Consider the following 230,077-nt stretch of genomic DNA (forward strand, 5'->3'; position numbering starts at 1 on the left):
GCGGCACGGACGACGCCGACCCTTTCGTTTCCCCCCGCCCTTCGAAACCTTTTTTGGGTTTCACGGTGCACCCCCTCCCCCAGAAAGATCCGCCGGGCGGGGCATCAGCCCCGCCCGGCGCCTTCGTCGTGCCCGCGACTCCCCGGAACTGCCCCGCGGGCTCCGGGTGTTCACCGCCCGGCCGCTCAGCCCTCCGACGACTCGCCCTCGCCCGGCTCGTCCGGGTCCTCGCGCGGCGGCTTCGGCGGCCGGGTGCGGCCGCTACTGGTGTCGCGCAGATACGACGTGGACTCGCCGCCGTCCGTGGCGTGCCCGCCCGCCACCGGGCCACCGGGTCCGGGGCCGCCGTCGCGGCGGCGCAGATACCGCTCGAACTCGCGGGCGATCGCCTCGCCGGACGCCTCGGGCAGGTCCGCGGTGTCCCGCGCCTCCTCCAGCGTCTGGACGTACTCGGCCACTTCGCTGTCCTCGGCCGCCAGCTGGTCCACCCCGAGCTGCCACGCGCGGGCGTCCTCGGCCAGCTCGCCCAGCGGGATGCGCAGGTCGATGAGGTCTTCGAGCCGGTTGAGGAGGGCGAGGGTGGCCTTGGGGTTGGGCGGCTGCGACACGTAGTGGGGCACCGCGGCCCAGAGGCTGACCGCCGGGACGCCCGCGTGGGTGCAGGCCTCCTGGAGGATGCCGACGATGCCGGTCGGGCCCTCGTACCGGGTCTCCTCCAGGTCCATCGTGCGGGCCAGGTCGGGGTCGGAGGTGACCCCGCTGACCGGCACCGGACGGGTGTGCGGGGTGTCCCCGAGCAGCGCGCCCAGGATCACCACCATCTCCACGCCCAGCTCGTGCGCGAAGCCGAGGATCTCGTTACAGAACGAGCGCCAGCGCATGGACGGTTCGATCCCGCGCACCAGCACCAGGTCGCGCGGCTTGTCGCCGCCGACCCGGACGACCGAGAGCCGTGTGGTGGGCCAGGTGATCCGGCGGACCCCGCCCTCTAGGAACACCGTGGGCCGGTTGACCTGGAAGTCGTAGTAGTCCTCGGCGTCGAGGGCGGCGAAGACCTCGCCCTTCCACTCGCGCTCCAGGTGAGCGACGGCTGAGGAGGCGGAGTCGCCCGCGTCGTTCCAGCCCTCGAACGCGGCGATCATGACCGGGTCGACCAGCTCGGGAACTCCCTCCAGCTCGATCACCCAGTGCCTCCCTCCGAAGTTCTCTTGCGTACGCCCCAACCTTACGGCTTCAGCACTACCCCGCCGCAGCCCCCGTGCACGGCTCGCTCCCCGCCGGAGTGATCCGCGCATGAAGGCGCGAAAGCCGGGGCACAGGACGATCTCCGCCGCGATTCATCCGAGCTGTGAAGCGGAAATCTCCGTCCCACCCCTGGACCTCGGGGTCCGGGCGGCGCTATACATCCCCATACATCGGATGACCGAGCGGGGCCGGATGGTCGAGCAGGAGTTCGTCGCAAGCGTTCTTCCGTCGGGACTCAGCCACAGGGAGCATGCATGAGACCGAGTGTCACCGGGTTCGACGTCCACGACATCCGCTTCCCCACCTCGGAGCGGCTCGACGGCTCCGACGCGATGAACCCCGACCCGGACTACTCGGCCGCCTATGTGGTGCTGCGCACCGACGGCCCCGCCCGTACCGAGGGCCACGGCTCGGAACTGGTCTCCCTCGTCGACTTCCGCTACCTCACCGACGTCCTGACCCGCCGGGAGGCCCTGGACCTGCTGCGCGCCGCCGAACCGGGCCGCGCCGAACGGGCCCGGCTGCTGCGCGCCGAGGGCTATCCCGCGTACACCACCTCGCCCGGCTGGCTCGGCTACGACGACGCCAAGCTGGTCCGGCTGGCCAAGGAGGCGGTCGCGGACGGCTTCGCGCAGATCAAGCTGAAGGTCGGCGCCGACCTCGACGACGACGTACGGCGCCTGCGGCTGGCCCGCGCGGCCGTCGGGCCCGGCATCCGCATCGCCGTCGACGCCAACCAGCGCTGGGACGTGCCGGACGCGCTGCGCTGGATGGCCGCGCTCGCCCCGTACGCCCCGTACTGGATCGAGGAGCCGACCACGGCGGGATCAGCCTGAAGGGCGGGCGCGGCACGCTCTTCGGGGCGCTCACGGGGGTCCTGACGCTGCAACTCGTCGTCAACGTGATGACGCTCGGCGGGGTTCCGGCGCTGTGGAACCAGTTCCTGAACGGGGCGATCATCATCGTGGCGCTGGTGATCTCACGGTTCGCCAGCGGCGAGAAGCAGGACTGAGAGCCCGGCTCAGAGCGTCGACCTGAGCCACTGCTCCACGCTCGCGATGTGCACCGTCGCCCACGACCTCGCGGCCTCCGCGTCCCGGTCGCGCAGGGCCGCGAGGATGGCCCGGTGCTCGTGGAGGGTACGGGCCACCGCGTCCTCCTGGGTCAGCCCGCGCCACACCCGGGCCCGGGTGGTGGGGCCCGAGAGGCCGTCCAGGAGGGAGCAGAGCACCGCGTTCCCCGCGCCGCGCACGATCCGCCGGTGGAACTCCAGGTCGCAGGCGACCAGCTCCTCCACCGACGGCTGCGGGCCGAGCGCGTCCAACTGGGCCGCCAGCGCGTCCAGTTCCGCGTCCTCGATCCGGGCCGCCGCCATCGCGGTGGCCGCCGGCTCCAGGATCCGCCGCACCGCCAGGAACTCCAGCACGGTGTCGTCCCGGTGGAAGTCCACGACGAAGCTCATCGCCTCCAGCAGCAACTGCGGATCGAGGCTGGTCACATACGTACCGTCGCCCTGACGCACGTCGAGGATGCGGATCAGGGAGAGCGCGCGGACGGCCTCGCGCAGGGAGTTCCTCGACAGGCCCAGCTCGGCGGCGAGTTCGGTCTCCTTGGGCAGCCGGTCGCCCGGGCGCAGCGCACCGGAGACGATCATTTCCTTGATCTTCTCGATGGCCTCGTCGGTGACTGCCATACGGCGACCTCCATACATCCGATGAATCGGCCCCCATTATGCGTTCCCGATCCCCGCCGGCACACGGGCGAGCAGACGGAAGGGGCGGCTCCCTCGTGGGAACCGCCCCTTCCGTCCGGCTCAGCGGATGCGACCGTACGTCAGTCCTTCTTGCCGAGCAGGTCGTCGACCTTGCCGCGGATCTCGTCCGTGGCCAGGCCCCGGATCGTCAGCGTGGTGCGGCGGCGCAGCACGTCGTCGGCCGTCTCGGCCCACTCGTGGTCACGCGCGTAGACGACCTGCGCCCAGATCTCCGGCGCGTCCGGGTGGATCCGCTCGGCCAGCGCCGCGTCCTCGTTGGCCAGGCGCGCGATGTCGAAGGAGAGCGAGCCGTAGTGCGTGGCGAGGTGCTTGGCGGTGTCGGCCGCCATGCGCGGGCCGGGCGCCGGGCCGTCCACCATCAGGCGGTGGGCGACGGCGCGCGGGTTGGCTATACCGGGCAGCGGCAGCTTGCCGGGCAGTTCGGAGATGGGCTCGAAGTCATCACCGAGCGGGCGGCCGGGCAGCTGCTCCAGCTTCTTCATCACCGTACGGCCGATGTGGCGGAACGTCGTCCACTTGCCGCCGGCGACCGACAGCATGCCGCCGCGGCCCTCGGTGACGACCGTCTCGCGCTTGGCCTTGGAGGTGTCGCCGGGACCGCCCGGCAGGACCCGCAGACCGGCGAAGGAGTACGTGATCAGATCGCGCGAGAGCTGCTGGTCGCGGATGGAGAACGCGGCCTCGTCCAGGATCTGGGCGGTGTCCTTCTCGGTGACCGCCACGTCCGCCGGGTCGCCCTCGAACTCCTCGTCCGTGGTGCCGAGCAGGAGCATGTCCTCCCACGGCAGCGCGAAGGTGATGCGGTACTTGTCGATCGGGGTCGCCAGCGCGGCCTTCCAGGGGGAGGTGCGCTTGAGGACCAGGTGCGCGCCCTTGGACAGGCGGATGGAGGGGGCCGCGTCCGGGTTCTCCATCCTGCGCAGGTGGTCGACCCAGGGGCCGGTCGCGTTGAGCACCAGCCGGGCGTCGATGCCGAACTCGTCGCCCGAGAGGCGGTCGCGCAGCTCGGCGCCGGTGACCCGGCCCCGGGTGAAGCGCAGGCCGGTGACCTCGGCGTGGTTGAGCACCGCGGCGCCCGCGTCCACCGCGGCGCGGACCGTCATCAGGGCCATGCGCGCGTCGTTCATCTGGTCGTCGCCGTACACGGCCACGGCCTTCAGGTTGTCCGTGCGCAGCTCCGGCACGTCCTGCGCGGCCTTGGAGGGCGAGAGCAGGTGGCCGACGCCGTCACCGAACGCTGAGAGCGCCGAGTAGGCGAAGACACCGGCGCCGAGCTTGGCCGCGCCGTGCGGGCCGCCCTTGTAGACGGGCAGGTAGAAGGTGAGCGGGTTGGCGAGGTGCGGTGCCACCTGACGCGACACCGCACGCCGCTCGAAGTGGTTCTCGGCCACCAGCTTCACGGCGCCGGTCTGCAAGTAGCGCAGACCGCCGTGCAGGAGCTTGGAGGAGGCCGAGGAGGTGGCGCCGGCGAAGTCGCCGGCGTCCACCAGGGCCACCCGCAGCCCGGACTGCGCGGCGTGCCAGGCGGTGGAGATGCCCAGGATGCCGCCGCCGATCACCAGGAGGTCGTATGTCGCCTTGGAAAGCTGCTCCCGAGTTTCGGCGCGGCTCTGGGTGGAGCCGGAGGCCGGGTGCGTCCCCAGGGCAGGGACGCTCTGCGTGGTGGTCATGGTCGATCTACTCCTCGTCCTCGATCCAGCCCATGGTCCGCTCGACGGCCTTGAGCCAGTTCTTGTACTCGCTGTCACGCTGGTCGGCGTCCATGCGAGGGGTCCATTCCGCCGCGCGGCGCCAGTTGGCGCGCAGCGCGTCGGTGTCCGGCCAGAAGCCGACGGCGAGGCCGGCGGCGTAGGCGGCGCCGAGGCAGGTGGTCTCGGCGACCATCGGACGCACCACGGGCGCGTCCAGGAAGTCCGAGAGGGTCTGCATCAGCAGGTTGTTGGAGGTCATGCCGCCGTCGACCTTGAGCGCGGTCAGCTCGACGCCGGAGTCCTTGGTCATGGCGTCGCTGATCTCGCGGGTCTGCCAGGCGGTGGCCTCAAGGACGGCGCGCGCGATGTGCGCCTTGGTGACGTACCGGGTGAGACCGGCGATCACACCGCGGGCGTCGGGGCGCCAGTACGGGGCGAACAGGCCGGAGAAGGCCGGCACGAAGTAGGCGCCGCCGTTGTCCTCGACGGAGGAGGCCAGGGTCTCGATCTCCGCGGCCGTCTTGATCATGCCCATCTGGTCGCGCATCCACTGCACCAGCGAACCGGTGACGGCGATGGAGCCCTCCAGGGCGTAGACCGGCTTCTGCTCGCCGATCTGGTAGCCGACGGTGGTCAGCAGGCCGTTGTAGGAGTTGACGGGCTTGTCACCGGTGTTCATCAGCATGAAGGTGCCGGTGCCGTAGGTGGACTTGGCCTCGCCCTCGGAGAAGCAGGTCTGGCCGAACAGGGCCGCCTGCTGGTCGCCGAGCGCGGAGGCGACCGGGACGCCGTCCAGGACGCCGCCCTTGGCGTGGCCGTACACCTCGGCGGAGGAGCGGATCTCGGGCAGCACGGCCGCCGGGATGTCCATGGACGCGAGGATCTTCTCGTCCCACGCCATCTCGTGGAGGTTCATGAGCAGCGTGCGCGAGGCGTTGGTGACGTCCGTGACGTGCACACCGCCGTCGGTGCCGCCGGTCAGGTTCCAGATGACCCAGGAGTCCATGGTGCCGAAGAGGATGTCGCCGCGCTCGGCGCGCTCGCGCAGGCCCTCGACGTTGTCGAGCAGCCAGCGCACCTTGGGGCCGGCGAAGTACGAGGCGAGCGGCAGGCCGGTCTGGCGGCGGAAGCGGTCCTGGCCCACGTTGCGGCCGAGCTCGCGACAGAGCGCGTCGGTGCGGGTGTCCTGCCACACGAGCGCGTTGTGCACGGGCTCGCCGGTGTTCTTGTCCCACAGCAGCGTGGTCTCGCGCTGGTTGGTGATGCCGATCGCCTTGACGTCGGCGGCGGTGATGCCCGCCTTGTCGATGGCGCCCGCCACGACTTCCTGGACGTTGGTCCAGATCTCGGCGGCGTCGTGCTCGACCCAGCCCGGCTTCGGGAAGATCTGCTCGTGCTCCTTCTGGTCGACCGAGACGATCCGGCCGTCCTTGTCGAAGACGATGCAGCGGGAGGAGGTGGTGCCCTGGTCGATGGCCGCGATGAACGGGCCGTGGCCGTGCGAGGCGGTGGTGTGGGTGTCGCTCACGGAGTTCTCCTGGAGGTCTGAAGGTCTCTACGGCTTCTCAACGCTGTACGGCTCAGGCGAACGCGAGGTTGTACAGGCCGCCCGCGAGGGCGGCACCGGCCAGCGGGCCGACGACGGGCACCCAGGCGTAGCCCCAGTCCGAACCGCCCTTGTTGGGCAGCGGCAGCAGCGCGTGCACGATGCGCGGGCCCAGGTCGCGGAACGGGTTGATGGCGTAGCCGGTGGGGCCGCCGAGCGAGAGGCCGAGGCCGACGACGACCAGCGAGGTGATCAGTACGCCGATGACGCCGAGGCCCTTGCCGTCGCCGTTCAGGCCCTGGGTCAGGATGGCCAGGACCAGCACGGCGGTGCCGATGATCTCGGTGGTGAGGTTCTGTATCGCGTTGCGGATCTCGGGGCCGGTGGAGAAGATGCCGAGCACCGGGCCGGCGTGCGAGACGCCGGCGTCGTGCGGCCCCTCGATCGCCTGGTCGGCAGGGTCGCCGACGATCTCCGGGTCGGTCAGGTGCGCCTGGAACTGGCCGTAGTAGGCGAGCCAGACCAGGGTGGCGCCGATCATGGCGCCGAGCAGCTGTCCCGCGAGGTAGGTGGGCACGTCGCTCCACTCGGTGCCGCCCTCGATCGCGAGGCCGAGCGTCACCGCCGGGTTGAGGTGCGCACCCGAGAGCGGGGCGGAGATGTAGGCGCCGGTGAGCACCGCGAAGCCCCACCCGAAGGTGATGGCCAGCCAGCCCGCGTTGCGTGCCTTGGAGCTCTTCAGCGTGACGGCGGCGCAGACGCCACCGCCGAGCAGGATGAGAACGGCGGTACCGATGATCTCGCCGGTGAAGATGTCGGAGCTGGACACCCGCGACTCCTTTGTCCTTCGTCCAGGGGAAGGCGGATCCCGGGTCCCTCCGGAGATCCGCGCCCTCACGTCGAGGGCTTGACGGCCCTTGGCGTTGTCACACTCTAACTCGTATTGCCGTTAGGTGTTCGACAATGCCGACCGATGAACGGCAGTTTTGCCCCGGGGTGAAGTCGTCGTCAAGGGTTCTGTGGCCGGTATCCCGATCGTTACCAGTAGGTATCTTTCAGCCACATTGATCGAAAACTTCCGGCCAGGCTCGGAAACGATCAGAGCGGGGCCGGAAGCGGCTGGTCAGACGCTCAGAAGCGGCCGGCGCCCAGATCGCGCGAGACCGAGCGGGCGCAGTCGCGCACCGCCGCCACCAGGTCGGAACGGATCTCGCCGTCCGCGCACACACGCTCCACGGCCCCGGTCACCCCCACCGCGCCCACCGGCATCCGGCGCCGGTCGAAGATGGGCGCGGCCACCGAGGCCACCCCGTCCCAGGTCTCCTCCGTGTCGCCGGCCCAGCCGCGCGCGCGGATCAGGTCGAGCAGCTCCTCGAAGCGGTCCGGCTCGGTCACCGTGCGGGGCGTGAACGCCGTCCGCTCGCACTCCACGGCCTCGGTGTGCGCCACGGGGTCGAACGCGGAGAGCACCTTGCCGAGCGCGGTGGAGTGCAGCGGCTGCATCGCCCCGACCTCCAGGACCTGACGGCTGTCGTCGGGCCGGAAGACGTGGTGCATGATCAGCACGCCCTGCTGGTGCAGGACGCCCACGTAGACGCTCTCGCCGCTGGAGCGCGCCAGGTCGTCCGTCCACACCAGGGCCCGTGCCCGCAGCTCGTGGACGTCCAGATAGCTGTTGCCCAGGCGCAGCAGCTCGGCGCCGAGCTGGTAGCGGCCCGAGGCCGGGTCCTGCTCGACGAACCCCTCCGCCTGGAGCGTGCGCAGGATGCCGTGCGCGGTGCCCTTGGCCAGGCCGAGCGCGGAGGCCACCTCGGACAGGCCGAGCCGCCGCTCGCCGCCCGCGAGCAGCCGCAGCATGGCGGCCGCCCGTTCGAGCGACTGGATGTTCCGCGCCATCGCGCTTCCTCCCACCTTCGGAACATGGAGTTCGACAATGCTGAACAGTATCGGCCGTTGCCGACCCCGTGTCACCGTGATGGACGCTCCCCGCCGCCATCCGGCCGGTTCGGACACGCGCCGCACCCCGGCCATCCGGCCGTCACCCGGCCGGCCCCCTGTGCCGTCCGCCCCGTGGGACACCTGTGCCCATGGGGGGGTTGCCCGGTTACCCTGACCGGGTGCGGCCTCCCCTTGGACGCCGCAAAGCCGACAGCCGTCGCACTCCAGGGAGCACATCCATGGCCTCGTTGCCGACCCCTTCCGCCGACAGCCGGACCCGCGCCGACGCGCTCCGCGAAGCGCTCGCCACCCGCGTGGTGGTGGCCGACGGAGCCATGGGCACCATGCTCCAGGCCCAGGACCCGACCCTGGAGGACTTCCAGGACCTCGAGGGCTGCAACGAGATCCTCAACATCACCCGGCCCGACATCGTGCGCTCGGTGCACGAGGAGTACTTCGCCGTCGGCGTCGACTGCGTGGAGACCAACACCTTCGGCGCCAACTTCTCCGCCCTCGGCGAGTACGACATCCCCGAGCGCGTGTACGAGCTGTCCGAGGCCGGCGCCCGGATCGCCCGCGAGGCGGCCGACGCGTTCACCGCCTCCACCGGGCAGCAGCGCTGGGTGCTCGGCTCCATGGGCCCCGGCACCAAGCTCCCCACCCTCGGCCACGCCCCGTACACCACCCTGCGCGACGCCTACCAGCGCAACGCCGAGGGCATGCTCGCGGGCGGCGCCGACGCGCTCCTGGTGGAGACCACCCAGGACCTGCTCCAGACCAAGGCCGCCGTCCTCGGCGCCCAGCGCGCCCTGGACACCGCCGGCTACCGCGTCCCGATCATCTGCTCGGTCACCGTCGAGACGACCGGCACCATGCTGCTCGGCTCCGAGATCGGCGCGGCGCTCACCGCCCTGGAGCCGCTCGGCATCGACATGATCGGCCTGAACTGCGCCACCGGCCCCGCTGAGATGAGCGAGCACCTGCGCTATCTCGCCCGCCACTCCCGGGTGCCGCTGTCCTGCATGCCCAACGCCGGACTGCCCGTCCTCGGCAAGGACGGCGCCCACTACCCGCTCTCCGCGCCGGAGCTCGCCGACGCCCAGGAGACCTTCGTCCGGGAGTACGGCCTCTCCCTGGTCGGCGGCTGCTGCGGCACCACGCCCGAGCATCTGCGCCAGGTCGTCGAGCGGGTCCGGGGCGTGGCCCCGACCGAGCGCAGTCCGCGTCCCGAGCCGGGTGCCGCCTCGCTCTACCAGAGCGTGCCGTTCCGCCAGGACACCTCGTACCTGGCCATCGGCGAGCGCACCAACGCCAACGGTTCCAAGAAGTTCCGCGAGGCCATGCTGGAGGGCCGCTGGGACGACTGCGTGGAGATGGCCCGCGACCAGATCCGCGAGGGCGCCCACATGCTCGACCTCTGCGTCGACTACGTGGGCCGCGACGGCGTCGCCGACATGGAGGAGCTGGCCGGCCGCTTTGCCACCGCCTCCACCCTGCCGATCGTCCTCGACTCCACCGAGGTGAACGTCCTGCGGGCCGGTCTGGAGAAGCTCGGCGGCCGCGCGGTCATCAACTCCGTCAACTACGAGGACGGCGACGGCCCCGACTCGCGGTTCGCCAAGGTCACCGAGCTGGCCGTGGAGCACGGCGCGGCGCTGATCGCCCTCACCATCGACGAGGAGGGCCAGGCCCGTACCGTCGAGCACAAGGTCGCCATCGCCGAGCGGCTCATCAACGACCTCACCGGCACCTGGGGCGTCCATGAGTCGGACATCCTCATCGACTGCCTCACCTTCACCATCTGCACCGGCCAGGAGGAGTCCCGCAAGGACGGCATCGCCACCATCGAGGCCATCCGCGAACTCAAGCGCCGCCACCCGGACGTCCAGACCACGCTCGGCCTGTCCAACATCTCCTTCGGCCTCAACCCGGCCGCCCGGGTCGTCCTGAACTCGGTGTTCCTGGACGAGTGCGTCAAGGCGGGCCTGGACTCCGCGATCGTGCACGCCTCCAAGATCCTGCCGATCGCGCGCCTGGAGGAGGAGCAGGTCAAGGTCGCCCTCGACCTCATCCACGACCGGCGTTCCGAGGGCTACGACCCGCTCCAGCGGCTCATGGAGCTCTTCGAGGGCGTCAGCACCAAGTCGATGAAGGCGGGCAAGGCCGAGGAGCTGCTCGCCCTGCCGCTGGAGGAGCGCCTCAAGCGCCGGATCATCGACGGCGAGAAGAACGGCCTGGAGGCCGACCTCGACGAGGCGCTGCTGACCCGCCCGGCGCTCGACATCGTCAACGACACCCTCCTGGAGGGCATGAAGGTCGTCGGCGAGCTCTTCGGCTCCGGCCAGATGCAGCTGCCGTTCGTCCTGCAGTCCGCCGAGGTGATGAAGAGCGCCGTGGCCCATCTGGAGCCGCACATGGAGAAGTCGGACGCGGAGGGCAAGGGCACCATCGTGCTGGCCACCGTGCGCGGCGACGTCCACGACATCGGCAAGAACCTCGTCGACATCATCCTGTCCAACAACGGCTACAACGTCGTCAACCTCGGCATCAAGCAGCCCGTCTCCGCGATCCTGGAGGCCGCCGAGGAGCACCGGGCCGACGTCATCGGCATGTCCGGTCTCCTGGTGAAGTCCACCGTGATCATGAAGGAGAACCTGGAGGAGCTCAACCAGCGCAAGATGGCGGCCGACTACCCGGTGATCCTGGGCGGTGCCGCCCTCACGCGCGCGTACGTCGAGCAGGACCTGCACGAGATCTACGAGGGCGAGGTCCGCTACGCCCGCGACGCCTTCGAGGGCCTGCGCCTGATGGACGCGCTGATCGCGGTGAAGCGCGGCGTACCGGGCGCGGCCCTGCCCGAGCTCAAGCAGCGCCGGGTGGCCAGGCGGGCGACCGCGCTGCCCGAGCCGGAGGAGCCCGAGGGCTCGGTCCGCTCGGACGTCGCCGTCGACAACCCCGTCCCCGAGCCGCCGTTCTGGGGCACCCGGGTGATCAAGGGCATCGGCCTCAAGGAGTACGCCTCCTGGCTGGACGAGGGGGCGCTCTTCAAGGGCCAGTGGGGCCTCAAGCAGAACCGGGCCGGCGACGGGCCGAGCTACGAGGAGCTGGTGGAGAGCGAGGGACGGCCGCGGCTGCGCGGCTGGCTGGAGCAGCTGCACACCAGGAACCTGCTGGAGGCGGCCGTCGTCCACGGCTACTTCCCGTGCGTCTCCAAGGGCGACGACCTGATCATCCTCAACGAGGACGGCTCGGAGCGCACGCGCTTCACCTTCCCGCGCCAGCGCCGGGGCCGCCGGCTGTGCCTGGCGGACTTCTTCCGGCCGGAGGACTCCGGCGAGACCGACGTGGTCGGGTTCCAGGTGGTCACGGTCGGCTCGAAGATCGGCGAGGCCACGGCCGAGCTGTTCGCGGCCAACTCCTACCGCGACTACCTCGAACTGCACGGCCTGTCCGTGCAGTTGGCCGAGGCCCTGGCCGAGTACTGGCACGCGCGCGTGCGCGCCGAGCTGGGCTTCGCCGGCGAGGACCCCTCCGACGTGGAGGACATGTTCGCCCTGAAGTACCGCGGCGCGCGCTTCTCGCTCGGCTACGGGGCCTGTCCCGACCTGGAGGACCGCGCCAAGATCGCCGAGCTCCTGGAGCCCGAGCGGATCGGCGTCCACCTCTCCGAGGAGTTCCAGCTCCACCCCGAGCAGTCCACGGACGCCATCGTCATCCACCACCCGGAGGCGAAGTACTTCAACGCGCGGTAGGCGCTCCGCGCGCCTCCAGCGGGCCCCGAGGGGGACGTGACCCTCACCACGGGCGTCCGGCGCCGACCGGACGTACACTGGTCGGTCCAGCGCAGGCCGGTTCCCACCCCGGGAACCGGCCTTCTCGTCCCTCCAGGAGGTGTGCCCGGATGACCACCACGGTTCCCGCGCCCGTAACCGGTTCGGCTCAAGGCTCCGCGCTCGAAGCCGTCTTCCTCGACATGGACGGCACCCTGGTCGACACCGAGGGGTTCTGGTGGGACGTCGAGGTGGAGGTCTTCGCCGCGCTCGGCCACACGCTCAAGCCGACCTGGCGCGAGGTCGTCGTGGGCGGCCCGATGACCCGCAGCGCCGGGTTCCTCATCGAGGCCACCGGCGCCGACATCACCGTCCCCGAACTCACCGTGCTGCTCAACGACCGCTTCGAGGCGCGCATCGGCGGGGGCGTCCCGCTGATGCCCGGGGCGGCCCGGCTGCTGGGCGAGCTGGCCGAGCACGCGGTGCCGACCGCGCTGGTCTCGGCCTCGCACCGGCGGATCATCGACCGGGTCCTGCACTCGCTGGGCGCGCGCCACTTCGCGCTCACCGTCGCCGGGGACGAGGTGGGCCGTACCAAGCCGCATCCCGAGCCGTACCTCTTCGCCGCCGCCGGGCTCGGCGCGGACCCCACCAGATGCGCGGTCGTCGAGGACACCGCGACCGGTGTGGCCGCCGCCGAGGCGGCCGGCTGCCGGGTCGTGGCGGTGCCCTCCGTGGCGCCCATCGAGGCCGCCGAGGGCCGGGTCGTCGTGGAATCCCTCGAACAGGTCGACCTGCATTTTCTGCGTACGCTGATCACCCGGATGAACTGATCCGTACACACAGCGTGCCGCCTGAATGCGACGCAAACTGATCGCATCCGACCGTGCATTTTCCGTTACCCCGCAAGGGGTCGGCAGTGACATCTCCGCGCCGGAATTCACGAGGCGGCACGGTGATCTCAAGCCTTGTCAAGCTTTGTCAAGGGGGTGACGTTCGTCACCTGATCCGCCGTCAGTGACCCACGTCAAGGGCGTCTCCAGGCCTTCCGGAGGTGCCCTTGTGTCCTGTTTGGTGATCTCCTGTACGAAAGATTCCACCGCCGCGATATCCGGTGGCCGCTATTTCCGGCCACTGCGTGGCGTGTGAATGGAGCAGGCCCGGTACGGGCTTTACCGGCCCGCCCACTAATCTCGTCGCGAGAACTTCGCCGCACCCTCAACTGCCCCGGCACCCACCAAGCCGCCGGGCGCGCAGGTCCGATCGTACGTACCGGCCCGATCGCCTCCCCGCCCCGACCGGGCGGCCGCGGCGGAGTCTTCCGTACACCGCTGTACCCCAGTGCCGGACACATAGGGAGAACGTCCAGGATGAACCGCAAGACTTTGGTGCTGCCGGCCGTAGTGGGCCTGCTCGCCCCCGTACTCGCCGCATGTGGCGGCGCGGGAAGTGGGGGCGACGGCGGCAAGGCCATCGTCGTGGGCACCACGGACCAGTTCGTGGTCACCAAGGACGCGCCCGCTCCCTTCGACCCGGCCTACGCCTATGACACCGGTGCCTGGAACGTGCTGCGCCAGACCGTGCAGATGCTGGTCCACGTGCCGCGCGGCGGCGGTGAGCCCGTCCCGGACGCGGCCTCCAGCTGCTCGTTCACCGACAAGGAGAACGAGAGCTACCGCTGCAAGCTGCGCAGCGGCCTGAAGTTCGCCGACGGCTCCAAGCTGACCGCCGCCGACGTCCACTACTCCATCCAGCGCGTCCTGACCATCAAGGACGGCAACGGCCCCGTCGCGCTGCTCGACAACATCGACACGATGGAGACCAAGGGCGACGACGAGATCGTCTTCCATCTGAAGACCCCGGACGCCACCTTCCCGTACAAGCTCGCGACGCCCGCCGCCGCGATCGTGCAGAAGGACAAGTACCTGCCGAAGAAGCTGCGCGGCGGCTTCGAGGTCGACGGCTCCGGCCCGTACACCCTCAAGGCCGAGTACAAGGGCGACCAGGTCGTCAAGGCCGTCTTCACCAAGAACCCCAACTACAAGGGCGACTTGAAGGTCAACCACGACAAGGTCGAGCTCCGCTCGTTCCCCGACGCCGGCTCCATGGGCGCCGACCTCGAGTCCGGCAAGATCGACCTGATGACCCGCTCCATGTCGCCGGAGCAGATCCAGAAGTACTCGGTCACCCCGCCCAAGGATGTCAACCTGGTCGAGATGCCCGGCCTGGAGATCCGCTACCTGGGCTTCAACACCAACGACCCGTCGGTGAAGAACAAGGCCGTCCGCCAGGCGATGGCCGCCGTCGTCGACCGCGGCGCGCTGGCCTCCAAGGTGTACGGGGCGACCGCCGAGCCGCTCTACTCGCTCATCCCGACCTCCATCGCCGGGCACACCAACTCGTTCTTCAACAAGTACGGCGAGCCGAGCAAGCAGAAGGCCGCGGGCATCCTGAAGGCCGCGAACGTCTCCACCCCGGTGAAGCTGACGCTGAACTACACGGGCGACCACTACGGCCCGGGCACCGCCAAGGAGTTCTCGATCCTGCGGGACCAGCTGAACGCCACCGGTCTGTTCGCCACCACGCTCAAGGCGACCGACTGGCCCAAGTACCGCCCGGCGCAGAAGGCCGGCGAGTACGCCGTCTACGGTCTCGGCTGGTTCCCCGACTTCCCGGACCCGGACAACTACGTCGCGCCCTTCCTCGGCCGCGACAACTTCCTCAACTCGCCGTACTCCAACGTCGAGGTCCGCAACACCCTGATCCCCGAGTCCCGGGTCGCGGCCGACCGCAACCAGGCCGCCAAGCCGTTCGAGAAGATCCAGGACATCGTCGCCAACGACGTCCCGGTGCTGCCGCTGTGGCAGGGCAAGCAGTACGTCGCCGCCCGCAGCGACATCACCGGCACCGAGTGGGCGCTCAACTCCTCGGCCGACCTCCAGCTGTGGGAGCTGGGCCGCGGTGTGAAGTAAGGCAGGACCCGGCCGCGACTCTCCCGTGCCGGCAAGCAATTTCGGTGAGGCCGCGGCTCCCGGGGGGCGACCCCCGGGGCCCGCGGCCGAGCAACGACTGTGAGGCACTCGCACGTGAAGATACGGAACCGATGGCTGACGGCCCCGCTCGCCGCGGGGCTGGCGACCGGTCTCCTCAGCGGCTGCGGCTCGGAGGACGGCTCCTCCTCCGGAAACGGGGAGTCGGTGGTCATGGGGATGTCGGACGACATCCAGGCCACCGACCCGGCCTCCGGCTACGACCCGGGCTCCTGGCTGCTGTTCAACAACGTCTTCCAGTCGCTGCTCAGCTTCCCCAAGGGAAGCTCCGCCCCGCAGCCCGAGGCGGCCGAGCAGTGCGCGTTCGACAAGGGCGGCTCCCAGGTCTTCCGCTGCACCCTGCGCTCGGGGCTGAAGTTCACCAACGGCCACGCGCTGACCTCCGCGGACGTGAAGTTCTCGTTCGAGCGGGTGCTGCGCATCAACGACCCCAACGGGCCCGCCCCGCTGCTCTCCACCCTGGGAAAGATCGACACCCCGGACGAGCAGACCGTCGTCTTCCACCTCAAGGTGCCGGACGCCACCTTCCCCAGCAGGATCGCCTCCGGCGCCGGCTCGATCGTCGACCACCAGGCGTACCCGGCGAACAAGCTGCGCACCGACGGCAAGGCGGTCGGCTCGGGCGTCTACAAGCTGGACGCCTTCGGTGAGAAGCAGGCGAGCTTCTCGGTGAACTCCGCCTACAAGGGCGGTGCCAAGGTCAAGAACTCCGGCATGACCATCAAGCTCTTCCACGGCCGCCAGAAGGACCTGGCGGACGCGCTGAAGCAGGGCGACATCGACCTCGCCTACCGCGGTCTCACCGCCAAGGACATCGCCGACCTCCAGGCCTCCAGCGTGGCCGACAAGAAGGGCGTCAAGGTCGTCGAGGGCACCGGCGCCGAGGTCCAGCACCTGGTCTTCAACATGGACGACCCGGTCGCCGGCAAGCTCGCCGTGCGCAAGGCCGTCGCCTACCTCGTCGACCGCGAGGCGCTGGTGCGCGATGTCTACAAGTCGACCGCGACACCGCTCTACTCGATCGTCCCGAGCGGCATCACCGCCCACAGCACCGCCCTGTTCGACATGTACGGCGGCAGCCCGCAGCCCGCGAAGGCCAAGCAGGTGCTGCACAAGGCCGGGATCAACGGCAAGGTCAAGCTCACCCTGTGGTCGACGCCCATCCGCTACGGACCGGGCACCGACGACGAACTGCGGGCCATCGCCAAGCAGCTCAACGCCAGCGGCCTGTTCGAGGCCGACGTGAAGTCGGTCGAGTTCAAGCAGTACGAGAAGGACATCGCGGCGGGCAGGTACGGCGTGTACGTGAAGGGCTGGATCCCGGACTACCCGGACCCGGACAACTTCACCTCGCCGTTCTTCGGCAAGGACAGCGTGCTCGCCAACCACTACGTCAGCAAGCCCGTCACGGACGAGATCATCCCGTCCACCGCCGCCACCGAGGACCGCTCGGCCACCGAGGCCGACTTCTCCCGCCTCCAGGACATCGTCGCGGCCGACCTGCCGATCCTGCCGCTGTGGCAGGGCAAGCAGTACGCGGTGGCCCGCGAGGGCGTGGCGGGCCTGGAGTGGACGCTGGACCCGTCGACGGTCTTCCGGTTCTGGGAGATCAGCAAGAACTAGGCGCCGCCGACGCGCCGAACGCTCCGAACGCTCCGAGCACGCCGAAGGGGTGCGGGAATCGATTCCCGCACCCCTTCGCCCGTGCCGCCGCCGCGTGCCGCCCTACTGGGCGCCGGGCCGGACCAGACCGCTCTCGTACGCGTACACCGCCGCCTGGACGCGGTCGCGCAGGCCCAGCTTCGTCAGCACATGGCCCACGTGCGTCTTCACGGTCGTCTCGCTGACGAACAGGTCCGCCGCGATCTCCGCGTTGGACAGACCGCGCGCCACCAGCTTCAGGACCTCGACCTCGCGGTCGGTCAGCGTGTGCAGCGTGTCCGGGACCGGCTCCTCGCCCGAGGGGAGGTGGTCCGCGTACTTGTCCAGCAGCCGGCGGGTGATGGAGGGGGCGAGCATCGCCTCGCCCGCCGCGACCACCCGGATCGCCTGCACCAGCTCGTTGGCCGGGGCGTCCTTCAGCAGGAAGCCGCTGGCCCCCGCCTTCAGCGCCTCCACCACGTACTCGTCGAGGTCGAAGGTGGTCAGCACCAGCACCTTCGCGGGGCCGTCCTTGCCCGGGCCGCTGATCTGCCGGGTCGCCTCCACGCCGTCCATCCGCGGCATCCGGATGTCCATCAGCACCACATCGGGCTGGAGCGCCCGCACCTGGTCGAGGGCCTGGAGACCGTCGCCGGCCTCGCCCACCACCGCGATGTCCTGCTCGGCCTCCAGGATCATCCGGAAACCGGTGCGCAGCAGCGGCTGGTCGTCGACCAGTAGGACGCGGATCGCCACGGGAACTCCTCATCAGGATTGCTGGACCGGGTCCATTCTGCCCTGCCCGCCCCGCGCCACCTCGGCTGGGAGCCGAGCCACTCGCAGGCGCTCGGCCCACGGCCCGGCCCACCGTCCGGACCGGCCTGCCTCAGACTGCGCGATCCGCGGCCGGAATCACAGGAAGCGGATAGGCCGGGGGAGTCCCCCCGAATTCCGGACAGACCGCCTGGTGGTCGCACCAGCCGCACAGCTTGGTGGGCCGGGGCCGCCAGTCGCCCGTCTCGGTGGCCTGGCGGATCGCCTCCCACAGGGCGTGCAGCTTCCGCTCCACCTGGTGCAGGTCCGCCTCCACCGGGTCGTACGTCAGCACGTCGCCGCTGCCCAGGTAGACCAGCTGGAGCCGGCGCGGCAGCACGTTCTTCAAGCGCCACACCACCAGCGCGTAGAACTTCATCTGGAAGAGCGCGCCCTCCGCGTACTGCGGGCGGGGGGCCTTGCCCGTCTTGTAGTCGACGATCCGCACCTCGCCGGTGGGCGCCACGTCGACCCGGTCGATCACCCCGCGCAGCCGCAGCCCCGACTCCAGCTCCGTCTCGACGAAGAACTCCCGCTCCACCGGCTCCAGACGGGTGGGGTCCTCCAGCGAGAACCACCGCTCCACCAGCCGCTCGGCCTCCGACAGCCACTGCGTCAGCCGGGCGCCGTCCGCGTCCTCGGCGAAGAGGTCCGTCAGCTCGGGCTTCGCCTCCAGGAGCCGGTCCCACTGGCCCGGGATCATCGCCTTCGCCCGCGGAACGGTCCGCTCCGCCGCCGGGTCGTCGAAGAGGCGCTCCAGCACCGCGTGCACCAGCGTGCCGCGCGTCGCCGCCTCGCTCGGCTTCTCGGGGAGTTTGTCGATCACCCGGAACCGGTACAGCAAGGGGCACTGCATGAAGTCGTTCGCCCGCGACGGCGACAACGACACGGGCCGCCGGTCCGGCGCGGCCTCCTGGGTGCTCGTATCCATGACACAGACCCTACGGCCCGCCACTGACAGCGAGCGGAATACCATCGACGACGAGCCCCCTCACACTGCATGATCGTGACAGAAGCACCGACGAAGGGACACCGTGGACGAGAGCGGCGACAGCAAGAGGCCGCAGTCCGGCGCGGGCGACGAAGGCCCCGGCGGCGCGCCCGGCAGCGGCAAGTCGCCCCGTGGACCGGAGCCGGGCGGCGGACTTCTCATGGGACGCCCCTTCGGCGTGCCGGTCTACGTCGCCCCCAGCTGGTTCCTGGTCGCCGCCCTGATCACCTGGGTCTTCGGCGGCCAGCTCGACCGGGTGCTGCCCGAGCTCGGGGCCGCCCGCTACCTCGTCTCGCTCTTCTTCGCCGTCGCCTTCTACGCCTCGGTGCTGGTCCACGAGCTCGCCCACACCGTCGCCGCGCTCCGCTTCCGGCTGCCGGTGCGGCGCATCCAGCTCCAGTTCTTCGGCGGTGTCTCGGAGATCGAGAAGGAGACCGAGACCCCGGGCCGCGAGTTCGTGCTCGCCTTCGTCGGCCCGCTGCTCTCGCTGGTCCTGTCGGGGCTCTTCTACGTGGGGATGCAGGCCGTCGAGCCGGGCACCGTCCCCGGTGTGCTGCTCGCCGGGCTCATGATCTCCAACCTGATCGTGGCGGGCTTCAACCTGCTGCCCGGGCTGCCGCTGGACGGCGGCCGGATGCTCCGCGCCGTCGTGTGGAAGATCACGGGCAGGCCGATGAGCGGCACGGTCGCCGCCGCCTGGGTCGGCCGGGCGCTGGCCGTCACCGTCCTCATCGGCCTGCCGCTGCTCACCCAGACCGGCGCCCTCGGCAACGCGCCCGAAGAGGTCGACGGCATGGACACCGTCACCGACGCGCTGCTCGCCGCGATCCTCGCCGCGATCATCTGGACCGGCGCGGGCAACAGCCTGCGCATGGCCCGGCTGCGCGAGCACCTGCCGGAGCTGCGCGCCCGCAACCTCACCCGCCGGGCCGTCCCCGTGGAGTCCGCCACCCCGCTCTCGGAGGCGCTGCGCCGGGCCAACGAGGCCGGGGCGCGCGCGCTGGTCGTCGTCGACGGCCACGGCGACCCCACCGGCCTGGTCCGCGAGGCCGCCATCGTGGGCGTACCGGAACACCGCCGCCCCTGGGTCGCGGTCAGCGGCCTCGCCCAGGACCTCACCGACGGGATGCGCGTCCCGGCCGAGCTGGCGGGCGAGCCGCTCCTGGACCGGCTGCGCGCCACCCCGGCCACCGAGTACCTGGTGGTCGAGGAGAGCGGGGAGATCTACGGAGTGCTCTCGGCCGCCGACGTCGAGAAGGCCTTCGTCGCGGCGATGGCGCGGCCCACTCCCTAGCCGGCGCCGTCCCGCCCGCCCCGGGGTCCGCGCAGGCCGTGGCGCCCGCGGGTCAACAGGGCCGGTACCCTGTTCGTATGTCCGAACCGACCGGTGCCGCCCGCCGTCGCGGGCCCTTCAAGGTCGGGGACCAGGTCCAGCTCACCGACCCCAAGGGACGCCACTACACGTTCACGCTCGAAGCCGGGAAGAACTTCCACACCCACAAGGGTTCCTTCCCGCACGACGAGCTGATCGGCGCTCCCGAGGGCAGTGTTGTCCGTACCACCGGGAACGTCGCGTACCTCGCGCTGCGCCCGCTGCTCCCCGACTACGTCCTGTCCATGCCCCGCGGCGCCGCCGTGGTCTACCCCAAGGACGCGGGGCAGATCCTGGCCTTCGCCGACATCTTCGCCGGCGCGCGCGTCGTCGAGGCGGGCGTGGGCTCCGGCTCGCTCAGCGCCTTCCTGCTGCGCGCCATCGGCGACCACGGCATGCTCCACTCCTACGAGCGCCGCGCGGACTTCGCCGAGATCGCCCAGCAGAACGTGGAGCGCTACTTCGGGGAGCCGCACCCCGCGTGGCAGCTCACCGTGGGTGACCTCCAGGACAACCTGTCGGACACCGACGTCGACCGCGTCATCCTCGACATGCTGGCCCCCTGGGAGTGCCTGGACGCCGTCTCCAAGGCGCTGGTGCCCGGCGGCATCCTCTGCTGCTACGTGGCCACCACCACCCAGCTCTCGCGCACCGTCGAGGCGATCCGCGAGATCGGCTGCTTCGCCGAGCCGCAGCCGTGGGAGTCGATGATCCGCAACTGGCACGTGGAGGGCCTCGCCGTCCGCCCCGACCACCGGATGATCGGCCACACCGGCTTCCTCGTCACCGCCCGCCGCCTCGCGGACGGCGTCGAGCCCCCGCTGCGCCGCCGCCGCCCCGCCAAGGGCGCGTACGGAGACGACTACGAGGGCCCCAACAAGGACTGACGCACCCGTCGGCCCAACGCACCGGCGCCGCCGCCGAGTTCCCGGACCCGTCCGGGAACTCGGCGGCGGCGCTTTTCCGTTGGAGGTACGGGCAGGTGAGCGCCGCGCCGGTACCGGACGGCCCGCACCGCCCCGACCCCGCTGTTCCGCCCGGGTGTGACGTGTGGCACGATGCTGGCCACTCCCACCACCCGCGCCGCCCCTCACAGGAGACCTCCCGCGTGCAGAACGCCGCCGTCCCCGAGCTCGCGCACACCCACGCCCGCCCGGTGCACTGGCTGGCCACGGCCGCCGCGATGGCCGGTGTCGTGGCCCTGGCCGGCTGGCTCCAGCCCGGCACCGCCAAGGCGTCCCCAGGGGCCCCGGGCGCCCGCGTGGCGGCGGCCCCGGCCCCCGACGCGGCGGCCGTCGCCTACCCGCTCCGGTGCGGCTCGGTGGGCGTCCAGGTGGCCGCCCGCGCCACCGGCGACCTCGACGGCGACGGCCGCCCCGAGACCGTGGCGGCCGTCCACTGCCGGGCGGGCTCGGGCACCCCGCCGAGCGGGGTCTACGTCCTGACGCGGCCCGCCGTGCCGGGCGGCCCGCCCCGGCTGGTGGCGACGCTCGCCGACCCCCGCGAGAAGCTGACCGTCCTCGACCTCGCGGTCCGCGAGGGCGCGGTCACCGCGACCCTGCTCGGCTACTCCTCACCCGACGTGCCGCGCTGCTGCCCCGACGAGAAGCAAGCGACCAAGTGGCGCTGGCAGGGCGGGAAGTTCGTCCGCAGCACCCGGTCCGAGGCGCCGAGCATCTGATCCGTCACCGAGCGTAGGTGACTCGTCACGTACCGTCTCAGTCGGCGTCCGGTCCGTAGACCTCGACGCTGTCCGAAACCCGGCGTACGTGGATGCAGTCGCCCGGGCAGTCCTTCGCCGAGTCGACGACGTCCTGGAGCAGCGGCAGCGGGACCGGCGTCACGGCGCCCGGAGCCTGCAACAGCTCGTCCTCGGCGCTCTTCACGTAGGCCAGGCCGTCGATGTCCAGCTCGAAGACCTCGGGCGCGTACTGGACACAGATCCCGTCGCCGGTGCAGAGCTCCTGGTCGATCCAGACCTCGAGAGCGTCGTTCATGTCGCCTGCCGTTCCTGCGCGGTGCTGTGGTCGTGCGGTGTGCCCCACCTCACAGGCCGGCCCGGGCAATCGGTACCAGTCCTGACGGGTGTTGACCGACTCGACGATACAACCGCCCGCTTTCCGATGTTGATGGGTGGGTATTCCCCTGGCGTGAGGGAGAGCGCAAGGGTGAAGATCGGACACACCCCGCAGTCTTTGTGATCTAGGGGTTTCAATCACCACCCGCCCAGGTAGGGTCAGGAAGCGTCCAGCTCCCCTTGGAGGAGGTGAGGACCGTGGCAGCCCACGACGACGACATCAACCGCGGCATCCGGCCCGGGCGGGGGTCTGAGGACCCAGCCGGCCAGGTTGCCTTTCTAGAGCAGGAAATCGCCGTCCTGCGACGCAAGCTCGCCGACTCTCCGCGTCATACGAGGATTCTCGAAGAGCGGATCGTCGAGTTGCAGACCAACCTGGCGGGCGTGTCCGCGCAGAACGAGCGGCTCGCCAACACACTCCGCGAGGCCCGGGACCAGATCGTGGCCCTCAAGGAGGAGGTCGACCGGCTCGCACAGCCGCCGGCCGGCTTCGGTGTCTTCCTGCAGTCCAACGAGGACGGCACGGCGGACATCTTCACCGGGGGCCGCAAGCTCCGGGTGAACGTCAGCCCCAGCGTCGAGCTCGACGAGCTCCGGCGCGGCCAGGAAGTCATGCTCAACGAAGCGCTCAACGTGGTCGAGGCCATGGAGTTCGAGCGCGCCGGGGACATCGTCACCCTCAAGGAGATCCTGGAGGACGGCGAGCGAGCCCTGGTGGTCGGGCACACCGACGAGGAAAGGGTGGTGAGGCTCGCCGAGCCGCTCCTGGACATCACCATCCGCCCCGGCGACGCCCTCCTGCTCGAACCCCGCTCCGGCTACGTGTACGAGGTGGTCCCCAAGAGCGAGGTCGAGGAACTCGTCCTCGAAGAGGTCCCGGACGTCGACTACGACAAGATCGGCGGACTCGGCGGCCAGATCGAGATGATCCGCGACGCGGTCGAGCTCCCCTACCTCTACCCGGACCTGTTCAAGGAGCACGAACTGCGGCCGCCCAAGGGCATCCTGCTCTACGGGCCGCCCGGCTGCGGCAAGACGCTCATCGCCAAGGCCGTCGCCAACTCGCTCGCCAAGAAGGTCGCCGAGGTGACCGGCCAGCCCGCGGGGAAGAGCTACTTCCTCAACATCAAGGGCCCCGAGCTCCTCAACAAGTACGTCGGTGAGACCGAGCGGCACATCCGCCTGGTCTTCCAGCGCGCCCGGGAGAAGGCCAGCGAGGGCACCCCCGTCATCGTCTTCTTCGACGAGATGGAGTCCCTCTTCCGCACCCGCGGATCCGGTGTCAGCTCGGACGTGGAGAACACCATCGTCCCGCAGCTGCTCGCCGAGATCGACGGTGTGGAGGGCCTGGAGAACGTCATCGTCATCGGCGCCTCCAACCGCGAGGACATGATCGACCCGGCCATCCTGCGCCCCGGGCGCCTGGACGTGAAGATCAAGATCGAGCGGCCCGACGCCGAGGCGGCCAAGGACATCTTCGCCAAGTACCTCACGGCCTCCCTCCCGCTGCACGCGGACGACCTGGCCGAGCACAGCGGCTCCAAGGACGTGGCGGCCCACGCGATGATCCAGTCCGTCGTCGAGCAGATGTACGCGGAATCCGAGGAGAACCGCTTCCTGGAAGTCACGTACGCCAACGGCGACAAGGAAGTCCTCTACTTCAAGGACTTCAACTCCGGCGCCATGATCCAGAACATCGTGGACCGGGCCAAGAAGATGGCCATCAAGGCCTTCCTCGACCACAACCAGAAGGGCATCCGCGTCTCCCACCTCCTCCAGGCCTGCGTGGACGAGTTCAAGGAGAACGAGGACCTGCCCAACACCACCAACCCCGACGACTGGGCCCGTATCTCCGGAAAGAAGGGCGAGCGGATCGTGTTCATCCGTACCCTCGTCACCGGAAAGCAGGGCGCGGACACCGGACGCTCCATCGACACCGTGGCCAACACCGGTCAGTACCTGTAGTGCACAGGGGCGGCTGCGGGTGCCCGGCCGGGGCGTCCGCAGCCGCCCGCTTTTCCGGCCGGATTCCGGCCAAGGACCGACCAAGAGCAATGACGGAATTGATCTCCCCACCAGCGCAAAGGCGTTCTAGGCTCTTCCGTACCGCCGAGTCGCGCAGTGCGGGGACGGGCACCGCACACGCACCGGGGAAACAGCGGTACTTGAGCGCCGTTCCCACCGGGGAGCGCCGCCGGGCAAGGAGGGCCGCATGACCGTACGGCGAGTAATGGGCATCGAGACGGAGTACGGCATCTCCGTCCCCGGCCACCCCAATGCCAATGCCATGCTCACCTCGTCCCAGATCGTCAACGCCTACGCGGCGGCGATGCACCGGGCGCGCCGCGCGCGGTGGGACTTCGAGGAGGAGAACCCGCTGCGGGACGCCCGCGGCTTCGACCTCGCCCGCGAGGCCGCCGACTCCAGCCAGCTCACCGACGAGGACATCGGCCTCGCCAACGTCATCCTCACCAACGGGGCCCGGCTGTACGTCGACCACGCCCACCCCGAGTACAGCTCGCCCGAGGTCACCAACCCCTGGGACGCGGTGCTCTGGGACAAGGCGGGCGAGCGCATCATGGCCGAGGCGGCCGAGCGCGCGGCGCAGCTCCCCGGCGCGCAGCCGATCCACCTCTACAAGAACAACACCGACAACAAGGGCGCGTCCTACGGCACGCACGAGAACTACCTGATGAAGCGGGAGACCCCGTTCTCGGACATCGTGCGCCACCTGACGCCGTTCTTCGTCTCCCGCCAGGTCATCACCGGGGCGGGCCGCGTCGGCATCGGCCAGGACGGGCACGAGCACGGCTTCCAGATCAGCCAGCGCGCGGACTACTTCGAGGTCGAGGTGGGTCTGGAGACGACCCTCAAGCGCCCGATCATCAACACCCGCGACGAGCCGCACGCGGACGCCGAGAAGTACCGCCGGCTGCACGTCATCATCGGCGACGCCAACCTCTCCGAGATCTCCACCTACCTCAAGCTGGGGATGACGGCCCTCGTCCTCTCCATGATCGAGGACGGTTTCATCAACGTCGACCTCGCCGTCGACCAGCCGGTCCGCGCCCTGCACCAGGTCTCCCACGACCCGGACCTGCGTCATCTGGTCACCCTGCGCAGCGGCCGGACCATGACCGCCGTACAACTCCAGATGGAGTACTTCGAGCTGGCGCGCAAATACGTGGAGGAGCGGTTCGGCGCCGACGCGGACGACCAGACCAAGGACGTCCTCGGGCGCTGGGAGGACGTGCTCAACCGGCTGGAGAACGATCCGATGAGCCTCTCCGGCGAGCTGGACTGGGTCGCCAAGCGGGAGCTGATGGAGGGCTACCGGCGGCGCGACAACCTGGACTGGGACGCCGCCCGGCTCCACCTCGTCGACCTCCAGTACGCCGACGTACGGGCGGAGAAGGGCCTCTACAACCGGCTGGCGGCCCGCGGGAAGATGAAGCGGCTCCTGGACGAGTCCGAGGTCTCCCGGGCCCGGACGAAACCGCCGGAGGACACCAGGGCCTACTTCCGCGGGCGCTGCCTGGAGCAGTACGCGGACGACGTCGCCGCCGCCTCCTGGGACTCGGTCATCTTCGATCTGCCCGGCCGTGACTCGCTCCAGCGCGTGCCAACCCTGGAACCGCTTCGCGGAACGCGTAATCACGTGAAGGAGCTGCTCGACCGCTGCCGTACGGCCGAGGATCTGGTCCGGGTGCTCTCGGGCGGCTGACCTGGGGCTGAAAAGGCGGCGGCAGGGGAAACACAGAGGTAGACCCCGCACGTTCCACCAAGTGCGGGGCCGATGTCAGACCCTGCTTGTAGGGTCTGATCAAGGACATCGAACCGAGCGGGGTGAGGTAGATGGCGACCAAGGACACCGGCGGCGGACAGCAGAAGGCCACGCGTTCCACCGAGGAGGTCGAGGAGCAGACCCAGGACGCGCAGGCTTCGGAGGACCTCAAGGAGCGCCACGAGAAGCTCTCGGACGACGTCGACTCGGTGCTGGACGAGATCGACGACGTGCTGGAGGAGAACGCCGAGGACTTCGTCCGCTCGTTCGTTCAGAAGGGTGGACAGTAGTCCACACATGTGAACGGTGAGGGGTGCGGGTAAGGGGACGACGGTCCCCGGCGCGGGGCGGCGCGGTGTGCGCCCAGGGCGCCCTTCCGCCCCCGCCGTTCATGTGGATCACCGCCACGAGCCGGGTAAGGTCCGTGGCGTACGGTGCTTCAACTGCGATTCGGCCATCGGCAAGTTGGGAGACGATCCCGACACAGTTCGTCGGGCTGCCGCCTACCTGGAGGGAACCTCGTGGAAGCCAACACCCGTGGCACAGGGCGTCTACCAGCTGCCTTCCTGACGCCGGGCTCGTCCTCGTTCATGGACTTCCTGGCCGAGCACTCGCCGGAGATGCTGCCCGGCAAGCGCGTCCTGCCGCCCGTGCAGGGGCACGTGGAGGCCCCGCACGGCACCACCATCGTCGCCGCCACCTTCCCCGGCGGCGTGGTGCTCGCCGGTGACCGGCGGGCCACGATGGGCAACATGATCGCCCAGCGCGACATCGAGAAGGTCTTCCCCGCCGACGAGTACTCGGCGGTGGGCATCGCCGGCACCGCGGGTCTGGCCGTGGAGATGGTGAAGCTCTTCCAGCTGGAGCTGGAGCACTTCGAGAAGGTCGAGGGCACCACCCTCTCCCTGGAGGGCAAGGCCAACCGCCTGTCCACGATGATCCGCGGCAACCTCGGCATGGCCATGCAGGGCCTCGCCGTGGTCCCGCTCTTCGCGGGGTACGACGTGGACCGCGAGAAGGGCCGCATCTTCTCGTACGACGTGACCGGCGGCCGCTCCGAGGAGCACGGCTACGCGGCCACCGGCTCCGGTTCGATCTTCGCCCGGGGCTCGATGAAGAAGCTGTACCGCGAGGACCTCACCGAGGAGCAGGCGACGACCCTGGTCGTCCAGGCGCTCTACGACGCGGCGGACGACGACTCGGCGACCGGCGGACCCGACGTCGCCCGCCGGATCTATCCGATCGTCACCGTCATCAGCGACGAGGGCTTCCGGAGACTGACCGAGGCGGAGTCCTCCGAGATCGCCCGCTCGATCCTGGAGAAGCGCCTTCAGCAGCCCGACGGCCCGCGCGCCGCGCTGCTCTGAGGCCGCAGAGATGACCCCGCCACTGACAGAAAGGGACGGATAGCCGGTGTCGACGCCGTTCTATGTCTCACCCCAGCAGGCCATGGCCGACCGCGCCGAGTACGCCCGCAAGGGCATCGCGCGCGGCCGCAGCCTGGTCGTGCTGCAGTACGCCGACGGCATCGTCTTCGTCGGCGAGAACCCGTCCCGTGCCCTGCACAAGTTCAGCGAGATCTACGACCGGATCGGCTTCGCCGCCGCCGGCAAGTACAACGAGTACGAGAACCTCCGCATCGGCGGTGTGCGCTACGCGGACCTGCGGGGCTACACCTACGACCGGGATGACGTGACGGCCCGCGGCCTGGCGAACGTGTACGCGCAGACGCTGGGCACCATCTTCTCCAGCGCCGGTGAGAAGCCATACGAGGTGGAGCTGGTGGTCGCCGAGGTCGGGGCGACGCCGGAGGAGGACCAGATCTACCGGCTGCCGCACGACGGCTCGATCGTGGACGAGCACGGCTCGGTCGCGGTCGGCGGCAACGCGGAGCAGATCAGCGGCTTCCTTGACCAGCGCCACCAGGACGGCATGTCGCTGGCCGAGGCGCTGAAGCTGGCTGTGCAGGCCCTGTCCAACCAGACCAACGGCGCCGACCGGGAGATCCCCGCGGAGCGGCTGGAGGTCGCGGTGCTGGACCGGACGCGGCCGCAGCAGCGCAAGTTCAAGCGGATCGTCGGCCGTCAGCTCTCACGTCTCCTCCAGACCGAGGAGGCCAGCGCCGAGCCGACCGAGGTGCCGTCGGACGACGACGAGGAGTAGGGGCGCGCACGAACCCCGGGGGCCCGTGCCCCGCCGTTCTCGACGGCGGGGCACGGGCCTTCCCGTGTCAGGGCGCGGGCGGGGCCGTGGAGCCGCGGACGACCAGGGAGACCGGCAGATCGCCCGCCTCCGGCTCCCGGTCCTCCAGCACGGCGAGCAGCGCGGCCATGCCCCGCTCGCCCACCCGCTCGGCGGGCAGCCGGACGGTGGTGAGCTCCGGTTCGAGGGCGGTGGCCAGGGCGAGATCGTCGAATCCGGCCACCGAGAGGTCCTCCGGGATCCGCAGCCCCAGCCGTCGGGCAGCCTTGCAGGCTCCCGCGGCCAGGATGTCGTCGTCGCAGACGAGCGCGGTCGGGCGCGGGCCGGGCCGGGTCAGGGCGTGTTCGGCGGCGGCGCGGCCGGCCTCGACGGTGAGCGCGGAGGGGACGGTCAGGAACTCGGCGCCGGGCACCGCGCGCAGCGCGTCCTCCAGGGCCCGGGCGCGGACCCGGAACGTCCAGGAGTCCACGACCGAGGCGAGGTGGACGAACCGGCGGTGGCCGAGCGCGAGCAAATGGTCCGTCACCTGCCGTATGCCGTCGGCGATGTCGAGGTTGACGCGGGCGGCGGGCCCGGACGCGGCGGGGTCGCTGTCCAGCATGACCAGCGGCAGATCGGTGCCGCGGATGGACGCGAGGGCGTCGGCGGCCATGGAGGAGGCGATGATCCCGTCGAGGGCCGCGCTGGCGGAGGCGAAGGGGTCGCGGGCGGGGCCGACGCCCTCGGGGGAGGGGTAGAGGACCACCCCGAACCCGTGCTCGGCGGCGACCCGGGCGGCGCCGGTGTAGACGCGGGCGAAGAACTCGTTGGTGAGGGCCGGGACGACCAGCAGGGCCGTGCGGGTGCGCCCCAGGCGCAGGCTGCGGGCGGCGAGGTTGGGCCGGTAGCCGAGGTCGCGGGCGGCGTCGCGCACCACGGCGGCCGTCCGCTCCGAGACCCGGCCGCGCCACTTGTCGCCGAGGACCAGGGAGACGGTGGCCTGGGAGACCCCGGCCGCGCGGGCGACGTCCCGGCTGGTCGGCTGGGTCTTCACGGGTCCTCCGGCGGGGTGGGCGGTCGCTGGGCGCCCCCGGTCCGGGGTGGACCCGGGGGTTGTCGACATGGTACGTATGACGGCGTACGTTATACGTAACACCCAACCGATCGAGGGGCGAGCATGGCGGCGGGATACCTGGAGATCCTCCGGACGCGGCACGCCGCGCGGCTGCTGGCGGGCACCCTCACGGGACGGCTGCCGAACGCCACGGCGGCCATCGCCGTGGTGCTGTTCGTCCGCGCCGAGGGCGGCAGCTACTCCCTGGCGGGCGCCCTCACCGCGGTGTACGGGGTGGCGACCGCGGCCGGGCAGCCCCTGCTCGGCCGCGCCGTGGACCTGTACGGGCAGCCCCGGGTGATGCTGCCCGCGTCGGTGGCCAGCGCGCTCGGCATGTGCGTGCTCGCCCTGGCCGGCATCGACCCGGTCGCGCTCGCCTACGCGGCGATGCTGGTGGCGGGCTTCTGCACACCGCCCCTGGAGGGCGGGCTGCGGGCGCTGTGGCCCAGCGTCCTGACCCGCCAGGACCAGGTGCACACCGCGTACGCGATGGACGCGATAGCCCAGGAGGTGATGTTCACCGTCGGCCCGCTCCTGGTCACCCTCGGGATCGCGCTGTGGTCGCCCGCCGTCGCGCTCGTCGCCATCAACGCGCTCGGCGTGCTCGGCGCGCTCTCGGTGGTCCTCTCGCGCCCCTCGCGCGCGTGGCGCTCGGCCCCGCGCGAGGCGCACTGGCTGGGCGCGCTGCGCTCGACGGGCCTGCTGGCGCTCCTGGGGGCCTTCTTCTTCGTCGGTCTCGCCCTGGGCGCCATCATCGTGGCGGCCTCGGCGTACGCCGACGACCACGGCCGGGACGCGATCTACGGCTGGCTGATGGCGGCCAACGGCCTCGGGGCGCTGCTCGGCGGTCTGGTGTACGGGGCGCGCCAGTGGTCCGGAACTCCCGAGAAACGGCTGATCTCGCTCGTCGCGCTGCTCGCCGTGGGCTATCTGCCGCTGATGCTCGTGCCCGGGGTGGTGCCCATGGCGCTGCTCGCCGTCGTCTCCGGGCTCTTCCTCGCGCCGTGCATCGCCTGCGCGTTCATCGTCGTCGACCGGCACGCCCCGCGCGGCACCGTGACCGAGGCCTTCTCCTGGCTGGTGACCGCCTTCGGCGTCGGCACCGCGCTCGGCACGGCCGTCGCGGGCCCCGCCGTCGAACTCGGCGGCAGCGCGGCGAGCTTCGCCGTGGCGGGCGGCGGCGGAGCGGCGGCGCTGGTGGTGCTCCTGGCCACCCGGGGGGTCCTCGCAGCCGGCGGGCGTACGGAAAGCGTCGCGGGAGTTGACCAAAATGATCCAACCCGTGCCGTCGAACCCGGTTTCAGCTGAGGGCAACGGGCGTAATGTTCAGTCATGGACCGCCGCATTTTCGGGCTGGAGAACGAGTACGGCGTCACGTGCACGTTCAGGGGACAGCGCCGACTGTCACCTGACGAAGTGGCGCGCTACCTCTTCCGCCGTGTTGTGTCATGGGGCCGCAGCAGCAACGTCTTCCTGCGGAACGGCGCCCGTCTCTACCTCGACGTGGGTTCGCATCCGGAATACGCGACTCCCGAATGCGACAACGTGACCGAGCTGGTCACCCACGACAAGGCGGGCGAGCGCATTCTCGAAGGCCTGCTCGTCGACGCCGAACGCCGCCTGCACGAGGAGGGAATCGCCGGCGACGTCTATCTCTTCAAGAACAACACCGATTCCGCGGGAAACTCCTACGGGTGCCACGAGAACTATCTCGTCGCCCGGCACGGCGAGTTCTCCCGGCTGGCGGACATCCTCATCCCGTTCCTGGTCACCCGCCAGCTCCTGTGCGGCGCGGGCAAGGTCCTCCAGACCCCGCGCGGCGCGGTCTACTGCGTCAGCCAGCGCGCCGAGCACATCTGGGAGGGCGTCAGCTCCGCCACCACCCGCTCGCGCCCGATCATCAACACCCGGGACGAGCCGCACGCCGACGCCGAGCGCTACCGGCGGCTGCACGTGATCGTCGGCGACTCCAACATGTCCGAGACGACCATGCTGCTCAAGGTCGGCGCCACCGACCTGGTGCTGCGCATGATCGAGGCGGGCACGGTGATGCGCGACCTGACGCTGGAGAACCCGATCCGGGCGATCCGCGAGGTCTCGCACGACATCACCGGCCAGCGCAAGGTGCGCCTGGCCAGCGGCCGCGAGGCCTCGGCGCTCGAAGTGCAGCGGGAGTACTACGAGAAGGCCGTGGACTTCGTGGAGCGCCGGGGCATCCGCACCGGCACCGTCGACCAGGTCCTGGAGCTGTGGGGCCGCACCCTGGACGCGATCGAGGCCGAGGACCTCGACCGGATCGGTACCGAGATCGACTGGGTGATGAAGTACCAGCTGATCGAGCGGTACCGGGCGAAGCACAACATGACCATGTCGCACCCCCGGGTCGCCCAGATAGACCTGGCGTACCACGACATCCACCGCCAGCGGGGGCTGTACTACCTCCTGGAGCGCAAGGGCCAGGCGGCGCGGATCTGCAACGACCTGAAGATCTTCGAGGGCAAGTCGGTGCCCCCGCAGACCACCCGGGCACGGCTGCGCGGCGACTTCATCCGCCGGGCGCAGGAGCAGCGCAGGGACTTCACCGTCGACTGGGTGCACCTGAAGCTCAACGACCAGGCGCAGCGCACCGTGCTGTGCAAGGACCCGTTCCGCTCCGTGGACGACCGGGTGGAGAAGCTGATCGCCGGAATGTGAGCGGCCGGCGGTACCGGCCGCCGGAACACGGGCCCCGTACGTTCCTCGTACGGGGCCCGTGGTACGCCTTAGAGTGGCGGCAAACTACCGTGCCGTCTGAGATCTGAGGAACACGTGCGCCGACTTGCCGGCCTGCTCGCCGTCCCGCTGCTGCTGGTTGCCACAGCCGCCTGCGGAAGCGACGACAAGGGCTCCGACTCCCCCTCCGACACCGCCTCGATGAAGAACGGCCTGCCCGCCATCACCGCGGGCGCCAAGTTCGGGGAGAAGCCGACCCTCGCCAAGGGCGAGGGCAACCCGCCCAAGGCCCTCAAGGTCAACGTCATCAGCGAGGGCAAGGGGGCGGCGCTCAAGAAGAACGACGCCGTGTCCGTGAACTACCTCGGCCAGGCCTGGGACTCGGACAAGCCGTTCGACAACAGCTTCGACCGCAAGCAGCCGTTCACGCTCACCCTCGGCGCCGGCCAGGTCATCAAGGGCTGGGACCAGGGCTTGGAGGGCCAGAAGGTCGGCAGCCGCGTCGAGCTGGGCATCCCGCCGGAGCTCGGGTACGGCGCGCAGGGCCAGGGCGACAGCATCAAGCCCAACGCCACGCTGGTCTTCGTCGTGGACATCGTCAAGGCGACCACCATCCCCGCCTCCGCCAAGGGCAAGGAGGTCGCGCAGGACGACAAGGACCTGCCGAAGGTGGGCACCAACACCGACGGCAAGGCGCCCTCGCTGACGATCCCCAAGACCGACGCGCCCAAGAAGCTGGTCTCCGACTACGTGCTGGAGGGCGACGGCGACGTGGTGAAGGACACCGACAGCGTGGTCCTGGCGTACGAGGGCTTCCTGTGGAAGGACAGCAAGAAGTTCGACAGCACCTACGACCAGGGCAAGACGCAGACCTTCGCGCTCCCGAACCTGACCCTCAAGGGCCTCAAGGCCGGTCTGATCGGCAAGAAGGTCGGCAGCCGCATCCTCGTCGTCATCCCGCCGGACCAGGGTCTGGGCGACAAGGAGCAGTCCGGGATCCCGGCCAACTCGACCATGGTCTTCTCGATCGACATCCTGGCCAAGATGTGACGGCGGGGATGTAAGACTGTCCCGGTTGCCCTGCACGTATTCAAGAGGAGCAGTTCAGTGAGCATCGAGAAGCCCGAGATCGACTTCCCCGAGGGCGAGCCGCCGGCGGACCTGGAGATCAAGGAGATCTGGGAGGGCGACGGCGCCGTCGCCAAGGCGGGCGACTACGTGAAGGTCCACTACGTGGGCGTCGCCTTCTCCACCGGTGAGGAGTTCGACTCCTCCTGGAACCGCGGCACCCCGCTGGAGTTCCAGCTCGGTGTCGGCCAGGTCATCCAGGGCTGGGACAAGGGCGTGCAGGGCATGAAGGTCGGCGGCCGCCGTCAGCTGACCATCCCCGCGCACCTCGCCTACGGCGACCGCGGTGCCGGTGGCCGGATCGCGCCGGGTGAGACGCTTATCTTCGTCTGCGACCTGGTCGCTGTCTGATCACACCCGATCACACCGAGGGCCCGTGCCGTCCGGCACGGGCCCTCGGCTTTTGCCCCGACACCCCGGGGCGGTACGGTCAACGGTCGGAGCAGCGGATTTCGAGGAGAGGCGAAGGGCGTCGATGGCGATTGCCAAGGCCGAGCGGCTGATGAACCTGGCGCTGTGCCTGCTGGGGACGCGCCGTCCGCTCAGCAAGCGCGAACTGCGCGGTTCCATCGAGGCGTATGTCGAGGCCGCTGGGCCGGAAGGAAGCGCGGCGGGCTCGGACGACGCCTTCAACCGGATGTTCGAGCGCGACAAGGACGACCTGCGCGAACTCGGCCTGGTCATCGAGACGGTGGAGAACCTCGACGGGGAGACCGGCTATCTGGCCCGCCGCGACTCCAACCGGCTGCCGCCCGTCCAGCTGGACGCCGAGGAGGCCGCGGCGCTCGGGCTCGCCGCCCGCGTCTGGCAGCAGGCCCGGCTCGCAGGCGCGGCCAGCGGCGCACTCCAGAAGCTGCGCGCCGCCGGAATGCCGGAAGCCGACAACCCGTACGAGCACAGCGCGATCGAGCCACGCATCCCGGTCCACGAGGCCGCTTTCGAGCCATTGATGCTGGCCTGCCGCGACCGCCGCCCGGTCGTCTTCGAGTACCGCAAGGCCACCGCCGCCCGCCCCGGCACCCGTCATGTCGAGCCGTGGACGCTGGAGTGCTGGCGCGGCCACTGGTACCTGGCGGGCTGGGACCGCGACCGCGGCGCCGAGCGGGTCTTCCGGCTCTCGCGGATCACCGGCAAGGTCCGCTCGCGGGCCGGCTCCTTCACCGCGCCGGTGCCCGACGTGGTGACCGTGCGCGAGACCGTGGAGAGCTGGGCGGGGGAGACCGCCACCCGCTCCGCGCGGATCAGGCTGCGCGCCGGCGCGGGCTACCCGCTGCGCTCGCGGGCCACCGCGACGCGGGAACTCGGCGACGGATGGGACGAGTTGGAGATTCCGTACGGGCACGGGCTGGACGCCTGGCTCGTGGAGTTCGGCCCCGACGTGGTCGTGCTGGAGCCCGCGGATCTGCGGGCCGACGTGGTGGACCGGCTGCGCGCCGTGGCCAAGGGCTGAGGGGAACCGGACGACCATGGCTGCCAACGCCATCGACCAGACGCGGCGGATGCTCTCCCTCGTCACCTATCTGCGCGAGCGGCCCGGCGCGCACGTCGCCGACGTCGCCCGCGCCTTCGGCATCAGCGAGGACGAGCTGATCTCGGACCTCGACGTGCTGCCCATGTGCGGGACCAGCTTCCGCGGCGGCGACCTGCTCGACATCGACACCGACGGCGACCGTATCTGGTGGCGCAATCCGAACGCCCTGGGCGCCGAGGCGGCCGAGCCGCTGCGGATCGCCGCCGACGAGGCGACCGCGCTCCTGGTCGCGGCCCGCGCGGTGGCGACGCTGCCGGGGCTGCGCGAGGGCGACCGCCAGGCGCTGCTGCGCGCCACCGCCAAGCTGGAGGCGGCGGCCGGGGAGGCGGCGGGCGCGAGCTCCCGGCTCTCGGTGACCTTCGAGTCCGAGGGCGGGGTCTTCGCCGACGTCGACCGGGCGATCTCCGAGCGGCGCCGGCTGTGGGTGCGCTACTACTCGCCCGCGCGCGACGAGCTCACCGAGCGCGAGGTCGACCCGATCCGGCTCTTCGCCGTGGGCCACACCTATATGGAGGCGTGGTGCCGTCTCTCCGAGGCGCGCCGCACCTTCCGCCTGGACCGGGTGGCCGAGATCCGCCTCCTCGACGAGCCCGCGGCGCCGCCCGAGCTGGAGCTGCGGGACCTCTCGGAGGGGCTGGTGCAGCCCGCCGCCGAGGACCCGGAGGTGGTCGTCGAGGTGGGCCCCGGCGGGCGCTGGGTCGCCGAGTACTACCCGCACGACAGCGCCGAGGAGCTGCCCGACGGCGGTCTGCGGATCACCCTGCGCACCCCGGAGCCTGCCTCGCTGCGGCGTCTGGCGCTGCGGCTCGGCGGTGACGGCAGGATCGTCGCCCCCGGCGACCTGGCGGAAAGCGCCCGCACCGCGGCCCTGGCGGCGCTGGCGGCGTACGAAGAGCAGAGCGCGCCCGACGGACAGAGCTGAGGAGACGAGCGGAACATGTCGGTGATGCCCGGTATTTCCCGTCAGATGGCCGCGGTCCAGTCGGTGCTCTTCAAGGCCGCCTGCCCCGACTGCCGCGCCCGCATCGAGCTGGCCGCGGGGGCGCTGCGCCTGGCCATCGGCGCCAGCCGCCGTACCACCTTCTACTCCTTCACCTGCCCCGAGTGCGGTTCCGCCGTGCGCAAGCCGGCCGGTGAGCGCATCGTCGAACTCCTCACCGGCGGAGGGGTCCGCACCCTCCGCCTCCACTCCAGCGTCTAGGGTCCGCTCATGTTCTGGCCGATGACCGCCGTCGCCGTCGGGTTCCTCTCCATCGCCGTCCTCGGCGTCCTCGCGATCAAGGTGTTCGTCGAGGCGCAGCGCCTCGGCCGGCAAGTGGCCGACACCACAAGGAAGATCAACAGCGCTGCCGAGGAGCTGGAACGCGCCGCAGTTGAACTCTCCGGGGCCCCGGAGACCCCGCGGTGACCGGTGGGGACTCCTGTGTGTCCGTCCCTTTGGGTACGCTTCAGAGCGCGGACCACGCAGCGAGGCAGTGGGCCGTGTCCGGGAGGACGTACGGGGATTGCCCGGCGTTCACCCCTGCGCGTTACGATCGCTGCACGCACACGGTCGGACACCAGTCCGACCGGGACCGCAGCCCCACCCACGTCGCCTCGGTGAGAAGGTAAAAGCTTATGTTCGGAAGGCTCGGAGCCCCCGAGATCATTCTCATCCTCGTCGTCATCGTCCTGCTGTTCGGCGCGAAGAAGCTTCCGGACATGGCGCGCTCGCTCGGCAAGTCCGCGCGCATCCTCAAGAGCGAGGCGAAGGCCATGAAGTCCGACGGCCAGCAGACCGCCCCCGCCGACCCGCCGCACCCGGGCGAGCAGCCGCCGGCCCAGCGCACCATCCAGTCGGCCCCCGGCGACGTCAGCAGCTCGCGTCCCGTGACCGAGCCGACCGACTCCACCCGCTGACACCTGGGCCGAAGCAGGCGCTGATCACCAAGGTGCCCTGCCGCACGAGATGAGGACGTGGGTTGCTGAAGTCTGCCCGCAAACAGCAGAAGGACCCGGAGGGGCGGATGCCCCTCTCGGACCATCTCCGTGAGCTGCGCAACCGGCTCGCCAAGGCGGTTCTCGCGATCCTGGTCTGCGCCGTGGTGGCGGCGTTCTACTACAAGGACATCGTCGACCTGATCATCAAGCCGGTCAGGGAGTCGGTCGGCTGCCCGGACTCGTTGCAGACGCTGGCCAAGAAGGACAGCGACGATCCCTGCGGCAACGTCACGATGTCCGGCCTGATGTCGCCGTTCACGCTGATGATCAAGACGTCCCTGGTGGCGGGCGTCGTCGGGGCCAGCCCGGTCTGGCTCTACCAGCTCTGGGCGTTCGTCGCCCCGGGCCTGCACAAGAACGAGAAGAAGTACTCGCTGGGCTTCGTCGCGGCGGGCTTCCCCCTCTTCCTCGCCGGCGGCTGGTTCTCGTACCACGTCCTGCCCGCGGCGGCGAAGGTGCTCCTGGACTTCACTCCCGAGGGCACGCTGAACCTGCTCCCGCTGAACGAGCTGATCGACCTCACCCTGCGGATGATCGTCGTCTTCGGCCTCTCCTTCGAGCTGCCCCTCCTGCTGATCATGCTGAACTTCGGCGGGGTGCTCACCGGACGCCGGATGCTCGGCTGGTGGCGCGGCATGATCATGGGGGTCACGGTCTTCGCGGCCTTCGCGACGCCGACCGTCGACCCCGTGTCGATGCTCTCGCTGGCGGCCCCGATCGTGCTGCTGTACTTCATCGCCGTCGGCATCTCGTTCCTCAACGACAAGCGCCGCCGCGAGCGCGCCGCGGCAGGACCCGCCGACGACGAGGCCTCCGACCTCGACCTCACCCCCTCGGACATCGGCGGCATCGAGCCGGTCGCGTCCCCGTCCCTGCCCGAGCAGGCGGACGCCCACCGCTCCGGCAGCCGGGTCAACGGGTACGACGACGTCACCTGACGCCCGCCGCGAAGCGGCCGGGGCGCGCACGGCGCGCACCCGGCCGCTTCCGCGTTCCGGGCCCCCGCGCGCCCCCTGCCGGGCCCCGGTCCCATAAAGATCGCGACCTCTGTCAGAGGCGGCGGGTAGGCTCGAAGACAAGATGACAGAGGACCTCTCACCAGCCGAAGCGTACGCAGCTGCCCGGCTCCGCGCCGCCGAGCAGGCGACCGCGCTCGCCCCCTTCCGCGACCTGTACGAGTTCGATCTGGACCCCTTCCAGATCGAGGCGTGCCGGGCCCTGGAGAGCGGCAAGGGCGTGCTCGTGGCCGCCCCGACCGGCTCCGGCAAGACGATCGTCGGCGAGTTCGCCGTGCACCTGGCCCTCCAGCAGGGCCGCAAGTGCTTCTACACCACGCCCATCAAGGCGCTCTCCAACCAGAAGTACGCCGACCTGGTCAGGCGCTACGGCGCGGACAAGGTCGGCCTGCTCACCGGCGACAACAGCGTCAACTCCGAGGCGCCGGTGGTCGTGATGACCACCGAGGTGCTCCGCAACATGCTCTACGCGGGCTCCCAGTCGCTGCGGGGCCTGGGCTATGTGGTCATGGACGAGGTGCACTACCTCTCCGACCGCTTCCGGGGCGCCGTCTGGGAAGAGGTGATCATCCACCTGCCCGAGTCGGTGACCCTGGTGTCGCTGTCGGCGACCGTGTCCAACGCGGAGGAGTTCGGCGACTGGCTGGACACCGTGCGCGGCGACACCGAGGTGATCGTCTCCGAGGAGCGCCCGGTCCCGCTCTGGCAGCACGTGCTGGCCGGCCGCCGGATGTACGACCTCTTCGAGGAGTCCACCGACCACGGCGGCCGCGGCGGTGCCCGCCGCGAGGTCAACCCGGACCTGCTGCGCATGGCCCGGATGGAGAACCAGAAGACGTACAACCCGCGCGAGCGCAGGCGCGGCAAGATGGTCCGCGAGGCCGACCGCGAGCGCGAGCGGCGCCAGCGCTCCCGGATCTGGACGCCGGGCCGCCCCGAGGTGATCGAACGGCTCGACGCCGAGGGCCTGTTGCCCGCCATCACCTTCATCTTCAGCCGCGCCGCCTGCGAGGCCGCGGTCCAGCAGTGCATGTACGCGGGCCTGCGCCTCAACGACGAGGACGCGCGCCGGCGGGTGCGCGAGATCGTCGAGGAGCGCACCGCCTCCATCCCCGGTGAGGACCTCAACGTCCTGGGGTACTACGAGTGGCTGGAGGGCCTGGAGCGGGGCATCGCGGCCCACCACGCGGGGATGCTGCCGACCTTCAAGGAGGTCGTGGAGGAGCTGTTCGTCCGCGGTCTGGTGAAGGCCGTCTTCGCCACCGAGACGCTCGCCCTGGGCATCAACATGCCCGCCAGGACGGTGATCCTGGAGAAGCTGGTGAAGTGGAACGGCGAGCAGCACGCCGACATCACCCCCGGTGAGTACACCCAGCTGACCGGCCGCGCCGGGCGCCGCGGCATCGACGTCGAGGGCCACGCGGTGGTGCTCTGGCAGCGCGGCATGGACCCGGGCGCGCTCGCGGGCCTGGCCGGCACCCGGACGTATCCGCTGCGCTCCAGCTTCCGGCCGTCGTACAACATGGCGGTGAACCTGGTCGAGCAGTTCGGCCGGCACCGCTCGCGCGAGCTCCTGGAGACCTCCTTCGCGCAGTTCCAGGCGGACAAGTCCGTCGTCGGCATCTCCCGCCAGGTGCAGCGCAACGAGGAGGGCCTGGAGGGCTACAAGGAGGGCATGAGCTGCCACCTCGGGAACTTCGAGGAGTACGCGCGGCTGCGCCGCGACCTCAAGGACCGCGAGACGGAGCTCGCCAAGCAGGGCGCGAACCAGCGCCGGGCCGCGGCCGCCGCCTCCCTGGAGCGGCTCAAGCCCGGTGACGTGATCCACGTACCGACGGGCAAGTTCGCCGGGCTCGCGCTCGTGCTCGACCCGGGCATCCCCGCCGGGCGCTCCAACGGCCACCGCGGCTTCGACCAGCACGACGGGCCCCGCCCGCTGGTGCTGACCGCCGAGCGGCAGGTCAAACGGCTCGCCGCGATCGACTTCCCGGTGCCGGTGGAGGCGATCGAGCGGATGAGGGTCCCCAAGTCCTTCAACGCGCGCTCGCCCCAGTCCCGCCGCGACCTCGCCTCCGCGCTGCGCACCAAGGCCGGCCACATCGTGCCCGAGCGCCACCGCAGGGGCCGCTCCGAGGCGGCCGACGACCGCGAGATCACGCGGCTGCGCGCCGAGCTGCGCGCCCACCCCTGCCACGGCTGCGACGAGCGCGAGGACCACGCGCGCTGGGCCGAGCGGTACCACCGCCTCCAGCGCGACACCCGGCAGCTGGAGAAGCGGATCGAGGGGCGGACCAACACCATCGCCCGCACCTTCGACCGGATCGTGTCGCTCCTGACCGAGCTGGACTATCTGCGCGCCGACGAGGTCACCGAGCACGGCCGCCGTCTGGCCCGGCTCTACGGCGAGCTGGACCTGCTGGCCAGCGAGTGTCTGCGCGCGGGCGTCTGGGAGGGCCTGAGCCCGGCCGAGCTCGCCGCGTGCGTCTCGGCGCTGGTCTTCGAGGCCCGCCAGGCCGACGACGCGGTGGCGCCGAAGCTGCCCTCGGGCGCGGCCAAGGCGGCGCTCGGCGAGATGGTCCGCATCTGGGGCCGTCTCGACGCGCTGGAGGAGGACCACAAGATCAACCAGGCGGAGGGGGTGGGCCAGCGCGAACCGGACCTCGGCTTCGCCTGGGCGGCCTTCCAGTGGGCCTCCGGCCAGGGCCTGGACGAGGTGCTGCGCGAGGCGGAGATGCCGGCGGGTGACTTCGTGCGCTGGTGCAAGCAGGTGATCGACGTGCTCGGCCAGATCGCGGCGGCCTCTCCCGGCACCTCGACGGGCAGCACGGTCCCCAAGAACGCCCGCAAGGCGGTGGACGCGCTGCTGAGGGGCGTGGTGGCGTACAGCTCAGTGGGGTGAGCCCTCCGGGCGGGGTCTGTGTCTGGGGGTGAGCCCTCCGGGCCGGGCGTGCCTGCGGGTTGGTGGGGCGAGCCCTCCGGGCCGGGGTTGTGTCTGCGGGTTGGTGGGCTCCGCCCCTCCGGGCCGGGTCTGTGCCTGCGGCTTGATGGGGTGGGCCCTCGGGGTGGGTTTGTGTCTGCGGGTTGGTGGGGGCTGGTCGCGCAGTTCCCCGCGCCCCTAGGTGCCCAGGGGCGCGGGGAACTGCGCGAGCAACCCAGCACGGTCCGCAGAGAAATCCGGGCCGGAGGTGCGGCCCGCCCCCCTACGCACGGGGCCCGGGGTGCGCCCGCCGACCACCGACCCCCCTACGCACGAAGGCCGGGGCGCAGCCCGACCACCGCCCCGAGCCCACCGGGGCCCGGGCGGAGCCCAGGGGAGGGCCCAGGGGGAGGGGGTCGAGGGGGAGGGGCTTCGCCCCTTCCCCCTCGTCAGGCGGACTCCTGCTCTCGTTCCACCTGCTCGTTCCACTCCCGCTTGACCGCGCGCCAAGCCTCGTCGCTCTGGCCCAGGCGCCAGTACCCGGAGATCGAGAGGCGCTCGCGGGGGATTCCGCGCTCCAGGCGCAGATGGCGGCGCAGCTCCTTGACGAAGCCCGCCTCGCCGTGGACGAACGCGTGGACCTCGCCCTCGGGGAAGGCCAGCTCCCGTACCGCCGAGATCAGCGGCTCGCCCACCGGGGCGCCGCCGCGGTGCAGCCACGTCACCTCGACCCCTTCGGGCGCGAGGATCTTCTGCTCGTCCGCCGGGCCGGGGACCTCCACGAAGGCGTGGACGAGCGCGCCCTCGGGCATCGTCTCCAGGGCCGCGGCGATCGCCGGGAGGGCGCTCTCGTCGCCCGCCAGGAGGTGCCAGCCGGCGGCCGGGTCCGGGGCGTACCCGCCGCCGGGGCCGGAGAAGCGGAGGATGTCGCCGACCTGGGCACGGGCGGCCCAGGGTCCGGCCAGGCCCTCGTCACCGTGGACCACGAAGTCGATGCTCAGCTCGTCCCGCTCGGCGTCCCAGGCGCGGACCGTGTACGTCCGGTTGCTCGGCCACTGGTCGCGCGGCAGCTCGGCGCGCACCCGCTCCAGGTCGAACGGCTCGGGGTAGGTCACCCCGGACGCCGGGAAGAGCAGCTTCACATAGTGGTCGGTGTACCCGTCGAGGGAGAAGCCGCTCGCCGCCGCGCCCCCCAGGACCAGCCGGACCATGTGCTCGGTGATCCACTCGATGCGGACCACACGCGTCTCGTGGGCCCGGGGACCCTTGCGGGCCGGTCGTTCTGCCACAGCGTTCTCCCCTGGTGTGTGCCGGCCCGCCCGGCCGGCACGCTGAACCGTCTGGTCTTCTTAGGTTTGCCTAAGTTAGCACCCCGGTCCGCTGGGCTCACCCCCCTCGGCGACCCCCTCGGCGGCTCCCTCGCGCTCAGCGCCCCAGCGTCGTGAGCAGCCGCGTCAGCGAGCCCCCCAGCCCCCAGGCGCGCGCCAGCTCGTCCACCGTCTCCGGGTGCCGCGCCTCGCCGGGCAGCGCCGCGTCGAACGCGGGCAGCGGCACGTCGAGCGCCACCCGGACCACCTTCGGCGCCACGTCCAGATAGGCGGCGGCCTCGACGATGCCCCGGCGCTTGGCGGGGGTGAGGCGGGAGGTGCGGTCCACGGCCGCCGCGCGCACCCCCGCCAGGTCGCCGTACTCCGTGATCAGCTGGGCGGCCGTCTTCTCGCCGATGCCCTTGACGCCCGGCAGGCCGTCGCTGGCGTCGCCGCGCAGGGCCGCGAAGTCCGCGTACTGATCGGCCCGGACGCCGTACTTCGTACGGATCAGGTCCTCGTCCACCACGTCGCAGTCGCCCACGCCCTTGCGCGGGTAGAGGACCCGCACCCCGCGCTTGTCGTCGACCAGCTGGAACAGGTCGCGGTCGCCGGTGACGATGTCCACCGGTCCGGGAGCCGCGGCGGCCAGGGTGCCGATCACGTCGTCCGCCTCGAACCCGGCGACGCCGACCCGGGCGATGCCCAGCGCGTCGAGCACCGCCTCGATCACCGGGACCTGCGGGGCCAGCGTGTCCGGGACCTCCTCCTCGTCCGGGACGCCGTCGGGCGCCTCCACCGCCACCCGGTGCGCCTTGTACGACGGGATCAGCTCCACCCGCCACTGGGGGCGCCAGTCCGCGTCCATGCAGGCCACCAGGTCGTCCGGATGGTGGTCCTGGACCAGGCGGGTGATGAAGTCGAGCAGGCCGCGCACGGCGTTGACCGGGGTGCCGTCCGGGGCCCGGACCGTGTCGGGGACCCCGAAATAGGCGCGGAAGTACAGGGAAGCGGTGTCGAGGAGCATCAGGCGTCGCGTCACACCCCGATGATGCCGCACCGCACTGACAGTCTCCGGGCAGCCCAGTGAGGTGGGTCACCTTTCCGTTTGCTCCGGTTAAGGGTGGGAAGGTGCGGCGCCGGAGCGGACCCTCGTATCGGTTACCACGAATACGGCACCGCATGCACAGGGCGACGGACCGATTCCGCGCCGCTCCACGGCCCGCCGGCGGGGGAGGCGGGCCGTTCTCCGTCCTATCCGTGAGGTAGATGTGTCCACGCTGCAAGCCGAGCAGCTCTACAAGGTGTTCGGGCGACGACCCGACGACGCGGTGCGCAGGCTCCAGGCCGGAGCCGACCGTGACGAACTGCGGGCCGACGGGACGACCGCGGCGGTCATCGACGCGTCGTTCACGGTCGAGCCCGGCCAGATCTTCGTCGTCATGGGGCTCTCCGGGTCCGGGAAGTCCACGCTGCTGCGGATGCTCAACGGGCTCCTGGAGCCCACCTCGGGCCGGGTGCTCTACGACGGGCAGGACCTGACCGGTCTCAGCCCGCGCGAGCTCCGCGCCGTCCGCTCCACCAAGATCAGCATGGTGTTCCAGCACTTCGCGCTCTTCCCGCACCGCAGTGTCCTGGAGAACGCCGCGTACGGCCTGGAGGTCCAGGGCGTGCCGCGCGCCGAGCGCGAGAAGCGCGCCGCCGAGGCCCTGGAGCTCACCGGCCTCGCGGGCTGGGGCGACTCCTGGCCCGACGAGCTCTCCGGCGGCATGCAGCAGCGCGTGGGCCTGGCCCGCGCGCTCGCCACCGACGCCGACCTGCTCCTCATGGACGAGTCCTTCAGCGCGCTCGACCCGCTGATCCGGCGCGACATGCAGGACCAGCTCCTCGTCCTCCAGAAGCGCCTGAAGAAGACCATCGTGTTCATCACCCACGACCTCAACGAGGCCATGCGGCTCGGCGACTCCATCGCCGTCATGCGCGACGGGCGGATCGTCCAGCTCGGCAGCGCAGAGGACATCCTCCTCACCCCCGCCAACGACTACGTCGCCTCCTTCATCCAGGACGTCGACCGCTCGCGGGTGCTCACCGCCCTGTCCGTGATGACCGAGCCGCACCGCCCCGACGCCGGGGACTGCGACTGCGAGACCGTCACCGCCGACACCAGCGTCGCGGACCTGTGCGCCGTCGCCGCGCGCGTACCGCACCCCGTGGCCGTCAAGGACGGCGACGGCTCGCTCCTCGGCGTCGTACCGCAGGAGCGGCTGATCGCCTTCCTCGGGGACGACCAGCGCGGGCCGGTCGCCTGCTCGGCCCAGGAGGTGGCCCATGCCTAGGCTTCCCCTCGGCGAGTGGGTGGACAGCGCCGTCACCTTCCTCCAGAGCCACCTCTCCTGGCTGTTCGACGCCATCACCAAGGTCGTCAACGGCATGTACGACGGCATCGACGCCGTCCTGTCCGCCCCGCACCCGCTGCTCTTCGCGGGCATCCTCGCCGTCGTCGCGTGGTGGCTGCGCGGTCTGGTCGCCGGTGTGCTCGCCTTCGGCGGCTTCGCGCTGGTCGACTCGATCGAGCTGTGGGACGAGGCCATGTCGACGCTGTCGCTGGTCCTCGTGGCGACCGTCGTCACGCTGGTCCTCGCGGTGCCGCTCGGCATCTGGTCGTCCCGGTCCAAGGCCGTGAGCGCGATCAGCCGCCCCGTCCTGGACTTCATGCAGACCATGCCCGCCATGGTCTATCTGATCCCGGGCATCATCTTCTTCGGCGTCGGCGTGGTTCCCGGCATCATCGCCACCATCGTCTTCTCGCTGCCCCCGGGCGTGCGGATGACGGAGCTCGGCATCCGCCAGGTCGACCCCGAACTCGTCGAGGCGGCCGAGGCGTTCGGCACCACCCCGCGCAACACCCTGCTCCGGGTCCAGCTCCCGCTGGCGCTGCCCACCATCATGGCGGGCGTCAACCAGGTCATCATGCTGGGCCTTTCCATGGTCGTCATCGCGGGCATGGTCGGCGGCGGCGGCCTCGGCGGCGCGGTCTACCGCGCCATCGGCAACGTCGACATCGGCCTCGGCTTCGAGGCGGGCATCTCCATCGTGATCCTCGCCATGTACCTCGACCGGATGACCGGCGCGCTGGGCCGCCAGGTCTCGCCGGTGGGCCGCCGGGCGCTGGCCCGCGCCAAGTCCTCCGGCGCCAAGGTGTGGAACCACCGCCCGCGGCCCGCCGTCGCGGCCGTCGGCGTGGTCGTCCTCGCGCTGGTGGCCGGCGGCATGGGCATGTTCGGCTCCTCGACCACCGCCACCGCCTCGGGCGCCGAGAACGTCGGCAAGGGCAAGAAGGTCTCCCTGGGCTACATCCCCTGGGACGAGGGCATCGCCTCCACCTTCCTCTGGAAGGAGCTGCTTGAGCGGCGCGGCTACAAGGTCGACACCAAGCAGTACGAGGCGGGCGCGCTCTACACCGGTATGGCCGGCGGCCAGATCGACTTCGAGACCGACTCCTGGCTCCCGGTCACCCACGCCACGTACTGGCAGAAGTACCACGACAAGCTGGAGGACCTGGGCGCCTGGTACGGCCCGACCTCGCTGGAGCTGAGCGTGCCCTCCTATATGAAGGGCATCGACTCGCTGGAGGACCTCAAGGGCAAGTCCGGGCAGTTCAAGGGCAGGATCATCGGCATCGAGCCGAGCGCCGGGATGATGGGCCTGCTCAAGGACAAGGTCCTCAAGCAGTACGGCCTGGACGGCGAGTACAAGGTCGTCGACGGCTCGACGCCCTCCATGCTGGCCGAGCTCAAGCGCGCGTACGCCAAGAAGGAGCCGATCGCGGTGACACTCTGGTCGCCGCACTGGGCGTACAGCACCTACGACCTGAAGAAGCTCAAGGACCCCCAGGGCAGCTGGGGCAAGGGCGACGGGGTGCACACCCTGGCCCGCAAGGGCTTCGCGGGCGACAACCCGAAGGTCGGCGCCTGGCTGAAGGGCTTCAAGATGACCGAGAAGCAGCTCACCGGTCTCGAGGCGAAGATCCAGTCGACCGGCAAGGGCAAGGAGCAGGAGGCGGTCCGCGCCTGGCTGGACGACAACCCCGGCCTCGCGGACAGGTGGACCCCGGTCGGCTCGTAGCCGGCGCCGCACGGACCGGCGGACGGGCGAGGGGTTTCGGCCGTCCGCGCACACAGTGGGGCCCCGCCGGACACCGGCGGGGCCCCACTGCGCGCGGGCGGGCCCGGCACGCCGTACCCGCACTCTTCTTCCGTGTGATGGTGCCCCGGGGCGCCGAAGCTGCGTAGGGTGCAGACAGTGCGGCGGCCGGAGTGGACGTGGACCAGGTGACGGGGAGGGAGCCGGAGAGATGGACGACAAGGAAACTCTTCGGGTGGGAGTCGCGGTGCGGCGGCTGCGGCGCGAGCTCGGGATGACGCTCGCCGCGGTCGCGCAGCGCAGCGGCCTCTCGGTGCCCTTCCTGAGCCAGATCGAGAACGAGCGCGCCCGCCCCAGCGCCCGCTCGCTGGCGCGCGTGGCCGACGCCCTGGGCACCACCGTGCCCGAGCTGTACGACGCCGCCGACACCGCGCGTACGGTCGAGGTCGCCCGCGCCGACGACGGGGACGGCAACGGGGTCCGCCAGCTCCTGCGCGGCCACCACCAGCTGCACGCGATGGAGTTCACCGGCGAGCACGACACCGCGCGCGAGTTCCAGCACCGCAACGACGAGCTGATGTACGTGGCCGACGGCGCCGTCGAGGTCGAGGCGGAGGGGCGGGCCTACCGGCTGGAGCGCGGCGACACCCTGTGCCTGTCCGGCGGGGTCCGCCACCGCTGGCGCGCGGCCGTGCCCGGCACCCGCATCCTGCTCGTGGCCGTCGCCGACCACATCGAGGCGATCGAGGAGACCCGGCACTGATGGTGCCGCCCGCCGGTCCGCGGGTGGTCTCGCTGGTGCCCTCGCTCACCGAGGCGGTCGAGGCCACCGCCCCGGGCCTGGTGGTCGGCGCCACCGACTGGTGCAGCCACCCGCCCGGCCTCGCGGCCGCCCGGATCGGCGGCACCAAGAACCCCGACACGGACGCGATCGCGGCGCTCCGCCCCGACCTGGTGATCGCCAACGAGGAGGAGAACCGGGGGCCCGACCTGGACGCCCTGCGCGGGGCGGGCCTGGAGGTCCTGGTCACCGAGGTCCGCGACCTGGACCAGGCGTTCGCGGAGCTGCACCGGGTCCTGGTGGACGCCTGCGGGCTGCCCCGGCCGCGCTGGCTCGACGAGGCGCGCGAGGCCTGGGAGCGGGTGGTCCTCCCGCCCGAGCCGGTGACCGCCGTGGTGCCGGTGTGGCGGCGTCCCTGGATGGTGCTGGGCCGCGACACCTTCGCCGGTGACCTGCTGGCGCGGCTCGGGGTGCGCAACGCGTACGGGGAGCACGCCGAACGGTATCCGCGCGTCCCCGTGGAGGAGCTGCGGGCCGTCGGGGCGGACCTGGTGGTGCTCCCCGACGAGCCCTACCGCTTCACCGCCGACGACGGCCCGGAGGCGTTCCCCGCCCTCCCGGCCGCCCTGGTCGACGGCCGCCTGCTCACCTGGTACGGCCCCTCCCTCGGGGCGGCGCCGGCCGCGCTCAGCGGGGCGCTGCGAGCAGCCGGCCGTTGAGCAGGCCGCGGACCGTGTGGGCGCCCGCCGCCAGCCACGCGGCGACCAGCAGCGCGTACAGGCCGCAGGCGAGCCAGGTGAACGCGGTCAGGCCAGTGCGGTGGGCGAGCCCTTGGGCGCCGGTGACGCAGGTGCCGACGGGGAAGGTGAACGCCCACCACGTCATCGCGAAGGTCATCCCCGAGCGGGCCGCGCGTACCACCATGGCCGTCGCCAGGGCGAGCCACATCAGGGCGAAGCCCGTCACGGGCACCCCGTAGACGACGGCGAAGGCGTTCAGGGCGCCCGCGTAGGGCGCGCCGACCGCGCCGGGGGCCACGTCGGCGAGCTTGCTGACGGCCGTGGTCGACTGGCCGAGGGGCCCGAGCACCAGGAACAGCGCCGGGGTCAGGACCAGGGGCGGCGGGCCCTCGTGGAGAAGCCGGGCGAAGACCACCGGCAGCAGGACCAGAACGGCCAGCAGGCTCATCCCGAACAGCGCGTACGAGCCGTACAGCAGCGCCTCGCGGGGCTGGCCGGCCGGGAGGTGGGGGACGAGCAGGGCGCCCAGGGTCGCGGAGACCATGGGGGCCACCACCGGCAGCAGCCAGACGGGGGAGGCGGTGCCGGGGGCGATCCGGTGGCGCACCACCATCAGGTACGGGACGCCCACGGCGACGGCGAGGCCGGTGGCGGTGCCGATCGCGTACAGCGCCCAGGCCAGCGCGACCGCGGCGCCCTCGCCGATCAGGTCCTTGCCGACGGTCAGGGCGCCGATGCCGACGGCCAGGAACGCCATCGACGTACAGCCGTGGAAGGGGGCGACGGCCGGGTCCAGGAGATGGGCGCGGGCCTGGTCGCGGTGGTGGCGCCAGTGGGCGGCGCGGGCCGCGACGAGGACGGCGAGCAGGGCCAGGGACAGGGCCCACACCAAGGGGAGCCCGGGCACCCGGAACGGCAGCCCGGCGCCCGCGCCCGCGACGATCGCGGTGCCCATGACCACGGCGTACCAGTTCGGGCCGAGGTGGCGCAGGGGCGCGTGGCGCGGGGTGAGCGCCGGGGGGCGGGGCTGGGCGAGGGTGACCATGTGTCCACCTTCGCGGGGGTGCGCGGGGGCCACCAGACCCGGCCCCCCTATGGGGACATAAGCTGGGGTTATGAGTATGAGCAGCGCGGAGGACGCCGGTCCGCTCTCCCGCCGGGTGCCCGACCTGGGCGCGATGGAGCTGCTGATCGCGGTCGCCCGGCACGGCAGCCTCGGGCGTGCCGCCCGCGATCTGGGGATCACCCAGCCCGCCGCGAGCAGCCGCATCCGCTCGATGGAGCGCCATCTCGGCGTCGCCCTCGTCGACCGTTCGCCGCGCGGCTCCCGGCTGACCGCCGAGGGCGCGCTGGTGACGGACTGGGCCCGGCGGGTGGTGGAGGCGGCCGAGGCGTTCGACGCGGGCGCCCAGGCGCTGCGCGGGCGGCGCGACTCGCGGCTGCGGGTCGCCGCCAGCATGACCATCGCCGAGTACCTGCTGCCGGGCTGGCTGATCGCGCTGCGCGGCGGCCGCCCCGGCACGGCCGTCTCGCTGCTCGCCGGGAACTCGGCGTTCGTCGCCGAACGGCTGCTGGCCGACGAGGCGGACCTCGGGTTCGTGGAGGGCCTGGCCGTGCCGGCCGGGCTCGACGGGGCCGTGATCGGCCACGACCGCCTGGTGGTGGTCACCGCCCCCGCCCACCCCTGGGCCCGGCGCCGGGCCCCCCTGGGCGCGGCCGAACTGGCCGCGACCCCGCTCATCCTGCGCGAGGAGGGCTCGGGCACCCGGCAGGTCCTGGACGCGGCCCTCGCGGACCTGGGCGGGGTGGCCCGGCCGCTCCTCGAACTCGCCTCCACCACGGCCGTGAAGGCGGCGGTGGTGAGCGGCGCGGGACCCTCGGTCCTGAGCGAACTCGCCCTGGGGGAGGAGCTGGCGGCCCGCCGTCTGGTCCGGATCCCCCTGGAGGGGCTGCGGCTCCGCCGCGACCTGCGGGCGGTCTGGCGCACCGCCCACCGCCCCACGGGCCCGGCCCGCGACCTGCTGTCACTGACGCGGTCGGGGCCCGGCCCGGTTCAGTAAACCCGGCTCAGGAGGCGTGGTTCAGCAGGCCCGGCTCAGGAGGCCCGGTTCAGCAGGCCCGGCTCAGTAGACCCGGTTCAGTAGGCCATCGCGGTCGTGCGCGTCCGCGCCGCCGTCACCAGTGCCTCCATCACCTTGGTGTCCTCGCCCAGCTCCGGGTGCCACTGGACGCCGAGGACCCAGGCCGCGCCCGGCAGTTCGACCGCCTCGACGGTCCCGTCCTCGGCGTACGCCGACACCACCAGCGGGTCCGCGAGCCGGTCCACGGCCTGGTGGTGGTACGTCGGCACGGACGCCTCGTCCGGCTCGACGGCCGCGTAACGCGTGCCCGGCACCGGGCGCACGGTGTGGCGCCCGACGACTCCGGGGCCGCCGGTGTGCCCGTCCAGGTGCTGCACGAGGGTGCCGCCGAGCGCCACGTTGAGGAGCTGCATGCCCCGGCAGATGCCGAGCAGCGGTGTCCCGGACGCCAGGGCGGCCTCGATCAGGGCGCTCTCCCAGGCGTCCCGCTCCGGTGCGGGCGGCCCGGTCCTGGCCTCGCGGGCGGCCCCGTACCGGAGCGGCTCCACGTCCGGGCCGCCCGCCACGACCACCCCGTCGAGCCGGGCCACCACCTCGGCGGCCGACTCCGGGTCGTCCGGCGGCAGCATCGCCGTGAGCCCGCCGGCGGCCCTGACCAGGCGCGGATAGGCGGCGGGCAGCAGGGCGGCCGGCCAGTGCCACACCCCCCAGCGCACCGACTCCTCCAGATACGTGCTGACCCCGATCAGTGGCCGTCCCACCGCGTCCTCCCTTTCCTGCCGCCGTTCGGCACTCATCCCCGCTCCAGCTCGGCCTCCGCCGCCGCCAGGGCCGCGAACTCCTCCTCGGGGGCCCGTGCCACCAGGTGCCTGCGGCTGTAGAGGCCGAAGTACCCGATGGCGACCGCGTACACCCCGAGCGCGATCAGCGCCGCCACCACGTCCACCAGGAACGTGGCCACCAGCGCCGCGCACGCCAGGACCAGCGCGACCGAGGAGGTCAGGGCTCCTCCCGGCGTACGGTACGGCCGCTCCAGGTCCGGTTCGCGGCGGCGCAGCACGATGTGGGACAGCGACATCAGCGCGTACGAGACGGTGGCCCCGAAGACCGCGGCGTTCAGCATCCTCGCCCCGTCCCCGGTCGCCGCCGCCAGCGAGAAGGCGATCGCGCCGGGCACCAGCAGGCCGAGGTAGGGCGCCCTGCGGCGGCTGGTCAGGGAGAGGAAGCGGGGCAGATAGCCGGCCCGGGACAGGGCGAACAGCTGGCGCGAGCCCGCGTAGATGAGGGAGAAGAACGACGCCACCAGGCCCGCCAGACCCGCGTAGTTGACGATCCGGCTCAGCGCCGTGGCCTTCCCGTCCGGCTGGAGCGCCTCCACCAGCGGGTTGCCCGCGTCCTGGAGGGCGGCCGAGCCGCGCGCGCCCGCCGAGGCGACGAAGGTGAGCAGGGCCAGGACCACCAGGACGGCCATGGACCAGCGGATCGCCTTCGGCAGCGTACGGGCCGGGTCGCGGGTCTCCTCGGCGGCCAGCGGTACGCCCTCCACACCGAGGAAGAACCACATGCCGAACGGGAACGCCGCCCAGATGCCCATCACGCCCATCGGCAGCCAGGAGTTCGCGCCCACCGCGTCGTGGTGGACGGGGATGTCGTCGAGGCGGGAGGCGTCGAAGTCGAGGAGGGCGCCGACCGCGAAGACGAGCAGGGCCGCCACCGCCACGCCCGTCACCACGAAGCTGAACCGCAGCGCCTCGCCCACGCCCCACAGATGGATGCCGATGAAGACGACGAAGCAGGCGAGGTAGACGGGCCAGCCGGAGGTGAGTCCGAACAGCCCCAGGGACTCGACGTAGTCGCCGATGAAGAGGGAGATGGCGGCCGGTGCCAGGACGTATTCGATGAGGATGGCCGTGCCGGTCAGGAAGCCGCCCCAGGGGCCGAGCGCACGGCGCGCGAAGCCGTAGCCGCCGCCCGCCGTGGGCAGCACGGAGGAGAGTTCGGCGAGCGAGAAGACCATGCAGACGTACATCAGGCCCATCAGGGCCATGGCGATCGCGAGGCCGCCGAAGCCGCCCTCCGCGAGGCCGAAGTTCCAGCCGGAGTAGTCGCCGGAGACGACGTAGGCGACGCCGAGACCGGTCAGCAGCAGCCAGCCGGCGCTGCCGCGGCGCAGGGTGCGGCGCTCCAGGTAGTCGTCCGCCGGTGCGGCGGCGGGGGGCTTGGCGGATTCCGTGGACTCCATGGTCATGACGCGGCTCCCGACGGTCAATGGACTGGGGGCATACCTTTGCGGGGAACCCGGCCGGAAAGCAAGCCCCGTGCGTTACGTCGGAGTAAACGGGTGCGCGTCTGAGTGGCCTTGTGGACGGGCGCCGCGGTCCCGGACGCCCTACAGGGGCGCGGGTGGTGACACCATGCGGCTCCGCCGCGTGGGCGCGAGCGACCCACCGCGGCCCGCGGGCGGAGGCATCACGTGAGGAACCCCCGCAACAGCGCCGCGGTGCCCCCGCAGTGCTCCCGCATCATCTCGCGCGCCCCGTCCGCGTCCCCGTCGAGCACCGCCTCGACCAGCGCGGTGTGCTGGCGCTGGGAGTGCTCCAGGTTCCGTACGAGCAGCGGGATGCAGTCCAGCAGGTCGTTCACGGTCGCGCGGACCGCCGCGTACTGCGCCGTCAGGCTCGGGGAGCCGCAGAGCTCGGCGAGGGTCAGGTGCAGCAGCGTGTCCTGGCGCCGGTAGTCGGTGAGCGGCGCGTCGTGCGTGCGGGCCAGCGCCTCGCGCAGCCGCTCCGCCTGCGCGTCGGTGAGGCCGTGTGCCGCGCACAGTCCGGCCGCGCCCACCTCCAGGACCTCGCGGAAGCGCAGCGCGTCCTCCACGTCGACCCCGGCCACCCGGCGCCGCAGCTCGTCCTCGCCGGGCGTCGCGGCCCTGGGCAGCACGAACGTTCCGCCGTAGCGGCCGCGCCGGGCCTCCACCAGGCCCTGGTCGGTCAGCACCTTCAGGACCTCGCGCAGGGTCACCCGGCTGATGCCGAGCCGCTCGGCCAGCTCCCGCTCCGACGGCAGCCGCTCCCCGCCGGGCACCAGGCCGAGGCGGACGACCTGGAGGATCTGCTCCAGCGCCTCCTCGAAGCCGTTGCCGGCCCGTACCGGCCGCAGCACCGCGTCGAGCCGGTCCCCGGAATCCGGTCGCGACATCTGGCCGCACCCCCTTCCCAAGCAATGGTTCTCGGCAATACCTTATGGCTCCCGGCTGACCGAAGGAGGCTTTTCCCGTGGCAGACCGCACACCCCCGCTCGGCATCGAGGCGCTGCGCGCCCTCGTCGAGAGCGGCGAGATCGACACTGTGGTCCTGGCCTTCCCCGATATGCAAGGGCGGCTCCAGGGCAAGCGGTTCGCCGCACGGTTCTTCCTCGACGAGGTGGCCGCCCACGGCACCGAGGGCTGCAACTACCTCCTCGCCGTGGACACCGAGATGAACACCGTCGACGGCTACGCGATGTCGTCCTGGGAGCGGGGATACGGCGACTTCGCCATGCACCCCGACCTCGCGACCCTGCGCCGGGTGCCCTGGAACGAGGGCACCGCGCTGCTGATCGCGGACCTCGCCTGGAACGACGGCTCACCCGTCGTCGCCGCCCCGCGCCAGATCCTGCGCCGCCAGCTCGACCGGCTGGCCGCGCTGGGCCTGAGCGCCCAGGTCGGCACCGAGCTGGAGTTCATCGTCTTCCGCGACAGCTACGAGCAGGCGTGGGACGCCGACTACCGCCACCTCACCCCGGCCAACCAGTACAACATCGACTACTCGGTGCTCGGCACCGGCCGGATCGAGCCGCTGCTGCGCCGCATCCGCAACGAGATGGCGGCGGCGGGCCTGACCGTGGAGTCCGCCAAGGGCGAGTGCAACCCCGGCCAGCACGAGATCGTCTTCCGCTACGACGAGGCCCTGGTCACCTGCGACCAGCACGCGGTCTACAAGACCGGCGCCAAGGAGATCGCCTCCCAGGAGGGCGTCTCGCTCACCTTCATGGCGAAGTACAACGAGCGCGAGGGCAACTCCTGCCACATCCACCTCTCGCTCACCGACGAGGACGGCCGCAACGTCATGCGGGGCGACGGGCCCGAGGGCATGTCCGAGCTGATGCGCCACTTCCTGGCGGGCCAGCTCGCCGCCCTGCGCGACTTCTCCCTGCTGTACGCGCCGAACATCAACTCCTACAAGCGCTTCCAGCCCGGCTCCTTCGCGCCCACCGCCGTCGCCTGGGGCCACGACAACCGCACCTGCGCGCTGCGGGTGGTCGGCCACGGCCCCTCCCTGCGGTTCGAGAACCGGCTGCCCGGCGGCGACGTCAACCCCCACCTCGCGGTCGCCGGACTGGTCGCGGCGGGCCTGTACGGCGTCGAGCACGAGCTGGAACTGCCCGACGCCTGCACCGGCAACGCCTACACCGGCGACTACGAGCACGTCCCGACCACCCTGCGCGAGGCCGCCGAGCTGTGGGAGAACAGCCCCATCGCCAAGGCCGCCTTCGGGGACGAGGTGGTCGCGCACTACCGCAACATGGCGCGCGTCGAGCTGGACGCCTTCGACGCCGCGGTGACCGACTGGGAGCTCCGCCGCTCCTTCGAACGCCTGTGAGGCCCGCAGTGTCCGACGCGTACGACCCGAACGCCCCGGCCGGCCCGACGGACCCGGCCGGCCCGTACGAGCACCAGGTGCTCAACCCGGCGACCGAGGAGGTCGTCGCGACCGTCCCCGCCGCCACCGCGAGGGACGTGGACGCGGCGGTCGCCCGGGCCGCGCGGGCGCAGGAGAAGTGGGCGGCGCTCGCCCCCGCCGACCGCGCCCGGCTGCTGCGCCGCTTCGCCGCCGCCGTCGACGGGCACCTGGAGGAACTCGCCCAGCTGGAGGTCCGCGAGGCCGGGCACACCGTCGGCAACGCCCGCTGGGAGGCGGGCAACGTCCGCGACCTGCTCGACTACGCGGCCGGGGGAGTAGAGCGCCTGACCGGGCGTCAGATCCCGGTCGCGGGCGGCATCGACCTCACCCTGCTCGAACCGCTGGGAGTCGTCGGCGTCATCGCGCCCTGGAACTTCCCGATGCCGATCGCCGCCTGGGGCACCGCCCCCGCGCTCGCGGCCGGCAACGCGGTCATCCTCAAACCCGCCGAGACCACCCCCCTCACCGCCCTGCGGCTGGCCGAGCTCGCCCTCGTGGCGGGGCTGCCCGAACACCTCTTCCAGGTGCTGCCGGGCGCGGGCGCCGTCACCGGGAACGCGCTCGTCGAGCACCCCGGCGTGGCCAAGATCGTGTTCACCGGCTCCACCCGCGTCGGCAAGCAGATCATGGCCACGTGCGCCCAGCGGGTGAAGCGGGTCACGCTCGAACTCGGCGGCAAGAGCGCCAACATCGTCTTCGCCGACGCCGACATCGAGGCCGCCGCGCTCGCCGCCCCCATGTCCTTCCTCGACAACAGCGGCCAGGACTGCTGCGCCCGCACCCGCGTCCTCGTCCAGCGCCCGGTCTACGACCGCTTCCTGGAACTGCTCGCCCCCGGCGTCGAGTCCGTCGTGGTCGGCGACCCGGCCGACGAGAAGACCCAGATGGGCCCGCTGATCTCGCGGACCCAGCTGGAGCGGGTCCGCGCCTACGTCCCCGACGACCTGCCGGGCATCCGGGGCACCGCCCCCGAGGGCCCCGGCTTCTGGTTCGCGCCCACCGTCCTCACCGGCGTGGCGCCGGACGCCCCCGTGGCGGTCGAGGAAGTCTTCGGGCCGGTCGCCGTCGTCCTGCCCTTCGACGACGAGGCCGACGCCGTGACGCTGGCCAACGCGACCGAGTACGGCCTGTCCGGCTCGATCTGGACCCGGGACGTGGGGCGCGCGCTGCGGGTGTCCGGCGCCGTCGCGGCCGGCAACCTCTCCGTCAACTCGCACTCCAGCGTGCGCTACTGGACCCCCTTCGGCGGCTACAAGCAGTCCGGACTCGGCCGCGAGCTCGGCCCGGACGCGCTGGCCGCCTTCACCGAGACCAAGAACGTCTTCATCAGCACGGAGGCCTGAGCACATGACCGACGACACCTTCTGCCGCCGCCTGGTCGGCCGCACCGCCGTCATCACCGGAGCCGGCAGCGGCATCGGTCTCGCGGCCGCGCGCCGGCTCGCCTCCGAGGGCGCCCACGTGGTCTGCGGCGACATCGACGAGGCGGCCGCCGAGAAGGCCGCCGACGAGGTCGGCGGCCTCGCCGTCCGCGTCGACGTCACCGACGCCGAGCAGGTGGACGCGCTCTTCAAGGCCGCGTACGACACCTACGGCAGCGTCGACATCGCCTTCAACAACGCCGGCATCTCGCCCCCCGACGACGACTCCATCCTGGAGACCGGCCTGGAGGCCTGGAAGCGCGTCCAGGAGGTCAACCTCACCTCGGTGTACCTGTGCTGCAAGGCGGCCATCCCGTACATGCGCGAGCAGCGCCGGGGCTCGATCATCAACACCGCGTCCTTCGTGGCCCGGATGGGAGCCGCGACCTCGCAGATCTCCTACACCGCCTCCAAGGGCGGCGTCCTGGCGATGTCCCGCGAGCTGGGCGTGCAGTTCGCCCGCGAGGGTATCCGCGTCAACGCGCTCTGCCCGGGACCGGTCAACACCCCGCTCCTGCGGGAGCTGTTCGCCAAGGACCCCGAGCGGGCCGCCCGCCGCCTGGTCCACATCCCGCTCGGCCGGTTCGCGGAGGCCGAGGAGATCGCGGCGGCGGTGGCGTTCCTGGCGAGCGACGACTCCTCGTTCGTCAACGCGACCGACTTCCTGGTCGACGGGGGCATCTCGGGCGCGTACGTGACGCCGCTGTAGGCGGACGCGTGCGGCGGGGAGCGGCCGGCGGGAGGCGGTGTACGGCGGCCGGAGCGCGGTCTTAGGGTGGCCCGATGAGCATGACGACGCCGCCCGGCTGGTATCCGGACCCGGGCACCCCGCTGCTGGAGCGCTGGTGGGACGGCACCGCCTGGACCGGGCACACCCGGGCGGCCGGCCGGCCGGCGGAGCCGCCCCCGGCGCCGACCGTCCCCCTGGGGGCCGTGGCACCCCCGGACCGGCCGCGCGGCCGGGGCCCGGTGGCCGTCGTCGCCGTGGCGGCCGCGGTGCTCGTCACGGCGCTGGTGGCCGGGGTGATCGTCCTGAACGGTGGCGACGACGGGGAACCGGCGGCGGCGGCCACGCCGACCCGCGGTGCCACCACGACGGCTCCCACCCGGGCGCCGGGCACCGCGCCGCCGCCCTCGCCCAGCGACGACCCGAACGTCCTGGTCGACCAGCTCAACGGCATCACCCTGCCGGTCCTGCCCGGCTGGGAGAAGGCCCAGTCCAAGATCGACGGCCTGCCCACGATCCAGACCCGGGGCACCTTCGACTGCCCCGGCGACCCGGGCGCGTTCTGCCACCACGCCACCGTCACCACCCGCACGCCCACCCGTACCGACCTGAAGACGGCCGAGGCCCTCGCCCGGCACGACATCGCGGACGCGGCCGAGGACGCCTTCGGGAAGGACGGTCTCGACCGGGAGCGCTACGGCGGCCTCGTCTCGCACCGCGAGGCGCGCTCCGCCTCCGTGGTGGTCGCCGGGCGTACGGGATACCTGGTGCGCTGGAGCGTGCGAACGGGGGCCGGATCCGGCGGCTACGTCGAGTCGCTGGCCTTCCCGTCGAGCGTCGGCAGCGAGTCGATGATCCTCGTCCGGTTCGCCGTCGACGCGGGGAAGGGCGCCCCGCCGCTCGCCGTGCTGGACCGGATCACGGCCGGGATCCGGGTCCTGGGCGGCCGGGAGAACGGCGGGGTGGGCAGCAGCGTGGCGCCACCGGCGCCGTGAGCCGGTGGCGCCGGGACCTCACAGGAACGTGCGCCCCTCACCCCGGTAGGTGGGGACGGTCGCGGTGACCCGGTCGCCCTCCACCAGCACCAACTCGTCGAACCGCTCGCACAGTTCACCGGCCTTGGCGTGCCGGAACCACACCTTGTCCCCGATCAGCAGGTCGTCGGCGGCCGAGCCGAGCAGCGGCGTCTGCACCTCCCCGGCGCCCTCCTGCGGGTCGTAGCGCAGCCCCTCGGGCAGGTACGGGACGGGCAGCCGGTCCACGCCCGCCGCCCCGGAGGCGGGGTAGCCGCCGCCGAGCACGGTGACCACGCCCACGCCCGGCCGGCGCACCACGGGCTGGGCGAACAGCGCGGCCGGACGCCCGGTGAACGAGGTGTAGTTGTCGAAGAGCCGGGGCACGTACAGCCCCGACCCGGCGGTGATCTCGGTGACCGCGTCCTCGGCCGCGGTGTGCTGCACGCTGCCCGTCCCGCCGCCGTTGACGAACTCCAGGTCCGGCGCCACGGCCCGGACCGCCCGCACCACCTCGGCCCGGCGCGCCGCCAGCTCCCTGCGCGCGGTGGCCTGCATCAGCCGGATCGCGCGCGAGCGCACCGGCCGCCCCGCGACGGCGTCCCCGACCCCGGCGACATGGCCCTCGTACGCCATCAGCCCGACGAGCCGGAAGCCGGGGCGGCGGGCGACGGCACGGGCGAGCTCGGCCAGTTGGGCGGGCTCGCGCAGCGGGGAGCGGCGGGCGCCGACGCGCACGCGCCCCCCGAACAGCTGGAGCGAGGTGTCCAGCTCCAGGCAGACCCGGACGGGCGCGCCGTCCCCGTCCCGCGCCCGGTCGATGAGGTCGAGCTGGGCCGGATCGTCGACCATCACCGTGACGGCCGCGGCGAGCTTGGGATCGGCGGCCAGCTCCGCGAACTGGTCCCGGTCGGCCGACGGATACGCGAGCAGCACGTCCTCGAACCCGGCCCGGGCCAGCCAGATCGACTCCGCCAGCGTGAACGACATGATCCCGGCGAACCCGTCCCGGGCCAGCACCCGTTCGAGCAGCGCCCGGCAGCGTACGGACTTGCTGGCGACCCGGATCGGTTTGCCCTGCGCGCGGCGGACCAGATCGTCGGCGTTGGCGTCGAACGCCTCCAGGTCCACGAGTGCGAGGGGGGCGTCGAGATGGGCGGTGGCCCGGTCGTACCGGGCCCGGTCCGCTGCGCGGGGAGTCATGGGCAGAGCCTGCCAGAACGGCCTACCCGGGGGTAGGGGGACGAGTCGGTGCAGATCCCCCGAGCGCGGACCGCATCCCTGCTCCCGCGCCCCAGCCCGTAAAGTAGCGCCCACGCGGCGACGAACGGCCCAGCCGGCCAAGCCGATCCGCAGCGCGGGCACGACGGGTACGAGGGGGGCCATTGACCACGGACGCACAACGCTCCCCGGCACCGGCGCCCCACCCCGAGGAGGGGAACCCGGGTCAGGAGCCCGGCGCGGCCGGTCCGCAGGGACGGGTGACGTCCTCGGTGCCCCACGGCTCGGAGTCAGGCGCTGTCTTTCCTTCGGCGGTGCGCCGCGCGACGGGAGGGGACCCCGGCCAGGAGTCCCGTGCGCCCGGTCCGCAGGGACGGGCGGTGTCCGCGCGCCCCCGCGGTGAGGCCCCGGCGTCCGGTGCGGTCCTTCCTTCGGCGATGCGCCGCGCGACGGGAGGGGACCCCGGCCAGGAGTCCCGTGCGGCCGGTCCGCAGGGACGGGTGACGTCCTCGGTGCCCCATACCTCGGTGTCCGGTGCCGTTCCTCCTTCGGCGGTGCGCCGCGCGGCGGGAGTGGACCCGGGTCAGGAGCCCGGCGCGGCCGGTCCGCACGCATCGGCGACGTCCGCGCACCCCCAGCGCCGGGTCCCCGCGTCCGGTGCCACGTCCGCGCCCCGTGAGGCCCTCGCCCAGGACAGCGCTCCCCGTGCCGGTGAGACGCCGCGGTCGGCCATCGACCTGCTCGACACGGGCCTGGCGCCCCGGCCCCGGATACCCGCGCGGTCCCCGGCGCCCGATCCCGTGCGCCCTGCGGCGCGCACCTCCCCGCAGCCCACGCGCCCGCCCATGCCGCCGCACCCCGCCCCGACCCGCCCCCCGGCCCCGCCGACGCCGCCCCCGTCCGCCGGGCCGGCCCCCTCGCCCCACCCGGTCGCACCCGCCGTCCCCGCGCCCCGGGTCCCGCTGCCGCCGTTCCCCGCGGCCCTTCCGCACCCCGCGCCGTCCATACCCTCGGCCGACGCCCCGGTGCGCGGGCGGCGCCGGGGGCGGGTCGTCGCCGCGGCCGTCTGCCTGGTCCTGGGCGTCGGGCTGCTCGGTGGCGCCGCCGCCGGGAGCTGGCTGAGCGGGGAAGGCGGGGGAGCGGACGCCCGGGGCGGCTACACCGCCGCCCGCGAGATGTGGCACTCCACCCCCGTGGACACCCTCTTCCCGCCGACGCTGACCGGGAGCGGCGCGGGCCCCGGCGGCGCCGACCGCGTGTGGACCCGTATCGGGGTCGCACCCGACTCCGGCTGCGCCGGCGCCCTCGACCCCCTGCTGCTCAAGGCGCTCCAGCCGGTCGGCTGCGTCCGTCTGCTGCGGGCCACGTATACCGACGCCACCTCCAGCGCCGTCACCACCGTCGGGCTCCTCTTCACCGAGGCCGGCCCCGACGCGATGGCGGCGCTGCGCGCCCGGTTCGGCGACGAGTCCCTGGGCGACCGCGCCGACCTGATGCCGCGCCCGTACGCCGTCGAGGGCACCCCCGCCGCCCGCTTCGGGGACCGGCAGCGGGCGAGCTGGACCGTACGCGTCCTGACCGACGCCCCCGTCGTCGTCTACTCCGTCACCGGCTTCGCGGACGCCCGTACCGTCACCGACCCCCAGCCCGCCGACCGCGCCCTGGACGAGGGGACGACGGACGCGCCCGTCGAGGCGGGGCTCACCTACGACGCCAAGGGCATCGCGGACCGGGTGGAACGGGCCCTGCGCAGAACCGCCGCCACCGGAACGAAGAAGCCGTCATGACCACGCCCTGGCCCACCCCCCGCCGGTACCGCGCCGCCGCCCTCGCCGCCGGCGCCTGCCTCGCGCTCCTGCTGCCCGCCGCCCCCGCCCACGCGGACGTCATCCGGGACCGCCAGTGGGAGCTGGCCGCCATGCACACCCCGCAGGCGTGGCGGACCACCAAGGGCAAGGGCATCACCGTCGCCGTGCTCGACACCGGCGTCGACGCCACCCACCCCGACCTCGCGGGACAGGTCCTCCCCGGCAAGGACCTCGTCGGCTTCGGGGCCGGCCGGGGCAGCCGCGACTGGGCCCGGCACGGCACCGCCATGGCCGGGATCATCGCGGGCCACGGACACGGACCCGGCCGCGGGGACGGCGTCCTCGGCATCGCCCCGGAGGCCAGGATCCTGCCGGTCCGGGTGATCCTGGAGTCCACCGACCCGGCGCGCAAGAAGGCGCGCGAGTCACGCGGCGGCGCGCTCGCCGAGGGCATCCGCTGGGCCGTCGACCACGGCGCCGACGTCATCAACCTCTCCCTCGGCGACGACAGCGCCTCCGCGCACCCCGAACCCTCCGAGGACGCCGCCGTCCAGTACGCCCTCTCCCGGGGCTCCGTCGTCGTCGCCTCCGCGGGCAACGGCGGCGAGCAGGGCGACCACGTCTCCTACCCGGCCGCCTACCCGGGCGTCATCGCCGTCGCCGCCGTCGACCGCTACGGCACGCACGCCGCCTTCTCCACCCGCCGCTGGTACGCCACCGTCTCCGCGCCCGGCGTGGACGTGGTGATAGCGGACCCGGACCGCAAGTACTACGAGGGCTGGGGCACCAGCGCGGCCTCCGCCTTCGTCTCCGGCGCCGTCGCCCTGGTCCGCTCGGCCCACCCCGGCCTCACCCCGGCCCAGATCAAGACCCTCCTCACCGACACCGCCCGCAACGCGCCCCGGGGCGGCCGCGACGACGCCCGCGGCTACGGCAGCGTCGACCCGGCCGCGGCCCTCGCCGGGGCGGCGCGCCTCCGGCCGGAGGCGCCCGTGAACACGGCGCCCGGCCGCGCCCGCGCCTACTTCGGCACCGGCCCCGACAAGGAGAAGGAGAGCGGCCACCGCGCCGACTGGCTCGCCGCCCTCGCGGCCGCCGCCGGGGCCCTGCTGCTCGCCGCGTCCTTCGCCCTGTGGCGCGGCAGCCGCACGACCGCCCGGACCTGAACCGGCCCCGGCCTGGTGCCGAGGCGGCGGCGGGCCCCGGTTAGGCTCGTGCCGTGGCGCTCAAGAACATCCCGGACCCCGGTTTCTCCGACGACGACGGCACCGCCGACCCCGAACTCGCGGCGGCGCTCGCGGCCTGGGCGCAGGACAGGGACAGTGCGGCGGCCCGCTCGCGCGTGCTGGCCGCGCTCAAGGGGGCCCGGCTGCTCGTCCCCGTCGTCGCCGTGCTCGGTGAGGTGGAGACGGACGAGAACGGCCTGCGCCGCGAGAAGACCAGCGACATGGCGGTGCCCACGCTCACCGCCGGTGACCGCAAGGCGCTGCCCGCCTTCACCTCGCTCGCCTCGCTGGCGCTGTGGGACCCCGAGGCCAGGCCCGTCGCCGTCCCCCTGCACCAGGCGCTCCAGGCCGCCGCCCACGAGCGCGCCGACACGGTCGTGCTCGACCTGGCGGGACCCGTCGCGTACGAACTGACGGGCGGTGCGCTGCTCGCCCTGGCGGAGGGGCGCACCAGCGCGGACCCGCTCGACGACCCGGCGGTCGTCGAGGCCGTGCGCACGGCCGTCGCCGCCGAGCCCGCCGTGCTCCGCGCCCACCTCGGCCCCGGCACCGCCGACGGCACGCTCGCCCTGGTCCTGGCCGAGGACGCGGCGCCCACGGACGCCGCGCGCCGGGTCGCCGGGCTGCTCGCCGCCGACGAGGTGCTCCGCGCCCGACTGGTGCGCGGCCTCGACCTCGCCCTGCTCCCGGCCGCCGCCCCGCAGCCCAACGAGCCGCTGTTCACGCGCTGAGCGTCGCCCGCACACAGAAGGAGCGCCCCCGGTTCTCCGGGGGCGCTCCCTTCCGTACGGACGTGAGGGGCCGGGGACTAGCCGTAGACCGGGCCCGTGTACTTCTCGCCCGGGCCCTGGCCCGGCTCGTCCGGGACGAGCGAGGCCTCGCGGAAGGCGAGCTGGAGCGACTTCAGGCCGTCGCGCAGCGGGGCGGCGTGGAAGGAGCTGATCTCGGTGGTGCTGGCGTCCAGCAGGCCGGCCAGCGCGTGCACGAGCTTGCGGGCCTCGTCCAGGTCCTTGTGCTCGTCGCCCTCCTCCGTCAGGCCGAGCTTCACCGCGGCGGCGCTCATCAGGTTCACGGCGACCGTGACGATCACCTCGACGGCCGGGACCTCGGCGATGTCGCGGGTCATGGTGTCGAAGTCGGTGGTCTCGGGGGACTGGGGGGAGGTCTCACTCATGCCCCACACGATAGGCGCTGCGGCGGTGTGCGCACGATTGGCCCCTGTGCCGGTGTCCTGCTAACCTGGTGTAACGACCGGCCAGGCACTCCCATGTGCCCGGCCCACAAGTGGAGGCTCCGATCTCCCACCCGACCACCCTCCGGGGCGGCGGGTCATCCGGTCAGACGGTAGCCATCGTTCCGTACGGACGATGGAGCCGTCCGATGTGCGCCCCGCGGTTGACCGCGGCGGTGCTCCGGTAGTTCATGGAGCCCCGCCTGTGTCCCGTCCGGGGCATTTTTCATGTGCCGAGATGGTTGGTCCCGAGTGAAAGTACGCGCTTGTCTGCCAGGCAGGCGTGTGGTGCTACCGAGGAGGATCCATCAGCGCCGAGCCCCGCATCAACGACCGGATTCGCGTTCCCGAAGTGCGTCTGGTCGGTCCCAGCGGCGAGCAGGTCGGGATTGTTCCGCTTGCCAAGGCCCTGGAGCTCGCACAGGAGTACGACCTGGACCTGGTCGAGGTCGCGGCGACCGCCCGTCCGCCCGTGTGCAAGCTCATGGACTACGGGAAGTTCAAGTACGAGTCGGCCATGAAGGCCCGTGAGGCGCGCAAGAACCAGGCGCACACGGTCATCAAGGAGATGAAGCTCCGGCCGAAGATCGACCCGCACGACTATGACACCAAGAAGGGTCACGTCGTCCGGTTCCTCAAGCAGGGCGACAAGGTCAAGATCACGATCATGTTCCGTGGTCGCGAGCAGTCCCGGCCGGAGCTCGGCTACCGACTGCTGCAGCGTCTCGCGGAGGACGTCCAGGACCTCGGCTTCGTCGAGTCGAGTCCGAAGCAGGACGGCCGAAACATGATCATGGTGCTCGGTCCGCACAAGAAGAAGACCGAGGCGATGGCCGAAGCCCGCGAGGCGCAGGCCGCCCGCAAGGCGGAGCGCCAGGGCCACCCGGCCGACGCGGAGGACTCCCCCGAGGAGCCCGTCGCCGAGGCGCCGGCCGAGGAACCCGCCGAGGCCTGATCCCGGGCAGCCCGCCCAGGACTACCGATACACATGACGCTCCCGCGCGCCGGTCTCCGGACCGGCTGGGAGCGCCACTGACGAGGAGATAACGGCGCTATGCCGAAGAACAAGTCGCACAGCGGTGCCAGCAAGCGCTTCAAGATCACCGGCTCCGGCAAGGTGCTCCGTGAGCGTGCCGGCAAGCGCCACCTGCTCGAGCACAAGTCGTCCAAGCTGACGCGTCGCCTCACCGGCAACGCCGAGATGGCCCCGGGCGACGCCAAGAAGATCAAGAAGCTTCTCGGCAAGTGACGTTTCTCCGCCCCCGGTGACCGGGGGCGGAACGTCAAGACCGGGACCTATTCGAATTCGGGCCGTGTGATCACCGACCACGGCCCCGCTACAAGGAGTTAACAAGTGGCACGCGTCAAGCGGGCAGTCAACGCCCACAAGAAGCGCCGGGCGATCCTCGAGGCGGCCTCCGGCTACCGCGGTCAGCGTTCGCGCCTGTACCGCAAGGCCAAGGAGCAGGTCACCCACTCGCTGGTCTACAACTACAACGACCGCAAGAAGCGCAAGGGCGACTTCCGTCAGCTGTGGATCCAGCGCATCAACGCCGCTGCCCGCCAGAACGGCATGACGTACAACCGCCTCATCCAGGGTCTGAAGGCCGCCAACATCGAGGTGGACCGCAAGATCCTGGCCGAGCTCGCGGTCAACGACGCCAACGCGTTCGCCGCGCTCGTCGAGGTCGCCCAGAAGGCGCTTCCGAGCGACGTCAACGCCCCGAAGGCCGCGTAAGCGCCTGACGGCTTGTTGAGCCGGACCGGACCCGCAGGCCATCGGCCTGCGGGTCCGGTGCGTTGAGACCCGGACCCCTGTTCGTCCGCAGGCAGTCTGCGGCTGGTCGCGCAGTTCCCCGCGCCCGTTGCATGCCGCTGCGCGGCGATCCCCTGGGCGCCCCGAAGGGGCGCTTTCAGGGGCGCGGGGAACTGCGCGACCAGCCCCCACGCACCCGCAGACGAACACCGGGCCCAGGCCCCCGCCCCCCTCCCAGAGAGACCGCGAGTACATGCCCACGCCCGAGCTGATCTCCCCGCGCTCCCCCCGTGTCGCCGCCGCCAAGCGGCTCGCGCGGCGTAACTTCCGGGGGAAGGAGCGGCGGTTCATCGCCGAGGGGCCGCAGGCCGTGCGGGAGGCCGTGGAGCACCGCAGCGGCGGTGAGGCGACGCTGACCGAGCTGTTCACCACGATCGAGGCCGCCGAGCGGTACGCGGACATCGTGGCCGCCGCCCGCGACGCCGGTGCCCGGGTGCACTACGCCGACGACGAGGTGCTCGCCGAGGTCTCCCAGACCGTCACCCCGCAGGGCCTGGTCGGCGTCTGCCGCTTCCTGGACTCGCCCTTCGAGGACATCCTCGCCGCGCGCCCCAAGCTCGTCGCCGTCCTCGCGCACGTCCGCGACCCCGGCAACGCCGGCACCGTACTGCGCTGCGCGGACGCCGCCGGCGCCGACGCGGTCGTCCTCACCGACGCCTCCGTGGACCTGTACAACCCCAAGTCGGTCCGCGCCTCGGTCGGTTCGCTCTTCCATCTGCCGGTCGCCGTCGGCGTACCCGTGGAGCAGGCCGTACGCGGGCTGCGGGACGCCGGTGTGCGCATCCTCGCCGCCGACGGCGCGGGCGAGGACGACCTCGACGACGAGCTCGACGCGGGCACCATGGGCGGCCCCACCGCCTGGATCTTCGGCAACGAGGCCTGGGGCCTGCCCGAGGAGACCCGCGCGCTCGCGGACGCCGTGGTGCGCGTCCCGATCCACGGCCGCGCCGAGAGCCTCAACCTGGCGACCGCCGCCGCGGTGTGCCTGTACGCCTCGGCGCGGGCCCAGCGCACCCGCACTCCTCGCTGAGGGGGTCCGCACCGTCACCTCCAGCTAGTAGTGTGACGGGCTCGGGCGCCCACTGTGTGCTTCGGAGAGGTGGGATACGGGGATGGCTGTCGGCGTGAGGACCATCGGCGAGAACGCCCTGGTACGCCCTGCTGCCCAAGGAGCCCCGGGGATAGACCCCGAGGACCTGCCCGACGGTCTCGTCGTCGCCGACGAGAAGGGCCGGGTCGTCTGCTTCAACACGGCCGCCGCCCGGATCACCGCGGTCTCCCCGCGCGACGCGCTCGGCCTGGAGCTGGAGCGCGCGCTGCCGCTGGAGGACCTCAAGGGCCGCCGCTGGTGGCAGCTGACCGATCCGTACGGCGGACTCGCCATCCGCGTCGGCCAGCCCGAGCGCAACCTGCTGCTGCCCGGCGGCCGCGAGGTGCTCGTCTCCGCGCGGTACGTGCGCGAGCACCCCACCGGCCCGGTGCGCCAGGTGGTGGTGAGCCTGCGCTCGACCGAGGCGCGCCGACGCACCGAGCGCTCGCACGCCGAGCTGATCGCCACCGTCGCCCACGAGCTGCGCTCGCCGCTGACCTCGGTCAAGGGGTTCACCGCGACGCTGCTCGCCAAGTGGGAGCGGTTCACCGACGCCCAGAAGCGGCTGATGCTGGAGACCGTCGACGCCGACGCCAACCGCGTCACCCGGCTGATCGCCGAGCTCCTCGACATCTCCCGGATCGACTCCGGCCGGCTGGAGGTGCGCCGCCAGCCCGTGGACATAGCGGCCGCCGTCGGCCGGCACATCCAGGCCCATGTGGCCTCCGGCCAGGTCCCCGACCGCTTCCTGGTGCGCATCCAGCGTCCGCTGCCCGATCTCTGGGCCGATCCCGACAAGATCGACCAGGTCCTGGGCAACCTGCTGGAAAACGCGGTGCGCCACGGCGAGGGAACCGTCACCATCGAGGTGGCACCCGCGCCCGTCCGCATCGACGAGCACGACGAGAAGGGAACGGCCGTCACCGTGAGCGACGAAGGCCCCGGCATCCCCGAGGAGTCGATGGGCCGTGTCTTCACCCGCTTCTGGCGGGGCAGCAAACGCGGCGGCACCGGCCTGGGCCTCTACATCGTCAAGGGCATCGTGGAGGCCCACGGCGGCACCATCGCGGTGGGCCGCGGCTCCGGCGGCGGCGCCGAGTTCCGATTTATCCTGCCCGTCGGCGCCCCGGCCTACCTCCAGTAGCGACCGCCGGGCCGCCCACGGGCGCATCCGCATTCACCCACCCCGTTAGACTCGACCTTTGGCGCGTTCGTGTCCGTGCTGTCGCGCGGCCCAGTCGCGGTCGCGGTGGCGGGACCCCCAGCCAAGCCAATCGGAAGTACGGGAAGAGATGTCGGCACCCAATAAGTCGTACGACCCTGTTGAGGTCGAGGCGCTGAAACCGGAAGAGATCGAGCGCATGCGGGACGAGGCGCTCGCCGCCTTCGCCGCGGCCGGTGATCTCGACGCCCTCGCACACGCGAAGACCGCGCACGCCGGTGGCACCTCGCCCCTGTCGCTCGCCAACCGTGAGATCGGCGCCCTGCCGCCGCAGGCCAAGGCCGCGGCCGGCAAGCTCGTGGGCATGGCCCGCGGCGCCGTGAACAAGGCCCTGGCCGCCCGCCAGGCCGAGCTGGAGGCCGAGCGCGACGCGCGCGTCCTGGTCGAGGAGGCGGTGGACGTCTCACTGCCGTACGACCGTGTACCGGCCGGCGCCCGCCACCCCCTGACCACGCTCTCCGAGCGCATCGAGGACATCTTCGTGGCCATGGGCTACGAGGTCGCCGAGGGCCCGCAGGTCGAGGCCGAGTGGTTCAACTTCGACGCGCTCAACATCGGCCCGGACCACCCGGCCCGCGGTGAGCAGGACACCTTCTTCGTCGAGGGTCCGGACGGCTCAGCCGACTCCGGCGTCGTGCTGCGCACGCACACCTCCCCGGTGCAGATCCGCTCGCTCATCGACCGCGAGCCGCCGGTCTACGTGATCTGCCCCGGCCGGGTCTTCCGCACGGACGAGCTGGACGCCACGCACACCCCCGTCTTCAACCAGGTCGAGCTCCTCGCCGTCGACGAGGGCCTGACCATGGCGGACCTCAAGGGCACCCTGGACCACATGGTCCAGTCGCTCTTCGGCCAGGACATGAAGACCCGGCTGCGGCCGAACTTCTTCCCGTTCACCGAGCCGTCCGCCGAGATGGACATGGTCTGCTACGTCTGCCGCGGCGAGTCCGTCGGCAACCCCGACCGCCCCTGCCGCACCTGCTCCAGCGAGGGCTGGATCGAGCTCGGCGGCTGCGGCATGGTCAACCCGAAGGTGCTCACCGCCTGCGGTGTCGACCCCGGGAAGTACAGCGGATTCGCCTTCGGCTTCGGCATCGAACGCCTGCTGATGTTCCGCCACAACGTCGAAGACATGCGAGACATGGTCGAGGGTGACGTCCGGTTCACCCGGCCGTTCGGGATGGAGATCTGATGCGGGTCCCGCTTTCTTGGCTGCGGGAGTACGTCGACCTGCCGGCGACGGAGACCGGCCGGGACGTCCAGGCCAAGCTCGTGTCCGCCGGTCTCGAGGTCGAGACCGTCGAGCAGCTCGGCGCCGGGCTCAAGGGCCCGCTGGTCGTCGGCCAGGTGCTGACCATCGAGGAGCTGGAGGGCTTCAAGAAGCCCATCCGCTTCTGCACGGTCGACGTCGGCACGGCCAACGGCACCGGCGAGCCGCAGGAGATCGTCTGCGGCGCGCGCAACTTCCAGGTCGGCGACAAGGTCGTCGTGGTGCTGCCCGGCGCCGTGCTGCCCGGCGACTTCGCCATCGCCGCGCGCCAGACGTACGGCAAGACCTCGCACGGCATGATCTGCTCCGGCGACGAGCTGGGCATGGGTGACGACGGCAGCGGCGGCATCATCGTCCTGCCGCCCGAGCACGAGGCCGGCACCGACGCCATCGAGCTCCTGGAGCTCGTCGACGAGGTCCTGGACATCGCCGTCACCGCCAACCGCGGCGACTGCCTGTCGCTGCGCGGTGTCGCCCGCGAGACCGCCATCGCCTACGGCCTGCCGCTGCGCGACCCGGCGCTGCTCGACGTGCCCGCGCCCAACTCGTACGGCTACCCGGTGAAGATCGCCGACCCGATCGGCTGCGACCGCTTCACCGCGCGCACCGTCGTCGGCCTCGACCCCGAGGCGCGCTCCCCGATCTGGCTCCAGCGCCGGCTCCAGAAGGCCGGGATGCGCCCCATCTCGCTCGCCGTCGACGTCACCAACTACGTGATGATCGAGCTGGGCCAGCCGCTGCACGCCTACGACCGCACCCTGGTCGACGGGCCGATCGGCGTCCGCCGCGCCGAGCCCGGCGAGGTGCTCACCACCCTCGACGGCGCCAAGCGCAAGCTGGACGCCGCCGACCTGGTCATCACCGACAACCGGGGTCCCATCGGCCTCGCCGGTGTGATGGGCGGCGCCAACACGGAGATCGCGGACTCGGTCACCGACCCCGAGACCGGACAGGTCCGGGGCACCACCGAGGTGGTCATCGAGGCCGCGCACTTCGACCCGGTCGCCATCGCGCGCACCGCGCGCCGCCACAAGCTCTCCTCGGAGGCGTCCAAGCGCTTCGAGCGCGGCGTCGACCCGCAGGCCGCCTCCGCGGCCGCCCAGCGGACCGTCGACCTGCTGGTGCTGCTCGCGGGCGGCACCGCCGAGGCCGGTGTCACCGAGGTCCTCGCGCCCTCCGCGCCGCGCACCGTCTCCCTGCCCGCCGACCACCCGGACCGGGTGGCGGGTGTGGAGTACGGCCGCGAGACCGTCGTGCGCCGCCTCCAGGAGATCGGCTGCGACGTCTACGGGCAGGACGAGCTCGTCGTCACCGTGCCCTCGTGGCGCCCCGACCTCACCGAGCCGAACGACCTCGCCGAGGAGGTCATCCGGCTGGAGGGGTACGAGAACCTGCCCTCGACCCTGCCGAAGCCGCCCGCCGGCCGCGGTCTCACCGAGCGCCAGCGGCTGCACCGCCGGGTGGGCCGCGCGCTCGCCGGCGCCGGCTACGTGGAGGCGCCGAACTACCCGTTCGTCTCCGAGCAGGTCTTCGACCAGCTCGGCCTGGAGGCGGACGACCCCGCCCGCCGCGTCGTGAAGCTGGTCAACCCGCTCAACGACGAGGAGCCGGCGCTGCGCACCACGCTGCTGCCGGGGCTCCTCACCGCGCTGCGCCGCAACGCCGGCCGCGGCGGGCACGACCTGGCGCTCTTCGAGACGGGTCTGGTGTTCCAGCCCGCCGAGCGCCAGGGCGTCGCCGTTCGGCTGCCCGTCGACCGCCGCCCCACCGACGAGGAGATCGCCGCGCTCGACGCCGTGCTGCCCGCGCAGCCCCGGCACGCGGCCGTGGTCCTCGCCGGGGCGCGCGAGCAGGCCGGCTGGTGGGGCAAGGGCCGTCCGGCGGACTGGGCCGACGCGGTCGAGGCCGCCCGGACCCTGGCCCGCGAGGCCGGCGCGGAGCTCATCGTCCAGCAGGGCCAGTACGGGCCGTGGCACCCGGGCCGCTGTGCCGGGCTGTCCGTCGTCATCGACGGGGAGATCGTCGCGATCGGCCACGCGGGCGAGCTGCACCCGCGCGTGGTCAAGTCGCTGGGCCTGCCCGAGCGCACCTGCGCCATGGAGCTCGACCTGGACCTGCTGGCGAAGGCGGGGGAGGGCGCCCTGCGGGCGCCGCGGATCTCCACCTTCCCGGTGGCCACCCAGGACGTGGCGCTGGTCGTCGACACCGAGGTCCCCTCGGCGGTCGTCGAGTACTTCCTGCGCGGCGGCGCCGGTGAACTCCTGGAGTCCATCCGGCTGTTCGACGTCTACACCGGTGAGCAGATCGGCGAGGGCAAGAAGTCGCTGGCGTACGCGCTGCGCTTCCGCGCCCCCGACCGCACGCTGACCGTCGAGGAGGCCACGGCGGCCCGCGACGCGGCGGTGGCCCTGGCCGCCGAGCGCACGGGAGCGGTGCTCCGCGGGGCGTGACTCCCGCACAGCAGTGAGGAAGGGCGCGTCCGGATCCCGGGCGCGCCCTTCCGGCATCTGCGCCCCTCCCCCGCGCGCCGCTCTCCCGGAATCCCTCCCTTCTCACTCGTTCGGGTGAGAACGGGGAGCGATGTACGCAAACAGGGGCGGCTCCTGGACAGAATCGACCCGGCCGTGAAGGCCGGGGCAGGGGCGAGCGGCGCAGAGGCCAGGGGGGCCGACGGCATGATCCGTACCGGGAGTCGGACCGCTGCGTGCGCGCGAGCCCTCGGCACGGGGCGTGGCCTCGCGCTGGCGCTGCCCGTCCTGTGGCTGGTCCTGGTCGTCGTCTGGCAGCTGACCTGTCCGCTGGTCACCGACGACTCCCTGGGCCTGCGGATCGCCACCTGCGCCGCCTTCCTGATCGCCGTGGTCTGCCTGGTGCACGGCGTACGGCTGGGCGCGGCCCGGGAGTTGCGGCTGGTGCAGGAGGTCGCGGACGCCGCCCAGCGGGTGCTGCTGCGCCCGCCGCCGCCCCGCGTGGCCGGCCTCACGGTGGCCGCGGGCCAGCTCTGCGCGGGCCGCGGCGCGGTGGTCGGCGGCGATCTGTACGAGGTGATGGCCACGCCGTACGGGGTGCGGGTCGTCATGGGGGACGTGCGCGGCCACGGTCTGGGCGCGCTCGGCGCGGTCGCGGCGGTGCTCGGCAGCTTCCGCGAGGCCGCCCACGACGAAGCGGAGCTGGCGGGCGTGCTGCGGCGCCTGGAGCGGGCCCTGCAACGGCACCTGCGCGAACGGGCCCGTACCGAGCACCCGGCGTCCCGCACCGGAGAGCCGGAGAGCCCCCTCGCCGAGGAGTTCGTGACCGTACTGCTCCTGGAGATCCGCGCCGACGGCCTGGTGGTCGGCCTCAACTGCGGTCACCCCTGGCCCTATCGGCTGTGCGGCGGCGCCGAGGCGCTGCTGCCCGGCGACCCGCTGCCGCCGCTCGGCTCCTTCCCCCTCCCCGCCGACCTGCCGCTGCACCGCTGCACCCGGCTGCTGCCGGGGGAGGCGCTGTGCCTGCACACGGACGGCGCCGAGGATGCCCGGGACCGCGCCGGGCGGTTCTTCCGGCTGCAGGAAGTACTCGCCCGGGCGGCCCTGGACACCCCGCTCTCACCCGCCGCGGTGGTCCACTGCGTCCAGCGGGAGCTGCTGCGGCACACCGGCGGACGGCTCGCCGACGACGTGGCGCTGATGGTGCTGCGCAACGACCGGGTGCGCGTGCCCGCGCAGTCCGCTGCCGTTCCCCCCGCGCGGGCCCGGCACTGAGCCGGGCGGGCGTGCGCCGTCGGCCCTGCCGCGGAGTGACGGGCAGTTCGGCAGGGCCGGCGGCGCCGGGAGCGGGCCGCCGCACTGTACGAGGGGGAGCCGGCGGCCCGGCACGCCTCTGTGGAGAGGCAGTTCAGTCAATCGGGAGCCCCACCGCGGCGGCAGAGTGCGCGGCGCATAAATGCGAGCACTCCCATCACACCCCGTGTGAACGCGCCTCCTCTACGCTGGGTCCACCGAGCCAACGGAGGGCCTGATGCAGCCCAATACCCTGCTCGACGCGCTGGTCGACGAGGCGGGCATCTCGAACGCCGGGCTGGCGGCCCACGTGAACCAGGCCGGCCGCGCCCGGGGTCTCGCACTCAAGTACGAACACACCGCGGTGGCCCGGTGGTTGAAGGGCCAGCGGCCGCGCGGACAGGTGCCCGACCTGATCTGCGAGGTGCTCGCGGCCCGGCTGCACCGGCCGGTCACCCTCGACGACATCGGGCTCGGCGTGCCGGGGGAGCCGGCCACGGCCGTGGGTTCGCCGCTCGCCGGGTTCGTGGAGCGGGCCACCGCCCTGTGGCGCTCCGACGAGCAGCAGCGCCCGCACATACTGGGCGCGCCCGCGGTCACCGGCACCCCGGCCGTGATGCCGGTGTGGGAGTGGGAGAACCCGCCGGAGGACACCGACGTGTCCCGGCACGGGCAGACCGCGGTGGGGGAGAGCGACATCGAGATGCTGCGGGCCGCCCGCGCGCACTACGAGCTGATGTACCGCAAGGCCGGGGGCATCGCCACCCGCTCGCGCATCGTGGGCTTCCTCAACGCCGAGACCGCGCCGCTGCTGCGCGGCTGCTACACCGACGCGACCGGCCGCCAGCTGCACCGGGCGACCGGCGGACTGGTCGCGATCGCCGGGATCTGCGCGTACGACTCCAACGCCCAGGGCCTGGCGCAGCGCTACTTCCACCAGGCGCTCAGGCTGGCGAAGGCGAGCGGGGACCGGGGGCTCGGCGCGTACGTGATCGCCCTGCTGGTCAACCAGTCGCTGTTCATGCGCGACTACCGCCAGGCGGTCGCCTTCGCGGAGGCGGCGCTGCGGGCGGCGGGCCACCAGCTCACCGCGGCGCTGGCCGCGGATCTGCACGCGATGCAGGCCAAGGCGTACGCCCATCTCGGCGACGGGCGCAGCGCGCTCGACGCGATCCGCGGCGCCGAGCGGGCCGCCGAGCGCATCCGGCCGAAGAAGGAACCCGCCGAGACCGGCTACGTCCAGCCGGGCCTGGTCAACGTCCAGGTGGCGGAGGCGCTGCTGCTGCTCGGCGATCTGCCGGCCGCGCGCGAGCAGGCGGGACTGGCGGCGCACGCCCCCTCGCACGACCGGGGCAGAGTGCACCGCCTGGCGGTGCTCGCGCAGATCGAGCTCCGGCAGGGCGAGGCGGACCGGGCCGTCGCGACGGCGGTCGAGATGGCCGAGCGGGCCCGGGGGATGGAGTCGCAGCGCCTTCGCGACCGGTTGCGCGTCGTACGCGAGCACCTGGTCGAGAGCGGTTGCGCCGGCGCCGAGGAAGCCGCCGAGCTGATCGACGGGGCACTGCGCGTTCCCCTGTGAGCGCGTGCCTGCTGCGATATTGCCATCCTCTTGTCGGAAGGTGGCAAAAACGTGCAGTGGACGAACCTGAGTGAGCAAACTGTCTATGAGAACCGCTGGTTCCGCGTCAATCTCGCCGATGTCGCTCTCCCGGACGGGCGGCACCTCGACCACTTCCTGATCCGGCTCCGCCCGGTCGCCGTGGCGACCGCGGTCAACGAGGCGAACGAGGTGCTGCTGCTGTGGCGGCACCGGTTCATCACCGACAGCTGGGGCTGGGAGCTGGCCGCGGGGGTCGTCGAGGACGGCGAGGACATCGCGGCCGCGGCCGCCCGGGAGATGGAGGAGGAGACGGGGTGGCGGCCGGGCCCGCTGCGCCATCTCCTCACCGTCGAGCCCGCCAACGGGCTCATCGACGCCCGCCACCACCTCTACTGGTCGGAGACGGCCGAGTACATCGGCCACCCCGAGGACGACTTCGAGTCGTCGCGGCGCGAGTGGGTCCCGCTCAAACTGGTACCCGACATGATCGCCCGCGGCGAGGTCCCGGCCGCCAACATGGCGGCCGGTCTCCTGCTCCTGCACCATCTGCGGCTCGGCGACGGCTGACCGCCGCCGTCCGCCGGTGTTCACCGCCCCAGCGCCTGCCAGACGGCGACGGCCAGCGCGCCGAGGGCGGTGACCGCCGTGAGCGCGGGCAGCGGCCACCTCGTGTGCTCCAGGGACGACAGCCGCACGCCCAGCTCGGCCAGTTCGCGTTCGCTCTGGTCGTCGCGGTGGGTGAGCAGCGTCAACTGCCCGTCGATGCGGGCCAGGCCCACTTCCAGGGAACGGCGTAACTCGAACAGTTCGTCGACGGCCATCGGTAGGCCGGGGTCGCTCGGCACGGCGAGGCTCCTTCGTCGTTGTGGCGGAATGCCATTGACTTTTCGCCAAGGAGTCAACTCGCCCTGCTCCCGGGGCGGGAGAGTGTGCGAAGAGCATATGCGTGCTCGCGCCGCACACCGGGTGTGAACGCGGCGGGCCCGGCCCTCACGCAGAGGAGCCGGGCCCGGCGTCAGCCGTCTCGCGGTGCTCAGGCGTACGTGTAGAAACCGGAGCCGGTCTTACGCCCCAGGCGTCCCGCGTCCACCATGCGCTGCAACAGCGGAGGCGCCGCGTACAGCGGCTCCTTGAACTCGTCGTACATCGAGTCCGCCACCGAGGCGACCGTGTCCAGACCGATGAGATCGGACAGCTTGAGCGGACCCATCGGGTGGGCGCAGCCCAGCTCCATGCCGTTGTCGATGTCCTCACGGCTGGCGATGCCCGACTCGAACATCCGGATCGCGGAGAGCAGATACGGGATGAGGAGCGCGTTGACCACGAAGCCCGAGCGGTCCTGGGCGCGGATCGCGTGCTTGCCGAGGACCTTCTCCACCATGGCCTGGGCCCGGCTGAGAGTGCCCTCGGAGGTGGTGAGCGCGGGAATCAGCTCGACGAGCTTCTGCACCGGGGCCGGGTTGAAGAAGTGGATGCCGATGACCTGGTCGGGCCGCGAGGTGGCCACCGCGAGCTTCACCAGCGGGATGGAGGAGGTGTTGGAGGCCAAGATCGCGTCCGGGCGGGTGACCACCTGGTCGAGGACCTGGAAGATCTCGGTCTTGACCTGCTCGTTCTCCACCACGGCCTCGATGACCAGGTCACGGTCGGCGAACTCGCCCAGGTCGGTGGTGAAGCTCAGCCGGGCGAGCGTCGCGTCGCGCTCCTCCTCGGTGATCTTGCCGCGTTCGGCGGCCTTCGAGAGGGAGTTGTGCAGCCGGGTACGGCCGATCTCCAGGGCTTCGCCGGTGGTCTCGGCGACCTTCACGTCCAGGCCGCTACGGGCGCAGACCTCGGCGATGCCGGCCCCCATCTGGCCGCAGCCCACCACTCCGACGCGTGCAATATCTGCCGTAGGGTCCGTCACTTCGTGCCTTTCGCTTCTGACAGAAAAGTCCCGGCGGGTCCCCCGTATGAGTCCGGCGCCCGACCCGGCCCCACGACGTTACTCCGCGCCTGCGTGGGATCAGGGGGTGGGGCGGGCATGCTGTGCGCAACACCGGACATTCTCGGCGACGAGGGGGGCACCAAGTGGGACGGATCACTCGGCGGGGACTGCTGGCGGCGACGCTCGCGGCCGGTACGGCGGGCGCGGTGAACGCCCTGGTCACCACGGACGCGGCCGCCGCGCAGGGCGTGCCCGGCCCCCTCGCGGCCGCCGGTCCCGGCCGCCCCTGGCACGCGCCGCGCCCCCTGGAGTTCCGGGGGGTGTGGCTGGCGACGGTGTCCAACCTCGACTGGCCCTCGCAACCGGGTCTGCCCCCGGAGCGGCAGGAGGCCGAGCTCATCGCGCACCTCGACCGGGCCGCCGCCCTGCGGCTGAACGTGGTGGCGCTCCAGGTCCGCCCCACCGCCGACGCCCTGTGGCCCTCGCCGTACGAGCCGTGGAGCCAGTACCTCAGCGGTGTCCAGGGCCAGGACCCGGGCTGGGACCCGCTGGGCACGGCCGTCCGCGAGGCCCACCGGCGCGGCCTGGAGCTGCACGCCTGGTTCAACCCGTACCGGGTGGCCAACCACACCGACCCCTCCAGACTCGTGCCGACCCACCCCGCGCGCGTCCACCCCGACTGGGTCGTCGCCTACGGGGGGAAGCTCTACTACAACCCGGGCCTGCCGGAGGTCCGCCGCTTCGTGCAGGACGCCATGCTGGACGCGGTCGCGCGCTACGACGTGGACGCGGTGCACTGGGACGACTACTTCTATCCGTACCCGGTCGCCGGGCAGGCCTTCGCGGACGACGACGCCTACGAGCGCTACGGCGCGGACTTCCCCGACCGGGCCGCCTGGCGCCGCGACAACATCGACCGGCTCGTCCGGGAGACGGCGGAGCGGATCAAGAGCATCCGGGGCCGGGTGAAGTTCGGGATCAGCCCCTTCGCGGTCTGGCGCAACGCGGCCACCGACCCGCTGGGCTCGCCCACCACGGCCGGGGTGCAGACCTATGACGACCTGCACGCCGACACCCGGAAGTGGGTGCGCGAGCACTGGATCGACTACATCTGTCCGCAGGTGTACTGGAACATCGGCTTCCAGGCCGCCGACTACGCAGCGCTGGTGCCCTGGTGGGACGCGGTCGCCCGGGGCAGCGGCACCCAGCTGATCATCGGCGAGGCCCTGTACAAGGCGGGCAACCCGGCGCAGCCGCCCGCCTGGCAGGACCCGGCCGAGCTCTCCCGTCACCTCACCCTCGCCCGGCGGTACCCCTCGGTGCGGGGCCACTGCTTCTTCTCGGCGAAGGACGTGGCGGAGGACCGCATCGGCGCGATGGCGCGGGTGGTCGCGGACCACTACCCCGGCCGGGTGCGGCCATGACCGCGCCGCCCGGCCGGCCGGCCGTCTTCGTACTAGTCGTCCGTGAAGGGCCTGACGACGGTGTCGGGACCCGGGGACATCAGGGTCTCGTGCCCGTCCTCGAAGCGCACCCGGTACGGCGGTGACCCGTCGGGGCCCAGGACCTCGATGACTTCCACGCTCCGGTCGTGCTGTCCGACGGTTCTGCCGTGGACCAGCAGCCGGTCGCCCACGCTCGCTCGCATGGGCCCATTCTAGGGCGGCGGGACCGGGGCGTACCCGTGTGAACGGGCCGTGGACGGCGGCGTGTCGGCGCTTTCAGGCCGACGCGCGCTGGGTCACGGCGATGCAGACCAGCACGCCCGCCGCGGCCAGCGGGGCGGCGGGGGAGAGGTGCTCGCCGAGCAGCAGGACCGCCCAGACCAGGGTCAGCAGCGGCTGCGCCAGCTGGAGCTGGCTGGCCCGGGGCACCCCGATGGCCGCCATGCCCCGGTACCAGACGTACAGCCCGAAGAACTGCGAGCCGGCGGCCACCCACAGCATCCCGAGGACGCCGTGCGCGCCCAGGTGGACCGGCTCGGCGGCGAGGGCCGCGGCCGAGCCGAGGACGGCGAGCGGCAGGGTAAGGATCAGCGCCCAGCCGATCACCTGCCAGCCCGGCATCTCCCGGGCGAGGCGCCCGCCCTCGGTGTACCCGGCGGCGCAGACCAGCAGGGCGGCGAAGAGGTAGAGGTCGCCGGTGGAGAGGGCGCCGCCGCTCTGCTGCACGGTGAAGGCGAGCACCACCCCGGCTCCGGTCAGCGCCGCCGCCCAGAAGGCGCGGGAGGGCCGGCGGCCGGTCCGCAGCGCCGAGAGCGCGGCCGTGGTCAGGGGGAGCAGGCCGACGACGACCGCCGCGTGCGAGGTCGTGGACGTCCGCAGGGCCAGGGTGGTCAGCAGCGGGAAGCCGACGACGGTGCCGGCCGCGACCACCGCGAGCCCCGCCCAGTGCCGGCGCTCGGGCAGCGGCACCCGGCCGACCAGCAGGAAGGCGCCCGCGAGCAGACCGGCGAGCAGGCTGCGGACGGCGACGAGCGACCACGGCCCGAAGCTCTCCAGGCCCCAGGCGGTGGCGGGGAAGGTGAGGGAGAAGGCGACGACGCCGAGTCCGGCGAGGAGCGCGCCCTGCCGGGTGTCGGGGGAGGCCGTCGGTACGGCGGTCGCGGCTGGGGCCGCGGTACTAGCCGGGCGGCTCTCGACCGCTATCGTCGTGCGAGCAGTAGCGCTATCCTGTGCTGTCATGCACGAGCGTAGCAGTGTGGCCGACCTGGCGACCATCCTCAAAGACGACCTCGACCGCTACTCCGTAGGAGGAAAGCTGCCGTCGAGCAGGGCACTCGTCGAGCAGTACCGGGTCTCGCCGGTGACCGTCTCGCGGGCGCTGGCCAGGCTCGCCGCCGAGGGCCTGGTCGTCACCCGGCCCGGCGCCGGCGTCTTCCGCGCCGAGCCCCGCACGCCCGCGACCCGCCCCGGCGACACCTCCTGGCAGGAGGTCTCGCTCAGCGCGGAGGGCGCCACCGACGCGGTACCCCGCGCCGTCGACGCCTCCGGGGTCCTGGCCACCCTCGCCGCACCGCCGCCCGGGGTGATCGAGTTCAACGGCGGCTACCTCGCCCCCGCCCTCCAGCCGGAGCGCGCGATGGCCGCCGCCCTCGCCCGGGCCGGGCGGCGCCCCGGCGCCTGGGGACGGCCGCCCACCGACGGGCTGACCGAGCTGCGCGACTGGTTCGCCCGCGAGATCGGCGGCACGGTCACCGCCGCCGAGGTGCTGATCTGCGCCGGGGGCCAGTCCGCGCTCACCACGGCGCTGCGGGCGCTCGCGGCGCCGGGCGCGCCGGTGCTCGTGGAGTCGCCGACCTATCCCGGCATGCTCGCGGTGGCCCGCGCATCGGGGCTGCGGCCGGTGCCCGTCCCGGTCGACACCGACGGGGTGCGGCCCGACCTGCTCGCCGCCGCCTTCCGGGCCACCGGGGCGCGGGTCCTGGTGAGCCAGCCGCTCTTCCAGAACCCCACGGGCGCGGTGCTCGCCCCCGCCCGGCGGGCCGAAGTGCTGCGGGTGGCGCGGGAGTTCGGGGCCTTCGTCGTCGAGGACGACTTCGCGCGGCTGCTCGTCCACGCGGACGCGGGCCCGCTGCCGGCGCCGCTCGCCGCCGACGACCCCGACGGCGTGGTCGTACACGTCCGCTCGCTCACCAAGGTGGCCTCGCCGAGCCTGCGCGTGGGCGCGCTCGCGGCCCGCGGCCCGGTCCTGGAGCGGCTGCGCGCGATCCAGGTCGTCGACAGCTTCTTCGTCCCCCGCCCGCTCCAGGAGACGGCCCTCGAACTGGTCGGCTCCCCGGCCTGGCCCCGCCATCTGCGGGCCGTCTCCCAGGAGCTGGGGGAGCGCCGCCAGGCCATGGCGACCGCCCTGGCCCGCCATCTGCCCGGCCCCGCCGTGCCCCATCTGCCCTCCGGCGGCTACCACCTGTGGCTGCGGCTGCCGGACGGCACCCCCGAGGCCGCGCTCGCCGCCGCGGCCCTGCGGGCGGGCGTCGCGGTCGCCCCCGGCCGCCCCTACTTCAGCGCCGAACCCCCCGCCGCGCACCTGCGGCTGTGCTTCGCGGGCGTGGCGGGCCGCGCCGAGATCGAGGAGGGGGTACGGCGGCTGCGGACCGCCTACGACGAGGTGGGCGCCGCGACCCCTTGACCGACCGCGCGTCCGGTCGCACGATCACGGCCATGACGGTCCGGCTGACGATGGTCGCGGCGGCGCGCTGCTCGGCGCTGCCGGTCGAACGCTTCGCCGACGACCGCCCGCTCGACGGGGCGGCCCGGCGCGAGGTCGCGCTCGCCGCGCCCTCCCTGGTGCCGCTGGGCGCGGCCGAGCTGCGCTACTGCTCGCCGACCACGCGCAGCCGCGCCACCGGGGAGGCGCTGGGGTACGCGCCGATGGTCCAGCCCGCCCTGCGCGACTGCGACATGGGCCGCTGGCGCGGTTACACCCTGGCCGAGGTCGCGGCCCGGGAGCCGGACGCCGTCGACGCCTGGCTCGCGGACCCGCGCGCGGCCCCGCACGGCGGCGAGCCGCTGCTCGGCTTCATCGCCCGGATAGGGGCCTGGCTGGACACCCGGCCGGCCGAGGACGGCGCGATGGTCGCGGTGGCCGAACCCGCCGTCGTCCGGGCAGCGTTGGTGTACACCCTGAACGCGCCCCCGTCGGCGTACTGGAACGTCGACGTCCGCCCCCTGTCCACGGTCACCCTGACCGGCGGCGCCCACCGCTGGCACCTGAGCCTGCTGAGCCTGGCGGGGTAGGGGGGCGGGTGAGGGTGCGGCTGCGAGTGCCCCCCACGGCGTCCCGAGCCCCCATGGCGCCCTGAGCCTCCACGCCGCCCCGAGTCCCCGCGGCGCCGAGCTGCCCGGGGCCCCGTCCCCTGCTCCGACCGAGCGCTTGCTCCGCCCGAACCCGCCGCCGTGCCGAGCACCGACTCCGCCCGAGCCCCCACACCGCCCGAGCCCCCACATCGCCCCGAGCCCCCACGCCGCCGAGATGCCCCGAGCTCCGTCCCCTGCTCCACCCGAGCGCTTGCTCCGCCCCGAGCCCCGAGCCCCGAGCCCCGAGCCCCGGCCCCGAGTCCCCGAGCCCCGGCCCCCGCCCCACCAGAGCCCCTGCCCCGCCCCCGAACCCCCGTCCCGCTCAGCCGAGCCGTCGCACCACCCGGGCCGGGTTGCCCACGGCGAGGACCCCGCCGGGCAGGTCCCGGGTGACCACCGACCCCGCGCCCACCACGGTGTCCGCCCCGATGCTCACGCCCGGGCAGACGATCACCCCGCCGCCGAGCCACACGTTGTCCCCGATGGTCACCGGCTCGGCCTTCTCCCACCCCTGGCGGCGCCGCTCGGCGTCCAGCTCGTGCGTGGGGGTGAGGAGCTGGACGTTCGGCCCGATCTGGACGTCCCGGCCCACGGTGATCCGGCCGGTGTCCAGGAAGACCGCGCCGAAGTTCACGAACGTACCGGCGCCGATGGCGATGTTGTAGCCGAAGTCGCAGTGGAACGGCGGCCGTATCCGTACGTCCTCGCCCACCTCGCCCAGCAACGCGGTGAGCAACCGGTGCCGTTCGGCGGGCGGGGCGGCGCCCGCCGCGTTGTAGGCGGCGCACCGCGCGATCCGGCGCTCGGTGTCGGCGGCCAGTTCGGGGTCGTCGGGCAGATACCACTCACCGGCCAGCATGCGCCGCTTGTTCTCACCCACGGGAGCCCTCCTCGTCTCGTCCACCAGGATCACCCCTACCTACCCATGGGGCACCGTGCCCGGCCCTTCGCCCTGCGCGAGGTGGGTCACGCCTCCACCGGGAGGCGAGGGCGGCGGTCGCGCACGCCACCGCCTCCGCCAGAACTTCGCGCGCGGCCGCGCCCCTCGATCGGGTGACCGGGCGCCGGGCCGGGGCGCTGGGGCCTCCCCGCCGTCGTAGCGTCCTCGGGTATGACGACGAACCATCCCCGGCACCGCGTGTCCACGCTCCTGGCCGCGGCGGTCGCGCTGACGGCCGCAGGCGTGGTGGCGCCCGTGACGCCGGCCACTGCCGCGGCCGCCGCGAACACCTGCGTGAGCGGCACCACGTTCCACACCCCGGGAGCGGTCTCCTGCGAGCTCCCGAAGGGCGGCCTCACGGTCACGGTGACCGTCATCGGCGCGGGTGGCGGCGGCGGTGGTGGCGGCTACGGCACCGGGGGCGGTGGCGGCGGGGGTGGCGGCGGCGGGCGCATGGAGTGCCACTTCTTCGTCACGCACCCCGACGACGTGCGCCTCACCGTGGGCAGGGGCGGGCTGGTCGGGTCCCGTGGCACCAGCCCGGCACGAGGCGGCTCGGGCCACGGCGGGAAGGGCGGGGACGGCGGCGTCACCTCTGTCGTCCTGGGCGGACGCACCGAGACCATGCCCGGCGGTACCGGCGGCGGAGGCGGACTCCGCTACGTCAGTTTCGGCGGCAACACCGGCGGCGCCGGCGGCCCGAGCCCCAGCACGGGTCCCTGCGGGTACAGCCGTGGGGGCGCGGGGGTCGGCGGCACCAAGGGCCCCGGCAACGACATCGACGGAGGCAAAGGCGGTACCGGCGGAAGCTCCGCCTCACCGGTTCCCCCCTCCTGCCGCGGAGCGGGCCGGGGCGGCGCCGGTGGCGACGCCGGCGGCAAGCGCGCAAGCGAAGGCGAGTACGGCGAAGTCGGGCACGCCGCGTGCGTCGTCCTCAGGTTCCACTGACGGCACCCGGTCAACCCGGCCCCGCACCTTCGCCCGGCACCGGCACCGGCCACCGACCTTTGCATAAAACTGCATTGCTGCGTATAGTCATGCCTCGTTGACGAGGAGGCTTCGATGGCGGTACGAGCGGCAGTGGCCGGGGCGAGCGGGTACGCGGGCGGGGAACTGCTGCGGCTGCTCCTCGCGCACCCGGACGTCGAGATCGGTGCCCTGACCGGCAACACCAACGCCGGGCAGCGGCTCGGCGCGCTCCAGCCGCAGCTGCTCCCGCTGGCCGGGCGCGTCCTGGAGCCCACCACCGTCGAGGTGCTGGCGCGCGGCCACGACGTGGTCTTCCTCGCGCTGCCGCACGGCCAGTCGGCCGCCGTCGCCGAACAGCTCGGCGCGGACGTCCTCGTCGTGGACATGGGCGCGGACTTCCGGCTGAGGGACGCCGCCGACTGGGAGGCGTTCTACGGCTCGCCGCACGCCGGGACCTGGCCCTACGGCCTGCCCGAACTGCCGGGCGGGCGGGCCGCGCTGGAGGGGGCCCGGCGCGTCGCGGTCCCCGGCTGCTACCCGACCGCCGTGTCGCTGGCGCTCTTCCCCGCGTACCAGAGCGGCATCGCCGAGCCCGAGGCCGTGATCGTCGCGGCCTCCGGCACCTCCGGCGCGGGCAAGGCGGCCAAGCCGCACCTGCTCGGCAGCGAGGTCATGGGCTCGATGTCGCCGTACGGGGTGGGCGGCGGGCACCGGCACACCCCCGAGATGGTCCAGAACCTCAGTGCGGTGGCCGGCGAGCGCGTCACCGTCTCCTTCACGCCGACCCTCGCCCCCATGCCCCGCGGCATCCTCGCCACCTGCTCCGCCAGGGCGAAGCCGGGCGTCACCGGGGACGCGGTACGGGCGGCGTACCAGAAGGCCTTCGCCGACGAGCCGTTCGTCCATCTGCTCCCCGCGGGGCAGTGGCCCGCCACCGCGTCCGTGTACGGCTCCAACGCCGCGCAGCTCCAGGTGGCGTACGACGAGGGCGCCCACCGGATCGTGGTGGTCGCCGCCATCGACAACCTGACCAAGGGCACCGCGGGCGCCGCGGTGCAGAGCATGAACATCGCCCTGGGGCTGGAAGAGACCACGGGCCTGACGACGACAGGAGTCGCGCCGTGAGCGACGCGCGCGCGGCCACCGGTCCGCAGTCGACGACGAAAGCCGCAGCGGCGCGCCGCGCGGGCGGAGAAGCGAACGAGGAGAAGCAGTGAGCGTGACGGCAGCCAAGGGGTTCACGGCGGCGGGCATCGCCGCCGGAATCAAGGAGAACGGCAACCCGGACCTGGCCCTCGTGGTCAACCACGGGCCGCGCCGCGCCGCCGCGGGCGTCTTCACCTCCAACCGCGTCAAGGCCGCCCCCGTCCTGTGGTCCGAGCAGGTCCTCAAGGGCGGCGCGGTCACCGCCGTCGTCCTCAACTCCGGTGGCGCCAACGCCTGTACGGGCCCGAAGGGCTTCCAGGACACCCACGCGACCGCCGAGAAGGTAGCCGAGGTCCTCGACGGGCACAGCGCGGGGGAGGTCGCCGTCGCCTCCACGGGGCTCATCGGGGTGACCCTGCCCATGGACAAGCTGCTGCCCGGCATCGAGAAGGCCGCGGCCGAGCTCTCCGCGCACGGCGGCGAGAAGGCCGCCATCGCCATCAAGACCACCGACACCGTCCACAAGACGTCCGTCGTGACGAAGGACGGCTGGACGGTGGGCGGCATGGCCAAGGGTGCCGGCATGCTCGCCCCGGGCCTCGCCACCATGCTCGTCGTCCTCACCACCGACGCCGACCTGGACACCCCGGTCCTGGACCGCGCCCTGCGCGACGCCACCCGGACCACCTTCGACCGGGTCGACTCCGACGGCTGCATGTCCACCAACGACACCGTGCTGCTGCTGGCCTCCGGCGCCTCGGGAACCGCCCCGGAGTACGCGGAGTTCGCCGAGGCCGTCCGTACCGTCTGCGACGACCTCGCCCGGCAGCTCATCGGGGACGCCGAGGGCGCCAGCAAGGACATCCGCATCGAGGTCGTGAACGCGGCTAGCGAGGACGACGCCGTCGAGGTCGGCCGCTCCATCGCCCGCAACAACCTCCTCAAGTGCGCCATCCACGGCGAGGACCCCAACTGGGGCCGGGTGCTCTCCGCCATCGGCACCACCAGGGCCGCCTTCGACCCGGACCGCCTCAACGTCGCCATCAACGGCGTCTGGGTCTGCAAGAACGGCTCGGTGGGCGAGGACCGCGACCTCGTCGACATGCGCTACCGGGAGGTCCGCATCACCGCCGACCTCGCCGCGGGCTCCGCCGAGCCCGTCGTCATCTGGGCCAACGACCTCACCGCCGACTACGTCCACGAGAACAGCGCGTACAGCTCATGAGTACGCGGAAGCACACCGCGCTCCCCAAGGCGCGCATCCTCATCGAGGCGCTGCCGTGGCTGACCCGCCACCACGGCAGGACCGTCGTGATCAAGTTCGGCGGCAACGCCATGGTCGACGAGGCGCTCAAGGCCGCCTTCGCCCAGGACGTCGTCTTCCTGCGGCACGCCGGGCTCAAGCCCGTCGTGGTGCACGGCGGCGGCCCCCAGATCAGCGCCCAGCTCGACCGGCACGGCCTGGTCAGCGAGTTCAAGGCGGGCCTGCGCGTCACCACGCCGGAGGCGATGGACGTCGTACGGATGGTGCTCGCCGGACAGGTCCAGCGCGAGCTCGTCGGGCTGCTCAACCAGCACGGCCCGCTCGCCGTCGGGATGACCGGCGAGGACGCGCACACCATCACCGCCACCCAGCACCGGCCCGAGATCGACGGCGAGCTCGTCGACATCGGACGGGTCGGTGAGATCACCGCGATCGACACCGGCGCCATCGAGGCGCTGCTGGAGGACGGCCGGATCCCGGTCATCTCCTCGATCGCCCGCTCCCAGGACGACGGACATGTCTACAACGTCAATGCTGATACGGCGGCTGCGGCTCTTGCGGCTGCGCTGGGCGCCGAGACCCTGATGGTCCTGACCGACGTCGAGGGGCTTTACGAGGACTGGCCGCACAGCGACGAGGTCATCAGCAGGCTCACCGCGAGCCAGCTGGAGAGGCTGCTGCCCGACCTCTCCAGCGGCATGGTCCCCAAGATGGAGGGCTGTCTGTTCGCCGTGCGCAACGGCGTCACCACCGCGCGCGTGATCGACGGACGCGTCCCGCACTCCATCCTTCTCGAGATCTTCACCGACGAGGGCATCGGCACGATGGTCGTGCCCGACGACCAGCAGGGGGAAGCACAGTGACCGGTCAGGAGCTGGCCCAGCGCTGGCAGCGGGTCATGACGGACAACTACGGCACCCCGAGGCTGACGCTGGTGCGCGGCGCGGGCGCCACGGTGTGGGACGCGGACGGCACCGAGTACACCGACTTCGTCGGCGGCATCGCGGTCAATGCCCTCGGCCACGGCCACCCGGCCGTCGTCGAGGCGGTCTCCCGCCAGATCGCCACCCTCGGCCATGTCTCCAACCTGTTCGCCTCCGAGCCGCCGGTGGCGCTCGCCGAGCGGCTGATCGAGCTGTCCGGACGGCCGGGCCGGGTCTTCTTCTGCAACTCCGGCGCCGAGGCCAACGAGGCCGCCTTCAAGATCGGGCGGCTGACCGGCCGCGGCCACATGGTCGCCACCGAGGGCGGCTTCCACGGCCGGACGATGGGCGCGCTCGCCCTCACCGGCCAGCCGGGCAAGCAGGCGCCCTTCCGCCCGCTGCCCGGCGACGTCACCCATGTGCCGTACGGGGACGCCGAGGCGCTGCGGGCCGCGGTCACCGAGGAGACCGCGCTGGTCGTCATCGAGCCGATCCAGGGCGAGAACGGCGTGGTCGTCCCGCCCCGGGGCTATCTGCGGGCGGCCCGTGAGATCACCGCGGCCACCGGCACGCTGCTGGTCCTGGACGAGGTGCAGACCGGTATCGGCCGTACCGGCACCTGGTTCGAGTACCAGCAGCACGAGGGGGTCCTGCCCGACCTCGTCACCCTCGCCAAGGGCCTCGGCGGCGGTCTGCCCATCGGCGCCACCGTCGCCTTCGGCCCGGCCGCCGAGCTGCTGACGCCCGGTCAGCACGGCACCACCTTCGGCGGGAACCCGGTGGCGTGCGCGGCCGGACTCGCCGTTCTGGACACGCTCGCCGCCGAGGGGACCCTCGACCGCGTGAAGCTGCTGGGCGAGCGGCTGCGGGGCGGAATCGAGGCGCCGGCACACCCGCTGGTCTCCCACGTCCGTGGCGCGGGGCTGCTGCTGGGTATCGTGCTCACCGAGGCCGTCGCCGCCAAGGTGCAGCGGGCGGCCCAGGATGCCGGCTTCCTGGTCAACGCGCCCGCCCCCGATGTCGTACGGCTCATGCCGCCGCTGATCATCGGTGACGCGGAGGTGGACGCGTTCCTCCAGGCGCTGCCCGGTGTCCTCGACGCGAGTGTCAACGGGGACGGACGATCCGGAGAATGAGACGACGATGACCGACGAGGCGCAGGACCAAGAGCTCGGCGGCCCCGCCGTACCGCAGACCCGCACCGCCCGCCACCGCCGGATCGTGGACATCCTCAACCGGCAGCCGGTGCGGTCCCAGAGCCAGCTCGCCAAGCTGCTCGCGGACGACGGACTGAGCGTCACCCAGGCGACGCTCTCGCGCGACCTCGACGAGCTGGGCGCGGTGAAGATCCGCAACACCGGCGGCGAGCTGATCTACGCGGTGCCCAGCGAGGGCGGCTTCCGCACCCCCAAGGCCCCCCTCGGCGAGTCGGCCAAGGAGGAGCGGATGCGCCGGCTCTCCGCGGAGCTGCTGATCTCCGCGGAGGCCTCCGCCAACCTGGTGGTGCTGCGGACGCCACCGGGCGCCGCCCAGTTCCTCGCCTCGGCCATCGACCAGGCCGAACTGCACGACATCCTCGGCACGATCGCGGGCGACGACACCCTGATGCTGATCAGCCGGGACCCGGCCGGCGGCCAGGCCCTGGCGGACCATCTGCTGCGCCTGGCGCAGAACGACCGCTAGGCCGTCCCCGACGGGGGCGATCAGTACCGCGTGATCGCGGTCGGCCCGGACGCCGTGCCGATCGCGATGTGGGGGTGCTTGGCCGGGTCGGCCCAGGCCAGGATGGCGGCCATCGCGTCCGCCGGGACCGAGACGCAACCGGCCGTCGCCCCCTTCCCGTTGACGTGCAGGAAGATCCCCGCACCCCGCCCGCGCACCGGCTGGTCGTAGTTGAACCCGACCACCAGGGCGCGGGCGTACTGCGTGGGGTAGGCGGTGATCTGCTCGGACTCGCTCGCCCGGCAGTCGGCCGGCAGGCCCTCCACCCAGCGGTTGTACGCCTGGGACGCGGTGTCCTCGCACCACCAGGACTTCGTCGTGGCGCGCCGGTAGGCGAACCTCGTCCCCTGGGGCGCGGCCGTGGTGCCGAACGCGTACGGCAGGTCGTACAGGCCGGTCGGGGTGGTGTTGGTGCCCTGGGTGCGGGTGGTCCCCTCGACCAGGCCCTTGGCGCCGAACCTGGCATCGGCCCGGCCCACCGCCACCCACAGCGGCCCGCGCCGGTCCCACCAGGTCACCTGGCCCGTGGTGGAGCCGGGGGAGGGGGCCTCGGCGGTGATCAGCTGGGTGCCGCCGCCGGTGTCGGACATCCGGTTGGGCAGGTTCGGCGAGTGGAAGGGCCGGGACTCGGCCGTCGCGGCCGGGGCCGCGAGCGCGAGCAGGGCCGCGCCGAGTGCGAGAGCGGTACGCATCATGCCCGTGACCGTACGCGGCCCGGCCGTTGACGTCCTGCCGGGGGGCCGAACCGTTACCCCGGTCGCGTGGCGCGCGTTCTCCTTCTGCCTCCCCCGGTCCCTCTCCCCGCCCTCGTTGACAAAACATACGGTCCACTGCATAGTTATACCCATCACCGAATGCACCGTAAGGAGAAACCCGTGACCGAGCGCGTCGTACTCGCCTACTCGGGCGGTCTGGACACCTCCGTCGCCATCGGCTGGATCGCCGAGGAGACGGGCGCCGAGGTCATCGCCGTTGCCGTGGACGTCGGCCAGGGCGGCGAGGACCTGGACGTCATCCGCAAGCGCGCGCTCGCCTGCGGTGCCGTCGAGGCCGAGGTCGCGGACGCCCGTGACGAGTTCGCCGACGAGTACTGCCTCCCGGCGATCAAGGCCAACGCCCTGTACATGGACCGCTATCCGCTGGTCTCGGCGCTCTCCCGGCCCACCATCGTCAAGCACCTGGTGGCCGCGGCCAGGAAGCACGGCGCCACCACGGTCGCCCACGGCTGCACCGGCAAGGGCAACGACCAGGTGCGGTTCGAGGCCGGGATCGCGGCCCTCGGCCCGGACCTGAAGTGCATCGCCCCGGTCCGCGACTACGCGATGACCCGGGACAAGGCGATCGCCTTCTGCGAGGCCAAGAACCTCCCCATCGCCACCACCAAGAAGTCGCCGTACTCGATCGACCAGAACGTCTTCGGGCGCGCGGTCGAGACCGGCTTCCTGGAGGACATCTGGAACGCGCCGATCGAGGACATCTACGAGTACACCTCGAACCCGGCCGAGCCCCGCGAGGCCGACGAGGTCGTCATCTCCTTCAAGGAGGGCGTCCCCGTAGCCATCGACGGCAGGCCCGTCACCGTCCTCCAGGCGATCCAGCAGCTCAACGAGCGGGCCGGCGCCCAGGGCATCGGCCGGATCGACATGGTCGAGGACCGGCTCGTGGGCATCAAGTCCCGTGAGGTCTACGAGGCGCCGGGCGCGATCGCGCTGATCACCGCCCACCAGGAGCTGGAGAACGTCACCGTCGAGCGCGAACTGGCCCGCTACAAGCGGCAGGTCGAGCAGCGCTGGGGCGAGATGGTCTACGACGGCCTGTGGTTCTCCCCGCTCAAGCGCGCCCTGGACGGCTTCATCAACGAGGCCAACCAGCACGTCACCGGCGACATCCGGATGACCCTGCACGGCGGTCGCGCGGTCGTCACCGGACGGAGGTCCGAGGAGTCGCTCTACGACTTCAACCTCGCCACCTACGACTCGGGCGACACCTTCGACCAGTCCAAGGCGCAGGGCTTCATCGAGATCTTCGGCCTCTCCTCGAAGATCGCCGCCAAGCGCGACCTGGCGTAACCACGACGCGTTGTCCATGCCGCCTCCCCGTCTCCGCGGCGGGGAGGCGGCGGCATATCCACCCCCTTGTGAGGAGCAGCAGCTGTGAGCAGCAACAACGGTGACGTCCGGCTCTGGGGCGGCCGGTTCGCCGACGGACCCGCCGAGGCGCTGGCGAAGCTGTCCGCGTCGGTCCACTTCGACTGGCGCCTCGCGCCGTACGACATCGCCGGCTCCCGCGCCCACGCGCGCGTGCTGCACAAGGCGGGCCTGCTCACGGCCGACGAGCTCCAGCGGATGCTCGCGGGCCTGGACCGGCTGGAGGCGGACGTCGCGAGCGGCTCCTTCACCGGGACCATCGCCGACGAGGACGTGCACACCGCCCTGGAGCGGGGCCTGCTGGAGCGGCTCGGCCCCGACCTCGGCGGCAAGCTGCGGGCCGGCCGCTCCCGCAACGACCAGGTCGCCACCCTCTTCCGGATGTACCTGCGCGACCACGCCCGGATCATCGGCGGTCTGGTCGCGGAGCTCCAGGACGCGCTGGTGGGCCTCGCCGAGGCGCACGCGGACGTGGCGATGCCCGGCCGCACCCACCTCCAGCACGCCCAGCCGGTCCTCTTCGCCCACCACGTCCTGGCCCATGTGCAGTCCCTGTCCCGGGACGCCGAGCGGCTGCGGCAGTGGGACGAGCGCACCGCGGTCTCGCCCTACGGCTCGGGCGCGCTCGCGGGCAGCAGCCTCGGCCTCGACCCGGAGGCGGTCGCCGCCGACCTCGGGTTCGAGCGCGGCAGCGCGGCCAACTCCATCGACGGCACGGCCTCCCGCGACTTCGTGGCGGAGTTCGCCTTCATCACCGCGATGATCGGCGTCAACCTCTCCCGGATCGCCGAGGAGGTCATCATCTGGAACACGAAGGAGTTCTCCTTCGTCACCCTGCACGACGCCTTCTCCACCGGCTCCTCGATCATGCCGCAGAAGAAGAACCCGGACATCGCTGAGCTGGCGCGCGGCAAGTCCGGGCGGCTGATCGGCAATCTGACCGGACTGATGGCGACCCTGAAGGCGCTGCCGCTCGCGTACAACCGGGACCTCCAGGAGGACAAGGAGCCGGTCTTCGACTCCTGCGACCAACTGGAGGTGCTGCTGCCCGCGTTCACCGGGATGATGGCGACGCTCACGGTCAACCGGGAGCGCATGGAGGAGCTGGCGCCCGCGGGCTTCTCGCTCGCCACCGACATCGCGGAGTGGCTGGTCAGGCAGGGCGTGCCGTTCCGGGTGGCGCACGAGGTCGCGGGGGAGTGCGTCAAGGTCTGCGAGGCGCGGGGCATCGAGCTCGACGAGCTCACGGACGCGCAGTTCGCCGAGATCTCCGAGCACCTGACGCCCGAGGTGCGGACCGTCCTCAACGTCGCGGGCGCCCTCGCCTCCCGCGACGGCCGCGGCGGCACCGCGCCCTCGGCCGTCGCCGTCCAACTCGCCGAGGTCAAGGCCGACCTGGCCGTCCAGCACGCCTGGGCCGACGCCAGGAAGTGACATACCGGTACGGGGTGTGCGCGCCGCGCATGCCCCGTACGGATGGAGTGCGCCGCCGATGTCGATCAGCGGCGCCCTTTTCGTGCGACCATGGTCCCTTCGGCGGTGAGGGAGTGGGACGTGGGGGACGTGGCGGTCGGCGCGCAAGAAGGACACGGGGACGCCGAGCGGCCCCAGGGACCCGAAGGGACGACGGCTCCCCAGGTGGCCAGCCAGGCGGCTCCCCAGGTGAACCCCCAGGTGACCCCCGAGGCGGCGCCCGACGAGACGGCCGACGTCGGCACCGGCGGCGAGGCGGCCGGGCCCAGGCCCAGGCAGCGCTCCTTCTGGAAGGAGCTGCCACTGCTCGTCGGCATCGCGCTGATCCTCGCCCTGCTGATCAAAACGTTCCTCGTGCAGGCGTTCTCGATCCCCTCGGACTCGATGCAGAACACCCTCCAGCGCGGTGACCGCGTCCTGGTGGACAAGCTGACCCCGTGGTTCGGCTCCGAGCCGGAGCGCGGCGAGGTCGTCGTCTTCCACGACCCGGGCAACTGGCTCGAAGGCGAGCCCACCCCGCAGCCCAACGCCGTCCAGAAGGTGCTGAGCTTCGTCGGGCTGATGCCGTCGGCGGAGGAGAAGGACCTGATCAAGCGGGTCGTCGCGGTCGGCGGGGACACCGTGGAGTGCAAGGGCACCGGCCCCCTCAAGGTCAACGGCAAGGCCCTGGACGAGCCGTACGTCTTCGCCGGGAACACCCCGTGCAGCGCCGACCAGGAGAGCCAGTTCAAGCTCACCGTCCCCAAGGGCCGGATCTGGGTGATGGGCGACCACCGGCAGAACTCGGCGGACTCCCGCTACCACCGGGACCAGCCGGGCGGCGGCTCGGTGCCGGTCGACAAGGTCGTGGGGCGCGCGCTCGTCGTCGCCTGGCCCGTCAACCGCTGGGACAGCCTGCCGGTGCCGAGCACCTTCGAGCAGCCGGGCATCGGCACGGCCGCCTCGGCGGCGCCCGCCGCGCTGGGCCTGCTGGGCGCGGCCCCGGTCGTGCTGCTGCGCAGGCGCCGGCGCGCGAGGCGTTGAGGCGCGTGGCCTGCTGAAGGGCCGGGCCGTCCGACGGGACGGCCCGGCCCTTCGCCGTGCGGGCCCTAGGCGCCGACGGTCCCGTCGATCCCCTCGCGCAGGAGGTCGGCGTGGCCGTTGTGGCGCGCGTACTCCAGCAGGACGTGCACCATCACGAGCCGCAGCGAGACGTCCGTGCCCCAGCGGGGGTTGTGCGCGACCACGTCCAGCGACGCCGCCTCCCGCTCGATACGGCGGGAGTGCTCGACCTCGGCCTGCCAGCGGGCGAAGGCGTCCGCGCGGGTGGCGCCGCTCGCGTCGTAGGCCACCTGGTAGTCGTTCACGTCCGAGTAGACCAGCGTGATGTCCTCGGCGCCCACGACCCTGCGGAACCAGGTCCGCTCCACCTCGGCCATATGCCGGACGAGGCCGAGCAGCGAGAGCGTCGACGGCGCCATGGAGGTGGTGCGCAGCTCCTCGTCGGTCAGGCCCTCGCACTTCATGGCGAGCGTGGCGCGATGGTAGTCGAGGAAGCCGCGCAGCGTCTCGCGCTCGTCGGCGAGGAGAGGCGGCGCGGGGCGGTCGTCGGTCACGACGGGGTCCTTCCGTGGGCACGGGCGGTCGGGCGCGGGCAGGGCGACCGCCACGTTAGTGATCGGGAAGGCGGGGGTCGACAGGATTTCGAATGAGACGATGATGTCTCATTCGGGTTATGGTTGTCTCATGACTGTGGACCGTGACCAGGTGCTGCGTACGGCGGCCGCCCTGCTCTCCCGCAAGGCGACCGCCACCATGGACGAGGTGGCCCGCGCCGCCGGCATCGGGCGCGCCACCCTGCACCGGCACTTCGCCGGACGCGACGCGCTGGTCAGGGCATTGGAGAGCTTCGGCATCGAGCAGTTCGAGGACGCCCTGGAGGCGGCCCGGCTGGACGAGGGGCCCGCGCCCGAGGCGCTGCGGCGTCTGATCGCCGAAGTGGAGCCCGCCGCCGGCCTGCTCGCCTTCCTGGTCACCGAGAACCAGCTCTTCGAGGGCGACCAGATGAACGAGGGCTGGGCCCGGCTCGACGCGCGGGTCTGCGCGCTCTTCCGGCGCGGCCAGGAGCAGGGCGACTTCCGGATCGACCTGACCCCGGCGTGGCTCACCGAGGCCCTCTACGGCCTGATCGGCACCTGCGCCTGGGCGGTCCAGGTCGGCCGGGTCGCCGGCAACGACTTCCAGCACATGATCGTCGAGTTGCTGCTCGGCGGAGCGCGACGGAGCGTGGAGAAATGACCAGTACCACTTCCCGGGCCGAGTCCGTGCACGAGGTGCGCCAGCCGGGCCGCTGGCTGGCCCTGGCCGTACTCGTCCTGGCGGTGCTCCTCGTCGCCGTCGACGCGACGGTGCTGGGCCTGGCCACCCCGTTCCTCAGCGAGGACCTCAAGCCCTCGGGGACGCAGCTGCTGTGGATCGGCGACGTCTACTCGTTCGTCATCGCGGGCCTGCTCGTCTCCATGGGCAGCCTCGGCGACCGCATCGGCCGCAAGCGGCTGCTGCTGTGCGGCGCGGTGGCCTTCGGCGCGGTCTCGGTCCTCAACGCCTACGCCTCCAGCCCCGAGATGATGATCGTGGCGCGGGCGCTGCTCGGTGTGGCGGGCGCGACGCTGATGCCGTCCACGCTGGCGCTGATCCGGAACATCTTCCACGACCCGCGCGAGCGCAGCCTCGCCGTCGGCATCTGGGGCGCGGCGGCCTCGGCGGGCGCCGCCGTCGGACCCGTCGTCGGCGGCTTCCTGCTGGAGAACTTCTGGTGGGGCTCGGTCTTCCTGATCAACCTGCCCGTCATGGCGGTGCTGGTGCTGGTCGGCGTCAAGCTGCTGCCCGAGTCGCGCGACCCCAGCCCGGGCCCGTGGGACCTCGGGAGCGTGCTGCTGTCCCTGGTGGGCATGGTCGCGGTGGTGTACGCGGTGAAGGAGGCGGCGGTCAACGGCCTGGGCTGGGAGATCGCCGGGGCGGGCGCGGTGGGGGTGCTGGCCCTGGTCTGGTTCGTACGCCGCCAGCTCACCCTGGAGTCGCCGCTGCTGGACATGCGGCTCTTCCACCACCGGGGTTTCTCCGGCGCGGTCCTGGCCGACCTGCTGACCATCCTGGGCCTGTCCGGGCTGGTCTTCTTCCTCTCCCAGTTCCTCCAACTGGTGCAGGTCCGCTCGCCGCTTCAGGCCGGTCTGATCGAACTGCCCGCGGCCGTCGGCGCGGTGGGCGCCGGGCTCGCGGCGGGTTACGTGGCGCGCCGGGCCTCGGTGCGCAGCGCGGTGGCCGGGGGACTGGCGGCGGTGGGCGCGGCGCTGGCGGCCTGTATGGCGGTCTCGGCCGACACCGGGGTCGTGGCGCTCGGCATCGCCCTGTTCGTGGGCGGCCTCGGCGCGGGGCTCGCCTTCACCGTCACCGCCGACGTCATCCTCTCCAGCGTGCCGAAGGAGCAGGCGGGGGCGGCCTCCGCGGTCTCCGAGACGGCATACGAGCTGGGCGCGGCGCTCGGCATCGCGCTGCTCGGGTCGGTGGTGACCGGGATCTACCGGGGTTTTACCGCTCCGGCGGACCTGCCCGCGGGGGTGTCCGACGCGGCCCACGACTCGCTCGGCGGCGCGGTCGACGCGGCGGCCCGGCTCCCCGCCGAGCAGGCGGCCCCCATGCTGGCCGCCGCCCGGGACGCGTTCACGGACGGCTTCCAGACGGCGGCGGCCGTGGGGAGTGCGGTGCTGTTCGCCACGGCGGTGGCGGCGTGGTTCCTGCTGCGGGGACAGCGCCTGGAGGAGGGCTTGGAGCACCCGTAGCCCGTCCCGGGCGCGGTGTCCGTTCGCCTCGGCCCTGTTTCCCCCCGGGGCGCGGGGGCGCGGGCTCGGTCCCGTGTTGCCCAGGGGCGCGGGGAACTGCGCGCTCAGCCCAGGACGGCCCGCAGCCGACGGACTCGTGAGTCCCGGCTGCGGGCCGTCTGTGGCCGGTCGCGCAGTTCCCCGCGCCCCTGAAGGGCGCGACCGCGCCCCAAATGCCCGGCGGCTACGCCGCCTTCGCCTTCGTGGCGTACATGTCGACGTACTCCTGGCCGGACAGCCGCATGACCTCCGCCATCACCGAGTCCGTGACGGCCCGCAGCACATAGCGGTCCCGGTCCATGCCCTCGTACCGCGAGAACTCCATCGGCTCACCGAAGCGGACCGTCACCTTGCCGGGCCGCGGCAGCCCCGCCCCGCCCGGCTGGATCTTGTCCGTGCCGATCATCGCGAACGGCACGACCGGCGCGCCGGTCATCAGCGTCAGCCGGGCGATGCCGGTGCGGCCCCGGTAGAGGCGGCCGTCGGGGGAGCGGGTGCCCTCCGGGTAGATGCTGAAGACCTTGCCCTCCTCCAGCACCTGGCGGCCCGTCATCAGCGCCGCGACACCGCCGTGGCCGCCGTCGCGGTTGACCGGGATCATGCCGACGCCGCTGAAGAACCACGCCATCAGACGGCCCTTGAGACCCTTGCCCGTGACGTACTCGTCCTTGCCGATGAAGTACACCGGACGGTCCAGGCACACCGGCATGATCATCGAGTCGATGAAGGTCAGATGGTTGCCCGCGAGGATGACCGGACCCGTCCCCGGGATGTTCTCGACGCCCTCCACCTGCGGACGGAACATCAGGCGCATGATCGGTCCGAGCACTGCCTTGATGAGCGCGAGTCGGGACAACGCTTTCCTCCGGTGCCGTGGGCTGACGGGTCCGCGCGGAATGAGGTCCGCGCAGGTGAGGACGATACTCGCGGGCCGCGTCTGATCGCACATCGGGTCACGGAACGGATACACGATGTTGACACGTGTTCGCGCCACGTTCCGCCCCGATTGGCCGAGGCGTATCCCCCGATTAAGGGGGATACGCCTACGCTCGTCCCCTCCCGTTGACAGGTGCGGGACAGGCAGCAGGCGTGGCACACACCACTTCACAAGGAGCGTTCATGACACAGGGTGAGCGGATGAGCCCCGGGCGGCGCACGGTGCTCGGCGCGGCGGTTCTGGGCACGGCGGCCACCGGGCTGCCCGCCGCGGCCGCGAGCGCGCGGCCCCGGGGGAGCGGCGGGGAGCGCCGCCACGGCTCGTACAAGGACCTGCCGGTCCCGTACGTGATCGGCCACCGCGGCACCGCCGGATACCGTCCCGAGCACACCCTCGGCTCCTACCAGCACGCCCTGGACCTCGGCGCCCACGTGATCGAACAGGACCTGGTCCCCACCAGGGACGGGCATCTGGTCTGCCGTCACGAGAACGACATCACCGCCACGACCGATGTCGCCGACCGCCGCGAGTTCGCGGGGCGCAAGGCCACCAAGACCATCGACGGCACCGCCGTCACCGGCTGGTTCACCGAGGACTTCACCCTCGCCGAGCTGAGGACCCTGCGGGCCAAGGAGCGCCTGCCCGCCGTGCGGCAGCGCAACACGCTCTACGACGGCCGCTGGTCCGTTCCCACCTTCGAGGAGGTCCTGCGGTGGGCCGAGCGCGAGGAGCGCCGCCTCGGCCGCCGGATCTGGCTGCACACCGAGACCAAGCACCCCACGTACTTCCGCGGCATAGGCCTGCCCCTGGAGGACCGGGTCGCCCGGCTGCTGCGCCGCTACGGGCGCCACCGCGCCGACTCCCCGCAGTTCCTCCAGTCGTTCGAGCCCAGCAGCATCCAGCGGCTGAGCCGGCTGGTGGACACCCCCTCGGTGGTCCTGCTGTCCGGCACCGGCACCCGGCCGTGGGACTTCGTGGCGAGCGGCGACCCGCGCACCACCGACGACCTCGTCACGCCCGAGGGCCTGAAGTGGATCGCATCGTTCGCGCAGGGCATCGGCCCGACCCTGGACCTGATCATCCCCAAGGACAAGGCGGGCCGGCTCACCGAGCCCACGACGCTGGTCGCGGACGCCCACGCGCGGGGCCTCGTCCTGCACCCGTACACGATGCGCAACGAGAACACCTTCCTGCCCGCCGACTTCCGGCGCGGCACCGACCCCAACGCCTACGGCGACGTGTTCGGGGCCCTCACGACCTACTTCGCCACCGGGATCGACGCGGTGTTCTCCGACAACGCCGACACGGCGCTGCTCGCCGCGGCCGACTTCCGGGGTGGCCGCCCGCCCCGCGGCTAGCACGGGCGTACGAGCAGCCACGTACGGGTGACATGGGGCCGCCGTCGAAACCGCCCCCGACGGCGGCCGCGTCCCGCCCGGCATGGACCTCGTCAAAGAGCTGAGCCCGCTGCTGGCCGCCGAGGCCGCCGCGGAGGCGCCGGGTGCCGGAGTCGACCCCGCCGACCTCGAACAGGACGTCTGGGTGCGGCTCCTCGAAATCCGTCCGGCGGACCCCGTGCCCTGGGTGCGCTGGGCCGTCCGGGCGGAAGTCAGAAGGGCCCGCCGCCGGGCCCGGCGCGAGCTGCCGTTCGCCGCGGAACCGGCCGCCGACCCGGAATCAGGCCCGGAGCGCACGGCTTTGAGCGAGGAGCTGAGCCGTGCTCTGCGTACGGCCGTGGCCAGGACTCCGGGGAACTGCCCCCGTCTGCTGACCGCACTTCTGTCGCCCAGCGACCCCACCTACCGAGAAATCGCAGGGGAGTTGGATATCTCACAGGGGAGTCTGGGGCCGATGCGTTCCCGTTGCCTGGGATGCCTGCGCAGAATGCTCGCGGCGGAGGTTGCGGCTCCAGGCCCGCGGGGAATGGAGCGTTAGACAACCGGTGGACGGGTGAGCGGAAGGCATGCACACATGGGCATGAGCGTGACCATCTCTGCGGCGCGTGAGGGTGACTGCGAGCAGATCCTCAAGCTTCAGTACCTCTGCTACCAGAGCGAGGCGGAGCTCTACGGCGACTACTCCATCGAACCGCTCACCCAGACGCTCGACGGCCTGCGCAGCGAGCTCGGCGGCGGGTACGCGCTGGTGGCGCGGCTCGGGGACGAGGTGGTCGCCTCCGTCAGAGGCAGCGTGGACGCCTCGGGCACCGGCCGGATCGGCAAGCTGATCGTGCACCCGAGGATGCAGGGGCACGGTCTGGGCAGCCGGCTCCTGAGCGCCATAGAGGAGCACTTCGCCGGGCAGCTGTCGGCCAAGCGGTTCCGGCTCTTCACCGGCCACCGCAGCGAGTCCAACCTGCGCCTCTACCGCAAGCACGGCTACGCGCCGGTCTCCACCGAGGCGGTCGGCCCCAAGCTGTCGGTGATCACCCTGGAGAAGGAAGCGGCCGCCCGGCAGTTCGTCGCGAGCGCCTAGGCGGTGGCGGCCGTCTCCCGGTTCCGGCGCAGCCAGAGCATGCCGAGCACCGGCAGGATCACCGGGATGAAGACGTAGCCGGCACCGTAGTCCGACCAGACCGTGGCATCGGGGAAAGCGGACGGGTCCGCGAGCGTCCAGGTGCCCACGGTCAGGACGAAGACCAGCTCGGCGGCGCAGCACACCAGTGCCGTGCGCCGCAGCCGCTCGCCGCCGCGCACCAGCGAGAAGGTGATGAACCCGTACACCACGGCGGCCACCGCCGACAGGACGTACGCCAGCGGTGCCTTGCCGAAGTCCTGGACGATCTGGACGATCGAGCGGGAGGCGGCGGCGACGGTGAACACCCCGTAGAACCAGACAAGCACGCGGCCGGGTCCGCTGCCCAGCCTCCTGCGGCCGGACGCGTCCCGCTCGGCGGAACCGGTGGTCGGCTCGGCCACGGTCACCCTCCCCAGATGTCGTAGAGACGCACTTCGAGCACCGCGAGCACCACCGCGCCGGCCGAGACCGTCACCGAGCCCCACTTGGTCCGCTCGCTCAGCGACAGCAGACCGGCCGCCGGGACGGCCGCGAACGAGCCGACCAGATAGGCGATGAAGATCGCCATGCCCTGCTCGGGCCGCTCGCCGCGCCCCAGCTGCACCAGGCCGACCACCAGCTGCGCGAGGGCCAGCACGGAGACCACGGCCATGCCGATGAAGTGCCAGTCCTTGGTGGGCTGGTCCCGGTAGGCGGCGAAGCCGCACCAGGCGGCGAGGGCGAGCGCGGCGGCGGCGACCGCGACCGTCAGGGCGTCAAGCATGGGAACGAGCGTATTACGGGCCGAAGCGCCCTTCGCGCCCGCCCCGGGCGCCACCGGTCGGCCCGGACGCGCCACCGTGGCCTTGACCACAGGAGGCCCGGGGGAGGAGGTGCGACGAGGGGGTCCCCGCCGTGCCGCCGCCCCGGGTATCGGCCCAGGCCAGAGGGGGAGGAGCGGCGTCGGCCCGGGAGTCCGCGCCGCCTCCCGGGCGCCGCGGCGGCGTCCGGATGCCGGGCGATTGCTGTCCGCTATACGGACAGCCTTGATCGGGCGTTCGCTCCTTCTGCTTTACTTCACGCATGACCACGACGAGCAGCCGCACCCTTGCGACCGAGGCGATGAACGCGCCCGGTGCTCGTTGTCTGTGTCGAATGTGCGCCTTCTGAGGGCCCCCGCCTGAGCCTCGCGCCCCGAAGCGAGACCCATGAGCCATGCCCGCGCACGCCATGCCTCCCGGTTACCACCGATGTGGCTGTGACGCGTCCCGAACACGATTGCCCCGTGCCCGGCGGACACCGCGCCGCGCACTCGACAGTGACGGAAATCCTGTGATCACCACTACGGGCCTCACCAAGGTCTACCAGTCGCGCGGCCGTGAGGTCACCGCCCTGGACGGCGTAGACCTCCATGTCCGCGAGGGCGAGGTCTTCGGCGTCATCGGCCAGAGCGGCGCCGGCAAGTCCTCCCTCATCCGCTGCGTCAACCTCCTGGAGCGGCCGACCACCGGCACGGTGACCGTCGACGGCGTCGACCTCACCGCCCTCGCCGGGCGCGGCCGGCGCGCCGGCAAGGAGCTGCGCCGGGCGCGCAGCCGCATCGGCATGGTCTTCCAGCACTTCAACCTGCTCTCCGCGCGGACCGTGCAGGGCAACATCGAGCTGCCCCTGGAGATCCTCGGCGTCTCCGGCAAGGAGCGCTCGCGCAAGGCCCTGGAACTCCTCGACCTGGTCGGACTCGCCGACAAGGCCAGGGCCTACCCCGCCCAGCTCTCCGGCGGCCAGAAGCAGCGCGTGGGCATCGCCCGGGCGCTGGCCGGCGACCCCAAGGTGCTGCTCTCCGACGAGGCGACCAGCGCCCTCGACCCGGAGACCACCCGCTCCATCCTCCAGCTGCTGCGCGACCTCAACCAGCAGCTCGGCCTCACCGTCCTGCTCATCACCCACGAGATGGACGTCGTCAAGACGGTCTGCGACTCGGCCGCGCTGATGAAGCGGGGCCGGATCGTGGAGTCCGGCACCGTCGGCGAACTCCTCGCCACCCCCGGCTCCGAGCTCGCCGCCGAGCTGTTCCCGGTCACCGGTGAGGCCACCGGCCCCGAGCGGACCGTCGTCGACGTGACCTTCCACGGCGAGGCCGCGACCCGGCCGGTCATCTCGCAGCTGTCGCGCACGTACAACGTCGACATCTCGATCCTCGGCGCCGCGATGGACACCGTCGGCGGCCGGCAGATCGGCCGGATGCGCATCGAGCTGCCCGGACGGTACGAGGAGAACGTCGTCCCGGTCGGCTTCCTGCGCGAACAGGGCCTCCAGGTCGACGTGGTCGAGCAGGCCGACGCGGTCGAGGGCGACGAAGCGGCCCGAGCGGACATCCCGGTGCAGGCGCAGGCCGCCGCCCTGGTCAAGGAAGGTGCCAAGTGAGCTGGTCCGAGATGCAGCCCCTGCTGTCCCAGGGAACCATCGACACCCTCTACATGGTGCTCTGGTCCAGTCTGGTCACCGTCGCGGGCGGACTGCCGCTGGGTGTGCTGCTCGTCCTCACCGACAACGGCGGCCTCCTCCAGAACCGCCCGGTGAACAAGGTCATCGGCGTGATCGTGAACATCGGCCGCTCGATGCCGTTCATCATCCTGCTGATCGCCCTGATCCCCTTCACCACCTGGGTGGTCGGCACCTTCATCGGCCCCACCGCGATGATCGTGCCGCTCGCCGTCGGCGCCATCCCCTTCTTCGCCCGGCTCGTGGAGACCGCGATCCGCGAGGTCGACCACGGCCTGGTCGAGGCCGTCCAGTCGATGGGCGGCTCCATCCCGACCATCGTGCGCAAGGTGCTGCTCCCGCAGGCCCTGCCCTCGCTGATCGCCGCGCTCACCACCACCGTGATCACCCTCGTCGGCTACTCGGCGATGGCCGGCGCGGTCGGCGGCGAGGGCCTCGGCTCCAAGGCCATCACCTACGGCTTCCAGCGCTTCGAGACCCCGTTCATGCTCGTCACCGTCGGTGTGCTCATCGCCGTCGTCACGGTGGTCCAGCTGATCGGCGACGGCGCCGTGCGCCTGCTGGCCCGCCGGGGCCGCACCACCTGACCCCTCTCTCCACCAGAGCCCGCACTCCTTGTCCGGGCGACCCACCGCACCACCAGAAAGAGGCACTTTTCGTGCGTAAGAACATCAAGCTCACCGCGGCCGCCGCCGCCACCGCCGCGCTCGCCCTCGGCCTGACCGCCTGCGGCACCTCCTCGGACCCGAAGTCCTCGTCCGCCAAGGGCGCTTCGGCCGACCCGGCCCAGGCGCTCGTCGTCGCGGCCTCCCCGACCCCGCACGCCGACATCCTGGACTTCGTCAAGAAGAACCTGGCGCAGAAGGCCGGACTCAAGCTGGAGGTGAAGGAGTTCACGGACTACGTCCTGCCGAACACCGCCACCCAGCAGGGCCAGGTCGACGCCAACTTCTTCCAGCACAAGCCCTACCTCGACGACTTCAACCAGAAGAACCACACCACCATCGTGCCGGTGGTGAACGTGGAACTGGAGCCGCTCGGCCTCTACTCCAAGAAGGTCAAGTCCGCGAAGGAGATCGCCTCCGGCCAGACGATCGCGGTGCCCAACGACACCACCAACGAGGGCCGCGCGCTCCAGCTGCTGGCGGGCAACGGCCTGATCACCCTCAAGGACGGCGTCGGCACCTCCGCCAAGCTCTCCGACATCAAGGACAGCAAGGGCCTGAAGTTCAAGGAGATCGAGGCCGCCACGCTGCCCCGCGCCCTGAACGACGTGGACGCCGCGGTCATCAACGGCAACTACGCCATCGAGGCCAAGCTCAGCCCGGCCAAGGACGCGCTCGTCCTGGAGAAGGCCGAGGGCAACCCGTACGCCAACTTCCTCGCCGTCAAGAAGGGCAACGAGGCCGACCCGCGGATCAAGAAGCTCGCCGAGCTGCTCAACTCCCCCGAGGTCAAGAAGTTCATCCAGGACAAGTACCAGGGCTCGGTCGTCCCGGCCTTCGGCGCCGTCAAGTCCTGACCCCCGCCGGTCAGTTCCGGCCACCACCCCGGGGCCCCGCACACCGCCCGGTGCGCGGGGCCCCGGCACGCCCGCCCGCCCCGCGGGCACGGCCCCGGCCATGCACATCCCCGCGCCGATGCTGCATGCTGTGCCTTTACGGCCTGACGACCGTCCCCCGGCATGGAGCGGCACATGACTACCCCGACCCCGGTGTTCCCGGACATCTCCATCAGCACCGACCGGCTGGTGCTGCGCGCCTTCGACGAGGACGACATCCCGGCGCACATCGAGATGATGAACGACGAGCACGTCATCGCCTGGACCTCCGTGCCCCACCCCTACACCGCCCGCGACGCCCTGGAGTTCGTCCGCCTGCACGCCCCCGCCGAGCGCACCTCGGGGCGCGGCATCGTCTTCGCCGTCACCGAGTTCCTCACCCAGCGCCTCGTCGGCGTCATCCACCTCCAGAACACCAACTGGCGCACCCTGGCCACCGAGGTCGGCTACGTCATCGCCCCCTGGGCGCGCGGCGAGGGCTATGCCACCGAGGCCGTGCTCGCCGCCGCGCAGTGGCTCTTCCGCGACCAGCGCTTCGAACGCATCGAGCTGCGCACCGCCGCCGACAACACCGCCTCCCAGCAGGTCGCCCAGAAGATCGGCTGCATCAGCGAGGGCGTGCTGCGCAACGCCTGGATAGCGCGCACCCAGACGGAGGACGGCGGCTGGACGGACATCCGCACCGACCTGATCGTGTGGAGTCTGCTCCCCGAGGACCTCGACGGCGTCGCCGATCAGCTCGCGGACGCCGGATACGCCTCGTTCGCCGACTGGAACTGAACCGGCCACCGCCCCCGCACGCCCCGCCCCCACCCGCCCCGCACCAGGTACCCTCACCCTGGCCGGGCCCACCGGGGCCGCCCCGACCTGCGACGACTCCAGGAGACTGACGACGATGGCCGACCGCGTCACGGTGATCGGCTGGGACGGCTCGCCGCTCACCTCGGCGGCCAGGTCCGCGCTGTCCGCCGCCACCCTGGTGGCCGGCGCCGCCCACCACCTGGCGCTGCCCGAGGTGCCCCCGCGCGCCGAGCGGATCCGGCTCGGCAGCGTCGACCTCGCCGCCCGCCGGATCGCCGGCCACCGAGGCAGCGCGGTCGTCCTGGCCGACGGGGACCCCGGGTTCTTCGGCGTGGTCCGCGCCCTGCGCGCCCCCGAACACGGCCTGGAGGTCGAGGTGGTGCCCGCCGTCTCGGCCGTGGCCGCTGCCTTCGCCCGGGCCGGGATGCCCTGGGACGACGCCCAGATCGTCGTCGCCCACCGCCGCACCCTGCGCCGCGCCGTCAACGTCTGCCGGGCGCACACCAAGGTCGCCGTCCTCACCTCGCCGGGCGCCGGACCCGCCGAACTCGCCCTGCTCCTCGAAGGCGTCCACCGCACCTTCGTCATCTGCGAGGAGCTCGGCAGCGAGCGCGAACAGGTCACCGTCCTCACCTCCGACAAGGTCGCCGACCACGCCTGGCGCGACCCCAACCTGGTCATAGTGATCGGCGGCGCCCAGGGCGCGGCGCCGGGCCCCGGCTGGATCGCCGGACGCGACCTCGGCCACCCGCCGCAGGTCCGCGGCTGGGCGCTGCCCGCGCACGCGTACGGGGAGGGGCTCGGTCCCGGCGAGTCCGCCGGCCTGCGCGCCGCCCAGCTCGCCCGGCTCGGCCCGCGCACCGGCGACCTCGTCTGGGACATCGGCTGCGGCAGCGGGGCGCTGTCCGCCGAGGCCGCCCGGTTCGGGGCCGCCGTCATCGCCGTCGACGCCGACCCGGACGCCTGCGCCCGTACCGAGGCCGCGGGCCGCCGCTTCGGCGTCCAGCTCCAGGTCGTGGCGGGCCGCGCCCCGCACGTCCTGGAGTCGCTGCCCGAGCCCGACGTCGTCCGCGTGGGCGGCGGGGGAGCCCAGGTCGTCGCCGCCTGCGCCGACCGCCGCCCGGAGCGGATCGTCGCGCACGCCGCCACCCGCGACGGCGCGGAGGCGATCGACGCCGCCCTCGAAGCCGGCGGATACGACGTGGAGTGCGCCCTCCTCCAGTCCGTGGAACTGGACACGAGCGCCTGGTCGGAACGCGAACGCTCGGTCGCTTTCCTGCTCTCCGGAAGGCGCCGGGAAAGGTCCCCGTGATCTCTCCGGCGTGTCGTCCGGGGTAGGCTGGCCGACTGTTGTACCGCACCGGGCCGTTCGGCGCTACGTTCGTCAATGTCCGGAATGGGGAACCCGTTTGGGACCCTGTCGCGGTACGTCGGATCCCGGTGGAGCGCAACGTGGCGCACCCCACACGTTCCGTGGCCGAGACGGGGCGCCAGGTCGGCGATCTCCCGCGAGAATGCTGTGTGTCCGCGGGCCGTTCGCACCGCGCGGCGGGCCCGCTCGTTGTTGTCGACGGGGGCGGGGCGTGCTGTGCGGGGGCGTCCCCGGGCGCAGGCCGAAGAAGCACTACAGATGGACGAGGGGTACGCATGACTGACACCGGCCAGGTCCCGGGCGAGGGACTGCCGGAGGACGCAGGCATGGTGGAGCAGCCGGGCGTCCCCGCTCCCGGCGCGTACACCTTCCTCGACCCCTCCGACGGTTCGGCGCTCGGCGCGGACGACGACGACCTCCTGCTGATGCCCGGCGCCCAGGGCGCCTGGATCGACCCGCAGTCCGCGCCCGCCCCGCTCGCCGCCGCCGTGCCGGTGCCGTCCCCGGCGCACGCCGCCCCCGCCGCCCCGGAGCAGACCGCCGGACCCGGCGCCCACGAGGCAGGTGGCCGCGACTCCGGCTCGGTGGAGCTCGGTGCCGTCCGCACCCCGGCCGCCGCCCCGTCCACCGCGGCCCCGACCGCCCGTCGCCCGCTGCACATGGGCCCGCCGGTACCGGACGCCTCCGGCGGTGTCGTACGGTCGCTGGCCGACCGGGGTCCGGCCGCGGACGCCCCCGTGAACCCGGCGCCGGTGCGCACCCCCGGCCCGCCGACCACCGGCCCCGAGTACCTCGACGTGCCCCGTGAGGAGACGGCGGCCCCGGCGCCCGCGCCCCAGCTGAGCGAGCTTCCCCCGCAGGGAGCGACGCCGTGGGAGTCCGCGCCGCCGCAGGAGACCGCCCGGGCGGCCGCCCCGGAGCCCGCGCCCGCTCCGGAGCCCCAGCCCGCCGCGCAGCCGCTCCCGCTGCCCGAGCCGGTGGCGGCCGAGCCGACGGCGTCCGAGCCCGTGGCGGCAGAGCCGGTGGCCGCTGAGCCCACGGCCGCCGAGTCCACGACCGCGGAGCCCGCAGAGCCTGTGGCGGCCGAGGCCGCCCAGCCGCAGCCCGCGCAGCCCCAGCAGCCCCTCGCGCAGCCGGAGCCGCAGCAGCCGCAGCAGTCCCAGGAGTCCCAGAACGGCCTGGTCAGCGGCGCAGAAACGGTCGTCCCGGAGGAGCTCGCGCCGGTCGGCGCGCCCGCCCCCGTCCACGCCGTCGCCGCCGAGCAGCCGTCGCCCGCCGAGGCGGCGGCGCCGATGCCGCAGGGCCCGCCCGCGGCGGCCGTGCAGCCGCCCGCCGACGGTCCGTTCCCGCCGGTGGAGGGCTCGGTCCCGGCCCAGCCCGTTCCCCTGGCGGAGCCGGTGGCGGCCCCGGTCGCCGAGCCCGTATCCGTACCCGTACCGGAGGCCGTGTCGGAGGCCGTTCCGGCGCCCGTCGCGGAGCCGGTTGCCGAGCCCGTTGCCGAGGCGGCCGCCGCGTCGGCCGAGCCGGCGGCGCAGGCACCGCAGCCCGTGCCGTCCCCCGAGCCCGAAGCCGTCCCGGCACAGTCGGCGCCCCAGCCGGTCGCCGAGTCCGTGGCGCCCGTGGCACCGGTCTCCGTGCTGCCGGAAGAGGCCCCGGAGGAGGTGGCCGAGCCCGTCGCCGTGATGGCCGCGAGCGCGCCGCAGCCCCTCGCCGTCACGCCGGAGGCCGCCGCGCCCGTGGCGGCACCCGCGCCCGCCGCCGAGGCCCGGGGCCAGGCCCCGTCCCCGCTTCCCGAGCAGAACGCGGCGGAGCCGGGGACCGTGGCCGCCGCGGTGCCCGTCGTGCCCGTGCCCCGCGCCGAGGCCGTCCCCGAGGCGCAGCCCGAGACGGTCCCGGCCGCCCCCGAGGCGGCGGTGCAGGAGCGGGTCCCCGCCCCCGTGTTCATCGAGGACGACGAGGACGCGGCCGAGGAACTCGTCCCGGACGCCGCGCCCGGCGCCGGGCAGGGTGAACTCCCGGCCGACGCGCCCGTGGACGCCGGACCCGGCGCCCACGGCGAGGACGTCCACGCCGACGCGGGCGCCCCGGCGCCCGGTTACGCGGACGCCGAGCGCGAGGCCGTGCTGCGGGTGATGCGCGAGCGCCGCGACATCCGCAACGGCTTCCGCGGCGACCCGATCCCGCACGAGGTGCTGCTGCGCGTCCTGGAGGCCGCGCACACCGCCCCCAGCGTGGGCCACTCGCAGCCCTGGGACTTCGTGGTCATCCGGTCCGCCGAGACCCGCCGCACCATGCACGAGCTCGCCCAGCGCCAGCGCGACGCGTACGCGAAGTCGCTGCCCAAGGGCCGGGCCAAGCAGTTCAAGGAACTGAAGATCGAGGCCATCCTCGACACCCCGGTGAACATCGTGGTCACCGCCGACCCCACCCGCGGCGGCCGGCACACCCTGGGCCGCTACACCCAGCCGCAGATGGCCCCGTACTCCTCGGCGCTCGCCGTCGAGAACCTGTGGCTCGCGGCCCGCGCCGAGGGCCTGGGCGTCGGCTGGGTCTCGTTCTTCGACGAGCGGGAGATGGTCCGCGCGCTGGGCCTGCCGGAGCACCTGGAGGTCGTCGCCTACCTGTGCGTCGGGTACGTGGACGAGTTCCCGGAGGAGCCCGAGCTGATGCAGGCGGGCTGGTCCAAGCGGCGCCCGCTGTCCTGGGTGGTCCACGAGGAGACGTACGGCCGCCGCGCGCTGCCCGGCGAGGACCCGCACGACCTGCTCCAGGAGACCGTCGCCGGGATCCGCCCGCTGGACGCCAAGGCGCTCGGCGAGGCGTGGGAGCGGCAGAAGCGGATGACCAAGCCGGCCGGTGCGCTCGGCATGCTGGAGATCATCTCCGCGCAGCTCAGCGGGCTGTCCCGCAAGTGCCCGCCGCCGATCCCGGAGCCCGCGGCCGTCGCCATCTTCGCGGGCGACCACGGGGTGCACGCCCAGGGCGTGACCCCCTGGCCGCAGGAGGTCACCGGCCAGATGGTCGCCAACTTCCTGGGCGGCGGCGCGGTCTGCAACGCGTTCGCCAACCAGGTCGGCGCCGAGGTCTGTGTCATCGACGTCGGCGTGGCCAGTGAACTCCCCGCCACCCCGGGGCTGCTGCCCCGCAAGGTGCGCCCCGGCACCGGCGACATGACCACCGGCCCCGCCATGACCCGCGAGGAGGTCGTCGCGGCCGTCGAGGTGGGCATCGAGACCGCCCGCGACCTGGTGGCGGCGGGCAACAAGGCGCTGCTGACGGGTGAGATGGGCATCGCCAACACCACCGTGTCGGCCGCCCTGATCTCCCTCTACACGGGCGTCGACCCGGCCGAGGTCACCGGCCGCGGCACCGGCATCAACGACGAGACGCACGCCCGCAAGGTCGACGTGGTCCGCCGCGCCCTGGAGCTGCACAGCCCCGACCCAGCCGACCCGATCGGCGTCCTCGCCGGGATCGGCGGCCTGGAGCACGCGGCCATGGTCGGCTTCATCCTCGGCGGCGCCTCGCTGCGTACGCCGGTGATCCTGGACGGCGTGAGCGCGGGCGCCGCGGCCCTGGTCGCCCGGGCCATCGCGCCGGAGTCCCTGGCGGCGTGCATCGCGGGCCACCGCAGCGCCGAGCCCGGCCATGTGGCGGCCCTGAACAAGCTGGGCCTGCGTCCGCTGGTCGACCTGGACCTGCGTCTGGGCGAGGGCACCGGCGCGCTGCTGGCCCTGCCGCTGGTCCAGAGCGCGGCGCGGGCGATGCACGAGGTCGCGACCTTCGACTCGGCCGGAGTCACCGAGAAGTAGCCACGGTCGTACCCGGTGTGCCCGCCCGTCCCGCAGTGCGGAACGGGCGGGCACACCGGGCGACGGTCCGCAGACAATGGGGGCCGGGGCGACGCCCCGGCCTTCGACGATGCCCGCCGACGCCGCACCAGGAGCCACCCGTCATGGCAGAACACCCCGCGTACCCCGTAGGCCTGCGTCTCACCGGCCGCCGCGTCGTCGTCGTCGGCGGCGGTCAGGTCGCCCAGCGCCGCCTGCCCGCCCTGATCGCGGCCGGTGCCGACGTCGTCCTGGTCTCCCCGGGCGCCACCCCCTCCGTGGAGGCCATGGCGGACAGCGGCGAGATCACCTGGCACCGCCGCGGCTACCAGGACGGTGACCTCGCCGACGCCTGGTACGCCCTGGTCGCGAGCAGCGACGCCGAGGCCAACCGGCGCGCCTCCGCCGAGGCCGAGCGGCGCCGCGTCTGGTGCGTGCGCTCCGACGACGCCACCCAGGCCACCGCCTGGACCCCGGCCACCGGCCGCACCGAGGGCGTCACCGTCGCCGTGCTCACCGGCGGCGCCCCCGACCCGCGCCGCACCGCCGCCGTCCGCGACGCGGTGGTGGAAGGGCTGCGCGACGGCACCCTGGTCGCCCCGCACCACCGCGACCGGACCCCCGGCGTCGCCCTCGTCGGCGGCGGCCCCGGCGACCCGGACCTGATCACCGTGCGCGGCCGCCGGCTGCTCGCCGAGGCCGACGTGGTCATCGCCGACCGGCTCGGCCCGCGCGACCTCCTCGACGAACTCCCGCCGCACGTCGAGGTGATCGACGCGGCGAAGATCCCGTACGGCCGGTTCATGGCCCAGGAGGCCATCAACAACGCGCTGATCGAGCACGCCAAGGCGGGCAAGGCCGTCGTCCGGCTCAAGGGCGGCGACCCGTACGTCTTCGGCCGCGGCATGGAGGAGCTGCACGCGCTCGCCGAGGCGGGCATCGCCTGCACGGTCGTCCCCGGCATCTCCAGCTCGATCTCGGTGCCGGGCGCGGCCGGGATCCCGGTCACCCACCGGGGCGTGGCGCATGAGTTCACGGTGGTCAGCGGTCACGTGGCGCCCGACGACCCGCGCTCGCTCGTCGACTGGGAGGCGCTCGCCCGGCTGACCGGGACGCTGGTGATCCTCATGGGCGTCGACAAGATCGGCGCGATCGCGCGGACGCTGATCGCCCACGGCAAGAGCCCCGATACGCCCGTGGCCCTCGTCCAGGAGGGCACCACCGCCGCCCAGCGCCGCGTCGACGCGACGCTGGCCACCGTGGGGGAGACTGTGACCACGCGGGACGTACGGCCGCCGGCCGTCATCGTGATCGGTGACGTGGTCGCCGTCGGTCCCGCCCTCCCGACCATGTAACCGGCGGTAACGGATCTCCGTCCGCGCCGTTGGCACCACACCCAGGACAAGGCAGTATCACCCTGTGGCTGATCTCATCACCATCGACGACCCCGACGACCCGCGCCTGCGCGACTACACGGGCCTGACCGACGTCGAGCTGCGGCGCAGGCGCGAGCCCGCCGAGGGCCTGTTCATCGCCGAGGGCGAGAAGGTCATCAGACGGGCCAAGGACGCCGGTTACGAGATGCGGTCCATGCTGCTCTCCGCCAAGTGGGTCGACGTCATGCGCGACGTCATCGACGAGCTTCCCGCGCCCGTCTACGCGGTCAGCCCCGACCTCGCCGAGCGCGTCACCGGCTACCACGTGCACCGCGGCGCCCTCGCCTCGATGCAGCGCAAGCCGCTGCCGGCGGCTGAGGAGATCCTCGCCACCAGCCGCCGGGTCGCCGTGATGGAAGCCGTCAACGACCACACCAACATCGGCGCGATCTTCCGCAGCGCCGCCGCCCTCGGCATGGACGCCGTCCTGCTCTCCCCGGACTGCGCCGACCCGCTCTACCGCCGCTCGGTGAAGGTCTCCATGGGCGCCGTCTTCTCCGTCCCGTACGCGCGCCTGGAGTCCTGGCCCAAGAGCCTGGCGACGGTACGGGAGGCGGGCTTCCGGCTGCTCGCCCTCACCCCGGACGAGAAGGCCTCCGCCATCGACGAGGCCGCGCCCCACCGGCTCGACAAGGTGGCCCTGATGCTGGGCGCCGAGGGCGACGGGCTCTCCACCCAGGCCCTGGTCGCCGCCGACGAATGGGTCCGCATCCCGATGGCCCACGGCGTCGACTCGCTCAACGTGGGCGCGGCGGCCGCCGTCGCCTTCTACGCGGTGGCGACGGGCCGCCCCGCGTAGGGCCCGCCTACAACTGCTGCGCCGCCGCGATCCCCAGCGCCACGATCAGCGTGACCACGAAGAACACGATCAGCCGCTGGCGCAGCAGCCGCGGGTTGGCCGGGCGCAGCCGGCCCGTGCCGGTCCGGGTGCCCGGACGCGTGCCGGAACGGCCGCCCGTGCCGTTCGTCCGGCTGCCGGAGCGGGCCGCGCCCCGGGGCGCGGGCGGGCGCGTGCCGCCGGTGCGCGGCGCGGAGCCGCGCGGAGCCCGCTCCGGCCGGCCCGCGCCGGTACCCCGGCCGCTCTCCGTGTAGCGCTGGGTGCGCTCGTCGTGCTCGTACCGCTCGGTGCGCTCGTTCAGGCGCCCGGTGGCGCGCTCCGCCTCGGAGCGGTCGCGCTGGGCGGGAGGGCGCGCGTCCAGCGAGCCGCCCTGCGCCTCCCGCGCCGCGATCTCCTTGAGCCGCATCGAGAGCTGGAGCGTGCTGGGCCGCTCCTCGGGGTCCTTGGCCAGACAGGCCCGCACCAGCGGCGCCAGCGCGTCCGGCACCCCGTGCAGCTGCGGCTCCTCGTGCACCACCCGGTAGAGCATGACCTCCGAACTGCCGTGCCCGAAGGGCGAGTCGCCCATCGCCGCGTACGCCAGCGTCGCGCCCAGCGAGAAGACGTCCGTGGCGGGCGTGACCGCCGCGCCGCGCACCTGCTCGGGCGCGAGGAAGCCGGGCGAGCCCACCGCCGTGCCGACGTGCGTCAGCGTGGAGGCGCCGGTCGCCCAGGCGATGCCGAAGTCGATGATCCTGGGGCCCTTGGGGGAGAGCAGGATGTTGGAGGGCTTCAGGTCCCGGTGCACCACCCCGGCCTCGTGCACCGCCACCAGGCCCTCGGAGAGCGCGGCGCCGATCGCGGCGGTCTCGGCGGCGGCCAGCGGGCCCTCCTCGGCGACCTTGTCGTGCAGCGAGGGGCCCGGTACGTACTGCGTCGCGAACCAGGGGCGCTCCGCCTCCAGGTCGGCCGCGACGAGGCGGGCCGTGCAGCCGCTGCGGATGCGCCGGGCCGCCGACACCTCGCGCGCGAAGCGCGAGCGGAACTCCTGGTCCTCGGCGAGGTCGGGACGGATCACCTTCAGCGCGACCCGCTGGCCGCGCCGGTCGGAGCCGAGGTAGACGACACCCATGCCACCCGCGCCCAGGCGCCGGTGGAGCCGGAACGAGCCGACGACACGCGGGTCCTCGCGCCGGAGCCGCATCATCGCCATGTTCATCCCCGCTGCCCGGTCCTGTTGACGTGGCACAGCTTACGTACCCCCGGGCCGGTGTGCTCATAGGCCGCGCCCTCACGCCCCGATCGATTGTCAGTGCCCGGTGGGAAACTTGAAGAGTGGTCAGCAGCCGCCCGTGCCGGGCGCGCTGACGCGAGCGCGATCTCAACGGTCCGTCGCAGAAGGGGGATTGGTTCGGTGAAGGGTGACCGCGTGGAGATAGTCGTGGACGCGGGTGACACGACTCGGACGTACGAAGTGGTGGCAAGCCGGGCGGGTCGCCGGGTGGAGACGGCGGTCCGCAGGGGGGTGGTGGAAGTGAGCGAAGTCACCCGTAGCGGAACCGTGGTGCGCACCGCGCGCTTCATGGCCAACCGGGTCCTGGCCCTGGTCGAGCAGCCGCCCGGGAGGACGCGTCGGAGGACCGGGCCCGTCCCCTCCGGGAAGACCCCAAGTCCTAGACCCCCGTCTCCACCCAGGGGAGTACGGGAGTGGGGACCCACTCATCCCCTGGGAGGCCCGGCAATCGGTACGAGGGCATGACGACCGGCGCCCGCCGTTTCCCTAATGTTGAGGTCAAGCGGCGGGCGTAGCACTCGTCCCCCGAGGTCAGACGCCCGCCGCTGTCCATACGAACAGGAGAGGGACCATGGCGGACACGGCAACGCGGACGGTTTTCCGCACGCGAGGACGCAGGGCTTACGCCGCGGCGTTCGGCGCCCGCCGGTCCGGTCCGCGCCACCCCCTGGTGGCGACGGCCATGGCCCTTCCCCTGGCGGCCCTGCTGACAGTCGTCTTCGGCGGCTGGGAAGCGGTGGTCACACAAGCGTCGTCCGTGGGCGTGATGCTGGGGCGCTGAGCGGCGCCCCGGACCCGGTAGAGCGGACCGGGTCGGGGACATCCGGCCATTTCAGCCCCGTGGGGACGGGGGTGCGGCGGACGGCAGTAAAAAGGCGTTGCCCGGACGGCTGGGGAGCCGTCCGGGCAACGCCTTTTGCATGCCCGGTGGCGGGGCGGCTTCCATGGGCCCGGTGGTGGGGCCGCGGACCGTCCATGGCTGGTCGCGCCCACGCGGCGAGGCCGCACATGTCACAGCCCGGGCCCCCTCCGGGGCGCGCTGCCGCGCCGGACTTCCGGCTGCCGGGTCCCAGGAGGGCCCTGCCGGCCGGCGCGGGCCGGGCCGTACGCTGGGGAACCCATGCCTCCCTCACTCGTCGCCACCCTGGCCGAGGCCGCCCGCACGGCGGCCCACCACCCACCCCGCCACCCGTGCGGTGCGTGCGCGGCGGTTGACCGGGAGCCGGGGGACGGCCTCCGCGCCCTGGGTGCCGAAGTCCTCGCGGACCGGCCGGACGGGACCGTCGTGCGGCACGGCCGCGTCGTGGCCAAGGCGCATGCCCCTGACACGGACCGTGCCGCGCTCGACGTCCGCCTGGCCGTCGCCGCCCACCCCCTCCTGCACGGCGTACTGCTGGCACCCCTGACGCACGCCCCGGCCGGGGCTTTTGTCCCGTCCGGCCCCAGCGCCCCGAGGAGCGCGGGCACCTGCGCGTCCGGCCCCCACCGGCCCGCGGAGGAAAACGCAGCCCTGCCGTGCCGCCCCGTCACCCTCTGGCCCCACGGCACCCCCGTGGACCCCACGGACCCCGACAGCGCCCCCTGGGCCGGGGCCGGGCGGCTCCTGGCGGGGCTGCACCGGGTGCCGACGGACGCGCTGCCCGGGCCGCTGCCCGCCATGCGGGGGCCCCTCAAGGCGGCCCGGGCCGTGGCACGGATGCGGGCCGCCGGGGTCCGGGGCGCGGCGGGGGAGGCCGTGCTGCGGGCCTGGGGCCAACTCCCCGCATGGGCCCGGGCCGAGCTCCCGGGTCCCGGCCCGGCCGGGGGCACCGCCCGGCTCTGCCACGGCGACCTCCACCTCGGCCAGCTCGTGCGCCACCCCGCCGGCACCGGCGACTGGCTGCTCATCGACGTGGACGACCTGGGACTGGGCGCACCGGCCTGGGACTTGGCCCGCCCCGCCGCCTGGTACGCGGCGGGCCTGCTCGACCCCGCCGACTGGTCCCGCTTCCTCGCCGCGTACCGGGAGGCGGGCGGCCCCGCCGTGCCCCCGGACGGCGACCCGTGGCCCCAACTCGACGTGCCCGCCCGCGCCCTGACCGTACAGACGGCGGCCCTGGCCCTCGCCAAGTGCGCCGGTGAGCGCCGTGCTCCGGACGAGGCGGAGCTGGCCGTCGTCGAGAGCTGTACCCGAATCGCAGCACTCCCGCCCGGGCTGCCGTGACGGAGGTCCACGTAGGGTGCTGCTTGCCCATCGGAAGTAACGGCGAGGAGTTGAGCCGGTCATGCAGTGTCCCAAGTGCCACGCGCCCATGCACACGTACAACCGCAACGGTGTCCAGATCGAGCAGTGCAGCGGTTGCCGGGGGATCTTCCTCGACTACGGGGAGCTGGAGTCGCTGACCCAGTTGGAGGCGCAGTGGGTGCAGCAGGCCCCGCCCGCCCCGCAGGCCTACCCCGCGCCCCCGGCCCCGCAGGGCTACCCGGCCCAGGCCCCGCACGCCCCCGCCTGGGGCGCCCCGCAGCACGGCGGCCACGGGGGTCACTACGGCCACAAGCGCCACAAGGGCTTCGGCCACATGCTCTTCTCGTCCTGACCCGCCCGCGGCGGAACGACGGAGCCCCCGGCCTTCGAGAAGGCCGGGGGCTCCGGGCTGTGCGCGATACTGGGATTGAACCAGTGACCTCTTCCGTGTCAGGGAAGCGCTCTCCCGCTGAGCTAATCGCGCGGGATCGGTCGAAACCATACAGGACGGCTGCGAACCGGGTCGTACTGCGTGCGCGATACTGGGATTGAACCAGTGACCTCTTCCGTGTCAGGGAAGCGCTCTCCCGCTGAGCTAATCGCGCGGGTACGGATCTTCGAGAAGATCCAGTGGACGATACTGGGATTGAACCAGTGACCTCTTCCGTGTCAGGGAAGCGCTCTCCCGCTGAGCTAATCGTCCTTGGAGGTGGAGACGGGATTTGAACCCGTGTAGACGGCTTTGCAGGCCGTTGCCTCGCCTCTCGGCCACTCCACCAGGAGTGAGAGCAGGGGGTCGGGAAGATCCCCCACATCGAGCGGACGACGAGATTCGAACTCGCGACCCTCACCTTGGCAAGGTGATGCTCTACCAACTGAGCCACGTCCGCTTGTCGGTTCCGTTCCGCTTGCGCGTCCCGGCGACGTGTTGAACTCTAGCGGATTCCCGGGCCAGTACAAAAACGCGTTTGTGCAGCGTGCTGCGGTGTGCCCGCCCCGGCCCCGCCGCCCGAGCCGTCCCGCACCCGCAGCCCGGCCCGCCCCGCGCCCGGTGTCGTCCCAGGTCCGCGCCCGGTCCGGGGCGGCCGCGCGGCGGCGCCCCTAGACTCGCAACCGTGCATGACCTCGCTCCTCTGGCCCGTTTCGGCGGGCTCCTCGCCACCGATCTCCGCGATGTGACCGCCGACCCGGAGGCGCTGGACTCCTCCGGCTTCTGGGCGGTCGCGGCCGACTTCGAGGGCCGGCTCGTCTGTGCCCGCTTCGCGGACGTCCGGGCCGTCCCCGTGCCCGCCCCGGTCCCGGGTGCCTGGCTCGGGCCCGCCGCCGGTGACTGGACGTCCTCGCTCGACCGCGCCGCGTACACCGCGGGCGTGCGCAGGATCCGCGAGCACATCGCGGCCGGCGAGGTCTACCAGGCCAACCTCTGCCGCGTCCTGAGCGCGCCGCTGCCCGACCCGGCCCGCGCCGACGTCGACGCGCTCACCGCGCTGCTCGCCCGGGGCAACCCGGCCCCCTACGCGGGAACGATCCGGCTGCCGGCGCACGGCGTGGAGATCGCCACCGCCTCGCCCGAGCTCTTCCTGCGGCGTACGGAACGGGTCGTCGAGTCCGGGCCCATCAAGGGGACCGGCCGCACGGCCGAGGACCTCCTGGAGAAGGACCACGCCGAGAACGTGATGATCGTCGACCTGGTCCGCAACGACCTGGGCCGGGTCTGCGCCACCGGTTCGGTGACCGTCCCCGAGCTCTGCGCGGTCGAGCCGCACCCGGGCCTGGTCCACCTCGTCTCGACCGTCCGCGGCGAGCTGCGCGAGGGAGCGGGCTGGCGGGAGCTCCTGGACGCCGCCTTCCCGCCCGGGTCGGTCACCGGCGCGCCCAAGTCCAGCGCGCTGCGGATCATCGAGGCGCTGGAGACCGCCCCGCGCGGGCCCTACTGCGGCGGCATCGGCTGGGTCGACGCCGACCGGCGCCGCGGCGAGCTCGCCGTGGGCATACGCACCTTCTGGATCGACCGTCCGCACGGCGTCCTGCGCTTCGGCACCGGCGCGGGCATCACCTGGGGCTCGGACCCCGAGCGCGAGTGGGCGGAGACCGAGCTGAAGGCGGAGCGGCTCCTCGCGGTAGCGTCGGGCGCCCGTACGCCGAGTGGAAGGACCGCGTAGATGCAGATATGGGTGAACGGCGGACTGCGGGACGCCGACGCCGCACAGGTGTCCGTCCTGGACCACGGGATGACCGTGGGCGACGGCGTCTTCGAGACGGTGAAGGCGCGGGAGGGCACGCTGTTCGCGCTGACCCGCCATCTCACCCGGCTGACCCGCTCGGCCCGGGGCCTCGGGCTGCCCGACCCCGACCCGGACGAGGTCCGCCGCGCCTGCGCCGCCGTCCTCGAGGCCAACCCGGTCGCGCTCGGCCGGCTGCGGATCACCTACACCGGCGGTCTCTCGCCGCTCGGCTCCGACCGCGGCGACGCGGGCCCCACCCTGGTGGTGGCACTGGGCGAGAGCACCCGGCGCCCCGACACCACCGCCGTGATCACCGTCCCCTGGACGCGCAACGAGCGCGGTGCCGTTGCCGGCCTGAAGACCACCTCGTACGCCGAGAACGTCGTCGCGCTGGCCCGTGCCCATGAGCGGGGCGCGAGCGAGGCGCTCTTCGGCAACACCGTCGGCGCGCTCTGCGAGGGGACCGGCTCCAACGTCTTCGTCGTCCTCGACGGGCAGCTGCACACCCCGCCGCTGGCGTCCGGCTGCCTCGCCGGGATCACCCGCGAGCTGGTCGTGGAGTGGACCGGCGCCCAGGAGACCGAGCTGCCCCTGGCGGTGCTGGAGAGCGCCGAGGAGGTCTTCCTGACCTCCACGCTCCGGGACGTCCAGGCGGTGCACCGCGTCGACGGCCGCGAGCTGACCGGCGCGCCGGGCCCGGTGACCGCCAAGGCGATGCGCGTCTTCGACGAGCGGGCCGCCTCCGACCTCGACCCGTAACGGCCCCCGGGAGCCCGCATCCCGGCAAATCCGGTGACGGACGGGCGGCCCGGCAGGTACAACGGCCTTGATGACCACCACCATCCGGCCGACCGGGCCGCTCCAGCAGGGCGCCGACGGCGCCGCCTTCCGTAGTTACGACGTCTGCGTCAACAGCAGACGCGTCGGCGCGATCACCCTCGCCACCGACCCCGCGTTCGGCCCCGCCATGGGAGTGATCCGGGGGCTGCGTGTCGACGAGCCCGACCGGGGCCGCGGCCGGGGCACCGTCGCCCTGCTCGCCGCCGAGGAGGTGCTGCGGGGCTGGGGCTGCACCCAGGTGCGCGCGGCGGTGCCCGCGGACGCCGTGGCGGCCCTGCGGCTGGCCGACGCGCTCGGCTACACCGAACGCAGCCGCGTCATGGCCAAGCGGCTGCCCGCCGAGCCGCCCGCGCTGCCCGCCTCGGTCGCGGGGCGGCCGATGACCGAGGCCGAGTTCACCGTCTGGCACCACGACGAGCAGGAGAACTACGCCCGGAGCTGGATCGCCCGGGGCGTCCCCGCCGACCAGGCCCGCGCCAAGGCCGAGGCCGACCACCGCGAACTGCTCCCCGAGGGCCTGGCGACGCCCGGCACCCATCTGGAGGTGCTGGTGAGCGACGGCGCCGTGGTCGGGCACGTCTGGGTGGCCCGGCGGCGGCCGGACGAGGAGCCGGGCGCGTACGTGTACGACGTGGCCGTCGCCGAGGAGCACCGGGGCCGGGGCCACGGCCGGTCCCTGATGCTGCTGGCCGAGCGGGCGGCGCTGGCCGACGGGATGTCCACGCTGGCCCTGCACGTCTTCACCGACAACGTCCCGGCCCTGCGGCTCTACGAGTCGCTGGGGTACGAGCCGGTCGAGTACAACCGGGCGAAGGCGCTGATCTGAACCCCGTGCGGGCAGGGGGAACCGCGTGTCCTGCCCGGCACGGGCCGCGGCCGGACGAACCCCGCGCCCGGGGGAGCGCTACGCGCCCAGCAGCCGGTCCGCGATCTCCTGGATGCGGGCGCGCAGACCCTCCTGGCTCTTGCCGCCGTCCAGGCGCTCGCCGTCGATGACGTACGTGGGGGTGCCGGTGACGCCGATCGCCTTGCCCTCCGCCTGGTCGGCGTCGACGATCAGCAGGTGCCGGCCGTCGATGAGCGCGGTGTCGAACTCCTCGGCGTCCAGGCCCAGTTCCCGGGCGGTGTCGAGCAGAACGCGCTCACCCCGCTCGCCGAGTTCCGCGGTACGGGCGAGCACCGCCTCCACGTACGGCCAGCCCCGGCCCTGCTCGAACGCCTCCTCGGCGGCCTGGGCGGCGGCGTAGGCGTGCTGGTGCTTCTCCAGCGGGAAGTGCCGCAGCCGGATGTCGAGCCGGTCGCCGTACTGGTCCCGCAGGGCGCGGACGTCGTCGAGGGCGGCGTGGCAGTCGGGGCACTGGAGCTCGCACCACACGTCGAGGACGACGGGGGCGGAGCCGGTTTCGGGGGTGGTCTCGCTCATGGGGCCAGTCTCCCAGCCCGGCCCGAGGGGCCCCAACCGGGACCTGGGGAGGATCCGCCCCCGAGATCTCCCTGATGTCCCGGCCCACCGTGGCCCGGACGGGCCGCGGCGGTGCAGGATGGAAGGGCCACACCCCCCATGTCTGGAGGAACCGGATGCTTGCCGAGACCGTCTGCTCCGCCGCGTCCGCCGCCGGACTGGGCATCGCCGCCGTCACGGCGTACCGCAAGCGCTTCCTGGCGGCCACCCGGATCGCCGCCTACGCGCTGGTGCCCGTGGCCCTGGTCATGACGGGCGTCGTGGGGTGGGTGTCCGACATCGTCTTCAAGCCGACCGTCTGGGCGGGCTTCGGTCTGCTCGGCGTCGCCTGGCTGCTCTTCTCCGCCACCCGGTTCGTGGAGCGCCGCTCCGAGGGCGGCACCCGCAAGGAGCGCAGGGCGGCCGCGGCGGCCCGGGGAGAGGCGGTCGCCCCGACCGCCTCCGCGCCCTCCCTGGGCGCCGGACGCGGGTCCGCGCCCCGGCCCGCCCCCCAGGCGAAGGGCGCCTCGGGCGGGGACGACTTCAGCGACATCGAGGCGATCCTGAAGAAGCACGGGATCTGAGCCCGGCGGGCCGCCCGCCCCGCGCGGAATCTGAAACCCCGTCGGAATCTGACGCTCCGTAATGTGCCGTGAGCGGGCCCGGTCGCGGAATTCCCATGGTCGCTCATTCCCTTATACGGAATTTCAGTTGGACTGAATTCCGGCCATGCGTCGGGAGCGCTCCCATGAACGATGTGAGGGCGTTTTTCCGGGTCCCGCCGGGCCCGGCCGGCAATTGCCCGCCCGTGCGGGCGCGCCGCGGACGGGCGCGGACGGGCGCAGACCCGGCCGGGCGGCGCTGGAACACGTGCCCGTCAACATCGAAGCAACTCCCTCTCCGAGTGGGCGTGTTGGCACACCGCGGTGCCGCCGCTGGTCCATCATCACCCCGAGATGCTGGACACTTCCCCGGGGCACGTCCCCGCGCCGCCCGAAGACCCGCGCCCCGCGACCTTGGCCGACGAGCCGCGCGGCTGCCTCTTCGCCCTTTCGCAGCCACCCCTGATGATCTTCCTCGGGGTGATCGGCTTTCTGCTGCTCATGGCGGCCGTGCACGACCTGTACCTCTTGTGACCGGCCGTGCGGAAGGGCGCCCGGGATCAGCCCGCGGCTTCCTTGCGCCGGGCCCGGTAGGCGGCGACGTGCAGCCGGTTCCCGCAGGTGCGGCTGTCGCAGTAGCGGCGCGAGCGGTTGCGCGAGAGGTCCACGAAGGCCCGTCCGCAGTCCGGCGCCTCGCACCGGCGCAGCCGCTCCTGCTCGCCCGTGACCACGATGAACGCCAGCGCCATCCCGCCGTCGGCGGCCAGGTGGTCGGCGATCGAGGCGCCCGGCGCGAAGTAGTGCACATGCCAGTCGTAGCCGTCGTGGTCGGTGAGCTGCGGGGTGGTGCCCGCCTCGGCCACGATCTTGTTGACCAGGCCGGCGGCCGCCCGGGCGTCCGGCGCCTCGAAGACGGCCGAGAACCGGTCGCGCACGGTCCGTACACCGGAGAGGTCCCGCGCGGTCAGGCTGTCCACGCCGCTGACGTCGTGCTCCCGCGCGAAGCCGTACAGCGCCTCGACGTCGGCGAGCCGGTCGGGCTCCTCGCCCTCCGGCGCGGTGTTCACCAGATCGACCACGATGTCGAGGGCGATCCGGGTGTCGTGAGGGATCAGCACGATTCGCTCCCTGGCCTGCTGCGGGCCGGTGCCCGCCGATGCTGGCCGACTCTACTGGCTTTCGCGCGCGGCGCACCGGCGCCCGTTCCGCGAGGGTGCTCGCGGAACGGGCGCCGGTGAGATGCCTAGGAGGGGGCGTGCCTATGCGGGTGTCCGTGCGCCGTCTCCCCGAGTCGGACGGCGCCGTGCGGCTCTCGGGCTGGCTCAGTTCTCCGCCAGGATGTGCGAGAGCTCCGTGTCGAGATCGAAGTGACGGTGCTCGGTGCCCGGTGGCACCGCGGCGTCGGTCCGCTTCAGGAACGACTCCAGCGCCCGCGCCGGGGCTTCGAGCAGGGCTTCTCCTTCCGGGGAGCTGAGGGCGATGCAGACGACGCCCTGACCGTGGCTGCGCGACGGCCAGACTCTGACGTCTCCGGTACCGGTGGGCCGGTGCAGGCCCTCGGCGAGGAGGTCGCGGGCGAACACCCACTCGACGGTCTCCTCGGCTCCGGTGTGGAAGGTGGCGTGCACGGCGTAGGGATCGGCCGTGTCATACCGCAGGCCCGCCGGTACAGGCAGTGAGGACTCGCTCGACACAACGAGGCGCAGGTGCAGCTCGCAGCTGACCGTGGTGTTCATAAGCGCCAGGGCCTTTCGCTCAGTGTGCGCTCGGGGATTCGCACGTCGGCGAAATCGACATGCCACCTACGGTGCCGTTGTAAACCCCTCTGGCCGTTTTGCGGGTGTTCAGGTAGCTCGTACGGCGGAGTATTACTTTGGGTTATGCGGCCATTCTGGTGAGCGTCCGCGTCGGGTAGGTTGGAGCGCATGAATACGGGGAGTGACGAGCAGGCCGGGGCGCCGGACGCGGCGCTGGGATCGCGGGCACCGGCCTTCATCAAGGCGTCCAGGACGCTCCACCTGAGCTGGCAGGTCGGCGTCTTCGTGGTGGGCCTCGCGGTGGTCGTGGCGGGCGTCATCATGCTTCCGCTGCCGGGGCCCGGCTGGCTGGTGATCTTCGGCGGCATGGCGATCTGGGCGACCGAGTTCGTCTGGGCCCAGCTGGTGCTGCGCTGGACCAAGCGGAAGGTCACCGAGGCCGCGCAGCGCGCCCTCGACCCCAAGGTGCGGCGCCGGAACATCATCCTGACGACGGTGGCCCTGGTGATCATGGCGGTGCTCGCCGGGATCTACCTCTGGAAGTTCGGCCTCGTCATGCCGTGGAAGATCGACGACTGACCGGCGGGACCCGCCGCCCTGGTCAAACGCCCCGCTGACATGCGGTAATGTTTGCGGTGCGCCCGGGCGATTAGCTCAGTGGGAGAGCGCTTCGTTCACACCGAAGAGGTCACTGGTTCGAACCCAGTATCGCCCACCCGGACCGAAGGCCCGGAGATCCACCACGGATCTCCGGGCCTTCGGCGTCCGGGGAACCCGTCACCCGGGACCGGTGTACTTTCCGCTCCCCGGCGCAGACTTCCCCCATGAGGCCGACGACCGCGCGATGGAGCCACTACCGGTTCCGCAGCGTCTGGCACCTGCCCGCCCCGCCCGCCGCCGTCTTCGCGGTCCTGGCCCGCCCCGAGGAGTACCCCCGCTGGTGGCCGCAGGTCCGCGAGGTCGTCGCCGACGGCGGTGACGGCCGCGCGGGCACCGTCAGGTTCCGCTCGCTCCTCCCGTACGACCTGGTCGTCACCGCCCGCGAGTCGCGCCGCGACGAGGCGGCCGGTCTCCTGGAGATCGCCATGAGCGGCGACCTGGACGGCTGGGCCCGCTGGACGCTCGGCGCGCTGGGCGGCGGCACGCGCGCGCTGTACGAGCAGGAGGTCGAGGTGCGCAAGCCGCTGATGCGGCGCCTCGCGCTTCCCGGGCGTCCCCTCTTCGTCGCCAACCACGCCCTGATGATGCGCTCGGGGCGGCGGGGGCTGACCGCCCTCCTGAACGGAGTTTGAACCCGGGCCGTCCGGGCCTGTATGGTTCAGTCCGTTCCCGGGCGATTAGCTCAGTGGGAGAGCGCTTCGTTCACACCGAAGAGGTCACTGGTTCGAACCCAGTATCGCCCACCGGGAGAAGGCCGGTCCGTCATCGACGGACCGGCCTTCTGCTTTGTCCCGCCCGGCTGCCGACAGGACGACCGCTCAGGCCGCGGCCGGAAGTTCGGGGCGCACCGGCCACGCCGGATCGACCGCCTCCGGCGTCCCGTTGCGCGTGAACCACGCCTGGAGGCCCCGCGCCTGGGCCGCGTGCCAGCCCGTCTGGAGCGTGTGGATCTCCGCCGGCGTCAGCCGTTCGAGCCGGGCCGCGAACCGCCGGCCCACCGCCCGGACGACCTCCAGCGCGGCCAGCGCGTCCGCCGCCGCGTCATGGGCGCCCTCCAGCACCACCCCGTAGTGCTCGCACAGATCGGACAGCGTGCGCCGGCCCTTGCGGTACCGGTCCAGATGCTTGTCCAGGACCCGCGGGTCGAGCACCCGCAGCGGCGCCCCGTCCAGATAGCGCGCCAGCGACGAGGCGCGGTGCCGCCTCAACTCCCGGTCCAGCAGCGTCAGATCGAACGGCGCGTTCATCACCACCAGCGGGCGGCCCGCCGCGCACTCCTCCGCGAGCGCCCTGGCCACCTCGTCCATCACCGGTGCGGGCCACCGGCCGTTCAGCTGGAGGTGCTCGTCGGTGAGCCCGTGCACGGCGGTCGCGGCGGCCGGCACCGGTATGCCCGGATTCACCAGCCAGCGCGTCGACCGCGGACGCGAACCCGGGCCGTCCTGCACCACCAGCGCGGCCGAGACCAGCCGGTCCCGCTCGACGTCCACCCCCGTCGTCTCGGTGTCGAAAGCGGCCAGGGGGCCTTCATACCAGCACGTCATGGTTCAACTCCCTTTGCGCCCTTGGCAGATGGCGTGCGTCCCCTGCCCGATCCGGTGATACCCGGGCCGTTTGCGGCGTACGCCCATCGGCAACAACACAGGTGACGGGCCCGCGAGTTGACGGAAGGCGTACGACGGCCATGGCGATCGCGCAGCCCGAGCCGAGCGGGCTCCTGTCCGGGCCGACCGGACCGCCGCGCGGCTCACTCGCCACCACCGCCTGCATGGAGACCCTCCAGGTGGGCTATCTCCACGCCGTGGCGGCGGCCGCCGGCTGCTCGCTCTCACAGCCCTTTCCGGACAACGGGATCGACTGGCACGTGAGCCACAGCGCCCCCGGCCACACCGTCGACGACGAAGTCACGATCAAGGTGCAGCTCAAGTCCACGTACCAGATCCCCCCGCACCCCCCGGGCGGGGCCTTCTCCTTCACCCTCGACAACGAGCACCTGGTGAAGCTGGCCCGCACCCCCGTCTCGGTGCACAAGATCCTGGTCGTGATGCTCGTGCCCAGGAGCCGGGACGAGTGGCTGCGCGCGGGCCACGACCGGCTCGCGCTGCGGCACTGCTGCTACTGGACCAACCTGGCCGGTCACGCGGTGACCGGACGGCGCAGGACCACGGTGCGGATACCGACCTCGCGGATCTTCGACGATCGCGCGCTCTGCGAGATCATGACCCGGGTCGGGGTGGGAGGGAGGCCCTGATGCGTCTGTCGAGCGGGGAGCCGGGCGGGCCCGGGGCGGTGGAACCGGTCCCGGCACAGGTGGACCCGGCCGTGCTGGGCGTGCTGCTGCGCCGCCACGGCTGGCAGCGGCGCGGCGGCGCGGCGGGGCGGTACGCGCGCTGGACCCCTCCCGCGGGCGCCGGACCGGGGACGAGCCTGCTGGTGCCCGAGAGCCGCGCGTACCCCGACAGCGAGGACCTCATCGGCGAGGCGCTCACCGCGCTGGCCCGCTCGGCCGAGCCCTCCGCGCGCGAGGTGCTGGTCTCCCTCGCCGTCCCCAGCGACGAGGTCCGCTGGTGGCGCGGCGCCCCGCCCGGCCCCTCCGGCGCCACCCCCTGGACCGAGCAGGAGCGGCTGCGCGGCGCCGCCCACCGCATGCTCCTGGCCGCCGCGCTCGCCGCGCGCGGCCGCGCCGGGTACTACGGCGCCCGCCACCGGCGGCAGGCGCTCGCCGCCCTTGAGGGCGTCCTGGTGGCCCAGGCGCCCGGCGGACGGCTCACCGCGTTCGTCCCCGTGGAACAGGCCCGCCCGGTCGTGGTGCGGCTCTACGAGGCGCTGTACGCGGTCCGCGAGGCCGTGGACTACCGCCGGACCACCGGCGGCCTGGAAGCCTTCGACACGGCCGTCGCCGCCGGGGCCAGCCGCGAGCTGACCGAGGCGGTCGTCGCCCTGGTCGCGGGCTCGGAGGGGGTCCGCGTCGCCCTGGAGTGGGCCCCGGCGGCGGGCGTCCCGGCCGGCTGCGCGCCGCGCCCCGAACCCGTGGAGTTCTCGCCCGGCGACCTGCCCGCCCTGCGCGAGGCCGGGGTGCGCTACCTCCGGGACGAGCCCGCGCTGCCGGTCCGGGTCACCGGCGCGGTGGTCCGGCTGCGGCGCTCGGGGCCGCGCGGACCGGGGACCGTACGGCTGCGGGTGCTGGCGGGCGCGGAGATCCCGTACGTACGGATGGAGCTGGACGAGGAGGCCTACCGGATCGCCGGCCACGCCCACCTCGTCGGGCTGCCCATCCGGGTGGCGGGCCGGCTGGAGAGCCGGGGCGGCTTCCGCCGGCTCGCCGGGGCGACCGGCGTGGCCCCGGTCCAGGTGGACGACGCCGAGCGGGACCGGCTGATGAAGTCGATCCAGGGGACCATGGAGAGCGTGTCCTTCTTCGAGGAGGCGTGCGCGGGGGAGGAGTGAGGGGGCGCGGGGCAGCGGGAACTGTTTCGCGGGGGAGGCCACCGGCTCGGTAGGATTCCCTCGCGTACGCGGTACGAGCGTGCGTACCCCTTCAGTCAGGAGAGACCGGTGTCAGACGTCCGTGTGATCATCCATCGCGATTCCGAGCGGGAAGAGCGCGTGGTGACGACGGGCACTACGGCTGCCGAGCTCTTCGCCGGTGAGCGCACCATCGTGGCGGCCCGCGTGGCCGGTGAGCTGAAGGACCTGGCCTACGAGGTGAAGGACGGCGAGGAGGTCGAGCCCGTCGAGATCTCCTCCGAGGACGGCCTCGACATCCTGCGCCACTCCACCGCCCATGTGATGGCCCAGGCCGTCCAGGAGCTCTTCCCCGAGGCCAAGCTGGGCATCGGCCCGCCGGTCCGGGACGGCTTCTACTACGACTTCGACGTCGAGCGGCCCTTCACCCCCGAGGACCTGAAGGCCATCGAGAAGAAGATGCAGGAGATCCAGAAGCGCGGGCAGCGCTTCTCGCGCCGCGTCGTCACCGACGAGGCCGCCCGCGAGGAGCTCGCGGACGAGCCCTACAAGCTGGAACTCATCGGCATCAAGGGCTCGGCCTCCTCCGACGACGGCGCGGACGTCGAGGTGGGCGGCGGCGAGCTGACCATCTACGACAACCTGGACGCCAAGACCGGCGAGCTGTGCTGGAAGGACCTCTGCCGCGGTCCGCACCTGCCGACCACCCGGAACATCCCGGCGTTCAAGCTGATGCGCAACGCCGCCGCGTACTGGCGCGGCAGCGAGAAGAACCCGATGCTCCAGCGCATCTACGGCACCGCCTGGCCGTCCAAGGACGAGCTGAAGGCGCACCTCGACTTCCTCGCCGAGGCCGAGAAGCGCGACCACCGCAAGCTCGGCGCCGAGCTCGACCTGTTCTCCATCCCGGAGCAGATCGGCTCCGGCCTCGCCGTCTTCCACCCCAAGGGCGGCATCATCCGCCGGGTCATGGAGGACTACAGCCGCAAGCGGCACGAGGAGGAGGGCTACGAGTTCGTCTACACCCCCCACGCGACCAAGGGGAAGCTCTTCGAGCAGTCGGGCCACCTGGACTGGTACGCCGACGGCATGTACCCGCCCATGCAGCTCGACGAGGGCGTGGACTACTACCTCAAGCCCATGAACTGCCCGATGCACAACCTGATCTTCGACGCGCGGGGCCGGTCCTACCGTGAGCTGCCGCTGCGCCTGTTCGAGTTCGGGACGGTGTACCGGTACGAGAAGTCGGGCGTCGTGCACGGTCTGACCCGGGCCCGCGGCTTCACCCAGGACGACGCGCACATCTACTGCACCAGGGAGCAGATGGCGGAGGAGCTCGACAAGACGCTCACCTTCGTCCTAAACCTGCTGCGCGACTACGGTCTGACCGACTTCTACCTGGAGCTGTCCACCAAGGACCCGGAGAAGTTCGTCGGCTCGGACGAGGTCTGGGAGGAGGCCACCGAGACCCTGCGGCAGGTGGCCGAGAAGCAGGGCCTCCCGCTGGTCCCGGACCCGGGCGGCGCCGCGTTCTACGGCCCGAAGATCTCCGTGCAGTGCAAGGACGCGATCGGCCGCACCTGGCAGATGTCGACCGTGCAGCTCGACTTCAACCTGCCGGAGCGCTTCGACCTGGAGTACACCGGCCCGGACGGCGCCAAGCAGCGCCCGGTCATGATCCACCGCGCGCTGTTCGGCTCGATCGAGCGCTTCTTCGCGGTGCTCCTGGAGCACTACGCGGGCGTCATGCCGCCGTGGCTGGCCCCGGTCCAGGCGGTCGGCATCCCGATCGGCGACGCCCACATCCCGTACCTCCAGGAGTTCGCCGCCGCGGCGAAGAAGAAGGGCCTGCGGGTCGAGGTGGACGCGTCCTCGGACCGGATGCAGAAGAAGATCCGCAACCACCAGAAGGCCAAGGTCCCGTTCATGGTCATCGCGGGTGACGAGGACATGGCCGCCGGCGCCGTCTCGTTCCGCTACCGCGACGGGTCGCAGGAGAACGGCATCCCGGTCGACGAGGCCATCGCCAAGCTGCTCAAGGTCGTCGAGGAGCGGGCGCAGGTCTGACGCGCCCCACCGGCTCGACGCGGCCCCCGGGAAGCCCCGCTCCCCGGGGGCCGCTCCTCGTCGCCGACCGCGAAGTCATATGCTGCACAGCATGACGAGTGAGCCGGAGCAGCAGATCGGAGTGGGGGTCCAGGACGCCTTCCAGCGCCTGTGGACGCCCCACCGGATGGCGTACATCCAGGGCGAGAACAAGCCGACCGGCCCGGACGCCGGCGACGGCTGCCCCTTCTGCTCGATCCCGGCCAAGTCGGACGAGGACGGGCTGGTGGTAGCCCGCGGGGAGCACGTGTACGCGGTGCTGAACCTCTACCCGTACAACGGCGGCCACCTCATGGTCGTGCCCTACCGGCACGTCGCCGACTACACCGGTCTGGACGCCGCCGAGACCCTGGAGCTCGCCGAGCTCACCAAGCAGGCCATGACGGCGCTGCGGACCGCGTCCGGGGCGCACGGCTTCAACATCGGCATGAACCAGGGCTCCGTGGCGGGCGCCGGTATCGCCGCGCATCTGCACCAGCACATCGTGCCCCGCTGGGGCGGCGACACCAACTTCATGCCGGTCGTCGGCCACACCAAGATCCTGCCTCAACTCCTGGGCGACACCCGCGAGATGCTCGCGCGGGCGTGGCCCAGGAGCTGACGCTCAGGCGTCGTACAGGTCGGCCTTGCGCGGCGCCGGGTCCTGCACCATGCCGCTCAGGACCATCGAGCGGTTGGTGAAGCGCTCGGTGTCCACGCCGTTCTCGTCCAGCACCTTCATCGCGGCGGCGTGCACCACGCGCAGGACCGGCGTGGCCGCCCGCATCGCGTCGTCGGCCATGAAGCGGTGGCGCCAGGGCTTGTCGGCCCAGGCGTGCCGCAGACCGAACGGCTCCGGCAGCACGAGCTTGCCCCCGAGGTGGTCCAGGAGCGGCGGGTACCAGGTCAGCGGGGCGCGGGCGGCGAGGCGGACGACCTCGCGCGGCTCGACCAGCGGGAGCTGTATCTCCTTCTTCTCCCAGAACTTGAAGGTCTTGTCGACCGACTTGGTCTTGGGGCTGGGCTTGGTGGTGAACAGGGCGTGCACCGGGCCCAGCGCGTGGCCGGTGACCTCGATGCGCAGGGTCTCGTGGAGCACGGTCACGGTGATCATCATGGTGATCACCAGCTGGCCGTCCCAGAGGGTGAACTGCACGCCCAGGTAGTGGCGGTTGCCGCTGGAGAACTGCTGCTCGTTGCAGATCCGCTGGACCTCGTGCTGGCGGACCTGGAAGCTGTCGACGTCCTGGCCGGTGGGCCGGGCGACCTCCTTGGCGTTCTCGCCGACGGGGGAGACCACCCAGTTGGTGACCGAGGGCCGGGGGAAGCCGCCGGTGTGCAGCGGGCCGCGTTCGAGGAGCTGGAGGCGGTCCTGGATGGACTTGATGACGTCCCAGCTGCGGAAGCCGTGGATCTCCTTGCCGGGCTCCTTGGAGACGAGCTCCTCGGCCAGCTGCCAGCTGCCCCAGCGAGTGCCCATGCCGAGTATGCCCTTGGGCCCGGCGTAGAAGACGGCGTTGCTCTGCTGTTCGGCGGTGAGCTTGGCCAGGCTCTGGCGCAGCCTCTCGGCGGCGGTCTCGTGCGGGTTCTTCGGTACGGCCTCGGGGATCTTGGCGCCGACGCCGCCCCCGGAGAGCAGGCCGTTCCAGCGGGCCCGCAGGTCCCTGGCGGTGGCCTCGCAGATCTGCTTGGCCCAGAACCAGCCGAGGACGGGCATGACCAGCATGGCGCGCAGGTAGATCGCGAGGAAGCCGCCGAAGGGCAGCTTGACCAGGGCGATCACCGCGAGCACGCCGAAGGCCAGCAGAAGCAGGTTGCCGAGGGCGCCGACGCGGCGGTCCTTGGCGCCGGCGAGGGTGCGGCGCAGTTGGAAGAGGCCGAGCCAGAGCAGCAGCCCGGGCAGGAAGAGCACCCCGAAGACGGCGGTGACCAGGGTGAGCCTGGTGTCGCGCTCCTTGCGGATGCGGATCGCGGCGAGGCAGTGCTCGACGACGGTCTGGGGCTCGGTGCCGAAGGACTGGATGAGCGCCTTGCGGGTGGCGCCGAGCATGCGGGACTGCACGGCGCGGGAGAAGGCCTCACCGAGGTTGGGTTCGAAGAGCGAGAGCCGGGGTTTGGTGACGACCGACTCGTGCCACTCGTTGTTGGCCTTGAGGATGTCGGTGACCGGGCTGTCGCGGTAGGCGGCCGAGGCGAGTGCCTGGGTCGCCGCCGTCTGGCCCGCCGCACCCTGGAGCGGGACCTGGGCCCCGGGTGAGAAGTCGAATGGTTGGTCCGCCACTGCCGCCCCCATCGCCGCACATCGTCGCTCTGCGGCCTCTTCCCGACTGCCGTTCCCCGCACACCTGCTGAGCAGGGACCCAGCGTATCGGGGTCCGCGCCCGAGCGACACGGGACGTCGGAATGCCCTCCACCGCAAGGGCGTTGGGCGGACGGCGCTTCCGACGAGCCGTCAGTTTCCGTGTCTAACCGGTCTTTTCCATCGATTCCCGGATCTTCTCCGTCAGTTGCGACGGCATCGGCTCGTGCCGGGCGTACGCGCGGTCGAACCGGCCGGTGCCGTGCGAGACGGAGCGCAGGTCGATCGCGTACCGCCCGATCTCGATCTCCGGCACCTCGGCCCGTACCAGGGTGCGCCCGGGGCCCGCCTGCTCGGTGCCGACGACGCGGCCCCGGCGCCCGGACAGATCGCTCATGACCGGGCCGACGTAGTCGTCGGGCACCAGGACCTGGAGCTCGGCGACGGGTTCCAGCAGATGGATGCGGGCGCCGGCGGCCGCCTCGCGCAGGGCGAGCGCCCCGGCGGTCTGGAAGGCGGCGTCGGAGGAGTCCACCGAGTGGGCCTTGCCGTCCAGCAGCGTGATCCGTACGTCGACGAGCGGGTAGCCGGCGGCCACGCCCCTGGCCGCCTGGGCGCGTACGCCCTTCTCGACGGACGGGATGAACTGGCGCGGCACGGCCCCGCCCACCACCTTGTCGACGAACTCGATGCCGGAACCGGGCGGCAGCGGCGCCACCTCGATCTCGCAGATCGCGTACTGGCCGTGGCCGCCGGACTGCTTGACGTGGCGCCCGCGCCCGGTGACGGTGTCGCCGAAGGTCTCGCGCAGGGAGACTTTGTGCGGGACGACGTCGACCTGGACGCCGTAGCGGCTGCGCAGCCGCTCCAGGGCCACGTCCCGGTGGGCCTCGCCCAGGCACCACAGGACCAGCTGGTGGGTGTGCGGGTTCTGCTCCAGGCGCATGGTCGGGTCCTCGGCGACGAGCCGGGCGAGCCCCTGGGAGAGCTTGTCCTCGTCGGCCTTGCTGTGGGCCTGGATGGCGAGGGGGAGCAGCGGGTCGGGCATGTCCCAGGGCGCCATGAGCAGCGGGTCGTCCTTGCCCGAGAGGGTGTCCCCGGTCTCGGCGCGGGTCAGCTTGGCCACGCACGCGATGTCCCCGGCGATGCAGGAGGCCAGGGTGCGCTGCTGCTTGCCGAAGGGGGAGGAGAGGGCGCCGATCCGCTCGTCGAGATCGTGGTCCTCGTGACCCCGGTCGGTCATCCCGTGCCCGGAGACATGGACGGTCTCGTCGGGGTGGAGGGTGCCGGAGAAGACCCGGACCAGGCTGACCCGGCCCACGTACGGGTCGGACGAGGTCTTGATCACCTCGGCGACCAGCGGGCCGTCGGGGGCGCAGACCGGGGTGGGGCGCGCGGCGCCCTGCGGGGTGGTGACCTCGGGCGCCGTGCGCTCCAGCGGGGTCGGGAAGCCGCCGGTGATCAGCTCAAGGAGCTCCACGGTGCCGATGCCCTGGCGGGCGCCGTCGGCGGCGGGCGCGGCGGCGAGGACGGGGTGGAAGGTGCCGCGCGCGACCGCCCGCTCCAGGTCGTCGACCAGCGTCGTGACATCGATCTCCGCGCCACCGAGATAGCGGTCCATGAGGGTCTCGTCCTCGCTCTCGGCGATGATCCCCTCGATCAGCCGGTTGCGGGCCTCCTCGATGAGCGGGAGGTGCTCGGGACCGGGCTCGGCCTCCTTGCGCTCGCCGGAGGCGTAGTCGTACACCCGCTGCGAGAGGAGCCCGATCAGGCCGGTGACCGGCGCGTGGCCGTCCGGTCCCTCGGGTCCGTGCAGCGGCAGGTAGAGCGGCAGTACGGCGTCGGGGTCGTCGCCGCCGAAGGCCTCGGCGCACACCCGGGTCATCTCGGTGAAGTCGGCGCGGGCCGCCTCCAGGTGGGTGACCACGATCGCCCGGGGCATGCCCACGGCCGCGCACTCGTCCCACACCATGCGGGTGGCGCCGTCCACGCCGTCCGAGGCGGAGACGACGAAGAGGGCCGCGTCCGCCGCTCGCAGACCGGCCCTCAGTTCTCCGACGAAGTCGGCGTATCCCGGGGTGTCCAGGATATTGATCTTGCAGCCGCCCCATTCCACCGGGACCAGCGAGAGCTGGACCGAGCGCTGCTGCCGGTGTTCGATCTCGTCGTAGTCGGAGACGGTCCCGCCGTCCTCGACCCGGCCCGCGCGGTTGACGGCCCCGGCCGTCAGCGCGAGCGCCTCCACCAATGTCGTCTTCCCGGATCCGCTGTGGCCGACCAGCACCACGTTCCGTACGGATGAGGGGTGGTCGGCCGTAGCTGCCCTGCCGGCGGCTCCGGGATGTGCACTCGCCTTGTCGCCCATGCCGTTCCTCCCGTATGGCTTTTCGTGTCGTGCACGGTGAGGTGGTGAGAGGGCGCGGCCGCGCGGATTCCTCCCCCGGCCCCGGCCAGGGAGAACCCCGGCGAGGGCGGCTTCGCGTGCCCGCGGTCTTTCCAGCGTTCCACTCCCGTCACGGTGCGTCCATACGTCGTACGGGAACGCGGGCGGTGAGGGTGCGCGGCGGTGGAGGTGCGCGGGCCTGGCTACGATGGGCCAGCCGGTGGCCAGCAGGGCCGCGCGGCCACACCGACCGTCGGGAAGGCCATGCTGAACAAGTACGCGCGTGCATTCTTCACGCGTGTCCTCACGCCGTTCGCCGCGTTTCTGCTCCGCCGGGGGGTGAGCCCCGACGCCGTCACCCTGCTGGGCACGGCCGGAGTGATGGCGGGGGCGCTGGTCTTCTTCCCCCGCGGGGAGCTCTTCTGGGGCACGATCGTCATCACCCTGTTCGTCTTCTCCGACCTGGTCGACGGCAACATGGCCCGCCAGGCGGGGATCTCCAGCCGCTGGGGCGCGTTCCTCGACTCCACGCTGGACCGCGTCGCGGACGGGGCGATCTTCGGCGGCTTCGCCCTCTGGTACGCGGGCCGCGGCGACGACAACGTGCTGTGCGCGGTCGCGATCTTCTGCCTGGCCAGCGGCCAGGTCGTCTCGTACACCAAGGCGCGCGGCGAGTCGATCGGACTGCCGGTCGCCGTCAACGGCCTGATCGAGCGGGCCGAACGCCTGGTCATCTCGCTGGTCGCGGCGGGCCTCGCGGGACTGCACAAGTTCGGGGTGCCGGGCATCCAGGTGCTGCTGCCGATCGCGCTGTGGATCGTGGCCGTGGGCAGTCTGGTCACGCTGATCCAGCGGGTGGTGACGGTGCGCCGCGAGGCCGCGGAGGCCGACGCCGCCGCCGCGAGCGAGGCCGCCTGATGCGGGAACGGCTGACGGACACGCTCTACGGACTGGGCTGGGCCACCGTCAAGAAGCTCCCCGAGCCGGTGGCCACGGGCCTGGGCCGGCGGATCGCGGACACGGTGTGGAAGCGGCGCGGCAAGAGCGTGCTGCGGCTGGAGTCCAACCTCGCGCGCGTGGTGCCCGACGCCTCCCCGCAGCGCCTGGCCGAGCTGTCGCGGGCCGGGATGCGCTCCTACATGCGGTACTGGATGGAGTCCTTCCGGCTGCCGGCCTGGAGCAAGGACCGGATGAAGACCGGTTTCGAGCCCCGCGACCTGCACCACCTCACCGACGGCCTGGCCGCCGGGCGGGGCGTGGTCCTGGCGCTGCCGCACATGGGCAATTACGACCTGGCGGGCGCCTGGGTCACCACCAAGCTCCAGACGCCGTTCACCACGGTCGCCGAGCGGCTCAAGCCCGAGACGCTGTACGACCGGTTCGTCGCCTACCGCGAGAGCCTCGGCATGGAGGTCCTGCCGCACACGGGTGGCGCGGCCTTCGGCACGCTGGCCAGGCGGCTGCGGGCGGGCGGCCTGGTCTGCCTGGTCGCGGACCGCGATCTCTCCGCCTCCGGCGTCGAGGTGAAGTTCTTCGGGGAGGCGGCGCGGATGCCCGCCGGGCCCGCGATGCTGGCCCAGCAGACGGGCGCGCTGCTGCTGCCCGTGACGCTCTGGTACGACGGCTCGCCCGTCATGCGGGGCAGGGTGCATCCGCCGATCGACGTGCCCGAGACGGGCACGCGCGCGGAGAAGACCTCCGTGATGACCCAGGCGCTGGCCGACGCCTTCGCCACCGGAATCGCCGAACACCCGGAGGACTGGCACATGCTGCAGCGGCTGTGGCTCGCCGACCTTGAGGAGCGCCGGGCGTGAGGATCGGCATCGTCTGCCCGTACTCCTGGGACGTACCGGGCGGCGTCCAGTTCCACATCAGGGACCTGGCCGAGCATCTGATCCGGCTCGGCCACGAGGTCTCCGTCCTCGCCCCCGCCGACGACGAGACGCCGCTGCCGCCGTATGTGGTCTCGGCGGGCCGGGCGGTCCCGGTCCCGTACAACGGCTCGGTGGCCCGGCTCAACTTCGGGTTCCTGTCGGCGGCCCGGGTGCGGCGGTGGCTGCACGAGGGCACGTTCGACGTCATCCACATCCACGAGCCCGCCTCGCCCTCGCTGGGCCTGCTGAGCTGCTGGGCGGCGCAGGGTCCGATCGTGGCGACCTTCCACACCTCCAACCCGCGCTCCCGGGCGATGATCGCGGCGTACCCCATCCTCCAGCCCGCCCTGGAGAAGATCAGCGCGCGGATCGCGGTGAGCGAGTACGCGCGGCGCACCCTGGTCGAGCACCTCGGCGGCGACGCGGTCGTCATCCCCAACGGCGTCGACGTCGACTTCTTCGCCAAGGCCGAGCCCCGGCCCGAGTGGCAGGGCGACACCCTCGGCTTCATAGGCCGCATCGACGAACCCAGGAAGGGCCTGCCGGTCCTGATCAGGGCGCTGCCGAGGATCCTCGCGGAACGCCCGCGCACCCGGCTGCTGGTGGCGGGGCGCGGCGACGAGCAGGAGGCGGTGGCGTCCCTGCCGGCGGAGCTCCGGCCGCGCGTGGAGTTCCTGGGCATGGTGAGCGACGAGGACAAGGCGCGCTTCCTGAGCAGCGTCGACGTGTACGTGGCGCCCAACACCGGGGGCGAGAGCTTCGGCATCATCCTCGTCGAGGCGCTCTCCGCCGGGGCGGCGGTGCTGGCGAGCGACCTGGACGCGTTCGCGCAGGTCCTGGACCAGGGAAGCGCGGGTGAGCTCTTCGCCAACGAGGACGCGGACGCCCTGGCGACCTCGGCCCTGCGCCTCCTGGCCGACCCGGCCCGCCGGGCCGAACTGAGCGCCCGGGGTTCGGCGCATGTGCGGCGCTTCGACTGGTCGACGGTCGGGGCGGACATCCTGGCGGTGTACGAGACGGTGACGGACGGGGCGGCGTCGGTGGCGGCGGACGAACGCCCGGGGTTCATGGCGCGCTTCGGCTTGGCCCGCGACTGACCGAGGGGTCGCCCCTCCCCGCCCCTTCCCCCAACCCTCCGGGGGCGCGGGTGGGTCTGGGGCGGGTCTCCAGGGGGCTACCCCTGCCCCCCGGAGCGGGGCCTGCGGCCCCTGCCCGTGCCCCCGCCCTTCGTCTGCGGACCGTGCTGGGGCACCCGCGCAGTTCCCCGCGCCCCTGGCACCTTGGGGGCGCCGCCTGCGGCCTCCGCGCCCCTCCCTGGGCTCCGCCCCAGGGCTTCTCGTCCGTCTGCGAACCGTGCTGGGGCACCCGCGCAGTTCCCCGCGCCCCTGGGCACCTGGGGTACGGGCTGTGCGTGATCGGCCCCGCACCTGGGGGCGCCCAGGGGTACGGGCATCGCGCTCCCAACCCCGCGTGCGCGGGCACCCCAGGGGCGGGCTTTGCGTCACCAACCCGCGTGCGCGGGCACCCCTAGGGGTGCTGGGAACTGCGCGACCAGCCCGGCACGGTCCGCAGGGGCGAACAAGGGGCTCGGGGCGGAGCCCGGGCGGGCTTTGTGTCGCCAACCCCGCGTGCGCGGGCACCCCCAGGGGCGCGGGGAACTGCGCGACCAGCCCGGCACGGTCCGCAGGCGAAGGACGCGGGGTGCGGGGGCCGCAGGCCCCGTTCGGGGGGACGGGGGCGTAGCCCCCGAGAAGCCCTCCCCAGCCGCTCCCCACCCCCGGTTGGTTCCGGGAAGGGGCCGGGCAGGGGCCCGGTAGCCTTGCCGCCCGTGACCGTAACCCTCATCTGGATCGCCGTGGCCCTCGTGGCCACCGGCCTCTACCTCAGCTGGACCGCCGGCCGCCTCGACCGCCTGCACGCCCGTATCGACGCCGCCCGCGCCGCCCTCGACGCCCAGCTGCTGCGCCGCGCCTCGGTCACCCAGGAGCTGGCCACCTCCGGCGTCCTGGACCCGGCGGCCTCCATCGTGCTGTACGAGGCCGCCCACGCGGCCCGCCAGGCCGAGGAGGAGCAGCGGGAGGTCGCCGAGAGCGAGCTGAGCCAGGCGCTGCGGGCCGTCTTCGGCGAGCCCGCCCAGGTCGACGCGGTCCGCGAGGCCCCCGGCGGGGTGGACGCGGCGGAGGAGCTGGCCCAGGCCGTACGCCGCGTCCCCATGGCCCGCCGCTTCCACAACGACGCCGTACGCGCCGCCCGCGCCCTGCGCAGGCACCGCAAGGTCCGCTGGTTCCGGCTGGCCGGCCACGCCCCGTTCCCGCTGGCGTTCGAGATGGACGACGAGCCCCCGGCCGCGCTCGCGGACCGCCCGGGCTCGTAGCCGTACCCGGGACACCGTGGCCGCGACCGCGACTGCGACCGCGACCGCGACCGCGGCCCGGACCGACCGCGGCCCGGCACCGACCGGGACCGGCCCTCCCCCCACCAGGCCAAAACGATCCACCGCCTCCCCATTGGCCCTTGCAGTGGACTGGTCCGGCGGGCGACCCTCTGGGGCAGTAGGAAACCCAGTAGGAAACCCCCTTCTCCACCCAGCGAGGTCCCGTGTCCAGCACCCTCCCCACCACCGCCCAGAACCCCGAGACCGGCACCGCGCGCGTGAAGCGCGGCATGGCCGAGCAGCTCAAGGGCGGTGTGATCATGGACGTGGTCAACGCCGAGCAGGCGAAGATCGCCGAGGACGCGGGCGCCGTGGCGGTCATGGCCCTGGAGCGGGTCCCGGCCGACATCCGCAAGGACGGCGGCGTCGCCCGGATGTCCGACCCCAACATGATCGAGGAGATCATCGAGGCGGTCTCCATCCCGGTCATGGCCAAGTCGCGCATCGGCCACTTCGTCGAGGCCCAGGTCCTGCAGTCCCTCGGCGTCGACTACATCGACGAGTCCGAGGTCCTCACCCCGGCCGACGAGGTCAACCACTCCGACAAGTGGGCCTTCACCACCCCCTTCGTCTGCGGCGCCACCAACCTGGGCGAGGCCCTGCGCCGCATCGCCGAGGGCGCGGCCATGATCCGCTCCAAGGGCGAGGCCGGCACCGGCAACGTCGTCGAGGCCGTCCGCCACCTGCGCCAGATCAAGAACGAGATCGCCCGCCTGCGCGGCTTCGACAACAACGAGCTGTTCGCCGCCGCCAAGGACCTGCGCGCCCCGTACGAGCTGGTCAAGGAGGTCGCCGAGCTCGGCAAGCTCCCGGTCGTGCTGTTCTCCGCCGGTGGCGTCGCCACCCCGGCCGACGCCGCGCTGATGCGCCAGCTGGGCGCCGAGGGCGTCTTCGTCGGCTCCGGCATCTTCAAGTCGGGCGACCCGGCCAAGCGCGCCGCCGCCATCGTGAAGGCCACCACCTTCTACGACGACCCGAAGATCATCGCGGACGCCTCCCGCAACCTGGGCGAGGCCATGGTCGGCATCAACTGCGACACCCTCCCCGAGGCCGAGCGCTACGCCAACCGCGGCTGGTAAGGCACAGGTACCGAAGGACATGAGCAACACACCCGTCATTGGCGTCCTGGCCCTCCAGGGCGACGTACGGGAGCACCTGATCGCCCTGGCCTCGGCGGACGCCGTGGCCAGGCCGGTCCGGCGCCCCGAGGAGCTCGCCGAGGTGGACGGCCTCGTCATCCCCGGCGGCGAGTCCACCACCATCTCCAAGCTCGCGGTCCTGTTCGGACTGATGGAGCCGCTGCGCGCGCGCGTGGCCGACGGCATGCCCGTCTACGGCACCTGCGCCGGCCTGATCATGCTCGCCGACAAGATCCTCGACCCGCGCTCGGGCCAGGAGACGATCGGCGGCATCGACATGATCGTGCGCCGCAACGCCTTCGGGCGGCAGAACGAGTCCTTCGAGGCCACCGTCGAGGTCACCGGAGTCGGCCCCGTCGAGGGCGTCTTCATCCGGGCGCCCTGGGTGGAGTCGGTGGGCGCGCGGGCCGAGGTCCTCGCCGAGCACGGCGGCCACATCGTCGCGGTCCGCCAGGGCAGCGCCCTCGCCACGTCGTTCCACCCCGAACTCACCGGCGACCACCGGATGCACGCCCTCTTCGTGGACATGGTGCGCGCCGCCCGGTGACCGGCTCCCGGTAGGATCTCTGGCGAACGACGCAGAATTGGTTACGCGAAGGAGACAGGCAGATGTCCGGCCACTCTAAATGGGCTACGACGAAGCACAAGAAGGCCGTGATCGACGCCAAGCGCGGCAAACTCTTCGCGAAGCTGATCAAGAACATCGAGGTCGCGGCCCGCACCGGGGGCGCCGACATCGACGGCAACCCGACCCTCTTCGACGCCGTGCAGAAGGCGAAGAAGCAGTCGGTGCCCAACAAGAACATCGACTCCGCGCTCAAGCGCGGCGCCGGTCTCGAGGCGGGCGGCGCCGACTACGAGACGATCATGTACGAGGGCTACGGTCCCAACGGTGTCGCGGTGCTCATCGAGTGCCTCACCGACAACCGCAACCGTGCCGCCTCCGACGTGCGCGTCGCCATGACCCGCAACGGCGGCTCGATGGCCGACCCGGGCTCCGTCTCGTACCTCTTCAACCGCAAGGGCGTCGTCGTCCTGCCCAAGGGCGAGCTCACCGAGGACGACGTCCTGGGCGCCGTCCTGGACGCGGGCGCCGAGGAGGTCAACGACCTCGGCGACTCCTTCGAGATCATCTCCGAGGCCACCGACCTGGTCGCGGTGCGCACCGCGCTCCAGGAGAACGGCATCGACTACGACTCGGCCGAGGCCAACTTCGTCCCGACCATGCAGGTCGAGCTGGACGAGGAGGGCGCGCGCAAGATCTTCAAGCTGATCGACGCGCTGGAGGACAGCGACGACGTGCAGAACGTCTTCGCCAACTTCGACGTCTCCGACGAGGTCATGGAGAAGGTCGACGCGTGACGCCGTAGTACGCGGGCGATTTCCGTAGCGCGCGGGCGTTTTCCGGCGGGCCGGTGGGACACATCCCACCGGCCCGCCGCCGTTGTCAGTGGCAGCGGATAGCCTGGCAGCAAGTCAAAGATCACCGAGGGGAGGGCGCGTGCGGGTACTGGGCGTGGACCCGGGGCTGACCCGGTGCGGCGTCGGTGTCGTCGAGGGCGTGGCGGGCCGCCCGCTGGCGATGCTCGGCGTCGGCGTGGTCCGCACGCCCGCCGACGCGGAGCTCGGCCACCGCCTGGTCGCCATCGAGCAGGGCATCGAGCAGTGGCTGGACGAGCACCGGCCCGAATTCGTCGCCGTGGAGCGGGTGTTCAGCCAGCACAATGTCCGGACGGTGATGGGCACCGCCCAGGCCAGCGCCGTCGCCATGCTCTGCGCCTCCCGGCGCGGCATCCCCGTCGCCCTGCACACCCCCAGCGAGGTCAAGGCCGCCGTCACCGGCAGCGGCCGGGCCGACAAGGCCCAGGTCGGGGCGATGGTGACCCGCCTGCTGAGGCTGGACGCCCCGCCCAAGCCGGCCGACGCGGCGGACGCGCTGGCCCTCGCCATCTGCCACATCTGGCGCGCCCCCGCCGTCAACCGCCTGCAACAGGCGCACGAGCAGGCCCGCCGTGCCCACCTCTCCGTAAAGAAGGTCCCGCGATGATCGCCTTCGTCAGCGGCCCGGTCGCCGCCCTCGCCCCCGACGCCGCGGTGGTCGAGGTCGGCGGCGTCGGCATGGCCCTGCAGTGCACGCCTAACACCCTGGCCACCCTGCGCGTCGGCCAACAGGCCAAGCTCGCCACGTCGTTGGTCGTCCGCGAGGACTCACTGACGCTGTACGGCTTCGCGGACGACGACGAGAAGCAGGTCTTCGAGCTGCTCCAGACCGCCAACGGAGTGGGCCCCCGCCTCGCCCAGGCCGTCCTGTCGGTGCACACCCCGGACGCGCTGCGCCGGGCCTTCGCCTCCGGCGACGAGAAGGCGCTGACCGCCGTGCCCGGCATCGGCAAGAAGGGCGCCCAGAAGCTCCTCATCGAGCTGAAGGACCGGCTCGGCGCGCCCGTCGGCAGCGCCCCGGCCGTCGGCGCCCCCGTCACGGCGGGCTGGCGCGACCAGCTGCACGCCGCCCTGATCGGGTTGGGGTACGCCACCCGCGAGGCCGACGAGGCGGTCTCCGCCGTCGCCCCCCAGGCCGAGGCAGCCGGGCCGCCGAACATCGGGGCGCTCCTGAAGGCCGCGCTCCAGACCCTCAACCGCGCGCGCTGACCGGCCCGGTCCCGCCCGTCCGACCCCCGCACTGCCCGACGCCGCCCGACCCGACGAGAGAACCGCACTGATGAACTGGGACGACACCGGATCCGAAGCCGACGCCACCGACCCGAGGCTGGTCGACTCGGTGGCCGACGGCGAGGACCAGGCCGTCGAGGCCGCCCTGCGCCCCAAGGACCTGGAGGAGTTCGTCGGCCAGGAGAAGGTCCGCGAACAGCTCGACCTGGTGCTGCGGGCCGCCCGCGCGCGCGGCGCCACCGCCGACCACGTGCTGCTCTCCGGCGCCCCCGGCCTCGGCAAGACCACCCTTTCGATGATCATCGCGGCCGAGATGGGCGCCCCCATCCGCATCACCAGCGGCCCGGCCATCCAGCACGCGGGCGACCTCGCCGCGATCCTCTCCTCCCTCCAGGAGGGCGAGGTCCTCTTCCTCGACGAGATCCACCGGATGTCGCGGCCCGCCGAGGAGATGCTCTACATGGCGATGGAGGACTTCCGCGTCGACGTGATCGTCGGCAAGGGCCCCGGCGCCACCGCCATCCCGCTGGAGCTGCCCCCCTTCACCCTGGTCGGCGCCACCACCCGCGCGGGACTGCTGCCGCCCCCGCTGCGCGACCGCTTCGGCTTCACCGGGCACATGGAGTTCTACGAGCCGGCCGAGCTGGAGCGCGTGATCCACCGCTCGGCCCGGCTGCTCGACGTGGAGATCGACCCGGCGGGCGCGGCCGAGATCGCCGGCCGCTCGCGCGGCACGCCCCGTATCGCCAACCGCCTGCTGCGCCGCGTCAGGGACTACGCGCAGGTCAAGGCCGACGGCGTGATCACCCGCGAGATCGCCGCGGCGGCCCTGGGGGTGTACGAGGTGGACGGCCGGGGCCTTGACCGCCTCGACCGGGCGGTGCTCCAGGCCCTGCTGAAACTGTTCGGCGGCGGCCCGGTCGGCCTGTCCACGCTGGCGGTCGCGGTGGGAGAGGAGCGCGAGACCGTCGAGGAGGTGGCCGAGCCCTTCCTGGTACGGGAAGGGCTGCTGGCGCGCACCCCGCGCGGGCGCGTGGCCACCCCCGCCGCCTGGGCCCACCTGGGCCTGGTCCCGCCCCAGCAGGGCCAGGGGGGCGGCACGGGAAGCGGACAACAGGGGCTCTTCGGGCCGTGACGGCGCGGGTGGGTGCACGGGGAGGAACCCGGGTGGGATGCTGGGCGTTGTTCCAGCTGTGCGGACTCGCTTAGACTCCGCCGATGCCGCCCTCGTATTTGCCGGTCGGCATACCCACCCCCAGATCAGGCCGCACTCCTTGCGCGGTCGTGCGAAGGAAGTTCGTCCCGTGAATCCCGTGACCCTTCTCCCCTTCATCATCCTCATCGGGGCCATGTTCCTCATGACCCGCTCCGCGAAGAGGAAGCAGCAGCAGGCCGCCGCCATGCGGAACGACATCCAGCCCGGCACCGGCGTCCGCACCATCGGTGGCATGTACGCCACTGTGAAGGAGATCGGCGACGACACGGTCCATCTGGAGGTGGCGCCGGGCGTCCACGCCGTCTACGCGAAGAACGCGATCGGCGCGGTCCTCTCCGACGAGGAGTACAACCGCATCGTGCACGGTGAGACGGAAGAGGTCTCCGACCTCCCGGCCGTGCCCGACGACGCCTCGTCGCTGACCGGGACCGCTGAGCACCCGGCCGACGCGGCCGACGCGGCCGAGGCCGCCCCGGCGGACAAGATCGACCTGGGCAAGAAGGACGAGGCGGACGACGCCGCCGCGCCCAAGGACGGCAAGGCAGACGGCGGGTCGGACGCGAAGTAGCCGCTCTCGGTGACCGGCGGGCGCCCTCGCGCGCCCGCCGGTCCCGCCGAGGGTGACGACTTCCACGGGGGACGTCCCCACAACACTTCGTGCCGCCCGGGCGCACACCCGGCGCGGGCGGTTGGACAGGGAGAAACGACAAGGTGGCAGCACCGAAGAAGGGCCGAAGGCCGGCGGGGGCCCAGGGCAGGCCGGGGCGCACCCTGGTCCTGTTCCTGATCGCCATGGTGGCCCTCGCGGGCGGCATGTTCGCCTCCGGGCACAACACGCCCCGCCTGGGCATCGACCTCGCCGGCGGTACGAGCATCACGCTCAAGGCGAAGGCCGAGCCCGGCCAGGAAAAGGCGATCAACAAGAAGAACATGGACACCGCGGTCTCGATCATGAACCGCCGTGTCAACGGTCTGGGTGTCTCCGAGGCCGAGGTCCAGACCCAGGGCGATCGCAACATCATCGTCAACATCCCCAAGGGGACGAACTCGGAGCAGGCCCGCCAGCAGGTCGGCACCACCGCCAAGCTGTACTTCCGGCCCGTCCTGACGGTCGCCGCCGGCACCCCCGCCAAGCCCCAGCCCAGCGGCTCGCCGAGCCCCTCGGCCAGCAAGGGCGCGGACAAGGCCGGCAAGAACGGCGACAAGAACAAGCCGTCCTCGACGCCGTCGGCCAAGCCGAGCGCGAAGTCGACGCCGCAGGGCCGCGCCCTCACCGACGCCCTCAAGGCGGACGGCAAGCCCTCCCCGAAGACCACGCCGGGCATCCCGTCGACCCCTCCCAAGCCGGGTACGACGCCGGGTGCGACCCCGCCCGTGCCGCCCACGGGCGACGCGGCGGCCGTGGCCAAGCTCCAGAAGCAGTTCGAGGCACTCGACTGCTCCACCAAGGAGTCGCGCGCCAAGGCGGCCTTCGGCAGCAAGGCCTCGGACCCCATCGCGGCCTGCGACCAGACCGGTGAGGCCAAGTACATCCTGGGTCCGGCCGAGATCGAGGGCACGGACGTCAAGAAGGCCAAGGCGGTCATCGACCAGCAGCGCGGCATGTGGATCGTCCAGATGGACTTCACGGGCAAGGGCTCGAAGAAGTTCCAGTCGATCACCGGCAAGCTGTCGAAGCAGCAGTCCCCGCAGAACCAGTTCGCCATCGCGCTGGACAACCAGGTCGTCTCCGCCCCGTCGGTGAGCCAGACGCTCAGCGGCAGCGCCGAGATCTCCGGCAGCTTCAACCAGCGCTCCGCCAACGACCTGGCGAACGTGCTCTCCTACGGCGCCCTGCCGCTCTCCTTCGAGGAGCAGAGCGTCACCACCGTCACCGCCGCGCTCGGCGCCGACCAGCTGCACGCCGGTCTGATCGCCGGCGCCATCGGCCTGGCGCTGGTCATCATCTACCTGGTGCTCTACTACCGGGGTCTGGCGCTGGTCGCGATCCTGAGCCTCGTGGTCTCCGCGGTGCTCACGTACGTGATCATGGCGCTGCTCGGTCCGGCCATCAACTTCGCGCTGAACCTGCCCGCGGTCTGCGGCGCCATCGTCGCCATCGGCATCACGGCGGACTCGTTCATCGTGTACTTCGAACGGATCCGGGACGAGATCCGCGAGGGCCGGACCCTGCGCCCGGCCGTCGAGCGGGCCTGGCCCCGCGCCCGGCGCACGATCATGGTCTCCGACTTCGTGTCGTTCCTCGCCGCCGCGGTGCTCTTCATCGTGACCGTCGGCAAGGTCCAGGGCTTCGCGTTCACGCTGGGCCTGACCACCCTGCTCGACATCGTCGTGGTGTTCCTCTTCACCAAGCCGGTGATGACGCTCCTCGCGCGCAAGCAGTTCTTCGCCGGCGGCCACCCGTGGTCCGGTCTGGATCCGCAGCGTCTGGGCGCCAGGCCGCCGCTGCGCCGCTCCCGCCGCACCCCCGCCGCTCCCACCGACCCGAAGGAGGCGTGAGATGTCGCGACTCGGTCATCTCGGCGCCCGGCTCTACCGCGGTGAGGTCGGCTACGACTTCGTCGGCAAGCGGAAGATCTGGTACGGCATCTCGATCCTGATCACCATCACGGCCATCCTGGGCCTGGCGGTGCGGGGTCTGACGATGGGTATCGAGTTCGAGGGCGGCGCGGTCTTCACCACCCCGAAGACCTCCGCCTCGGTCGCCCAGGCGGAGGAGGTCGCGGAGCGCGCCTCCGGCCACGACGCGATCGTGCAGAAGCTCGGCAACAAGGGCCTGCGCATCCAGATCAGCGGTATCGACACCGCGAAGTCGGACACGATCAAGACCCAGCTCTCCAAGGAACTCAAGGTCCCGGCCGAGGACATCAACGCCGACCTCGTCGGTCCCAGCTGGGGCGACCAGATCGCCAACAAGGCGTGGACCGGTCTGATCGTGTTCATGATCCTCGTGGTGATCTATCTGGCGATCGCCTTCGAGTGGCGCATGGCGCTCGCGGCCCTGGTCGCGCTGATCCACGACATCACGATCACCGTCGGTATCTACGCGCTGGTCGGCTTCGAGGTCACGCCGGGCACCGTGATCGGTCTGCTCACCATCCTCGGTTACTCGCTCTACGACACCGTCGTCGTCTTCGACGGTCTCAAGGAGGGCCAGCGGGGCATCACCAAGCAGACCAGGCTCACCTACAGCGAGATGGCCAACAAGAGCCTCAACGGCACCCTGGTGCGTTCCATCAACACCACGGTCGTCGCGCTGCTCCCGGTGGCGGGCCTGCTGTTCATCGGTGGCGGCGTCCTCGGCGCCGGCATGCTGAACGACATCTCGCTGTCGCTCTTCGTCGGCCTCGCGGCCGGCGCGTACTCGTCGATCTTCATCGCCACCCCGCTGGTCGCGGACCTCAAGGAGCGCGACCCGCAGATGAAGGCCCTCAAGAAGCGGGTGCTCGCCAAGCGGGCCGCCGCCGCGGCCAAGGGCGAGACCGCCGACGAGTCCCGTGACGGCGAGCCGCACGACGGCGAGGACGCGCAGGACGCGACCGCGACCGCCGGCGCGGTCGTCGGCCAGCGCCGCCAGCCCTCCCGCAACAACCGGGGGAAGCGGCGATGACGGTCTCCACCCAGGAGCTGCTGCTCAGCCGCATCCGTGACGTACCGGACTACCCGAAGCCGGGCGTGCTGTTCAAGGACATCACGCCGCTGCTCGCGGACCCGGCCGCGTTCACGGCCCTGACCGACGCCCTCGCCGAGCTGTGCGTACGCCACGGCGCGACGAAGATCGTCGGCCTGGAGGCGCGCGGCTTCATCCTGGCGGCCCCGGTCGCGGTCCGCGCCGGCATCGGCTTCATCCCCGTACGCAAGGCGGGCAAGCTCCCCGGAGCCACGCTCTCCCAGCGTTACGAGCTGGAGTACGGCACGGCGGAGATCGAGGTGCACGCCGAGGACCTGGCCGCGGGCGACCGCGTCATGGTCATCGACGACGTCCTGGCGACCGGGGGCACGGCCGAGGCCTCGCTGGAGCTCATCCGGCGGGCCGGGGCCGAGGTGGCCGGAGTGGCCGTCCTGATGGAGCTCGGCTTCCTGGCCGGGCGCGAGCGGCTGGAACCCGCCTTGCGCGGGGCCCCGCTGGAGGCCCTCATCACGCTCTGAGCAAGGGCTACGGACATCAGGAGGCGGGCGCCGGGGGAATCCGGGGCCCGCCTTCCGCGTTGACGCCGATGTGCCTGGTGAGGGCCGGTCGGGCAAGCCGAACCGGCCGCCCGCCCCGCCCCGGGAGCGGAGGTCCTTCCCAAGGACGCGGCGGCCCGGCTACAGCCGGTCACACCCGCCCGACACGAACCGGCCGCCCAGGATCGATACCATGGGGTTCCGGGCCTGACCGGGGGACCCGGATCCTCCCCCAGACCCCGTCCGGGGGGACCCCAGAGGAGCGCTCTTGCCAGACGAGGCCCAGCCACTCTCCGCCGAGCGGCCCGACCAGCAGGCCGAGCAGCCCACGGCGGCCCCCGCCGCGCCCCAGCAGCCCGCGGCGGAGCCCGAGCCGGTCACCCCGCAGACGCCCCAGCGGCCCCGCGCGGCGGCCCCGGCGCCCAAGGCCACGCCCCCCGCGAGCCCCCCGGCCCGCTCCGGCGGCGGCTCCTCCAACCGCGTCCGCGCCCGGCTCGCCCGCCTCGGTGTGCAGCGCACCTCCGCGTACAACCCGGTCCTCGAACCGCTGCTGCGGATAGTGCGCGGCAACGACCCGAAGATCGAGAGCGCCACACTGCGCCAGGTCGAGAAGGCCTACCAGGTCGCCGAGCGCTGGCACCGCGGCCAGAAGCGCAAGAGCGGCGACCCGTACATCACGCACCCGCTCGCCGTCACCACCATCCTGGCCGAGCTGGGCATGGACCCGGCGACCTTGATGGCCGGGCTGCTCCACGACACCGTCGAGGACACCGAGTACGGCCTGGACACCCTGCGCCGCGACTTCGGCGACCAGGTGGCCCTGCTCGTCGACGGCGTCACCAAGCTCGACCGGGTCCAGTTCGGCGACGCGGCGCAGGCCGAGACCGTGCGCAAGATGGTCGTCGCCATGGCCAAGGACCCGCGCGTCCTGGTCATCAAGCTCGCCGACCGCCTGCACAACATGCGCACCATGCGCTACCTCAAGCGGGAGAAGCAGGAGAAGAAAGCCCGCGAGACCCTGGAGATCTACGCTCCGCTCGCCCACCGCCTGGGCATGAACACCATCAAGTGGGAGCTGGAGGACCTCGCCTTCGCGATCCTCTACCCCAAGATGTACGACGAGATCGTCCGGCTGGTGGCCGAGCGGGCGCCCAAGCGCGACGAGTACCTCGCCATAGTGACCGACGAGGTCCAGTCCGACCTGCGCGCCGCCCGCATCAAGGCGACCGTCACCGGCCGCCCCAAGCACTACTACAGCGTCTACCAGAAGATGATCGTCCGCGGCCGTGACTTTGCGGAGATCTACGACCTGGTGGGCATCCGCGTCCTGGTGGACACCGTCCGCGACTGCTACGCGGCGCTGGGCACGGTCCACGCCCGCTGGAACCCGGTTCCGGGGCGGTTCAAGGACTACATCGCGATGCCCAAGTTCAACATGTACCAGTCGCTGCACACCACGGTCATCGGCCCCAACGGCAAGCCCGTCGAGCTCCAGATCCGTACGTTCGACATGCACCGCCGCGCCGAGTACGGCATCGCCGCGCACTGGAAGTACAAGCAGGAGGCCGTCGCCGGCGCCTCCAAGGTGCGCACCGACGTGCCGAAGAAGGCCGGCAAGGACGACCACATCAACGACATGGCGTGGCTGCGCCAGCTGCTCGACTGGCAGAAGGAGACCGAGGACCCCAGCGAGTTCCTGGAGTCCCTGCGCTTCGACCTGTCGCGCAACGAGGTCTTCGTCTTCACCCCCAAGGGCGACGTCATAGCGCTCCCGGCGGGTGCCACGCCCGTCGACTTCGCGTACGCGGTCCACACGGAGGTCGGCCACCGGACCATAGGCGCACGCGTCAACGGCCGGCTCGTACCGCTGGAATCGACGCTGGACAACGGCGACCTGGTGGAGGTCTTCACCTCCAAGGCGGCCGGCGCCGGGCCCTCGCGCGACTGGCTGGGCTTCGTCAAGTCGCCGCGCGCCCGCAACAAGATCCGCGGCTGGTTCTCCAAGGAGCGCCGCGACGAGGCGATCGAGCAGGGCAAGGACGCCATCGCGCGCGCCATGCGCAAGCAGAACCTGCCGATCCAGCGGATCCTCACCGGCGACTCACTGGTCACCCTCGCCCACGAGATGCGCTACCCCGACATCTCCTCGCTGTACGCGGCGATCGGCGAGGGCCATGTGGCGGCCCAGGGCGTCGTCCAGAAACTGGTGCAGGCGCTCGGCGGCGAGGAGGCGGCCAACGAGGACATCGCCGAGTCGGCGCCGCCCTCGCGCGGACGCAGCAAGCGCCGGGCCAACGCCGACCCGGGCGTGGTGGTCAAGGGCGTCGACGACGTGTGGGTCAAGCTGGCCCGCTGCTGTACGCCCGTCCCCGGCGACCCGATCATCGGCTTCGTCACCCGCGGCAGCGGTGTCTCGGTGCACCGGGCGGACTGCGTCAACGTCGACTCGCTCTCGCAGCAGCCGGAGCGGATCCTCGAAGTCGAGTGGGCGCCCACCCAGTCGTCGGTCTTCCTGGTCGCCATCCAGGTCGAGGCGCTGGACCGCTCCCGGCTCCTGTCGGACGTCACCCGCGTCCTGTCCGACCAGCACGTCAACATCCTTTCGGCGGCTGTCCAGACCTCCCGCGACCGGGTGGCCACCTCGCGCTTCACCTTCGAGATGGGCGACCCCAAGCACCTCGGCCACGTCCTGAAGGCCGTGCGAGGGGTGGAGGGCGTGTACGACGTGTACCGGGTGACGTCGGCCCGCCGGCCGTAACCCTCCCGGGGCACACACGAACGAGGGCCCGCCCGTGTCACCACGGGCGGGCCCTCGTTCGTGTGATGCCGCAGGCTGCGCTGCGTGCGTCAGCCGCCGAACTCCTCCAGCCCCTTCAGGGCCTGGTCGAGCAGGGCCTGGCGGCCCTCCAGCTCCTTGGCGAGCTTGTCGGCCCTGGCGTTGTTGCCCGCCGCGCGCGCCGCGTCGATCTGGCCGCGCAGCTTGTCGACGGCGGCCTGGAGCTGGCCCGTCAGACCCGCGGCACGCGCGCGTGCCTCCGGGTTGGTGCGGCGCCACTCGGACTCCTCGGCCTCCTTGAGGGCCCGCTCCACCGCGTGCATCCGGCCCTCGACCTTGGGACGCGCGTCGCGCGGCACGTGGCCGATGGCCTCCCAGCGCTCGTTGATGCCGCGGAAGGCCGCGCGGGCCGCCTTCAGATCGGTCACCGGGACGAGCTTCTCGGCCTCGACGGCCAGCTCCTCCTTGAGCTTGAGGTTCTCGGTCTGCTCGGCGTCGCGCTCCGCGAAGACCTCGCCGCGCGCGGCGAAGAAGACGTCCTGGGCGCCGCGGAAGCGGTTCCACAGCTCGTCCTCGGCCTCGCGCTGGGCGCGGCCCGCCGCCTTCCAGTCGGCCATCAGCTCGCGGTAGCGGGCCGCCGTGGTGGCCCAGTCCGTGGACGAGGAGAGAGACTCGGCCTCGACGACCAGCTTCTCCTTGGCCTTGCGGGCCTCCTCGCGCTGGGCGTCCAGCGAGGCGAAGTGCGCCTTGCGGCGCTTGGAGAACGCCGAGCGCGCGTGCGAGAAGCGGTGCCACAGCTCGTCGTCGGACTTCCGGTCGAGCCGGGGCAGGCCCTTCCAGGTGTCCACGAGGGCCCGCAGCCGCTCACCGGCCGAGCGCCACTGCTCGCTCTGCGCCAGCTCCTCGGCCTCGGCGACCAGCGCCTCCTTGGCGTGCTTGGCCTCGTCGGTCTGCTTGGCCTTCTGGGCCTTGCGCTCCTCGCGCCGCGACTCGACGGTCTCGACCAGCTTGTCGAGCCGCTTGCGCAGCGCGTCGAGGTCACCCACCGCGTGGTGCTCGTCCACCTGCGAGCGCAGGTGGTCGATCGCCGCCTGGGCGTCCTTCGCCGACAGGTCGGTGGTCCTCACCCGCCGCTCGAGGAGGCCGATCTCGACAACCAGGCCCTCGTATTTGCGCTCGAAGTAGGCCAGGGCCTCCTCGGGAGTCCCCGCCTGCCACGATCCGACGACGACTTCGCCCTCGGCTGTACGCACATACACGGTGCCCGTCTCATCGACGCGGCCCCACGGGTCGCTGCTCACAGCGCCTCCTCCACATGATGCCCACACGAGGGGTCCGGCCCTCACGGCATCGTCCACAGTTTCCGGGACGGGCCTCGCCCGTCCTCCACAGCGCGTTCGTCACCGCGCTGCACAACGCCAATCTAGGCGACCGGCCGCCCGGCTGTCCGCACTCAGCGCGGCCGAATTCCGCGGGTCAGTCCTTGTTGACGGCGGCCTTCGTGATGGTGACGGCCGTCTTGGGCGCACCGTCCCCGGCACCTCCCGCCACACCCGCCTTCGCGACCTCCTGGACGGCCTTGAGCCCGGCGGCGTCCATCGTGCCGAACGGCGTGTAGGTGGGCGGCAGTTTGGTCTCCTTGTAGACCAGGAAGAACTGGCTGCCGCCGGTGTGCGGCTGGCCGGTGTTGGCCATCGCGACGGTGCCCGCCGGGTAGGTGACCGTCCCCTCCGCGCCCGCCTTGCCCAGGGCCGTCAGGTTCTCGTCCGGAATCGTGTAGCCGGGGCCGCCGGTGCCGTCGCCCTTGGGGTCGCCGCACTGGAGGACGAAGATCCCCTGCGTGGTCAGCCGGTGACACTTCGTGTTGTCGAAGTAACCCTTGTCGGCGAGCGACTTGAACGAGTTGACCGTGTGCGGCGTCTTCGCCGCCGCCATCGTGAACGCGATGTCGCCCGCGCTGGTCTTCAGCGACATCGTGTACGAGGCCTTCTGGTCGATCGCCATCTTCGGCTCCGGGGCCGAGTCCTTGCTCGCCGGGGGCGTCGGCGTCGCGGAGGGGGAGGCGGCGTCCGACTTCTTGTCGTCGTCGCCGTCGAAGGCTCCCGTGGCGAAGGCCGCCCCGCCCGCCGCGACGACCACCGCGAGGGTGGCCGCGATGACGGTGTTGCGGCGCTTGGCCTTGCGCCGGGCCTCCTCACGGCGGCGCTGCTGACGCTCGAACTTCTCCCGGGCGAGCTGGCGCCGGCGCTGATCGCTGCTGACCACCGGTGGTCTCCTTGTGCGGTGTAGTGGCGTACGGACGCGTGTACGCGCGGACTGTGCCCGTACCGTATATGGGTTCGCTGTGACAGGAGCAGCGCCGGTAGGCTCTGAACAGCCGCAATCACCCGCCGTACGAGAAACTGAGGACGATCGTGCTCATTGCCGGGTTCCCCGCCGGGGCCTGGGGGACCAACTGCTACCTGGTCGCCCCCGCCGCCGGCGAGGAGTGCGTGATCATCGACCCGGGCCACCAGGCCGCCCAGGGAGTCGAGGACGCACTGAGGAAGCATCGGCTCAGGCCCGTCGCCGTCGTCCTCACCCACGGCCACATCGACCACTGCGCCTCGGTCGTCCCGGTCTGCGGCGCCCATGACGTTCCCGCCTGGATCCACCCCTCGGACCGGTACATGATGAGCGACCCGGAGAAGGCCCTCGGCCGCTCCTTCGGCGCGCAGATCATGGGCGAGCTGACCATCGGCGAACCGGACGACGTCAAGGAGCTGACGGACGGCGCGACGCTGGAGCTCGCCGGCATGGAGCTCACCGTGTCGCACGCGCCCGGCCATACCAAGGGGTCGGTGACGTTCGGGCTGCCCGAGGCGGAGGACATCCCTCCGATCCTGTTCTCGGGCGACCTGCTCTTCGCCGGCTCCGTCGGACGCACCGACCTGCCCGGCGGCAGCCACGCCGAGCTCCTCGAGTCGCTGGGCCGCGTGTGCCTGCCGCTCGACGACTCGACCGTGGTGCTGTCCGGCCACGGCTCCCAGACCACCATCGGCCAGGAGCGCGCCACCAACCCGTATCTGCGGCAGGTGGCCGCCGGCCCGGGAGAGGGCATCGCCTCTCCCCGACGAGGAATGTGACGAGAAGCTTCCCCATGAGTACCTTCCAGGCTCCCAAGGGCACCTACGACCTGCTCCCGCCCGACTCGGCCCGCTTCCTCGCGGTGCGCGAGGCCATCGCGGCGCCCCTGAAGCGGTCGGGCTACGGCTACATCGAGACCCCCGGCTTCGAGAACGTCGAGCTGTTCGCGCGCGGCGTCGGTGAGTCCACCGACATCGTGACCAAGGAGATGTACGCCTTCGAGACCAAGGGCGGCGACCGCCTCGCCCTGCGCCCCGAGGGCACCGCCTCCGTGCTGCGCGCGGCCCTGGAGGCCAATCTGCACAAGGCCGGAAACCTGCCCGTCAAGCTCTGGTACTCGGGCTCGTACTACCGCTACGAACGCCCCCAGAAGGGCCGCTACCGCCACTTCTCGCAGGTCGGCGCCGAGGCGATCGGCGCGGAGGACCCGGCGCTCGACGCCGAGCTGATCATCCTGGCGAACGACGCCTACCGCTCGCTCGGCCTGCGCCACTTTCGCATCCTGCTGAACTCGCTGGGCGACCAGGAGTGCCGTCCCGTCTACCGGGCCGCCCTCCAGGACTTCCTGCGCGGCCTCGACCTCGACGAGGACACCCTGCGCCGGGCCGAGATCAACCCGCTGCGCGTCCTCGACGACAAGCGGGACGCGGTCCAGAAGCAGCTGGCGGGCGCGCCGCTGCTGCGCGACTACCTGTGCGACGCGTGCAAGGCGTACCACGAGGAGGTGCGCGAGCTCCTGACCGCCGAGGGCGTGGCGTACGAGGACGACGCCCGGCTGGTGCGCGGCCTCGACTACTACACCCGCACCACCTTCGAGTTCGTCCACGACGGTCTGGGCTCGCAGTCCGCGGTCGGCGGCGGCGGCCGCTACGACGGCCTCTCCGAGATGATCGGCGGCCCCGCGCTGCCGTCGGTGGGCTGGGCGCTGGGCGTGGACCGCACGGTCCTGGCCCTGGAGGCCGAGGGCGTCGCCCTCGACATCCCCTCCGCGACCAGCGTCTTCGCGGTGCCGCTGGGCGAGGAGGCACGGCGGGTGCTGTTCCGGGTGGTCACCGAGCTGCGCAGGTCCGGGGTGGCGGCCGACTTCAGCTTCGGCGGCAAGGGCCTCAAGGGCGCCATGAAGAACGCCAACCGCTCCGGCGCCCGCCTCACCCTGGTCGCGGGCGAGCGGGACCTGGCCGAGGGCGTGGTCCAGCTCAAGGACATGGAGTCCGGCGACCAGGTGGCGGTCCCGCTCGCGGACGCCGTCGAGGCCGTGCGCGCGCGCCTGGTCTGACAGTCGCGTCAACTCGGTACGTACGGCGTCGTCCTGATGGATGACAGCGGTGGCGAAGTGCCAAGTCCGGTCCCCGCGGGCCGGACTCGGCACCGCCGCCGCCGTCGTCCTTATCCGCATCGAACGGTGGCCGGGCCATGGATTGCGGCACAATGACCCTGCCCAGCAGCCACGGAATGACGGAACGGCGATATGACCACAACAGTTGACGACGTCTCCTCCGGCCAGGAGCAGGTGAGCACCGAGGGCACCGTCGGGGCCGGCCGCGCGTTCGCGTGGCTCCTGGTGATCACGGGCGCCGCCGGACTGCTCGCGGCCTGGGTCATCACGCTCGACAAGTTCAAGCTGCTGGAGGACCCGAACTTCACCCCGGGATGCAGCCTCAACCCGGTGGTCTCCTGCGGCAACATCATGAAGAGCGACCAGGCGTCGGCGTTCGGCTTCCCGAACCCGATGCTGGGCCTGGTGGCGTACGGGATCGTCATCGCGGTCGGCATGAGCCTGCTGGCGGGCGCCCGCTTCCGGCGCTGGTACTGGCTGACCCTCAACGCCGGCACGCTCTTCGGCGTCGGATTCTGCGCCTGGCTGCAGTTCCAGTCGCTGTACCGGATCAACGCGCTGTGCCTGTGGTGCTGCCTGGCCTGGGTCGCCACGATCCTCATGTTCTGGTACGTGACCTCGCACAACATCCGCCGCGGCCTGCTGCCGGCGCCGGGCTGGCTGAAGTCGTTCCTGTCGGAGTTCACCTGGGTGCTGCCGGTGCTGCACGTCGGGATCATCGGCATGCTCATCCTGACCCGCTGGTGGGACTTCTGGACCAGCTGACGCGACGGACGGGGGTGGCCCCTGTGCACGGCCCTACAGGGCCTGAGCAGGGGTTTTCGCCGTCCTGACGGCATTGTCAGTGGGGTGGCATAGGGTTCTTGACGTGGAGCCCGACCTGTTCACCGCAGCCGCAGAGGACCGCCAGGAGAAAGACCCGGCGGGCAGCCCTCTGGCCGTCCGGATGCGCCCGCGCGTCCTCGACGAAGTCGTGGGCCAGCAGCATCTGCTGAAGCCCGGCTCACCGCTGCGCCGCCTGGTGGGGGAGGGGAGCGGCGGTCCCGCCGGGCCCTCCTCCGTGATCCTCTGGGGCCCGCCCGGCACCGGCAAGACGACCCTGGCGTACGTGGTGTCGAAGGCGACCAACAAGCGGTTCGTCGAGCTCTCCGCGATCACCGCGGGCGTCAAGGAAGTGCGGGCCGTGATCGACGGGGCCCGCCGGGCCATCGGCGGCTTCGGCAAGGAGACCGTCCTCTTCCTCGACGAGATCCACCGCTTCTCCAAGGCCCAGCAGGACTCGCTGCTCCCGGCGGTGGAGAACCGCTGGGTCACGCTGATCGCGGCCACCACCGAGAACCCGTATTTCTCGGTGATCTCCCCGCTGCTCTCCCGCTCCCTGCTGCTCACCCTGGAGCCGCTCACCGACGACGACCTGCGCGCCCTGCTGCGCCGGGCGGTCGCGGAGGAGCGCGGCCTCGGCGGCGCGGTGACGCTGGCCGAGGACGCGGAGGCGCATCTGCTGCGGATCGCGGGCGGCGACGCCCGGCGCGCGCTGACCGCCCTGGAGGCGGCGGCGGGTTCGGCCCTGGCCCAGGAGGAGCGGGAGGTCACGCTCCGGACGGTCGAGGAGACGGTCGACCGGGCGGCCGTGAAGTACGACAAGGACGGCGACCAGCACTACGACGTGGCGAGCGCCCTGATCAAGTCGATCCGCGGCTCGGACGTGGACGCGGCGCTGCACTACCTGGCGCGGATGATCGAGGCCGGCGAGGACCCGCGGTTCATCGCCCGACGGCTGATGATCTCCGCGAGCGAGGACATCGGCCTCGCGGACCCGACGGCGCTGCCGACGGCCGTCGCCGCCGCCCAGGCGGTCGCCATGATCGGCTTCCCCGAGGCGGCCCTCACCCTCAGCCACGCCACCATCGCCCTGGCCCTGGCCCCCAAGTCGAACGCGGCGACGACCGCGATCGCCGCCGCGATGGAGGACGTCCGCAAGGGCCTGGCCGGTCCGGTCCCGCCGCATCTGCGCGACGGCCACTACAAGGGCGCGGCCAAGCTCGGCCACGCCCAGGGGTACGTGTACCCGCACGACGTGCCGGGCGCGATCGCCGCCCAGCAGTACGCACCGGACGCGGTCGCCGACAAGCGCTACTACGAGCCCACGCGCTACGGCGCGGAGGCGCGGTACGCGGACGTGGTGGAGAAGGTCCGCGAGCGGCTGGGCCGGGGCGAGTAGGACCCAGCCTCGGGCGCTCCGGCCCCGGGCACCCCGCCTCGGACGCTCCCGCCCAGGGCAACCCCGTCCCGGGCACCCCGCCCCGGGCAACCCCGCCCCGCGCACCCCGCCCGGGGCACCACCCCGCCCCCGGCGCCCCTCGGCCGTCCGGTCCGAGGCCGTGGGCCCCTCAGTCCGCCGCCGCCTCGAAGAGCCGTCGCATGGCCCGGCGCAGCTGGCCGAGGCCGGTCACCGGCTCCGGGAACTCGAACCGCGCGTCGAAGCAGCGCCCGTCGGTGTCCCGGAACCGCACCCGCAGCCCGAACCGGTCCAGCGCCAGCGGCGTGACCGAGGCCGTGCCCCGGTCCCCGCCGGGCCCGAGCCGGGCCACCAGACCGCACAGTGAGCGCACCTGCTCCCCGTGGTGGGCGTGGAGGTGCTGGAGCAGCTCGCTCTCGTCCCGGACCAGCGGATCGGGCTCGGCGGCGGCGAACGCCTCGGGCTCCACCGCGCTCGCGCCCCACAGATCGTCCACGTACGCCTCGTTCACCTCCAGCCGCAGCGTCATGCTGCCGGGCGGCGCGAGGCCGGGGACGCGGGTGAGCCAGCCGGTGATCCAGGCGCGGCCCCGGATACGGTGGGGGACGGAGACCGGCGCCACATCGGTGATCTCCAGCACGGCGGACAGCTCGTCGTCCTGGGCGTGCGTGGCGGCCCGTACGGCGGGGGAGTCGGCGGGGAAGAGCAGGAACAGATCGCCCTCGGGGCCGACGTTGCGCAGCCGGGGCACCAGCTGCTCCGGGCGGGCTCCCTCGAGGCCGGTCGGAAGCAGCACGGACGAGCAGGTACTATGTACGAGAGTTCGTGTGCGCTCGGCTGCTGACGGCATCCGCGCGATTTCATGTCCGCTGGGACGCGGCTGACCACGATCTGATCGGACCTCCGTCACGTGACCGGTGGCATGCTGCGCACCGGTACCGGTCCCGTTCTGCGGGCCGGTGGAGCCGGCCCCTTCTGCGGGTGCGGCCTTCTTCGTGCTGTCCGTGACGTGACTGGTGTTCCCCGGACGAGACATACGATCTCCTTGAGTAAGGTGAGCCTAACCTAACCCAACCATGGAGGTTTGGAGAACGTGCCTAACCAGTCGCGTCCCAAGGTCAAGAAGTCCCGTGCGCTCGGTATCGCGCTGACGCCGAAGGCCGTCAAGTACTTCGAGGCCCGTCCGTACCCGCCGGGCGAGCACGGCCGTGGCCGCAAGCAGAACTCGGACTACAAGGTCCGTCTGCTCGAGAAGCAGCGTCTGCGCGCCCAGTACGACATCTCTGAGCGTCAGATGGCGCGTGCCTACGACCGCGCCAAGAAGGCCGAGGGCAAGACGGGCGAGGCGCTGGTCGTCGAGCTCGAGCGCCGCCTCGACGCCCTGGTCCTGCGTTCGGGCATCGCCCGCACCATCTACCAGGCCCGCCAGATGGTCGTCCACGGCCACATCGAGGTCAACGGTGGCAAGGTCGACAAGCCGTCGTTCCGTGTCCGTCCGGACGACGTCATCACCGTGCGCGAGCGCAGCCGTGAGAAGCACCCCTTCCAGGTGGCCCGCGAGGGTGGCTACGCCGGCGAGGGCGAGACCCCGCGCTACCTCCAGGTGAACCTGAAGGCCCTGGCCTTCCGCCTGGACCGTGACCCGAACCGCAAGGAAATCCCGGTCATCTGCGACGAGCAGCTCGTCGTCGAGTACTACGCCCGCTGATCCGGGTGCGGTAGTCAGCGCTCCGCGCTGCGGCCCGCCGTCTCCCCGCTCCGTACGGAGCGAGGGGCGGCGGGCTCTCGCGTTCTCGGGGCCGCCGGCTCGCGGGCCGCGGGCACCTCGGAGGCGCTCCCGTCCGCGCCCGCCAGCGCCCGGGCCACCGCCGCGTCCAGACCGAGCCCGCGGCCCCGGCGCCGGAACGTCTCGTACGCCGCCCCGCCCAGCCGCTCCCGGGCCCGCCGCTCGCACAGCACATGGGCCGCGTTGAAGCACTCCGAGCCGAACAGCGGCAGCCCCACCGACGGCCAGATCCCCTCGGCCGCCCCCTGGAGCACGGCCGCCTCCGCCGGATCGCCGCCGTCCACCGCGACCAGCGCCAACATCTCCAGCGCCAGCACCGTCCCCAGCAGGTCGTGGAAGGCGTGGTCGATCTCCAGGCACTCGCCCAGCAGCGTCCGCGCCCGCTCCAGGTCCTCGCCGTGCCAGGCCGCGTACCCGAGGACGTACAGCGCGTACGCCCTGGCCCAGCGCTCCCCGTGGTCCTCGCAGACCTCCACCACCCGCTCGCACATCACCACGGCCTCGCGCAGCCGCCCCCGGAAGGCCACCGCCATCGCCAGCTCGACCCGCGCCATCAGGACGTTGCTGTTGAGCTCGCCGATCTCCTCGTACTGCGCGAGCGCCGCCCGCAGCAGCTCCTCCGCCCTCGGCATGTCGTCCGAGACCAGCGCCAGACAGCCCGTGCGGTGCACCGCGTACGCGTGCGCCACCAGGTCGCCGGTGCGCTCGGCCTCCTCGCGGCACTCGTGCAGGGCCGCGATCGCCGCCGCCGTGTCGCCGCGCAGCACCGAGACGTAGCCGAACACCCACAGGGCCTTGAGCCGCGCGCCGTCGTGGTCGCCGCCCCCGGCCTCCAGGACCAGTGCCAGCCAGTGCGCGCCCTCCGCCAGCCGCCCGCAGCCCACCCAGCAGAACCAGAGCGTGGCCGCCAGGTACTGGGCCAGCCGGGTGTCCCGCCCGCAGTCGAGCGAGTGGTCCATCGCGGCCCGCAGATTGGGCAGCTCCGCCTCCACCCGCACCGCGACCTCCGCCTGGCGGGGGCTGAACCAGTCCAGCTCGCACCAGGTGGCGAGCCCCAGGTACCAGTCGCGGTGGCGCCGGCGCAGCCGCTCGGCGTCCCCGGCCGCCGCCAGCCAGTCGGCGCCGTACTCCCGTACGGTGTCGAGCATCCGGTAGCGCACCCCCGACGGGCCGTCCTCGCGCACCACCAGCGAGTGCTCCAGGAGGTCCTGGAGCACGTCGAGCACGGAGGCGGGCGGCAGGTCCGGGCCGACGCAGATGTACTCGACGGCCTCCAGGTCGAACGGCCCCGCGAACACCGAGAGCCGCGCCCACAGCAGCCGCTGCGCCGGGGTGCACAGTTCGTGGCTCCAGCCGATCGTGGTGCGCAGGGTCTGGTGGCGCGCGGGCACTCCGCGCCCGCCGCCGGTCAGCAGCCGGAACCGGTCGTCCAGGCGGCGCAGCACCTGCTCCACCGAGAGCGCGCCCAGCCGTCCGGCCGCCAGCTCCAGCGCCAGCGGGATGCCGTCGAGCCTGCGGCACAGCTCCAGGGCGGTCGCGGCCGACTCGTCGGTGAGGGCGAGGCCGCCGCGGACCGCGGCGGCCCGGTCGGCGAGGAGCTCCACCGCGTCCTCGTCGTCCAGCGGCGCCAGCGCCAGCAGCCGTTCTCCGGCCAGCCGCAGCGGCAGCCGCCCGGCGGCGAGCACCCGTAGCCCGGGGCAGTGCCGCAGCAGCGCGCCGACCAGCTCCGCGCAGGCGTCCACGACCTGCTCGAAACCGTCCAGGACCAGGAGCAGGGTGCGCTCGGCGAGGTGGTCGAGGAGGATGCGGCGCGGCGGCCGGCTGGTGTGGTCGGTGAGGCCGAGCGCCTCCACCACCGCGTGGTCGAGCAGGTCCGGGTCGGTGAGCGTGGACAGGTCCGCGGGCCGGACCCCGTCGCAGTAGCGTTCCTGCGCGGCCGCCGTGGACGCGGCGCGCAGCGCCAGCCGGGTCTTGCCGACGCCGCCGACCCCGACCACGGTGACCAGCCGCGCCTCGGCCAGCAGCCCGTGCAGCGTGGCCAGTTCACGTTCTCGCCCGACGAAGCGGTTCAGCTCTGAGGGCACAGGGGAGCGCATGGGACACGCAGAGTACTCAAGGGTGAGCGCTGCGTACAAGCGGGTGACGGGACTCCGCTCGCGCGCGCCCCGAATGCGGTAGGGGGCAAGACCCTCGGCGCGATAGGGTCGGGAGACAACTTTTCTTGTCCGACGGTCGATGCGCAGGGAGCGGTGCGAAGTGTCCGGTGGAGAGGTGGCCGGGATCCTGGTGGCCGTCTTCTGGGCGATCCTGGTGTCCTTCCTCGCCGTAGTCCTCGTACGGCTGGCCCAGACGCTGAAGGCGACGACCAAGCTGGTGGCCGAGGTGACCGAGCAGGCCGTCCCGCTGCTCGCGGACGCCTCGACGGCCGTGCGCTCGGCGCAGACCCAGTTGGACCGGGTCGACGCGATCGCCTCGGACGTCCAGGAGGTCACCTCCAACGCCTCGGCGCTCTCCACCACGGTCGCCTCGACGTTCGGCGGCCCGCTGGTGAAGGTCGCGGCCTTCGGCTACGGGGTGCGCCGGGCCATCGGACGGAAAACCGGGCCCGCCGAGCCGCCTCGTACGGTGATCGTCGGGCGGACTCTGCCGTCCGCGCGGCGGAGGAAGCGAAAGGGCTGAGGCTGCGATGTTCCGCCGTACGTTCTGGTTCACCGCGGGCGCCGCGGCCGGTGTGTGGGCCACCACCAAGGTCAACCGGAAGCTGAAGCAGCTGACCCCCGAGTCGCTGGCCGCGCGCACCGCCGACAAGGCGATCGAGGCGGGCCACCGGCTCAAGGACTTCGCGCTCGACGTGAAGGCGGGCATGGCGCAGCGCGAGTCCGAACTCAACGACGCGCTGGGCCTGAACGCCTCCAACGTGCGCGAACTCCCGGCGCAGCGCCGCCTCGCGGCCATCGACCAATCCAACCAGCAGAACCCGAAGATCTCCTACAAGAAGATCTCGTACAACCGGAATGAGGACCACTGATGGAGTCGGCTGAAATCCGCCGCCGCTGGCTGAGCTTCTTCGAGGAGCGCGGTCACACCGTCGTCCCTTCGGCGTCGCTCATCGCGGACGACCCGACTCTGCTCCTGGTCAACGCGGGCATGGTGCCGTTCAAGCCGTACTTCCTGGGTGAGACCAAGCCGCCCGCCCCGCGCGCCACCAGCGTGCAGAAGTGCGTGCGCACGCCGGACATCGAAGAGGTCGGCAAGACCACCCGGCACGGCACGTTCTTCCAGATGTGCGGCAACTTCTCCTTCGGCGACTACTTCAAGGAAGGCGCCATCCAGTACGCCTGGGAGCTGCTCACCAGCCCCGTGGCGGACGGCGGCTTCGGCCTGGAACCGGAGAAGCTCTGGATCACGGTCTACCTCGACGACGACGAGGCCGAGCAGATCTGGCGCGAGAAGATCGGCGTCCCGGCCGAGCGCATCCAGCGCCTGGGCAAGAAGGACAACTTCTGGTCCATGGGCGTCCCCGGCCCCTGCGGTCCCTGCTCCGAGATCAACTACGACCGCGGCCCCGAGTTCGGCGTCGAGGGCGGCCCGGCCGTCAACGACGAGCGGTACGTGGAGATCTGGAACCTGGTCTTCATGCAGTACGAGCGGGGCGCCGGCGAGGGCAAGGAGGACTTCCCGATCCTCGGCGACCTGCCGTCGAAGAACATCGACACGGGTCTCGGCCTCGAACGCCTCGCCATGATCCTCCAGGGCGTACAGAACATGTACGAGACCGACACCCTGCGCGTGGTCATGGACAAGGCCACCGAGCTGACCGGTGTGCGCTACGGCGACCAGCACACCACCGACGTCTCCATGCGGGTGGTGGCCGACCACATCCGTACGTCCGTGATGCTCATCGGCGACGGGGTCACCCCCGGCAACGAGGGCCGCGGCTATGTGCTGCGCCGCATCATGCGCCGCGCCATCCGCAACATGCGCCTGATGGGCGCCACCGGCCCGGTCGTCCAGGAGCTCATCGACGTCGTGATCGACACGATGGGGCAGCAGTACCCGGAGCTGATCACCGACCGCAAGCGCATCGAGACGGTCGCGCTCGCCGAGGAGGCCGCCTTCCTCAAGGCCCTCAAGGGCGGCACCAACATCCTGGACACCGCCGTCACCGAGACCAAGGCCGGCGGCGGCACGGTCCTCGCCGGTGAGAAGGCCTTCCTGCTCCACGACACCTGGGGCTTCCCGATCGACCTCACCCTGGAGATGGCCGCCGAGCAGGGCCTCTCGGTGGACGAGGACGGCTTCCGCCGTCTGATGAAGGAGCAGCGCGAGCGGGCCAAGGCCGACGCCAGGGCCAAGAAGACCGGCCACGCCGACCTGTCCGCCTACCGCGAGGTGGCCGACGGCTCCGGCGAGACCGACTTCACCGGCTACACGCTCACCGAGAACGAGTCGAGGATCGTCGGCCTGCTCGTCGACGGCGTGCCCTCGCCCGCCGCCTCCGAGGGCGACGAGGTCGAGGTCGTCCTCGACCGCACCCCCTTCTACGCCGAGGGCGGCGGCCAGCAGGCCGACCAGGGCCGCATCAGGCTCGACAGCGGCGCGGTCATCGAGGTCCGCGACGTGCAGAAGCCGGTCCCCGGCGTCCACGTCCACAAGGGCGTCGTCCAGGTCGGCGAGGTCACCGTCGGCGCCTCGGCCTACGCCGTCATCGACACCCGGCGCCGGCGCGCCATCGCCCGCGCCCACTCCGCCACGCACCTCACCCACCAGGCCCTGCGCGACGCGCTCGGCCCGACGGCCGCCCAGGCCGGCTCGGAGAACTCCCCGGGCCGCTTCCGCTTCGACTTCGGCTCGCCCAACGCCGTCCCCGGCACGGTCATGACCGACGTCGAGCAGAAGATCAACGAGGTGCTCGCCCGCGAGCTGGACGTCCAGGCCGAGGTCATGTCGATCGACGAGGCCAAGAAGCAGGGCGCCATCGCCGAGTTCGGCGAGAAGTACGGCGAGCGCGTCCGCGTCGTCACCATCGGGGACTTCTCCAAGGAGCTCTGCGGCGGCACGCACGTCCACAACACCGCCCAGCTGGGCCTGGTGAAGCTGCTCGGCGAGTCGTCCATCGGCTCCGGCGTGCGCCGTATCGAGGCTCTGGTCGGCGTGGACGCCTACCACTTCCTCGCCCGCGAGCACACGGTCGTCGCCCAGCTCCAGGAGCTGGTCAAGGGCCGTCCCGAGGAGCTTCCCGAGAAGATCTCCGCCATGCTCGGCAAGCTGAAGGACGCCGAGAAGGAGATCGAGAAGTTCCGCGCCGAGAAGGTGCTCCAGGCCGCCGCCGGGCTCGCCGAGAGCGCCAAGGACGTCCGGGGCGTCGCGCTGGTCACCGGCCGGGTGCCGGACGGCACCTCCGCCGACGACCTGCGCAAGCTCGTCCTCGACGTGCGCGGCCGCATCCCGGGCGACCGCCCGGCGGTCGTGGCCCTGTTCACCACGGCCAACGGCCGTCCCGTGACGGTCATCGCCACCAACGAGGCCGCCCGCGAGCGCGGTCTCAAGGCCGGTGAGCTGGTGCGTACCGCCGCCAAGACCCTCGGTGGCGGCGGTGGCGGCAAGCCGGACGTCGCCCAGGGCGGCGGCCAGAACCCGGACGCGGTCGGCGACGCCATCGACGCCGTCGAGCGCCAGGTCGGCGAGACCGTCTGATGCGACGCGGACGACGTCTCGCGATCGACGTCGGGGACGCCCGGATCGGGGTCGCCTCGTGCGACCCCGACGGGGTCCTCGCCACGCCGGTGGAGACCGTGCCGGGACGTGATGTCCCGGCCGCCCACCGGCGGTTGCGTCAACTCGTCGAGGAGTACGAGCCCATCGAGGTCGTCATGGGGCTGCCCCGCTCCCTCAGCGGGGGCGAGGGCCCGGCGGCGGTCAAGGTGCGCAAGTTCGCCCACGAACTGGCGAAGGGCATCGCTCCGGTGCCGGTCCGGCTGGTCGACGAGCGTATGACGACGGTCACCGCCACCCAGGGGCTGCGCGCCTCCGGGGTGAAGGCCAAAAAGGGCAGGTCGGTCATCGACCAGGCCGCCGCGGTGATCATTCTCCAGACCGCGCTTGAGGCCGAACGGGTGTCAGGACGCCCGCCGGGCGAGGGCGTCGAAGTGGTTATCTGATCGCGATACGGTAACGTTCCGCGCGATGCGGCGACATTCGAACAGCAGCCGCACAGCAAAAGAGGCGGACCGTCCGGATGCCTCGCGGCTCTAGGGGACCGATGACTGAGTATGGCCGGGGCGCAGGCTCCGAACCGTGGCATCCCGAGGATCCCCTCTACGGGGACCAGGGGTGGGGCGCGCAGCAGACCGCGCCCGGTCAGACTCCGTACGGCGACCAGCAGGGTGGGCAGCAGTACGCCCAGCAGCAGCACGAGCAGCAGCATCCGGAGCAGCAACAGCACCAGCAGCACCCTCAGCAGCAGTACGCGCAGCAGCCGCAGGAGTCCTACGGGCAGCAGCCGCAGTACGGCGAGCAGCCCCAGCAGGGCTACCCGCAGGAGCAGCAGTACGCCCAGCAGGCGCAGTACCACGCGGGATGGGACACCGGCCAGCAGGCCGCCATGCCCTACGCGGGCCAGCAGCCCGAGGGCTACCCCGCCTACGGCACCGAGACCCAGGACTACTACGGCACGCCCGAGGCGTACCCGCCGCCGCAGCCCCCGGGCCGGCGGCGGACGGTGCCCGAGCAGGCGCCCGAGTGGAACCCCGAGGAGCAGGAGCCGGAGGAGGAGAACCACCCCTTCTTCAGTGACGGCGACGGCGACCGGGGCGGGTCCGGCTCCGACGAGGACGACGACGAGCCGCGCTCCCGGCGCGGCGGCGCGGGCCGGGACCGCCGGGGCAAGAGCAAGAAGAAGAAGGGCAAGAGCGGGCGCGCCTGCCTGGTGCTCGTGGTCGTCTTCTCGCTCGGCGTGGGCGGCGCGGGCTACTTCGGCTACCAGTTCTGGCAGAAGAAGTTCGGCGCGGCCCCCGACTACGTGGGAACCGGCTCCACCCCCGTCCAGGTGGAGATCCCGCCGGGCGCCGGCGGCTACGAGATCGGCAGCATCCTGGCCAAGGCCGGCGTGGTCAAGAGCCAGGGCGCCTTCGTCTCCGCGCAGAACGAGAACCCCAAGGGCAAGACCCTCCAGGCCGGCGTCTACACCCTGAACAAGGGGATGTCGGCGGCCAACGCGGTCGCGGCCATGCTCAACCCGGCCAGCCGCAACAACCTCATCATTCCCGAGGGCAAACGCAACGCCTGGGTCTACGAGCAGATCGACAAGCGCCTCGAACTCAAGGCGGGCACGACCAAGGACGTCGCCAAGAGCCAGGCGAAGAAGCTCGGCCTGCCCGACTGGGCGAACGACAACAAGGACATCCAGGACCCGCTGGAGGGCTTCCTCTACCCGGCCAGCTACCCGGTCGCCAAGGGCACCAAGCCCGAGGACGTGCTGCGCAAGATGGTCGCGCGCGCCAACACCGAGTACGGCAAGGTCGACCTGAAGGGCATGGCGTCCAAGCTCGGCCTGAAGTCGCCGCTCCAGCTCATCACGGTCGCCAGCCTCGTCCAGGCGGAAGGCAAGTACAAGCACGACTTCGACAAGGTCGCGCGGGTCGTCTACAACCGCCTCAAGCCCAACAACACCGAGACCTACGGCCTGCTCGACTTCGACTCCACGGTCAACTACGCCAAGAGCCAGTCGACGCTGGACATCGGCGCGGTCAAGCACCTGCGGGACTTCAAGCACCCGTACAACACGTACTACATCCACGGCCTGCCGCCCGGCCCCATCGGCAACCCCGGTGAGTCCGCGCTGCACTCGGCGCTCAACCCGACGCCCGGCCCGTGGTACTACTTCGTCTCCGTCACCGAGAACAACACGCTGTTCGCGGTCACCAACGAAGAGCACGAGCAGAACCGCAGGAAGTACGAAGAGGAGAAATCCGGCCAGTGAGCTCCACGAGCCAGGAGAGCGGTGCGCGACGGGCGGCCGTACTGGGATCGCCCATCGCGCACTCGCTCTCCCCGGTGCTGCACCGCGCCGCCTACCGGGAACTCGGCCTCACCCACTGGTCCTACGACCGCTTCGAGGTGGACGAGGCCACCCTGCCCGGCTTCCTCGACGGACTCGACCGGTCCTGGGCCGGGTTCTCGCTCACCATGCCGCTGAAGCGGGCCGTCATCCCGCTGCTCGACGGCATCAGCGCCACCGCCTCCTCGGTGGAGGCGGTCAACACCGTCGTCCTCACCGCCGACGGGCGCCGCTACGGCGACAACACCGACATCCCCGGCATGCTCGCCGCCCTGCGCGAGCGCGGGGTCGAACGGGTCGGCTCGGCCGCCGTGCTCGGCGCGGGCGCCACCGCGTCCTCCGCGCTCGCCGCCCTCGCCCGCATCTGTACGGGAGAGGTCACCGCGTACGTGCGCAGCGCCGCCCGGGCCGAGGAGATGCGGGGCTGGGGCGAGCGGCTCGGGGTGGCCGTGCGCACCGCCGACTGGGCGGACGCGGCCGGGGCCTTCGAGGCGCCGCTGGTCGTCGCCACCACCCCGGCGGGCACCACCGACGCGCTCGCGACGGCCGTGCCCGAGCGGCCCGGCACCCTCTTCGACGTCCTCTACGACCCCTGGCCCACCCCGCTGGCGGCCGCCTGGGCCGGGCGCGGGGGAGCGGTCGTGGGCGGCCTCGACCTCCTGGTGCACCAGGCGGTGCTCCAGGTGGAGCAGATGACCGGTGTGGTGAAGGCCCCGCTGGCGGTCATGCGCGAGGCGGGCGAGCGGGCCCTGGCGGCCCGCTGAGCCGTCCCCCCTCGGGGGCGCGGGGATCCGCCGGGCCGGTCCTGGACGGTCCATACCCCGGCCAGGAGGCCGTCCGCTGGCTGGACCGGTCCCGGCCCACCCTCGCGGACGTGGGAGGATCAGGGGTGGCGGGCCAGGGCCGCGCACCCGGCCGCGCTCGTAGGACCAGGACGCGCGAGCAACGAGGAGCACCGTTGAGCAGGTTGCGCTGGCTGACCGCGGGGGAGTCGCACGGCCCCGCACTGGTGGCGACGCTGGAGGGCCTTCCGGCCGGCGTCCCGATCACCACGGAGATGGTGGCGGACCACCTGGCCCGGCGCCGCCTCGGCTATGGACGCGGCGCGCGGATGAAGTTCGAGCGCGACGAGGTCACCTTCCTCGGCGGCGTCCGCCACGGCCTGTCGATGGGCTCGCCCGTCGCGATCATGGTGGGCAACACCGAGTGGCCCAAGTGGGAGCAGGTCATGTCGGCCGATCCCGTGGACCCGCAGATCCTCGCCGACCTCGCCCGCAACGCGCCGCTGACGCGCCCCCGGCCGGGCCACGCGGACCTGGCGGGCATGCAGAAGTACGGCTTCGACGAGGCGCGTCCGATCCTGGAGCGCGCCAGCGCCCGGGAGACCGCCGCCCGCGTCGCCCTGGGCGCGGTGGCCCGCTCCTACCTCAAGGAGACCGCCGGTATCGAGGTCGTCTCGCACGTGGTCGAACTTGCGTCCGCGAAGGCTCCGTACGGCGTCTACCCCACCCCGGCCGACGTCGAGAAGCTGGACGCCGACCCGGTGCGCTGCCTGGACTCGGACGCGTCGAAGGCGATGGTCGCGGAGATCGACCAGGCCCACAAGGACGGCGACACCCTCGGCGGCGTGGTCGAGGTCCTGGCGTACGGCGTGCCGGTGGGCCTCGGCTCGCACGTGCACTGGGACCGGCGTCTGGACGCCCGCCTCGCCGCCGCCCTGATGGGCATCCAGGCGATCAAGGGCGTCGAGGTCGGCGACGGCTTCGACCTGGCCCGCGTCCCCGGCTCCCAGGCGCACGACGAGATCGTGCGCACCGCCGACGGCGTCAGGCGCACCTCCGGCCGCGCGGGCGGCACCGAGGGCGGTCTGACCACCGGCGAGCTGCTGCGCGTCCGCGCCGCCATGAAGCCGATCGCGACCGTGCCCCGCGCCCTGGCCACCATCGACGTGGCGACCGGCGAGGCCGCCAAGGCGCACCACCAGCGCTCGGACGTGTGCGCCGTGCCCGCCGCCGGGATCGTGGCCGAGGCCATGGTCGCGCTCGTCCTCGCGGACGCGGTGGCGGAGAAGTTCGGCGGCGACTCGGTCCCCGAGACCCGCCGCAACGTCCGGTCCTACCTCGACCACCTCCAGATCCGGTGAGCACCGGTCCGCTGGTCGTCCTGGTCGGACCGATGGGCTCCGGCAAGTCCACCGTGGGCACGCTGCTCGCCGGGCGGCTCGGCGCGCCCTACCGGGACACCGACGCCGACATCGTGGCCGCCCAGGGCCGCCCGATCGCCGACATCTTCGTCGACGAGGGCGAGCCGCACTTCCGCGAGCTGGAGCGGGAGGCGGTGCGCGCCGCCCTCGCCGAGCACACCGGTGTGCTCGCCCTCGGCGGCGGCGCCGTCCTGGACGCGTCCACGCGCGCGCTGCTGACCGGTCTGCCGGTCGTCTATCTGTCGATGGACGTCGAGGAGGCGGTGAAGCGGGTCGGCCTCAACACCGCCCGCCCGCTCCTCGCCGTCAACCCGCGCCGCCAGTGGCGCGAGCTGATGGAGGCCCGCCGCCATCTGTACACCGAAGTCGCCCGGGTCGTCGTCGAGACCGACGCCCGTACCCCCGAAGAGGTCGCCCAGGCGGTCCTCGACGCACTGGAGCTGAAATCCGCATGAGCGAGCAGGCACCCACCCGGATCCACGTCGGCGCCACCGCCGGGACGGACCCGTACGACGTGCTCGTCGGCCGCAACCTCCTCGCCGAACTGGGCGCGCTGATCGGCCCCGCGGCCCGCAAGGTCGCCGTCATCCACCCGGAGGCGCTGGCCGGCACCGGCGACGCCATCCGCGAGGACCTGGCCGCGCAGGGCTACGAGGCCATCGCCATCCAGGTGCCCAACGCCGAGGAGGCCAAGACCTACGAGGTCGCCGCCTACTGCTGGAAGGCGCTCGGCCAGTCCGGCTTCACCCGGACCGACGCCGTCGTCGGCGTCGGCGGCGGCGCCACCACCGACCTCGCCGGCTTCGTCGCGGCGACCTGGCTGCGCGGGGTGCGCTGGATCTCGGTCCCGACCACCGTGCTCGGCATGGTCGACGCCGCCGTGGGCGGCAAGACCGGCATCAACACCGCCGAGGGCAAGAACCTGGTGGGCGCGTTCCACCCGCCCGTGGGCGTCCTGTGCGACCTCGCCGCGCTCGACTCGCTGCCGGTCCACGACTTCGTCTCCGGCATGGCCGAGGTCATCAAGGCCGGCTTCATCTCCGACCCGGTCATCCTCGACCTGATCGAGGCCGACCCGGCGGGCGCCCGCACCCCCGAGGGCCCCCACACGGCCGAGCTGATCGAGCGCGCGATCCGGGTGAAGGCCGCCGTGGTCTCCAGCGACCTCAAGGAGTCGGGGCTGCGCGAGATCCTGAACTACGGGCACACCCTCGCGCACGCCATCGAGAAGAACGAGCGCTACAAGTGGCGCCACGGCGCCGCCGTCTCCGTCGGCATGGTCTTCGCGGCCGAGCTGGGCCGGCTCGCCGGGCGCCTCGACGACGCCACCGCCGACCGGCACCGCTCCATCCTCGAGTCGGTGGGCCTGCCGCTCACCTACCGCGCCGACCAGTGGCCCAAGCTGGTCGAGAACATGAGGCTGGACAAGAAGTCCCGGGGCAACCTGCTGCGCTTCATCGTCCTGGACGGCCTCGCCAAGCCGACCGTCCTGGAGGGCCCCGACCCGGCGGTGCTGCTCGCCGCCTACGGCGAGGTGTCCTCGTGAGCCGCCGCGTCCTGGTGCTGAACGGCCCCAACCTGGGCCGCCTCGGCTCGCGCGAGCCGGACGTGTACGGGGCGACGACGTACGCGGGTCTCGTCGAGGTCTGCGAGAGCCTCGGCCAGGAGCTCGGACTCGACGTGGAGGTCCGCGAGACCAACGACGAGGGTGACATGATCCGCTGGCTGCACGAGGCGGCCGACGGAAAGATTCCGGTCGTTCTCAACCCGGGCGCGTTCACCCACTATTCGTACGGAATGCGGGACGCGGCCGCCCAGCGCACCGCCCCGCTCATCGAGGTGCACATCTCGAACCCGTACACCCGTGAGGAGTTCCGCCACACCTCCGTGGTGGCGGCCGTGGCCAGCGGCACCGTCGCGGGCTTCGGCATCGGCTCCTACCGTCTGGCGCTGCGCGCGCTCGCCGACGAACTCTCCGGCGAACTCGGCGGCTGACCGGGCACCTTCGCCGCGCCCCGGCCGTTCACACTGCGACGGCCGGGGAAGGTACGGTTCTGGACCGGACGCCCGACGGGCGTCGAACCAGCGCCAGTTGCCTTGTACGAGACGGAGTGGCACCGGATGCAGCACGAAGCGGGAGCGCCGCTTCCGCCGCCCCACGCCCCGGGGCACGGCCCCGGGGCGAGCTGGGCCTTCGCCGCCCATCAGTCCGCGGCCTCCCAGGGCGGTCCCGCGGCCCCGGGTGCCCACCAGCCCCTCGCCCCCGGCGGCCCGCCGCCGCCCGTCCCCGGCCCGCCGCCCCCACCGGCCCCGGGCTGGCACGCCCCGGCGCCCCCGCCGTCCCCGGCGCCCCAGCAGGTTCCGGCCCCGTCCCGGGACACCACCGGGCACGTGGCGCTGCCGCCGGGCGGCCCCGTCCCGTTGCCGCAGGCCCCCGAGGGCACCGGCGTCACCACGCTCGCGGTGCTGCTGATAGGCCCGGCGGGCGCGGGCAAGACCACGGTCGCCCGCTACTGGGCCCAGCACCGCCGCGTCCCCACCGCCCACATCAGCCTCGACGACGTGCGCGAATGGGTCTGCGCGGGCTTCGCCGACCCGCAGGCCGGCTGGAACGACCACTCCGAGGCGCAGTACCGCCTGGCCCGCCGCACCTGCGGCTTCGCCGCGCGGAACTTCCTGGCCAACGGCATCTCCTGCATCCTCGACGACGCGGTCTTCCCCGACCGCCCGGTCGTCGGCCTCGGCGGCTGGAAGCGCCACGTCGGCCCCGGTCTGCTGCCGGTGGTCCTGCTCCCCGGCCTGGACATCGTCCTGGAGCGCAACGCCGAGCGCTCCGGCAACCGCCGCCTCTCGGACGAGGAGGTGGCGGGCATCCACGGCCGCATGGCGGGCTGGTACGGCTCGGGCCTGCCCATCATCGACAACTCCCAGTACGACGTCCCCACCACGGCCCGCCTCCTGGACGACGTCCTGGCCCGGGCGATCGCGAGCCCGCCGAGCTGGTGAGGCCGCGGCCGCCGGGGCCGCCGCGGCCCGCCCCACCGGCCCGCGGACGGCGAGCCCCCCGGTCGGACGCGCACATCCGGCACGGCCGCAGGCCCCCTCATACGCTCGACGCATGTCAGAGGTGTATGGGCTCCGCCGAGGCTGGCTGCGCGACCGCTGCGCCGCCGCCGGCAGCGCGGCCGCACTGGTCTCGCGCCCCGCGAACGTCCGCTATCTCGCGGGCGGCGCCCCGCCCGGCGCCGTCCTGCTGCTCGGCCCCGCCGAGGACGTCCTGCTCTGCCCCCGCACGCCCACCGGCGACCTCGTGGAGGGGCGGCTCGACGAGCTGTTGCGGGTCACCGTGCTGCCCACGCCCTCGGGCGACCCGGCGGTGGCCGCCGCCGACCTCGCCCAGGCCAGCGGAGCCGACTCCCTCAGCGTCGAGGAGCACGACCTCACCGTGGCCCGGCACCGGGCGATCGGCTCGGTCGCGCCCCGGCTGCTCCTCGGCGACCTCGGAGGAGCGGTCGAGCAGAAGCGGCTCGTCAAGGACGAGGAGGAGATCGCGTGCCTGCGCATCGCGGCCGAGATCGCCGACCAGGCGCTCGGTGAGCTCCTGGAGTCGATCCTGGTCGGCCGCACCGAGCGCCACCTCGCCCTGGAGCTGGAGCGCCGCCTGGTCGACCACGGCGCCGACGGGCCCGCCTTCACCACCTCGGTGGGGACCGGCCCCAACTCCGGCCGAGGCGGCCACCGGCCCTCGGACCGACGGGTCGAGGAAGGCGATTTCCTCTCCGTCTGCCTGGGCGCCACCTACCGCGGCTACCGCTGCGAGATCGGGCGCACGTTCGTCATCGGGACGACTCCGGCGGACTGGCAGATCGAGCTCTACGACGTCGTCTTCGCCGCTCAGCGGGCCGGGAGGGAGGCGCTGGCCCCCGGCGCCGAGTACCGCGCGGTGGACCGCGCGGCGCGGCAGGTGCTGGACGCGGCGGGCCACGCGGAGGGTCTGGGAGGGTGCACCGGACACGGTGTCGGCCTCGAAATCAGTGAGGACCCGCAGCTCGCACCTGGAGCCATGGGTAAACTGGACGCTTGCGTGCCGGTCACCGTCGAACCGGGGGTCCACCTCCCGGGCCGGGGTGGTGTCCGAATCGATGACACGCTCGTCGTCCGCCCCGAGGCGGACGGCGGGCCAGAGCTACTCACCATCACGACCAAGGAACTGCTCGCGCTCTAGCTCCGCTGTGCCGCGCACCCTCGGTCCCACCAGCTTCAGTCCAGGAGATTCCGCAACCGTGGCTTCCACGAACGACCTCAAGAACGGCATGGTGCTCAAGCTCGACGGGGGCCAGCTCTGGTCCGTCGTCGAGTTCCAGCACGTCAAGCCCGGCAAGGGCCCGGCCTTCGTGCGCACCAAGCTCAAGCACGTGCTCTCCGGCAAGGTCGTCGACAAGACCTTCAACGCCGGCACGAAGGTCGAGACCGCCACCATCGACCGCCGTGACATGCAGTTCTCGTACATGGACGGCGAGTACTTCGTCTTCATGGACATGGACACCTACGACCAGCTGATGGTCGACCGCAAGTCCGTCGGCGACGCCGCCAACTTCCTGATCGAGGGCTTCACCGCCTCCGTGGCGCAGCACGAGGGCGAGGTGCTCTACGTGGAGCTGCCGGCCGCCGTCGAGCTCGTCATCCAGGAGACCGAGCCGGGTGTCCAGGGCGACCGCTCCACCGGTGGCACCAAGCCCGCCACCCTGGAGACCGGTTACCAGATCCAGGTCCCGCTCTTCATCACCACCGGTGAGAAGGTCAAGGTCGACACCCGCACCAGCGACTACCTCGGCCGGGTGAACAGCTAACCGTGGCTGCCCGGAACAAGGCGCGCAAGCGCGCCTTCCAGATCCTCTTCGAGGCCGACCAGCGCGGTGAGTCCGTGCAGACGGTCCTCGCGGACTGGGTGCGCCACTCGCGGTCGGACGACCGTCAGCCGCCGGTCAACGAGTACACGATGCAGCTCGTCGAGGGGTACGCGCAGTACGTCGCGCGCATCGACGACCTCATCTCCACGTACTCCGTCGACTGGACGCTCGACCGGATGCCGGTCGTCGACCGGAACATCATCCGGCTCGGGACGTACGAGCTGGTCTGGGAGGACGAGACGCCGGACGCCGTCGCCATCGACGAGGCGGTGCAGCTGGCGAAGGAGTTCTCCACGGACGACTCCCCGGCCTTCGTCAACGGGCTGCTGGCCCGCTTCAAGGACCTCAAACCGAGCCTTCGCCGGGACGCCTAGTCCCCGGTACCGCCCGGCACACGAAGGGGCCCGCCGTACGTGAGTACAGCGGGCCCCTTCGTCCTGCCCGGACGGATCCGGAACCCCTCCGCGCGGACAGACGCCGCCGGGCCGGCCAGGACCTCCCAAGGTCCCGGCCGGCCCGGCGGCGGCACGTTTCTGCTGAGGCGTCGCGGGCGTCAGTTGTCCTCGTGGGCGACCGCGCGGCGCGCGTCCGCGTCCAGCACGCCCCAGCTGATCAGCTGCTCGGTGAGGACCGAGGGCGACTGGTCGTAGATCACGGCGAGGGTGCGCAGGTCGTCCTGACGGATCGACAGCACCTTGCCGTTGTAGTCGCCGCGCTGCGACTGGATCGTCGCCGCGTACCTCTGCAGGGGGCCCGCCTTCTCCGGCGGGACGTGCGCGAGGCGCTCCAGGTCGAGCACGAGCTTCGGCGGCGGCTCGGCGGCCCCGCCGGGCGTGGTGCCGGGCAGCAGCTCCTGCACCGGGACCCCGTAGAAGTCCGCGAGCTCGGCGAGGCGCTGCACGGTCACGGCGCGGTCGCCGCGCTCGTACGACCCGACCACGACGGCCTTCCAGCGGCCCTGGGACTTCTCCTCCACACCATGGAGGGACAGACCCTGCTGGGTGCGGATGGCGCGGAGCTTGGCCCCGAGCTGTTTTGCGTATTCGCTGGACATATAGCTCCCCGGACGCTGTGACAACGTGCGGCTCCGCCGCGTGGCTGGTAACTCACTGTGAGGTTACGCAGCGTTACTTGGCTGCGTCAAGCCGAATGGTCCATACCCCCACCCCAGACGGGTGACAGCCCTGTGTGTGGGCGGCCTGTGGCCCTGGTACCGTGGACGGAGTAATTCCGACGTCCTTTAAGGTCCGTCCCGTGAGGCGGAGAAGGAGGTCCGTTTCGTATGGACACGCATGACTCCGATGCGGCCCGCCCGGTTCTCGAGGGCCCCGACATCGCGCGGGTACTGACCCGTATCGCCCACGAGATCGTCGAACGCGCCAAGGGCGCCGACGACGTGGTCCTCCTCGGCATCCCCACCCGTGGCGTCTTCCTCGCCCGCAGGCTCGCCGACAAGCTCGAAGAGATCACCGCCGGGAAGATCCCGGTCGGCTCCCTCGACATCACCATGTACCGCGACGACCTGCGGATGCACCCGCCGCGCGCGCTGGCCCGCACCGAGATCCCCGGGGACGGCCTCGACGGCAAGCTGGTCGTCCTCGTCGACGACGTGCTCTTCTCCGGCCGCACCATCCGCGCCGCCCTCGACGCGCTGAACGACATCGGCCGCCCGCGCGCCGTGCAGCTCGCGGTCCTCGTCGACCGCGGCCACCGCGAACTCCCGATCCGCGCCGACTACGTCGGCAAGAACCTCCCGACGTCGCTGCGGGAGACGGTCAAGGTCCTGCTCGCCGAGGAGGACGGCCGCGACGCCGTGCTGCTCGGTGCGAAGCGGACCGCCCCGGCCGGCGAGCAGTAGTCCACCTCCGCACGGAGCCCGGGCCGCACCGGCCCGTGCGGTACTTCCGCGCGCCCGCACGCCCGAACCTCCACCCTCCTGGAGAAGAACCAGATGAAGCGTCACCTCATCTCGGCCGCCGACCTCACCCGCGACGACGCCGTGCTCATCCTCGACACCGCCGAAGAGATGGCCCGGGTCGCCGACCGGCCGATCAAGAAGCTGCCCACCCTGCGCGGCCGTACCGTCGTCAACCTCTTCTTCGAGGACTCCACGCGCACCCGGATCTCCTTCGAGGCCGCCGAGAAGCGCCTGTCCGCGGACGTCATCAACTTCACCGCCAAGGGCTCCTCGGTCTCCAAGGGCGAGTCCCTGAAGGACACCGCGCAGACCCTGGAGGCGATGGGCGTCGACGCCGTCGTCATCCGGCACGGTGCCTCCGGCGCCCCCTACCGGCTCGCCACCTCCGACTGGATCGACGCCACCGTCATCAACGCCGGCGACGGCACCCACCAGCACCCCACCCAGGCCCTCCTCGACGCCTTCACCATGCGCCGCCGCCTGGTCGGCCGGGACGCGGGCCTGGGCCAGGACCTGGCCGGCAAGCGCATCACCCTCGTCGGCGACGTGCTGCACAGCCGGGTGGCCCGCTCCAACGTCGACCTGCTGCACACCCTGGGCGCCGAGGTCACCCTGGTGGCCCCGCCCACCCTGCTGCCGGTGGGCGTGGACCACTGGACCTGCGACGTCTCCTACGACCTCGACAGCGTGCTGCCGAAGTCCGACGCGGTGATGATGCTGCGTGTGCAGCGAGAGCGGATGAACGCCGCCTTCTTCCCCACCGAGCGCGAGTACTCGCGCCGGTACGGCCTGGACGGCGAGCGGATGGCGAGGATGCCCGAGCACGGCATCGTGATGCATCCCGGCCCGATGGTCCGCGGCATGGAGATCACCGCCGAGGTCGCCGACTCCGACCGCTGCACCGTCGTCGAGCAGGTCGCCAACGGCGTCCACACCCGGATGGCCGTCCTCTATCTGCTCCTGGGCGGCAACGAGCCCGCCGTCAGCCACGCCCGCCCCGTCGATTCGGAGACCAAGTAATCATGAGCAAGATCCTCATCCGTGGTGCGCAGGTGCTGGGCGGCGAGGTCCAGGACGTCCTGATCGACGGCGAGACCATCGCCGCCGTCGGCACCGGCCTCGACGCCGAGGGCGCCACCGTCGTCGACGCCGAGGGCCAGATCCTGCTCCCCGGTCTCGTCGACCTCCACACCCATCTGCGCGAGCCCGGCCGCGAGGACTCCGAGACGGTCCTCACCGGCACCCGGGCCGCCGCCCGCGGCGGCTACACCGCGGTCTTCGCCATGGCCAACACCTTCCCCGTCGCCGACACCGCGGGCGTCGTCGAGCAGGTCTGGCGGCTCGGCCGCGAGCACGGCTACTGCGACGTCCAGCCCATCGGCGCCGTCACCGTCGGCCTGGAGGGCAAGCAGCTCGCCGAGCTCGGCGCCATGCACGACTCGGCCGCCGGGGTCACCGTCTTCTCCGACGACGGCAAGTGCGTCGACGACGCCGTGATCATGCGCCGCGCCCTGGAGTACGTGAAGGCCTTCGGCGGCGTCGTCGCCCAGCACGCCCAGGAGCCGCGCCTGACCGAGGGCGCCCAGATGAACGAGGGCGTCGTCTCCGCCGAGCTGGGCCTGGGCGGCTGGCCGGCGGTCGCCGAGGAGTCGATCATCGCGCGCGATGTGCTGCTCGCCGAGCACGTCGGCTCCCGGGTGCACATCTGCCACCTCTCCACGGCCGGCTCGGTCGAGATCGTCCGCTGGGCCAAGTCGCGCGGCATCGACGTCACCGCCGAGGTCACCCCGCACCACCTGCTCCTCACCGACGAGCTGGTCCGCTCGTACAACCCGGTCTACAAGGTGAACCCGCCGCTGCGCACCGAGGCCGACGTCCTGGCGCTGCGCGAGGCGCTCGCGGACGGCACGATCGACATCGTCGCCACCGACCACGCCCCGCACCCGCACGAGGACAAGGACTGCGAGTGGGCCGCGGCCGCCATGGGCATGGTGGGCCTGGAGACCGCGCTCTCGGTCGTCCAGCACACCATGGTCGACTCCGGCCTGATGAACTGGGCGGACGTCGCCGAGCGCATGTCGTTCAAGCCCGCCCGGATCGGCGGCGCCGAGGACCACGGCCGCCCCGTCTCGGCAGGCGAGCCCGCCAACCTCACGCTGGTGGATCCGGCATACCGTGGCCAGGTGAACCCCGCGGGCTTCGCCTCCCGCAGCCGCAACACCCCCTACGAGGGCCGTGAGCTGCCGGGTCGCGTCACCCACACCTTCCTGCGGGGCAGGGCGACGGTCGCGGACGGGAAGCTGGCATGACACCTGCACTCTTCAATCTCGGCGGGGCGGCACTGGCCGCGGAGCAGAAGTCGGCCGAGGTGACGCACTGGGGGGCCCGGATCGCCTGGGTCGTCGGCGTGCTGATCTTCATCGGCTTCGTCTACTGGCTGATGCGCCAGGGCTGGAAGTGGCGCGGCACCCTCCAGTCGGACCTGCCCGAGCTCCCCGCCGTGCCCAAGGCGACCGGCCCGGCCACACTGAGCATGACCGGCCGCTACCACGGCTCCACCACGGCCGGCCAGTGGCTCGACCGGATCGTCGCGCACGGTCTGGGCGTGCGCAGCAAGGCCGAGCTCACCCTGACGGCCGAGGGAGTGAACGTCGTACGCCCCGGGGCGAACGACTTCTTCATCCCGGCCGCCGCACTGCGCGAGGCCCGGTCCGAGAAGGCCATCGCCGGAAAGGTGCTCCCGGAGGGCGGCCTGCTGGTCGTCACCTGGGCCCACGGCGACAAGCTGATCGACTCCGGCTTCCGCTCCGACCGGGCGTCCGAGCACGCCGCCTGGATCGAGGCCATCAACTCCATGAACCACCCCACCACCACGACGGAAGGCGCCGCACGATGACGACCTCCACCAGAGGAGCCCAGGCTCCCGCAGTACTCGTCCTGGAGGACGGCCGTACCTTCCACGGCCGCGCCTACGGGGCCGTGGGGGTGACCTTCGGCGAGGCCGTGTTCTCCACCGGCATGACCGGCTACCAGGAGACCCTCACCGACCCGTCGTACCACCGCCAGGTCGTCGTGATGACCGCGCCGCACATCGGCAACACCGGCGTCAACGACGAGGACCCCGAGTCCCGGCGCATCTGGGTCGCCGGCTACGTCGTGCGCGACCCCGCCCGCGTCTCCTCCAACTGGCGCGCCCGGCGCTCCCTCGACGAGGAGCTGCGCGAGCAGGGCGTCGTCGGCATCTCGGGCATCGACACCCGCGCGCTCACCCGCCATCTGCGCGAGCGCGGCGCGATGCGCGTCGGCATCTTCTCCGGCAACGCGCTGCCCGACGAGGGCACCATGCTCGCCGAGGTCCGCCAGGCCCCCGAGATGTCCGGCGCGGACCTCGCCGCCGAGGTCGCCACCAAGGAGGCGTACGTCGTCCGGGCGATCGGCGAGAAGAAGTTCACCGTGGCCGCCGTCGACCTCGGCATCAAGGGCATGACCCCGCACCGGATGGCCGAGCGCGGCATCGAGGTGCACGTGCTGCCCGCGACCGCCACGGCCGAGGACGTCTACGCCGTCGACCCGGACGGCGTGTTCTTCTCCAACGGCCCCGGCGACCCGTCCACTGCCGACGGCCCGGTGGCCGTGATGCGCGCCGTCCTGGAGCGGAAGACCCCGCTCTTCGGCATCTGCTTCGGCAACCAGATCCTGGGCCGCGCGCTCGGCTTCGGCACGTACAAGCTGAAGTACGGCCACCGCGGCATCAACCAGCCCGTGCAGGACCGTACGACCGGCAAGGTCGAGGTCACCGCGCACAACCACGGGTTCGCCGTCGACGCCCCGCTCGACCAGGTCTCCCAGACCCCCTTCGGCCGCGCCGAGGTCTCCCACGTCTGTCTGAACGACAACGTGGTGGAGGGCCTCCAGCTGCTCGACCAGCCGGCCTTCAGCGTCCAGTACCACCCCGAAGCGGCCGCGGGTCCGCACGACGCCGCCTACCTCTTCGACCGCTTCGTCCAGCTCATGGAGGGCCAGCGTGCCTAAGCGCACCGATATCCAGTCCGTCCTGGTCATCGGCTCCGGCCCGATCGTCATCGGCCAGGCCGCGGAGTTCGACTACTCCGGCACCCAGGCCTGCCGCGTCCTGAAGGCCGAGGGCCTGCGGGTCATCCTGGTCAACTCGAACCCGGCGACGATCATGACCGACCCGGAGATCGCCGACGCCACCTACGTCGAGCCGATCACCCCCGAGTTCGTCGAGAAGATCATCGCCAAGGAGCGCCCCGACGCGCTGCTGCCCACCCTGGGCGGCCAGACCGCGCTGAACACCGCGATCTCCATGCACGAGCAGGGGGTGCTGGAGAAGTACGGCGTCGAGCTGATCGGCGCCAACGTCGAGGCGATCAACAAGGGCGAGGACCGCGACCTGTTCAAGGGCGTCGTCGAGGCCGTCAAAGCCAAGATCGGCTACGGCGAGTCGGCCCGCTCGGTGATCTGCCACTCCATGGACGACGTCCTGAAGGGCGTCGACACCCTCGGCGGCTACCCGGTCGTGGTCCGTCCCTCCTTCACCATGGGCGGCGCCGGTTCCGGCTTCGCGCACGACGAGGAGGAGCTGCGCCGTATCGCCGGTCAGGGCCTGACGCTCTCGCCGACCACCGAGGTGCTCCTGGAGGAGTCCATCCTGGGCTGGAAGGAGTACGAACTGGAGCTGATGCGCGACAAGAACGACAACGTCGTGGTCGTCTGCTCCATCGAGAACTTCGACCCGATGGGCGTCCACACCGGTGACTCGATCACGGTGGCCCCGGCGATGACGCTCACCGACCGCGAGTACCAGCGGCTGCGGGACATCGGCATCGCGATCATCCGCGAGGTCGGCGTCGACACCGGCGGCTGCAACATCCAGTTCGCGATCGACCCGGCCGACGGCCGTGTCATCGTCATCGAGATGAACCCGCGGGTCTCGCGCTCCTCGGCGCTCGCGTCGAAGGCCACCGGCTTCCCGATCGCGAAGATCGCGGCGAAGCTGGCCGTGGGCTACACGCTGGACGAGATCCCCAACGACATCACCGAGAAGACCCCGGCTTCCTTCGAGCCGACGCTGGACTACGTGGTGGTCAAGGCCCCGCGGTTCGCCTTCGAGAAGTTCCCCTCGGCGGACTCGACGCTGACGACCACCATGAAGTCGGTGGGCGAGGCGATGGCGATCGGCCGCAACTTCACCGAGGCGCTCCAGAAGGCGCTGCGCTCGCTGGAGAAGAAGGGCAGCCAGTTCACCTTCACCGGCGAGCCGGGCGACAAGGACGAGCTGCTGCGCGAGGCGGTGCGCCCCACCGACGGGCGGATCAACACCGTCATGCAGGCCATCCGCGCCGGCGCCACGCCCGAGGAGGTCTTCGACGCCACCCGGATCGACCCCTGGTTCGTCGACCAGCTCTTCCTCATCAAGGAGATCGCGGACGAGCTCGCCGCCGCCGACAAGCTGGAGCCGCAGCTGCTGGCCGAGGCCAAGCGGCACGGCTTCTCGGACGCCCAGATCGCCGGGATCCGCGGCCTGCGCGAGGACGTGGTGCGCGAGGTGCGCCACGCGCTGGGCGTGCGCCCGGTCTACAAGACGGTCGACACCTGCGCGGCCGAGTTCGCCGCGAAGACCCCGTACTTCTACTCCTCCTACGACGAGGAGTCCGAGGTCGCCCCCCGCGAGAAGCCCGCGGTGATCATCCTGGGCTCGGGGCCGAACCGTATCGGCCAGGGCATCGAGTTCGACTACTCCTGCGTCCACGCCTCCTTCGCGCTGAGCGACGCGGGCTACGAGACCGTGATGGTCAACTGCAACCCGGAGACCGTCTCCACCGACTACGACACCTCCGACCGGCTCTACTTCGAGCCGCTGACCCTGGAGGACGTGCTGGAGATCGTCCACGCCGAGACGCTGGCCGGTCCGGTGGCGGGCGTGGTGGTCCAGCTCGGCGGCCAGACCCCGCTGGGTCTGGCCCAGGCGCTCAAGGACAACGGCGTGCCGGTCGTCGGCACCCCGCCGGAGGCCATCCACGCCGCCGAGGACCGCGGCGCCTTCGGCCGGGTCCTGGCCGAGGCGGGGCTGCCCGCGCCCAAGCACGGCACCGCCACCACCTTCGCGGGTGCGAAGGCGATCGCGGACGAGATCGGCTACCCGGTCCTGGTCCGCCCCTCCTACGTCCTCGGCGGACGCGGGATGGAGATCGTCTACGACGAGGCGCGGCTGGAGTCCTACATCGCGGAGTCCACCGAGATCTCCCCGACCCGTCCGGTCCTGGTCGACCGCTTCCTCGACGACGCCATCGAGATCGACGTGGACGCGCTCTACGACGGCACCGAGCTCTACCTCGGCGGCGTCATGGAGCACATCGAGGAGGCCGGCATCCACTCCGGCGACTCGGCGTGCGCGCTGCCCCCGATCACGCTGGGCGGCTTCGACATCAAGCGCCTGCGCGCCTCCACCGAGGCGATCGCCAAGGGCGTCGGGGTGCGCGGCCTGATCAACATCCAGTTCGCGATGGCCGGGGACATCCTCTACGTCCTGGAGGCCAACCCGCGCGCCTCGCGCACGGTGCCCTTCACCTCCAAGGCGACCGCGGTGCCGCTGGCGAAGGCCGCCGCCCGCATCTCGCTGGGCGCCACCGTCGCCGAGCTGCGCGAGGAGGGCCTGCTGCCGAGGAACGGCGACGGCGGCACCCTGCCGCTGGACGCGCCGATCTCGGTGAAGGAGGCCGTGATGCCCTGGAGCCGCTTCCGCGACATCCACGGGCGCGGCGTCGACACCGTCCTCGGCCCGGAGATGCGCTCCACCGGCGAGGTCATGGGCATCGACTCGGTCTTCGGCACCGCCTACGCCAAGTCGCAGGCCGGGGCCTACGGACCGCTGCCGACCAAGGGACGCGCGTTCATCTCGGTCGCCAACCGCGACAAGCGCTCGATGATCTTCCCGGCGCGCGAGCTCGTCGCCCACGGCTTCGAGCTGCTCGCCACCTCCGGCACCGCCGAGGTCCTCAAGCGCAACGGCATCAACGCCACCGTCGTGCGCAAGCAGTCCGAGGGCGAGGGCCCGGCGGGCGAGAAGACCATCGTCCAGCTCATCCACGACGGCCAGGTCGACCTCATCGTCAACACGCCGTACGGCACCGGCGGCCGCCTCGACGGCTACGAGATCCGCACCGCGGCCGTGGCCCGCAGCGTCCCGTGCCTGACCACCGTCCAGGCCCTCGCCGCCGCCGTCCAGGGCATCGACGCCCTCAACCACGGCGACGTGGGAGTGCGCTCGCTCCAGGAACACGCGGAACACCTGACCGCGGCCCGCGACTAGCAACCAGCCGAGGGGGACACCGGAATCCGGTGTCCCCCTCCGCATGAGGACTGAGACATGTACAAGCTCTTCTTCCGCCTGGTCTTCAAGCGGATGGACCCGGAGCAGGCCCACCACCTGGCCTTCCGCTGGATCCGTCTCGCCGCCCGGATCCCCGTCCTGCGCACCTTCGTCGCGGCCGTCCTCGCGCCCCGCCACGAGGAGCTGCGCACCGAGGCGTTCGGCCTTCGCATGCACGGCCCGTTCGGTCTCGCCGCCGGCTTCGACAAGAACGCCGTGGCCATCGACGGCATGTCGATGCTCGGCTTCGACCACGTCGAGATCGGCACGGTCACCGGCGAGGCCCAGCCCGGCAACCCCAGGAAGCGGCTGTTCCGCCTGGTTCAGGACCGTGCGCTGATCAACCGCATGGGCTTCAACAACGAGGGCTCGGCGGCCGTCGCCGCGCGCCTGGCCGCCCGCAGGGCCGTCTTCCGTACGACGGTCGGCGTCAACATCGGCAAGACCAAGACCGTCCCCGAGGCGGACGCCGCCGCCGACTACGTGAAGTCGACCGAGCGCCTCGCCGCGCACGCCGACTACCTGGTCGTCAACGTCTCCTCGCCCAACACCCCCGGGCTGCGCAACCTCCAGGCCACCGAGTCGCTGCGCCCGCTGCTCACCGCGGTGCGCGAAGCCGCCGACCGCACGGTGACCGGCCGGCGGGTCCCGCTGCTCGTCAAGATCGCCCCGGACCTCGCCGACGAGGACGTCGACGCCGTCGCCGACCTGGCGGTCGAGCTCGGCCTCGACGGCATCATCGCCACCAACACCACCATCGCGCGCGAGGGCCTCGGCCTGACGTCCGACCCCGCGCTCGTCAAGGAGACCGGCGGCCTCTCCGGCGCCCCGCTCAAGGAGCGCTCCCTGAAGGTCCTCAGCCGCCTCTACGCGCGCGTGGGCGACAGGATCACCCTGGTCGGTGTCGGCGGCATCGAGACGGCCGAGGACGCCTGGCAGCGGATCCTGGCCGGGGCCACCCTGGTCCAGGGCTACAGCGCCTTCGTCTACGAGGGCCCCTTCTGGGGCCGGGCGATCCACAAGGGCCTCGCGGCCCGGCTCGCCGCCTCCCCGTACGCCACCCTCGCCGAGGCCGTCGGCGCCGAGACCCGAAAGGCCACCCAGTGACGCTTCCCTTCGGCGCGCGGCTGCGCCACGCCATGGACGAGCGCGGTCCGCTCTGCGTCGGCATCGACCCGCACGCCTCCCTGCTCGCCGAGTGGGACCTGAGCGACGACGTGGCGGGTGTGGAGCGGTTCTCGCGCTCGGTCGTGGAGGCCCTCGCCGAGCGGGTCGCCGTCTTCAAGCCGCAGGCGGCCTTCTTCGAGCGCTTCGGCTCGCGCGGCATCGCGGTCCTGGAGCGGACCGTGGCGGACGCCCGCGCGGCCGGCACGCTGGTCCTGATGGACGCCAAGCGCGGCGACATCGGCTCCACCATGGCCGCGTACGCCGAGACCTTCCTGCACCCGGACGCGCCGCTGTTCTCCGACGCGCTCACCGTCTCGCCCTACCTCGGCTACGGCTCGCTGAAGCCCGCCGTGGAGCTGGCCCGCGAGAGCGGCGCCGGACTCTTCGTGCTCGCCCTGACCTCCAACCCGGAGGGCGCGGAGGTGCAGCGCGCGGTGCGCGAGGACGGCCGCACGATCGGCGCGACGATGCTGGCGCACCTGGCGGACGAGAACGCCGACGCGGCCCCGATGGGCTCGTTCGGCGCCGTGGTCGGGGCGACGCTGGGCGATCTGTCCGCCTTCGACCTCGACATCAACGGGCCGCTGCTCGCCCCGGGCATCGGCGCGCAGGGCGCGACCGCCGCGGACCTGCCCGCGGTCTTCGGCGCGGCCGTGCGCAACGTGGTCCCGAACGTCAGCCGGGGTGTTCTGCGTCACGGTCCCGACCTCGTCGGGCTGCAGGACGCGGCGGCGCGTTTCGCGGACGAGATCCGCACGGCGGTGGCCTCGGCCTAGAGGTCCGCGCGGCCCTCGGGCGAGTCCGCGCGCCAAAGGTTGACGCATTCCTTACCCAAAACCGGGGTGTTATGTCGCGAATGTCCTGGTCGGCAGAGGCTGACCAGGACTTTTCGTCTGTTCTCGCTGACTGGAGCGGTCCAGGCCGCTAGTCTCCGACGAGAGCAGAGACGAGCGAACGGGCATTGCGCGTCGCTCGTTGCTCGCCTGGTGTGGGGCGACCAGCTTCCGCACCGGTCCGTATCCGACAGTTCGACATCCGAGGTGACGTAGGCGTGGCTCTTCCGCCCCTTACCCCTGAACAGCGCGCAGCCGCGCTCGAAAAGGCCGCCGCGGCTCGCCGGGAGCGGGCCGAGGTCAAGAATCGACTCAAGCACTCCGGCGCCTCCCTCCACGAGGTCATCAAGCAGGGCCAGGAGAACGACGTCATCGGGAAGATGAAGGTCTCCGCCCTCCTTGAGTCCCTGCCCGGTGTGGGCAAGGTCCGGGCCAAGCAGATCATGGAGCGGCTGGGGATCTCCGAGAGCCGCCGCGTGCGGGGTCTCGGCTCCAACCAGATCGCATCCCTGGAGCGTGAGTTCGGCGGCTCCGGGGCCTGACGTCCCGGGCACCCCCGGGAAGCTGGAATAATCGGTGCATGGCAGCTTCACCCCGGGGGTCATCCCCCGTACCCCCGGACGCACGTCCGCGGCTGACCGTGCTCTCCGGCCCCTCCGGGGTCGGCAAGAGCACGGTCGTCGCTCATATGCGCAAGGTCCACCCCGAGGTCTGGCTCTCGGTGTCGGCGACGACCCGCAAGCCGCGCCCCGGCGAACGCCACGGCGTCCACTACTTCTTCGTGGACGACGAGGAGTTCGACAAGCTGGTCGCCAACGGCGAACTGCTCGAATGGGCCGAATTCGCGGGCAACCGCTATGGCACGCCCCGCCGCGCCGTCCTGGACCGCCTGGAGGCCGGTGAGCCGGTCCTCCTGGAGATCGACCTCCAGGGCGCCCGGCTGGTGCGCGAGTCGATGCCGGAGGCCCAGCTCGTCTTCCTGGCCCCGCCGAGCTGGGACGAGCTGGTCCGCCGGCTCACCGGCCGCGGGACCGAGGCCCCCGAGGTCATCGAGCGCAGGCTCGCCGCCGCCACGGTGGAACTGGCCGCGGAGGCCGAGTTCGACACGACCCTGGTCAACACCTCCGTCGAGGACGTAGCGCGCGAGCTGCTAGCCTTGATGAGAGTTCTTTGATTTTTCACCCCTTCGGAAGGCAGACGTGTCCTCTTCCATCACCACGCCCGAGGGCATCATCAACCCGCCGATTGATGAGCTGCTCGAAGCAACCGACTCGAAGTACAGCCTCGTGATCTACGCGGCCAAGCGCGCCCGTCAGATCAACGCGTACTACTCGCAGCTCGGTGAGGGCCTGCTGGAGTACGTCGGCCCCCTGGTGGACACCCACGTCCACGAGAAGCCGCTCTCCATCGCGCTGCGCGAGATCAACGCGGGTCTGCTGACCTCCGAGGCCATCGAGGGCCCGGCCCAGTAAGCCTCCGTACGTGTGCCCACAGGCCCGGCAGTGTGACTGCCGGGCCTGTGGTGTGTCATAGGGGAGTACGTATCCGAATGCGGGGAGACGCGGTGGACAAGGCGAAGGTCGTTCTGGGAGTCAGCGGCGGGATCGCCGCCTACAAGGCGTGCGAGCTGCTGCGCAGGCTGACCGAGTCCGGGCACGACACGCGCGTGGTGCCGACCGCCGCGGCGCTGCACTTCGTGGGCGCGGCGACCTGGTCGGCGCTCTCCGGGCACCCGGTCTCCACCGAGGTGTGGAACGACGTCCACGAGGTGCCGCACGTACGGATCGGCCAGGACGCCGACCTCGTCGTCGTCGCCCCCGCCACCGCCGACATGCTGGCCAAGGCGGCCCACGGCCTCGCCGACGACCTGCTCACCAACACCCTCCTCACCGCCCGCTGTCCGGTCGTCTTCGCCCCCGCGATGCACACCGAGATGTGGGAGCACCCCGCCACCCAGGAGAACGTGGCCACGCTGCGCCGCCGGGGCGCCGTCGTCATCGAGCCCGCCGTCGGCCGCCTCACCGGCGTCGACACCGGCAAGGGCCGGCTGCCCGACCCCGGCGAGATCTTCGAGGTCTGCCGCCGGGTGCTGGCCCGCGGGAGCGCGGAGCGCGACCTGGAGGGCCGCCACGTGGTGGTCAGCGCGGGCGGCACGCGCGAGCCGCTGGACCCGGTCCGCTATCTGGGGAACCGTTCCTCCGGGAAGCAGGGGTACGCCCTGGCCCGCACCGCCGTGGCCCGCGGCGCCCGCGTCACGCTGATCGAGGCCAACACCGGGCTGCCCGACCCGGCCGGGGCCGACGTGGTCCGGGTGGGCACCGCCGTTCAACTGCGGGAGGCCGTGCTGAAGGCCGCCGCGGACGCGGACGCGGTGGTCATGGCGGCGGCCGTCGCCGATTTCCGGCCGGAGTCCTACGTCGCCGGGAAGATCAAGAAGAAGGACGGCCAGGAGCCCGCGCCGCTCACCCTGGTCCGCAACCCCGACGTCCTCGCCGAGCTCTCCGCCGACCGGGCGCGCCCGGACCAGGTGGTCGTCGGCTTCGCCGCCGAGACCGACGACGTCCTCGCCAACGGGCGCGAGAAGCTGCGGCGCAAGGGCTGTGACCTGCTGGTCGTCAATGAGGTGGGGGAGCGCAAGACCTTCGGCTCGGAGGAGAACGAGGCGGTCGTGCTGGCCTCCGACGGCACCGAGACACCGGTGCCCTACGGGCCGAAAGAGGCGCTCGCGGACGTGGTGTGGGATCTCGTCGCCCCGCGTTTCGCATAAATTCACGTACGCCCGAACAGCAGTCCCAAACCCGCCAAAAGCCGTTCCACGACCCGCCGATGGAGGCCGATCTTCGTACCGCCCGCCGCGGTGTCGCAGGTCACAGAGCTTTCAATGTGCGAGACAAGTGGCCCGGTGAGCGGTACCGACCGATAAACTGGCGGTGGAACGACGCCGGGCGCAGCCTCCGGCCCGTTCCACCCATGATCAGCCAGCAGCCGCTGCAACCCCAGGGAGCATTGTGTCCCGTCGTCTGTTCACTTCGGAGTCCGTGACCGAGGGTCACCCCGACAAGATCGCTGACCAGATCAGCGACACGATCCTCGACGCGCTCCTGCGCGAGGACCCGACGTCCCGTGTCGCCGTGGAGACCCTGATCACCACGGGTCTGGTCCACGTCGCGGGCGAGGTCACGACCAAGGCGTACGCGCCGATCGCCCAGCTGGTCCGGGACAAGATCCTGGAGATCGGGTACGACTCCTCGAAGAAGGGCTTCGACGGCGCGTCCTGCGGCGTGTCGGTCTCCATCGGCGCGCAGTCCCCGGACATCGCGCAGGGCGTCGACACCGCGTACGAGAAGCGCGTCGAGGGTGACGAGGACGAGCTCGACAAGCAGGGCGCCGGCGACCAGGGCCTGATGTTCGGCTACGCCTGCGACGAGACGCCCGAGCTGATGCCCCTCCCGATCCACCTGGCGCACCGCCTCTCGCGCCGCCTCTCCGAGGTGCGCAAGAACGGGACCATCCCCTACCTGCGCCCCGACGGCAAGACCCAGGTCACCATCGAGTACGACGGCGACAAGGCCGTCCGCCTCGACACCGTCGTCGTCTCCTCGCAGCACGCGAGCGACATCGACCTGGACTCGCTGCTCGCCCCCGACATCCGCGAGTTCGTCGTCGAGCACGTGCTGGGGCAGCTCGTCGAGGACGGCATCAAGCTCGACACCGACGGCTACCGCCTGCTGGTCAACCCGACCGGCCGCTTCGAGATCGGCGGCCCGATGGGCGACGCCGGACTCACCGGCCGCAAGATCATCATCGACACGTACGGTGGCATGGCCCGCCACGGCGGCGGCGCCTTCTCCGGCAAGGACCCGTCCAAGGTCGACCGTTCCGCCGCGTACGCGATGCGCTGGGTGGCCAAGAACGTCGTCGCCGCCGGCCTCGCGGCCCGCTGCGAGGTCCAGGTCGCGTACGCGATCGGCAAGGCCGAGCCGGTCGGTCTCTTCGTCGAGACCTTCGGCACCGCCACGGTCGACACGGACCGGATCGAGACCGCCATCGCCGAGGTCTTCGACCTCCGCCCGGCGGCCATCATCCGCGACCTCGACCTGCTCCGCCCGATCTACGCCCAGACCGCCGCGTACGGGCACTTCGGCCGCGAACTCCCCGACTTCACCTGGGAGCGCACGGACCGGGTGGACGCGCTGCGGGCGGCCGCGGGTCTGTAACCCGCCCGGCTCCACGGCGGCCCCGGACCGGTGCGGTCCGGGGCCGCCGTGCGTCCGGGCCCGGGCCGGTGTCAGTGGTGTCTGGTAGGAATTTGGCTGTGAGCAGCGAGAACGAGAAGCCGGGCGGGGGCGCCGAGGGGGGCGGGGCGGAGCAGCTCGCGCTGATTCGGGAGACCGTGCGCAAGGCCAAGGTGCCCAAAGCCAAGCCGCGGACCTGGCGCGGCGCCGCGCTTGCCAAGGCCCTGCCCGTGGCGCGGGTCGTGGTGGACAAGGGCGGGGTCCACCTCGACCGCTCCTTCGACTACGCGGTCCCCGAGGAGCTGGACGCCGACGCCCAGCCCGGGGTGCGGGTGCGGGTGCGGTTCGGGGCCGGGGCGCGCCAGGTGCGCGACGGGCGCCGGGAGGGCGGCGGGCTGATCGACGGGTTCGTGGTCGAGCGCCTCGCCGAGTCCGACTACTCGGGGCCGCTGGCCGCGCTCGCCAGTGTCGTCTCGCCCGAGCGGGTGCTCAGCCCCGAGCTGCTCGCCCTCGCCCGCGCGGTCGCCGACCGGTACGCGGGCAGCCTCGCGGACGTGCTCCAGCTCGCGGTGCCGCCCAGGAACGCGCGGGCCGAGTCCAAGCCCTCGCCCGAGCCACCGGGACCACCACCGCCGCCGGACGCGGGGACGTGGGTGCGGTACGGCAGCGGTGACGCGTTCCTGCGCGCCCTGACCTCGGGCGGGGCGCCGCGCGCGGTGTGGACCGCGCTGCCGGGCCCGTCCTGGGCCGAGGAGATCGCCCGCGCCGTCGCCGCGACCCTGGCGGGCGGGCGCGGCGCGCTGGTCGTGGTGCCCGACGGGCGCAGCGCCGGGCGGGTCGACGCGGCGCTCACCGCGCTGCTGGGCGAGGGGCGGCACGCGCTGCTGACCGCCGAGTCCGGCCCGGAGAAGCGCTACCGCCAGTGGCTCGCCGTGCGGCGCGGCTCGGTGCGGGCCGTGGTCGGCACCCGCGCCGCGATGTTCGCCCCCGTCGAGAAGCTCGGCCTGGTGGTCGTCTGGGAGGACGGCGACTCCAGCCACAGCGACGACCACGCGCCCTTCCCGCACGTCCGCGAGGTGCTGGAACTGCGCGCCACCCACGACAAGTGCGCGTTCCTGCTCGGCAGTACGAGCTGTACGGTCGAGGCCGCCCAGCTCGTCGAGAGCGGCTGGGCGGCGCCGCTGGTGGCGGACCGCGCGACCGTACGGTCGGCGGCGCCCCTGGTGCGTACGGTCGGGGACGGCGAGCTGGCCCGCGACGAGGCGGCCCGGGCCGCCCGGCTCCCCAGCCTCGCCTGGCAGGCGGTGCGGGACGGGCTGAAGAGCGGCCCGGTCCTGGTCCAGGTGCCCCGGCGGGGCTATGTGCCCCGGCTCTCCTGCGAACGCTGCCGCACCCCGGCCCGCTGCCGGCACTGCGCCGGGCCCCTGGAGGCGCCGGACGAGCGGGACCTGCGGTGCGGGTGGTGCGGGCGGGGCGAGCCGGAGTGGCGGTGCGCGGAGTGCGGCGGCGTCCGGCTCCGGGCGCGGGTCGTGGGCGCGCGCCGGACCGCCGAGGAGCTCGGCCGGGCGTTCCCCGCCGTGCCGGTGCGGACCTCGGGCCGCGACCATGTGCTGGACAGCGTGCCCGGCCGGCCCGCGCTCGTCGTCTCCACCCCCGGCGCCGAACCGGTCGCCGAGGGCGGGTACGCGGCGGCGCTGCTCCTGGACGGCTGGGCCATGCTCGGACGGCCGGACCTGCGCGCCGGGGAGGAGGCGCTGCGCCGCTGGATCAACGCGGCCTCACTGGTGCGCGGTCAGGACGAGGGCGGCACCGTCGTGGTCGTCGCCGAGCCGACCCTGCGGCCGGTCCAGGCCCTGGTCCGCTGGGACCCGGTCGGCCACGCCCTGCGCGAGCTGGCCGAGCGGGCCGAGCTGGGCTTCCCGCCGGTCTCCCGGATGGCCGAGGTCACCGGGCGCGCGGAGGCGGTGGAGACGTTCCTGACGAGCGTTCGGCTGCCGCCCGACGCGCAGATCCTGGGCCCGGTCCTGATGCGCCCGAGCGAGCCGGGCCGGGCCCGGCGCCCCGGTGACCCTCCGGTGGGGGAGACCTGGGAGCGGGCGCTGCTGCGCGTACCGCCGGGCAGCGGCGCGGCCCTGGCCACGGCCCTGAAGACCGCCCAGGCGGGACGGCTGGCGCGCGGCGGCGGCGATCCGGTGCGGATCAGGGTGGACCCGCCGGACATCGGCTGAGGGCAGGCGGGGGAGCGGGGACGCGCGAGCGGGCGCGGGGCCGGGCCGCGCGGCGCCCGCACTCCGTATGCCTCGGGGATCCGGCCCCGTGCGCCGGGATCCGGGCCGGGCCTCCCAGGGCCCGCGCTCCGTACGCCTCGGGCATCCCGCCCTGGGCGCCCCGGGGATCCCGCCCTCGGCCGCCCCGGGAATCCCGCTCCGTGCGCCCTGGGCATCTCGCCCCTGTACGCCCCAGGCATCCCGCCCTCGACCGCCTCGGGATCCCGTCCGTGCGGCCCGGGCACCCCGTCCCCGTACCCCCACGCAGCCGCCAAGGCAGGTGCCCCCGGCGCACGCTCGGGTGCGACGAGGGCGTGGAAGGGCGGGGGGCAGTTGTGGGGTCAGCCGTTGCGGGGGCCCGGGAGCGCCGTCGTGCGGGCCTCCTCGCGCAGCGACTGCGTGGTCGCCGTCGGCTGGGGCGGCATCGAACGCGCGGCCGGCACGGCGGGGATCACTGCGGGCACCGGCAGCGTACGCGTCACGGCGGCCTCGGCCGGGCGCTCGGCCTCGGCGCTCTGCGCGGCGGCCCGCCGCGCCCCGTAACGCCGGTGCACCGCCTGCTTGGTGACCCCGAGCGCCGAGCCCACCGCGTCCCACGAGAAGCCCAGGGAGCGGTCGAAGTCGACCGCCGCGGTGACCAGGGTCTCCACGCTGTCCCGCAGCTCCTGGGCGAGCCGGACGGTGGGGGCGGGCGCCCGGCCGTAGACGACGAAGCCCGTGGAGGGGCCGGAGCGGCGCGGACGGTAGACGTTGCCGAGCTGGGCGGTGAGGGTGCGCAGCGCGTCCACCTGCCGGCGGACCCGCTCGATGTCCCGCACCAACAGGTGAAGACTGGCCCGTGCCTGGGCGTCGTGGGTTGCGTGGTCGGCCATGAACAAGCCTCTCGGACCGGCGTTGTTGAAAAGGGATCGGGCCGCACGCGCGGCCCGTTTCGGTCAATCTCTCTTGACCAACGCGCCACCCGCTCTTGTGGTCACGGTGCGGGGGCGTATGGGTATGTGCGCAGGGCGCGCGAAGTGGCGTACGCCCCTGTCCCGATACCGCGAAAGGAAACCCGAACAGCGCATTCGAACGTGAGGGGCGACGGCACGGCCGGGACACCCAACGGACCGGCCCGGGCACGCAATAGACTGGGCGTCGCTCTCTACAAAGCGAGGTACTCCCCAGTGAAGCTCGTCTTCGCAGGCACCCCCGAGGTCGCCGTTCCCGCCCTTGACGCCCTGATCGCCTCCGGCCGGCACGAGGTCGCCGCCGTGGTGACCCGGCCGGACGCGCCCGCCGGACGTGGTCGCCATCTGGTGGCCAGCCCCGTCGCCCAGCGCGCCGAGGAGGCCGGCATCGAGGTGCTGAAGCCGGTGAAGCCGCGCGACGAGGACTTCCTGGCGCGGCTGCGCGAGATCGCCCCCGACTGCTGCCCGGTCGTCGCCTACGGGGCGCTGCTCCCGCAGGTGGCGCTGGACATCCCGGTGCACGGCTGGGTGAACCTGCACTTCTCGCTGCTCCCCGCCTGGCGCGGCGCCGCCCCCGTCCAGCACGCGCTGATGGCGGGCGACGAGATCACCGGAGCCTCGACCTTCCAGATCGAGAAGGGCCTGGACTCCGGTCCGCTGTACGGGACGGTCACCGAGGCCGTCCGCCCCACCGACACCAGCGGCGACCTGCTGACCCGGCTCGCCTTCGCCGGCTCCGGGCTGCTCGCCGCGACCATGGACGGCATCGAGGACGGCACGCTCAAGGCCGTTCCGCAGCCCGCCGACGGGATCAGCCTCGCCCCGAAGATCACCGTCGAGGACGCGCAGATCGACTGGACCGCCCCGGCGCTCCGGGTCGACCGCGTGGTGCGCGGCTGCACCCCGGCCCCGGGCGCCTGGACGCTCTTCCGGGGCGAGCGGCTCAAGCTCGTCCAGGCGGTGCCGGCCCCGGACCGTACGGACCTGGCGCCGGGCGAGCTGTCCGCGGGCAAGAACAACGTGTACGTGGGCACCGGCTCCCACGCCGTCGAGCTGATGTGGGTCCAGCCCCAGGGCAAGAAGCCGATGAAGGGCGCGGACTGGGCGCGCGGCGTGCGCATCGCGCCGGGCGAGCACGTCGGCTGAACGGGGCGCGCGGACCCGGGTGGGGGCGCGCGGCGAACAGTCGTAGGCTGGTCGGGTTCGCACCATCTGACCAGCGGAGCACCTTCCACGTGAACGATCAGCCGCACGGCCGTCCCCGCAGCAGCGACGGCAAGGGCGGCGGCAAGCCGTACCGCCGCCCCAAGAAGGACCCCGTCCGCATCCTCGCCTTCGAGGCGCTGCGCGCCGTCGACGAGCGGGACGCGTACGCCAACCTCGTACTGCCGCCGCTGCTGCGCAAGGCCCGCGAGGGCGGGAACTTCGACGGTCGCGACGCGGCGCTCGCCACCGAACTCGTCTACGGCACCCTGCGCCGCCAGGGCACCTACGACGCGATCATCGCGGCCTGCGTCGACCGGCCGCTGCGCGAGGTGGACCCGCCGGTCCTCGACGTGCTCGCGCTCGGCGCCCACCAGCTGCTCGGGACCCGCATCCCCAGCCACGCCGCGGTCTCCGCCAGCGTGGAGCTCGCCCGTGTGGTGCTCGGCGACGGCCGGGCCCGCTTCGTCAACGCCGTACTGCGCAAGATCGCGGCCGACGACCTGGACGGCTGGCTGGAGAAGATCGCGCCCCCGTACGACGAGGACGCCGAGGACCACCTCGCCCTGGTGCATTCGCACCCGCGATGGGTCGTCTCGGCCCTCTGGGACGCGCTGGGCGGTGGCCGCGCGGGCATCGAGGACCTGCTGGAGGCCGACAACGAGCGGCCCGAGGTCACCCTCGTCGCCCGCCCGGGCCGCTCCACCACCGATGAACTCATGGACGCGCTCGGCGAGGACAGCGCGCTGCCCGGCCGCTGGTCCCCGTACGCCGTCCGGATGGCCGAGGGCGGCGAGCCGGGTGCGCTGGAGGCTGTGAAGGACGGCCGGGCCGGTGTGCAGGACGAGGGCAGCCAACTGGTGGCCGTCGCACTCGCGAACGCACCGATCGAGGGGCGCGACGAGCGCTGGCTGGACGGCTGCGCCGGTCCCGGCGGCAAGGCGGCGCTGCTCGCCGCACTGGCCGCCGGACGCGGGGCGTCCCTGCTCGCCTCCGAGAAGCAGCCCCACCGGGCCCGGCTGGTGGAGCGCGCGCTCGCCGGCAACCCCGGCCCGTACCAGGTGATCACCGCGGACGGCACCCGGCCGCCGTGGCGCGAGGGCTCCTTCGACCGCGTCCTGATGGACGTGCCGTGCTCCGGTCTGGGCGCGCTGCGCCGCCGCCCCGAGGCCCGCTGGCGCCGGCGCCCCGAGGACCTGGAGGGCTTCGCCCCGCTCCAGCGCGGGCTGCTGCGCGAGGCGCTGTCGGCGGTCCGGGTGGGCGGTGTCGTCGGATACGCGACCTGCTCGCCGCACCTCGCCGAGACGCGGATCGTGGTGGAGGACGTGCTCAAGGGCCGGGGCGGGGCTCCCGTCGAGGCCGAGTGGATCGACGTACGCCCGCTGATGCCGGGCGTCGCGGGGCTGGGCGAGGGACCCGACGTCCAGCTGTGGCCGCATCTGCACGGCACGGACGCGATGTATCTGGCGCTGCTGCGCCGCACGGCGTGAGGGTGGGCCCGGAGTCACGAACTCCGGGCCCCTTCGGTCCTGTTGGGGGCTAGGGGACGGGAGCACGGGCGCCGGCCGGGGCGCGTCCCTCCTCGGGTTCCCGTGACAGCCGGTGCGGCCACCACACCTTGCGGCCCACGTCCAGGAACAGCGAGGTCACCAGGATCGAGCGGACCACGAAGGTGTCCAGCAGGACGCCGAGGGCCACCGCGAAGCCGATCTCGGCGAACGCCGTCATCGGGAGGGTGCCGAGCACCGCGAAGGTGCCGGCCAGGACCAGGCCCGCGGAGGTGATCACCGCGCCGGTGGCGGCCAGACCGGTCACGACGCCCCGGCGGGTGCCCTGGCGGGCCGCCTCCTCGCGGATGCGGGTGGACAGGAAGATGTTGTAGTCGATGCCCAGGGCCACCAGGAAGACGAAGACGAACAGCGGGAAGTCGGTGGACTCGCCCGCGTAGTCGAAGAGGTGGCGGAAGGTGAGCGCGCTGATGCCGAGCGCCGCCGCGAACGACAGCACGACCGTGCCGATCAGCAGCAGCGGCGCCACCAGCGCCCGCAGCAGGATGCCCAGGACGCACAGCACCACCAGCAGCACCAGCGGGATGACCAGTTTGTTGTCGTGCGTGGTGGCGTTCTCCATGTCCAGGACGGCCGCGGTGCCGCCACCCACGCGCGCGTCGGCGCCGGGCACCGCGTGGACCGCGTCCCGCACCCGCTCGACGGTCGCGTGCGCGGCGGCGCTGTCCGGGCGGGCGGTCATGGTGGCTTCGAGCAGCACCTCGCCGTCGTGCCCGGCCGCGGTGCCCGGGGGCACGCCGACCGACGCGGGCACCACGCCCTCGGTGGCCGCCACCGTCCGGCGCACCTCCGCGGCCCGGTCCGCCGCCGTGATGATCACCAAGGGGTCGCCGCTGCCCGCCGGGAAGTGCTTCGCCTGCACCTCGGCGCCCACGATCGAGTCCGGTCTGCCGGTGAAGGAGTCCGCGTTGCCCAGACCGTCCGCCTTCAGCTGGAGCAGGCCGAACGAGAGCGCGGCCAGCACCGCGGCGGTCGTCACCCAGACCGTACGGGGGCGGGTGGCGATCCGGCGGCCGGTGTGCGCCCACACCCCGCGCGCCGTCGGGTCGGGGGAGCCGAGGACGGGTCTGGCCGGCCAGAAGATCCAGCGGCCGAAGACCACGAGCAGCGCCGGGAAGAGCGTGAGCATGGCGAGCAGCGCGACCGCGACGCCGATGGCCGCGACCGGGCCGAGGCCCTTGGTGGAGTTCATCTCGGCCACCAGCAGGACCAGCATGCCGAGGATGACGGTGGCGCCACTGGCCAGGACCGCGGGTCCGGCCCGGTGCAGGGCCAGCGCCATCGCCTCGTGGCGGTCCTCGTGGCGGCGCAGCTCCTCGCGGTAGCGGGAGACGAGCAGCAGCGCGTAGTCGGTGCCCGCGCCGAAGACCAGCACGGTGAGGATGCCCGCGCTCTGCCCGTTGACGGTCAGGCCCGCGTGCCGGGCCAGCAGATAGATCACCGCCTGCGCGGCGGAGAGCGCCCAGACCACCGAGATCACCGGCACCAGGAGCAGCGTGGGACTGCGGTATGTGATGAGCAGCATCACCACGACCACCGCGAGCGCGGACAGGAGCAGGGTGGAGTCGATGCCGGAGAAGGCCTTGGCGAAGTCGGCCGAGGTGCCGCCGGGGCCGGTGATGTGCGTCTGGAGGCCGCTCCGCGAGGTGCCGGACCGGTCGCGCAGCCGGTCGACCGCGTCCGCGATGTGGTTCCAGCCGTTCTTGTCCATCTTGATCGGCACGAGGATCTGGGCGGCGGTGTTCGCGGGGTCGAACAGCGGTCCCCGGACGCGGGCGCCCTGGATGCCGTCCGCGCTCAGGGCGCGCATCGCCGCGGCGTCGGCGGTGATCTTCTGCCGGTCCGCGGCGGTGAGACCGCCGTCGCGCGCGTAGACGACGATCGCCGGGACCTCCTCGGGCCTGAACGCCTTGGCGGAGTCGAAGACTTGGGTCGACTCGGCGCTGCCCGGCAGCCAGGAGGTGGCGTCGTTGTCCTGGGCGTCGGTGAGTTTGGAGGCGAGCGGGAAGGCGACGGCGACCACGATCAGCCAGAGGACGAGCACCAGCCACTTGCTCCGCCGGCCGCACACCAGCCACGCGGCCGAGCGCCGTCCGGGCCCCTGCCCGTCCGGCGCGGGATGATCCTGTCGCGGGTTCCGGTGCGTGCGCGCGTCGGACATCACGTCCCCCAGGGCCCGCGGTCGGCGCGGGTTGCCGCTTCCGAAATGGCCTGAAACACCAGGATTACACGGAGCGTCCCGGTCCGGCGAGTCGTGGGAGAGGCGTAGGAGAGACGTAGGTCTCGCCTCCCGCGGGCACCGAGTCCGTACCGTGGCAGGCAAGTGGTGCGAGGCATGGCAGGCTTGGGGCATGGCTCAGATCAACCCCAGCATCCTCTCCGCCGACTTCGCGCGTCTCGCCGAAGAGGCCAAGGCCGTCGAAGGCGCCGACTGGCTGCACGTGGACGTCATGGACAACCACTTCGTGCCCAACCTCACGCTGGGTGTGCCGGTCGTGGAATCCCTGCGCCGGGCGACGGGCACCCCGCTGGACTGCCATCTGATGATCGAGGACCCCGACCGGTGGGCCCCGCAGTACGTCGAGGCCGGCGCCGGGTCGGTCACCTTCCACGCCGAGGCCGCCGCCGCGCCCGTGCGGCTCGCGCGGGAGATCCGGGCGAAGGGGGCGCGGGCGTCGATGGCGCTCAAACCCGCGACACCCATCGAGCCGTACGAGGACCTGCTGCCCGAGCTGGACATGCTGCTCATCATGACCGTGGAGCCGGGCTTCGGCGGCCAGCCGTTCCTCGACGTGATGCTGCCGAAGATCCGCCGCACCCGGGAGCTGATCTCCAAGCACGGCCTCGAACTGTGGCTCCAGGTGGACGGCGGGGTCTCCGCGGCGACCATCGAGCGGTGCGCGGAGGCGGGCGCGGACGTCTTCGTCGCCGGGTCGGCCGTCTACGGAGCGAAGGACCCCGCCGACGCGGTGCGTACCCTGCGCTCCATGGCGGAACGGAGCACGGCCGACGCCCCCTGGGCATGCGGCCACTGAGCCACGGCTCGGTGAACGCGGCCCTCCGGGGCTGATCAAGGACCGTTGGATCTGACAGGATGAACAGCGAGTCCAGAGTGTGAACAGCAGTGAGGAGATCGCGGTGTCTGCAATGTCGGCGGGTCGGTCAGCCCTGCGGATGGGACCCGCGGAGCTGGTGCAGGCGGCGGCGATGGCCCGCCGCTTCTATCTGGAGGGCAAGTCCAAGATCCAGATCGCGGAGGAGTTCGGCGTCAGCCGCTTCAAGGTGGCCCGGGTCCTGGAGACCGCGCTGGAGCGCGACCTCGTGAGAATCGAGATCCGCGTCCCGGCGGAGCTGGACGCGGAACGCTCGGACGCGCTGCGCGCCCGGTACGGGCTGCGGCACGCGGTCGTCGTCGAGTCCCCCGAGGCGGGCGAGGACGAGTCGTCGCCCGACCCCGAGAACCTGGGCGAGGTCGCCGCCGATCTCCTCGGCGAGCTGGTCAGCGAGGGCGATGTGCTGGGCCTGGCCTGGGGCCGGTCCACCATCCACATGGCCGCGGCCCTCGACCGGCTGCCGCCCTGCACGGTCGTGCAGCTCACCGGGGTGTACGACGCGGGCACCGCCGAGCGCGGCTCGGTCGAGGCCGTACGGCGCGCCGCCCAGGTCTCCGGCGGCGACGCCCACCCCATCTACGCGCCGATGCTGCTGCCGGACGCGGCCACCGCGGCCGCCCTGCGCAACCAGACCGGGATCGCCCGCGCCTTCGAGTACTTCGACAAGGTGACCGTGGCGGCCGTGTCCATCGGTTCCTGGGAGCCGGGCATCTCCACGGTGCACGACATGCTGACCGACGAGGAGCGGGCGCACTACGCCTCCCTCGGCGTCGCGGCCGAGATGTCCGCCCATCTGTTCGATGCCGAGGGGCGTCGGGTCGGGCGGGACCTCGGGGAGCGGTGCATCACGGTCGAGGCGGACCGGCTGCGGCGGATTCCGGAGGTCGTGGCGATCGCCGGGGGTGCGCGGAAGGCGTCGGCGATCGACGCGGTGCTGCGGTCCGGGCTGGTCACCAGTCTCGTGACCGACACCGCCGCGGCGGACTTCCTGCTGCACGAGACGGGTGCGCAGCCTCGGCCCGCGCTGAACCGGGCGGACCCGGACGGGGACTGAGCCCCCTTCCCTTCCCTTCCCGGGTGGGCCCGGCTCCCTTGTGGGCTTCGCCCCGGTTCGTGGTGTTCTGTCTGCGGGCCGGTGGGGCTTGGTCGCGCAGTTCCCCGCGCCCCTTGGAGGGGTCGGCCCCGTCTCTTCGTCTGCGGGCCGGTGGGGGCTGGTCGCGCAGTTCCCCGCGCCCCTGGGACGGGGTTTCGGCCCTGCCTTTTTGTCTGCGGGCCCGGTGGGGGCTGGTCGCGCAGTTCCCCGCGCCCCTGGGGAGGGCGGGGTGCCGCACCGTGTAGGGTCGGCGCCCCACCAGTCCCCGGTCAGGCGTACACGCGTTGCGCGTTCTCGCTCGACAGGAGGCCGGTGACCCGGTGCGCGTCCGCGTGCGACCACGCTCCCGATGTCGTCCACGTCTCCAGGAGTTCGTCCAGGCCCTCCCGGAACAGGCGCGCCCCGACCACGTACAGCTCCGGCAGGCCGTAGGCGTCCGTGGAGAAGAGCAGCTTGCCGAACGGGGTGAGCTCCAGCATCTCGGCCAGGACCGCGCCGGCCCGCGCCCCCGTGTGGCTGAGGGTGAGGCCCATGTCCGCGTAGACATGCGGGTACACATGGGCGAGGTAGGCGGCGTTGCGGTGGAACGGGTAGCCGTGCAGCAGGATCAGCGGGGTGCCGGAGCGGCGCGTGGCGCGGATGAAGTCCGTCAGGAGCAGCGGGTCGCATCGGTGCAGCCGTAGGTCCGGGTCGCCGAAGCCGGTGTGCAGCTGGAGCGGGAGCCGGGTCGCGACCGCCGACCACAGCAGATGGCGCAGCAGCACCGGATCCTTGAGACGGTCGCCCTTCGGCCGTTTTTTCAGCCAATTCGCCGCCGCGTCCCGTACCTCGTGGAGCGCGGGCGGCTCGGGGGCGAGGTCCAGCCCGTACCGGTAGGCGGCCACCGACTTGAAGCCCACGGCCGTGGTCGCCGCCGAGCGGATCCGCGCCGCCAGCTCCGCCAGGAACGCGTCCGCGTCCCGGGTCGTGTCGGCCGCGAACTCGGCCAGCCGCTCCAGGCGCACGATCTCGTGGACCGGGGCGCCGCTCAGCTCGGCGAGCTCGTCGGGGCCGGTGATGTCGCCGGGAAGACCGGTGTCCATGACGTACGCGCCGATCCCGCTGCCGCGCAGGAGCAGCCGGGTCGCCTCGCGGGCGCCGAGTTCGGCGCGCCGGGCCAGATAGCGCTCCGGGGTGCAGTGCGGCTCCAGACCCAGCAGTGGCGGGCACCAGCGGCGCACCGCGAAGCCGAGCTGGGTGTCGAAGAAGCTCGTCCCGGGCGCGGCGGGCCCGTCGGCCTCGGTCAGGAACGCCTCGAAGGCGGCGGGACCGGGGTCCGTGCGCAGCACGCCGTGGCAGTGGTGGTCGAGGAGCGTGCCCGCGGGGACCTCGACCGGTGTACGGCGGGGCCGGTCGTCGGCCGCCCCCGGGGGCCGCGCCGGCGCCCCCTCCTGGCCGCCCATCTCAGTACCGCCCCCGCGTCGCGTCCGCGATCTCCTGCGGGGACTTGCCCTCGAACAGGGCCGACTCCGCCTGGCGGACCGCCGCGAACGCCTCGAAGAGGGGGTCGCCCATCGCTTCGCGCAGGACGTCGGACGCGGTGAAGTGGCGCAGCGCCTCGGGCAGCGAGGCGGGCAGGCGCGGCCGGCCGCCGACCACCGCGGGGTCGCCCGAGACCGGCTCGGGCAGCATCGCCTTGGTGTCCAGGCCCGCAAGGCCCGCCGCGATCACCGCGCCCACCGCGAGATACGGATTGGCGGCCGGGTCGAAGCACTTGACCTCGGCGTTGGCGGCGTCCGGGTCGTCGGGCGCGCCGGTGATGAAGCGGAGGGCGGCCTCCCGGTTCTCGTGCCCCCAGCACTGGAACGCGCCGGCCCAGCGGGAGGGTTCCAGGCGGAGGTAGCTGGCGGGGGAGGGGGCGCCGACGGCGACCAGGGCGGGCAGGGCCGCCAGGACGCCCGCGAGGAACGCCTCGCCGTCGGCGGTCATGGCGAGACGGCCGTCACCGCCGCCGCACAGGTTCCGGCCGTCCCGCCAGAGGCTGAGGTGGAGATGGGCCCCGTTGGCGACACCGCCCGGGGTGACCACGGGGCCGAAGAGGGGGGTGAGGCCGTGCCGTACCGAGACCGCGCGGATCGTCTCGCGCACCAGCACCGACAGATCCGCGGCTCCCACCGGATCGGTGGGGGCCACCGACACCTCGAACTGGCCCTCGGTGTACTCGGGGTGGATCTGCAGCACATCCACCCCCTGGTCCAGCAGTGCGCCGAGCACATCACCGAGGTACGCGGACCGCTCCACGACCCGCGCCATCCCGTACGCCGGGCCTTCGAGCGCGGGCGCGACCGTCCACTCCGTCTCGAAGCCCATGCGCAGCGAGAGGCCCCGCTCGGCGGCCCGGAGCGTCATCCGACGGGCGAACAGCCGCTGGCAGCCCGGGTGTTCACCGCCCCGCTGGTCGTAGCGGTCGACCGGGGCCCAGGCCCAGCCCGGCTGCCCGGCGAGCACGGTCAGCCGGTCCAGGTCGGGGAAGAGCCGCAGATCGCCGTCCGGTCCGCCGCTGAAGCGGCTGGAGGTGGCCGAGTCGTCCACCAGGAAGGCGTCGAAGCACGGCGACATCCCGACCCCGCGCTCCACGACCGAGGGCAGCCGGGCCGCGGGCACCGCCTTCACGCGCGCGATGCCCGCGTTGTCCACCGAGGTCAGCGCCACCGCGCGGACCCCCTCGGAGGCCAGCCGCGCCGCCTCCTGCCGTGCCCGCCGTACCCGCTCCCGCACCTGCTCCGACCCCACTGCCTCAGTCCCTCCCGCCGCCCAGCTGCTTCACCGTGGCGACCGTGTCCGCCTCCGAGGCGCTCTTGTCCTCGCGGTAGCGCACTACCCGTGCGAACCTCAGTGTCACCCCCTCCGGGTAGCGGGACGATCTCTGCACCCCGTCGAAGGCGATCTCTACGACGAGTTCCGGCCGCACCCGCACCCCCCACGGCTCCTCGGCCACCGCCAGCTCCCGCAGCCGCTCGGTCTGCCAGGCGAGCAGCACGTCGGTGAGACCCTTGAAGGTCTTGCCCAGCATGGCGAACGAGCCGTCCGGGCGGCGGGCGCCCAGGTGCAGATTGGAGAGCCTGCCGGTGCGCCGGCCGTGCCCCCACTCCGCCCCCAGCACCACCAGGTCGAGGGTGTGCACCGGCTTGACCTTCAGCCAGGACGCGCCCCTGCGGCCCGCGCTGTACGCCGAGTCCAGCGCCTTCACCACCACGCCCTCATGGCCGCGCTCCAGCGTCAGCGCCGCGAACTCCCCTGCCGCCGACCGCTGTTCGGGATCGGCCGGGTCCTCCACCACCACCCGCCGCACCCGGCGCGGCTCCGGTGCCACCCGGACCAGCTCGGCGCAGCGCTCGCGCACCGGCAGATCGAGGAGGTCGCGGCCGTCCACCGAGAGCAGATCGAAAAAGACCGGAAACAGTGGCAACCGGTCCTGGGCACCGGCCACATCCAGCCGGGAACCCACCCGCCCCGCGATGTCCTGGAACTGCCGGGGCCGCCCTTCCTGGTCGAGCGCGATCACCTCGCCGTCGAGGATCGCCCGATCGGCTTTCAACTCGCGGGCGGCGGCCACCACTTCGGGCAGCCGGGCGGTGATCTCGTCGAGCGTACGGGTGAAGACGCGCACCTCGTCGCTGTCCCGGTGGACCTGCACCCGGATGCCGTCGAGCTTCTCCTCCACGGCGCACGGGCCCAGCCGGTCCAGCGCCTCGTCCACGTCCTTGGCGGTGTGCGCCAGCATCGGCAGCACCGGCCGGCCCACGTCCATCCGGAAGGCCGCCAGCGCGTCGCCGCCACCGCCGAGGAGTGCCTGGGCCACGGCCCCCAGCGAGCCGCCGAGCATCACCGCGCGCCGCACGTCCGCCGCCGGGGCGCCGGTCGCCTCGGCCAGGCCCTCCACGGCCGCCGCGTCGAGCGCGCCCTGGCGGACCTCACCGGTGATCAGACCGATGAGGAACCGCTGCTCCTCCTCGGTGGCGGCGGCCATCAGCTCGCGCGCCAGCCGTCCGCGCTCGCCCTGGGCGCCCTTGCCCGACAGCGCGCCGATCCGGTCGAGGGCCGCGTCGACCTCCTGGACGGTGAGGGCGGGGCTCCCGGCGGGCGGCGGGCGGTCCTTCAGGGTGCTCCAGCCCAGGCCCGTACGGCGCTGCGGCAGCCGTCCCGCCAGATAGGTGACCACCAGCGGGGCCTCGGCCGGGGCGGTCTCGCGGAACAGCGCGGCGAGCAGGGCGGCCTTCCTCGTACGGGAGGAGGTCGCCGCGATCTCGCGGGAGGTCGTGGCCACGTCGGCGAGCAGCATGTCCCCATCCTCACCCGGTCCGTTCGCGTCCGCAGGTCCGAGGTGGCAGCATCGGCGCATGCCCACCAGGTCCGCCCGAACGACCGTCGCCGCCCTGCTGGCGTGCCTGGCGCTGCTGCTCGCGGGATGCGGGGGCGGCGGGGAGGGGGACGCCGGGCCGTCCCGCGCCGCCACCGCCGCGGGCGCCGCCACGCCCGGCTGGGCCCGGGACATGGCGACCGTCCGCGCCGGCGCACTGCCGACCGAGGCCCAGCAGACCCTGAAGCTGATCGACCGGGGCGGCCCCTTCCCGTACGCCAAGGACGGCACGGTCTTCTCGAACTTCGAGAAGGCCCTGCCGCAGCACAAGCGGGGCTACTACCACGAGTACACGGTGACCACCCCGAAGTCGCGCGACCGCGGCGCCCGGCGGCTGGTCACCGGGCAGGGCGGCGAGATCTACTACACCGGCGACCACTACAAGACGTTTCTGGCGGTGCTGCGATGACGGCCGACCCTTTCGACGCCGTACGGGCCACCGGCTGGCAGGTCGACGTGCTCGACCTCACCGGGGTCACCGACAAGGCCGGCTTCATGGACCGCTGCGCCCGCGCGCTGCGTCTGCCGGAGTGGTTCGGCCGCAACTGGGACGCCCTCGCCGACTGCCTGGGCGACCCCGACTGGGGCCCGGCCGACCCCGGCCGGCTGCTGGTGGTGCGGGGCTGGCAGGGATACGCGCGGGCGCGTCCGCAGGAGTGGGAGACGGCCCGGGACGTGCTGGACGAGGCGGTGGCCGACGGCGACAGCGGCACCCTGGCGGTGGTGCTCGCCCTCGGCGCGTTCGTCTGATCGCACCAGGGCCCTTCCCGGCCTCTGGAGGATCGGCCCGGGCGGCGCGAACACCCGAACATGGGACAATGAAGTACGTGCGTTTAGCCCCGGCTGAAATGCCTGGGGTCACTCCGATCGACTGGGATGTTCTGCACGTGCGTTTCCTCAATGACATCAAGCCGCCGTACGACCTGACGTACGACGATGTGTTCATGGTCCCCAGCCGCTCCGCGGTGGGCTCCCGCCAGGGCGTCGACCTGGCCTCGCCCGACGGCTCGGGCACCACGATCCCGCTCGTCGTCGCCAACATGACGGCCATCGCGGGACGGCGGATGGCCGAGACCGTGGCGCGCCGCGGCGGCATCGTCGTCATCCCGCAGGACATCCCGATCGAGGTCGTCACCGACGTCATCACCTGGGTCAAGACGCGTCACCACGTGCTCGACACCCCGATCGTCCTCGCGCCGACCCAGACCGTCGCGGACGCGCTGGCGCTGCTGCCCAAGCGCGCCCACAACGCCGGTGTCGTCGTCGACTCCGAGCAGCGCCCCGTCGGTGTCGTCACCGACGCCGACCTGACCGGCGTCGACCGCTTCACGCAGCTCTCCGAGGTCATGTCCAAGGACCTGCTGCTGCTCGACGCGGACATCGACCCGCGCGAGGCGTTCAACAAGCTCGACCACGCCAACCGCCGCTACGCCCCGGCCGTGGACAAGGACGGCCGCCTCGCCGGCATCCTCACCCGCAAGGGCGCCCTGCGCGCGACCCTGTACACCCCGGCCACCGACGCCGCCGGCAAGCTGCGGATCGCCGCCGCCGTCGGCATCAACGGCGACGTGGCGGGCAAGGCCAAGCAGCTCCTGGACGCCGGCGCCGACACGATCGTCGTGGACACCGCGCACGGCCACCAGGAGTCGATGATCGCCGCGATCAAGGCCGTCCGCGGCCTGGACCCGCAGGTCCCGATCGTCGCGGGCAACATCGTGGCCGCCGAGGGCGTGCGCGACCTCATCGACGCGGGCGCCGACATCATCAAGGTCGGTGTGGGCCCCGGCGCGATGTGCACCACCCGGATGATGACCGGTGTGGGCCGCCCGCAGTTCTCCGCCGTCCTGGAGTGCGCGGCCGAGGCGAAGAAGTACGGCAAGCACGTGTGGGCCGACGGCGGTGTGCGCCACCCGCGTGACGTCGCCATGGCGCTCGCGGCCGGTGCCTCCAACGTCATGATCGGCTCCTGGTTCGCCGGTACGTACGAGTCCCCGGGCGACCTCCAGCAGTCCGCCGACGGACGGCTCTACAAGGAGTCGTTCGGCATGGCCTCGGCCCGCGCGGTGCGCAACCGCACGAGCGAGGAGTCCGCGTACGACCGGGCCCGCAAGGCGCTCTTCGAGGAGGGCATCTCCACCTCGCGGATGTTCCTCGACCCGACCCGGCCGGGCGTCGAGGACCTGATCGACTCGATCATCGCGGGCGTCCGCTCCTCCTGCACCTACGCGGGCGCGAGCTCGCTCGCGGAGTTCGAGGAGAAGGCGGTCGTCGGCATCCAGTCCGCCGCCGGTTACGCGGAGGGCAAGCCGCTGCACGCCAGCTGGAGCTAGGAGCTCCGCGGGGGCCCCGTCCTTCGTCGGCGGGTACGCCGTGGCGGATCACGCGGTTCTCCGCGCCCCTGAAGAGACGGCCCCGCCTGCCCCTGTGGAGACGGCCCCCCGCGCTGTGCGCGGGGGGCCGTCTCCCTATGCGCGGTCCCAGCTCTATACGTGGGGTCCCAGCGCCTCCGCCACCGCCGCCGCGACCTTCGCGTGGCCGCCGTCGTTCGGGTGCAGACCGTCCGCCAGGTCGTCCTCGGTCACCAGGTCGCGTCCGGAAAGCACGTGGAGGCGGCTGTCGCCGTCCGCGACACGGTCCCGGGCCGCCGCCTCCATCGCGGAGCGCAGGGCGCCCAGCGTGGCGCCCAGCGCGTTCGGGGTGCGCTCCGCGGCCGGACGCAGCAGCGGCGAGAGCAGCAGCAGCGGGGTGCGCGGGTGGCCCCGGCGCACCAGAGCCAGGAACGCCCGGGTCGTCTCGTACAGCAGCGTCGCCGAACTCGGCACGGCCGACCAGCAGTTGGTGCCGAAGGCCAGGGTCAGGACGTCCGCCGGCAGGGTCGCGAGCTGTTCGGCGACGGCGAGTTCGCCGCGGGCGGCTCCCGCGTAGCCGAGGTTGACGGTGTCCAGGCCGAGTGCCCGCCCGGCCACCGCCGGCCAGGCGCGGGCGGGACGGGTCGACCACCAGCCCTCGGTGATCGAGTCGCCGTGGACCAGCCAGCGGGGCCCGCGCGGGGCGGGCGTGAGCGTGCCGCCGACCCCGCGCAGGGCGAGGACGCGCGGTGCGCGGTCCTGCGGCGGATGGAGGGTGAACGGGCCGCCGCCGGGCGGGAGTTCGAGGACCGCGACCGCCTCCTCGGCCGGGGTCACGGCCGTCTCGTGAACGAGGCGGCCGTCCGCCCAGAGCGCGAAGGTGTGGGCGAGGGAGCGCATCTCCTCGCCCGGCGCGGGCACCTCGGCGCGGTAGTGGATCTCCACCGCCGACGCCCCGGCGGCGGTGAACTCCAGCCGCACCCCTATGGGCAGTCCGGCCCGCTCCGCGGTGTCCCAGGGCAGTCGTGCCAGGTCGTCGGGGTCCGCCCGCACCGGCGCGCCCTTCGCGTCCCGCCAGGCCACCCCGCGCAGGAACGGATCCGGGTCCAGCCAGGTCATCGACGCCTCCGATCGGGGTACCCGGACACTCGTCGGCAGGGGTGTCGGGGACCTCACTCCTACCCCGCCGGGCACGGCCCGATCACACCGTTGACGCACGGATCGAACGCTGATGCGCAACAAACACCCATCCGTCGCGCTTGTGCGCAATGATCATTCACTGATGCGCAAGGTTGCTGCATTACGAGCGGGAAGCGGAACCCTTTACTCTTCTCGCGATACGTGGAGTGGCGGCGACCGCCTGCTCGGCGGTACCGGCCACGGTGTGCTCAGTCATGCCCGGATTGCCCCTTCGTACGGGAAGGGCCGGACCGTCGTGGTCGCCGACGTCCGAAGGCAGCGACAAGGAGCCCACTGAAGTGTTGGACCACGGCACAGCGCCCCCCACCGCAGCAGCACCGGCCACCGGGGCCCCGCGCCCCGGCAACCCGCTGCTGCGGCGCAAGCCGGTAGAACTGCTGGTCGCCGAGGGTGGCAAGGGCGAGGGCGGCACTCTGCGCCGCACCCTCGGCATGTGGCAGCTGACCATGATCAGCATCGGCGCCACGCTCGGCACCGGCATCTTCGTCGTCCTGGGCGAAGCCGTCCCCAAGGCCGGACCGGCGGTCACCCTGTCGTTCGTCCTCGCCGGACTCACCGCGCTGTTCTCCGCGCTCTCCTACGCCGAGCTGGCGGGCTCCATCCCGGTGGCGGGCTCCTCGTACTCGTACGCGTACGCAACGCTGGGCGAACTCGTCGCCTGGGTCTGCGGCTGGTGCCTGATCCTGGAGTACGGCGTCTCGGTCGCGGCCGTGGCCGTCGGCTGGGGGCAGTACCTCAACGAGCTGCTCGACGGGACCATCGGCGTCACCATCCCGGACGCGCTCTCGGCGCCGCCCGGCGACGGCGGGATATTCAACCTGCCCGCGCTGATCGTCGTGCTGCTCGCGATGGTGTTCCTGCTCGGCGGCGCCCGGGAGTCAGCCCGCGCCAACACCATCATGGTGGCGGTGAAGATCGTCACCCTGGTGCTCTTCTGCTCCATCGGCATCATGGGCTTCAAGTCCGGCAACTACTCCGACTTCATGCCGCTCGGCATGGCCGGTGTCAGCGCCGCGGGCTCCTCGCTCTTCTTCTCCTACATCGGCTTCGACGCCGCCTCCACCGCCGGTGAGGAGGCCAAGAACCCGCAGCGCGACCTGCCGCGCGCGATCATGCTCTCGCTGATCATCGTCACCGCGCTGTACGTCCTGGTCGCCGCGGTCGCCGTGGGCGCCCGCCAGTGGAAGACCTTCGAGGGCAGCGAGGCGACCCTCGCCGCGATCATGAACGACGTCAGCGGCCAGACCTTCTGGGGCACGCTGCTCGCGGCCGGCGCCGTCATCTCCATCGCCAGCGTGGTGCTGACCGTGCTCTACGGCCAGACCCGCATCCTGTTCTCGATGTCCCGCGACGGCCTGGTCCCCAAGGTCTTCGGCAAGGTCAACCCCAAGACCGGCACCCCCCGCGCCAACACGGTCATCGTGTCGCTCTTCTGCGGTGTCCTCGCCGCCGCCGTCCCGCTCGGCGACCTCGTCGACGCCACCAGCATCGGCACGCTCTTCGCCTTCGCGCTGGTCAACATCGCGGTCATCGTGCTGCGCCGGACCCGCCCGGACATGCCGCGCACCTTCCGGGCCCCGCTCGGCTGGGTCTGCCCGATCCTCGGCTTCTTCTTCTGCATCTACATGATGAAGGGCCTCGGCACGTCCACCTGGACCGTGTTCGGAGTCTGGATGGCCGTCGGTCTCGTGATCTACTTCGGGTACGGCATCCGCCGCTCCCGACTGGCCACGGCCACGGACACCGTATCCGCAGAGAAGTGACCCACCCGCAGTGCGACTCAATGACCTCGACGAGCGCATCGTCCACGCCCTCGCCGAAGACGCCCGCCGCTCCTACGCCGACATCGGTTCGCTGATCGGCCTCTCCGCGCCCGCCGTGAAGCGGCGCGTGGACCGGCTGCGCGCCGAGGGCGCCATCACCGGCTTCACCGTCCGGGTGGACCCCGCGGCGCTGGGCTGGGAGACCGAGGGCTTCATCGAGCTGTACTGCCGCCGCAACACCTCGCCCGACGCCATCAAGCGCGGGCTGGAGCGGTACCCCGAGGTCGCGTCCGCCTCCACCGTCACCGGTGAGGCGGACGCGATCGTCCAGGTCTTCGCCTCGGACATGCGCCACTTCGAGCGGGTCCTGGAACGGATCGCCGGGGAGCCGTACGTGGAGCGCACCAAGTCGGTCCTGGTGCTCTCGCCCCTGCTCAGGCGCTTCTCCTCCGGCTCGCCCGCCTGATCGTCCGGGCCCGGGGCCCGGGGGCGTTACGGGCCGCGCGGCGGCCACGCAACGAATCGCCGCACAGGGCCTCTCACGCGCAACGAATCCTCCTCCGGCACGCAACAGTCGTGCCTTGTCGGGGTCGAGCGGCGGAACGTACCGTCTAGGTGACCCCTTCAACCACTTTCGCCCCGAGGACCGCCATGCCCCCGCTGCGCACCGCCCTGCTCCAGAGCTCCGGCCGTCCGGGTGACGTCGCCGCGAACCTGAAGGTGCTGGACGAGGCGGCCGGGCGGGCCGCGGCGACCGGGGCGGGCCTGCTGGTCACCGCCGAGATGTTCCTCACCGGCTACGCCATCGGGGACGACGTGCCCCGGCTCGCCGAGGCCGCCGACGGCCCCGGAGCGCGGGCCATCGCCGAGATCGCCCGCCGGCACGGCCTCGCGGTCCTCTACGGCTACCCCGAGCGGGACGGCGAGACCGTCTACAACTCGGCGCAGCTGATCGCCGCCGACGGGCAGCGCCTGGCGAACTACCGCAAGACCCACCTCTTCGGCTGCTTCGAGCAGAAGTGGTTCACCCCCGGCGACCAGCAGGTCGTCCAGGCCGAGCTGAACGGTCTGCGGCTGGGCATGATGATCTGCTACGACGTGGAGTTCCCCGAGAACGTCCGGGCGCACGCGCTGGCCGGCACCGACCTTCTCCTGGTGCCCACCGCGCAGATGCACCCCTTCCAGTTCGTCGCCGAGTCCGTGGTGCCGGTGCGCGCCTTCGAGAACCAGATGTACATCGCGTACGTCAACCGGACCGGCCCCGAGGGCGAGTTCGAGTTCGTCGGGCTGAGCTGCCTGGCCGGACCCGACGGCACCGCCCGGGCCCGCGCGGGCCGCGAGGCCGAGCTGGTCGTCGGCGACGCCGACCCCGAGTTCCTGGCCGCCTCGCGCGCGAACAACCCGTATCTGCGCGACCGCCGCCCCGGCCTCTACACCTCCCTCGTCTGACCCGGACCCTTCCGGCCGCCCCCTACCCCCCTCGTATTGTGCAAGGAGTCCGTACCCCATGACGTCCACGGTGCCCACCGCCGTCCCGCAGCCCGAGGGCCAGCCGCCGATCACCATGTTCGGTCCGGACTTCCCCTACGCGTACGACGACTTCCTGGCCCACCCGGCCGGGCTCGGCCAGATACCCGCGACCGAGCACGGCACCGAGGTCGCCGTCATCGGCGGCGGTCTGTCCGGCATCATCTCGGCGTACGAGCTGATGAAGATGGGCCTCAAGCCCGTCGTGTACGAGGCCGACCAGATCGGCGGACGGCTGCGCACCGTCGGCTTCGACGGCCCCGGCACGGACGGTCTGACCGCCGAGATGGGCGCCATGCGCTTCCCGCCCTCCTCGACGGCGCTCCAGCACTACATCGACCTGGTCGGCCTGGTCACCGAGCCGTTCCCGAACCCGCTCGCCGAGGCCACCCCCTCGACCGTCGTCGACCTCAAGGGCGAGTCGCACTACGCCGAGACCATCGCCGACCTGCCGCAGGTCTACCGCGACGTGGCCGCCGCGTGGAACGCCTGCCTGGAGGAGGGCGCCGACTTCTCGGACATGAACACCGCGATGCGCGAGCGCGACGTCCCGCGGATCCGGGAGATCTGGGCCAAGCTCGTCGAGAAGCTCGACAACCAGACCTTCTACGGCTTCCTCTGCGACTCGCAGGCGTTCAAGTCCTTCCGCCACCGCGAGATCTTCGGCCAGGTCGGCTTCGGCACCGGCGGCTGGGACACCGACTTCCCCAACTCCATCCTGGAGATCCTGCGCGTCGTCTACACCGAGGCGGACGACCACCACCGCGGCATCGTCGGCGGCTCCCAGCAGCTGCCGCTGCGGCTGTGGGAGCGCGAGCCGGAGAAGATCGTGCACTGGGCGCAGGGCACCTCGCTCTCCTCGCTGCACGAGGGCGCGCCGCGCCCGGCGGTCACCCGCCTGACCCGCACCGCGGGCAACCGGATCACCGTCACCGACGCGTCGGGCGACATCCGCACCTACCGCGCGGCGATCTTCACCGCGCAGTCCTGGATGCTGCTCTCCAAGATCGAGTGCGATGACTCGCTCTTCCCGATCGACCACTGGACGGCGATCGAGCGCACCCACTACATGGAGTCGAGCAAGCTCTTCGTGCCTGTGGACCGCCCGTTCTGGCTGGACAAGGATGAGGAGACGGGCCGGGACGTCATGTCGATGACGCTCACCGACCGGATGACCCGTGGCACCTACCTGCTGGACGACGGCCCGGACAAGCCCGCCGTCATCTGCCTCTCCTACACCTGGTGCGACGACAGCCTGAAGTGGCTGCCGCTGTCGGCGAACGAGCGCATGGAGGTCATGCTCAAGTCGCTCGGCGAGATCTACCCGAAGGTCGACATCCGCAAGCACATCATCGGCAACCCGGTGACCGTGTCGTGGGAGAACGAGCCGTACTTCATGGGCGCGTTCAAGGCGAACCTGCCGGGCCACTACCGCTACCAGCGCCGTCTGTTCACGCACTTCATGCAGGACTCGCTGCCCGAGGACAAGCGGGGCATCTTCCTCGCGGGCGACGACATCTCCTGGACGGCCGGCTGGGCCGAGGGCGCGGTGCAGACCGCGCTGAACGCGGTGTGGGGCGTCATGCACCACCTCGGCGGCGCCACCGACGGCACCAACCCCGGCCCGGGCGACCTGTACGACGAGATCGCGCCGGTCGAGCTGCCGGAGGACTGACGGCGGACCTACGAGGGCGGGGACCGGGATCGAGGGGCCCGGGGGCTGCGGCCCCCGGGCCCCTCCTCCGTCCCGTCATCCGTTCACAGCCCCGCGCCGGCAGGCGCACCCGCGCCGCTCGCGCCGTACTCGCCTCAGCCGGAGAAGGCCGGGCCCGGGCCGGAGCGGCAGGCGGGGACTGCGCGTGCGGGAGAGGGGCCCGCGTACGGCGTCAACAGGCACCGGCCCACCAGGCCGACCCCCGCGTCCATCCGCTCCCTGAACTCCCCGGACAGCTCGGGAAGTTCCCGCAGCCGCCACAGCAGCCGCGCCGAGGACCAGGCCGCGTCGCGCGCCCGCTCCAGGCTCCACGACGCCAGCAGATGCGTGAGCGGGTCCGCGACCTCCAGCAGGTCGGGCCCGGGCATCAGCTCCTCGCGCACGCGCTCCTCCAGCGCCACCAGCATGTCGCCGACCCGCTCGAAGTCCCGCTCCAGACCCTCCGGTCCGCACTCCAGGGCGCGGCAGCTGTCGACGACGGCGAGCGCCAGGTCGTGCCCGATGTGGGCGTTGATGCCGCAGAGCGCGAACTGCAGGGGGCGTACGCCCGGGTGGCGCCGGTACTGGAAGAGCGGCCGCCAGCAGGCGGGCGGGCGCAGCCCCGCCGCCACCGCGTCGACCGCCCGCAGATACCGCCGGGCGAACAGCACGTCCAGCGTCGCCGCCGCCCCCGGGTCCTCGAACGCGCCCCGGGTCAGGGAGCGGCCGATCTCCTCGGTGACCGCGAGATAGACCCGGTTGAAGACGGCCAGGCCGTCCTTGGGCGGCAGGCTCGCGCGCAGCGCCCGCATCCGCCCCGCTACGGTGTCCACCGACGCCCCGGCGAGCCCCGTGGCACCTGCCCGCTGTCCGATCCGCACCATGGGGGCAGCGTCCCAGCCCGGCGCCGCCCGGGACGTCGCCGTGCCCGGGGCTTCCCCGGAACGGGTGAACACGGGCCGTCGGGCCCGGAGGAAGAGGAGTCAGCGGTTGTCGGGAACACCGCCGTCACGCGCGCACCGGCGCGGCGAGGACAGAGCCGCGCGCCGTTCGGCCGCCCGGCGCACCGCCATGGTGGCGCTGGCCTGCGCGGTCGTGGGCGTCGGCGCGGTCTCCGGCGCCGTGGCGGCCCTCGGGGGCGAGGGCGGCGGCACGGCACGGCCCGCGCCCTCCCCGTCGCCCGCCGTCGCGACCCTGCCCGCCGTGCCCGCCCCGGCGTCCGTGCCCCCGTCGCCCCCGCGCGCGACCCCGCGCGCCGCCCGTCCGTCCACGTCTCCCCGGCCCCCGGCCGCCCCCTCGCCCGCGCCGGGCGCGATCTCCGCCCCGCTCTACCGCTCGCCCGACTCGCAGGTCCTCGACTGGGTCCGGGCCCACCCCGGTGACCCCCGCCGCCCGCTGATCGAGCGCCGGATCGCGGACCGTCCCACGGCCGTGTGGTTCACCGCGTACGACCCGGGCTCGATCACGCGCGAGGTACGGGCGGTGACCTCGGCGGCGGCCGCGCAGGGCAGAGTGGCGGTGCTCGTCCCGTACGCGATACCCGGCCGGGACTGCGGCGGCGCCTCGCAGGGCGGCGCGCCGGACCTCGCCGCGTACGACAGATGGATGGGGAACTTCGCGGCGGGGCTCGGGCGTTCACCGGTCATCGTGGTCCTGGAGCCGGACGCGATCGCCCAGTCGGACTGCCTCACCGGCGGCGAGCGCACGGCCCGGTTCGCCTCGCTGGCCAGGGCGGGGCGCGCGCTCCACACTGCCGACCCCAGGGCCAGGGTGTACTTCGACGCGGGCCACTCCGGCTGGCGCGACGCGGGGGAGATGGCCGGGCTGCTGCGTGCGGCGGGCGCCGCCACCAGTGGCGACGGCGTCTTCACCAACGTCTCCAACTTCCACGCCACGGCGGACGAGGTGGCGTACGCGCGCCGGGTGCTCACCGCGCTGGGCGGTCCCGCGCGGCTGGGCGCGGTGATCGACACCAGCCGCAACGGCAGGGGCGCGCCGCCGGACGGGCAGTGGTGCGACCCGGCCGGGCGGGGCCTGGGACGCGCGCCCACCACGCGGACGGGCGAGGCGCGTATCGACGCCTATCTGTGGGTGAAGCTGCCCGGCGAGTCCGACGGCTGCCGGGGCACGGCGGGCAGCTTCGCGCCCGACTACGCCTACGACTTGGCGCGCTGAGGCCCCTCGGGCGTCCCCTGCCCGTCGCTACGCTCGTCATCGCGCTCGCCGTAGGACGACGTGCCCTCGTCGAGCAGCGGTTCCTGCTCCTTCATATGGGCCGGGGCCAGGGCGCGCAGCACGTGGTAGCCGGTGATGACCACGATGGTGCCCAGGGCGATCCCGCCGAGGCGGAAGTCGTCGGTGAACTTCAGGCTGACGCCGCCGATGCCGATGATGATGCCGGCCGCCGCCGGGACCAGGTTCAGCGGATTGCGCAGGTCCACCTCGGCGTTGATCCAGATCTGGGCGCCCAGCAGGCCGATCATGCCGTAGAGGATGACGGTGATGCCGCCGAGGACGCCGCCGGGGATGGCCGCGACGATCGCGCCGAACTTGGGGCAGACACCGAAGAGCAGCGCGAAGCCGGCGGCGGCCCAGTAGGCGGCGGTCGAGTAGACGCGGGTGGCGGCCATGACGCCGATGTTCTCGGAGTAGGTGGTGTTGGGCGGGCCGCCGACGGCGGTGGAGAGCACCGAGGCCACACCGTCGGCGGCGATCGCGGTGCCCAGCTTGTCGTCGAGGTCGTCGCCGGTCATCTCACCGACGGCCTTGACGTGTCCGGCGTTCTCCGCGATCAGCGCGATCACCACGGGCAGAGCGACCAGGATGGCGGACCACTCGAAGTGCGGGGCGTGGAAGGAGGGCAGACCGATCCAGTCGGCCCTGCCCACTCCGGAGAGGTCCAGACGCCAGTGGTCGGTGGCCTCGCCCGCGCCCGGAACGGAGTGGATCCTGCCGAAGACACGGTCGAAGAGCCAGGAGATCGCGTAGCCGAAGAGCAGCCCGAGGAAGATCGCGACCCGGGACCAGAAGCCGCGCAGGCAGACCACGGCGAGTCCGGTGAAGAGCATCACCAGCAACGCGGTCCACTGGTCCTGCGGCCAGTACGTGGCGGCGGTCACCGGCGCCAAATTGAAGCCGATCAGCATGACGACCGCGCCGGTCACGATGGGCGGCATCGCGGCGTGGATGACCCGCGCGCCGAACCGCTGCACCGCGAGGCCCGCCGCGAACAGGACGGCGCCGACGACGAGGACCGCGCCGGTGACGGTGGCGCTGGTCCCGCCGCTCGCCCGGATCGTGGCGGCGACGCCGACGAAGGAGAGGGAGCAGCCCAGGTAGCTGGGGACCCGGCCCTTGGTGGCGAGCAGGAAGATGACCGTGGCGACGCCGGACATCATGATCGCGAGGTTGGGATCCAGGCCCATGAGGACGGGCGCCACGAAGGACGCGCCGAACATGGCGACCACGTGCTGGGCGCCGAGGCCGATCGTCCGGGGCCAGGAGAGCCGCTCGTCCGGACGGACGACGGCGCCGGGGGCGGGGGTCCGCCCGTCACCGTGCAGGGTCCAGCGCACGCCGAGGCCCATGAGTTTGCTCCAGTTCGTTCCGTGCTGAGAAGAATCAGCGCCATGGTAGTGGGGCCCGGGAGATCGGGTCCCATCCGTGAATTCCGCGCGGGGCATTGTCACCCGGAACTGCTGGCTCTACGCTCCAACGGCCTTACTGGTGAATAGAGTTCAGATATGTGAAGTTCCTAGGTGGGGAAGGTGCCTCTATGGGTGGCATATCCGGCATGGCCGCCGGTGGAAGACGCGGCCGACTGGTGGCCCTACTGGCCGCGGTGGCGGCCGTCGCCTCGGCGCTCGTCCCGACGGCCTCGCACGCCGCCGCTCCCCGGCCCGCCCCTCTCGGGGCCCCGCACACCGTGGTCGTCGACGGGGCGCGCATGAGGGACGCGCGGCTGCGGCTCGACGCGGGCGACCCCGCGCTGCGCGCCGCCGTCGGGAAGCTGACCGCGGCGGCCGACGCCCGGCTCGGGCAGGGCCCCTGGACGGTCGTGGACAAGCCGAGGCCCGCGCCGGGCGGCGACCCCCACGACTACCTGAGCCAGGCGCCGTACTGGTGGCCCTCCCGGCCGAGGACCGCCGACAACCCCTGGGGCTGCCCGTACGTGCAGAGGGACGGGCAGCGCAACCCCGAGGTCGACACCGGCACCGACCGCCTCGACCTCGGCCGGATGGTGAGCTCGGTGACCACGCTCAGCCTCGCCTGGTACTACACCGGCCGGGCCCGGTACGCCGAGCAGGCCTCAACCGCCCTGCGCACCTGGTTCCTGGACCCGGCGACCGCGATGAACCCCCACCTCGACCACGGCCAGTTCATCCCCTGCGCGTACGACGGCCGGGCGATCGGCATCATCGACTTCTCCCAGCAGTACACCGGCGTCCTGGACGCCGTCGCCGTCCTCGACCTGGGCGCGCCCGGCTGGCGGGCCGAGGACCGCACGCGGATGCGCGACTGGAACAAGAGGTTCCTGAACTGGCTGCTGACCTCGCCGTTCGGCAAGGAGGAGTCGGCCGCCAGGAACAACCACGGCACCTTCCAGGACATGCAGATCGCCGCGCTCGCCCTCGCCACCGGCGACCGGGCGCTGGCGGCGAGGACCGTCCGGGCCGCCGCGAAGCTGCGGGTCGACCCGCAGATCGCCGCCGACGGCAGCCAGCCCCAGGAGCTCGCCCGCACCCGCAGCTGGCACTACTCGGTCTTCGACCTGGTGGCGTACAGCAGGCTGGCCGCGATCGGCCGGCACGTCGGCGTCGACCTCTGGGGCCACCGGGGGCCGCAGGGACAGAGCCTGTTCAGGGCCGTCGACTATCTGCTGCCCGCGGCGACCGGGGCGGCCGCCTGGCCCCACCCGGAGCTGGAGTTTTCCCGGTACGCGGCGAGCGACGTGGTGCACGCGGCGGCCGACGCGGGCGACCGCAAGGCCCGCGCGGCCGTCCCGAGGCTCCAGGCCCCGCCCGGCGGCGACCTGTGGGCGCTGCGGCCCGCTGCCGAACAACTGGACTCGATCGCCGGCTGAGTCGCGGCCGGCACCCGGGCCCAGGGGCCGCCCGGTGCGGAAGGAGCGTCCGGGCTGAACCGCCCCCCATACGGTTCAGCCGCGGGCCGCGCTGGGGCGTGTCGCGAAAGTGGAGCCGTCCGCCCGAGGGGCAGGCGGGACGTTCGCGACACGCCCTAGGGGGCGGCGCCGGTGGAACGCGCCGGTGCCGCCTCCACGGCGGCCCCGCCACCCGTCGCACGGGCGCGCCCTCCCGTACGCAGCACGGTCGCCCCCGCGACCAGCCCCAGCGCCAACACCGTCACCAGGCCGAACGACACCACCAGGGACGTCAGATCGGCGATGCCGCCGATCGTCGAGGGGGCCACGAGGCCCGAGGTGTACGTGATGGTGGCGACGCCCGCGATGGCCTGGCTCGGGTTGGGGCCGCTGCGCCCGGCCGCCGCGAACGCCAGCGGCACCACCACCGCCACCCCCAGCCCCACCAGGGCGAACCCGGCCATCGCCACGGCCGGCGCGGGCGCCAGGACCACCGCGAGCCCGCCCGCCGTGGCCAGCGCGCCGCCGCAGCGGACCGTCCGTACCGCGCCGAACCGGTCCACGACCCGGTCGCCCGCGATCCGCGCCACCGTCATGGTCAGGGTGAACGCCGTGGTGGAGGCGGCGGCGAGCCCGGCCGACGCGTCCAGGGTGTCCCGCAGGTAGACCGCCGACCAGTCCAGGCTCGCCCCCTCGGCGAAGACCGCGCAGAACGCGACGAGGCCGATCACCACCGCCGTCCTCGGCGGCAGGGTGAAGCGCGGCGGCGGAACCTCGTCGGGCGCGCTGCGCAGATCCAGCACGGCGCCGCAGACGAGCGCGCCCAGCGCGGTGAGGACGGCCGCCGCGACGAGATGGTGCACGCGCGCGTCGACGCCGAGGTGCGCGGCGAGCGTGCCGGCGGTCGAGCCGATCAGGGCGCCCGCGCTCCACATGCCGTGCAGCCCCGACATGATGGACCGCCCGAGCCGGTCCTCGGTCTCCACGCCCAGCGCGTTCATGGCCACGTCCGACAGGCCCGCCGTCGCCCCGAACACGAAGAGCGCCGCACAGAGCGTGTAGAGGTTCGGCGCCAGCGCCGGGAGGGCGAGGGCCAGGGTCCACAGGGCGAGCAGCCCGCGCAGCGCCCGGCGCGCCCCGAGGCGGTGTGTGACCGCGCCGGAGAGCGGCATCAGCAGCGACGAGCCGATGGCGGGAAAGGCGAGCGCGAGTCCGAGCTGGCCGGTGGAGATGCCGGTGTGCTCCTGGATCCAGGGGACCCGGGTGGCGAAGTTCCCGGTGACCGTGCCGTGGACGCAGAACACCGCGGCGATCGCGATCCTGGCCCGCCTCAACTGCCGTGCGCCGACGTCCGCTTCGGTCCTCATCCGGCCGGTCCTCCCCTGGAAATGGTCACTGTGGTCCGGTGCCCGCGATAAACTATCAGGAACCCTGCCTGATAAATACTCCGCCGTCCGACGGGTTTCGGTCGTCTGGAAGGATCCCCGGCATGCCCGCATCACCGAGCACCGCCCGGGTCATCAACGACCGCCTCGCCCTGCGTCTGCTCCAGGACGAGGGGCCGCTGACGGCGGCTCAGCTCAAGGAGCTCACCGGTCTGTCCCGGCCCACCGTCGCCGATCTCGTCGAACGGCTCCAGGGATCGGGCCTTGTCCGGGTCGTGGGGGAGTCCGGCGCGGAGCGGCGCGGACCCAACGCCAAGCTGTACGGGATCGCCGCCGACCGGGCGCACCTCGCCGCCCTCGACGTACGCACCGACAGCGTCACCGTGGTCGTGGCGGACCTGCTCGGCGCGACCCTCGCCCGGGCCGCCCTACCGATCGACGCCGAGGCCGGGACGGGGCCGGCCGTGGAACAGGCGGTGGCGCTCCTGGAGCGCACCGCGAAGGAGGCGGGCGCTGCGCGGCTGCACAGCATCGGGATCGGGGCGCCCGGCCTGATCGACCCGGCGACCGGAGAGCTGCGCGACAGCACCGGGCTGCCCGCCTGGCACCGGGCGCTGGTCCCCGCCCTCCAGGGGCGGCTGTCGGCCGCGGTCCTCGTCGAGAACGAGGTGAACCTGGCGGCGATGGCCGAGCACCGCCTCGGCGCCGCGCGCGGTCAGACCGACTTCGTACTGTTCTGGCTGGGCCAGGGCGTGGGGGCCGCGGTCTTCCTGGACGGGAAGCTGCGCCGGGGCGCGTCCGGAGGGGCGGGCGAGATCGGCTTCCTGCCCGTCCCGGGCACCGGGGGGCTGCCGTCCGCGACCGGCTGCGACGGCGGGTTCCACGCGCTCGCGGGCGCCGACGCGGTACTGCGGCTCGCCGCCGGGCACGGGCTGAGCGGCGGCGCCGAGACGCTGGTACGGGAGGCGGAGGGCCCGTTCCTCGACGCGCTCGCCGAGCGGATCGCCATCGGCGCGGCGGCCGTGGTCTCCGTACTGGACCCGGGTCTGATCGTCCTGGGCGGCGAACTCGGCCACGCGGGCGGCGCCAGGCTCTCCGCCCGCGTACGGGCCCGGCTCGCCGCCCTCACCCCGCTCGGCGCGGAGGTCAGGCCCAGCGGACTCGGGGACCGGGCGGTGCTGCGCGGGGCCCTGCTCGCGGCCCGGGACGCCGCTCAGGACGAGCTGTTCGGGCCCTGACGCACCGCACCCCGGCCGGGAGTTCCGGCCGGGGTGCGGGCGCTTCACCGTGGGTGCCCGGCGGGGCGGCAAGGGCCCCGAGGCGCGCCGCCGGGCGTTCGGGGGCGGGGCCTCAGCAGGTCCCGAGGTCCTGCCAGACGCCCCACTCGCCGGTGGTCCCGGGCTCCTCGCCCTTCGTCCACCACTTCGACTTCCAGGTGTGGGACTTGTGCGAGACGGTCGTGCCGCTGCCGTACTCGGCCGTGGCCGACCAGACGGGCGCGGCACAGGAGCCCCCGCCGGTGGTGCCCCCGGTGGACCCGCCGGTCGTCCCACCCGTGGTCCCCCCGGTCGTCCCGCCCGTGGTGCCCCCGGTGGACCCGCCGGTCGTCCCACCCGTGGTGCCCCCGGTCGTCCCGCCCGTGGTCCCGCCGGTCGTCCCACCCGTGGTGCCCCCGGTCGTCCCGCCCGTCGTGCCGGTGTCCGGCTCGGTGGGCGTCGCGCCGCGGGTGAGGTCCCCGGCCACCGCGTAGGTGCGGCCGCCGAAGGTGACCGTCCAGTTGGAGGGCGTGGACACCGGCAGGTAGTAGACGAAGTCCAGCGTCACCGAGGCGCCCGGGGCCAGCGACTGCCAGGCCGGCAGCTTCAGCGAGACCCGGTTGTAGTCACCCTTCAGACCGCCCACGTTGCTGCCGGTGTGGTCGCTGCGCACGATCGTCGTACCGAAGCCCGACTGGTCCTTGGCGTTCGCCGGGGCCGAGGTGCCGTAGTCGAACTGGAACTCCGTCCCGCCCGGCAGCGTCGCCCTGGTGCGGTTGGTGAGCGTCACCTTCGGGCTGATCGGGTAGTTGGAGTCGCCGAGCGGGAACTGCCCGAAGTCCACGCCGATGTCGAGCGCCTGTGTCGGCAGGGCCACCGAGGAGCGCTTGGCGCCGTAGGGGGCTGCCGCCTTGAACTTGTCGTACATCGCGGACGTCAGCGTGGAGCCCGGCTCGTACTGGCCCTTGGCCGCGTTGTACCGGTAGTCGCCCGCGAGCTCCCAGACCATCGTGCCGCCGATGCCCCGGTCGACCACGTAGTCGGCCTTGGCGTTCACCGACTGCTCGTCCTCGGTGGACAGGAAGACCTTCTTCTGGTCGTTCCACAGCCACGGCGCGACCAGCGCCGCGCTGTACTTGCGCGTGTAGGCGCCGGTCAGCCTGGTGTCGGCCGGGAAGCCGTACCGGGTCACGTAGTCGCCGACGACGCCCTTCTCCAGGTTCTTGGCGTGCCACATCGGGTTGGAGCCCGCCGGGGCCTCCTTGCCGTTGTCGTCGAGGTCGTGCCAGAGGTTGTCGATGCCGGTCGCGCCGTCACCGCACTTGGTCAGCCCCGACCCGGCCGGACAGCTGGTGGACGCGGCCCTGCCCCACAGCCCGTCCGTCCCGCCGGTCACGTTCTTGAAGCCCCGGGTGTAGTACGGCAGGCCCATGTTGATGCGCCCGGCCGGCATCGAACCGCGGAAGTAGTGGTAGGCCCAGTCGGCGTTGAGGTACCCGGTCCCGCCGTACTGGGAGGTCGAGTAGACGCCCGCCGCGGCGAGTTCCGCGTCCTTGCCGTCGTCGAAGAGCGAGGCGTTGGGGCCCACGTACTCGTTCCAGGCGCCGTGCAGGTCGTACGACATGATGTTGACGTAGTCCAGGTACTTCTGGACCTGGAAGGTCTCCATGCCGCGCAGCAGATAGCCGGAGGAGGGGGCGGCGACGGACAGCAGGTAGTGCTTCCCGTCGGCCGCCCCCGCGCGGTCCAGCTTCTCGCGCAGCGACTTCATCAGCACCGCGTAGCCCTTGACCAGGCCCGCCCGGCGCGCGTTGGACAGCGTCCAGTCCAGCGGGTTGCCCGCGTCCTTCATCGTCGTGGGGTACTCGTAGTCGATGTCGACGCCGTTGAAGCCGTACTTCTTGACGAAGGCGACGGCCGAGTCCGCGAAGGTGTCGATGCCCGGCTGGTTCACCGAGCCGTCCGCGTTGGTGGCCACCGAGTAGAAGCCGCCCGAGGCCACGCGCTTGCCGTCGTCGCCGAAGTAGCCGCCCGTCTCGGCCCAGCCGCCCACCGAGATCAGCGTCTTCACATTCGGGTGCTGCTTCTTGAACTTGTTCAGGAGGTTGAAGTGGCCCTTGTAGGGGAGCGCGGGGTCCATCTCGGCCCCGGCCACGCCCGGCCAGGTCATCCCGGTCGCCGCGTTCTTCTCGCCGTCGCCGCCGACGGAGATCCTGTTGTCGGAACCGATGTGCGCGAAGGCGTAGTTGACGTGGGTGACCTTGTCCCACGGGATGTCGGAGGCGAGGTAGGCCGGGGTCCCGTCCTGGCCGGTGCGCCAGCCGGTGAAGTAGCCGATGACCCGGCGCTGGTGGTCCGCGCCCATCTTCTCGCGGCCCTCGGTGTCGTACACGGAGCAGTACGGGACGTCGACGCCCGGAGTCCGGTAGAGCCCGTCGGGGCGGCACACTTCGTTGTCGGCGGCGTGCGAGACGCCCGTGGAGAGCGTGGAGAGCAGCAGTCCCGCGACCGCGGCACCGGTCGCGAGCAGCGTGGCTCTCGTACGAGTGGGGGACAGCACGATCTGTTCCTCCAGGGGAGGTCGGTGGGACACGGCGGACGGCGGGCGGTCGTGCGGCGGCCCCGGCGTGCGCACACCGGCGGCCCTCACCTCGGAGGTGACACGGAGATTAAGAGGACTAGACCAGAGCGTCAATAGGTATGGACCAATGCAGGGGTCCCGAGGGGGTGGGCGGGGTGGGCGGACGGCGAACCTCCGTTACCGGCCGCTACCGGACTGTGACCCAGGCCATAGATGTTCGCCCGTATGGCCGACGATCAGTCGTGGCACACTGACCCTGTACCAGCAGCAGCGCACTCCGGGGTCGGTGTAATTCCGAACCGGCGGTAATAGTCCGCGACCCGGCCGCATCCAGTGGCCGGTTGACCAGGTGGAATTCCTGGACCGACGGTGAAAGTCCGGATGGGAGGCAGTGCGCGGCGGGCGGGCCCTCAGGGCTCATGCCGGCCGTTCCGCTGATCGCCGTCATGGGCGATCGGTGTCCTTCGGCCCTGCGTGAGCTGTCTGTACGGCCCTGTTCCCGCTCTCTGTCGTTCATCGACAGCCCCGGAGTCCGTGCCCGAAGAGGCAGGAGGACCCGGTGGCCACCGCAGCCGACGCAGACGCCATGCGCCGAGCCGTCGAGCTCGCCGCGCGCGGACTCGGCTCCACCAGCCCCAACCCGGTCGTCGGGTGCGTCATCACCGACGCCTCGGGCGCCGTCGTCGGCGAGGGCTTCCACCAGAAGGCCGGCGGCCCGCACGCCGAGGTCCACGCCCTGTCCGCCGCGGGCGACCGGGCCCGGGGCGGCACCGCCTACGTCACCCTCGAACCCTGCAACCACACCGGTCGCACCGGCCCCTGCGCCCAGGCGCTCATCGCGGCCGGCGTCACCCGCGTCGTGTACGCGGTCGGCGACCCGAACCCGCAGGCCACCGGGGGCGCCGACACGCTCGCGGCGGCCGGCGTCGAGGTGGAGCAGGGCCTGCTCGCGGACGAGGCCGAGGCCGGCAACGCCGCCTGGCTCACCTCCGTACGGCTCGGCCGCCCGTACGTCCTGTGGAAGTACGCCGCCACCCTGGACGGCCGGATCGCGGCCGAGGACGGCAGCAGCCGCTGGATCACCTCGGACGCCTCCCGCGCCGATGTCCACCGGCTGCGCGCCGAGGCGGACGCCGTGGTCGTGGGCTCCGGGACCGCCCGCGCCGACGACCCCCACCTCGCGGTGCGCGGGATCGACGGCGCCGTCCAGCCGCTGCGGGTCGTCGTCGACACCGAGGCCGCGGCCGTGCTGCCCGGCGCCCGGGTCCTCGACGCCGCCGCGCCGACCCTGATCGCGGTCGCCGAGGACGCCGACACCGCCCATCTGGCGGGCACCGAGGTGGTGCGGCTGCCGCGCGCCGCCACCGGTCTGGACATCCCGGCGCTGCTGGCCGCCCTGCACGGCCGGGGCGTGCGGTCCGTGCTCCTCGAAGGCGGCCCGGCCCTCGCCGGGGCCTTCGTCGCCGCGGGCGCGGTCGACAAGGTCGTCGGCTACCTCGCACCCGTCCTGCTCGGCGCGGGCCCCGCGGCCCTGGCCGGCGGCGGAATCACCACGATCGCCGAGGCGTTGCGGCTCGAACTGACCGAGACCGTCCGCATCGGCCCCGATCTCCGTATCAGTGCCATTCCCAAGGAGCGTTGAGCGTGTTCACCGGAATCGTCGAAGAGCTGGGTGAGGTCACCGCCGTCGAGAAGCTCGGCGACTCCTCCCGCTTCCGTCTGCGCGGCCCCGTCGTCACCGAGGGAGCCCGGCACGGCGACTCGATCGCCGTCAACGGAGTCTGTCTGACCGTCGTGGAGAGCGGCGACGGCGAGTTCACCGCCGACGTCATGGAGGAGACGCTGAAGCGCTCCAGCCTCGGCGCCCTCGACGTCGGCTCCCGCGTCAACCTGGAGCGGCCCATGGCCGTGGGCGGGCGCCTCGGCGGGCACATCGTCCAGGGCCACGTCGACGGCACCGGCGCCATCCTGGCGCGCACGCCCTCGGAGAACTGGGAGATCGTCAAGGTCTCGCTGCCCGCGGAGCTCTCCCGCTACGTCGTCGAGAAGGGCTCGATCACCGTCGACGGCGTCAGCCTCACGGTCGTCGAGGCCGGCCCCGACTACTTCACCATCAGCCTCATCCCCACCACCCTCGCGCTGACCACGCTCGGCCGCAAGCAGCCCGGCGACCCGGTCAACCTGGAGGTCGACGTGATCGCCAAGTACGTCGAGCGCCTGCTCGGCGCCCGCGGCCAGGAGGACCCGAAGTGAACTGGCTCAACTCCGAGGCGTTCACCGCCTTCGACCAGCACATCATGTGGTCCGACATGATCGGCAACACGGTCGGTCTGATCGCCCTCGCGCTCGGCTGGCGGCGCTCCATATGGACCTGGCCCGCCCAGCTCCTGTCCGGCGTCATCCTGCTGGCCGCGTTCAGCACCGCCCACCTCTCCGGCAGCGCCGGCAAGCAGCTGGTGGTCATCGTGGTGGCGCTGTGGGGCTGGTACCAGTGGCGCGGCGGACGGCGCCAGGGCCAGGACGGCTCCATCGCGGTGCGCTTCGCCACCTGGCGCGAGCGCGGCGCGCTCGTCGCGGGCGCGGCGCTCGGCACCCTCGCGGTCGGCGCGCTGTTCACCGCCTACCCGACGCTGTCGTGGGACCCGTGGCCGGACGCGTACATCTTCGTCGGCACGATCGTCGCCATGTACGCCCAGGCGCGCGGCATGGTCGAGTTCTGGTTCGCCTGGCTGCTCGTCGACGCCGTGGGCGTGCCGCTCAACTTCGCCAACGGCTTCGCCTTCTCCGGCTTCGTCTACGTCATCTACGGCGCAATCGTCCTGTGGGGCCTGCGCGACTGGTGGCTGCGCTCCCGTACGAGCGCGCAGCCCGTCCTGGAAGGAGCGGCGGCATGAGCGCCACCACACCCACCTGGTACTCCACCGACAACCGCGAGGACCTCTCCCTCGACCCCGTCGAGCAGGCGATCCGCGACATCGCGGCGGGCCGGCCGGTCGTGGTCGTGGACGACGAGGACCGCGAGAACGAGGGCGACCTCGTCATCGCCGCCGAGAAGGCGACCCCCGAGATCGTCGCGTTCATGATGAGCGAGTGCCGCGGGCTGATCTGCGCGCCCATGGAGGGCGACGCGCTCGACCGGCTCCGGCTGCCGCAGATGGTCGACCACAACACCGAGTCGATGAAGACCGCCTTCACCGTCTCGGTCGACGCGTCCGCCGCGCACGGCGTCTCCACCGGCATCTCCGCCGCCGACCGCGCCACCACCCTGCGCCTGCTCGCCCACGGGCAGGCCGAGGCCGGTGACTTCGTCCGCCCCGGGCACATCTTCCCGCTGCGCGCCAAGCCCGGCGGCGTCCTCGTCCGCAACGGCCACACCGAGGCCGCGGTCGACCTCGCCCGGCTCGCGGGGCTCGCCCCGGCCGGCGCGATCGTGGAGATCGCCGGTGAGGACGGCGTCATGCTGCGGCTGCCCGAGCTCATCCCGTTCGCCCGCAAGCACGGTCTGACGATCATCTCCATCGAGGACCTGATCGCCTACCGCCGCTCCAGCGAGCCCACCGTGCGCCGCGAGGCCGAGGTCCACCTCCCCACCTCCTTCGGGGAGTTCACCGCCTACGGCTACCGCTCCACCGTCGACGGCGTCGAGCACGTCGCCCTCGTCCACGGCGAGCTCGGCGACGGCGAGGACGTGCTGGTGCGCGTCCACTCCGAGTGCCTGACCGGCGACATCTTCCACTCGCAGCGCTGCGACTGCGGCCCCCAGCTCCAGGCCTCCATGGAGCGCATCACCGAGGCGGGCCGCGGCGTCGTGGTCTATCTGCGCGGCCACGAGGGGCGCGGCATCGGACTGCTCTCCAAGCTGCGCGCCTACGAGCTCCAGGAGCGCGGCCGCGACACGCTCGACGCCAACCTGGAGCTGGGCCTGCCCGCCGACGCCCGCGACTACGCGGCCGGTGCGCAGATCCTGGAGAACCTGGGCGTGCGCAGCCTGCGCCTGATGACCAACAACCCCGAGAAGACCGACGCCCTGGTCCGCCACGGCCTGGAGGTCACCGGCCGCGAGCCGATGCCGGTCAAGGCGGGCGAGCACAATCTGCGGTACCTGCGCACCAAGCGCGACCGGATGGGACACGACCTGCCGTGGCTGGACGCGGCAGCGTCGACCTGCGGCAACCAGTAACGACACCGACAGCGGCACCCGCAACAGCAACAGATCACCGAGGAGTAGCACGTGAGTGGCAAGGGCGCACCCGAACTGTCCGTACGCAACTGCGCAGACCTCCGGGTCGCCGTGATCGCGGCGCAGTGGCACGAGAAGGTCATGGACGGACTCGTCGACGGCGCCCTGCGCGCCCTGCACGAGCTCGGCATCGACGAGCCGACGCTGCTGCGCGTCCCCGGCAGCTTCGAGCTGCCGGTCGTCGCCAAGGTCTGCGCGGGCCGCGGGTACGACGCGGTCGTCGCCCTGGGCGTCGTCATCAGGGGCGGTACACCGCACTTCGACTATGTGTGCCAGGGTGTCACCAACGGTCTCACCCAGGTCAGCATCGACACCGGCGTACCCGTCGGATTCGGCGTGCTGACCTGCGACACCGAGGAGCAGGCCCTGGACCGGGCCGGCCTCGAAGGGTCGAACGAGGACAAGGGCCACGAAGCGGTCACCGCCGCCGTCGCCACGGCCGCCACGCTGCGCACCGTCAGCGAACCCTGGCGCTGAGTGGCAGGGACGCACCCCTTACCCTGAGAAGCATCATGGCGAACAAACCCTCCAAGAGTTTCGAAGAGCTCTTCACCGAGCTCCAGCTCAAGGCCGCCAACGGCGACCCGTCCACCTCCCGCACCGCCGAACTGGTGGACAAGGGTGTGCATGCCATCGGCAAGAAGGTCGTCGAGGAGGCCGCCGAGGTCTGGATGGCCGCCGAGTACGAGAGCAAGGACGCCGCCGCCGAGGAGATCTCGCAGCTGCTGTACCACGTCCAGGTGATGATGGTCGCGCGCGGGATCTCCCTCGACGACGTCTACGCGCACCTCTGAGCACACCCGCACATCCCACCCCCTCACCCGAAGGAAGCCGACCTCATGCTGCGCATCGCCGTCCCCAACAAGGGTTCACTGTCCGGACCTGCGTCGGCGATGCTCCATGAGGCCGGCTACCAGATGCGCAAGGAGTCCAAGGAACTCGTCCTGGTCGACCCGGTCAACGAGGTCGAGTTCTTCTACCTCCGCCCCAAGGACATCGCGATCTACGTGTCGGCGGGCAAGCTCGACATCGGCATCACCGGCGAGGACCTGCTGATCGACTCGGGTGCCGACGCCGAGGTGATCCTGCCGCTCGGCTTCGCCCGCTCCACCTTCCGCTTCGCCGCCAAGCCCGGCACCGTCTCGGGCATCGAGGACCTGGCGGGCAAGACGATCGCCACCTCCTACGAGGGCATCGTCGCCAAGCACCTGGCCGAGGCCGGTATCGCCGCCTCCGTGGTGCACCTCGACGGCGCTGTGGAGACCGCCATCGAGCTGGGCGTCGCCCAGGTCATCGCGGACGTCGTGGAGACCGGCACCTCGCTGCGCAACGCGGGTCTCGAGGTCTTCGGCGACCCGATCATGAAGTCGGAGGCGGCCGTCATCCGCCGCACCGGCGCCGACGCCGAGAACCCCAAGGTCCAGCAGTTCCTGCGCCGCCTCCAGGGCGTCCTGGTCGCCCGCAGCTACGTGATGATGGACTACGACTGCCGCGCCGAGCACCTGGAGCGGGCCGTCGCCCTCACCCCCGGCCTGGAGTCGCCGACGATCTCGCCGCTCCACAACGAGGGCTGGGTCGCGGTGCGCGCCATGGTCCCGGCCAAGGAGGCCCAGCGGATCATGGACGACCTGTACGAGCTGGGCGCCCGCGCCATCCTCACCACGGCCATCCACGCCTGCCGCCTCTGACCGGTCCGCCCGGCCCCCCGATCCCCGTACGGAAGTGACGTTCCCCGTGTCCGCCCCCGCGCCCCAGCTCCCCGCTCTCCCGGTCACGTTCCGGCCGACCCGCACCCGGGCCGTGCTGCTGAGCGTGGGCGCCGTGATGTTCGCCGTGATCACCGGCGTCGCACTGCTCCTGGAGAACATGAGCGGGGGCGAGCGGGCCAGCTTCGTCTTCACCGCCACGCTCTTCTTCGCCGTCCTCGCGCTGCTGAGCCGGCCCAAGGTCGTCGCCGACGACACGGGCGTCACCGTCGTCAACCTCACCCGGACCCGGCGGCTCGCCTGGGCCGAGATCCTGCGCGTGAACCTGCGCCCCGGCGACCCCTGGGTCTTCCTGGACCTCAGCGACGGCACCAGCCTGCCCGCGCTCGGCATCCAGCCCGGCATCGCCAAGGAGCGGGCCATCCGCGACGCCCGCGCGCTGCGCGCGCTGGCCGAGACGCACGGCACCCGCCAGGACGGCTGACCCTCCCCCTTTCAGCACCGGGGCAGGCATTGCGGCGACGATCTCAATAGCTACCCTGGTGGACGTGGCGCGCAACGCGCCGGCCCCGCGCAGAAGGCGGCACCACGCGCCTGCGGGGCACCAGCGACCCGAGGAGTGACTCCCTCCAGCAATGGACGGATCGTCCGGTAGTACCCGCGCCGCCCCTTCGCAGGAGGCGGCGGCATGACCACCCCCCTTCTGCTGCTCGCCGCGGCATTCCTTCTCATCCTCGCCAACGGGTTCTTCGTGGCCGCCGAGTTCGGCCTGGTCACCGTGGAGCGTCCGGACGCCGAGCAGGCCGCCGCCGACGGCGACCGCCGCGCCGGCACCGTCGTGGCGGCCCTGCGCGAGCTGTCCTTCCAGCTCTCCGGCACCCAGCTCGGCATCACCATCACCTCGCTCGTCGTCGGCATGCTCGCCGAGCCCGCGCTCGCCGGACTGCTCGACGGGCCGCTCACCGCGGCCGGCCTGCCGGCCCGGGTGGCGCCCGGGGTGAGCGTCGTCGTCGGCATGCTGCTCGCCTCCGCCGTCCAGATGGTGATCGGCGAACTCGTCCCCAAGAACTGGGCGGTCTCGCGGCCCCTCCAGGTCGCGCGGTTCGTCGCCGGCCCGCAGAGCCGCTTCTCCCGGCTCTTCCGGCCCGTCATCGCCCTCCTGAACACCGTCGCCAACCGGCTGGTCCGGGCGCTCGGCGTGGAGCCGGCCGACGAACTCGCCTCCGCCCGCACCCCGGGCGAACTGGTCTCCCTGGCCCGCCACTCGGCGCGCGCCGGAGCCATCGAGCAGGACACCGCCGACCTGTTCGTCCGCACCCTGGCGCTCGGCCGGCTCACCGCGGCGAACGTGATGACGCCGCGCGTGAAGGTGAGCGCGCTCCAGACCTCCGCGACCGCCGCCGACGTCCTCAACCTCACCCGGGCCACCGGGCTCTCCCGCTTCCCCGTCTACCGGGAGCGGATCGACGAGGTCGTCGGCATGGTCCACCTCAAGGACGCGCTCGCGGTGCCGCCGCAGGAGCGCCACCGCACGCCGGCCGCGCGGATCGCCGTGCCGCCGCTGCTGGTGCCCGAGACCCTGCCCGTGCAGCAGCTGCTCGAACGGCTGCGCAGCGAGCAGCCGATAGCCGTGGTCGTCGACGAGTACGGCGGCACGGCCGGGGTCGTCACCCTGGAGGACATCGTCGAGGAGCTCGTCGGCGAGGTGCGCGACGAGCACGACACCGAGGGCGACACCGGGCCCGAGCTCGCCGCCGTGGCGAGCGACGACGGCCGCCCCGCGTGGGAGGCCGACGGCAGCTGCCGGGTGCTGAGCCTGCGCCGGATAGGACTGGACGCGCCGGACGGGCCGTACGAGACGGTCGCCGGACTCGTCGCCGACCTGCTCGGACGCATCCCCGTCCCCGGTGACCGCGCCGAGCTGCCGGGCTGGCGGATCCAGGTCCGCCGGGTCGAGCGCTACCGTGCCGAGCGCGTGCGCTTCGTCCGTACCGCCGACGTCAAGAGCGTGGCGGAGGCCGTGCGATGAGCCTGCTGCAACTCTTCTTCGCCCTGCTGCTCGTGCTGGCGAACGGCTTCTTCGTCGGGGCCGAGTTCGCTTTGGTCTCCGTGCGCCGCAGCCAGATCGAACCCCTCGCGTCCCAGTCGGCGCGGGCCCGGCAGGTGCTGCACGGTCTGGAGAACCTGCCGCAGATGATGGCGGCCGCGCAGTTCGGCATCACCGTCTGCTCGCTGACGCTGGGCGCGGTGGCCGAGCCCACCGTGGCCCACCTCCTCGAGCCGGTGTTCGAGGCCGCCCGGGTCCCGGCGGGACTGATCCACCCCCTCGGTTACGCGATCGCGCTCGCCCTGGTCGTCTTCCTCCACCTCGTCATCGGCGAGATGGTCCCGAAGAACCTGGCGATGGCGGCGCCCGAGAAGACCGCGCTCTGGTTCAGCCCCGGCCTCGTCGCCTTCGCCCGGGTCTGCCGCCCGGTCACGGTCGCGCTGGGCACGTGCGCGCGGCTGGTGCTGCGGGCGTTCCGGGTGGAGCCCAAGGACGAGGTGGAGGCGGTCTTCACCAGCGAGCAGCTGAACCGCCTGGTGGAGGACTCCGGACAGGCCGGGCTCCTGGACCCGCGGGAGATGGAGCGACTGGAGGACGCCCTGGAGCTGGGCAGCCGGCCGGTGACGGACGTCCTGCTCGACCGGTCGTCCCTGGTGACGGTCGGCTCCTCGGTGACGCCCCGGCAGCTGGAGGAGCTGACGGTCCGTACCGGGTACTCGCGCTTCCCCGTCTGCGCCGAGGGGGGCGCCTTCATGGGGTTCCTCCACGTCAAGGACGTCCTGGACCTGGAGGAGCGGGAGCGGGCGGTGCCGCAGCAGGTGTGGCGCCCGCTGGTCACGCTCCGGGCCGAGCTGCCGCTCGACGACGCGCTCACCGTGATGCGGCGGGCTGCGGCGCACCTCGCGCAGGTGGCGGACGCGTCGGGGCGGGTGCTGGGGCTGGTGGCGCTGGAGGACGTCCTGGAGATGCTGGTGGGCGAGGTACGGGACCCGTCGCACCGCCCGTTCCCGGTACAGCCCCGAGCGGAGCAGGCCCTGGCGGGGTGAGCCAGGGGGGTTTCGCCCCTCCCGCCCCTTCCCCAAACCCTCCGGGGGCGGGGGAGGGGCGGGGCAGGCGGTTTCCCCGGGGACTCCGTCCCCTGCACCCCTGGGCGGGGGCTGCGTCCCCTGGACCCCTGGGCGGGGGCTGCGTCCCCTGCGCCCCTGGGCGGGGACTCCGTTCCCTGCACCCCTGAGGGGGCTGCGCCCCCTGCACCTCTGGGCGGGGGCTGCGTCCCTTGCGCCCCTGGGCGGGGACTCCGTCCCCTGCACCCCTGAGGGGGCTGCACCCCTGAGGGGGCTGCGCCCCCTGTATCCCCGCTTCGCGGGTGTCCCTTTGGCTGCGGGCCGTGTGGGGGGGGGGGGGGGGGGGGGGGGGGGGGGAAAAAAAAAAAAAAAAACGGGAGGGTGGGGAGGAGAAAGAAACAAAAGAAGACAAGAAAACCAAGAGGAGGTGGGGAGGAACAACGCACGATACAAG

The 230,077-nt window shown here is 72.5% G+C and carries 208 protein-coding genes, 7 tRNA genes, 3 pseudogenes and 1 riboswitch; of the genes and pseudogenes, 162 read left to right on the forward strand and 56 right to left on the reverse strand.

Annotated features, from left to right (window positions below):
* Positions 1-185: 185 nt before the first annotated feature.
* Complete coding sequence (locus AC069K_RS13490) at positions 186-1,184, reverse strand: PAC2 family protein (protein ID WP_358832849.1); 999 nt, start codon at positions 1,182-1,184, stop codon at positions 186-188.
* Between the two features lie 315 nt (positions 1,185-1,499).
* Between AC069K_RS13490 and AC069K_RS13495 the strand changes: the two are divergent.
* Positions 1,500-2,066 (forward strand): annotated as a pseudogene (locus AC069K_RS13495) (enolase C-terminal domain-like protein); the annotation flags it as partial.
* Positions 2,066-2,257 (forward strand): annotated as a pseudogene (locus tag AC069K_RS13500) (ABC transporter permease); the annotation flags it as partial. The pseudogenes AC069K_RS13495 and AC069K_RS13500, both read left to right, overlap by 1 nt.
* A gap of 9 nt (positions 2,258-2,266) precedes the next feature.
* On the opposite strand, the gene AC069K_RS13505 reads toward AC069K_RS13500, so the two are convergent.
* The 5 genes from AC069K_RS13505 to AC069K_RS13525 all read right to left on the reverse strand — a co-directional run bounded on the left by AC069K_RS13505 (position 2,267) and on the right by AC069K_RS13525 (position 8,152).
* The gene (locus tag AC069K_RS13505; protein ID WP_478615462.1) at positions 2,267-2,938 is read right to left on the reverse strand and encodes a FadR/GntR family transcriptional regulator; all 672 of its coding nucleotides are present in this window, start codon (positions 2,936-2,938) and stop codon (positions 2,267-2,269) included.
* Positions 2,939-3,078: 140 nt separating this feature from the next.
* Positions 3,079-4,689: a glycerol-3-phosphate dehydrogenase/oxidase gene (locus AC069K_RS13510; protein WP_358832847.1), complete on the reverse strand. Its 1,611-nt coding sequence runs from the start codon at positions 4,687-4,689 to the stop codon at positions 3,079-3,081.
* A gap of 7 nt (positions 4,690-4,696) precedes the next feature.
* Positions 4,697-6,238 carry a glycerol kinase GlpK gene (gene glpK, locus AC069K_RS13515; protein ID WP_365110406.1) on the reverse strand — a complete coding sequence of 514 codons (1,542 nt, stop codon included), beginning with the start codon at positions 6,236-6,238 and terminating at the stop codon, positions 4,697-4,699.
* 52 nt (positions 6,239-6,290) lie between these two features.
* The gene (locus AC069K_RS13520) at positions 6,291-7,085 is read right to left on the reverse strand and encodes an MIP/aquaporin family protein (protein WP_358832845.1); all 795 of its coding nucleotides are present in this window, start codon (positions 7,083-7,085) and stop codon (positions 6,291-6,293) included.
* 302 nt (positions 7,086-7,387) lie between these two features.
* Positions 7,388-8,152 carry an IclR family transcriptional regulator gene (locus AC069K_RS13525; RefSeq protein ID WP_358832844.1) on the reverse strand — a complete coding sequence of 255 codons (765 nt, stop codon included), beginning with the start codon at positions 8,150-8,152 and terminating at the stop codon, positions 7,388-7,390.
* A 281-nt stretch (positions 8,153-8,433) separates the two neighbouring features.
* On the opposite strand from AC069K_RS13525, the gene metH reads away from it, so the two are divergent.
* From metH to AC069K_RS13545, 4 genes are all read left to right on the forward strand, one after another.
* Positions 8,434-11,946: a methionine synthase gene (gene metH, locus AC069K_RS13530; protein WP_478615468.1), complete on the forward strand. Its 3,513-nt coding sequence runs from the start codon at positions 8,434-8,436 to the stop codon at positions 11,944-11,946.
* Positions 11,947-12,095: 149 nt separating this feature from the next.
* Complete coding sequence (locus AC069K_RS13535) at positions 12,096-12,797, forward strand: HAD family hydrolase (protein ID WP_358832842.1); 702 nt, start codon at positions 12,096-12,098, stop codon at positions 12,795-12,797.
* A gap of 537 nt (positions 12,798-13,334) precedes the next feature.
* Positions 13,335-14,936, forward strand: a complete 1,602-nt coding sequence (locus AC069K_RS13540; RefSeq protein ID WP_478615471.1) for an ABC transporter substrate-binding protein — start codon at positions 13,335-13,337, stop codon at positions 14,934-14,936.
* A 114-nt stretch (positions 14,937-15,050) separates the two neighbouring features.
* Positions 15,051-16,637, forward strand: coding sequence for an ABC transporter substrate-binding protein (locus AC069K_RS13545; RefSeq protein ID WP_478615474.1), 1,587 nt, complete (start codon positions 15,051-15,053; stop codon positions 16,635-16,637).
* A gap of 102 nt (positions 16,638-16,739) precedes the next feature.
* Here AC069K_RS13545 and AC069K_RS13550 read toward each other — a convergent pair whose 3' ends face one another.
* Together AC069K_RS13550 and AC069K_RS13555 are read right to left on the reverse strand one after the other, a co-directional pair.
* Positions 16,740-17,411, reverse strand: coding sequence for a response regulator (locus AC069K_RS13550; RefSeq protein ID WP_053723497.1), 672 nt, complete (start codon positions 17,409-17,411; stop codon positions 16,740-16,742).
* Positions 17,412-17,541: 130 nt separating this feature from the next.
* Positions 17,542-18,399, reverse strand: a complete 858-nt coding sequence (locus tag AC069K_RS13555; protein ID WP_358832839.1) for a RecB family exonuclease — start codon at positions 18,397-18,399, stop codon at positions 17,542-17,544.
* A gap of 103 nt (positions 18,400-18,502) precedes the next feature.
* Here AC069K_RS13555 and AC069K_RS13560 point away from each other — a divergent pair, with 103 nt between their 5' ends.
* The 3 genes from AC069K_RS13560 (at position 18,503) to AC069K_RS13570 (ending at position 21,512) form a co-directional block, all read left to right on the forward strand.
* On the forward strand, positions 18,503-19,753 hold the full coding sequence (locus tag AC069K_RS13560) for a site-2 protease family protein (protein ID WP_358832838.1): 1,251 nt from the start codon (positions 18,503-18,505) through the stop codon (positions 19,751-19,753).
* 77 nt (positions 19,754-19,830) lie between these two features.
* Entirely contained in the window at positions 19,831-20,718 is an 888-nt protein-coding gene (locus AC069K_RS13565; RefSeq protein ID WP_067156039.1) for a tRNA (adenine-N1)-methyltransferase, read from the forward strand.
* A 221-nt stretch (positions 20,719-20,939) separates the two neighbouring features.
* Positions 20,940-21,512 (forward strand): hypothetical protein, encoded by a 573-nt coding sequence (locus tag AC069K_RS13570; protein ID WP_478615480.1) that lies wholly within the window; start codon positions 20,940-20,942, stop codon positions 21,510-21,512.
* 37 nt (positions 21,513-21,549) lie between these two features.
* Here the strand turns inward: AC069K_RS13570 and AC069K_RS13575 are convergent, their stop codons facing one another.
* Positions 21,550-21,828: a ferredoxin gene (locus AC069K_RS13575; protein WP_358832836.1), complete on the reverse strand. Its 279-nt coding sequence runs from the start codon at positions 21,826-21,828 to the stop codon at positions 21,550-21,552.
* 278 nt (positions 21,829-22,106) lie between these two features.
* Here AC069K_RS13575 and arc point away from each other — a divergent pair, with 278 nt between their 5' ends.
* The 6 genes from arc (at position 22,107) to prcA (ending at position 27,855) form a co-directional block, all read left to right on the forward strand.
* A complete protein-coding gene (gene arc, locus AC069K_RS13580) occupies positions 22,107-23,873 on the forward strand; it encodes a proteasome ATPase (RefSeq protein ID WP_358832835.1) in 1,767 nt (588 codons plus the stop codon).
* A 247-nt stretch (positions 23,874-24,120) separates the two neighbouring features.
* The gene (gene dop / locus AC069K_RS13585; RefSeq protein ID WP_365110426.1) at positions 24,121-25,632 is read left to right on the forward strand and encodes a depupylase/deamidase Dop; all 1,512 of its coding nucleotides are present in this window, start codon (positions 24,121-24,123) and stop codon (positions 25,630-25,632) included.
* A gap of 131 nt (positions 25,633-25,763) precedes the next feature.
* Positions 25,764-25,982 carry a ubiquitin-like protein Pup gene (locus AC069K_RS13590; protein WP_067134420.1) on the forward strand — a complete coding sequence of 73 codons (219 nt, stop codon included), beginning with the start codon at positions 25,764-25,766 and terminating at the stop codon, positions 25,980-25,982.
* Between the two features lie 67 nt (positions 25,983-26,049).
* Positions 26,050-26,262: an endonuclease domain-containing protein gene (locus tag AC069K_RS13595; protein ID WP_478615487.1), complete on the forward strand. Its 213-nt coding sequence runs from the start codon at positions 26,050-26,052 to the stop codon at positions 26,260-26,262.
* Positions 26,214-27,059, forward strand: coding sequence for a proteasome subunit beta (prcB, locus tag AC069K_RS13600; RefSeq protein WP_358832833.1), 846 nt, complete (start codon positions 26,214-26,216; stop codon positions 27,057-27,059). The genes AC069K_RS13595 and prcB overlap by 49 nt, the downstream gene beginning before the upstream one ends.
* A gap of 46 nt (positions 27,060-27,105) precedes the next feature.
* Entirely contained in the window at positions 27,106-27,855 is a 750-nt protein-coding gene (gene prcA, locus AC069K_RS13605; RefSeq protein ID WP_365110430.1) for a proteasome subunit alpha, read from the forward strand.
* 67 nt (positions 27,856-27,922) lie between these two features.
* Here the strand turns inward: prcA and AC069K_RS13610 are convergent, their stop codons facing one another.
* Entirely contained in the window at positions 27,923-28,996 is a 1,074-nt protein-coding gene (locus tag AC069K_RS13610) for a LacI family DNA-binding transcriptional regulator (RefSeq protein WP_478615492.1), read from the reverse strand.
* 54 nt (positions 28,997-29,050) lie between these two features.
* On the opposite strand from AC069K_RS13610, the gene AC069K_RS13615 reads away from it, so the two are divergent.
* The 11 genes from AC069K_RS13615 (at position 29,051) to AC069K_RS13665 (ending at position 40,253) form a co-directional block, all read left to right on the forward strand.
* Positions 29,051-30,295: an MFS transporter gene (locus tag AC069K_RS13615; RefSeq protein ID WP_478615495.1), complete on the forward strand. Its 1,245-nt coding sequence runs from the start codon at positions 29,051-29,053 to the stop codon at positions 30,293-30,295.
* A gap of 24 nt (positions 30,296-30,319) precedes the next feature.
* Positions 30,320-31,681, forward strand: a complete 1,362-nt coding sequence (pafA, locus tag AC069K_RS13620; protein WP_365110438.1) for a Pup--protein ligase — start codon at positions 30,320-30,322, stop codon at positions 31,679-31,681.
* Positions 31,682-31,795: 114 nt separating this feature from the next.
* On the forward strand, positions 31,796-32,749 hold the full coding sequence (locus AC069K_RS13625) for an FKBP-type peptidyl-prolyl cis-trans isomerase (protein ID WP_365110441.1): 954 nt from the start codon (positions 31,796-31,798) through the stop codon (positions 32,747-32,749).
* A 57-nt stretch (positions 32,750-32,806) separates the two neighbouring features.
* A complete protein-coding gene (locus AC069K_RS13630; RefSeq protein ID WP_365110444.1) occupies positions 32,807-33,178 on the forward strand; it encodes an FKBP-type peptidyl-prolyl cis-trans isomerase in 372 nt (123 codons plus the stop codon).
* Positions 33,179-33,302: 124 nt separating this feature from the next.
* Positions 33,303-34,277, forward strand: a complete 975-nt coding sequence (locus AC069K_RS13635; protein WP_358832826.1) for a helix-turn-helix transcriptional regulator — start codon at positions 33,303-33,305, stop codon at positions 34,275-34,277.
* A 16-nt stretch (positions 34,278-34,293) separates the two neighbouring features.
* The gene (locus AC069K_RS13640; protein WP_358832825.1) at positions 34,294-35,280 is read left to right on the forward strand and encodes a helix-turn-helix transcriptional regulator; all 987 of its coding nucleotides are present in this window, start codon (positions 34,294-34,296) and stop codon (positions 35,278-35,280) included.
* 15 nt (positions 35,281-35,295) lie between these two features.
* Entirely contained in the window at positions 35,296-35,559 is a 264-nt protein-coding gene (locus AC069K_RS13645) for a hypothetical protein (RefSeq protein WP_358991305.1), read from the forward strand.
* Positions 35,560-35,568: 9 nt separating this feature from the next.
* The gene (locus AC069K_RS13650; RefSeq protein ID WP_478615504.1) at positions 35,569-35,766 is read left to right on the forward strand and encodes a hypothetical protein; all 198 of its coding nucleotides are present in this window, start codon (positions 35,569-35,571) and stop codon (positions 35,764-35,766) included.
* Between the two features lie 209 nt (positions 35,767-35,975).
* Positions 35,976-36,257: a Sec-independent protein translocase subunit TatA gene (tatA, locus tag AC069K_RS13655; protein ID WP_358832822.1), complete on the forward strand. Its 282-nt coding sequence runs from the start codon at positions 35,976-35,978 to the stop codon at positions 36,255-36,257.
* A gap of 62 nt (positions 36,258-36,319) precedes the next feature.
* Entirely contained in the window at positions 36,320-37,276 is a 957-nt protein-coding gene (gene tatC, locus AC069K_RS13660) for a twin-arginine translocase subunit TatC (protein ID WP_358832821.1), read from the forward strand.
* 142 nt (positions 37,277-37,418) lie between these two features.
* Entirely contained in the window at positions 37,419-40,253 is a 2,835-nt protein-coding gene (locus AC069K_RS13665; protein ID WP_478615509.1) for a DEAD/DEAH box helicase, read from the forward strand.
* A 467-nt stretch (positions 40,254-40,720) separates the two neighbouring features.
* On the opposite strand, the gene AC069K_RS13670 is transcribed toward AC069K_RS13665, so the two are convergent.
* A complete protein-coding gene (locus tag AC069K_RS13670) occupies positions 40,721-41,560 on the reverse strand; it encodes a siderophore-interacting protein (protein WP_478615512.1) in 840 nt (279 codons plus the stop codon).
* A gap of 136 nt (positions 41,561-41,696) precedes the next feature.
* Positions 41,697-42,605: a 5'-3' exonuclease gene (locus AC069K_RS13675; RefSeq protein WP_358837297.1), complete on the reverse strand. Its 909-nt coding sequence runs from the start codon at positions 42,603-42,605 to the stop codon at positions 41,697-41,699.
* A 244-nt stretch (positions 42,606-42,849) separates the two neighbouring features.
* On the opposite strand from AC069K_RS13675, the gene AC069K_RS13680 reads away from it, so the two are divergent.
* The 4 genes from AC069K_RS13680 to AC069K_RS13695 all read left to right on the forward strand — a co-directional run bounded on the left by AC069K_RS13680 (position 42,850) and on the right by AC069K_RS13695 (position 47,221).
* Positions 42,850-43,914 carry a quaternary amine ABC transporter ATP-binding protein gene (locus AC069K_RS13680; RefSeq protein WP_365114563.1) on the forward strand — a complete coding sequence of 355 codons (1,065 nt, stop codon included), beginning with the start codon at positions 42,850-42,852 and terminating at the stop codon, positions 43,912-43,914.
* Positions 43,907-45,703 carry an ABC transporter permease/substrate binding protein gene (locus AC069K_RS13685; RefSeq protein WP_365114565.1) on the forward strand — a complete coding sequence of 599 codons (1,797 nt, stop codon included), beginning with the start codon at positions 43,907-43,909 and terminating at the stop codon, positions 45,701-45,703. Before AC069K_RS13680 ends, AC069K_RS13685 begins: the two co-directional genes overlap by 8 nt.
* 229 nt (positions 45,704-45,932) lie before the next feature.
* Complete coding sequence (locus tag AC069K_RS13690; RefSeq protein WP_358837495.1) at positions 45,933-46,484, forward strand: helix-turn-helix domain-containing protein; 552 nt, start codon at positions 45,933-45,935, stop codon at positions 46,482-46,484.
* Positions 46,484-47,221, forward strand: coding sequence for a helical backbone metal receptor (locus AC069K_RS13695; RefSeq protein ID WP_478615517.1), 738 nt, complete (start codon positions 46,484-46,486; stop codon positions 47,219-47,221). The genes AC069K_RS13690 and AC069K_RS13695 overlap by 1 nt, the downstream gene beginning before the upstream one ends.
* Here the strand turns inward: AC069K_RS13695 and AC069K_RS13700 are convergent.
* Positions 47,190-48,287 (reverse strand): TDT family transporter, encoded by a 1,098-nt coding sequence (locus AC069K_RS13700; protein ID WP_478615520.1) that lies wholly within the window; start codon positions 48,285-48,287, stop codon positions 47,190-47,192. The genes AC069K_RS13695 and AC069K_RS13700 overlap by 32 nt on opposite strands.
* A gap of 70 nt (positions 48,288-48,357) precedes the next feature.
* On the opposite strand from AC069K_RS13700, the gene AC069K_RS13705 reads away from it, so the two are divergent.
* Entirely contained in the window at positions 48,358-49,302 is a 945-nt protein-coding gene (locus AC069K_RS13705) for a LysR family transcriptional regulator (protein ID WP_478615523.1), read from the forward strand.
* Between the two features lie 77 nt (positions 49,303-49,379).
* Here AC069K_RS13705 and AC069K_RS13710 read toward each other — a convergent pair whose 3' ends face one another.
* The 3 genes from AC069K_RS13710 to AC069K_RS13720 form a co-directional block, all read right to left on the reverse strand.
* On the reverse strand, positions 49,380-50,120 hold the full coding sequence (locus tag AC069K_RS13710) for a gamma-glutamyl-gamma-aminobutyrate hydrolase family protein (protein ID WP_478615526.1): 741 nt from the start codon (positions 50,118-50,120) through the stop codon (positions 49,380-49,382).
* Complete coding sequence (eat, locus tag AC069K_RS13715; protein WP_478615529.1) at positions 50,117-51,571, reverse strand: ethanolamine permease; 1,455 nt, start codon at positions 51,569-51,571, stop codon at positions 50,117-50,119. The genes AC069K_RS13710 and eat overlap by 4 nt, the downstream gene beginning before the upstream one ends.
* Positions 51,572-51,792: 221 nt before the next feature.
* Positions 51,793-52,518: a FadR/GntR family transcriptional regulator gene (locus AC069K_RS13720; protein WP_478615532.1), complete on the reverse strand. Its 726-nt coding sequence runs from the start codon at positions 52,516-52,518 to the stop codon at positions 51,793-51,795.
* Positions 52,519-52,595: 77 nt separating this feature from the next.
* Between AC069K_RS13720 and AC069K_RS13725 the strand changes: the two genes are divergently transcribed.
* The 4 genes from AC069K_RS13725 to AC069K_RS13740 all read left to right on the forward strand — a co-directional run bounded on the left by AC069K_RS13725 (position 52,596) and on the right by AC069K_RS13740 (position 57,184).
* Positions 52,596-53,960, forward strand: a complete 1,365-nt coding sequence (locus AC069K_RS13725; protein WP_478615535.1) for a glutamine synthetase family protein — start codon at positions 52,596-52,598, stop codon at positions 53,958-53,960.
* Positions 53,961-54,037: 77 nt separating this feature from the next.
* On the forward strand, positions 54,038-55,384 hold the full coding sequence (locus tag AC069K_RS13730) for an aldehyde dehydrogenase family protein (protein ID WP_478615919.1): 1,347 nt from the start codon (positions 54,038-54,040) through the stop codon (positions 55,382-55,384).
* 4 nt (positions 55,385-55,388) lie between these two features.
* Complete coding sequence (locus tag AC069K_RS13735; RefSeq protein WP_365110889.1) at positions 55,389-56,171, forward strand: 3-oxoacyl-ACP reductase; 783 nt, start codon at positions 55,389-55,391, stop codon at positions 56,169-56,171.
* 74 nt (positions 56,172-56,245) lie between these two features.
* Positions 56,246-57,184 (forward strand): DUF2510 domain-containing protein, encoded by a 939-nt coding sequence (locus tag AC069K_RS13740; RefSeq protein WP_365110886.1) that lies wholly within the window; start codon positions 56,246-56,248, stop codon positions 57,182-57,184.
* 18 nt (positions 57,185-57,202) lie between these two features.
* Here the strand turns inward: AC069K_RS13740 and AC069K_RS13745 are convergent, their stop codons facing one another.
* The gene (locus AC069K_RS13745) at positions 57,203-58,405 is read right to left on the reverse strand and encodes an amino acid deaminase/aldolase (protein WP_478615539.1); all 1,203 of its coding nucleotides are present in this window, start codon (positions 58,403-58,405) and stop codon (positions 57,203-57,205) included.
* Positions 58,406-58,860: 455 nt separating this feature from the next.
* Between AC069K_RS13745 and AC069K_RS13750 the strand changes: the two genes are divergently transcribed.
* Genes AC069K_RS13750 through AC069K_RS13760 form a run of 3 tightly spaced genes read left to right on the forward strand, consistent with a single transcriptional unit; the run spans position 58,861 to position 62,188 of the window.
* Complete coding sequence (locus AC069K_RS13750) at positions 58,861-60,210, forward strand: hypothetical protein (RefSeq protein ID WP_478615542.1); 1,350 nt, start codon at positions 58,861-58,863, stop codon at positions 60,208-60,210.
* On the forward strand, positions 60,207-61,397 hold the full coding sequence (gene mycP / locus AC069K_RS13755; RefSeq protein ID WP_478615544.1) for a type VII secretion-associated serine protease mycosin: 1,191 nt from the start codon (positions 60,207-60,209) through the stop codon (positions 61,395-61,397). The genes AC069K_RS13750 and mycP overlap by 4 nt, the downstream gene beginning before the upstream one ends.
* 53 nt (positions 61,398-61,450) lie before the next feature.
* Positions 61,451-62,188 carry an SseB family protein gene (locus AC069K_RS13760; RefSeq protein WP_478615548.1) on the forward strand — a complete coding sequence of 246 codons (738 nt, stop codon included), beginning with the start codon at positions 61,451-61,453 and terminating at the stop codon, positions 62,186-62,188.
* Positions 62,189-62,265: 77 nt separating this feature from the next.
* Here AC069K_RS13760 and AC069K_RS13765 read toward each other — a convergent pair whose 3' ends face one another.
* Positions 62,266-62,631, reverse strand: coding sequence for a DUF1844 domain-containing protein (locus AC069K_RS13765; RefSeq protein WP_358837796.1), 366 nt, complete (start codon positions 62,629-62,631; stop codon positions 62,266-62,268).
* Between the two features lie 340 nt (positions 62,632-62,971).
* Here AC069K_RS13765 and infC point away from each other — a divergent pair, with 340 nt between their 5' ends.
* The 10 genes from infC (at position 62,972) to AC069K_RS13815 (ending at position 74,014) form a co-directional block, all read left to right on the forward strand.
* Positions 62,972-63,643 (forward strand): translation initiation factor IF-3, encoded by a 672-nt coding sequence (gene infC, locus AC069K_RS13770; protein WP_365110873.1) that lies wholly within the window; start codon positions 62,972-62,974, stop codon positions 63,641-63,643.
* Between the two features lie 99 nt (positions 63,644-63,742).
* On the forward strand, positions 63,743-63,937 hold the full coding sequence (rpmI, locus tag AC069K_RS13775; protein ID WP_030754426.1) for a 50S ribosomal protein L35: 195 nt from the start codon (positions 63,743-63,745) through the stop codon (positions 63,935-63,937).
* Positions 63,938-64,042: 105 nt separating this feature from the next.
* Positions 64,043-64,426, forward strand: a complete 384-nt coding sequence (gene rplT, locus AC069K_RS13780; RefSeq protein ID WP_003970214.1) for a 50S ribosomal protein L20 — start codon at positions 64,043-64,045, stop codon at positions 64,424-64,426.
* Between the two features lie 271 nt (positions 64,427-64,697).
* Positions 64,698-65,534 (forward strand): TrmH family RNA methyltransferase, encoded by an 837-nt coding sequence (locus tag AC069K_RS13785; protein ID WP_478615554.1) that lies wholly within the window; start codon positions 64,698-64,700, stop codon positions 65,532-65,534.
* Between the two features lie 82 nt (positions 65,535-65,616).
* The gene (locus AC069K_RS13790; protein ID WP_365110868.1) at positions 65,617-66,738 is read left to right on the forward strand and encodes a sensor histidine kinase; all 1,122 of its coding nucleotides are present in this window, start codon (positions 65,617-65,619) and stop codon (positions 66,736-66,738) included.
* A 148-nt stretch (positions 66,739-66,886) separates the two neighbouring features.
* Positions 66,887-68,008, forward strand: a complete 1,122-nt coding sequence (gene pheS / locus AC069K_RS13795) for a phenylalanine--tRNA ligase subunit alpha (protein ID WP_358835221.1) — start codon at positions 66,887-66,889, stop codon at positions 68,006-68,008.
* Positions 68,008-70,536: a phenylalanine--tRNA ligase subunit beta gene (gene pheT / locus AC069K_RS13800; protein ID WP_365110865.1), complete on the forward strand. Its 2,529-nt coding sequence runs from the start codon at positions 68,008-68,010 to the stop codon at positions 70,534-70,536. Before pheS ends, pheT begins: the two co-directional genes overlap by 1 nt.
* 225 nt (positions 70,537-70,761) lie before the next feature.
* Entirely contained in the window at positions 70,762-71,829 is a 1,068-nt protein-coding gene (locus tag AC069K_RS13805) for a PP2C family protein-serine/threonine phosphatase (protein WP_478615558.1), read from the forward strand.
* A 256-nt stretch (positions 71,830-72,085) separates the two neighbouring features.
* Positions 72,086-73,426 (forward strand): NsdA family TPR-like regulatory protein, encoded by a 1,341-nt coding sequence (locus AC069K_RS13810; RefSeq protein WP_365110860.1) that lies wholly within the window; start codon positions 72,086-72,088, stop codon positions 73,424-73,426.
* A gap of 51 nt (positions 73,427-73,477) precedes the next feature.
* Positions 73,478-74,014, forward strand: a complete 537-nt coding sequence (locus tag AC069K_RS13815; RefSeq protein WP_358835225.1) for an NUDIX domain-containing protein — start codon at positions 73,478-73,480, stop codon at positions 74,012-74,014.
* A gap of 20 nt (positions 74,015-74,034) precedes the next feature.
* Here AC069K_RS13815 and AC069K_RS13820 read toward each other — a convergent pair whose 3' ends face one another.
* Complete coding sequence (locus AC069K_RS13820) at positions 74,035-74,292, reverse strand: hypothetical protein (RefSeq protein WP_365110857.1); 258 nt, start codon at positions 74,290-74,292, stop codon at positions 74,035-74,037.
* 188 nt (positions 74,293-74,480) lie between these two features.
* Positions 74,481-75,353 carry a 3-hydroxybutyryl-CoA dehydrogenase gene (locus tag AC069K_RS13825; protein WP_365110854.1) on the reverse strand — a complete coding sequence of 291 codons (873 nt, stop codon included), beginning with the start codon at positions 75,351-75,353 and terminating at the stop codon, positions 74,481-74,483.
* Positions 75,354-75,517: 164 nt separating this feature from the next.
* On the opposite strand from AC069K_RS13825, the gene AC069K_RS13830 reads away from it, so the two are divergent.
* On the forward strand, positions 75,518-76,798 hold the full coding sequence (locus tag AC069K_RS13830) for a glycoside hydrolase family 10-like protein (protein WP_478615563.1): 1,281 nt from the start codon (positions 75,518-75,520) through the stop codon (positions 76,796-76,798).
* Positions 76,799-76,830: 32 nt separating this feature from the next.
* Here the strand turns inward: AC069K_RS13830 and AC069K_RS13835 are convergent, their stop codons facing one another.
* Both AC069K_RS13835 and AC069K_RS13840 read right to left on the reverse strand, forming a co-directional pair.
* Positions 76,831-77,022, reverse strand: coding sequence for a DUF1918 domain-containing protein (locus AC069K_RS13835; RefSeq protein ID WP_358835229.1), 192 nt, complete (start codon positions 77,020-77,022; stop codon positions 76,831-76,833).
* A gap of 73 nt (positions 77,023-77,095) precedes the next feature.
* Positions 77,096-78,058 carry a DMT family transporter gene (locus AC069K_RS13840; protein ID WP_478615566.1) on the reverse strand — a complete coding sequence of 321 codons (963 nt, stop codon included), beginning with the start codon at positions 78,056-78,058 and terminating at the stop codon, positions 77,096-77,098.
* Between AC069K_RS13840 and AC069K_RS13845 the strand changes: the two genes are divergently transcribed.
* Both AC069K_RS13845 and AC069K_RS13850 read left to right on the forward strand, forming a co-directional pair.
* Positions 78,057-79,502: an aminotransferase-like domain-containing protein gene (locus tag AC069K_RS13845; protein ID WP_365110844.1), complete on the forward strand. Its 1,446-nt coding sequence runs from the start codon at positions 78,057-78,059 to the stop codon at positions 79,500-79,502. The two genes, AC069K_RS13840 and AC069K_RS13845, sit on opposite strands and share 2 nt — an antisense overlap.
* 32 nt (positions 79,503-79,534) lie before the next feature.
* Positions 79,535-80,110: a histidine phosphatase family protein gene (locus AC069K_RS13850; protein ID WP_365110841.1), complete on the forward strand. Its 576-nt coding sequence runs from the start codon at positions 79,535-79,537 to the stop codon at positions 80,108-80,110.
* 382 nt (positions 80,111-80,492) lie between these two features.
* On the opposite strand, the gene AC069K_RS13855 is transcribed toward AC069K_RS13850, so the two are convergent.
* Positions 80,493-81,050: a sugar O-acetyltransferase gene (locus AC069K_RS13855; protein WP_478615570.1), complete on the reverse strand. Its 558-nt coding sequence runs from the start codon at positions 81,048-81,050 to the stop codon at positions 80,493-80,495.
* 231 nt (positions 81,051-81,281) lie between these two features.
* On the opposite strand from AC069K_RS13855, the gene AC069K_RS13860 reads away from it, so the two are divergent.
* From AC069K_RS13860 to AC069K_RS13885, 6 genes are all read left to right on the forward strand, one after another.
* Positions 81,282-82,058, forward strand: coding sequence for a hypothetical protein (locus tag AC069K_RS13860; RefSeq protein ID WP_478615573.1), 777 nt, complete (start codon positions 81,282-81,284; stop codon positions 82,056-82,058).
* Positions 82,059-82,172: 114 nt separating this feature from the next.
* On the forward strand, positions 82,173-83,204 hold the full coding sequence (gene argC, locus AC069K_RS13865) for an N-acetyl-gamma-glutamyl-phosphate reductase (protein WP_478615576.1): 1,032 nt from the start codon (positions 82,173-82,175) through the stop codon (positions 83,202-83,204).
* A gap of 88 nt (positions 83,205-83,292) precedes the next feature.
* On the forward strand, positions 83,293-84,450 hold the full coding sequence (gene argJ / locus AC069K_RS13870) for a bifunctional glutamate N-acetyltransferase/amino-acid acetyltransferase ArgJ (RefSeq protein ID WP_365110829.1): 1,158 nt from the start codon (positions 83,293-83,295) through the stop codon (positions 84,448-84,450).
* Positions 84,447-85,352: an acetylglutamate kinase gene (gene argB, locus AC069K_RS13875; protein WP_358835573.1), complete on the forward strand. Its 906-nt coding sequence runs from the start codon at positions 84,447-84,449 to the stop codon at positions 85,350-85,352. Before argJ ends, argB begins: the two co-directional genes overlap by 4 nt.
* Positions 85,349-86,548 carry an acetylornithine transaminase gene (locus AC069K_RS13880; protein ID WP_365110825.1) on the forward strand — a complete coding sequence of 400 codons (1,200 nt, stop codon included), beginning with the start codon at positions 85,349-85,351 and terminating at the stop codon, positions 86,546-86,548. Before argB ends, AC069K_RS13880 begins: the two co-directional genes overlap by 4 nt.
* Before the next feature lie 7 nt (positions 86,549-86,555).
* Positions 86,556-87,095, forward strand: coding sequence for an arginine repressor (locus tag AC069K_RS13885; protein WP_190089598.1), 540 nt, complete (start codon positions 86,556-86,558; stop codon positions 87,093-87,095).
* Between the two features lie 20 nt (positions 87,096-87,115).
* Here the strand turns inward: AC069K_RS13885 and AC069K_RS13890 are convergent, their stop codons facing one another.
* Complete coding sequence (locus tag AC069K_RS13890) at positions 87,116-87,826, reverse strand: L,D-transpeptidase family protein (RefSeq protein WP_478615922.1); 711 nt, start codon at positions 87,824-87,826, stop codon at positions 87,116-87,118.
* A gap of 183 nt (positions 87,827-88,009) precedes the next feature.
* On the opposite strand from AC069K_RS13890, the gene AC069K_RS13895 reads away from it, so the two are divergent.
* From AC069K_RS13895 to lepB, 3 genes are all read left to right on the forward strand, one after another.
* Positions 88,010-89,203 (forward strand): argininosuccinate synthase, encoded by a 1,194-nt coding sequence (locus tag AC069K_RS13895; protein WP_365110822.1) that lies wholly within the window; start codon positions 88,010-88,012, stop codon positions 89,201-89,203.
* Between the two features lie 84 nt (positions 89,204-89,287).
* A complete protein-coding gene (gene argH / locus AC069K_RS13900) occupies positions 89,288-90,715 on the forward strand; it encodes an argininosuccinate lyase (RefSeq protein WP_365110819.1) in 1,428 nt (475 codons plus the stop codon).
* A gap of 120 nt (positions 90,716-90,835) precedes the next feature.
* On the forward strand, positions 90,836-91,777 hold the full coding sequence (lepB, locus tag AC069K_RS13905) for a signal peptidase I (RefSeq protein ID WP_478615925.1): 942 nt from the start codon (positions 90,836-90,838) through the stop codon (positions 91,775-91,777).
* 65 nt (positions 91,778-91,842) lie between these two features.
* On the opposite strand, the gene AC069K_RS13910 is transcribed toward lepB, so the two are convergent.
* Entirely contained in the window at positions 91,843-92,349 is a 507-nt protein-coding gene (locus AC069K_RS13910) for a DinB family protein (protein ID WP_365110813.1), read from the reverse strand.
* Positions 92,350-92,479: 130 nt separating this feature from the next.
* On the opposite strand from AC069K_RS13910, the gene AC069K_RS13915 reads away from it, so the two are divergent.
* Both AC069K_RS13915 and AC069K_RS13920 read left to right on the forward strand, forming a co-directional pair.
* Positions 92,480-93,031 carry a TetR/AcrR family transcriptional regulator gene (locus AC069K_RS13915; protein WP_478615585.1) on the forward strand — a complete coding sequence of 184 codons (552 nt, stop codon included), beginning with the start codon at positions 92,480-92,482 and terminating at the stop codon, positions 93,029-93,031.
* Complete coding sequence (locus tag AC069K_RS13920; protein ID WP_478615588.1) at positions 93,028-94,572, forward strand: MFS transporter; 1,545 nt, start codon at positions 93,028-93,030, stop codon at positions 94,570-94,572. Before AC069K_RS13915 ends, AC069K_RS13920 begins: the two co-directional genes overlap by 4 nt.
* Positions 94,573-94,795: 223 nt before the next feature.
* On the opposite strand, the gene AC069K_RS13925 is transcribed toward AC069K_RS13920, so the two are convergent.
* Entirely contained in the window at positions 94,796-95,467 is a 672-nt protein-coding gene (locus tag AC069K_RS13925; protein WP_358836723.1) for a lysophospholipid acyltransferase family protein, read from the reverse strand.
* 263 nt (positions 95,468-95,730) lie between these two features.
* Between AC069K_RS13925 and AC069K_RS13930 the strand changes: the two genes are divergently transcribed.
* From AC069K_RS13930 to AC069K_RS13940, 3 genes are all read left to right on the forward strand, one after another.
* The gene (locus AC069K_RS13930) at positions 95,731-96,906 is read left to right on the forward strand and encodes a glycerophosphodiester phosphodiesterase (protein WP_365113340.1); all 1,176 of its coding nucleotides are present in this window, start codon (positions 95,731-95,733) and stop codon (positions 96,904-96,906) included.
* Between the two features lie 82 nt (positions 96,907-96,988).
* Positions 96,989-97,483: a sigma-70 RNA polymerase sigma factor region 4 domain-containing protein gene (locus AC069K_RS13935; RefSeq protein ID WP_365113338.1), complete on the forward strand. Its 495-nt coding sequence runs from the start codon at positions 96,989-96,991 to the stop codon at positions 97,481-97,483.
* 36 nt (positions 97,484-97,519) lie between these two features.
* On the forward strand, positions 97,520-98,023 hold the full coding sequence (locus AC069K_RS13940; protein WP_478615594.1) for a GNAT family N-acetyltransferase: 504 nt from the start codon (positions 97,520-97,522) through the stop codon (positions 98,021-98,023).
* Here the strand turns inward: AC069K_RS13940 and AC069K_RS13945 are convergent.
* Positions 98,020-98,466 (reverse strand): hypothetical protein, encoded by a 447-nt coding sequence (locus tag AC069K_RS13945; RefSeq protein ID WP_358836719.1) that lies wholly within the window; start codon positions 98,464-98,466, stop codon positions 98,020-98,022. The genes AC069K_RS13940 and AC069K_RS13945 overlap by 4 nt on opposite strands.
* Before the next feature lie 2 nt (positions 98,467-98,468).
* Entirely contained in the window at positions 98,469-98,828 is a 360-nt protein-coding gene (locus AC069K_RS13950; RefSeq protein WP_358836718.1) for a hypothetical protein, read from the reverse strand.
* A 548-nt stretch (positions 98,829-99,376) separates the two neighbouring features.
* On the opposite strand from AC069K_RS13950, the gene AC069K_RS13955 reads away from it, so the two are divergent.
* From AC069K_RS13955 to AC069K_RS13990, 8 genes are all read left to right on the forward strand, one after another.
* Positions 99,377-100,468 carry a methionine ABC transporter ATP-binding protein gene (locus AC069K_RS13955; protein ID WP_478615599.1) on the forward strand — a complete coding sequence of 364 codons (1,092 nt, stop codon included), beginning with the start codon at positions 99,377-99,379 and terminating at the stop codon, positions 100,466-100,468.
* A complete protein-coding gene (locus AC069K_RS13960) occupies positions 100,465-101,133 on the forward strand; it encodes a methionine ABC transporter permease (RefSeq protein ID WP_478615602.1) in 669 nt (222 codons plus the stop codon). Before AC069K_RS13955 ends, AC069K_RS13960 begins: the two co-directional genes overlap by 4 nt.
* A gap of 71 nt (positions 101,134-101,204) precedes the next feature.
* The gene (locus AC069K_RS13965) at positions 101,205-102,068 is read left to right on the forward strand and encodes a MetQ/NlpA family ABC transporter substrate-binding protein (protein ID WP_365113331.1); all 864 of its coding nucleotides are present in this window, start codon (positions 101,205-101,207) and stop codon (positions 102,066-102,068) included.
* A 162-nt stretch (positions 102,069-102,230) separates the two neighbouring features.
* Entirely contained in the window at positions 102,231-102,887 is a 657-nt protein-coding gene (locus AC069K_RS13970; RefSeq protein ID WP_358836714.1) for a GNAT family N-acetyltransferase, read from the forward strand.
* A 115-nt stretch (positions 102,888-103,002) separates the two neighbouring features.
* On the forward strand, positions 103,003-104,220 hold the full coding sequence (gene cbiE, locus AC069K_RS13975) for a precorrin-6y C5,15-methyltransferase (decarboxylating) subunit CbiE (protein ID WP_365113329.1): 1,218 nt from the start codon (positions 103,003-103,005) through the stop codon (positions 104,218-104,220).
* Between the two features lie 335 nt (positions 104,221-104,555).
* Positions 104,556-108,092: a nicotinate-nucleotide--dimethylbenzimidazole phosphoribosyltransferase gene (cobT, locus tag AC069K_RS13980; protein ID WP_478615608.1), complete on the forward strand. Its 3,537-nt coding sequence runs from the start codon at positions 104,556-104,558 to the stop codon at positions 108,090-108,092.
* A 143-nt stretch (positions 108,093-108,235) separates the two neighbouring features.
* Entirely contained in the window at positions 108,236-109,465 is a 1,230-nt protein-coding gene (cobA, locus tag AC069K_RS13985; RefSeq protein WP_478615611.1) for a uroporphyrinogen-III C-methyltransferase, read from the forward strand.
* 64 nt (positions 109,466-109,529) lie between these two features.
* A complete protein-coding gene (locus AC069K_RS13990) occupies positions 109,530-110,345 on the forward strand; it encodes a TrmH family RNA methyltransferase (protein ID WP_358837464.1) in 816 nt (271 codons plus the stop codon).
* Positions 110,346-110,352: 7 nt separating this feature from the next.
* Here AC069K_RS13990 and AC069K_RS13995 read toward each other — a convergent pair whose 3' ends face one another.
* The gene (locus tag AC069K_RS13995) at positions 110,353-111,576 is read right to left on the reverse strand and encodes a serine/threonine-protein kinase (RefSeq protein WP_478615928.1); all 1,224 of its coding nucleotides are present in this window, start codon (positions 111,574-111,576) and stop codon (positions 110,353-110,355) included.
* 201 nt (positions 111,577-111,777) lie between these two features.
* On the opposite strand from AC069K_RS13995, the pseudogene AC069K_RS14000 reads away from it, so the two are divergent.
* Together AC069K_RS14000 and AC069K_RS14005 are read left to right on the forward strand one after the other, a co-directional pair.
* A pseudogene (locus AC069K_RS14000) lies at positions 111,778-112,017 on the forward strand (hypothetical protein); the annotation flags it as partial.
* Between the two features lie 211 nt (positions 112,018-112,228).
* Complete coding sequence (locus AC069K_RS14005) at positions 112,229-112,438, forward strand: hypothetical protein (RefSeq protein ID WP_358837462.1); 210 nt, start codon at positions 112,229-112,231, stop codon at positions 112,436-112,438.
* A 348-nt stretch (positions 112,439-112,786) separates the two neighbouring features.
* Here AC069K_RS14005 and AC069K_RS14010 read toward each other — a convergent pair whose 3' ends face one another.
* A complete protein-coding gene (locus tag AC069K_RS14010; RefSeq protein ID WP_478615957.1) occupies positions 112,787-113,041 on the reverse strand; it encodes a hypothetical protein in 255 nt (84 codons plus the stop codon).
* Here AC069K_RS14010 and AC069K_RS14015 point away from each other — a divergent pair.
* Positions 112,943-113,860 (forward strand): phosphotransferase family protein, encoded by a 918-nt coding sequence (locus AC069K_RS14015; RefSeq protein WP_478615931.1) that lies wholly within the window; start codon positions 112,943-112,945, stop codon positions 113,858-113,860. The genes AC069K_RS14010 and AC069K_RS14015 overlap by 99 nt on opposite strands.
* A gap of 61 nt (positions 113,861-113,921) precedes the next feature.
* Positions 113,922-114,233 carry a TFIIB-type zinc ribbon-containing protein gene (locus AC069K_RS14020; protein ID WP_358836925.1) on the forward strand — a complete coding sequence of 104 codons (312 nt, stop codon included), beginning with the start codon at positions 113,922-113,924 and terminating at the stop codon, positions 114,231-114,233.
* 60 nt (positions 114,234-114,293) lie between these two features.
* On the opposite strand, the gene AC069K_RS14025 is transcribed toward AC069K_RS14020, so the two are convergent.
* The 5 genes from AC069K_RS14025 to AC069K_RS14045 form a co-directional block, all read right to left on the reverse strand.
* Positions 114,294-114,365: transfer RNA gene (locus tag AC069K_RS14025), tRNA-Val, on the reverse strand.
* A gap of 49 nt (positions 114,366-114,414) precedes the next feature.
* Positions 114,415-114,486, reverse strand: a tRNA-Val gene (locus AC069K_RS14030).
* Between the two features lie 26 nt (positions 114,487-114,512).
* A tRNA-Val gene (locus AC069K_RS14035) sits at positions 114,513-114,584 on the reverse strand.
* A gap of 1 nt (position 114,585) precedes the next feature.
* Positions 114,586-114,659, reverse strand: a tRNA-Cys gene (locus AC069K_RS14040).
* A 39-nt stretch (positions 114,660-114,698) separates the two neighbouring features.
* A tRNA-Gly gene (locus tag AC069K_RS14045) sits at positions 114,699-114,771 on the reverse strand.
* 225 nt (positions 114,772-114,996) lie between these two features.
* On the opposite strand from AC069K_RS14045, the gene AC069K_RS14050 reads away from it, so the two are divergent.
* The 3 genes from AC069K_RS14050 (at position 114,997) to AC069K_RS14060 (ending at position 117,772) form a co-directional block, all read left to right on the forward strand.
* Positions 114,997-116,043, forward strand: a complete 1,047-nt coding sequence (locus tag AC069K_RS14050; protein ID WP_478615616.1) for a chorismate-binding protein — start codon at positions 114,997-114,999, stop codon at positions 116,041-116,043.
* Positions 116,044-116,865, forward strand: coding sequence for an aminotransferase class IV (locus tag AC069K_RS14055; RefSeq protein ID WP_365113318.1), 822 nt, complete (start codon positions 116,044-116,046; stop codon positions 116,863-116,865).
* Positions 116,866-116,935: 70 nt separating this feature from the next.
* Positions 116,936-117,772 (forward strand): GNAT family N-acetyltransferase, encoded by an 837-nt coding sequence (locus tag AC069K_RS14060; RefSeq protein ID WP_365113316.1) that lies wholly within the window; start codon positions 116,936-116,938, stop codon positions 117,770-117,772.
* Between the two features lie 78 nt (positions 117,773-117,850).
* On the opposite strand, the gene AC069K_RS14065 is transcribed toward AC069K_RS14060, so the two are convergent.
* A complete protein-coding gene (locus AC069K_RS14065) occupies positions 117,851-118,369 on the reverse strand; it encodes a DsbA family protein (protein WP_365113314.1) in 519 nt (172 codons plus the stop codon).
* Positions 118,370-118,524: 155 nt separating this feature from the next.
* Between AC069K_RS14065 and AC069K_RS14070 the strand changes: the two genes are divergently transcribed.
* The gene (locus AC069K_RS14070; protein ID WP_478615622.1) at positions 118,525-118,971 is read left to right on the forward strand and encodes a hypothetical protein; all 447 of its coding nucleotides are present in this window, start codon (positions 118,525-118,527) and stop codon (positions 118,969-118,971) included.
* A 372-nt stretch (positions 118,972-119,343) separates the two neighbouring features.
* The gene (locus AC069K_RS14075) at positions 119,344-119,523 is read left to right on the forward strand and encodes a hypothetical protein (protein WP_358836919.1); all 180 of its coding nucleotides are present in this window, start codon (positions 119,344-119,346) and stop codon (positions 119,521-119,523) included.
* Positions 119,524-119,549: 26 nt separating this feature from the next.
* On the opposite strand, the gene AC069K_RS14080 is transcribed toward AC069K_RS14075, so the two are convergent.
* Together AC069K_RS14080 and AC069K_RS14085 are read right to left on the reverse strand one after the other, a co-directional pair.
* Positions 119,550-120,107, reverse strand: a complete 558-nt coding sequence (locus AC069K_RS14080) for a CGNR zinc finger domain-containing protein (protein ID WP_365113310.1) — start codon at positions 120,105-120,107, stop codon at positions 119,550-119,552.
* Between the two features lie 204 nt (positions 120,108-120,311).
* Positions 120,312-120,725, reverse strand: a complete 414-nt coding sequence (locus tag AC069K_RS14085) for an SsgA family sporulation/cell division regulator (RefSeq protein WP_003987206.1) — start codon at positions 120,723-120,725, stop codon at positions 120,312-120,314.
* A 189-nt stretch (positions 120,726-120,914) separates the two neighbouring features.
* Here AC069K_RS14085 and AC069K_RS14090 point away from each other — a divergent pair, with 189 nt between their 5' ends.
* From AC069K_RS14090 to AC069K_RS14105, 4 genes are all read left to right on the forward strand, one after another.
* On the forward strand, positions 120,915-121,325 hold the full coding sequence (locus tag AC069K_RS14090; RefSeq protein ID WP_365114208.1) for a TIGR02611 family protein: 411 nt from the start codon (positions 120,915-120,917) through the stop codon (positions 121,323-121,325).
* A 64-nt stretch (positions 121,326-121,389) separates the two neighbouring features.
* Positions 121,390-121,461, forward strand: a tRNA-Val gene (locus AC069K_RS14095).
* A 109-nt stretch (positions 121,462-121,570) separates the two neighbouring features.
* A complete protein-coding gene (locus tag AC069K_RS14100) occupies positions 121,571-122,038 on the forward strand; it encodes an SRPBCC family protein (RefSeq protein ID WP_478615629.1) in 468 nt (155 codons plus the stop codon).
* A gap of 39 nt (positions 122,039-122,077) precedes the next feature.
* Positions 122,078-122,149 (forward strand) — tRNA-Val (locus tag AC069K_RS14105).
* A gap of 75 nt (positions 122,150-122,224) precedes the next feature.
* Here AC069K_RS14105 and AC069K_RS14110 read toward each other — a convergent pair.
* Complete coding sequence (locus AC069K_RS14110) at positions 122,225-122,950, reverse strand: 3'-5' exonuclease (RefSeq protein ID WP_365114212.1); 726 nt, start codon at positions 122,948-122,950, stop codon at positions 122,225-122,227.
* 140 nt (positions 122,951-123,090) lie between these two features.
* On the opposite strand from AC069K_RS14110, the gene AC069K_RS14115 reads away from it, so the two are divergent.
* The 4 genes from AC069K_RS14115 (at position 123,091) to AC069K_RS14130 (ending at position 127,578) form a co-directional block, all read left to right on the forward strand.
* Entirely contained in the window at positions 123,091-123,657 is a 567-nt protein-coding gene (locus AC069K_RS14115; protein ID WP_358835930.1) for a DUF4365 domain-containing protein, read from the forward strand.
* Positions 123,657-124,853 carry a hypothetical protein gene (locus tag AC069K_RS14120; RefSeq protein WP_478615634.1) on the forward strand — a complete coding sequence of 399 codons (1,197 nt, stop codon included), beginning with the start codon at positions 123,657-123,659 and terminating at the stop codon, positions 124,851-124,853. The genes AC069K_RS14115 and AC069K_RS14120 overlap by 1 nt, the downstream gene beginning before the upstream one ends.
* A gap of 108 nt (positions 124,854-124,961) precedes the next feature.
* Positions 124,962-126,938, forward strand: coding sequence for a threonine--tRNA ligase (gene thrS / locus AC069K_RS14125; RefSeq protein WP_478615637.1), 1,977 nt, complete (start codon positions 124,962-124,964; stop codon positions 126,936-126,938).
* 79 nt (positions 126,939-127,017) lie between these two features.
* A complete protein-coding gene (locus AC069K_RS14130; protein WP_358835933.1) occupies positions 127,018-127,578 on the forward strand; it encodes an HIT family protein in 561 nt (186 codons plus the stop codon).
* A gap of 3 nt (positions 127,579-127,581) precedes the next feature.
* Here AC069K_RS14130 and AC069K_RS14135 read toward each other — a convergent pair whose 3' ends face one another.
* On the reverse strand, positions 127,582-129,237 hold the full coding sequence (locus AC069K_RS14135) for a hypothetical protein (RefSeq protein ID WP_358835934.1): 1,656 nt from the start codon (positions 129,235-129,237) through the stop codon (positions 127,582-127,584).
* A 184-nt stretch (positions 129,238-129,421) separates the two neighbouring features.
* Positions 129,422-131,620: an elongation factor G-like protein EF-G2 gene (locus AC069K_RS14140; protein WP_478615642.1), complete on the reverse strand. Its 2,199-nt coding sequence runs from the start codon at positions 131,618-131,620 to the stop codon at positions 129,422-129,424.
* A gap of 282 nt (positions 131,621-131,902) precedes the next feature.
* Here AC069K_RS14140 and pgsA point away from each other — a divergent pair, with 282 nt between their 5' ends.
* The 15 genes from pgsA to AC069K_RS14215 all read left to right on the forward strand — a co-directional run bounded on the left by pgsA (position 131,903) and on the right by AC069K_RS14215 (position 147,896).
* Positions 131,903-132,556: a phosphatidylinositol phosphate synthase gene (pgsA, locus tag AC069K_RS14145; RefSeq protein ID WP_358835936.1), complete on the forward strand. Its 654-nt coding sequence runs from the start codon at positions 131,903-131,905 to the stop codon at positions 132,554-132,556.
* Entirely contained in the window at positions 132,556-133,452 is an 897-nt protein-coding gene (locus AC069K_RS14150) for a phosphatidylinositol mannoside acyltransferase (protein WP_478615645.1), read from the forward strand. Before pgsA ends, AC069K_RS14150 begins: the two co-directional genes overlap by 1 nt.
* Entirely contained in the window at positions 133,449-134,609 is a 1,161-nt protein-coding gene (locus AC069K_RS14155) for a glycosyltransferase family 4 protein (protein WP_478615648.1), read from the forward strand. The genes AC069K_RS14150 and AC069K_RS14155 overlap by 4 nt, the downstream gene beginning before the upstream one ends.
* Positions 134,610-135,340: 731 nt before the next feature.
* The gene (locus tag AC069K_RS14160; RefSeq protein WP_365110240.1) at positions 135,341-135,886 is read left to right on the forward strand and encodes a LemA family protein; all 546 of its coding nucleotides are present in this window, start codon (positions 135,341-135,343) and stop codon (positions 135,884-135,886) included.
* Positions 135,887-136,110: 224 nt separating this feature from the next.
* A complete protein-coding gene (pdxS, locus tag AC069K_RS14165; protein WP_358837583.1) occupies positions 136,111-137,025 on the forward strand; it encodes a pyridoxal 5'-phosphate synthase lyase subunit PdxS in 915 nt (304 codons plus the stop codon).
* Positions 137,026-137,044: 19 nt separating this feature from the next.
* Entirely contained in the window at positions 137,045-137,632 is a 588-nt protein-coding gene (gene pdxT, locus AC069K_RS14170; RefSeq protein ID WP_358837584.1) for a pyridoxal 5'-phosphate synthase glutaminase subunit PdxT, read from the forward strand.
* 62 nt (positions 137,633-137,694) lie between these two features.
* Complete coding sequence (locus AC069K_RS14175; RefSeq protein WP_358837585.1) at positions 137,695-138,447, forward strand: YebC/PmpR family DNA-binding transcriptional regulator; 753 nt, start codon at positions 137,695-137,697, stop codon at positions 138,445-138,447.
* A gap of 139 nt (positions 138,448-138,586) precedes the next feature.
* Positions 138,587-139,132 (forward strand): crossover junction endodeoxyribonuclease RuvC, encoded by a 546-nt coding sequence (gene ruvC / locus AC069K_RS14180; protein WP_365110233.1) that lies wholly within the window; start codon positions 138,587-138,589, stop codon positions 139,130-139,132.
* On the forward strand, positions 139,129-139,734 hold the full coding sequence (gene ruvA, locus AC069K_RS14185; protein WP_358831878.1) for a Holliday junction branch migration protein RuvA: 606 nt from the start codon (positions 139,129-139,131) through the stop codon (positions 139,732-139,734). Before ruvC ends, ruvA begins: the two co-directional genes overlap by 4 nt.
* Positions 139,735-139,804: 70 nt before the next feature.
* Positions 139,805-140,890 (forward strand): Holliday junction branch migration DNA helicase RuvB, encoded by a 1,086-nt coding sequence (gene ruvB, locus AC069K_RS14190; RefSeq protein ID WP_365110230.1) that lies wholly within the window; start codon positions 139,805-139,807, stop codon positions 140,888-140,890.
* A gap of 169 nt (positions 140,891-141,059) precedes the next feature.
* The gene (yajC, locus tag AC069K_RS14195) at positions 141,060-141,539 is read left to right on the forward strand and encodes a preprotein translocase subunit YajC (protein WP_365110228.1); all 480 of its coding nucleotides are present in this window, start codon (positions 141,060-141,062) and stop codon (positions 141,537-141,539) included.
* A 143-nt stretch (positions 141,540-141,682) separates the two neighbouring features.
* Positions 141,683-143,470 (forward strand): protein translocase subunit SecD, encoded by a 1,788-nt coding sequence (secD, locus tag AC069K_RS14200; RefSeq protein ID WP_365110225.1) that lies wholly within the window; start codon positions 141,683-141,685, stop codon positions 143,468-143,470.
* 1 nt (position 143,471) lies between these two features.
* A complete protein-coding gene (gene secF / locus AC069K_RS14205; protein ID WP_478615659.1) occupies positions 143,472-144,581 on the forward strand; it encodes a protein translocase subunit SecF in 1,110 nt (369 codons plus the stop codon).
* Entirely contained in the window at positions 144,578-145,120 is a 543-nt protein-coding gene (locus tag AC069K_RS14210; RefSeq protein WP_358831883.1) for an adenine phosphoribosyltransferase, read from the forward strand. The genes secF and AC069K_RS14210 overlap by 4 nt, the downstream gene beginning before the upstream one ends.
* 286 nt (positions 145,121-145,406) lie before the next feature.
* The gene (locus tag AC069K_RS14215) at positions 145,407-147,896 is read left to right on the forward strand and encodes a RelA/SpoT family protein (protein ID WP_365110218.1); all 2,490 of its coding nucleotides are present in this window, start codon (positions 145,407-145,409) and stop codon (positions 147,894-147,896) included.
* An 89-nt stretch (positions 147,897-147,985) separates the two neighbouring features.
* Here AC069K_RS14215 and AC069K_RS14220 read toward each other — a convergent pair whose 3' ends face one another.
* A complete protein-coding gene (locus tag AC069K_RS14220) occupies positions 147,986-149,215 on the reverse strand; it encodes a DUF349 domain-containing protein (protein WP_478615663.1) in 1,230 nt (409 codons plus the stop codon).
* A gap of 175 nt (positions 149,216-149,390) precedes the next feature.
* Entirely contained in the window at positions 149,391-150,179 is a 789-nt protein-coding gene (locus AC069K_RS14225) for a peptidylprolyl isomerase (protein WP_365110212.1), read from the reverse strand.
* A gap of 149 nt (positions 150,180-150,328) precedes the next feature.
* Between AC069K_RS14225 and AC069K_RS14230 the strand changes: the two genes are divergently transcribed.
* The 4 genes from AC069K_RS14230 to AC069K_RS14245 all read left to right on the forward strand — a co-directional run bounded on the left by AC069K_RS14230 (position 150,329) and on the right by AC069K_RS14245 (position 154,597).
* On the forward strand, positions 150,329-151,039 hold the full coding sequence (locus tag AC069K_RS14230; protein ID WP_365110209.1) for an MBL fold metallo-hydrolase: 711 nt from the start codon (positions 150,329-150,331) through the stop codon (positions 151,037-151,039).
* Between the two features lie 14 nt (positions 151,040-151,053).
* The gene (gene hisS / locus AC069K_RS14235) at positions 151,054-152,316 is read left to right on the forward strand and encodes a histidine--tRNA ligase (RefSeq protein ID WP_478615666.1); all 1,263 of its coding nucleotides are present in this window, start codon (positions 151,054-151,056) and stop codon (positions 152,314-152,316) included.
* A gap of 192 nt (positions 152,317-152,508) precedes the next feature.
* Positions 152,509-153,141, forward strand: coding sequence for a vitamin K epoxide reductase family protein (locus AC069K_RS14240; protein WP_478615669.1), 633 nt, complete (start codon positions 152,509-152,511; stop codon positions 153,139-153,141).
* Positions 153,142-153,244: 103 nt separating this feature from the next.
* Entirely contained in the window at positions 153,245-154,597 is a 1,353-nt protein-coding gene (locus AC069K_RS14245) for a replication-associated recombination protein A (protein ID WP_478615672.1), read from the forward strand.
* 169 nt (positions 154,598-154,766) lie between these two features.
* Here the strand turns inward: AC069K_RS14245 and AC069K_RS14250 are convergent, their stop codons facing one another.
* On the reverse strand, positions 154,767-155,465 hold the full coding sequence (locus AC069K_RS14250) for a DUF2470 domain-containing protein (RefSeq protein ID WP_365110242.1): 699 nt from the start codon (positions 155,463-155,465) through the stop codon (positions 154,767-154,769).
* Between the two features lie 243 nt (positions 155,466-155,708).
* Here AC069K_RS14250 and rpsD point away from each other — a divergent pair, with 243 nt between their 5' ends.
* Entirely contained in the window at positions 155,709-156,323 is a 615-nt protein-coding gene (gene rpsD, locus AC069K_RS14255) for a 30S ribosomal protein S4 (protein ID WP_101392271.1), read from the forward strand.
* A 14-nt stretch (positions 156,324-156,337) separates the two neighbouring features.
* On the opposite strand, the gene AC069K_RS14260 is transcribed toward rpsD, so the two are convergent.
* Positions 156,338-158,497, reverse strand: a complete 2,160-nt coding sequence (locus AC069K_RS14260) for an ATP-binding protein (RefSeq protein ID WP_478615675.1) — start codon at positions 158,495-158,497, stop codon at positions 156,338-156,340.
* A 160-nt stretch (positions 158,498-158,657) separates the two neighbouring features.
* Here AC069K_RS14260 and AC069K_RS14265 point away from each other — a divergent pair, with 160 nt between their 5' ends.
* From AC069K_RS14265 to nusB, 14 genes are all read left to right on the forward strand, one after another.
* Positions 158,658-159,080, forward strand: coding sequence for a DUF948 domain-containing protein (locus AC069K_RS14265; protein WP_358831893.1), 423 nt, complete (start codon positions 158,658-158,660; stop codon positions 159,078-159,080).
* Between the two features lie 7 nt (positions 159,081-159,087).
* Positions 159,088-159,429 carry a DUF6167 family protein gene (locus AC069K_RS14270; RefSeq protein ID WP_478615678.1) on the forward strand — a complete coding sequence of 114 codons (342 nt, stop codon included), beginning with the start codon at positions 159,088-159,090 and terminating at the stop codon, positions 159,427-159,429.
* A complete protein-coding gene (gene alaS / locus AC069K_RS14275; protein ID WP_358831895.1) occupies positions 159,429-162,098 on the forward strand; it encodes an alanine--tRNA ligase in 2,670 nt (889 codons plus the stop codon). Before AC069K_RS14270 ends, alaS begins: the two co-directional genes overlap by 1 nt.
* Positions 162,098-162,562 carry a Holliday junction resolvase RuvX gene (gene ruvX, locus AC069K_RS14280; RefSeq protein WP_365110190.1) on the forward strand — a complete coding sequence of 155 codons (465 nt, stop codon included), beginning with the start codon at positions 162,098-162,100 and terminating at the stop codon, positions 162,560-162,562. The genes alaS and ruvX overlap by 1 nt, the downstream gene beginning before the upstream one ends.
* Before the next feature lie 101 nt (positions 162,563-162,663).
* Positions 162,664-164,382: an endolytic transglycosylase MltG gene (gene mltG, locus AC069K_RS14285; protein WP_478615683.1), complete on the forward strand. Its 1,719-nt coding sequence runs from the start codon at positions 162,664-162,666 to the stop codon at positions 164,380-164,382.
* Complete coding sequence (locus tag AC069K_RS14290; RefSeq protein ID WP_478615686.1) at positions 164,379-165,224, forward strand: shikimate dehydrogenase; 846 nt, start codon at positions 164,379-164,381, stop codon at positions 165,222-165,224. Before mltG ends, AC069K_RS14290 begins: the two co-directional genes overlap by 4 nt.
* A gap of 194 nt (positions 165,225-165,418) precedes the next feature.
* Complete coding sequence (gene aroC / locus AC069K_RS14295) at positions 165,419-166,603, forward strand: chorismate synthase (protein WP_478615689.1); 1,185 nt, start codon at positions 165,419-165,421, stop codon at positions 166,601-166,603.
* The gene (locus tag AC069K_RS14300; protein ID WP_358837611.1) at positions 166,600-167,118 is read left to right on the forward strand and encodes a shikimate kinase; all 519 of its coding nucleotides are present in this window, start codon (positions 166,600-166,602) and stop codon (positions 167,116-167,118) included. The genes aroC and AC069K_RS14300 overlap by 4 nt, the downstream gene beginning before the upstream one ends.
* A complete protein-coding gene (aroB, locus tag AC069K_RS14305) occupies positions 167,115-168,209 on the forward strand; it encodes a 3-dehydroquinate synthase (protein ID WP_365110177.1) in 1,095 nt (364 codons plus the stop codon). The genes AC069K_RS14300 and aroB overlap by 4 nt, the downstream gene beginning before the upstream one ends.
* Positions 168,206-168,658, forward strand: a complete 453-nt coding sequence (gene aroQ / locus AC069K_RS14310; protein WP_358837609.1) for a type II 3-dehydroquinate dehydratase — start codon at positions 168,206-168,208, stop codon at positions 168,656-168,658. The genes aroB and aroQ overlap by 4 nt, the downstream gene beginning before the upstream one ends.
* 126 nt (positions 168,659-168,784) lie before the next feature.
* Complete coding sequence (locus AC069K_RS14315; RefSeq protein ID WP_365110174.1) at positions 168,785-169,669, forward strand: Pro-rich N-terminal domain-containing protein; 885 nt, start codon at positions 168,785-168,787, stop codon at positions 169,667-169,669.
* Positions 169,670-169,781: 112 nt separating this feature from the next.
* Positions 169,782-170,888, forward strand: a complete 1,107-nt coding sequence (locus AC069K_RS14320) for a M24 family metallopeptidase (RefSeq protein ID WP_478615695.1) — start codon at positions 169,782-169,784, stop codon at positions 170,886-170,888.
* 58 nt (positions 170,889-170,946) lie between these two features.
* Positions 170,947-171,513 (forward strand): elongation factor P, encoded by a 567-nt coding sequence (gene efp, locus AC069K_RS14325; RefSeq protein ID WP_329397139.1) that lies wholly within the window; start codon positions 170,947-170,949, stop codon positions 171,511-171,513.
* Between the two features lie 2 nt (positions 171,514-171,515).
* Positions 171,516-171,947, forward strand: coding sequence for a transcription antitermination factor NusB (gene nusB / locus AC069K_RS14330; RefSeq protein WP_365110168.1), 432 nt, complete (start codon positions 171,516-171,518; stop codon positions 171,945-171,947).
* Between the two features lie 179 nt (positions 171,948-172,126).
* On the opposite strand, the gene bldD is transcribed toward nusB, so the two are convergent.
* Positions 172,127-172,627, reverse strand: a complete 501-nt coding sequence (bldD, locus tag AC069K_RS14335; RefSeq protein ID WP_067155757.1) for a transcriptional regulator BldD — start codon at positions 172,625-172,627, stop codon at positions 172,127-172,129.
* 228 nt (positions 172,628-172,855) lie between these two features.
* Between bldD and pyrR the strand changes: the two genes are divergently transcribed.
* From pyrR to AC069K_RS14405, 14 genes are all read left to right on the forward strand, one after another.
* Entirely contained in the window at positions 172,856-173,431 is a 576-nt protein-coding gene (pyrR, locus tag AC069K_RS14340) for a bifunctional pyr operon transcriptional regulator/uracil phosphoribosyltransferase PyrR (RefSeq protein ID WP_358834420.1), read from the forward strand.
* A 93-nt stretch (positions 173,432-173,524) separates the two neighbouring features.
* Positions 173,525-174,511, forward strand: a complete 987-nt coding sequence (locus AC069K_RS14345) for an aspartate carbamoyltransferase catalytic subunit (protein WP_358834421.1) — start codon at positions 173,525-173,527, stop codon at positions 174,509-174,511.
* Positions 174,512-174,513: 2 nt separating this feature from the next.
* The gene (locus tag AC069K_RS14350) at positions 174,514-175,800 is read left to right on the forward strand and encodes a dihydroorotase (protein WP_365110164.1); all 1,287 of its coding nucleotides are present in this window, start codon (positions 174,514-174,516) and stop codon (positions 175,798-175,800) included.
* Positions 175,797-176,387 (forward strand): PH-like domain-containing protein, encoded by a 591-nt coding sequence (locus AC069K_RS14355; protein WP_365110161.1) that lies wholly within the window; start codon positions 175,797-175,799, stop codon positions 176,385-176,387. Before AC069K_RS14350 ends, AC069K_RS14355 begins: the two co-directional genes overlap by 4 nt.
* Entirely contained in the window at positions 176,384-177,523 is a 1,140-nt protein-coding gene (gene carA, locus AC069K_RS14360; protein WP_478615703.1) for a glutamine-hydrolyzing carbamoyl-phosphate synthase small subunit, read from the forward strand. The genes AC069K_RS14355 and carA overlap by 4 nt, the downstream gene beginning before the upstream one ends.
* Entirely contained in the window at positions 177,516-180,824 is a 3,309-nt protein-coding gene (gene carB, locus AC069K_RS14365; protein WP_358834425.1) for a carbamoyl-phosphate synthase large subunit, read from the forward strand. Before carA ends, carB begins: the two co-directional genes overlap by 8 nt.
* Positions 180,825-180,881: 57 nt before the next feature.
* Positions 180,882-181,991 carry a quinone-dependent dihydroorotate dehydrogenase gene (locus AC069K_RS14370; protein ID WP_478615707.1) on the forward strand — a complete coding sequence of 370 codons (1,110 nt, stop codon included), beginning with the start codon at positions 180,882-180,884 and terminating at the stop codon, positions 181,989-181,991.
* Positions 181,988-182,827 carry an orotidine-5'-phosphate decarboxylase gene (gene pyrF / locus AC069K_RS14375; protein WP_358834427.1) on the forward strand — a complete coding sequence of 280 codons (840 nt, stop codon included), beginning with the start codon at positions 181,988-181,990 and terminating at the stop codon, positions 182,825-182,827. Before AC069K_RS14370 ends, pyrF begins: the two co-directional genes overlap by 4 nt.
* A 275-nt stretch (positions 182,828-183,102) precedes the next feature.
* Positions 183,103-183,426, forward strand: a complete 324-nt coding sequence (locus AC069K_RS14380; protein WP_016638838.1) for an integration host factor — start codon at positions 183,103-183,105, stop codon at positions 183,424-183,426.
* Positions 183,427-183,464: 38 nt separating this feature from the next.
* Positions 183,465-184,058 carry a guanylate kinase gene (gene gmk / locus AC069K_RS14385; protein WP_358834428.1) on the forward strand — a complete coding sequence of 198 codons (594 nt, stop codon included), beginning with the start codon at positions 183,465-183,467 and terminating at the stop codon, positions 184,056-184,058.
* A 25-nt stretch (positions 184,059-184,083) separates the two neighbouring features.
* Positions 184,084-184,356, forward strand: a complete 273-nt coding sequence (gene rpoZ, locus AC069K_RS14390) for a DNA-directed RNA polymerase subunit omega (protein WP_003970369.1) — start codon at positions 184,084-184,086, stop codon at positions 184,354-184,356.
* A gap of 92 nt (positions 184,357-184,448) precedes the next feature.
* Positions 184,449-185,651 carry a bifunctional phosphopantothenoylcysteine decarboxylase/phosphopantothenate--cysteine ligase CoaBC gene (coaBC, locus tag AC069K_RS14395; protein WP_478615712.1) on the forward strand — a complete coding sequence of 401 codons (1,203 nt, stop codon included), beginning with the start codon at positions 184,449-184,451 and terminating at the stop codon, positions 185,649-185,651.
* Positions 185,652-185,892: 241 nt separating this feature from the next.
* On the forward strand, positions 185,893-187,101 hold the full coding sequence (gene metK, locus AC069K_RS14400; protein WP_365110148.1) for a methionine adenosyltransferase: 1,209 nt from the start codon (positions 185,893-185,895) through the stop codon (positions 187,099-187,101).
* Positions 187,102-187,199: 98 nt separating this feature from the next.
* Positions 187,200-189,347 (forward strand): primosomal protein N', encoded by a 2,148-nt coding sequence (locus tag AC069K_RS14405; RefSeq protein WP_478615716.1) that lies wholly within the window; start codon positions 187,200-187,202, stop codon positions 189,345-189,347.
* Positions 189,348-189,727: 380 nt separating this feature from the next.
* Here the strand turns inward: AC069K_RS14405 and AC069K_RS14410 are convergent, their stop codons facing one another.
* Positions 189,728-190,258 carry a hypothetical protein gene (locus AC069K_RS14410; RefSeq protein ID WP_365113894.1) on the reverse strand — a complete coding sequence of 177 codons (531 nt, stop codon included), beginning with the start codon at positions 190,256-190,258 and terminating at the stop codon, positions 189,728-189,730.
* 294 nt (positions 190,259-190,552) lie between these two features.
* Here AC069K_RS14410 and fmt point away from each other — a divergent pair, with 294 nt between their 5' ends.
* Positions 190,553-191,482 carry a methionyl-tRNA formyltransferase gene (gene fmt, locus AC069K_RS14415; protein WP_365113896.1) on the forward strand — a complete coding sequence of 310 codons (930 nt, stop codon included), beginning with the start codon at positions 190,553-190,555 and terminating at the stop codon, positions 191,480-191,482.
* Between the two features lie 89 nt (positions 191,483-191,571).
* Positions 191,572-193,029: an RsmB/NOP family class I SAM-dependent RNA methyltransferase gene (locus AC069K_RS14420; RefSeq protein WP_365113898.1), complete on the forward strand. Its 1,458-nt coding sequence runs from the start codon at positions 191,572-191,574 to the stop codon at positions 193,027-193,029.
* Positions 193,030-193,078: 49 nt separating this feature from the next.
* Here AC069K_RS14420 and AC069K_RS14425 read toward each other — a convergent pair whose 3' ends face one another.
* Complete coding sequence (locus AC069K_RS14425) at positions 193,079-195,268, reverse strand: MMPL family transporter (RefSeq protein ID WP_478615722.1); 2,190 nt, start codon at positions 195,266-195,268, stop codon at positions 193,079-193,081.
* 190 nt (positions 195,269-195,458) lie between these two features.
* On the opposite strand from AC069K_RS14425, the gene rpe reads away from it, so the two are divergent.
* Positions 195,459-196,142 carry a ribulose-phosphate 3-epimerase gene (gene rpe, locus AC069K_RS14430; protein WP_358835051.1) on the forward strand — a complete coding sequence of 228 codons (684 nt, stop codon included), beginning with the start codon at positions 195,459-195,461 and terminating at the stop codon, positions 196,140-196,142.
* A gap of 79 nt (positions 196,143-196,221) precedes the next feature.
* The gene (locus tag AC069K_RS14435) at positions 196,222-197,274 is read left to right on the forward strand and encodes a sugar-binding transcriptional regulator (protein ID WP_358835052.1); all 1,053 of its coding nucleotides are present in this window, start codon (positions 196,222-196,224) and stop codon (positions 197,272-197,274) included.
* Positions 197,275-197,582: 308 nt separating this feature from the next.
* Here the strand turns inward: AC069K_RS14435 and AC069K_RS14440 are convergent, their stop codons facing one another.
* Genes AC069K_RS14440 through AC069K_RS14450 form a run of 3 tightly spaced genes read right to left on the reverse strand, consistent with a single transcriptional unit; the run spans position 197,583 to position 201,634 of the window.
* Entirely contained in the window at positions 197,583-198,755 is a 1,173-nt protein-coding gene (locus AC069K_RS14440) for an amidohydrolase family protein (protein WP_478615727.1), read from the reverse strand.
* Position 198,756: 1 nt separating this feature from the next.
* The gene (locus AC069K_RS14445; protein ID WP_478615730.1) at positions 198,757-200,085 is read right to left on the reverse strand and encodes a type I glutamate--ammonia ligase; all 1,329 of its coding nucleotides are present in this window, start codon (positions 200,083-200,085) and stop codon (positions 198,757-198,759) included.
* 4 nt (positions 200,086-200,089) lie between these two features.
* Positions 200,090-201,634 (reverse strand): ATP-dependent DNA ligase, encoded by a 1,545-nt coding sequence (locus AC069K_RS14450; protein WP_478615733.1) that lies wholly within the window; start codon positions 201,632-201,634, stop codon positions 200,090-200,092.
* Positions 201,635-201,692: 58 nt separating this feature from the next.
* Between AC069K_RS14450 and AC069K_RS14455 the strand changes: the two genes are divergently transcribed.
* From AC069K_RS14455 to AC069K_RS14465, 3 genes are all read left to right on the forward strand, one after another.
* The gene (locus tag AC069K_RS14455; RefSeq protein ID WP_478615736.1) at positions 201,693-202,121 is read left to right on the forward strand and encodes a guanyl-specific ribonuclease; all 429 of its coding nucleotides are present in this window, start codon (positions 201,693-201,695) and stop codon (positions 202,119-202,121) included.
* Entirely contained in the window at positions 202,118-202,462 is a 345-nt protein-coding gene (locus AC069K_RS14460; RefSeq protein ID WP_478615739.1) for a barstar family protein, read from the forward strand. Before AC069K_RS14455 ends, AC069K_RS14460 begins: the two co-directional genes overlap by 4 nt.
* Positions 202,463-202,560: 98 nt before the next feature.
* A complete protein-coding gene (locus AC069K_RS14465; RefSeq protein ID WP_478615742.1) occupies positions 202,561-204,042 on the forward strand; it encodes a GuaB1 family IMP dehydrogenase-related protein in 1,482 nt (493 codons plus the stop codon).
* 153 nt (positions 204,043-204,195) lie between these two features.
* Here the strand turns inward: AC069K_RS14465 and AC069K_RS14470 are convergent, their stop codons facing one another.
* Positions 204,196-205,179, reverse strand: a complete 984-nt coding sequence (locus AC069K_RS14470) for a GDSL-type esterase/lipase family protein (RefSeq protein ID WP_478615745.1) — start codon at positions 205,177-205,179, stop codon at positions 204,196-204,198.
* Positions 205,180-205,538: 359 nt separating this feature from the next.
* On the opposite strand from AC069K_RS14470, the gene AC069K_RS14475 reads away from it, so the two are divergent.
* From AC069K_RS14475 to AC069K_RS14490, 4 genes are all read left to right on the forward strand, one after another.
* Positions 205,539-207,023 (forward strand): amino acid permease, encoded by a 1,485-nt coding sequence (locus AC069K_RS14475; RefSeq protein WP_358835060.1) that lies wholly within the window; start codon positions 205,539-205,541, stop codon positions 207,021-207,023.
* Between the two features lie 10 nt (positions 207,024-207,033).
* Positions 207,034-207,489: an Lrp/AsnC family transcriptional regulator gene (locus AC069K_RS14480; protein WP_358835061.1), complete on the forward strand. Its 456-nt coding sequence runs from the start codon at positions 207,034-207,036 to the stop codon at positions 207,487-207,489.
* 185 nt (positions 207,490-207,674) lie between these two features.
* Entirely contained in the window at positions 207,675-208,472 is a 798-nt protein-coding gene (locus AC069K_RS14485) for a carbon-nitrogen hydrolase family protein (protein ID WP_358835062.1), read from the forward strand.
* A 58-nt stretch (positions 208,473-208,530) separates the two neighbouring features.
* The gene (locus tag AC069K_RS14490; protein ID WP_358835063.1) at positions 208,531-210,225 is read left to right on the forward strand and encodes a flavin monoamine oxidase family protein; all 1,695 of its coding nucleotides are present in this window, start codon (positions 208,531-208,533) and stop codon (positions 210,223-210,225) included.
* A gap of 134 nt (positions 210,226-210,359) precedes the next feature.
* Here the strand turns inward: AC069K_RS14490 and AC069K_RS14495 are convergent, their stop codons facing one another.
* Positions 210,360-211,127 carry a DUF5995 family protein gene (locus AC069K_RS14495; protein WP_365113920.1) on the reverse strand — a complete coding sequence of 256 codons (768 nt, stop codon included), beginning with the start codon at positions 211,125-211,127 and terminating at the stop codon, positions 210,360-210,362.
* A 187-nt stretch (positions 211,128-211,314) separates the two neighbouring features.
* On the opposite strand from AC069K_RS14495, the gene AC069K_RS14500 reads away from it, so the two are divergent.
* Positions 211,315-212,418, forward strand: a complete 1,104-nt coding sequence (locus tag AC069K_RS14500; protein ID WP_478615937.1) for a glycoside hydrolase family 6 protein — start codon at positions 211,315-211,317, stop codon at positions 212,416-212,418.
* Here AC069K_RS14500 and AC069K_RS14505 read toward each other — a convergent pair.
* Entirely contained in the window at positions 212,400-213,830 is a 1,431-nt protein-coding gene (locus AC069K_RS14505; protein WP_478615752.1) for a uracil-xanthine permease family protein, read from the reverse strand. The genes AC069K_RS14500 and AC069K_RS14505 overlap by 19 nt on opposite strands.
* A 188-nt stretch (positions 213,831-214,018) precedes the next feature.
* Here AC069K_RS14505 and AC069K_RS14510 point away from each other — a divergent pair, with 188 nt between their 5' ends.
* Positions 214,019-215,326 (forward strand): alginate lyase family protein, encoded by a 1,308-nt coding sequence (locus AC069K_RS14510; protein ID WP_478615754.1) that lies wholly within the window; start codon positions 214,019-214,021, stop codon positions 215,324-215,326.
* 155 nt (positions 215,327-215,481) lie between these two features.
* Here the strand turns inward: AC069K_RS14510 and AC069K_RS14515 are convergent, their stop codons facing one another.
* Positions 215,482-216,711, reverse strand: coding sequence for an MFS transporter (locus AC069K_RS14515; protein ID WP_478615757.1), 1,230 nt, complete (start codon positions 216,709-216,711; stop codon positions 215,482-215,484).
* A 122-nt stretch (positions 216,712-216,833) separates the two neighbouring features.
* Here AC069K_RS14515 and AC069K_RS14520 point away from each other — a divergent pair, with 122 nt between their 5' ends.
* Complete coding sequence (locus tag AC069K_RS14520) at positions 216,834-217,967, forward strand: ROK family transcriptional regulator (RefSeq protein WP_478615760.1); 1,134 nt, start codon at positions 216,834-216,836, stop codon at positions 217,965-217,967.
* A gap of 112 nt (positions 217,968-218,079) precedes the next feature.
* Here the strand turns inward: AC069K_RS14520 and AC069K_RS14525 are convergent, their stop codons facing one another.
* Positions 218,080-220,545, reverse strand: coding sequence for a chitinase C-terminal domain-containing protein (locus AC069K_RS14525; protein ID WP_478615763.1), 2,466 nt, complete (start codon positions 220,543-220,545; stop codon positions 218,080-218,082).
* Positions 220,546-220,834: 289 nt separating this feature from the next.
* A riboswitch (FMN riboswitch) is annotated at positions 220,835-220,965 on the forward strand.
* Between the two features lie 160 nt (positions 220,966-221,125).
* On the opposite strand from AC069K_RS14525, the gene ribD reads away from it, so the two are divergent.
* The 10 genes from ribD to AC069K_RS14575 all read left to right on the forward strand — a co-directional run bounded on the left by ribD (position 221,126) and on the right by AC069K_RS14575 (position 229,605).
* Positions 221,126-222,208, forward strand: a complete 1,083-nt coding sequence (ribD, locus tag AC069K_RS14530) for a bifunctional diaminohydroxyphosphoribosylaminopyrimidine deaminase/5-amino-6-(5-phosphoribosylamino)uracil reductase RibD (protein ID WP_478615766.1) — start codon at positions 221,126-221,128, stop codon at positions 222,206-222,208.
* Positions 222,209-222,210: 2 nt separating this feature from the next.
* A complete protein-coding gene (locus AC069K_RS14535; RefSeq protein ID WP_478615769.1) occupies positions 222,211-222,819 on the forward strand; it encodes a riboflavin synthase in 609 nt (202 codons plus the stop codon).
* The gene (locus tag AC069K_RS14540; RefSeq protein ID WP_478615772.1) at positions 222,816-223,460 is read left to right on the forward strand and encodes a nicotinamide mononucleotide transporter family protein; all 645 of its coding nucleotides are present in this window, start codon (positions 222,816-222,818) and stop codon (positions 223,458-223,460) included. The genes AC069K_RS14535 and AC069K_RS14540 overlap by 4 nt, the downstream gene beginning before the upstream one ends.
* Entirely contained in the window at positions 223,457-224,746 is a 1,290-nt protein-coding gene (locus AC069K_RS14545; RefSeq protein WP_365113936.1) for a bifunctional 3,4-dihydroxy-2-butanone-4-phosphate synthase/GTP cyclohydrolase II, read from the forward strand. Before AC069K_RS14540 ends, AC069K_RS14545 begins: the two co-directional genes overlap by 4 nt.
* Before the next feature lie 51 nt (positions 224,747-224,797).
* Positions 224,798-225,283: a 6,7-dimethyl-8-ribityllumazine synthase gene (ribH, locus tag AC069K_RS14550; RefSeq protein ID WP_358836079.1), complete on the forward strand. Its 486-nt coding sequence runs from the start codon at positions 224,798-224,800 to the stop codon at positions 225,281-225,283.
* 35 nt (positions 225,284-225,318) lie between these two features.
* Positions 225,319-225,600 (forward strand): phosphoribosyl-ATP diphosphatase, encoded by a 282-nt coding sequence (locus tag AC069K_RS14555; RefSeq protein ID WP_188275085.1) that lies wholly within the window; start codon positions 225,319-225,321, stop codon positions 225,598-225,600.
* A 45-nt stretch (positions 225,601-225,645) separates the two neighbouring features.
* The gene (hisG, locus tag AC069K_RS14560; RefSeq protein ID WP_101387334.1) at positions 225,646-226,494 is read left to right on the forward strand and encodes an ATP phosphoribosyltransferase; all 849 of its coding nucleotides are present in this window, start codon (positions 225,646-225,648) and stop codon (positions 226,492-226,494) included.
* A 46-nt stretch (positions 226,495-226,540) separates the two neighbouring features.
* Positions 226,541-226,996, forward strand: coding sequence for a PH domain-containing protein (locus AC069K_RS14565; RefSeq protein WP_365113947.1), 456 nt, complete (start codon positions 226,541-226,543; stop codon positions 226,994-226,996).
* A gap of 204 nt (positions 226,997-227,200) precedes the next feature.
* On the forward strand, positions 227,201-228,541 hold the full coding sequence (locus AC069K_RS14570; RefSeq protein ID WP_365113939.1) for a hemolysin family protein: 1,341 nt from the start codon (positions 227,201-227,203) through the stop codon (positions 228,539-228,541).
* Complete coding sequence (locus tag AC069K_RS14575; RefSeq protein ID WP_365113941.1) at positions 228,538-229,605, forward strand: hemolysin family protein; 1,068 nt, start codon at positions 228,538-228,540, stop codon at positions 229,603-229,605. The genes AC069K_RS14570 and AC069K_RS14575 overlap by 4 nt, the downstream gene beginning before the upstream one ends.
* The last annotated feature ends 472 nt before the right edge of the window (positions 229,606-230,077 follow it).

The sequence above is a fragment of the Streptomyces sp. NPDC043908 genome, assembly GCF_056435525.1.

Coding starts and splice junctions, on each gene's coding strand:
- AC069K_RS13890 (WP_478615922.1), bottom strand. CDS start 87,826: ATGCGTACCGCTCTCGCACTCGGCGCGGCCCTGCTCGCGCTCGCGGCC.
- AC069K_RS13555 (WP_358832839.1), bottom strand. CDS start 18,399: ATGGATACGAGCACCCAGGAGGCCGCGCCGGACCGGCGGCCCGTGTCG.
- AC069K_RS13995 (WP_478615928.1), bottom strand. CDS start 111,576: ATGGCGATGATGCGGCTCCGGCGCGAGGACCCGCGTGTCGTCGGCTCG.
- AC069K_RS14140 (WP_478615642.1), bottom strand. CDS start 131,620: ATGGGCGACAAGGCGAGTGCACATCCCGGAGCCGCCGGCAGGGCAGCT.
- AC069K_RS13915 (WP_478615585.1), top strand. CDS start 92,480: ATGACTGTGGACCGTGACCAGGTGCTGCGTACGGCGGCCGCCCTGCTC.
- bldD (WP_067155757.1), bottom strand. CDS start 172,627: ATGTCCAGCGAATACGCAAAACAGCTCGGGGCCAAGCTCCGCGCCATC.
- AC069K_RS14005 (WP_358837462.1), top strand. CDS start 112,229: ATGGCGGACACGGCAACGCGGACGGTTTTCCGCACGCGAGGACGCAGG.
- AC069K_RS14470 (WP_478615745.1), bottom strand. CDS start 205,179: ATGACCTGGCTGGACCCGGATCCGTTCCTGCGCGGGGTGGCCTGGCGG.
- AC069K_RS14345 (WP_358834421.1), top strand. CDS start 173,525: ATGAAGCGTCACCTCATCTCGGCCGCCGACCTCACCCGCGACGACGCC.
- AC069K_RS14065 (WP_365113314.1), bottom strand. CDS start 118,369: ATGAGCGAGACCACCCCCGAAACCGGCTCCGCCCCCGTCGTCCTCGAC.
- AC069K_RS14115 (WP_358835930.1), top strand. CDS start 123,091: ATGGCGATCGCGCAGCCCGAGCCGAGCGGGCTCCTGTCCGGGCCGACC.
- rpe (WP_358835051.1), top strand. CDS start 195,459: ATGGCTCAGATCAACCCCAGCATCCTCTCCGCCGACTTCGCGCGTCTC.
- AC069K_RS13525 (WP_358832844.1), bottom strand. CDS start 8,152: ATGGCGCGGAACATCCAGTCGCTCGAACGGGCGGCCGCCATGCTGCGG.
- ruvX (WP_365110190.1), top strand. CDS start 162,098: ATGCGACGCGGACGACGTCTCGCGATCGACGTCGGGGACGCCCGGATC.
- AC069K_RS13785 (WP_478615554.1), top strand. CDS start 64,698: ATGCCCACGCCCGAGCTGATCTCCCCGCGCTCCCCCCGTGTCGCCGCC.
- AC069K_RS14075 (WP_358836919.1), top strand. CDS start 119,344: ATGCTGGACACTTCCCCGGGGCACGTCCCCGCGCCGCCCGAAGACCCG.
- AC069K_RS13935 (WP_365113338.1), top strand. CDS start 96,989: ATGGACCTCGTCAAAGAGCTGAGCCCGCTGCTGGCCGCCGAGGCCGCC.
- AC069K_RS14460 (WP_478615739.1), top strand. CDS start 202,118: ATGACGGCCGACCCTTTCGACGCCGTACGGGCCACCGGCTGGCAGGTC.
- AC069K_RS14260 (WP_478615675.1), bottom strand. CDS start 158,497: ATGCGCTCCCCTGTGCCCTCAGAGCTGAACCGCTTCGTCGGGCGAGAA.
- AC069K_RS14060 (WP_365113316.1), top strand. CDS start 116,936: ATGACCACCACCATCCGGCCGACCGGGCCGCTCCAGCAGGGCGCCGAC.
- AC069K_RS14410 (WP_365113894.1), bottom strand. CDS start 190,258: ATGGCCGACCACGCAACCCACGACGCCCAGGCACGGGCCAGTCTTCAC.
- AC069K_RS13740 (WP_365110886.1), top strand. CDS start 56,246: ATGAGCATGACGACGCCGCCCGGCTGGTATCCGGACCCGGGCACCCCG.
- gmk (WP_358834428.1), top strand. CDS start 183,465: ATGGCAGCTTCACCCCGGGGGTCATCCCCCGTACCCCCGGACGCACGT.
- rpmI (WP_030754426.1), top strand. CDS start 63,743: ATGCCGAAGAACAAGTCGCACAGCGGTGCCAGCAAGCGCTTCAAGATC.
- argB (WP_358835573.1), top strand. CDS start 84,447: ATGAGTACGCGGAAGCACACCGCGCTCCCCAAGGCGCGCATCCTCATC.
- AC069K_RS13640 (WP_358832825.1), top strand. CDS start 34,294: ATGGCTGCCAACGCCATCGACCAGACGCGGCGGATGCTCTCCCTCGTC.
- AC069K_RS13590 (WP_067134420.1), top strand. CDS start 25,764: ATGGCGACCAAGGACACCGGCGGCGGACAGCAGAAGGCCACGCGTTCC.
- AC069K_RS13635 (WP_358832826.1), top strand. CDS start 33,303: ATGGCGATTGCCAAGGCCGAGCGGCTGATGAACCTGGCGCTGTGCCTG.
- AC069K_RS13695 (WP_478615517.1), top strand. CDS start 46,484: ATGGTGCCGCCCGCCGGTCCGCGGGTGGTCTCGCTGGTGCCCTCGCTC.
- AC069K_RS13810 (WP_365110860.1), top strand. CDS start 72,086: ATGCAGCCCAATACCCTGCTCGACGCGCTGGTCGACGAGGCGGGCATC.
- AC069K_RS14120 (WP_478615634.1), top strand. CDS start 123,657: ATGCGTCTGTCGAGCGGGGAGCCGGGCGGGCCCGGGGCGGTGGAACCG.
- AC069K_RS13750 (WP_478615542.1), top strand. CDS start 58,861: ATGCGCCGCGCGACGGGAGGGGACCCCGGCCAGGAGTCCCGTGCGGCC.
- AC069K_RS14055 (WP_365113318.1), top strand. CDS start 116,044: ATGCAGATATGGGTGAACGGCGGACTGCGGGACGCCGACGCCGCACAG.
- AC069K_RS14320 (WP_478615695.1), top strand. CDS start 169,782: ATGTCAGAGGTGTATGGGCTCCGCCGAGGCTGGCTGCGCGACCGCTGC.
- AC069K_RS13540 (WP_478615471.1), top strand. CDS start 13,335: ATGAACCGCAAGACTTTGGTGCTGCCGGCCGTAGTGGGCCTGCTCGCC.
- AC069K_RS13685 (WP_365114565.1), top strand. CDS start 43,907: ATGCCTAGGCTTCCCCTCGGCGAGTGGGTGGACAGCGCCGTCACCTTC.
- pafA (WP_365110438.1), top strand. CDS start 30,320: ATGGACCGCCGCATTTTCGGGCTGGAGAACGAGTACGGCGTCACGTGC.
- AC069K_RS14455 (WP_478615736.1), top strand. CDS start 201,693: ATGCCCACCAGGTCCGCCCGAACGACCGTCGCCGCCCTGCTGGCGTGC.
- AC069K_RS13835 (WP_358835229.1), bottom strand. CDS start 77,022: ATGCGAGCGAGCGTGGGCGACCGGCTGCTGGTCCACGGCAGAACCGTC.
- AC069K_RS14370 (WP_478615707.1), top strand. CDS start 180,882: ATGTACAAGCTCTTCTTCCGCCTGGTCTTCAAGCGGATGGACCCGGAG.
- AC069K_RS14150 (WP_478615645.1), top strand. CDS start 132,556: ATGCGGGAACGGCTGACGGACACGCTCTACGGACTGGGCTGGGCCACC.
- AC069K_RS13805 (WP_478615558.1), top strand. CDS start 70,762: ATGATCCGTACCGGGAGTCGGACCGCTGCGTGCGCGCGAGCCCTCGGC.
- AC069K_RS13735 (WP_365110889.1), top strand. CDS start 55,389: ATGACCGACGACACCTTCTGCCGCCGCCTGGTCGGCCGCACCGCCGTC.
- AC069K_RS13940 (WP_478615594.1), top strand. CDS start 97,520: ATGGGCATGAGCGTGACCATCTCTGCGGCGCGTGAGGGTGACTGCGAG.
- AC069K_RS13920 (WP_478615588.1), top strand. CDS start 93,028: ATGACCAGTACCACTTCCCGGGCCGAGTCCGTGCACGAGGTGCGCCAG.
- AC069K_RS13575 (WP_358832836.1), bottom strand. CDS start 21,828: ATGAACGACGCTCTCGAGGTCTGGATCGACCAGGAGCTCTGCACCGGC.
- AC069K_RS13650 (WP_478615504.1), top strand. CDS start 35,569: ATGTTCTGGCCGATGACCGCCGTCGCCGTCGGGTTCCTCTCCATCGCC.
- AC069K_RS14555 (WP_188275085.1), top strand. CDS start 225,319: ATGGCGAACAAACCCTCCAAGAGTTTCGAAGAGCTCTTCACCGAGCTC.
- metH (WP_478615468.1), top strand. CDS start 8,434: ATGGCCTCGTTGCCGACCCCTTCCGCCGACAGCCGGACCCGCGCCGAC.
- AC069K_RS14570 (WP_365113939.1), top strand. CDS start 227,201: ATGACCACCCCCCTTCTGCTGCTCGCCGCGGCATTCCTTCTCATCCTC.
- AC069K_RS13930 (WP_365113340.1), top strand. CDS start 95,731: ATGACACAGGGTGAGCGGATGAGCCCCGGGCGGCGCACGGTGCTCGGC.
- AC069K_RS14575 (WP_365113941.1), top strand. CDS start 228,538: ATGAGCCTGCTGCAACTCTTCTTCGCCCTGCTGCTCGTGCTGGCGAAC.
- AC069K_RS14425 (WP_478615722.1), bottom strand. CDS start 195,268: ATGTCCGACGCGCGCACGCACCGGAACCCGCGACAGGATCATCCCGCG.
- AC069K_RS14465 (WP_478615742.1), top strand. CDS start 202,561: ATGCCTGGGGTCACTCCGATCGACTGGGATGTTCTGCACGTGCGTTTC.
- AC069K_RS14020 (WP_358836925.1), top strand. CDS start 113,922: ATGCAGTGTCCCAAGTGCCACGCGCCCATGCACACGTACAACCGCAAC.
- pyrR (WP_358834420.1), top strand. CDS start 172,856: ATGGACACGCATGACTCCGATGCGGCCCGCCCGGTTCTCGAGGGCCCC.
- AC069K_RS13665 (WP_478615509.1), top strand. CDS start 37,419: ATGACAGAGGACCTCTCACCAGCCGAAGCGTACGCAGCTGCCCGGCTC.
- AC069K_RS13535 (WP_358832842.1), top strand. CDS start 12,096: ATGACCACCACGGTTCCCGCGCCCGTAACCGGTTCGGCTCAAGGCTCC.
- AC069K_RS14520 (WP_478615760.1), top strand. CDS start 216,834: ATGCCCGCATCACCGAGCACCGCCCGGGTCATCAACGACCGCCTCGCC.
- AC069K_RS13970 (WP_358836714.1), top strand. CDS start 102,231: ATGGAGCGGCACATGACTACCCCGACCCCGGTGTTCCCGGACATCTCC.
- AC069K_RS14090 (WP_365114208.1), top strand. CDS start 120,915: ATGAATACGGGGAGTGACGAGCAGGCCGGGGCGCCGGACGCGGCGCTG.
- AC069K_RS14510 (WP_478615754.1), top strand. CDS start 214,019: ATGGGTGGCATATCCGGCATGGCCGCCGGTGGAAGACGCGGCCGACTG.
- secF (WP_478615659.1), top strand. CDS start 143,472: ATGTCGCGACTCGGTCATCTCGGCGCCCGGCTCTACCGCGGTGAGGTC.
- AC069K_RS13565 (WP_067156039.1), top strand. CDS start 19,831: ATGTCCGAACCGACCGGTGCCGCCCGCCGTCGCGGGCCCTTCAAGGTC.
- AC069K_RS13505 (WP_478615462.1), bottom strand. CDS start 2,938: ATGGCAGTCACCGACGAGGCCATCGAGAAGATCAAGGAAATGATCGTC.
- AC069K_RS14505 (WP_478615752.1), bottom strand. CDS start 213,830: ATGGGCCTCGGCGTGCGCTGGACCCTGCACGGTGACGGGCGGACCCCC.
- AC069K_RS13710 (WP_478615526.1), bottom strand. CDS start 50,120: ATGAGTGCCGAACGGCGGCAGGAAAGGGAGGACGCGGTGGGACGGCCA.
- cbiE (WP_365113329.1), top strand. CDS start 103,003: ATGGCCGACCGCGTCACGGTGATCGGCTGGGACGGCTCGCCGCTCACC.
- AC069K_RS13790 (WP_365110868.1), top strand. CDS start 65,617: ATGGCTGTCGGCGTGAGGACCATCGGCGAGAACGCCCTGGTACGCCCT.
- AC069K_RS14210 (WP_358831883.1), top strand. CDS start 144,578: ATGACGGTCTCCACCCAGGAGCTGCTGCTCAGCCGCATCCGTGACGTA.
- AC069K_RS14350 (WP_365110164.1), top strand. CDS start 174,514: ATGAGCAAGATCCTCATCCGTGGTGCGCAGGTGCTGGGCGGCGAGGTC.
- mycP (WP_478615544.1), top strand. CDS start 60,207: ATGACCACGCCCTGGCCCACCCCCCGCCGGTACCGCGCCGCCGCCCTC.
- AC069K_RS14485 (WP_358835062.1), top strand. CDS start 207,675: ATGCCCCCGCTGCGCACCGCCCTGCTCCAGAGCTCCGGCCGTCCGGGT.
- AC069K_RS13690 (WP_358837495.1), top strand. CDS start 45,933: ATGGACGACAAGGAAACTCTTCGGGTGGGAGTCGCGGTGCGGCGGCTG.
- cobT (WP_478615608.1), top strand. CDS start 104,556: ATGACTGACACCGGCCAGGTCCCGGGCGAGGGACTGCCGGAGGACGCA.
- ruvB (WP_365110230.1), top strand. CDS start 139,805: ATGAACTGGGACGACACCGGATCCGAAGCCGACGCCACCGACCCGAGG.
- AC069K_RS13610 (WP_478615492.1), bottom strand. CDS start 28,996: ATGTCGACAACCCCCGGGTCCACCCCGGACCGGGGGCGCCCAGCGACC.
- eat (WP_478615529.1), bottom strand. CDS start 51,571: ATGACCATGGAGTCCACGGAATCCGCCAAGCCCCCCGCCGCCGCACCG.
- AC069K_RS14070 (WP_478615622.1), top strand. CDS start 118,525: ATGCTTGCCGAGACCGTCTGCTCCGCCGCGTCCGCCGCCGGACTGGGC.
- AC069K_RS14450 (WP_478615733.1), bottom strand. CDS start 201,634: ATGCTGCTCGCCGACGTGGCCACGACCTCCCGCGAGATCGCGGCGACC.
- pgsA (WP_358835936.1), top strand. CDS start 131,903: ATGCTGAACAAGTACGCGCGTGCATTCTTCACGCGTGTCCTCACGCCG.
- AC069K_RS13840 (WP_478615566.1), bottom strand. CDS start 78,058: ATGACAGCACAGGATAGCGCTACTGCTCGCACGACGATAGCGGTCGAG.
- mltG (WP_478615683.1), top strand. CDS start 162,664: ATGACTGAGTATGGCCGGGGCGCAGGCTCCGAACCGTGGCATCCCGAG.
- hisG (WP_101387334.1), top strand. CDS start 225,646: ATGCTGCGCATCGCCGTCCCCAACAAGGGTTCACTGTCCGGACCTGCG.
- AC069K_RS14495 (WP_365113920.1), bottom strand. CDS start 211,127: ATGGTGCGGATCGGACAGCGGGCAGGTGCCACGGGGCTCGCCGGGGCG.
- AC069K_RS13700 (WP_478615520.1), bottom strand. CDS start 48,287: ATGGTCACCCTCGCCCAGCCCCGCCCCCCGGCGCTCACCCCGCGCCAC.
- AC069K_RS14440 (WP_478615727.1), bottom strand. CDS start 198,755: ATGGGCGGCCAGGAGGGGGCGCCGGCGCGGCCCCCGGGGGCGGCCGAC.
- carA (WP_478615703.1), top strand. CDS start 176,384: ATGACGACCTCCACCAGAGGAGCCCAGGCTCCCGCAGTACTCGTCCTG.
- ruvA (WP_358831878.1), top strand. CDS start 139,129: ATGATCGCCTTCGTCAGCGGCCCGGTCGCCGCCCTCGCCCCCGACGCC.
- pheT (WP_365110865.1), top strand. CDS start 68,008: ATGCGGGTCCCGCTTTCTTGGCTGCGGGAGTACGTCGACCTGCCGGCG.
- AC069K_RS14515 (WP_478615757.1), bottom strand. CDS start 216,711: ATGAGGACCGAAGCGGACGTCGGCGCACGGCAGTTGAGGCGGGCCAGG.
- AC069K_RS14270 (WP_478615678.1), top strand. CDS start 159,088: ATGTTCCGCCGTACGTTCTGGTTCACCGCGGGCGCCGCGGCCGGTGTG.
- AC069K_RS14545 (WP_365113936.1), top strand. CDS start 223,457: ATGAGCGCCACCACACCCACCTGGTACTCCACCGACAACCGCGAGGAC.
- AC069K_RS14100 (WP_478615629.1), top strand. CDS start 121,571: ATGAGGCCGACGACCGCGCGATGGAGCCACTACCGGTTCCGCAGCGTC.
- AC069K_RS14130 (WP_358835933.1), top strand. CDS start 127,018: ATGCTGCACAGCATGACGAGTGAGCCGGAGCAGCAGATCGGAGTGGGG.
- AC069K_RS13675 (WP_358837297.1), bottom strand. CDS start 42,605: ATGCTCCTCGACACCGCTTCCCTGTACTTCCGCGCCTATTTCGGGGTC.
- AC069K_RS14355 (WP_365110161.1), top strand. CDS start 175,797: ATGACACCTGCACTCTTCAATCTCGGCGGGGCGGCACTGGCCGCGGAG.
- AC069K_RS13705 (WP_478615523.1), top strand. CDS start 48,358: ATGAGTATGAGCAGCGCGGAGGACGCCGGTCCGCTCTCCCGCCGGGTG.
- AC069K_RS14085 (WP_003987206.1), bottom strand. CDS start 120,725: ATGAACACCACGGTCAGCTGCGAGCTGCACCTGCGCCTCGTTGTGTCG.
- AC069K_RS14175 (WP_358837585.1), top strand. CDS start 137,695: ATGTCCGGCCACTCTAAATGGGCTACGACGAAGCACAAGAAGGCCGTG.
- AC069K_RS13850 (WP_365110841.1), top strand. CDS start 79,535: ATGACGGTCCGGCTGACGATGGTCGCGGCGGCGCGCTGCTCGGCGCTG.
- AC069K_RS14500 (WP_478615937.1), top strand. CDS start 211,315: ATGGTGGCGCTGGCCTGCGCGGTCGTGGGCGTCGGCGCGGTCTCCGGC.
- AC069K_RS13860 (WP_478615573.1), top strand. CDS start 81,282: ATGACGACGAACCATCCCCGGCACCGCGTGTCCACGCTCCTGGCCGCG.
- AC069K_RS13510 (WP_358832847.1), bottom strand. CDS start 4,689: ATGACCACCACGCAGAGCGTCCCTGCCCTGGGGACGCACCCGGCCTCC.
- pdxT (WP_358837584.1), top strand. CDS start 137,045: ATGAGCAACACACCCGTCATTGGCGTCCTGGCCCTCCAGGGCGACGTA.
- AC069K_RS13745 (WP_478615539.1), bottom strand. CDS start 58,405: ATGACTCCCCGCGCAGCGGACCGGGCCCGGTACGACCGGGCCACCGCC.
- AC069K_RS13765 (WP_358837796.1), bottom strand. CDS start 62,631: ATGAGTGAGACCTCCCCCCAGTCCCCCGAGACCACCGACTTCGACACC.
- AC069K_RS14110 (WP_365114212.1), bottom strand. CDS start 122,950: ATGACGTGCTGGTATGAAGGCCCCCTGGCCGCTTTCGACACCGAGACG.
- dop (WP_365110426.1), top strand. CDS start 24,121: ATGACCGTACGGCGAGTAATGGGCATCGAGACGGAGTACGGCATCTCC.
- AC069K_RS14240 (WP_478615669.1), top strand. CDS start 152,509: ATGACCACAACAGTTGACGACGTCTCCTCCGGCCAGGAGCAGGTGAGC.
- AC069K_RS13720 (WP_478615532.1), bottom strand. CDS start 52,518: ATGTCGCGACCGGATTCCGGGGACCGGCTCGACGCGGTGCTGCGGCCG.
- pheS (WP_358835221.1), top strand. CDS start 66,887: ATGTCGGCACCCAATAAGTCGTACGACCCTGTTGAGGTCGAGGCGCTG.
- AC069K_RS13645 (WP_358991305.1), top strand. CDS start 35,296: ATGTCGGTGATGCCCGGTATTTCCCGTCAGATGGCCGCGGTCCAGTCG.
- AC069K_RS14250 (WP_365110242.1), bottom strand. CDS start 155,465: ATGCCGTCAGCAGCCGAGCGCACACGAACTCTCGTACATAGTACCTGC.
- AC069K_RS13950 (WP_358836718.1), bottom strand. CDS start 98,828: ATGCTTGACGCCCTGACGGTCGCGGTCGCCGCCGCCGCGCTCGCCCTC.
- aroB (WP_365110177.1), top strand. CDS start 167,115: ATGAGCGAGCAGGCACCCACCCGGATCCACGTCGGCGCCACCGCCGGG.
- alaS (WP_358831895.1), top strand. CDS start 159,429: ATGGAGTCGGCTGAAATCCGCCGCCGCTGGCTGAGCTTCTTCGAGGAG.
- argC (WP_478615576.1), top strand. CDS start 82,173: ATGGCGGTACGAGCGGCAGTGGCCGGGGCGAGCGGGTACGCGGGCGGG.
- tatA (WP_358832822.1), top strand. CDS start 35,976: ATGTTCGGAAGGCTCGGAGCCCCCGAGATCATTCTCATCCTCGTCGTC.
- AC069K_RS13845 (WP_365110844.1), top strand. CDS start 78,057: ATGCACGAGCGTAGCAGTGTGGCCGACCTGGCGACCATCCTCAAAGAC.
- AC069K_RS13885 (WP_190089598.1), top strand. CDS start 86,556: ATGACCGACGAGGCGCAGGACCAAGAGCTCGGCGGCCCCGCCGTACCG.
- AC069K_RS14315 (WP_365110174.1), top strand. CDS start 168,785: ATGCAGCACGAAGCGGGAGCGCCGCTTCCGCCGCCCCACGCCCCGGGG.
- cobA (WP_478615611.1), top strand. CDS start 108,236: ATGGCAGAACACCCCGCGTACCCCGTAGGCCTGCGTCTCACCGGCCGC.
- AC069K_RS13615 (WP_478615495.1), top strand. CDS start 29,051: ATGGCGGCGGGATACCTGGAGATCCTCCGGACGCGGCACGCCGCGCGG.
- AC069K_RS14490 (WP_358835063.1), top strand. CDS start 208,531: ATGACGTCCACGGTGCCCACCGCCGTCCCGCAGCCCGAGGGCCAGCCG.
- hisS (WP_478615666.1), top strand. CDS start 151,054: ATGAGTACCTTCCAGGCTCCCAAGGGCACCTACGACCTGCTCCCGCCC.